Annotated in this window: 136 protein-coding genes, 4 tRNA genes and 3 pseudogenes (1 of these 143 running past the window's edge); 94 read left to right on the forward strand and 49 right to left on the reverse strand. The window is 70.9% G+C overall.

Annotated features, from left to right (window positions below; translation table 11 throughout):
- The 3 genes in view from ABD808_RS17190 to ABD808_RS17200 are tightly spaced (each overlapping or abutting the next) and all read right to left on the reverse strand, a layout consistent with a single transcriptional unit that may run on beyond the window.
- On the reverse strand, positions 1-1,038 hold the 5' portion of the coding sequence (locus ABD808_RS17190; RefSeq protein WP_344897536.1) for a FecCD family ABC transporter permease. It extends 45 nt beyond the left edge of the window; the window shows 1,038 of its 1,083 coding nt (coding positions 1-1,038); it begins with the start codon at positions 1,036-1,038; its stop codon lies beyond the left edge, outside the window.
- Positions 1,035-2,075: a heme/hemin ABC transporter substrate-binding protein gene (locus tag ABD808_RS17195; RefSeq protein ID WP_344897539.1), complete on the reverse strand. Its 1,041-nt coding sequence runs from the start codon at positions 2,073-2,075 to the stop codon at positions 1,035-1,037. Before ABD808_RS17195 ends, ABD808_RS17190 begins: the two co-directional genes overlap by 4 nt.
- Complete coding sequence (locus ABD808_RS17200) at positions 2,072-2,194, reverse strand: hypothetical protein (RefSeq protein WP_344897542.1); 123 nt, start codon at positions 2,192-2,194, stop codon at positions 2,072-2,074. Before ABD808_RS17200 ends, ABD808_RS17195 begins: the two co-directional genes overlap by 4 nt.
- Position 2,195: 1 nt before the next feature.
- Here ABD808_RS17200 and ABD808_RS17205 point away from each other — a divergent pair, with 1 nt between their 5' ends.
- From ABD808_RS17205 to ABD808_RS17235, 7 genes are all read left to right on the forward strand, one after another.
- A complete protein-coding gene (locus tag ABD808_RS17205) occupies positions 2,196-2,603 on the forward strand; it encodes a hypothetical protein (protein ID WP_344897545.1) in 408 nt (135 codons plus the stop codon).
- A gap of 3 nt (positions 2,604-2,606) precedes the next feature.
- On the forward strand, positions 2,607-2,843 hold the full coding sequence (locus ABD808_RS17210) for a hypothetical protein (protein ID WP_344897548.1): 237 nt from the start codon (positions 2,607-2,609) through the stop codon (positions 2,841-2,843).
- A 4-nt stretch (positions 2,844-2,847) separates the two neighbouring features.
- Positions 2,848-4,512 carry an energy-dependent translational throttle protein EttA gene (gene ettA, locus ABD808_RS17215; RefSeq protein WP_344897551.1) on the forward strand — a complete coding sequence of 555 codons (1,665 nt, stop codon included), beginning with the start codon at positions 2,848-2,850 and terminating at the stop codon, positions 4,510-4,512.
- A gap of 157 nt (positions 4,513-4,669) precedes the next feature.
- Complete coding sequence (locus ABD808_RS17220) at positions 4,670-5,107, forward strand: acyl-CoA thioesterase (protein WP_344897554.1); 438 nt, start codon at positions 4,670-4,672, stop codon at positions 5,105-5,107.
- The gene (locus tag ABD808_RS17225; RefSeq protein WP_344897557.1) at positions 5,104-5,703 is read left to right on the forward strand and encodes a GNAT family N-acetyltransferase; all 600 of its coding nucleotides are present in this window, start codon (positions 5,104-5,106) and stop codon (positions 5,701-5,703) included. The genes ABD808_RS17220 and ABD808_RS17225 overlap by 4 nt, the downstream gene beginning before the upstream one ends.
- Before the next feature lie 139 nt (positions 5,704-5,842).
- On the forward strand, positions 5,843-6,064 hold the full coding sequence (locus ABD808_RS17230) for a hypothetical protein (protein WP_344897560.1): 222 nt from the start codon (positions 5,843-5,845) through the stop codon (positions 6,062-6,064).
- Between the two features lie 138 nt (positions 6,065-6,202).
- Positions 6,203-7,618 carry an aminopeptidase gene (locus ABD808_RS17235; RefSeq protein WP_344897563.1) on the forward strand — a complete coding sequence of 472 codons (1,416 nt, stop codon included), beginning with the start codon at positions 6,203-6,205 and terminating at the stop codon, positions 7,616-7,618.
- Positions 7,619-7,825: 207 nt separating this feature from the next.
- On the opposite strand, the pseudogene ABD808_RS17240 reads toward ABD808_RS17235, so the two are convergent.
- The 3 genes and pseudogenes from ABD808_RS17240 to ABD808_RS17250 form a co-directional block, all read right to left on the reverse strand.
- Positions 7,826-8,191, reverse strand: a pseudogene (locus ABD808_RS17240) (globin); the annotation flags it as partial.
- Between the two features lie 72 nt (positions 8,192-8,263).
- Positions 8,264-9,262 (reverse strand): mechanosensitive ion channel family protein, encoded by a 999-nt coding sequence (locus ABD808_RS17245; RefSeq protein WP_344897566.1) that lies wholly within the window; start codon positions 9,260-9,262, stop codon positions 8,264-8,266.
- 254 nt (positions 9,263-9,516) lie between these two features.
- Entirely contained in the window at positions 9,517-9,798 is a 282-nt protein-coding gene (locus ABD808_RS17250) for a hypothetical protein (RefSeq protein ID WP_344897570.1), read from the reverse strand.
- 380 nt (positions 9,799-10,178) lie between these two features.
- On the opposite strand from ABD808_RS17250, the gene ABD808_RS17255 reads away from it, so the two are divergent.
- Positions 10,179-11,825, forward strand: coding sequence for an NsdA family TPR-like regulatory protein (locus ABD808_RS17255; protein ID WP_344897572.1), 1,647 nt, complete (start codon positions 10,179-10,181; stop codon positions 11,823-11,825).
- A gap of 6 nt (positions 11,826-11,831) precedes the next feature.
- A complete protein-coding gene (locus tag ABD808_RS17260) occupies positions 11,832-12,437 on the forward strand; it encodes a GNAT family N-acetyltransferase (protein WP_344897575.1) in 606 nt (201 codons plus the stop codon).
- A gap of 68 nt (positions 12,438-12,505) precedes the next feature.
- Here the strand turns inward: ABD808_RS17260 and ABD808_RS17265 are convergent, their stop codons facing one another.
- Complete coding sequence (locus ABD808_RS17265; protein ID WP_344897579.1) at positions 12,506-13,015, reverse strand: HNH endonuclease; 510 nt, start codon at positions 13,013-13,015, stop codon at positions 12,506-12,508.
- A gap of 274 nt (positions 13,016-13,289) precedes the next feature.
- Between ABD808_RS17265 and ABD808_RS17270 the strand changes: the two genes are divergently transcribed.
- Together ABD808_RS17270 and ABD808_RS17275 are read left to right on the forward strand one after the other, a co-directional pair.
- Positions 13,290-15,374 carry a prolyl oligopeptidase family serine peptidase gene (locus ABD808_RS17270; protein ID WP_344897582.1) on the forward strand — a complete coding sequence of 695 codons (2,085 nt, stop codon included), beginning with the start codon at positions 13,290-13,292 and terminating at the stop codon, positions 15,372-15,374.
- A 295-nt stretch (positions 15,375-15,669) separates the two neighbouring features.
- Complete coding sequence (locus ABD808_RS17275) at positions 15,670-15,888, forward strand: FmdB family zinc ribbon protein (RefSeq protein ID WP_344897585.1); 219 nt, start codon at positions 15,670-15,672, stop codon at positions 15,886-15,888.
- Positions 15,889-16,016: 128 nt separating this feature from the next.
- On the opposite strand, the gene ilvD is transcribed toward ABD808_RS17275, so the two are convergent.
- Both ilvD and ABD808_RS17285 read right to left on the reverse strand, forming a co-directional pair.
- Positions 16,017-17,873 (reverse strand): dihydroxy-acid dehydratase, encoded by a 1,857-nt coding sequence (ilvD, locus tag ABD808_RS17280; RefSeq protein WP_344897588.1) that lies wholly within the window; start codon positions 17,871-17,873, stop codon positions 16,017-16,019.
- A 404-nt stretch (positions 17,874-18,277) separates the two neighbouring features.
- A complete protein-coding gene (locus ABD808_RS17285; protein WP_344897591.1) occupies positions 18,278-19,069 on the reverse strand; it encodes a nuclease-related domain-containing protein in 792 nt (263 codons plus the stop codon).
- A gap of 348 nt (positions 19,070-19,417) precedes the next feature.
- Between ABD808_RS17285 and ABD808_RS17290 the strand changes: the two genes are divergently transcribed.
- The gene (locus ABD808_RS17290; protein WP_344897594.1) at positions 19,418-20,842 is read left to right on the forward strand and encodes an amidase; all 1,425 of its coding nucleotides are present in this window, start codon (positions 19,418-19,420) and stop codon (positions 20,840-20,842) included.
- 31 nt (positions 20,843-20,873) lie between these two features.
- Positions 20,874-23,048: a 4-alpha-glucanotransferase gene (gene malQ / locus ABD808_RS17295; RefSeq protein WP_344897597.1), complete on the forward strand. Its 2,175-nt coding sequence runs from the start codon at positions 20,874-20,876 to the stop codon at positions 23,046-23,048.
- Here the strand turns inward: malQ and ABD808_RS17300 are convergent.
- Positions 23,029-24,027 carry a hypothetical protein gene (locus tag ABD808_RS17300; RefSeq protein ID WP_344897600.1) on the reverse strand — a complete coding sequence of 333 codons (999 nt, stop codon included), beginning with the start codon at positions 24,025-24,027 and terminating at the stop codon, positions 23,029-23,031. The two genes, malQ and ABD808_RS17300, sit on opposite strands and share 20 nt — an antisense overlap.
- Positions 24,028-24,101: 74 nt before the next feature.
- Complete coding sequence (gene pepN, locus ABD808_RS17305; protein ID WP_344897603.1) at positions 24,102-26,684, reverse strand: aminopeptidase N; 2,583 nt, start codon at positions 26,682-26,684, stop codon at positions 24,102-24,104.
- Positions 26,685-26,896: 212 nt separating this feature from the next.
- Between pepN and ABD808_RS17310 the strand changes: the two genes are divergently transcribed.
- The 8 genes from ABD808_RS17310 to ABD808_RS17345 all read left to right on the forward strand — a co-directional run bounded on the left by ABD808_RS17310 (position 26,897) and on the right by ABD808_RS17345 (position 33,180).
- Positions 26,897-27,511, forward strand: a complete 615-nt coding sequence (locus ABD808_RS17310; RefSeq protein WP_344897606.1) for a mycothiol-dependent nitroreductase Rv2466c family protein — start codon at positions 26,897-26,899, stop codon at positions 27,509-27,511.
- A 161-nt stretch (positions 27,512-27,672) separates the two neighbouring features.
- Positions 27,673-28,371 (forward strand): energy-coupling factor ABC transporter permease, encoded by a 699-nt coding sequence (locus tag ABD808_RS17315; protein WP_344897609.1) that lies wholly within the window; start codon positions 27,673-27,675, stop codon positions 28,369-28,371.
- Between the two features lie 10 nt (positions 28,372-28,381).
- Entirely contained in the window at positions 28,382-28,762 is a 381-nt protein-coding gene (locus ABD808_RS17320; RefSeq protein ID WP_344897612.1) for a PDGLE domain-containing protein, read from the forward strand.
- Positions 28,762-29,538, forward strand: coding sequence for a cobalt ECF transporter T component CbiQ (gene cbiQ / locus ABD808_RS17325; RefSeq protein WP_344897615.1), 777 nt, complete (start codon positions 28,762-28,764; stop codon positions 29,536-29,538). Before ABD808_RS17320 ends, cbiQ begins: the two co-directional genes overlap by 1 nt.
- Complete coding sequence (locus ABD808_RS17330; RefSeq protein ID WP_344897974.1) at positions 29,535-30,326, forward strand: energy-coupling factor ABC transporter ATP-binding protein; 792 nt, start codon at positions 29,535-29,537, stop codon at positions 30,324-30,326. Before cbiQ ends, ABD808_RS17330 begins: the two co-directional genes overlap by 4 nt.
- A gap of 228 nt (positions 30,327-30,554) precedes the next feature.
- The gene (locus tag ABD808_RS17335) at positions 30,555-31,502 is read left to right on the forward strand and encodes an ATP-binding protein (protein ID WP_344897618.1); all 948 of its coding nucleotides are present in this window, start codon (positions 30,555-30,557) and stop codon (positions 31,500-31,502) included.
- A 43-nt stretch (positions 31,503-31,545) separates the two neighbouring features.
- Positions 31,546-32,640: a hypothetical protein gene (locus ABD808_RS17340; RefSeq protein ID WP_344897621.1), complete on the forward strand. Its 1,095-nt coding sequence runs from the start codon at positions 31,546-31,548 to the stop codon at positions 32,638-32,640.
- Positions 32,641-32,700: 60 nt separating this feature from the next.
- Positions 32,701-33,180, forward strand: a complete 480-nt coding sequence (locus ABD808_RS17345) for a ribose-5-phosphate isomerase (RefSeq protein ID WP_344897624.1) — start codon at positions 32,701-32,703, stop codon at positions 33,178-33,180.
- Here ABD808_RS17345 and ABD808_RS17350 read toward each other — a convergent pair.
- Positions 33,177-33,410 (reverse strand): hypothetical protein, encoded by a 234-nt coding sequence (locus ABD808_RS17350; RefSeq protein ID WP_344897627.1) that lies wholly within the window; start codon positions 33,408-33,410, stop codon positions 33,177-33,179. The genes ABD808_RS17345 and ABD808_RS17350 overlap by 4 nt on opposite strands.
- A 120-nt stretch (positions 33,411-33,530) precedes the next feature.
- Here ABD808_RS17350 and ABD808_RS17355 point away from each other — a divergent pair, with 120 nt between their 5' ends.
- Positions 33,531-34,649, forward strand: a complete 1,119-nt coding sequence (locus ABD808_RS17355) for a PP2C family protein-serine/threonine phosphatase (RefSeq protein WP_344897630.1) — start codon at positions 33,531-33,533, stop codon at positions 34,647-34,649.
- Between the two features lie 5 nt (positions 34,650-34,654).
- On the opposite strand, the gene ABD808_RS17360 is transcribed toward ABD808_RS17355, so the two are convergent.
- Positions 34,655-35,728, reverse strand: a complete 1,074-nt coding sequence (locus tag ABD808_RS17360) for a serine/threonine-protein kinase (RefSeq protein ID WP_344897633.1) — start codon at positions 35,726-35,728, stop codon at positions 34,655-34,657.
- A gap of 270 nt (positions 35,729-35,998) precedes the next feature.
- Between ABD808_RS17360 and ABD808_RS17365 the strand changes: the two genes are divergently transcribed.
- Positions 35,999-37,357 (forward strand): sensor histidine kinase, encoded by a 1,359-nt coding sequence (locus tag ABD808_RS17365; RefSeq protein WP_344897977.1) that lies wholly within the window; start codon positions 35,999-36,001, stop codon positions 37,355-37,357.
- Positions 37,358-37,373: 16 nt separating this feature from the next.
- Here the strand turns inward: ABD808_RS17365 and ABD808_RS17370 are convergent, their stop codons facing one another.
- Positions 37,374-38,786 carry an amidase gene (locus ABD808_RS17370; protein WP_344897636.1) on the reverse strand — a complete coding sequence of 471 codons (1,413 nt, stop codon included), beginning with the start codon at positions 38,784-38,786 and terminating at the stop codon, positions 37,374-37,376.
- A gap of 31 nt (positions 38,787-38,817) precedes the next feature.
- On the opposite strand from ABD808_RS17370, the gene ABD808_RS17375 reads away from it, so the two are divergent.
- The gene (locus ABD808_RS17375) at positions 38,818-39,435 is read left to right on the forward strand and encodes a class I SAM-dependent methyltransferase (protein WP_344897639.1); all 618 of its coding nucleotides are present in this window, start codon (positions 38,818-38,820) and stop codon (positions 39,433-39,435) included.
- Positions 39,436-39,498: 63 nt separating this feature from the next.
- Entirely contained in the window at positions 39,499-40,218 is a 720-nt protein-coding gene (locus ABD808_RS17380) for a type 1 glutamine amidotransferase (protein WP_344897642.1), read from the forward strand.
- Here ABD808_RS17380 and ABD808_RS17385 read toward each other — a convergent pair.
- On the reverse strand, positions 40,145-40,882 hold the full coding sequence (locus tag ABD808_RS17385; protein ID WP_344897645.1) for a gamma-glutamyl-gamma-aminobutyrate hydrolase family protein: 738 nt from the start codon (positions 40,880-40,882) through the stop codon (positions 40,145-40,147). The genes ABD808_RS17380 and ABD808_RS17385 overlap by 74 nt on opposite strands.
- Complete coding sequence (locus ABD808_RS17390) at positions 40,879-42,348, reverse strand: aldehyde dehydrogenase family protein (protein ID WP_344897648.1); 1,470 nt, start codon at positions 42,346-42,348, stop codon at positions 40,879-40,881. Before ABD808_RS17390 ends, ABD808_RS17385 begins: the two co-directional genes overlap by 4 nt.
- Before the next feature lie 126 nt (positions 42,349-42,474).
- Between ABD808_RS17390 and ABD808_RS17395 the strand changes: the two genes are divergently transcribed.
- The 3 genes from ABD808_RS17395 to ABD808_RS17405 are packed head-to-tail and all read left to right on the forward strand — an operon-like array spanning position 42,475 to position 45,659.
- Positions 42,475-43,923: an aldehyde dehydrogenase gene (locus tag ABD808_RS17395; protein ID WP_344897650.1), complete on the forward strand. Its 1,449-nt coding sequence runs from the start codon at positions 42,475-42,477 to the stop codon at positions 43,921-43,923.
- A complete protein-coding gene (locus ABD808_RS17400; RefSeq protein WP_344897653.1) occupies positions 43,911-44,813 on the forward strand; it encodes a DODA-type extradiol aromatic ring-opening family dioxygenase in 903 nt (300 codons plus the stop codon). The genes ABD808_RS17395 and ABD808_RS17400 overlap by 13 nt, the downstream gene beginning before the upstream one ends.
- Positions 44,814-45,659, forward strand: coding sequence for a fumarylacetoacetate hydrolase family protein (locus ABD808_RS17405; protein ID WP_344897656.1), 846 nt, complete (start codon positions 44,814-44,816; stop codon positions 45,657-45,659). It begins immediately after the preceding gene.
- A 4-nt stretch (positions 45,660-45,663) separates the two neighbouring features.
- On the opposite strand, the gene ABD808_RS17410 is transcribed toward ABD808_RS17405, so the two are convergent.
- Positions 45,664-46,596, reverse strand: coding sequence for a TIGR03619 family F420-dependent LLM class oxidoreductase (locus tag ABD808_RS17410; RefSeq protein ID WP_344897659.1), 933 nt, complete (start codon positions 46,594-46,596; stop codon positions 45,664-45,666).
- 76 nt (positions 46,597-46,672) lie between these two features.
- Positions 46,673-47,245: a MarR family winged helix-turn-helix transcriptional regulator gene (locus ABD808_RS17415; protein WP_344897662.1), complete on the reverse strand. Its 573-nt coding sequence runs from the start codon at positions 47,243-47,245 to the stop codon at positions 46,673-46,675.
- A gap of 173 nt (positions 47,246-47,418) precedes the next feature.
- Between ABD808_RS17415 and ABD808_RS17420 the strand changes: the two genes are divergently transcribed.
- Positions 47,419-48,870: an APC family permease gene (locus tag ABD808_RS17420; RefSeq protein WP_344897665.1), complete on the forward strand. Its 1,452-nt coding sequence runs from the start codon at positions 47,419-47,421 to the stop codon at positions 48,868-48,870.
- Between the two features lie 3 nt (positions 48,871-48,873).
- On the opposite strand, the gene ABD808_RS17425 is transcribed toward ABD808_RS17420, so the two are convergent.
- Positions 48,874-49,659, reverse strand: coding sequence for an acetoacetate decarboxylase family protein (locus ABD808_RS17425; protein ID WP_344897668.1), 786 nt, complete (start codon positions 49,657-49,659; stop codon positions 48,874-48,876).
- A 161-nt stretch (positions 49,660-49,820) separates the two neighbouring features.
- On the opposite strand from ABD808_RS17425, the gene ABD808_RS17430 reads away from it, so the two are divergent.
- Positions 49,821-51,161 (forward strand): glutamine synthetase family protein, encoded by a 1,341-nt coding sequence (locus tag ABD808_RS17430; protein WP_344897671.1) that lies wholly within the window; start codon positions 49,821-49,823, stop codon positions 51,159-51,161.
- A gap of 15 nt (positions 51,162-51,176) precedes the next feature.
- Positions 51,177-52,430 (forward strand): cytochrome P450, encoded by a 1,254-nt coding sequence (locus ABD808_RS17435; RefSeq protein ID WP_344897674.1) that lies wholly within the window; start codon positions 51,177-51,179, stop codon positions 52,428-52,430.
- Here ABD808_RS17435 and ABD808_RS17440 read toward each other — a convergent pair.
- Complete coding sequence (locus ABD808_RS17440; protein ID WP_344897677.1) at positions 52,427-53,413, reverse strand: sigma-70 family RNA polymerase sigma factor; 987 nt, start codon at positions 53,411-53,413, stop codon at positions 52,427-52,429. The two genes, ABD808_RS17435 and ABD808_RS17440, sit on opposite strands and share 4 nt — an antisense overlap.
- 160 nt (positions 53,414-53,573) lie before the next feature.
- Between ABD808_RS17440 and ABD808_RS17445 the strand changes: the two are divergent.
- The 4 genes and pseudogenes from ABD808_RS17445 to ABD808_RS17460 form a co-directional block, all read left to right on the forward strand.
- A pseudogene (locus ABD808_RS17445) lies at positions 53,574-53,657 on the forward strand (helix-turn-helix domain-containing protein); the annotation flags it as partial.
- A gap of 64 nt (positions 53,658-53,721) precedes the next feature.
- Positions 53,722-54,069 (forward strand): annotated as a pseudogene (locus ABD808_RS17450) (RNA-guided endonuclease InsQ/TnpB family protein); the annotation flags it as partial.
- 146 nt (positions 54,070-54,215) lie between these two features.
- Positions 54,216-55,637 carry an MFS transporter gene (locus tag ABD808_RS17455; protein ID WP_344897680.1) on the forward strand — a complete coding sequence of 474 codons (1,422 nt, stop codon included), beginning with the start codon at positions 54,216-54,218 and terminating at the stop codon, positions 55,635-55,637.
- A 99-nt stretch (positions 55,638-55,736) separates the two neighbouring features.
- Entirely contained in the window at positions 55,737-56,801 is a 1,065-nt protein-coding gene (locus tag ABD808_RS17460) for an alpha/beta hydrolase (RefSeq protein WP_344897683.1), read from the forward strand.
- Here ABD808_RS17460 and ABD808_RS17465 read toward each other — a convergent pair.
- Positions 56,782-58,209 carry an aldehyde dehydrogenase family protein gene (locus tag ABD808_RS17465; protein WP_344897686.1) on the reverse strand — a complete coding sequence of 476 codons (1,428 nt, stop codon included), beginning with the start codon at positions 58,207-58,209 and terminating at the stop codon, positions 56,782-56,784. The two genes, ABD808_RS17460 and ABD808_RS17465, sit on opposite strands and share 20 nt — an antisense overlap.
- A gap of 4 nt (positions 58,210-58,213) precedes the next feature.
- Positions 58,214-59,704, reverse strand: coding sequence for a PucR family transcriptional regulator (locus tag ABD808_RS17470; protein WP_344897689.1), 1,491 nt, complete (start codon positions 59,702-59,704; stop codon positions 58,214-58,216).
- A gap of 91 nt (positions 59,705-59,795) precedes the next feature.
- On the opposite strand from ABD808_RS17470, the gene gabT reads away from it, so the two are divergent.
- From gabT to ABD808_RS17505, 7 genes are all read left to right on the forward strand, one after another.
- Positions 59,796-61,169, forward strand: coding sequence for a 4-aminobutyrate--2-oxoglutarate transaminase (gene gabT, locus ABD808_RS17475; protein ID WP_344897692.1), 1,374 nt, complete (start codon positions 59,796-59,798; stop codon positions 61,167-61,169).
- A gap of 206 nt (positions 61,170-61,375) precedes the next feature.
- The gene (locus ABD808_RS17480) at positions 61,376-63,136 is read left to right on the forward strand and encodes an amidohydrolase (RefSeq protein ID WP_344897695.1); all 1,761 of its coding nucleotides are present in this window, start codon (positions 61,376-61,378) and stop codon (positions 63,134-63,136) included.
- A gap of 1 nt (position 63,137) precedes the next feature.
- Positions 63,138-64,313 carry an ABC transporter substrate-binding protein gene (locus ABD808_RS17485; RefSeq protein ID WP_344897698.1) on the forward strand — a complete coding sequence of 392 codons (1,176 nt, stop codon included), beginning with the start codon at positions 63,138-63,140 and terminating at the stop codon, positions 64,311-64,313.
- Positions 64,306-65,163 (forward strand): branched-chain amino acid ABC transporter permease, encoded by an 858-nt coding sequence (locus tag ABD808_RS17490; RefSeq protein ID WP_344897701.1) that lies wholly within the window; start codon positions 64,306-64,308, stop codon positions 65,161-65,163. The genes ABD808_RS17485 and ABD808_RS17490 overlap by 8 nt, the downstream gene beginning before the upstream one ends.
- On the forward strand, positions 65,150-66,898 hold the full coding sequence (locus tag ABD808_RS17495) for a branched-chain amino acid ABC transporter ATP-binding protein/permease (RefSeq protein ID WP_344897704.1): 1,749 nt from the start codon (positions 65,150-65,152) through the stop codon (positions 66,896-66,898). The genes ABD808_RS17490 and ABD808_RS17495 overlap by 14 nt, the downstream gene beginning before the upstream one ends.
- On the forward strand, positions 66,895-67,599 hold the full coding sequence (locus ABD808_RS17500) for an ABC transporter ATP-binding protein (protein WP_344897707.1): 705 nt from the start codon (positions 66,895-66,897) through the stop codon (positions 67,597-67,599). Before ABD808_RS17495 ends, ABD808_RS17500 begins: the two co-directional genes overlap by 4 nt.
- 14 nt (positions 67,600-67,613) lie before the next feature.
- A complete protein-coding gene (locus ABD808_RS17505) occupies positions 67,614-68,405 on the forward strand; it encodes an SDR family NAD(P)-dependent oxidoreductase (RefSeq protein ID WP_344897710.1) in 792 nt (263 codons plus the stop codon).
- Here ABD808_RS17505 and ABD808_RS17510 read toward each other — a convergent pair.
- Both ABD808_RS17510 and ABD808_RS17515 read right to left on the reverse strand, forming a co-directional pair.
- Positions 68,392-69,447 (reverse strand): LLM class flavin-dependent oxidoreductase, encoded by a 1,056-nt coding sequence (locus tag ABD808_RS17510; RefSeq protein WP_344897713.1) that lies wholly within the window; start codon positions 69,445-69,447, stop codon positions 68,392-68,394. The genes ABD808_RS17505 and ABD808_RS17510 overlap by 14 nt on opposite strands.
- A gap of 38 nt (positions 69,448-69,485) precedes the next feature.
- Positions 69,486-69,806, reverse strand: coding sequence for a hypothetical protein (locus ABD808_RS17515; protein WP_344897716.1), 321 nt, complete (start codon positions 69,804-69,806; stop codon positions 69,486-69,488).
- 184 nt (positions 69,807-69,990) lie between these two features.
- Here ABD808_RS17515 and ABD808_RS17520 point away from each other — a divergent pair, with 184 nt between their 5' ends.
- A complete protein-coding gene (locus tag ABD808_RS17520; RefSeq protein WP_344897719.1) occupies positions 69,991-70,785 on the forward strand; it encodes an IPT/TIG domain-containing protein in 795 nt (264 codons plus the stop codon).
- 11 nt (positions 70,786-70,796) lie between these two features.
- On the opposite strand, the gene ABD808_RS17525 is transcribed toward ABD808_RS17520, so the two are convergent.
- Positions 70,797-72,257, reverse strand: a complete 1,461-nt coding sequence (locus tag ABD808_RS17525; RefSeq protein ID WP_344897722.1) for a hypothetical protein — start codon at positions 72,255-72,257, stop codon at positions 70,797-70,799.
- Positions 72,258-72,548: 291 nt separating this feature from the next.
- On the opposite strand from ABD808_RS17525, the gene ABD808_RS17530 reads away from it, so the two are divergent.
- Both ABD808_RS17530 and ABD808_RS17535 read left to right on the forward strand, forming a co-directional pair.
- The gene (locus ABD808_RS17530; protein WP_344897725.1) at positions 72,549-73,709 is read left to right on the forward strand and encodes an RNA-guided endonuclease InsQ/TnpB family protein; all 1,161 of its coding nucleotides are present in this window, start codon (positions 72,549-72,551) and stop codon (positions 73,707-73,709) included.
- Between the two features lie 222 nt (positions 73,710-73,931).
- Positions 73,932-74,642, forward strand: a complete 711-nt coding sequence (locus tag ABD808_RS17535; protein ID WP_344897728.1) for a hypothetical protein — start codon at positions 73,932-73,934, stop codon at positions 74,640-74,642.
- Between the two features lie 62 nt (positions 74,643-74,704).
- Here ABD808_RS17535 and ABD808_RS17540 read toward each other — a convergent pair whose 3' ends face one another.
- From ABD808_RS17540 to ABD808_RS17555, 4 genes are all read right to left on the reverse strand, one after another.
- Entirely contained in the window at positions 74,705-75,559 is an 855-nt protein-coding gene (locus tag ABD808_RS17540) for a geranyl diphosphate 2-C-methyltransferase (RefSeq protein ID WP_344897731.1), read from the reverse strand.
- 26 nt (positions 75,560-75,585) lie between these two features.
- On the reverse strand, positions 75,586-76,746 hold the full coding sequence (locus ABD808_RS17545) for a family 2 encapsulin nanocompartment cargo protein terpene cyclase (RefSeq protein WP_344897734.1): 1,161 nt from the start codon (positions 76,744-76,746) through the stop codon (positions 75,586-75,588).
- A 139-nt stretch (positions 76,747-76,885) separates the two neighbouring features.
- Entirely contained in the window at positions 76,886-77,725 is an 840-nt protein-coding gene (locus ABD808_RS17550; protein WP_344897737.1) for an EamA family transporter, read from the reverse strand.
- Positions 77,722-78,243 carry a MarR family winged helix-turn-helix transcriptional regulator gene (locus ABD808_RS17555; protein ID WP_344897740.1) on the reverse strand — a complete coding sequence of 174 codons (522 nt, stop codon included), beginning with the start codon at positions 78,241-78,243 and terminating at the stop codon, positions 77,722-77,724. The genes ABD808_RS17550 and ABD808_RS17555 overlap by 4 nt, the downstream gene beginning before the upstream one ends.
- A gap of 64 nt (positions 78,244-78,307) precedes the next feature.
- On the opposite strand from ABD808_RS17555, the gene selA reads away from it, so the two are divergent.
- The gene (gene selA / locus ABD808_RS17560; protein WP_344897743.1) at positions 78,308-79,618 is read left to right on the forward strand and encodes an L-seryl-tRNA(Sec) selenium transferase; all 1,311 of its coding nucleotides are present in this window, start codon (positions 78,308-78,310) and stop codon (positions 79,616-79,618) included.
- On the opposite strand, the gene fdh is transcribed toward selA, so the two are convergent.
- Positions 79,615-82,869, reverse strand: coding sequence for a formate dehydrogenase (fdh, locus tag ABD808_RS17565; protein WP_344897746.1), 3,255 nt, complete (start codon positions 82,867-82,869; stop codon positions 79,615-79,617). The two genes, selA and fdh, sit on opposite strands and share 4 nt — an antisense overlap.
- A gap of 247 nt (positions 82,870-83,116) precedes the next feature.
- On the opposite strand from fdh, the gene ABD808_RS17570 reads away from it, so the two are divergent.
- The 4 genes from ABD808_RS17570 (at position 83,117) to ABD808_RS17585 (ending at position 86,481) form a co-directional block, all read left to right on the forward strand.
- Positions 83,117-83,569: an RrF2 family transcriptional regulator gene (locus ABD808_RS17570; RefSeq protein ID WP_344897749.1), complete on the forward strand. Its 453-nt coding sequence runs from the start codon at positions 83,117-83,119 to the stop codon at positions 83,567-83,569.
- Positions 83,566-84,765: a globin domain-containing protein gene (locus ABD808_RS17575; protein ID WP_344897752.1), complete on the forward strand. Its 1,200-nt coding sequence runs from the start codon at positions 83,566-83,568 to the stop codon at positions 84,763-84,765. Before ABD808_RS17570 ends, ABD808_RS17575 begins: the two co-directional genes overlap by 4 nt.
- A 170-nt stretch (positions 84,766-84,935) precedes the next feature.
- The gene (locus ABD808_RS17580; RefSeq protein WP_344897755.1) at positions 84,936-85,319 is read left to right on the forward strand and encodes a hypothetical protein; all 384 of its coding nucleotides are present in this window, start codon (positions 84,936-84,938) and stop codon (positions 85,317-85,319) included.
- Positions 85,320-85,830: 511 nt separating this feature from the next.
- Complete coding sequence (locus ABD808_RS17585) at positions 85,831-86,481, forward strand: DUF4360 domain-containing protein (RefSeq protein WP_344897758.1); 651 nt, start codon at positions 85,831-85,833, stop codon at positions 86,479-86,481.
- Positions 86,482-86,623: 142 nt separating this feature from the next.
- Here the strand turns inward: ABD808_RS17585 and ABD808_RS17590 are convergent.
- Positions 86,624-86,697 (reverse strand) — tRNA-Gly (locus ABD808_RS17590).
- 139 nt (positions 86,698-86,836) lie between these two features.
- Here ABD808_RS17590 and ABD808_RS17595 point away from each other — a divergent pair.
- A tRNA-Pro gene (locus ABD808_RS17595) sits at positions 86,837-86,913 on the forward strand.
- 65 nt (positions 86,914-86,978) lie between these two features.
- Here ABD808_RS17595 and alaS read toward each other — a convergent pair.
- The 3 genes from alaS to ABD808_RS17610 all read right to left on the reverse strand — a co-directional run bounded on the left by alaS (position 86,979) and on the right by ABD808_RS17610 (position 90,187).
- The gene (alaS, locus tag ABD808_RS17600; protein ID WP_344897761.1) at positions 86,979-89,591 is read right to left on the reverse strand and encodes an alanine--tRNA ligase; all 2,613 of its coding nucleotides are present in this window, start codon (positions 89,589-89,591) and stop codon (positions 86,979-86,981) included.
- The gene (locus tag ABD808_RS17605) at positions 89,578-89,709 is read right to left on the reverse strand and encodes a hypothetical protein (protein ID WP_344897764.1); all 132 of its coding nucleotides are present in this window, start codon (positions 89,707-89,709) and stop codon (positions 89,578-89,580) included. The genes alaS and ABD808_RS17605 overlap by 14 nt, the downstream gene beginning before the upstream one ends.
- 91 nt (positions 89,710-89,800) lie before the next feature.
- Positions 89,801-90,187, reverse strand: a complete 387-nt coding sequence (locus ABD808_RS17610) for a winged helix-turn-helix transcriptional regulator (protein ID WP_344897767.1) — start codon at positions 90,185-90,187, stop codon at positions 89,801-89,803.
- A 122-nt stretch (positions 90,188-90,309) separates the two neighbouring features.
- On the opposite strand from ABD808_RS17610, the gene ABD808_RS17615 reads away from it, so the two are divergent.
- The gene (locus ABD808_RS17615; RefSeq protein ID WP_344897772.1) at positions 90,310-90,900 is read left to right on the forward strand and encodes a YceI family protein; all 591 of its coding nucleotides are present in this window, start codon (positions 90,310-90,312) and stop codon (positions 90,898-90,900) included.
- A gap of 93 nt (positions 90,901-90,993) precedes the next feature.
- On the opposite strand, the gene ABD808_RS17620 is transcribed toward ABD808_RS17615, so the two are convergent.
- Complete coding sequence (locus ABD808_RS17620) at positions 90,994-92,823, reverse strand: glycosyl hydrolase family 18 protein (RefSeq protein ID WP_344897775.1); 1,830 nt, start codon at positions 92,821-92,823, stop codon at positions 90,994-90,996.
- A gap of 191 nt (positions 92,824-93,014) precedes the next feature.
- A complete protein-coding gene (locus ABD808_RS17625; protein WP_344897778.1) occupies positions 93,015-93,485 on the reverse strand; it encodes a MarR family winged helix-turn-helix transcriptional regulator in 471 nt (156 codons plus the stop codon).
- Positions 93,486-93,546: 61 nt separating this feature from the next.
- Between ABD808_RS17625 and ABD808_RS17630 the strand changes: the two genes are divergently transcribed.
- Positions 93,547-93,963: a cupin domain-containing protein gene (locus ABD808_RS17630; RefSeq protein WP_344897781.1), complete on the forward strand. Its 417-nt coding sequence runs from the start codon at positions 93,547-93,549 to the stop codon at positions 93,961-93,963.
- A gap of 46 nt (positions 93,964-94,009) precedes the next feature.
- On the opposite strand, the gene ABD808_RS17635 is transcribed toward ABD808_RS17630, so the two are convergent.
- Both ABD808_RS17635 and ABD808_RS17640 read right to left on the reverse strand, forming a co-directional pair.
- Positions 94,010-94,654 carry a LuxR C-terminal-related transcriptional regulator gene (locus tag ABD808_RS17635; protein ID WP_344897784.1) on the reverse strand — a complete coding sequence of 215 codons (645 nt, stop codon included), beginning with the start codon at positions 94,652-94,654 and terminating at the stop codon, positions 94,010-94,012.
- Positions 94,618-95,916, reverse strand: coding sequence for a sensor histidine kinase (locus ABD808_RS17640; protein WP_344897786.1), 1,299 nt, complete (start codon positions 95,914-95,916; stop codon positions 94,618-94,620). Before ABD808_RS17640 ends, ABD808_RS17635 begins: the two co-directional genes overlap by 37 nt.
- A gap of 245 nt (positions 95,917-96,161) precedes the next feature.
- On the opposite strand from ABD808_RS17640, the gene ABD808_RS17645 reads away from it, so the two are divergent.
- On the forward strand, positions 96,162-98,696 hold the full coding sequence (locus tag ABD808_RS17645) for a Tex family protein (RefSeq protein WP_344897789.1): 2,535 nt from the start codon (positions 96,162-96,164) through the stop codon (positions 98,694-98,696).
- A gap of 12 nt (positions 98,697-98,708) precedes the next feature.
- Here ABD808_RS17645 and ABD808_RS17650 read toward each other — a convergent pair whose 3' ends face one another.
- On the reverse strand, positions 98,709-99,818 hold the full coding sequence (locus ABD808_RS17650) for a hypothetical protein (RefSeq protein WP_344897792.1): 1,110 nt from the start codon (positions 99,816-99,818) through the stop codon (positions 98,709-98,711).
- Positions 99,819-100,125: 307 nt separating this feature from the next.
- Here ABD808_RS17650 and tig point away from each other — a divergent pair, with 307 nt between their 5' ends.
- The 4 genes from tig to clpX all read left to right on the forward strand — a co-directional run bounded on the left by tig (position 100,126) and on the right by clpX (position 104,814).
- Positions 100,126-101,721 (forward strand): trigger factor, encoded by a 1,596-nt coding sequence (gene tig, locus ABD808_RS17655; RefSeq protein WP_344897795.1) that lies wholly within the window; start codon positions 100,126-100,128, stop codon positions 101,719-101,721.
- A gap of 207 nt (positions 101,722-101,928) precedes the next feature.
- Positions 101,929-102,561, forward strand: coding sequence for a ClpP family protease (locus ABD808_RS17660; RefSeq protein ID WP_344897980.1), 633 nt, complete (start codon positions 101,929-101,931; stop codon positions 102,559-102,561).
- Positions 102,562-102,687: 126 nt separating this feature from the next.
- Positions 102,688-103,365, forward strand: a complete 678-nt coding sequence (locus ABD808_RS17665) for an ATP-dependent Clp protease proteolytic subunit (RefSeq protein WP_425548941.1) — start codon at positions 102,688-102,690, stop codon at positions 103,363-103,365.
- 174 nt (positions 103,366-103,539) lie between these two features.
- The gene (gene clpX / locus ABD808_RS17670; protein ID WP_344897798.1) at positions 103,540-104,814 is read left to right on the forward strand and encodes an ATP-dependent Clp protease ATP-binding subunit ClpX; all 1,275 of its coding nucleotides are present in this window, start codon (positions 103,540-103,542) and stop codon (positions 104,812-104,814) included.
- Positions 104,815-105,059: 245 nt separating this feature from the next.
- Here clpX and ABD808_RS17675 read toward each other — a convergent pair whose 3' ends face one another.
- The 3 genes from ABD808_RS17675 to ABD808_RS17685 form a co-directional block, all read right to left on the reverse strand.
- Positions 105,060-105,716, reverse strand: a complete 657-nt coding sequence (locus tag ABD808_RS17675; protein WP_344897801.1) for a response regulator transcription factor — start codon at positions 105,714-105,716, stop codon at positions 105,060-105,062.
- A complete protein-coding gene (locus tag ABD808_RS17680; RefSeq protein ID WP_344897804.1) occupies positions 105,713-106,501 on the reverse strand; it encodes a sensor histidine kinase in 789 nt (262 codons plus the stop codon). The genes ABD808_RS17675 and ABD808_RS17680 overlap by 4 nt, the downstream gene beginning before the upstream one ends.
- 108 nt (positions 106,502-106,609) lie before the next feature.
- The gene (locus ABD808_RS17685; protein ID WP_344897807.1) at positions 106,610-107,161 is read right to left on the reverse strand and encodes a hypothetical protein; all 552 of its coding nucleotides are present in this window, start codon (positions 107,159-107,161) and stop codon (positions 106,610-106,612) included.
- Between the two features lie 456 nt (positions 107,162-107,617).
- On the opposite strand from ABD808_RS17685, the gene ABD808_RS17690 reads away from it, so the two are divergent.
- Together ABD808_RS17690 and ABD808_RS17695 are read left to right on the forward strand one after the other, a co-directional pair.
- The gene (locus ABD808_RS17690; RefSeq protein ID WP_344897810.1) at positions 107,618-110,227 is read left to right on the forward strand and encodes a valine--tRNA ligase; all 2,610 of its coding nucleotides are present in this window, start codon (positions 107,618-107,620) and stop codon (positions 110,225-110,227) included.
- A gap of 30 nt (positions 110,228-110,257) precedes the next feature.
- Positions 110,258-111,133 carry a hypothetical protein gene (locus tag ABD808_RS17695; protein ID WP_344897813.1) on the forward strand — a complete coding sequence of 292 codons (876 nt, stop codon included), beginning with the start codon at positions 110,258-110,260 and terminating at the stop codon, positions 111,131-111,133.
- On the opposite strand, the gene ABD808_RS17700 is transcribed toward ABD808_RS17695, so the two are convergent.
- Positions 111,105-112,307 (reverse strand): hypothetical protein, encoded by a 1,203-nt coding sequence (locus ABD808_RS17700; protein WP_344897816.1) that lies wholly within the window; start codon positions 112,305-112,307, stop codon positions 111,105-111,107. The genes ABD808_RS17695 and ABD808_RS17700 overlap by 29 nt on opposite strands.
- A 107-nt stretch (positions 112,308-112,414) precedes the next feature.
- Here ABD808_RS17700 and ABD808_RS17705 point away from each other — a divergent pair, with 107 nt between their 5' ends.
- The 21 genes from ABD808_RS17705 (at position 112,415) to ABD808_RS17805 (ending at position 148,885) form a co-directional block, all read left to right on the forward strand.
- Complete coding sequence (locus ABD808_RS17705; RefSeq protein WP_344897986.1) at positions 112,415-113,788, forward strand: bifunctional folylpolyglutamate synthase/dihydrofolate synthase; 1,374 nt, start codon at positions 112,415-112,417, stop codon at positions 113,786-113,788.
- A complete protein-coding gene (locus ABD808_RS17710; RefSeq protein ID WP_344897819.1) occupies positions 113,785-114,111 on the forward strand; it encodes a DUF4233 domain-containing protein in 327 nt (108 codons plus the stop codon). The genes ABD808_RS17705 and ABD808_RS17710 overlap by 4 nt, the downstream gene beginning before the upstream one ends.
- Positions 114,112-114,215: 104 nt before the next feature.
- Positions 114,216-115,601: a hypothetical protein gene (locus ABD808_RS17715; RefSeq protein ID WP_344897822.1), complete on the forward strand. Its 1,386-nt coding sequence runs from the start codon at positions 114,216-114,218 to the stop codon at positions 115,599-115,601.
- A 44-nt stretch (positions 115,602-115,645) separates the two neighbouring features.
- Positions 115,646-116,056: a nucleoside-diphosphate kinase gene (ndk, locus tag ABD808_RS17720; protein ID WP_344897825.1), complete on the forward strand. Its 411-nt coding sequence runs from the start codon at positions 115,646-115,648 to the stop codon at positions 116,054-116,056.
- A 467-nt stretch (positions 116,057-116,523) separates the two neighbouring features.
- A complete protein-coding gene (locus ABD808_RS17725; protein ID WP_425548936.1) occupies positions 116,524-117,558 on the forward strand; it encodes a rod shape-determining protein in 1,035 nt (344 codons plus the stop codon).
- 69 nt (positions 117,559-117,627) lie between these two features.
- Positions 117,628-118,644 (forward strand): rod shape-determining protein MreC, encoded by a 1,017-nt coding sequence (gene mreC / locus ABD808_RS17730; RefSeq protein WP_344897827.1) that lies wholly within the window; start codon positions 117,628-117,630, stop codon positions 118,642-118,644.
- A 1-nt stretch (position 118,645) separates the two neighbouring features.
- Entirely contained in the window at positions 118,646-119,248 is a 603-nt protein-coding gene (gene mreD / locus ABD808_RS17735) for a rod shape-determining protein MreD (protein WP_344897829.1), read from the forward strand.
- Positions 119,245-121,317: a penicillin-binding protein 2 gene (mrdA, locus tag ABD808_RS17740; protein WP_344897831.1), complete on the forward strand. Its 2,073-nt coding sequence runs from the start codon at positions 119,245-119,247 to the stop codon at positions 121,315-121,317. Before mreD ends, mrdA begins: the two co-directional genes overlap by 4 nt.
- Positions 121,317-122,498 carry a rod shape-determining protein RodA gene (gene rodA / locus ABD808_RS17745; protein ID WP_425548942.1) on the forward strand — a complete coding sequence of 394 codons (1,182 nt, stop codon included), beginning with the start codon at positions 121,317-121,319 and terminating at the stop codon, positions 122,496-122,498. Before mrdA ends, rodA begins: the two co-directional genes overlap by 1 nt.
- Positions 122,499-122,652: 154 nt before the next feature.
- Positions 122,653-124,575 carry a TIGR03960 family B12-binding radical SAM protein gene (locus ABD808_RS17750; protein WP_344897836.1) on the forward strand — a complete coding sequence of 641 codons (1,923 nt, stop codon included), beginning with the start codon at positions 122,653-122,655 and terminating at the stop codon, positions 124,573-124,575.
- Positions 124,576-124,884: 309 nt separating this feature from the next.
- Positions 124,885-127,212 (forward strand): DUF8189 domain-containing protein, encoded by a 2,328-nt coding sequence (locus ABD808_RS17755; protein WP_344897839.1) that lies wholly within the window; start codon positions 124,885-124,887, stop codon positions 127,210-127,212.
- Positions 127,213-127,224: 12 nt separating this feature from the next.
- Entirely contained in the window at positions 127,225-137,136 is a 9,912-nt protein-coding gene (locus ABD808_RS17760; protein WP_344897842.1) for a LamG-like jellyroll fold domain-containing protein, read from the forward strand.
- Positions 137,129-137,854, forward strand: coding sequence for a DUF6193 family natural product biosynthesis protein (locus ABD808_RS17765; protein ID WP_344897845.1), 726 nt, complete (start codon positions 137,129-137,131; stop codon positions 137,852-137,854). Before ABD808_RS17760 ends, ABD808_RS17765 begins: the two co-directional genes overlap by 8 nt.
- Before the next feature lie 359 nt (positions 137,855-138,213).
- Entirely contained in the window at positions 138,214-139,074 is an 861-nt protein-coding gene (locus ABD808_RS17770; RefSeq protein WP_344897848.1) for a TIGR03936 family radical SAM-associated protein, read from the forward strand.
- A 209-nt stretch (positions 139,075-139,283) separates the two neighbouring features.
- The gene (locus tag ABD808_RS17775) at positions 139,284-142,256 is read left to right on the forward strand and encodes an Rne/Rng family ribonuclease (RefSeq protein WP_344897851.1); all 2,973 of its coding nucleotides are present in this window, start codon (positions 139,284-139,286) and stop codon (positions 142,254-142,256) included.
- Between the two features lie 336 nt (positions 142,257-142,592).
- Entirely contained in the window at positions 142,593-142,907 is a 315-nt protein-coding gene (gene rplU / locus ABD808_RS17780; protein WP_344897853.1) for a 50S ribosomal protein L21, read from the forward strand.
- Between the two features lie 14 nt (positions 142,908-142,921).
- Positions 142,922-143,179: a 50S ribosomal protein L27 gene (gene rpmA, locus ABD808_RS17785; RefSeq protein ID WP_344897856.1), complete on the forward strand. Its 258-nt coding sequence runs from the start codon at positions 142,922-142,924 to the stop codon at positions 143,177-143,179.
- An 81-nt stretch (positions 143,180-143,260) separates the two neighbouring features.
- Entirely contained in the window at positions 143,261-144,658 is a 1,398-nt protein-coding gene (gene obgE, locus ABD808_RS17790) for a GTPase ObgE (RefSeq protein ID WP_344897859.1), read from the forward strand.
- A gap of 14 nt (positions 144,659-144,672) precedes the next feature.
- On the forward strand, positions 144,673-145,770 hold the full coding sequence (proB, locus tag ABD808_RS17795; RefSeq protein WP_344897992.1) for a glutamate 5-kinase: 1,098 nt from the start codon (positions 144,673-144,675) through the stop codon (positions 145,768-145,770).
- A complete protein-coding gene (locus ABD808_RS17800; protein WP_344897862.1) occupies positions 145,770-147,026 on the forward strand; it encodes a glutamate-5-semialdehyde dehydrogenase in 1,257 nt (418 codons plus the stop codon). Before proB ends, ABD808_RS17800 begins: the two co-directional genes overlap by 1 nt.
- Positions 147,027-147,091: 65 nt before the next feature.
- Positions 147,092-148,885, forward strand: coding sequence for a TIGR03767 family metallophosphoesterase (locus ABD808_RS17805; protein ID WP_344897865.1), 1,794 nt, complete (start codon positions 147,092-147,094; stop codon positions 148,883-148,885).
- 101 nt (positions 148,886-148,986) lie between these two features.
- Here the strand turns inward: ABD808_RS17805 and ABD808_RS17810 are convergent, their stop codons facing one another.
- Positions 148,987-150,024 carry a M48 family metallopeptidase gene (locus ABD808_RS17810; RefSeq protein WP_344897868.1) on the reverse strand — a complete coding sequence of 346 codons (1,038 nt, stop codon included), beginning with the start codon at positions 150,022-150,024 and terminating at the stop codon, positions 148,987-148,989.
- 108 nt (positions 150,025-150,132) lie between these two features.
- On the opposite strand from ABD808_RS17810, the gene ABD808_RS17815 reads away from it, so the two are divergent.
- From ABD808_RS17815 to ABD808_RS17835, 5 genes are all read left to right on the forward strand, one after another.
- Positions 150,133-151,419, forward strand: coding sequence for a phenylacetate--CoA ligase family protein (locus ABD808_RS17815; RefSeq protein ID WP_344897871.1), 1,287 nt, complete (start codon positions 150,133-150,135; stop codon positions 151,417-151,419).
- A gap of 59 nt (positions 151,420-151,478) precedes the next feature.
- Positions 151,479-152,072, forward strand: a complete 594-nt coding sequence (gene nadD / locus ABD808_RS17820) for a nicotinate-nucleotide adenylyltransferase (protein ID WP_344897874.1) — start codon at positions 151,479-151,481, stop codon at positions 152,070-152,072.
- A 169-nt stretch (positions 152,073-152,241) separates the two neighbouring features.
- Positions 152,242-152,655 carry a ribosome silencing factor gene (rsfS, locus tag ABD808_RS17825; protein ID WP_344897877.1) on the forward strand — a complete coding sequence of 138 codons (414 nt, stop codon included), beginning with the start codon at positions 152,242-152,244 and terminating at the stop codon, positions 152,653-152,655.
- Positions 152,648-153,310, forward strand: a complete 663-nt coding sequence (locus tag ABD808_RS17830) for a histidine phosphatase family protein (RefSeq protein WP_344897880.1) — start codon at positions 152,648-152,650, stop codon at positions 153,308-153,310. The genes rsfS and ABD808_RS17830 overlap by 8 nt, the downstream gene beginning before the upstream one ends.
- Before the next feature lie 75 nt (positions 153,311-153,385).
- Positions 153,386-153,458 (forward strand) — tRNA-Ala (locus ABD808_RS17835).
- A gap of 443 nt (positions 153,459-153,901) precedes the next feature.
- Here ABD808_RS17835 and ABD808_RS17840 read toward each other — a convergent pair.
- Both ABD808_RS17840 and ABD808_RS17845 read right to left on the reverse strand, forming a co-directional pair.
- The gene (locus tag ABD808_RS17840; RefSeq protein WP_344897883.1) at positions 153,902-154,576 is read right to left on the reverse strand and encodes a response regulator transcription factor; all 675 of its coding nucleotides are present in this window, start codon (positions 154,574-154,576) and stop codon (positions 153,902-153,904) included.
- On the reverse strand, positions 154,573-156,291 hold the full coding sequence (locus ABD808_RS17845) for a sensor histidine kinase (RefSeq protein WP_344897886.1): 1,719 nt from the start codon (positions 156,289-156,291) through the stop codon (positions 154,573-154,575). The genes ABD808_RS17840 and ABD808_RS17845 overlap by 4 nt, the downstream gene beginning before the upstream one ends.
- Positions 156,292-156,578: 287 nt before the next feature.
- On the opposite strand from ABD808_RS17845, the gene ABD808_RS17850 reads away from it, so the two are divergent.
- The 7 genes from ABD808_RS17850 (at position 156,579) to ABD808_RS17880 (ending at position 161,779) form a co-directional block, all read left to right on the forward strand.
- Positions 156,579-157,070, forward strand: coding sequence for a hypothetical protein (locus ABD808_RS17850; protein ID WP_344897889.1), 492 nt, complete (start codon positions 156,579-156,581; stop codon positions 157,068-157,070).
- A gap of 7 nt (positions 157,071-157,077) precedes the next feature.
- Complete coding sequence (locus ABD808_RS17855; RefSeq protein ID WP_344897892.1) at positions 157,078-159,618, forward strand: ATP-binding protein; 2,541 nt, start codon at positions 157,078-157,080, stop codon at positions 159,616-159,618.
- Entirely contained in the window at positions 159,615-160,541 is a 927-nt protein-coding gene (locus ABD808_RS17860) for a serine/threonine-protein kinase (RefSeq protein ID WP_344897895.1), read from the forward strand. Before ABD808_RS17855 ends, ABD808_RS17860 begins: the two co-directional genes overlap by 4 nt.
- A 137-nt stretch (positions 160,542-160,678) precedes the next feature.
- Entirely contained in the window at positions 160,679-160,906 is a 228-nt protein-coding gene (locus ABD808_RS17865; RefSeq protein ID WP_344897898.1) for a hypothetical protein, read from the forward strand.
- 36 nt (positions 160,907-160,942) lie between these two features.
- Positions 160,943-161,015: transfer RNA gene (locus ABD808_RS17870), tRNA-Ala, on the forward strand.
- The gene (locus ABD808_RS17875) at positions 160,974-161,318 is read left to right on the forward strand and encodes an SAM-dependent methyltransferase (RefSeq protein WP_344897995.1); all 345 of its coding nucleotides are present in this window, start codon (positions 160,974-160,976) and stop codon (positions 161,316-161,318) included. The genes ABD808_RS17870 and ABD808_RS17875 overlap by 42 nt, the downstream gene beginning before the upstream one ends.
- Positions 161,249-161,779, forward strand: a complete 531-nt coding sequence (locus ABD808_RS17880; protein ID WP_344897901.1) for an SAM-dependent methyltransferase — start codon at positions 161,249-161,251, stop codon at positions 161,777-161,779. The genes ABD808_RS17875 and ABD808_RS17880 overlap by 70 nt, the downstream gene beginning before the upstream one ends.
- 13 nt (positions 161,780-161,792) lie before the next feature.
- Here ABD808_RS17880 and ABD808_RS17885 read toward each other — a convergent pair whose 3' ends face one another.
- Positions 161,793-162,884 carry a baeRF2 domain-containing protein gene (locus tag ABD808_RS17885; RefSeq protein ID WP_344897904.1) on the reverse strand — a complete coding sequence of 364 codons (1,092 nt, stop codon included), beginning with the start codon at positions 162,882-162,884 and terminating at the stop codon, positions 161,793-161,795.
- A gap of 144 nt (positions 162,885-163,028) precedes the next feature.
- Here ABD808_RS17885 and ABD808_RS17890 point away from each other — a divergent pair, with 144 nt between their 5' ends.
- A complete protein-coding gene (locus ABD808_RS17890; RefSeq protein WP_344897907.1) occupies positions 163,029-166,301 on the forward strand; it encodes an AfsR/SARP family transcriptional regulator in 3,273 nt (1,090 codons plus the stop codon).
- Positions 166,302-166,398: 97 nt separating this feature from the next.
- Here ABD808_RS17890 and ABD808_RS17895 read toward each other — a convergent pair whose 3' ends face one another.
- Both ABD808_RS17895 and ABD808_RS17900 read right to left on the reverse strand, forming a co-directional pair.
- Positions 166,399-167,220, reverse strand: a complete 822-nt coding sequence (locus tag ABD808_RS17895) for an ABC transporter permease (RefSeq protein WP_344897910.1) — start codon at positions 167,218-167,220, stop codon at positions 166,399-166,401.
- Positions 167,217-168,194: an ATP-binding cassette domain-containing protein gene (locus tag ABD808_RS17900; RefSeq protein WP_344897913.1), complete on the reverse strand. Its 978-nt coding sequence runs from the start codon at positions 168,192-168,194 to the stop codon at positions 167,217-167,219. The genes ABD808_RS17895 and ABD808_RS17900 overlap by 4 nt, the downstream gene beginning before the upstream one ends.
- Between the last annotated feature and the right edge of the window lie 542 nt (positions 168,195-168,736).

The raw sequence follows: 168,736 nt of genomic DNA on the forward strand, positions 1-168,736 counted from the left end.
GAAGAAGAACGGCCCGCCGACCAGCGACGTCAGCACGCCGAGGGGGAGCTCCTGGTACGGAATGGACGTGCGGGCGACGATGTCCGCGACCGTGACGAGCAGTGCGCCGCCGAGCGCGGACGCCGGGATGAGGACGCGGTGCCCCGGCCCGGCGGCCATCCGGACGAGGTGCGGCACGACCAGCCCGATGAACGCGATGATGCCGCTGAAGGCGACGGCCGCCGAGGTGGTGAGCGCGATGACGGCGATGCCGGTGAACCGGAGCCGTTCGACGTCGACGCCGAGCTGCCGGGCGGGCCGTTCGCCGAGCGCGAGGACGTCGAGGCGGCGCGCGCAGGCGCAGGCGACGGCGATGCCCGCGGCGGCGCACGGCGCGACGGTCGCGACGGCGGGCCAGGTCGCGGACGCGAGGCTGCCGAGCTGCCAGGACGTGATGGCCCGCAGCGCGTCGTTGCTGGACGCGAACATCAGCAGCCCCAGCGCCGCCGACGTGATCGCGTTGACCGCGATGCCGGTGAGCAGCAGGGTGACGACCTCGGTGCGGCCCGCCGTCCGGGCCATCGCGTAGACGAGCAGGGTGGTGGCGAGCCCGGCGACGAAAGCGGCGAGCACGATCGTCCAGCTGCCGAGCGCGGTCAGCCCGAACACGATGACGGTGGCGGCGCCGGTCGCGGCGCCCGCCGAGACGCCGATCACGCCGGGTTCGGCGAGCGGGTTGCCGAAGACGCCCTGCATCATCGCGCCGCCGCAGCCGAGGGCGGCGCCGGTCACGACGGCGAGCGCGACGCGGGGGAAGCGGACGACCCACAGCGTGTTGTCGGCCTGTGGCCCGGACGGCCGGGGCCCGATGTCCAGCCCGAGGTGGTGCGCGAGGGAGCCGAGGACCTCGGCGGGCGGGACGGTGACCTGCCCGAGCCCCGCCGCGATCACGACCGTGACGGCGAGCGCGACCGCGAGCCCGCCGATCAGGAGGGTTCCGCGCAGCCTGACGGCGCCCTTCGTTGGGGCGGTCGTCGGTGCGTCCCGGACGGTGGTCATGAGGCGCAGGGCCGGTGCACGGCGGCCGCCAGCGCCTTGATCGTCTTGCCGGTGCGGGGGCCGAACGTCAGGAGACTGCCGTCGTCGGCGTCCACGACCCGCCTGTTGCGACCGGCCGGGGTCTGCGCGACGCCGGGCAGCCTGACCAGGCCCTTCACGCCGCCGACCGACTCCAGGCCCTTGGTCATGACGAGGATCACGTCCGGCGCCGCGTTGATCATGCCTTCGCTGGTGAGCGGTCGGAATCCGGTGAGGCCCGCGGCCGTCCCGGCGTCGGTGGCGCCGATGGCCTGGATCAGGGCGTCCGATCCGGCGCCCCGGCCGCCGATGAGGTAGACCCCGGAGGTTCCGCGCAGGTAGAGGAACGCGATGCGCAGCGGGGTGGCGGACGCCGTGGCGGCGCCGCGTCCGGCCGCGATCTCCGTGTCGATCCGCTTGCGAAGGGCCTTGCCCACCGAGGGGACGCCGAGCGCGGCGGCGACGGCCGTGACGTGCTCGCCGATCGCGGGCGGCGTCTGCCTGTCGTCGATCATGACGACGGGGATGCCGGACGCGCGAAGCTGGTCCAGCACCGCGGCCGGGCCGATCCCGGCGTCGGTGAGGACGACGGTCGGGTCGAGCCGCAGGATCGCCTCGGCCGACAGGTCATGGCCGTGCGTGGTGACCAGCGGCAGGTGCGCGGCGCCCGCGAACGTGGTGGACGCGTCGCGCCCGACCATCCGGTCGCCGAGCCCGAGGCTGTAGACGATCTCGGCGAGCGACCCGTACATGTTGAGCGCGAGGATCCGGTCGGTGCTGCGAACGGTGACGTTCCTGCCGTCCGCCGACCGCACCGTGACGGGAAGCGCCGGTTTCGGCTCCGATCCGATGGGCGTGACGTCGCGGGTTACCTGGACCGTGGACGGCCCGCACTTCGCCGCCGGGTCGTCGCGGTCGGCCTTCCCCGCCGACGCGGTCCCGGCCGCGCAGCCGCCGAGCGAGAGCGCGGCGAGGACGGCGAGCGCACCGACGATCCGTGCCCTGACCGTGGCATTCACGCCTTTTCCCGCTGACCGGCGCCCCTGCGGCGGAGCACGAACACGCCTCCGGCGACGACGGCGGCGGCGGCTCCCGCGCCCGCCGCCGGCGGCGGCGCGTCCCGCACCCTCCGGGTCACGTTGCGCAACGACGGCACCACCGCCCTCACGGACGTGCCGCTGGCCCTGACCGTCGGGCGCGGCCCCGAGCCCACCGACCTGGTCACCGCCCCCGCGCTGGGCACCCTGGACCCCGGCAAGGAACGCACCTACGACATCCCGTTCACGTTGGGCGCGCCCGCGTTCGGCCGCTACACCGTCCGAGGCGAGATCAGCGGGCTGGACGAGCCGATCGGCTTCACCGGCCACACCGCCAGCTACCCATGGGCGTTCCCCGTGCTCGGCGCGCTGCTCGTCCCGCTGCCGCTGATCCCCCGCCTCAGGAGGCCAACCGCCCGTCCCGGCGCCACCCGTCCCGCCGCCCGTCCCGCCGCGACGGACGGCGCGCCGCGCACGATGAACCAGCACGTCAACGCCAACATCGCGTAGTGGATGCGGACCCGCGACCTGACCCCCGATGCGCTGGCCGCCGCCCTCACCGAGCGCACCGGCCGTCCCCACACGGCCGCCGACCTGCCACCGGACACGACCGCGTGCGCGTTCGACGCCGACACCCTGGACGCCGTGAGCGCGATCCTCGCCGTCCCGCTGCCCGCGCTCCTGCACCCGAGCGTCCCGGAATCCACATCCGGCGTAAACACACCACCTTCCGGGACCCTCTACGCTTGAAGATATGCCCGAGTACATCTACACGATGCAGCGTGTGCGCAAGGCACATGGCGACAAGGTCGTCCTCGACGACGTCACCTTGCACTTCCTTCCCGGCGCGAAGATCGGTGTCCTGGGCCCGAACGGCACCGGTAAGTCGACGCTGCTGCGCATGATGGCCGGTCTGGAACAGCCGTCCAACGGGGACGCGCGCCTCATGCCGGGCTTCACCGTCGGGATGCTCCAGCAGGAGCCGCCGCTCAACGAGGAGAAGACCGTCCTCGGGAACGTGCAGGAGGGCGTCGCCGAGACCAAGGCGTTGGTCGACCGGTTCAACGAGATCGCCGAGAAGATGGCGACGGACTACTCCGACGAGCTGATGGAGGAGATGGGCAAGCTCCAGGAGCAGCTCGACCACCGCAACGCGTGGGACCTCGACAGCCAGCTCGAACAGGCGATGGACGCGCTGCGCTGCCCGCCCGGCGACGCCGAGGTGACGAAGCTGTCGGGTGGTGAGCGGCGGCGCGTCGCGCTGTGCAAGCTCCTGCTCGAAGCGCCCGACCTGCTGCTGCTGGACGAGCCCACCAACCACCTCGACGCCGAGAGCGTCCAGTGGCTGGAGCAGTTCCTCGCCAAGTACGAGGGCACCGTCCTGGCCGTCACCCACGACCGGTACTTCCTCGACAACGTGGCCACGTGGATCCTGGAGCTCGACCGGGGCCGCTGCTACCCGTACGAGGGCAACTACTCCACCTACCTCGAGAAAAAAGCGGACCGCCTGAAGGTCGAGGGCAACAAGGACGCCAAGCGGAAGAAGCGCCTCCAGGACGAGCTGGAGTGGGTCCGGTCGAACCCGAAGGCCCGCCAGACGAAGAGCAAGGCCCGGCTGGAGCGGTATGAGGAGATGGCCGCCGAGGCCGACAAGCACCGCAAGCTGGACTTCGAGGAGATCCAGATCCCGCCGGGGCCCCGCCTCGGCAACACGGTCATCGTCGCCGACAAGCTGAGCAAGGGCTTCGACGACCGCGTCCTGATGGACGACCTGACGTTCAACCTGCCCCCGAACGGCATCGTCGGCGTCATCGGCCCGAACGGCGTCGGCAAGACCACGCTGTTCCGCATGATCGTGGGCGAGGAGCACCCGGACGCCGGTGAGCTGCGCCTTGGCGACACCGTCAAGGTCTCCTACGTCGACCAGGGACGCGGCGGCATCGAACCGAAGAAGACGGTGTGGGAGGTCGTCTCGGACGGCCTCGACTACATCAACGTCGGACAGGTCGAGATGCCGTCCCGCGCCTACGTCGCCGCGTTCGGTTTCAAGGGCCCCGACCAGCAGAAACCGGCGGGCGTCCTGTCCGGGGGCGAGCGCAACCGGCTCAACCTGGCGCTGACGCTCAAGCTGGGCGGCAACGTCCTGCTGCTGGACGAGCCGACCAACGACCTCGACACCGAGACCCTGTCCAGCCTGGAGAACGCCCTCCTGGAGTTCCCCGGCTGCGCCGTGATCACCTCCCACGACCGGTGGTTCCTCGACCGGATCGCCACGCACATCCTCGCGTGGGAGGAGGGGGCGAACTGGTTCTGGTTCGAGGGCAACTTCGCCGACTACGAGAAGAACAAGATCGAGCGGCTCGGCGCCGACGCCGCCCGCCCGCACCGCGTCACGCACCGCAAGCTCACCCGCGACTGACCCCGGCTGGGCCGCCGCATCACGTTCGATCCGGCGGCCCACTCGGGCAGTCCGCTCTGGGGCGGCGTGAGCGGGGCCACGCGGGGGCGTCCAGGGCTGGGAAGGGCGCTGACGGTAGCATCGGCCCGGACCGGTTTCCGTACCCCCAGGCGAGGACATGCAGCAGACCGACCTGCCCGCGGCCGAGTACCGGCACGTCTACGAGTTCCATGTGCGGTTCGGCGACATCGACTCCCAGGGACACGTCAACAACGTCAAGTTCCTCGGCTACCTGGAGGACGCGCGCCTGGAGATGTTCCACGGCGACCCGGTCCGCAAGGGGGAGAAGCCCGTCCGCGGCATGGTGATCTCCCGGCACGAGATCGACTACCGGCGGCCGCTGCTGCCGACCGTCTACCCGATCCGGGTGGAGACCTGGGTGACCGAGGCCCGCGCGGCGTCGTTCACGCTGGCCTACGAGGTGCGCGACGACGACCACGTCTACGCCGAGGCCATCTCGAAGCTCGTCGCGTTCGACCCGAAGACGAACCGGTTGCGCCGGTTCACCTCGGCCGAGCGCGAGTTCATCGAACGCTACGCGGCGCCCGCCGCATGACGGCGCTCGCCGGGCAGCCGCCGCCCCTGCTGGACGAGGGCAGGCGGCCGGGGGTGCGGCTCCGCGTCGTCCAGATGGCGGACGCGGAGGGGCTCGCCGCGCTCTACGAGGCGAACCGCGACTACCTGCGTCCCTGGGAACCGGAACGCGACGACTCGTACTTCACCGTCGACGGCCAGCGCGACAACCTGCACGGCCTGGTGGCGGCGCACGCGAGGGGCGAGATGTGGCCGGGCGTCATCCTGGTGGACGGCCAGGTCGCCGGGCGGATCACGCTCAACAACGTCCTGCGCGGCCCGTTGCGGAGCTGCTTCGTCGGCTACTGGGTGGCGCGCGCGCACTCGGGGCGCGGTGTCGCGTCCGAGGCGCTGAGGCAGGTGCTGGACGTGGCGTTCGACGACCTGGGCCTGCACCGCGTCGAGGCGTTCACGCGGGTCGACAACCACGCGTCCCAGCGCGTCCTGGAGCGGAACGGCTTCACGGCGGTGGGGACGTCCCGGCGCCACATCCACGTGGACGGACGCTGGCACGACGAGCGGTTCTTCGAACGCCTCGCCCCTTGGGACGACGGCGTCACGCTCGCCCCTCCCGGCTGACGCCCGCCCGGGCTGACGGCGTCCGGCTGACGGCGTTTTGCGGACAACGACCGGCTGATGGCGGTTCGGGCGACTAGGGATCATTCTTACCGGGTATTACCGGAAAGAAGGAGTCAGCCCCCGCCAGAGAAGGCGCCACATGTCCCCCTATCTCGCCGCATGGATTCTGTGGATCCTGATGTTCTTCGCCATCGAACTGCCCGCGGTATTCAACCGGCAGTCCGATGACACGCTTTCCGAGCTGGTATGGACCGTTTTCGCCGTTCGCGGCAAGCCCGTCGGCTGGCAGCTGCGCCGGCTCGCCCTCCTCGTCGGGCTCGGCTGGCTGGTCGCCCATTTCCTTACAGGTGGTGCTGTCTGACCCGTTGTCCACCTGAGTGCCCGGTGACAACCGAGCTGTCACGGATAGATAACAAGCGCAGCAGCAATCCGTTTTCAGCCCACGTCTCGCTCTAGGGTCGCGACGCGAATGTGGAGATCCCACGCAGAAGGGACACAAATGCGGCGCATCTCACGAGGAGCGGTGGCACTGCTGCTCGCCGCGGGCGTGACCGGGGCCGGCGCCACCGCGGCGCAGGCGGTGACCGTCAAGGCGGGTGCCGTCCAGGCGGGCGACATCCTCGACCAGCTCAAGGCCATCCCCGGAATGCAGGTGACGGAGAAGACCTCGACGTTGCCCGGCTACCGCTGGTTCTGGCTTGAGTACAGGCAGCCGGTCGACCACCGCCATCCGCGGGGACCATGGTTCGAGCAGCGCATCATGCTGCAACACAAGGACGCCGACCGGCCCATGGTCCTCTACACCAGCGGCTACAACACACCCGAAACGATGTTCACGTCCGAGCCCACCGCGCTCGTCGACGGCAACCAGATCTCGGTCGAGTACCGCTACTTCACCCCGTCCCGTCCCGAACCGGCGGACTGGCGCAAGGACGACATCTGGCAGGCCGCCACCGACGAGCACCGGCTCATCGGCGCGTTGAAGCGGATCTACCACGGCAAGTGGATTTCGACCGGTGCCAGCAAGGGCGGCATGACCGCCGTCTACCACAAGCGTTTTTACCCCCGTGACGTGGACGGCAGCGTCGTCTACGTGGCTCCGAACGATGTGAACAACAACGACGACCGCGCCTACGACAAGTTCTTCAAGACGGTCGGCAACGACCCCGAATGCCGCACCCACGTGAAGGCGCTCGCGCGGGAGTTCCTCAAGCGTCGTCCCGCCATGCTCGAACGCTTCAAGGCCGCCGCCGACAAGGGCGGTTGGACGTTCGACATCCTGCGCACACAGGACCGCGCGTTCGAGAACTCCGTGATGGACTACGAGTGGGCGTTCTGGCAGTACAGCCTCCAGGCCGACTGCGCGACCCTCCCGGCCGTGGACGCCTCCGACGACGCCATCTACCAGACGCTCGACACCATCTCCGGTCTCTCCTTCTACAGCGACCAGGGGCTCGCACCGTACATCCCGTACTACTACCAGGCGGGCACCCAGCTCGGCTGGCCCACGCCCCAGTTCACGAACCTGCGTCCGCTGCTGCGGTACGAGAGCAGCTACGAGCCGCGCACCTACGTTCCGCGTGACATCCGCATGCGTTTCGACCACGGTCGCGCCATGCGCGACATCGACCGCTGGGTGCGCGGGGACGCGAACCACATGCTGTTCCTGTACGGGGCGAACGACCCGTGGGGTTCCGAGCCGTTCCGCCTCGGCTATGGCAGCCGCGACTCGGCCGTGTACGTCGCTCCCGGCATGAACCACAGCGCGCGCCTCATCAACGCGCTGACCGCCGACGAGAAGGCCAAGTCGATCGCCTTCGTCAAGCGCTGGGCCGGTGTCGACGCCGACGCGCCGACGCTCAAGGCCGCTCCCGCCGCCGACGACCCGCTCCAGCTCCAGCGCCCCCCGCTGTAGCCGCGAACGCGATCTGGCAAGACCGGCACTCTGGCAAGACCAGCGGTGTGCCGGGCCCCGTGCGCTGACCCCTGGCACAGGCCCGGCACACCGCGTCTCGTTTCCGGACGCGCATACCGACGTGCGAGTGAGTCCCCGGATCGGCAGCCAACGTGAAGTCAGCCGACGGTGAGGTCGGCCGGGCATGGGGTCGGCCGGGCGTCAGGTGGGGGAGTTCACCATGCTCTGGGCGGCCATCGTGAAGTAGTCCCAGAGCTGCTTCTCCAGGGGCTCGGGCAGCTCCAGATCGTCCACCGCGTCGCGCATGTGGCGCAGCCAGGCGTCCCGCTCGGCCTGGCCGATGACGAACGGAACGTGCCGCATCCGCAGCCGGGGATGCCCGCGCCGCTGACTGTAGGTGGTGGGGCCGCCCCAGTACTGGATGAGGAACAGCCGCAGTCTCTCCTCGGCGGGCCCGAGGTCCTCCTCGGGATAGAGGGCGCGAAGGTCGGGGTCGTCCGCGACGCCCTGGTAGAAGCGGTGGACCAGCCGGTGGAAGGTCTCCTCGCCGCCGACCGCTTCGTAGAAGGTCACCTGTTCAGCCATAGCGCCCCCACCCTATGCGAGCGGGGCCCCGCGCCGTCCGCCGATCCCCGACCTGATCCACTACGGGGTGGGGGTGGCGACCGTCACACCCGCCTCGTCGAACGCCAGCTTGACCCGTTCGCGCAGCTCACGGGCGATGTCGCCCTGCCTGCCCGGGGCCGTCTTCAGCACGACGCGGATGACGAGGGCGTCGCCGGCGAGCGCCTGCACGCCCCACACCGACGGCGCCTCCAGGACGAGATCCTTCCACCGCTCGTCGGCGGCCAGCTCGTCGGCGGCGTTCTGGAGGATGTCCTTGACCTTCTCGACGTCCTCCTGGATGTCGACGGGGATGTCCAGGACGGCGCGGCCCCAGTTCTGCGACTCGTTCCCGACCTTCTTGATCTCGCCGTTCGGGACGTACCAGACGATGCCGTCGACGTCCCGCATCCGCGTGACCCGCAGCGTGACGGCCTCGACAGTCCCCTTGGCGGTGCCCACGTCGATGAAGTCGCCGACGCCGTACTGGTCCTCCAGCAGCATGAACAGCCCGGCGAGGAGGTCCTTGACGATGTTCTGCGCGCCGAAGCCGACCGCGACGCCGATGACGCTCGCGCTCGCCAGGATCGGCGCGAGGTTCAGGCCGAGGGAGCCGAGGATGCTGAAGGCCGCCGTCCCCATGATCAGGACGGACGCGATCGAGCGCAGCACCGACCCGAGCGTCTGGGCGCGCTGGGCCCGGCGCTTGTTGAGCAGGGCGGGGCTGCCCTCGAACACCGTCCGGGACCGTTCCCTGGCCCGCTCGGTCATCGTGCCCTCGGCCATCCGCAGCGTCACCCTGGTGATCATGCGGTGCGCGATGCTCTTCAGGACCAGCGCGATCACGAACGTGAGGACGATCAGGAAGACGGTCCTGAGGGGCCCGTCGAGCCAGGTCGAGTAGAACCGGGTGAACCCGGTGTTGTGTGAGATGTTCCAGATGAGCCTGCACGCGGCGGTGGGCTCCTGGTCGCCGCGACAGGCTTTCTCGGCGGAACCGTCCTGCGCCCAGGGCAGCAACGGTGCGACGGCGAGTGACATACGTGAAGACCCTCCCCGGCCATTGTGGTGCCTGGACACCGCGCCGTGGACCCGCAGCCGGTTCGAGTCGATCGTAGGGGACGATATCGACCGATTCGTACCGCGACCCGCGAGGACGCCGCCCCGCGAGGTGCCCTGGCGGCCGGGGAGGGTTGGCCTGGCGGGCGTGTCCCGTGAATGGCCGTGGCCGCCGCGCCGGTTTCGGCCATGGCCACGGGACACGCCCGGTCTGGGGGGCCGCCCACGAGGGGGCCTCAGTGACGGAGCGGCTGGAGGACGTGCGCCAGCTTCAACGCGGCGCCACCCACGTCGTCGACGTGGTGCATGCGCTCCCCCCAGGACCACCAGAAGTAGTGGTCCTTGGTCTCCGGAACCGGTGCGCACGTGACGTCCTCCGCGAGGCTGGCGGCCTCGGGATTCACGACGCGCAGGAACGCCGGACCCGAGCGGGTCCTGACGACACGGGCGACGAGCCCCTGCGTGTCGAGCTCGTGCTCCAGTTCCTCCAGGTAGCTGAGGCGTCTGTCGCTGACCACCCTTCGCACCCCCTCTGTGGGCGAGTACCGGTCAACTCGTCAACTCTGTGAATCCGGTCGGTCACTAGGGGCGAGACTTGCAACTCTCACCCTGCCGGGTCAAGTGACCGGGCGTTCGCCGAAGAACCGGATTACCCCACCTCAGGGGAAGTCTGCACCCTTGTGGAGGAAGAATCTCTACCCGGGGAGTGCGGGACGCGTCCCGGCCGCCGTTTCTTCCCCGAAACCGCTTGGCGGGCAATGTGACGAGGGTTACGCTGCGTGCGCAAGAGATTATCTGTCGTGGCCATGACCAGCGACCGGTCGCCGTGGCAGGGACGATCGCCCTCCCCCCAGGGGACCGGAGTCCCGGCCCGCCAACCGGGAGGAGGCCGGAGTCGATGTCGGATCCCCCCCGCAGAGAAACAGAGGCGGCCCGCCGGATCCGTGCGCGCGCCCTGGCCCAGGGCCGGGCGCCGGTCGACATCGCGAAGGACATCTACGAACAGTGCGGGCCGCTGTACGGCACCAGCCGGATCAAGGCGCACAGACTGGCCCACGGCGTCGCGCTGTCCGACATCGTGGCGCAGGTCAGGGCCCTCTACGAGGTCGAGGGGAAACCGCCCCCCCGCCTCGGTGAGACGCTGCTGTCCGCCTACGAGAGCGGCTACAAGAGGCCCGGCCCCGAGTACCTGCACTACCTGTGCGCCGTGTACCGCGTGGAGCCGGACGACCTCGACTACCAGAGTCCCTGCATCTGCGGACACGGCCACACCGGCCGCCCGGGCGCCACGAGCGTCCCCCAGCCGCGCCCCGCCGAACGGCGCGCGGCACCCGGCTCCGACGCCCTCGTCGGAGCGATCGTGCCCAGGTCCGAGGAGCGGCCCTGGGCGACCATCAACGACCACCGGGGCACCGACCGCGCAGACGGCCCCCTGAACATCGATGTGGGTGAGGAGGACATCGTGCTTCGTAGAACCCTTCTGCAGCTTCTGGCCGGAGCGGGCGTGGCGCTCGACGGTCAGTTCCTGGGAGCCGTCGACAACCTGCGCCGCAAGATGGACGACACGCTCGTCGGCGCCACCGTGTCGCCGACCATGCTCGACCAGTGGGAGGAGACCACCTACGGCTACGGCCGCCAGTACCAGGCGACGCCGTCGCTCCGCATGCTCTGCGACGTCCTGCTGGACTTCAGCGAGGTGCGCCGCATGTGCGACAAGCGCCAACCCGTCGAACTCCAGGAACGGCTGTGCCGGATCGCGGCGCAACTGTCCGGGCTGTCCGGCCTGATCATGATCAACCTCGGCGACCACCGGTTGGCCCGCTCGTTCTTCCGCACCGCGCGCACGGCCGCCGACGAGACCGGCGACCGACAGCTGCGCGCCTGGGTCACCGTCCGCGAGTCGCTCGTCCCGATGTACTACGGCGACCCCCGCGAAGCGCTGCACCTGGCCCGCAAGGCACAGGACCTCGCCGGACGCACGCCCGGCGTCGCCGCCGCGATGGCCCCCGCCGTCGAGGCCAGGGCACTCGGCATGCTCGCCATGCGCGGCCGCGGCGACGCCGCGCCCAGCGCCCGGCGCGCCCTCGTCCGCGGCCGCTCGGTGTTCGACCAACTCTCCAAGACCGACACCAGCGACCTGGTCTACGGCTTCACCGACCGGCAGATGGCCTTCTACGAGGGCGACACGTTCACCAGCCTCGGCGACCACAAGCACGGCGACGAGGTCCTCAGCCACGCGCTGACCCTGTACTCGCCCACCGACCGGGTCGACCTGACCCTGGTCCGGCTCGACCGGGCGATGTGCAAGGTCCACGCCGGAGAACCCCAGGCCGCCCTCACCGCCGGACAGGAGGCCATCCTCGAACTGCCGGCCGACCACCGCTCCGACATCCTCGTCCACCGCGCCCGCCAGATCGGCGCGGCGGTCAACCTGAGATTCGGCGAGGTCTCCGGCCTCAAGGACTTCAACGAGGCCCTGGCCGGGCCCTGGGTGACGAGTCCCACCCAGGAACGTCCGGCCGTCCCGCCGTCCGAGCAGGTCTGACCCGGCATGGGCACCTTCGACAACGCGCCCTGGCAGGGTCACCGCGCCCTGGTCCGGATCCAGGACGAGCCCCCGGTGTGGAGCTTCGGAACGCTCCGACTCCGCCGCTACCACGCCGCCGACCACGGCACGGTCCTCGCCCTGCACCGCACCGGCCTGGCCCAGGTCGGCCTGCGTCCCGGCGACGGCGTCTACTACGACCACGACTTCTTCCGCATGGACGATATCTACCTGCGCAACGACGGCGAGTTCCTCGTGGGCGAACTCGACGGCCAGATCGTCGCCATGGGCGGCCTGCGCCGCGCCGACCTCGTCCCCGGCGGCCGGGCCCGCGCCTTCGGCGGTTACGCCCCCGGCGCACCCGTCCTGGACGCCGCCGAGATGGTCCGGCTCCGCGTCCTGCCCTCCGTCCAACGCCGCGGCTACGGCACCGCCGTCGTCCAGGCCCTGGAAGAACGCGCCGTCGAGTTCGGCTACCGCGTCCTGCGCGCCGACACCACCGAACTCCAGGGCCCCGCCCTGGCCCTCTACGGCAAGTTCGGCTGGACGGAAACACGCCGCGAGACCATCGGCGGCATCGTCAACATCTACATCGAGAAACAACTCCGCTGAGCACCCGAGCCGCGGGTCGTCCCGCCGGAGGCGCGGCCCGGCGAGACACCCGCGGCTCGGGGTAGGTTTCAGGCGGCGGGTTCGCTTACGTAGGCGGCCCATTGGGGGTCGCCGTCGTGGATCAGGCCGATCAGACGCCAGTGGGCGCCGCGGGGGACGCCCGGGGTGATGCTCAGGGTCCAGCCGAGTTCGTCCAGGAGGCGGTCGGCCTTGCGGTGGTTGCAGGTCATGCAGGACGCGACGCAGTTCTCCCAGACGTGCTTGCCGCCGCGGCTGCGGGGCTGGACGTGGTCGATCGTCTCGGCGCGGCGGCCGCAGTAGACGCAGCGGAAGTTGTCGCGGCGCATCAGCGCGGCGCGGGTGAGGGGGACGCGGGTGCGGAACGGGATGCGCACATAGCGGCGTAGGCGGATGACGGACGGAACGTCGATCGTCATCGCGGCCGAGTGCAGGACCGCGCCCGAGGTGTCATGGTGGACGATCTCGGCCTTCTCCCGAAGCACGAGGCAGACCGCCCGCCGGAGCGGGAGTGTGGTGAGTGGTTCGTACGTCGCGTTCAGGAGGAGGACCTGTCTCATCTCAGACGCCCTCCACCGGGGTCCGTTGTTCGTCAGCCTCGGTGGGCGCGACTGGGCGCGCCTCGCACCGAGGCCCGATTATCGTCTCCGGTACCTGCGCTCTCGCCATGAGGACCTCCCCGGGGCGAACCGACCAGATCAGTGTGGCGTCTGAGGGAGGCCGCCCGCTACCCCAATAATCCCCCTTCGGACGGCCGATCGAACGCGAAGCGCTCTGGCGGCCGTTCGCAGTGTACGGGACGGCCGGTCCGGAACGACCAATACAGTGCAACCTATGACGCCGTATCCGTCCGCGAAGCGCCAGGACATCGTCGAGAACATCCAAGGTCAGCGGGTCGCCGACCCGTATCGGTGGCTTGAGGACGCGGCCACCGACGACACCGGAGCGTGGCTCGCCGCCCAGGACGACCTGTTCCACAAGGTCACGGACGCGCTGCCCGGACGGGACGCGCTGCGGCGACGGCTCGGTGACCTGCTCGGCGCGGGCAGCGTCGGCGCGCCGGTGTGGCGGGGCGAACGCCGGTTCTTCACGCGCCGTGCCGCCGACCAGGAGCATCCGGCGCTGTACACGGTGGATCCGGATGGGGCGGAGCGCGTCCTCGTCGACCCCATGGCCCTCGACCCCGAGGGGACGACGACGCTGGACGCCTGGCAGCCCGACAAGGAGGGGCGGCGCCTGGCGTACATGATTTCGAGCGGCGGGGACGAGGAGTCGCTCCTGCACGTCGTCGACGTCGCGACCGGCGAACGGGTGGAGGGCCCGATCGACCGGGCGCGGTACTCGTCGATCGCGTGGCTGCCGGGCGGCGAGGCCTACTACTACACGCGCCGTCTCGCCGCGCGGGACGTCCCGGTGGGGGAGGAGCAGTACCACCGGCGCGTCTACCTGCACCGCGTTGGCACCGAACCCGACACGGACGACGTCCTGATCTTCGGCGCCGGGATGGACAAGACCAACTACTACGGGGTCGGGGTCAGCCGGGACGGGCGCTGGCTGACGATCTCCGCGTCTCAGGGCACCGCACCCCGCAACGACCTGTGGATCGCCGATCTGTCGACGTCGCCATCCCAGAAGCCTGCTTTTCGTGCCGTCCAGGAGGGTGTGGACGCCGGAACCGGCCTCCACGTGGGACGCGACGGCCGCGCCTACATCTTCACCGATCGCGACGCGCCCCGCTCCCGGCTCTGTGTCACCGACCCCGCCGACCCCTCCTACGACACCTGGCGGAGCCTGATTCCGGAGGATCCGGAGGCCGTCCTCACCACATACGCGATCCTGGACGATCTCGACCGTCCCGTGCTGCTGGCCGGTTGGCAGCGTCATGCGATCAGCGAGATCACCGTCCACGACCTGGAGACCGGCGAGGAGTTGGGCACCGTTCCCACCCCAGGGCTCGGCTCGATCGGCGGGATCACCGAGCGCCTCGAGGGCGGCCACGAGGCGTGGTTCGGCTACACGGACAACGTCACCCCATCCTCAGTGCTCCGCTACGACGCCCGCACCGGAGAGACCACCCTGTGGGCATCCGCGCCTGGAAGCGTTGAGGTTCCGGAGATCGAGACCCGCCAGGTCGTCTACCCGTCCCGCGACGGGACCGAGGTGCGGATGCTCGTCGTGTCGCGCCCCGACGCGTCCGGCCCGCGTCCCACCATCCTGTACGGGTACGGCGGGTTCAACATCTCCCTCACACCGAGTTACTCCGCGAGCATTCTGGCTTGGGTCGAAGCAGGCGGCGTCTACGCGATCGCCAACCTGCGCGGCGGTTCTGAGGAGGGGGAGGAGTGGCACCGCGCCGGGATGCGCGACCGTAAGCAGAACGTGTTCGACGACTTCCACGCCGCCGCCGAGAAGCTCATCGCGGACGGTCTGACCACCCCCGCGCAACTCGCGATCTCCGGCGGCTCCAACGGCGGCCTTCTCGTCGGCGTGGCCCTCACCCAGCGTCCCGACCTGTACCGGGCGGTGGTGTGCTCGGCACCGCTCCTCGACATGGTCCGCTACGAGCGGTTCGGCCTGGGGGAGACCTGGAACGACGAGTACGGCACGGCCGACGACCCCGAGGAGTTCGGCTGGCTCATCGGGTACTCCCCGTACCACCACGTCCACGCGGGCACCGCCTACCCGGCCGTCCTGTTCACCACCTTCGGCAGCGACACCCGCGTGGACCCCCTCCACGCCCGCAAGATGTGCGCCGCCCTCCAACACGCCACCGCCTCGGACGTCCCGATCCTCCTCCGCAACGAGTCGAACGTCGGCCACGCCGCCCGCTCGGTGACCCGCTCCGCCGACCTCCTGACAGACACCCTCTCTTTCCTAGCCACCCAAACCGGCCTACCCCTCCACCCAGCAAGCCGCTAGGCGAGCCCACCAACCACACCCGAACCAGCCACTGAACGAACCCCAGCCACTGAACGAACCCCAGCCACTGAACGAACCCCAGCCACCCTCCGCAACCACGCAGAGACCCAAACCACTGCGATCGCGTCCGAAGGCTGGTGCGAGCGAAGCGAGACCCAGATCGCGAAGCGAGCCGCTAGGCGAGTCGAGAGCGATGCAGCGATCGCACGCGGTGCACGACGATGGAGGGCGTTCAACGCCCGAAGGAGGAGTGCACTGCAATCAACACAGCGGAGTGAAATGCTATAAAGACACAGTGCCTCGTTATGACTATCGTTGCCGCGCTTGTGGGTCGACCTTCGAGGTCTCTCGCCCGATGATCAATGCGTCCGATCCGGCTGTGTGTCCGGACGGGCATGAGGACACCGTCAAGCTGCTGTCCACGGTCGCCGTCACCGGGACGGCGCGGGGTGGGATGGCTGCGCCGAAGCCCGCGGGTGGGGGCGGGTGTTGCGGCGGGGGTTGTTGCTCCTAGCCCGCCTGGGCGGTGCGTAGGGTCGCGGCCATGGCGGTCGAGTCGTGGGCTCCTTCGGTGGTGGGGCCTTTTCGGGCCCCACCACGCCTTCCCTCGGGAAACGGAGGCGACTGTCCGCGGGGTGAAGCTCAGAGGTTGTCGAGTTGGGAGACGTCGCGGGCCGCGCCGGTGGCGGCGGACGTCGCCATGGCGGCGTAGGCGCGCAGGGCGGCGCTGACGGGACGGTGCCGGTCGCGAGGGCGGTAACCGCCGAGGTCGGCGAGGAGCTTCTCGCGGCGGACCTCCAGCTCGTCGGCCGGGACGTCGAGTTCGAGGGTCCGGTTCGGGATGTCGATGACGACGCGGTCGCCGTCCTCGACGAGGGCGATGATGCCGCCGCCCGCGGCCTCGGGGGAGGCGTGGCCGATGGACAGGCCGGAGGTGCCGCCGGAGAACCGGCCGTCGGTGATCAGCGCGCACGCCTTGCCGAGGCCGCGGCCCTTGAGGAAGCTCGTCGGGTACAGCATCTCCTGCATGCCGGGGCCGCCCTTCGGGCCCTCATAGCGGATCACGACGACGTCGCCCGCCTTGACCCTGTCGCCGAGGATGCCTTCGACGGCGTCGTCCTGCGACTCGAAGACGACGGCGGGGCCGGTGAACGTCCACAGCTCCTCGTCGACGCCCGCGGTCTTGACGATGGCGCCGTCGGGGGCGATGTTGCCGCGCAGGACGGCGAGGCCGCCGTCGGCGGTGTAGGCGTGCTCGACGGAGCGGATGCAGCCGTTCTCGCGGTCGAGGTCGAGCGACTCCCAGCGGGCGCTCTGGCTGAACGCGGAGGTGGTGCGGACGCCGCCGGGCGCCGCGTGGAACAGCTCCAGGGCCTCCGGCAGGACGTCGGGGGAGCGGACGTCCCACTTGGCGAGGAACTCGTCCAAAGACGCGGAGTGCACCGAGTGGGAGGAGCCGTGCAGCAGCCCGGCGCGGTGCAGTTCGCCGAGGAGGGCGGGGATGCCGCCCGCGCGGTGGCAGTCCTCGACGTGGTACTTGGCGCTGGCCGGGGCGAGCTTGCAGACGCACGGGACGCGGCGCGACAGCGCGTCGATGTCGGACAGGCCGAAGTCGACGCCCGCCTCGGTGGCGGCGGCCAGCAGGTGCAGGATCGTGTTGGTGGAGCCGCCCATCGCGACGTCCAGGACCATGGCGTTGGCGAAGGCGTCGCGGGTGGCGATGTTCAGCGGCAGGACGGACTCGTCGTCGCCGTCGTAGTAGCGGTGGGCGACGTCCACGACGGTGCGGCCCGCGTCCTCGTAGAGGCGGCGGCGGGCGGTGTGGGTGGCGAGGACGGTGCCGTTGCCGGGCAGGGCCAGCCCGATCGCCTCGGTGAGGCAGTTCATCGAGTTGGCGGTGAACATGCCGGAGCAGGACCCGCAGGTCGGGCAGGCGCTCTCCTCCAGCGCGAGGAGCTTGTCCTCGGCGATGGACATGTCGGCGGACGCGATGATCGGGTCGATCAGGTCGAGCTTGTTGCCGCCGAGGACGCCCTCGACGGGCTTGCCCGCCTCCATCGGCCCGCCGGACACGAACACCGTCGGGATGTTGAGCCGCAGCGCCGCCAGCAGCATCCCGGGCGTGATCTTGTCGCAGTTGGAGACGCAGACGAGGGCGTCGGCGCAGTGCGCGTTGACCATGTACTCGATGGCGTCGGCGATCACCTCGCGGGACGGCAGCGAGTACAGCATGCCGTCGTGGCCCATGGCGATGCCGTCGTCGACGGCGATCGTGTTGAACTCGCGGGGCACCCCGCCCGCCTCGCGGACGGCGCCCGCGACGACCTTGCCGACCTCGTCCAGGTGGACGTGGCCGGGCACGAACTGGGTGAAGCTGTTGGCCACCGCGACGATCGGCTTGCCGAAGTCCTCGCGTTCGACGCCGCTGGCCCGCATGAGGGCGCGGGCGCCCGCCATGTTCCGGCCATGGGTGACGGTGCGTGACCTGAGCGGTGGCATGGGATCGACCTCTCGAACGTGGGCGTTGCGTCGCGGCGGTCGCCGGGGGCCGCGCGTGGTTCGGCGCGGCGGAGGGCGAGTCGCGTGTCGCGGGTGCGCGCAGCGGCGGATCGCGGCGCTGCCGCCGGCTCAGCGGAGATCGCGCACGGGCCGGCCGATGTCCTTTGATGCTACCAACCGTTTCGAGGGCATGGACAAAGCCGAGCAGGCAGAGCAGGGAGAAGGCCGGGCAGGGGAGAAAGCCGGGCAGGGAGAAGGCCGGGCAGGGAGAAAGCCGGGACGCGACGTCCCGGCCTCCGTGGCGGCGTGCCCGCGGCCTGGTACCGGTACGCGGGGCGTACACCGGTCGCTCGTGGCCGTCGTCGGGCGGTGGGCGGCCCGGGGAAGCGGGGCCGCCCGGGACCTCAGTCGGGGTACTTCGGTGGCAGTGCCGACTCGGCCGCCTGGAAGATGTCGCGGACCTCGCCGTCGTCCAGGATCTTCGGACGGCGGCGCAGGTACGCGCGCGCCCGGTTGCCCGCGTAGACGTCGACGTCGCGGACCCGCATGACCTTCCACGGGATGGACGGCCCGTAGATCGCCACGGACGGCTGTACCGGCACGTCGAACCCGACCCGTTCGCCGAGGATGTTGCTCGCCATCTGGGCTTCCCAGCGCGCCTCGTCCAGCCGGTCCTTCTTGTTGAAGGGGCCGTGGAAGAGCTTGAGGTGGGACATGGTGCGGACGGGGAGTCGCTTGTCCCACTTCTCGGAGTCGATGGCGTAGACGCCGCTCGGCCCGATCACCAGGTGGTCGATCCGCCCGTCGCTGACGCCCTCGTCGTCGCGTGGCACGGCGCGCGCGTGCAGCACGAGGTACCCGTTGCGTTGCAGGGACCTCAGCTGCTTCTCGGTGCGCCGTTCCGCGGCCGAGGACTTCTGCCAGGCCGTGACGGTGGAGTCGGTGCGGGACCGGCGGACGATGTCGCCGACGACGACCAGGACCGCGACCGCGACGCCGAGGCGCCAACCGGCGAGGCCGAGCGTCACGACCCCGGCGGCGACGGCGACGCCGCCGCGCCACAGCCAGCGGCGCGTGCGCGGGTCGTCGAGCGCCGCGGTGACGGCGCCCTCACCCCCGTCGCCGAACCCGTCGCCGTACCCGTCGCCCAGGCCGTCGGGCGGGCCGCCGGTGTCCTTGTCGGGACGCTCCTTCACCGGACCATGGTGATGGTACTCACGCGTTTCCTCCGACCCCGTCGCGTTCGGCCCCGTTGTCTTCGAACCGGCCCGGGGCTGGCCCCTGGCCGCCTGTGTGTTGCCCCGCTCCATGATCGCCATGAGTGACGCTCCGTATTCCTTTCCCATCGGGGGCATGATCCTCCGTGCGCAGAGTAATCACCCGCGAGGTTCCCGACTAGTCATGCCGGGTTAATGTTTTGTCGCCTCCCGTCGGTGATTCACTGACGCCGAGGGTGGGTACGTAAGTATTCTTCTCCCTTCCGCCGCTGCGATCCACCCTGCCCTCTTTGAAGCCCGCGCACACGGCGTCTAGCGTTCGACTTCGTGACACAGACCCATGACCTCAGCGCGACCGCGATGGCGGCCGCCGTGCGCACCGGGGAAGTATCCCCGGTCGAGCTGACCGAGCATTATCTGGCACGCATCGAACGGCTCAACGAGCAGGTCGGCGCCTACGTGACCGTCACCGCAGAGCGCGCCCGCGAGGAGGCGCGCCGCGCGGAGAAGGCCGTCGCGGAGACCGCCGACCCGGCGGAGCTGCCGCCGCTGCACGGGGTCCCGGTCCCCATCAAGGACCTGAACATGGTGGACGGCGTCCGCACCACCTACGGGACGACCGTCTACTCCGACCTCACCGGCTTCGCGGACGACAGCGTCGTCGCCCTGCTGCGGCGGGCCGGGTCGGTGCTGCTCGGCAAGACCGCGTCGCCCGAGCTGGGGCTGACCTGCTACACCGAGGGCGACGTCTCGCCGCCCGCCCGGACGCCCTGGGACCTGTCGAGGTCGGCGGGCGGATCCAGCGGCGGCGCCGCGGCGGCGGTCGCGTCCGGTCTCGCCCCGGTCGCGCAGGGCAGCGACGGCGGCGGCTCGATCCGGATCCCGTCCAGCGCCTGCGGCCTCTTCGGGCTCAAGCCGACCCGGGGCCGGATCTCGCAGGGACCGCTGCTCCCCGACCTGTTCGGGCTGTCCACGAACGGGTCGATCGCCCGCACCGTCCGCGACGCGGCCCTCCTGCTAGACGTGATGTCCGCCCACATGCCCGGCGACCTGTACGCGGCACCGCCCGTCGAGGGGACGTTCGCGTCGTACGCGGACCGTCCGCCCGGCAGGCTCCGGATCGCGCGCAGCAAGGAACCCGCCGTGGCGGACGTCGTCGTGCATCCCGACTGTGTGGCCGCCTACGACGCGGCGTCCGAACTGCTGGAGGAGCTGGGCCACGAGGTCGTGGAGCTGCCCCCGGTGTTCGGCCCCGACCTCATCCCGCGTTTCGAGACGCTCTGGGGCGCGATGGCCGCGTTCTCGCCCATCGCCGAGGAGAGCGAGCGTCTCCTCCAGCCGCTGACCCGCTGGCTCCGGGACCGTGGCCGGTCGACGACCGCCACGCAACTGTTCGGCGCCCAGGCCGCGTTGCAGGGGGCGCTGCGGGCGGCCTTCCCGGTGATGGACGAGTTCGACGCGATCCTGCACCCGACGCTGGCCGAGCCGCCCGTGCCCGTCGGGTACTTCCACGACCAGGAGCCCGCCGAGAACTTCGAGCGGCAGAAGCGCTTCACGCCGTTCGCGGCGATGTACAACATCTCCGGGCAGCCCGCGGTGAACGTTCCGTTGCAGTGGAACGATGCGGGGCTTCCTATCGGGGTCATGCTCGCCGGGCGGCTTGGCGGGGAGGGCACGCTGATCTCGCTGTCCGCGCAGCTGGAGGAGGCCCGTCCCTGGATCGACCGCAAGCCGGACATCTGGACGGCGTGAGCCCGGCCCTGATCAGGGCATGGGTTGGGACGTGGCCGATGACAAGAGCGTGGCCGGTGACAAGAGCGTGGCCGATGGCAAGGGTGTGGCTGACGGACTGAGCGAGCTGGCGGCGGCGCACGGGGTCGCGACCCGGTACTCCGACTGGCGGGGGCATGAGGTCCGGGTCTCGCGGGCCACGGTGGTCGCGGTCCTCGGGGCGCTCGGCGTGGACGCCTCGTCGCCGGGCGCCGTCCGCCGGGAGCTGGCGCGGCACCGGGAGCGGCGGGACTCCCGGTTGCCGACCATCATCGTCCGGCGACCGCGGGACGGGCGCCGCGCGGCCGACCGCGTCCTGGACGTGCTGCGGCGTCATGTTCCGGCGAGTTCCGAGCTTGAGGTGGGCGTCGACGTGGGCGCGCTGGAGGTCCTGGCGCCTCCGCGCGACTTCGTTCCTCCGTCCGAGCAGCGGTTCCAGCCGTTGGACGGGTTCGACGAGCTGCCGCTCGGCTGGCACCGGCTCCGGGTCCGGTGGGACGGCCGGGAGGCGTTCACACGGCTGCTGGTGGCCCCGGCGGCACTGCGGCCCCCGCCTCGGACGTGGGGGTTCACCGCGCAGCTGTACTCGGTGCTGTCCCGGGGGTCGTGGGGGCTCGGCGACCTGCGCGACCTGGCGGATCTCGCGGACTGGAGCGGACGGGAGCTGGGCGCGGGCTTCGTGCTGGTGAACCCGATGCACGCGACCGAGCCCGTCCCACCGGTCGGTCCTTCGCCGTACGCGCCGATGAGCCGCCGCTTCGCCTCGCCGATCTACCTGCGCGTCGAGGACATGCCGGAGTACGCGGCGCTGCCTCCCGAGGAGCGTGAGCGGTTCGCCGACCTCGCGGCGGGGCTGCGGCTGCGCGCACGCGAGGGCACTCTGGACCGGGACGCCGTCTGGACGGTCAAGAAGGCGGCCTTCGAGGCGATGTACCGGCTGCGCGGCGACCGTCCCGACCCGGCGTTCGACGACTTCCGCAAGCGTGAGCGGGGCGCGATCGAGCGGTTCGCCACGTGGTGCGCGATCAGCGAGGAGCAGGGCACGGCGGACTGGCGGCGCTGGCCGCCCCACCTGCGCAACGCCGGGGGCCGCGCCGTCGTGGAGGACGCGGCGTACCACGCCCGCGCTCGGTTCTACGAATGGCTGCTGTGGCGCCTGGACGAGCAGCTCACGGCGGCACAGCGGGCGGCCAAAGACGCGGGCATGCCGATCGGGGTCGTCCACGACCTGGCGGTCGGGGTGCCGCACGGCAGCGCCGACGCCTGGATGTTCGGCGGCGCCCTCGCGTCCGGGGTGAGCGTCGGGGCGCCGCCCGACGAGTTCAACCAGCGCGGCCAGGACTGGGGGCTCCGGCCCTGGCGGCCGGGCGATCCCGCCACCGAGGACTACCGGCTGCTCCGCGCGACGGCGGCGGCCGCGCTGCGGTACGGCGGCGGCATCCGGCTCGACCACGCGATGCAGGTGTCGCGCCTGTGGTGGATCCCCGAGGGCGCGTCGGCGGCGGAGGGCACCTACGTCCGGCATGACCGCGACGCTCTGCTCGCCTGCATGACCTGGGAGGCGGAGCGCCACGGCGGCATGATCGTCGGCGAGGACCTCGGCACCGTCGAGCCTGGGCTGCGGGACGCGCTGGCCGACCGGGGCGTCCTCGGCACGTCGCTGCTGTGGTTCGAGCTCGGCGCGGACGGGCGGCCGAAACCCGCCGAGCGGTGGCGCGAACTGTCGCTCGCCACGGTCGGCACCCATGACATGCCGCCGATCACCGGGTTCGTCCACGGCGACCACATCGCGCTTCGCGACCGCCTCGGCCTGCTGACCCGCGCCCGCGCCGACGAGGAGGCCGACCATCGGCGCCGTATCGCGGACTGGCTGGACGTCCTGTACGCCGAGGGTCTCCTCACGCCCGCGCCCGAGGAGGTCAGGAGGGCGCTGGAGGACGGCTCCGACGCCTACGACGAGCAGATCGTGACGGCCCTGCACGACTACCTGACCCGCACTCCCGCACGTCTCATCGGCGTCTCCCTCGCGGACGCCGTGGGGGAGCGGCGGACCCAGAACCAGCCCGGCACCACCGACGAGTACCCGAACTGGAGGATCCCGCTCGCGGGCGCCGACGGCGTCCCCGTCCTGCTGGACGACCTGCGGGACGGCGCCGCCCTGCGCCTGTTCAGCCGAGCGTCGCCGTGATGCGCCGTGTCACGTCGTGCAGGAGCGTGTCGGGCCGCAGCTCCGCCGCCGCGACCGCCGAGAACAACGCCGGAAGGCCCTGGAGCGGGTAGGGGTCGTCGTCGGCGCCCTCCAGGGCCGCCTTGCCCAACGGCTGGTGGGCGAGCGACGCGCGGGCGCGGGCCCAGGCGTCCTGCACCTCCTCCGGCGACGGGACGCCGAAGCCGTGCCCGACCGGCGCCGCGTGCCGGAGCTTGACGAGGGCGGCGTCGGTGAAGTCGACGGCGAGCCTGCACCGCTCGGACAGGTCGGCGCGGACGAGACCGTCCAGGCGGCTCATCACCGTGCACGGCGTCCGGCAGCGGACCGCGCAGTCGCCGAGCGCGGACGCGACCTGGCTGTGGAAGCGGTCCAGGTAGGCGCGCCAGCCGCGCGGCGGCTCCTTGGCGACACGCAGCGCCCGCTCGCAGGCGGACCGTTCCGGACGGGTATGCGCGCACATACGCGGCGCCCCCGGCTCCACCGGCACCCCGAACCGGGTGCCCTCCCCGCCGACTGCCGAGCGGATCAGTGCCGGATCACCGGCGTGACCGAGGACGGGTTCCCAGGCCAGCATCGGCAGGTACTCGGACGCGATGTGGATGGCGGCGACCAGCGCCGCCATGTCCCGCCGTCGCCAGCGGATCTCGATGACCTCCAGCAGCAGCGCGTAGGCGGGACGCAGGCTGGCGAGCGCCCCGCGCGGCTGCTCCTTCGACGCCTGCGGCATGCGGCTGGCGCGGGCCCGGTCGAGAAGCTCGGGAGGGACGTCGCCGACCGCCTCCGGCATGCCGAAGTCCTCGGCGTCCAGGTCGAGGACGCGCTGCCCGAACGCGCACAGGGCCGCGACGGCGTCGGACCCGCCGTCCGGGACGAGCGCGCCCATGGTGATCAACGCCTCCAGGTCCCCGAAGGCGTAGCGCCGCGCCAGCGCGGTCAGAACGTCCCTGGCCGTCTCCACAGTCCGACTCCTCCCCGTGACCGTGCAACGATCGCACGGTCACGGTGCTCGTGCACAGAGTCAGTCCGTACCGGTCAGGACGCGGCGGCGTCCTTCGCGCGGGCGCGCAGAGCGCGGGCGACGCCGTCGCGGCCCTCCGACAGCAGGCGCGCCAGCGCGGGCGGCGGCTGCTCGTCGGCCAGGTACGACTCGGTGCGGTCGATCGTCGACTGCTCGATCACCAGGAAGGGGTAGGCGACCTCGGCGAACGTCTGGGACATGTCGCTGGTCCACTCCTTCCAGATCCGGCCGACCTCGGCGAAGTACCGGTCGACGTACGGACGCAGCAACTCGGCGTGGTCGGCCTCCACGAAACCGCCGAACGTCGCCCGGTAGACGGCGTTCGGAAGGTCGCCGGACACGATCCGCTCCCACGCCGCGGCCTTCGCCTCGGCGGACGGGACCGCGGCCCCGCACGCGGCGGCGTGCCGTTCGCCCGCCGCCGTCCGGTCGCGCTCGTGCTCGGCGTCGATCTCCGCCTGCCCGGCCCGGCCGGTGACGACCAGCCTGCGCAGCAGCGACCACCGCAGGTCGGTGTCGACGGTGAGGCCGTCGAGGACCTGCGAGCCGTCCAACAGAGCCTGGACGAACGCCAGGTGCTCGTCCGACACCGCCGACGCCGTGAACGCCTGCGTGTAGGCGAGCTGGAGGTCCGAGCCGGGCTCGGCGGCGCGGGCCAGGCCCGACAGCGTGTCCGCCAGCAGCGCCAGCCCCTCCGTGTGCCAGGCCGGGTCGGCGTACTGGTGGACGGCCGTGCGCGCCTGCCGCAGCAACGTCTGCGTGACCGAGATGTCGGTGACGCCGCCGATGCCCTTCGCGACGAGCCGGACGTAGTCGCGGGTCGCCATCTCGGCGTCGCGGGTCATGTCCCACGCCGCCGACCAGCACAGCGCCCGCGCCAGGCTCTCCCGCACCTCGCCGATGTGCTCGATCAGCGTGCTCAGCGAGTGCTCGTCCAGCCGGACCTTGGCGTAGGTGAGGTCGTCGTCGTTGACCAGCACCAGGTCGGGACGCTTCTGCCCGACGAGCTGCGGCACCTCCGTGCGGGCGCCGACCACGTCCAGCTCCACCCGCTCGCGCCGGACGATGCCGTCGGCGGTCCGGTCATAGAGGCCGATGGCGAGGCGGTGCGAACGCAGCGTCGGGTAATCGGGCTTGGCCTCCTGGAGCACGGCGAACGACGTGAAGTTGCCGTCGCCGTCGACCTCGTACTCGGGCCGCATCGTGTTGACGCCCGCGGTCTCCAGCCACTCCTTCGACCACGCCGCCAGGTCACGGCCCGACGTCTCCTCCAGCGCGCCCAGCAGGTCGGCCAGGACGGTGTTGCCCCAGGCGTGCCGGTCGAAGTACCGCCGGACGCCCTCCAGGAAGTTGTCCAGCCCCACATACGCGACGAGCTGCTTCAGGACGGACGCGCCCTTCGCGTACGTGATCCCGTCGAAGTTCACCTCCACCGCGCGGATGTCGGGGATGTCGGCGGAGATCGGGTGCGTGGACGGCAACTGGTCCTGCCGGTACGCCCACGCCTTCTCCAGGTTCGCGAACGTCGTCCACGAGCCCGTCCACTTCGTGGCCTCCGACTGGCACAGGACACTCATGTACGTGGCGAACGACTCGTTCAGCCACAGGTCGTCCCACCAGCGCATGGTGACGAGGTCACCGAACCACATGTGCGCCATCTCGTGCAGGATCGTCTCGGCGCGCCGCTCGTAGGCCGCGTCGGTGACCCGGGACCGGAAGACGTAGTCCTCCAGGAACGTCACGGCGCCCGCGTTCTCCATCGCGCCCGCGTTGAACTCGGGGACGAACAGCTGGTCGTACTTCGCGAACGGGTACGGACGGCCGAAGACCTTCTCGAAGTAGGCGAAGCCCTGGCGGGTCACGTCGACGATCGCGTCCGCGTCGAGGTGCTCGGCCAGGGACGACCGGCAGTACACGCCGAGCGGGATGACGGTGCCGTCGGCGCGGCGGTACTCGTCCCGGACGACGTGGTACGGCCCCGCGATGAGCGCGGTGATGTAGGTGGAGATCCGGGGCGTCGGCGGGAACCGGAACACCCCGCCCTCGGCCGACTCGCTCTCATCCTGGGGGGACGACCCCCCAGACCCCCCGGTGATCTCGGGGGCCTCGTTCGTGACCACCTCCCAGTTCTCCGGTGCCTTCACGGTCAGCCCGAAGGCCGCCTTGAGGTCGGGCTGGTCGAAGCAGGTGAACATGCGGTGCGCGTCGGCCGTCTCGAACTGCGTGTACAGGTACACGCTGTCGTCGACAGGGTCCACGAACCGGTGCAGGCCCTCACCCGAACGCGAGTAGGCGGCGTCGGCCTCGACGCGGAGCTCGTTGTCCGCCGCCAGACCGGGCAGCGGGATCCGCCCCTTGTCCGGGTCGTAGGACGCCGGGTCCAATGCCCTCCCGTTCAGCGTCACGCCCCGCACGATGGCGCCGTGCAGGTCGATGAACGTGGACGCGCCCGGCTCGGCGCACCCGAAGCGCACCACAGTGGTGGAACCGAACCGCGCTTCCTCACCCGTCGTCAGATCAAGCTCGACCGTGTACGACTCGACGGTGAGGAGCCGGGCCCGTTCCCGCGCTTCGTCGCGCGTGAGGTTGCCTGCCACGTGAACTCCTTGGTCGGGTTATTCGTCTTGTGCTCCCCATGTCTACCAACCGGACGCCGGTGGGGTCCGTCCGCCACGGCCTTCGGCATCGTCGCGCCACCGGGGAATCGCGAACCGCGACCCCGGGAATCACGAACGGCGACCCCGGGAATCACGGACCGCGACCCCCGGTTGTCGCAGTCATCAGGCCCCGTGATGCCTTGGAGGCGACGTTGTCGGAGAACGCGCTCACACCCGTGGACTTCTGGTTCGATCCCCGCTGCCCCTGGGCCTGGATCACCTCCCGCTGGATTCTGGAGGTGGAGAAGCTGCGGCCGATCCAGGTTCGCTGGCACGTGATGAGCCTCAGCGTCCTCAACGAGAACAAGGACGTCTCCGAGGACTACAAGCGCGGCATCCCGAAGGGCTGGGGACCGGTCCGCGTGTGCATCGCCGCCGAGCAGAAGTACGGGCCCGGGGTCCTCGGACGCCTCTACACCGAGATGGGCACGCGCCGCCACCACGAACGGCAGGAGATCGACCGGGCGTTCTTCGAGGCGTCGCTGAGCGCGGCCGGGCTTGACCCGGCGCTCGCGGACGCCGCGGAGGTCACCGACTTCGACGAGGCCGTCCGCGCGTCCCACAAGGACGGCATCGACCGGGTCGGCCAGGAGGTCGGCACCCCGGTGATCGAGGTCGAGGGCAGCGCCTTCTTCGGCCCCGTCGTCACTCCCGTCCCGCGCGGCGAGGCCGCCGTCAAACTCTGGGACGGCGTGCTGGCCGTCGCGTCCACCGACGGCTTCTTCGAACTCAAGCGAACCCGCACCCGCGAGCCCTCCTTCGACTAGCACGCCCTCCGGAGTGCGGTGGCTGTCGGTGGTGAGCCAGCGACGTTCCGTACTGTTCCGAAGAAGCTACCAACTTCTTGCTATTGCGAGGATGTTGCAACTACTGAAGAGTGCCCGCAAACTGGCCCTACAGCCAGAAGAGGTAGGGGCGGTGGGAAGACGTGCATGTACCGGACGGTTTCATTGACGCGCCGGTGTCGATCGCGGCGGGCGCGGTGGCGGTGGCCGGAGTCGGGATCGCTCTGCGCGGCGCGCGACGGGAGCTGGACGACCGCACCGCGCCGCTGGCGGGGCTGACCGCCGCGTTCGTGTTCGCCGCGCAGATGCTCAACTTCCCGGTGGCCTCCGGGACGAGCGGCCACCTGCTCGGCGGGACGCTGGCGGCGATCCTCGTCGGGCCGTACACGGGCGTGTTGTGCGTCTCGGTCGTCCTGCTCATCCAGGGCCTCCTGTTCGCGGACGGCGGCCTCACGGCCCTCGGCGTCAACATCACCAACATGGCGCTGGTCACGGTCGTCGTCGGATACGGAACGTTCCGGCTGCTGCTGCGGGTGCTCCCGAAGACCAGGGCGTCGGTGGCCGGGTCGGCGTTCACGGCGGCCGTCATCTCGGTGCCCGCCGCCGCCGTCATGTTCACGCTGATCTACGCGCTCGGCGGAACGGCGGACGTGTCGCTCGGCAAGGTCGCCGCCGCGATGATCGGCGTCCATGTGCTGATCGGCATCGGCGAGGCGCTGATCACGGCCGTGACGGTGTCGAGCGTGCTCGCCGTCCGGCCCGACCTGGTGTACGGGGCGCGCGGCCTGATCAAGCCGCTGGAGCTGCGCACCGCCGAGTCCACCGAGCCGTCGCGGGTCTGAGGAGGACGACATGACCACCAAGCGGTTCTTCATCGGTTTCCTGGTCGTCTCGCTCATCCTGGCCGGGATCGTCAGCTACTACGCCAGCTCCAACCCGGACGGCCTGGAGAAGGTCGCGTCCGACAAGGGCATCAGCGCCAAGGAGAAGGACCACTCCATGAAGGACTCCCCGTTTGGCGACTACGGCGTCAAGGGGGTCGACAACTCGCGGCTGTCCGGCGGGCTGTCCGGAGTGATCGGCGTCGGCGTCGTGCTGCTGGTCGGCGGCGGGCTGTTCTGGGTCGTGCGTCGGCGCGGCGCGTCCGCCGCCGCGGCGGCCAAGGGCGAGGCGGGGTCCGAGAGCGAGGAGAGCGCGGCACCCGAGGCTTCTGAGCCCTCCGGCAAACGCTGATGGGCGCGGGCCACGCGGGCGGCGCGGCGACCCGGCTGTACGTGCCGGGCGCCTCGCCGGTGCACCGGCTGCCGCCGCAGTGCAAGCTCGTCGCCGTCCTGGCGTTCGTCCTGCTGGTCGTGGCGACGCCGCGCGAACGGGTCTGGGCGTTCGGCGTGTACGCGCTGCTGCTGGCGGCCGTGGCGATCACGGCGAGGATCCCGCTCGGCACGGTCGTGCGGCGGGTCGTCATCGAGGTCCCGTTCGTGGCCTTCGCGCTTCTCCTTCCGTTCGTCGCGAACGGCGAGAAGACCACCGTGCTCGGGGTGGGGCTGAGCGAGAGCGGCCTGTGGGGCGCCTGGAACATCCTCGCCAAGGGCACACTCGGGGTCATCGCGTCGATCCTGCTGGCCGCCACCACCGAGCCGCGACTGCTGCTGCTCGGCATCGAACGGCTGCGGATGCCGCAGCTCATCACGCAGATCGCCACGTTCATGCTGCGGTACGGGGACGTCGTCGCCGCCGAACTCGGCCGGATGAAGGTGGCGCGGGCGTCGCGCGGCTTCGAGGCCCGCGACCTGCGCGCCACCCGCGTCCTCGCCAAGTCGATCGGCGCGCTGTTCCTGCGCTCCTACGAGCGGGGCGAGCGCGTCCACCTGGCGATGCTGAGCCGTGGTTACGACGGGCGCATGCCCGTCACGCACGACGTGGGCGCGACGGCCGCGCAGTGGACGGCCGCCTCGGCGCTGCCCCTGGCGGCCGCGCTTGTCACACTCTCCGCGTGGACGATCTCATGACCGGGGTGGAGGCACAGTCCGTGGAAGCACACCTGGAAGTGCCGTCCCTGGAAGTGCGGGGCCTCGCCTACGCCTACCCGGACGGCACGCAGGCCCTGTACGGCGTCGACCTGACGATCGGACGCGGCGAACGTGTCGCGCTGCTCGGGCCGAACGGCGCGGGCAAGACCACGCTCGTCCTGCACCTGAACGGCATCCTGCACGGCGGCCTCGGTGAGGTCAGGGTCGGCGGCCTCGCGGTCGACCCGAAGGACAAGGCGACGCTGCGGGAGATCCGCCGCCGCGTCGGCATCGTGTTCCAGGACCCCGACGACCAGCTGTTCATGCCGACCGTCCGGGAGGACGTCGCGTTCGGGCCCGCGAACCTCGGCGTCCGTGGCGCCGACCTCGACCGGCGGGTGCGCGACGCGCTGGGCCGTGTCGGCATGCTGGAGGTGGCCGACCGTCCGCCGCAGCACCTCAGCTTCGGGCAGCGGCGCCGCGTCGCCGTCGCGACCGTCCTGGCGATGGAGCCGGAGATCCTGGTGCTGGACGAGCCGTCCTCCAACCTGGACCCGGCGAGCCGCCGCGAACTCGCGGAGATCCTGTTCAGCCTGGACGTGACGGTCCTGATGGTGACGCACGACCTCCCCTACGCGGCGGAGCTGTGCCCGCGATCGGTGATCCTGTCGGGCGGGGTGATCACCGCCGACGCGCCGACCTTCGACGTCCTGACGGACACCGGCCTCCTGCGGACCCACCGCCTGGAACTGCCCTTCGGCTTCGACCCGACGGCCACGGCGCGCTGACCGCCGCCCTCACGGAGGCCGCCCTCGGGTGCCGTTGACAGGCGGCCGGACTCGTGAGGTCAGCTCTTGTTAACAGGCGCGGCCCGCCGATGGTGGACGTTCGCGGGCCTTGCTCACCCTGAGTGAATATTCGGTTCGGGTTTCGGGTTGCGCGGGTCCTGCCGCCTTGCCACACTCGGGATGGAGACCAGGAATGGTAACGGTTTTCATCTCCGAAATGGGGCATTCGTGAAGGTTGCGTTCGTTGGCAAGGGCGGCAGCGGCAAGACCACCCTGTCGACGCTGTTCATCCGGCACCTCGCCGCGCGGGGGCTGCCGGTGGTGGCCGTCGACGCCGACATCAACCAGCACCTCGGGGTCGCGCTCGGCCTGGACGAGGCGCGCGCCGCCAAGGTCCCCGCGCTGGGCGACCGGCTCACCGAGATCAAGGAGCATCTGCGCGGCGACAACCCCCGCATCTCCTCGGCGGCGGCGATGGTGAAGACCACGCCGCCGGGACGCGGCTCGCGGCTGCTGCGGTTCCGCGGCGACGATCCCGTCCACGAGGCCGGGCAGGAGGTGAACGGGGTCACGCTCCTCGCCACCGGCCCGTTCAACGACGACGACCTCGGCGTGGCCTGCTACCACTCCAAGACCGGCGCGGTCGAGCTCTACCTCAACCATCTCGTTGAGGGGCCCGGCGAATACGTCGTGGTCGACATGACCGCGGGCGCCGACACGTTCGCGTCCGGGCTGTTCACGCGGTTCGACCTGATGTTCCTGGTCGCCGAACCCACCCGCAAGGGCGTCAGCGTCTACCGGCAGTACACCGAATACGCCCGCAATTACGACGTGGCCATCCGCGTCGTCGGCAACAAGGTGCAGATCGACGAGGACGTCGCCTACCTGCGCGAGCATGTCGGCGGCGATCTGCTGACCTGGATCGGGCAGTCCGCCGCCGTCCGCGCGTTCGAACAAGGGCGCGACGGCGTCCCACTGGAGGACGCCAACACGGCCGCGCTCGACCGCCTCCGCGCCGAGGTGGACGCCCGCGTCAAGGACTGGGACGAGTACCAGCGACAGGCCGTGGAATTCCACCTCAAGAACGCCCGGAGTTGGGCGAACAAGGCGACTGGCGAAAACCTGGAAAAGCAGGTTGATCCGGGGTTCCGATTCCCCGTTCCGTTCGCCGGGTGACGAATGGCTGTCGGTCGGCCGAGATCGGCACTACCCTTCCGGCATGACGATGCGGCGGATGTTCACGATGGCGGTCGGCGCGGTGCTCCCCGTGGCCGTGCTCGCCCTGCTCCTCGACAACCAATGGGTGGTCGACGCCATCAGGGACAGCGACTTCAAGTACAACAAGGGCATCGGCCCTCTGGTCTCGTGGTCGCAGACGCTCGCGTGGCGGTTCAACCCTCCCCACGGGGGGAAATGGAGTGTCGTCCTCGCCATGGACTTCACCGTCCTGCTTTTCTTCGTCCTGCTGGCGGTGCTCGTGGTGGGCGGCGCGCGGATCATCGACGAGACGCGCGGCCCGCTCGGCGCGGTGATCGTCGGCTGGTGGGCGGCGATCGTCGCGGGCGGGGTCGCCGGGCTCGTCGGCGGCGCCCTCAGCTACTGGGCGCTCGAGTTCAGCGACCACGTGTCGTTCTCGTCGATGGTGTTCTCCTTCGCGGAGCAGGGCACGGGCGCCGCCTTCGCCTACGGCTGGGTCGCGGGGCTCGGCGCGCTGGGCGGCTTCGCCCTCTCCCGCACCCGGACGGCGTCGCCGCAGCAGCCGTACGGCGCGCAGCCGCAGCCCTACGGCCAGCCGCAGCCTTATGGTCAGCAGCCGTACGGCGCCCAGCAGCAGTACGGCCAGCCGCAGCCCTACGCCTCTCAGCCGCAGCCCGGCATGCAGATGCCCCAACAGCAGATGCCGCAGCAGCCGATGCAGCCGCATCCGTCCGCGGTGCCGTACGTCCCGCCGCAGGGCCAGCCGCAGCAGCAGCCCCAGTGGGGCGCGCCCCAGCCGCAGCCCGGAATGCCCGCACAGCCCCAGCAGCCCGCCGCCCCCGCCCGGCCGCAACCTGGCGTTCCCGGCGCGCAACAGCCCGGCGCGCCCGCTCAGCCGCAGCCGGGGTCGCCGGTGCCGCAGCAGTTCGGCGCGCCGCCCGTCCCGCCGCAGCAGCCCGAGGCCGGGACCGTAGCCGACGACCCGGAGCCGGAGCCGGAGCCGGAGGCCGACCCGCCGACCGAGGCCCAGGCGGCGGACGACACGTCCGACGGCGGCGGCGACGACCTGGACCTCGCCGACCGGACGATCGTCGACCGCAGGCGCGACGAGGACTGACCCCGACCGACGACCAGGCCCCCCGAAGAGCGACATCTCCGACCTGCGAGAATCAGAGCCATGCGCGTGTTTCTTGGGACCGACCATGCCGGCTTCGAGCTGAAGGAGCACCTGGTCTCCTGGCTGCGGGAGAACGGGCACGAGGCCGTCGACTGCGGCGCGTTCGAGTACGACGCCGTCGACGACTACCCGCCGTTCGTCCTGCGCGCCGCCGAGCGTACGGCCGCCGAGCCGGGCACGCTCGGCGTCGTGATCGGCGGCTCCGGCAACGGCGAGGCGATCGCGGCCAACAAGGTCAGGGGCGTCCGGGCGGCCCTGGTCTGGAACGAGGACACCGCGCGGCTCGCCCGCGAGCACAACGACGCGAACGTCATCAGCCTCGGCGCCCGGCAGCACGACGCGGCGACCGCCACCCGGTTCGTCGAGCTGTTCCTCGGCACCGCCTACTCCGGTGACCAGCGTCACACCAACCGGATCCGCATGATCGGCGACTACGAGGGCACCGGCGAGCTTCCGCCGCTGCCGTCCCCGGCGGGCTAGGCCCCGTTCGGGGGAGTGGGCCTCTGGCCGCCGCGTTTGCCGAGGCGGCGCCGCTCGTTCTTGGCGGCCCGCGTCCGCCTGGCGGGCTCGGACGTCGGCGCGCCCGCGCCCGGTCCTGCGCCGTTCGCCGGGCCGTTCCCCGGCTCCTGTTCGCCGTCCGGTAGGGGACGGGAGACGTCCCGTGCCCGCATCGCCGCGTCCACCGTGATCCGCATGCTCGGCTGCACCATGCGCCGCCACCCCTCTCACCGGGCCATACCCGGATAATACGGAGGTGGACCGATGCAACAGGTCATCGGTGGTGCGGATGCCGACGCTCGGCGGCGAATGCTCGGTACAGTGCCGGAGTCATGCTTCAACGACTGGTTCAGCTGCTCCCGCCGCGAGTGCGTGCCGTGCTGCGCAGGATTCCGATCCTCGTGGTGCTGTACCGCTGGCTGCGGCGCGGCAAGCTGACCAGGGAACGGTACGTCTTCGCGGCGCTCGCGGTGTCCGCCGTCGCGGTCGGGTTCGCCACGGCAAGCGACACGCGCGGGCTGGCCCCGTCCGGGGTGCTGGTGCTGATCGTCCTCGGCGGCGGGCTGCTGCTGAAGGTGCGCACGCTCGTCGCGCTGCTCGGCATCGTGGTCGCGATGGTCGGCTACAACGCCTGGAAGGACGTCCCCGCGATCGGCCCCGGCATGATCGCCACGCTGACGATCACGGCGGTGCTCGCGCTGACCCTCGCCCGGACGCGGCAGAAGCTCGGCGTGCAGGGCCTGCGCGGCGACTCGATGCTGCTGGAGCTGCGCGACCGGCTGCGCCGCCAGGGCGAGCTGCCCGAGCTGCCGGACGGCTGGAACTCCCAGGTCGTGCTGCTCCAGGCGGGCGGGTCGTCGTTCGGCGGCGACTTCGTGGTGTCGTCCTGCGACGGCGACGTCCTGGAGGTCGCGCTCGTCGACGTGTCCGGCAAGGGCACCGACGCGGGGACGCGCGCGCTGATGCTGTCCGGCGCGTTCGGCGGGCTTCTTGGATCGGTCCAGCCTGATCGTTTCCTGCCCGCCTGCAACATCTACCTGCAACGTCAGCGATGGGACGAGGGGTTCGTCACGGCCGTGCACGTCGTCGTCGACCTGCGGACGGGGGAGTACACGGTCGAGTCGGCGGGCCACCCGCCCGCCGTCCAGTTCGACGCGAGCGGCGGCGTCTGGCGGGTCAGCTCGGCCAAGGGCGTGGTGCTCGGCGTCGTCCCGGACCTGAACTGCGTCCCCGAACGGGGGACGCTGCGTCCCGGCGACGCGCTGCTGCTCTACACCGACGGGCTGGTGGAGTCCCCGGGCAGCGATCTGGACGCCGGGATCGACCGGCTGCTCGGCGAGGCGGAGCGGCTCGTCCCGCGCGGGTTCGCCACCGGCGCGAAGGAGCTGGTGGCGACGATGGCGGCGGCCCGCGACGACGACTGCGCGCTCGTCGTCATCTGGCGCGCCTGACCGTCCTAGCCGTAGGAGCGGCGGCGGTCGCGCCTGGTCCGCGGCCCGCGCTGCTCGCCCCAGCCGGAGATGATCGCTCCGAGCAGCACGCTTCCGGCGGCCGCCCCGGCGGCGGCCAGCAGGCGCGTCCGGATGGACGACGGGGGCGCCGCCATCCCGACCGGCGTGAACTCGGCGGTGTCGGCCTCGCAGCGGTCGGCCGGGCCCGGCGGCGCGGCGGCGGGGGCCGGGTCGGCGGCGGGCCAGGCGTCGGCGGGCGGCTGCTCCACCAGGGCGAGCAGCAGGTCCGACGCCGTCGGACGGTGCGCCGGGTCGGTCGCCAACGCGGATCGCACCGCCGGGACGAGCGACTCCGGCAGCCCGGACAGGTCGGGCCGGTCGGACGCCGTCCGCAGGGTCGCGGGGTCGCCGCCGATGGGCATCCGTCCCGACCCGGCGTGGGCGATGAGGCAGCCCCAGGCGAACACGTCGGCCGCCGGTGTCGCGGGGCCGCCGGTGAGCACCTCGGGCGCGATCCAGCCGGGGGTGCCGAGCACCTGGCCGGACGGCTGCCGCTCGGCGCGGCCCGTGCCGAGCGAGTCCTGGCCGCTCGCGATGCCGAAGTCGATGACGCGGCAGCCGGACAGGGTGAGCATCACGTTGGCGGGTTTGAGGTCGCGGTGCACGAGGCCCGCCGCGTGGATGGCGGCGAGCGCCGACGCGACGCCGACCGCGACGCCGTGCAGGTCGGCGGCCGGGAGCGGGCCGTCGTCCACGAGCCGGTCGTGCAGCGACACGCCGCCCACGTACTCGGTGACGAGGTAGGGGCGACCCTCCTCCTCGCCGGTCGCGAGGACCCGCGCCGTGCAGAACGACGCGACGCGCCCCGCCAGGTAGGCCTCGTCCTTGAAGCGTTTCCGGTAGGAGGGGTCGCCCGCGAGGTGCGGGTGGATGGTCTTCACCGCGACCCGTCCGCCGGACACCGGATCGGCGCCGAGGTACACGGTGCCCATCCCGCCCGAGCCGAGACGGCCGAGCAGGGTGTGCCCGCCGACCTCGCGCGGGTCGGCGGGTTCGAGCGGCCTGATGTCTCCGTCCATTCCGTCACCCGGATCTCTTCCTCGTCTCGTGTCCGTCCATCCCCGCTCGGCGGCGGATAATCGCCTGAGACGGCATGAAGTGCGTAAACGCGACGTCCGTTCGGTGTCGCGGGCCGTGCGGACGCCCCGGCCCGTCCGGTATGTGGCGATGTTTTGCGGGGCCATGACTCGGTTACAACCTGTCGTGCGTGCACCCCCCAGGCGCTGGGACGCGACACGGGCCCCGGTACAGCGTGGGAGCCGGAAAGGGGGGAGGGCGCCGGGGTGCGGATGTTCGGGGGCAGGCTGACGCCGTCGTACTGGTCGGTGCGGACCCGCGTGACCGCCGCCGCGACCCTCCTCGTCCTGATCCTGCTGGCGTCCGGCTCCATGCTCATGTACCGGGCCGTCACCGGCACCGTGTACGGGAGCCTGCACGACCGCGCCGACTCCGTCGTGGCGGAGCTGGCGGTGCTCGTACGCGACACCGATCCGCACGGCACGGTGCCCATCACGGACGCCGACTTCACGCTCCTCCAGGTGGTGAACGAACAGGGCACCCTGGTCGCGGCCAGCGAACCGATGCTCGGCTCCCCGCCGCTGGATGTGCCACGGCCCCGCGAGCTGGGACGGCCCGTCTACGACACCGTCACCGTTTCCGGGAGGGGCGCGGTCTATCTCGTCTCGGAGAGCATCGAGACTCCGATGGGCGTCCGGATCGTGCACGCCGGTGCGTCCATCAACGAGTTCACCCGGCACGAGGGGTTGTTCGTCGGCCTGCTCTCGGGCGCGGTGGTGCTCGGCACCGTCGCGGTCGCGTGGATCGTGTCGCTGTCAGTGCGGCGGGCGCTGCGGCCGGTGCGGGAGATCAGCGCCGAGCTGCGCGGGATCACCGGCCGGAGCGCGGGCATCCGGGTGGCCGTGCCCGCCTCGAACGACGAGATGTCCGAGCTGGCCGAGGCGGTGAACGTCGCGATGGGCCGGTTGGAGGCCACCCTGTCCCGGCAGCGCGGCTTCGTCGCGGACGTCTCGCACGAGCTGCGCAGCCCGCTCACCGGCCTGCGGGCCGAGCTGGAGGTCGCGCTGGAGAACCCCGACACCGAGGACTGGCCGGGCGTCGCCAGGGCCGCGCTAGCCGACGCCGACCGGTTGCAGGGCATCGTCAGCGACCTGCTGATCCTCGCCAAGCTCGGCGCGGGCGTGCACGTCGCGCGGGAGCGGGTCGACCTCGGCGAGCTGGTCCGCTCGGAGGCGGCCCGGCGCCCCCGGCGGGTCCCGATCGAGATCCGAGCGGACGAGGGGATCACGGTGCGGATCACGGCGCACCATATGGTCAGGCTGCTGACGAACCTGCTCGACAACGCCGAGCGGCACGCCGACTCGCGGGTGTGGGTGTCGGTTCGGACGGACGGCCCCGACGCCGTCCTGGAGGTCAGGGACGACGGCGCGGGCATCGCGCCCGAGGACCGGGAGCGCGTTTTCTGGCGGTTCCAGCGGCTGGCGGAGGGCCGCGAGCGCGACCGTGGCGGCACCGGGCTCGGGCTGACGATCTCCCGCGACATCGCCCGCGCGCACGGCGGGACGCTCATGGCCGCCGACAGCGACAAGGGCGCGCGGTTCGTGCTGCGCGTCCCGCTCGACAAGCGCTAGGCGATCTTGGTTGGCGCTACGCGAGGGGAGGCCGCCGCCTCGCGTGCCGGGTGGCCTGCTCGAAGGCGTGGCCGATGCGCAGGACGGCGAGGTCGGCGTGGTGCGGCCCGACGATCTGCAATCCGACCGGCAGCCCGTCCCCGGTGAACCCGGCGGGGACCGACAGCGCGGGCGATCCGGTGGCCGAGACGAGGAAGCAGGACCGCATCCATTCCAGGTAGTCGGGCATCGGCTCCCCGGCGACCTCGGACGGGTACTCGATGTCGGCGTCGAACGGCGGCACCTGGCTGACCGGCAGCAGCAGCGCGTCGTAGTGCTCGAAGAACGTCCGGACCCGGTGGAAGAGCGCCGTGTGCAGCGTCTCGGCGCGGCCGATGTCGGCGCCGGTGAGGACCCGTCCCGCCTCGATGTTGTCCACGAGGGACGGTTTGAAGTCGGCGCGCCGCTCGTCGAGCAGCGCGCCGAGTGCGGTGTCCCAGTGCCAGGCGCGCAGCGTCCGGAAGACCTCGTTCGCGCCGGACAGGTCCGGGCACGCCTCCTCCACCGTGCAGCCGATCCGCTCGAACACGGCGACCGCCGGTTCGAGGACGCCGGTGACGGCGGGATCGACGGGGACCATGCCGCCGAGGTCGGGCGACCAGGCGAGCCGCAGCCCGGCGACGTCCCCGCCGAGGGGCGGCGCGAACGCCGATCCGGGCGTCTCCAGGGCGATGGGGCTGCGCGGGTCGGGTCCGGCGAGCACGGAGAGCAGCAGCGCCGCGTCGGCGACCTCGCGGGCCATCGGTCCCTGGACGCCCATCGTCGCCCAGCCCGCCGTGACCGGAAACGCCGGGACCCGTCCTGGCGAGGGACGGAACCCGACGACGTTGCAGAACGAGGCGGGGTTGCGCAGCGAGCCACCCATGTCGCTGCCGTCCGCGATCGGATGCATGCCGCACGCCAGCGCGGCCGCCGCGCCGCCGCTGCTGCCGCCCGCCGACCGGGACGGGTCGTAGGGGTTGCGGGTGGCGCCGAACACGGGGTTGAACGTGTGGGACCCGGCGGCGAACTCCGGCACGTTCGTCTTGCCGATCGTGATGGCCCCGGCGGCCCGCAGCCGTTCGACGATCAGGTCGTCGGCGGCCGGGACGTGGTCCGCGAAGATCGGCGAACCGGACGTGGTGCGGATCCCCGCCGTGGCGTGCGTGTCCTTGTGCGCGACGGGCAGCCCGTGCAGGGGCCCGGTCGCCGCGCCGGAGGCGAGCCGTTCGTCCGCCTCGCGGGCCTGCGCCAGCGCCTTCTCGGCGACCAGTGTCACGATTGCGTTGACGTGCGGGTTCGTCCGCTCGATCTGGTCGAGATGGGCCCGCACGACCTCGCGCGCCGACAGCTCACGGGCGCGGATCCGGCGGACGAGCTCCCGCGCCGACGCGAAGTGGATCTCCTGCACATTCCCGACGTTATCGCTAAGGTCGCGGCTCATGACCGAATCCGAGACCCGAGCCGGCTATGACGCCGTGGCCGTCCTGTACGCCGACCTCTTCCGCGACGCGATGGACGACCAGCACTTGGAGCGCGGGCTGATCGCCGCGTTCGCCGAACTCGTCCGGGGGCCGCTCCCGGTCGCGGATCTGGGCTGCGGGCCCGGCCGGGTCACCCCGCTGCTGGCGTCGCTCGGGCTGTCGGTGTTCGGCGTGGACCTGTCGCCGGGGATGATCGCGCAGGCCCGCGAGGAGCACCCGGAGTTGCGGTTCGAGGTCGGCAGCATGGCGTCCCTCGACATCCCCGACGCCAGTCTGGGCGGTGCCCTGGTCTGGTTCTCGACGATCCACACCGCCCCGGACGACCTGCCCCTGATCTTCGCCGAGTTCCACCGCGTGCTCGCGCCGGGCGGGCATCTCCTGACGGCGTTCCAGACCCGCGAGGGCGACGCGCCGGAGGCGTTCGACCACAAGGTCACGCTCGCCTACCGCTGGCCGATCGAGGCGCTGTCCGTCCTGCTGCGCGAGGCCGGGCTGGTCGAGCTGGCCCGGGTCCGCCGGGAACCGCTGCCGGAGGAGCGGCTTCCCACGGGCTACCTGCTGCTTCGCAAACCCTGATCGCGGGTGGTGCAAAAGTCGTTTGGGGGCTTACGATCTGAGGAGCCGTAGGGAAGGGGTTCTGTGCGCGCGCTCGTCGTACAGCATGATCATGTCTCGCCGCCCGGGCCCGTGGGGGACCGGCTGGCCGAGCGGGGCTTCGAGGTCGTCGAGCTGGTTGTGGTGCCGGAGGACCGGCACCAGACGCCGGACGTGCCGGGCGACTTCCCCGACCCGCGCGAGTGGGACCTCATCGTCCCGATGGGCGCGCCCTGGTCGGTGGACGACCCGAAGGTCGCCTCCTGGGTGGGCCCCGAGCTGCTGATGCTCGCGGACGCGCACGACGCCGGAGTCCCGATCCTCGGGATCTGCTTCGGCGGGCAGGCGCTCGCCGCCGCGCTGGGCGGCGGCGTGGAACGTTCCCCGCGTCCCGAGATGGGCTGGGTCGAGATCGAGACGGACGACCCCGCGCTGGTCGGGCCCGGGCCGTGGTTCCACTTCCACTACGACCGGTGGATCCTGCCGCCCGGGGCCGAGGAGATCGCCCGCGACGCCGTCTGCTCTCAGGCGTTCACGCTCGGACGGTCGCTGGGCGTCCAGTTCCACCCCGAGATCACTCCCACGGAGTTCGGCCTCTGGATGGCCGAGGGGGGCGACGCCCACCTGCGGGCGGAGGGCGTCGACCCCGACGCGGTGATGGTGGAGATCAAGCGGACGGAGGCCGACTCGGTCAGGCGGACCCACGCCCTTGTCGACGCCTTTCTGGACCGCGTGGCCGTGCGGACGCCTGGATCAGGGCGTTGAACAGCACCTGCTGGGCGGGGTCGGTGGCGGCCGTGTCCTCGGGATGCCACTGGAGGGCAAGGAACCAGTGGTCCGCCCCTTCCGGATCGGTCAGCTCGGCGGCCTCGACGGTGCCGTCCTCGCCGTAGGCGGTGGGGGTCAGCGCGGGGGCCAGGGTCTCCACCGACTGGTGGTGGTAGCAGGACGCCGTGACCCGCTGCGCGTCGAGCGTCTTGGCGAGCAACGTGCCGGGCTCGACCGTCACGGGGTGGACCTTGTGCCGGTGGTCATGCTCCATGTGCTGGTCGAGGGTCCCGCCGAGGGCCGCGTTCACGACCTGGAGGCCCCGGCAGACGGCCAGGGTGGGCAGGCCCGTCTCCAGGGCGTGGGCGGCGAGGGCCAGGTCGAAGCCGTCCTGGTCGTCGTCCATGTCGTAGAGGGCCTCGTGCTCGGTGTCCGCGCCGTAGTGGCGGGGGTGCAGGTCGCCCCCGCCGGGCAGCAGGAGCCCGTCACAGCGGTCCAGCCGGGACGGCTCGAACGGCGCCGCCGGATGCATGACGAACGGATCGCCGCCCGCCCGGTACACCGCCTCGACCAGCGCGCGGGCCGCCACCTCGGCCTTGTAGCGCAGAGCGGAGGCCGACTCGGAGAAGCGGGCCGGAAGCGCGATCAGCGGACGGGTCACAGCTCGATCCACGTGGTCTTGAGGTCGGTGTACTTGTCGAGGGCGTGCAGGGACTTGTCGCGGCCGTGGCCCGACTGCTTGACGCCGCCGAACGGGACGCTCAGGTCGCCCTCCTCGTAGCAGTTGACCCAGACCGTCCCCGCGCGGAGGGCACGGGACACGCGGTGCGCCGTGGACAGGTTCGACGTCCACACGGCGGAGGCCAGGCCGTAGTCGGTGTCGTTGGCCAGGGCGATCGCCTCGTCCACGTCGTCGAACTCCAGGACGGCGAGCACGGGCCCGAACACCTCGTCGCGTGCGATCCGCATCCCCGGCTTGACCTGGTCGAACACCGTGGGGGACAGGTACTGCCCGTCCGGCCGTCCGCCGGTGCGCAGCCGGGCGCCGTCGGCCCGCGCGGCCTCCACGTGCGCCAGGACGCGGCTGTGGTGCTGCGACGAGACGAGCGGGCCCATCTCGGTGGCCGGGTCCAGCGGGTCGCCCAGCCGGAGCGACTCGGCGCGGGCGACCACGCGGTCGACGACCCGGGACGCGATCGACCGGTGCACCAGCAGGCGGGACGGCGCCGTGCACATCTCGCCCGCGTTGAAGAAGATCCCCCAGGCGGCGGTGTCGGCGGCGGCGTCCAGGTCCGGGGCGTCGGGCAGGATGATGTTGGGGCACTTGCCGCCGAGTTCCAGCCAGACGCGCTTGAGGTTGGAGTCGGCGGCGTACCGCAGGAAGTGGCGTCCGACGTCGGTGGAGCCGGTGAAGGCCAGGACGTCGACCGACGGGTGCTCGCCGAGCGCGCGGCCCGCGATCTCGCCGGGCCCGTTGACGACGTTGAACACGCCGGGCGGCAGCCCCGCCTCGGCGGCGAGCGAGGCCAGGTGCAGCGCGGACAGCGGCGATTCCTCGGCGGGCTTGAGGACGGCCGTGCAGCCCGCCGCCAGCGCCGGGGCGATCTTCCATCCGGCCATGGTGAGCGGGAAGTTCCACGGGACGACGGCCGCGACGACGCCCACGGGCTCGCGGGTCACCAGCGCCAGCGACGAGGAGGCGGTGCGGGGCGCCTCGTCCAGCTGCTTGTCGGCGGCCTCGGCGTACCAGCGGAACGTGTTGATCACGGCGCGGAGCTCGATGTCGTGCGCCTCGGAGATCGGCTTGCCCATCTCCAGGCTGATCAGGAGCGCCAGCGTCCGGCGGTCGCGTTCGATGAGGTCGGCCCAGCGCAGCAGGGCCGCCTTGCGCTCGGCTGGCGCCATCCGGGGCCACGGGCCGGTGTCGAAGGCCCGGCGGGCGGCGGCGACGGCGGCGTCCACCTCGGCCACTCCCGCCGTCGCGATCTCGGCGATCACGGCGCCGTCGCGGGGCGCGATGACGGGCGTCGAGCCGGTGCCGGTGAACACGCCGTCGATGTGGTGGCCGGTGTGCGGGACGAGCCCGTCGGCACGGGCGCGCCATTCCTCGTACGGGACGTCGGTCACGAGCCCTCCTCCTCGACTGTCGGTTGACTCGACTGTCGTTTGATCCCGAACAGTATCCCCCACGGCTTGACCGCCGCCATCCTGGTTCCTAGATTATTTGGGACCAAACAAAATGGAGGTGGAGCGATGGCAACCGTCGCGGGCGTCCCCGTCGAGCCCGGGCACTGGATCGGCGGAGAGCGCACCGGCTCCCACGCGACTTTCGGCAGCGTGTCGCCGATCGACGAGCGGCCGATCGCCGAGGTCGCGCGGGGCGGGGCGGCGGAAGTCGACGCCGCCGTCGCCGCCGCGCGCCGAGCCTTTCCGGCCTGGGCCGCGACGAGCCGGGAGGAGCGGGCGCGGCTGCTGCACGCCATCGCCGACGGCGTGGAGAAGCGGATCGAGGAGCTCGCCCAGGTCGAGACCGCCGACAACGGGGCGCTGATCCGCTCCCACCGGCGCGGCGTGATGCCCCGGGTCGCGCACAACTTCCGGTTCTTCGCCGACTGGCTGCTCCAACTCGGCCACGCGGACTTCGAGACCCGAGGCCACACCAACCACGTCAGCTGGGACCCGGCGGGCGTGGCCGCGCTGATCACCCCGTGGAACGCCCCGCTGATGCTGGCGACCTGGAAGATCGCCCCGGCGCTCGCGGCGGGCGACACGGTCGTGCTCAAGCCCGCCGAGTGGACGCCGCTCACCGCGTCGCTGCTGGCCGACATCACCGCCGAGGCCGGGCTTCCGGCGGGCGTGTTCAACGTCGTCCAGGGCTACGGGGCCGAGGTCGGCGGGCCGCTGACCGCGCACCCGGACGTCAACCGGATCAGCTTCACCGGCTCGGTGCCGACCGCACGGGCCATCGCCGCTGCCGCCGCCCCGCATCTGACGCCGCTGTCGCTGGAGCTCGGCGGCAAGTCGCCGCTGATCGTCTTCGCCGACGCCGACCTGGACCTCGCGGTCGACCTCGCGGTCGAGCAGTACGACAACGCCGGGCAGGTCTGCCTGGCCGCGACGCGGCTGCTCGTCGAGTCGTCCATCGCGGACGAGTTCACCGACCGCTTCGTGGCCAAGGCGTCGCGGCTCACGCAGGGCGACCCGCGCGAGGACACCACCGACATCGGGCCGCAGGTCCACCGCCGCCACTTCGAGCGGGTGGACGGGTTCGTCCAGCGGGCCAAGGACGCCGGGGCGCGCGCCCTCATCGGCGGCGGCCCGAACGACGACCTCGGCGGCCTCTACTACCGGCCGACTCTCTTCACCGACGTCCCCGAGGGCGCGGAGATCCTCCGGGACGAGGTCTTCGGCCCGGTGCTGACACTCCAGACGTTCGACAGTGAGAGCCAGGCCGTCTCGATGACGAACGGCACCGACTACGGTCTGGCCGCCACGGTCGCCACCGGCGACCCGGAGCGCGCGCGGCGCGTCACCGAGCGGCTCGTGGCCGGGACGGTGTGGGTCAACTGCTTCTTCGTCCGCGACCTGAAGGCCCCGTTCGGCGGTTCCCGCCAGTCGGGCGTCGGGCGCGAGGGCGGCGACTGGAGCTTCGATTTCTACTGCGACCTCAAGAACACGGTGACTGCGCCATGGGCGAAATAGTCGGCGCGGGACTCCTCGCGCACGTCCCCACGATCGTCCTGCCCGAGGTCACTCGGCGCGAGCTGAACGGCGGGGAGGACACCACGCTCGTCCCCGGGCTGAAGAGGCTGCGTGCGGACGTCTTCGAGAGGGACGACTACGACACCGTCGTCGTTCTCGACTCGCACTGGGCGACGACGGTCGAGTTCGTCACGACCGCGCAGGAGCGGCGGGCGGGGCTGTACACGTCCGAGGAACTGCCGCGCGGCATGTCCCGCATGCCGTACGACATCCCCGGCGACCCCGAGCTGGCCCGCGCGGTCGCCCGCTACGCCGACAAGCACGGGACGTACATCACGCCGATCGACGACCCGTACCTGCCGATCTACTACGCCACCGTCAACCTGTGGACGCACCTCGGCGTCCGCGACAACCCCTACCTCGACGAGCCGGGCAAGAAGTGGATCTCGATCGGCGTCTGCCAGACCGCCGACACCGAGGACTTCCTGCGCCTCGGCCGCGCGCTCGGCGACGCGATCGCCGCGACCGACCGGCGGGTGCTGCTGATCGCCTCCGGCGCGATGTCGCACACGTTCTGGCCGCTGCGGGTGATCCGCGACCACGAGGCGTCCGGCCCCGAGCACATCTTCACGCCGCAGGCGCGCGCCGCCGACGAGGAGCGCATCGGCTGGCTCCGCGCGGGCGACCACGCCCGGATGCTCGACACCATGCCGGAGTTCCTGACCTTCAAGCCGGAGGCCCGCTTCGGCCACTACCTGATGATGATCGGCGCTCTGGGGGAACATGCCTGCAAGGCCCCCGGACGCCTCTACAGCGAATATGAGAACTCCGTCGGGACGGGCCAGGTGCACCTCTGGTTCGACCGCCTTGAGAACGGATGGACCGCGTAAATGCCTGAATATCGACGGATCCTGCTGGAGGGCGCCGCCACCCAGGTCATCCGGGACGGCGACGACCTCGTCAGCGCCGACGGCCGCCGCGTCCGCGCGGGCGACGCGGTCCACCTGCCGCCGTGCGAGCCGTCCAAGGTGATCGCGGTGCACCTCAACCACCGCAGCCGCGTCGAGGAGTTCCAGACGACGCTGCCGCCCGCGCCCACGTTCTTCCACAAGCCGACCTCGGCGCTGAACGGGCACGGCGGCGCGGTCGTGCGTCCCGAGCGGTGCAAGTACCTCAACTACGAGGGCGAGATCGCGATCGTCATCGGGCGGACGGCGCGCAACGTCGCGCCGAAGGAGGCGGGCGACTACATCGCGGGCTACACCGTCGCCAACGACTACGGCCTGCACGACTTCCGCGACACCGACGCCGGGTCGATGCTGCGGGTGAAGGGCTCCGACACCCTCTGCCCGCTGGGCCCCGGCCTCGTCACCGACTGGGACTTCCACGGCAAGTACCTGCGGACGTACGTGAACGGCGACCTCGTCCAAGACGGAAGTACCGACGAGATGGAGTGGGACATGCACTATCTCGTCGCCGACATCGCCCGCACCATCACGCTCTACCCGGGCGACGTGCTGCTGTCGGGGACGCCCGCGAACTCGCGTCCCGTCCAGCCGGGCGACGTCGTGGAGGTCGAGGCGGAGGGCCTCGGCCGGCTGCGCAACCACATCGTCGCGGGGCCCGTGCCCATCCGCGACGACTGCGGCGCCCAGCCGACCGAGTCGGAGGAGGTCATCTCCACCACGTTCGGCGGCGACTGGGAGTTCCGCGGCATCCGGGCCCCGCGCAGGTAGGGGCTCAGGAGGTCAGGGCCTCGCCGCGCTTGACGACCTCGCGGCAGAACGCGGCGACGCCGTCCGGGTCGTCGGTGAACTGGGACGGCTTGATGCAGAACGTGGTGAACCCCTGCGCCATCTGCTCGGGGATGCTCTCCAGGGCCGGTTCGAGCGGGGACACCGAATCATCGTCGGGGAACACGGGACGGCAGCCGCCGATCATCTCCAGGTCGGCGGCGTCCCGCCCGGCGGCGGCCATCGCGGCGCCGAGCCGCTCGACCTCCTCCGGCGTCGGACGGCCCAGCGGGTGGAAGCCGTGCCCGTACTTCACGAGCCGGTCCAGGAGCCGGTCGTGGAGGTGCTGGCCGCCGAGCCACATGCGCGGCCCGTCCTCCCGGTAGGCGCGGGGCTCGAAGTAGACGTCGTCGAACGAGAAGTGCGTCCCGTGGTAGCTGACGGGCGAGCCGCGCCACAGCAGGTCCCAGATCTCCAACTGCTCGTCCAGGATCCTGCCGCGCTTCTCGAACGGGACGCCGAGCGCCGCGTACTCGTCCCGGCTCCAGCTCACCGTCGGCTGGACGACGAGCCGCCCCTCCGACACCAGGTCGAGCGTGCTGATGTCGCGGGCCAGCGCGAGCGGGTGCCGCAGCGGCGCGAGGACGGCGGCCGCCGCCAGCCGGATCCGGGACGTGACCGCCGCGATCGAGCCGAGCAGCAGCAGCGACCCCGGCCACGGGGTGTACGGGTCCTGGTTGCCGGGATAGGCGTAGTCGCGCGGGTTGCCCATCACGCCCTTCGCGCCCGCGTCCGGGCCGAGCACGACGTGCTCGCTGATCATGACGGCGTCGAACCCGGCGTCCTCGGCCTCCCGCGCCCAGCGGACGAGGGTCGGCAGATCGCGGCCGGTGGTCAGGGTCCAGTTCTCGCTCAGCACGAGCACGAAGCGTGGCGTCATCCCGTTATCGTATGGGCCCAAACGAACACCGGCAAGGGTGTCGGGCGCACGAGGGCGCCGGGCGTCGTGGGCGGCGTCAGGAGCGGGAGCGGCGGCCCGAGCGGCGGGGCGGGGGCGGCGACTCGGCCCGCAGCGCGGCCCGGCGGCCGTCGCCCTGCTCCTCCAGGTGCTCGATGATCGACCGGAGCGTGCGCGCGAGCCTCCGGTTGTCGTCCTCGTCGAGCCGCTCGACCACGAACGCCTCCTCGGCGTTGAACGCGGGGAACAGGCCCCGCATCAGCTCCTGGCCCTTGTCGGTGAGCCGCAGCAGGACCAGGCGCCCGTCCGTCGCGTGCGAACCGCGCTCGATCAGGCCGCGTCCCTCCAGCGTCTTGGCGACGCCGGTGAGCGTCCCCTTGGAGATCCCCGCCTCCTCGGCGACGTGCCGGGTCTCCATCTCGCCCCAGATCCACACGACCCAGAGCACGACGAACGCCGTCCAGGTCACGTCGGCGCCGCGCAGCACCGAGCTCTCGAAGTGCTGACGGATCGCGGCGGCGGCCCGGTAGATGTTGGAGACCGCCATCATCGCGTCGTGCCGCAGCGGCACGTCGCCGAGCCGCTCCTGGATGGCCTGCTCGGTCTCTTGCAGTGTGTGGTGACCCGTCACGTGCGTCCTTCCAGGAACCCGGCGCTGACGGCCCGTTCCGGGGCCGGAAGGCGAATCTATCGCTGCTCACGCCCTTGCCGACCGTGGTTCCACTTCGTACGATCCTCGCGACCGACTTTTCGTGCGGGCCCAAACGATACCCGCCGGGCCCGCTCCGGCAAGGGAGCCGCGCAATGGCCGTCCCCGACGAGGTCGTATCCGCCGCATCCACCCTCCCGTCCCGCCGCCGCATCGGCGCCCCCGAGATCGTGTTCTTCGTCGTCGCCGCGTCCGCGCCGCTGACCGTCGCCGCCGGGGGCCTGCCGACCTCCTTCGCCGTCACCGGCGTCGTCGGAATCCCGCTGCTGTACGTGGTGCTCGCGGTGCTCCTGACCGTCTTCACCGGCGGATACGCGGCGATGAGCCGGTCCGTCGCCAACGCCGGGGCCTTCTACGCCTACGTGGCGAACGGGCTCGGCCGGATCGCCGGGGTCGGCGCTGCCTTCATCGCCCTCATCTCCTACAACACGATGCAGATCGGGCTCTACGGGCTGTTCGGGTTCACCACGGCCGACTTCCTCAAGGCCAAGCTGAGCATCGACCTGCCCTGGTGGACGGTCGCGCTCGGCGGCGTCGCGGTCGTCGCCGTCCTCGGGTTCCGCCGGATCGACCTGAACGCCCGCGTCCTCGGCGTGCTGCTGACCGTCGAGTTCCTCACCGTGCTGATCTTCGACCTGGCGCAGCTGGCGGACGCCCCGTCCGGCGTCTCGGCCACGTCGCTCGGCTGGGACGCCGCGAACACGGGCGCGGTCGGCGCCGCGTTCTGCTTCGCGATGGCCAGCTTCATGGGCTTCGAGGCCGCCGCCCTGTACAGCGAGGAATGCCGCGACCCGCGCCGTACCGTCGGCCGCGCCACCTATGTCGCGGTCGCCGTCATCGGCGTGTTCTACGCCTTCACCGCCTGGGCCATGACCGTCGGGACCGGCGCGTCCGAGATCGTCGGACGCGCCCAGAAGGACGGTCCGGCGCTGGTGTTCGTCCTGTCCGAGGAGCACGTCGGCAAGCTGTTCGCCGACGTGGCGCAGCTCTTCCTCGTGACGAGCCTGTTCGCGGCCCTGCTGTCCTTCCACAACGCGGTGGCGCGGTACTTCTTCTCGCTGGGACGCGAGGGCGTGCTGCCGTCGCCGCTGAGCCGCACGCACGTCCGCCACGGCTCGCCGCATGTCGGGTCGGCGACGCAGACCGTCCTGGCCGTGGCCGTCGTGGTGGTCTTCGCCTTCTCCGGCAAGGACCCCGTCCTGACCCTCTTCAATTGGTTCACGAACCTGGGCGCGCTCGGCGTGATCCTGCTGCTGGCGCTGACGTCGGCGGCCGTGGTGGGCTACTTCGTCCGCGACCACCGGGGCGAGAACGCCTGGAACCGTCTGGTCGCGCCCGCGCTGGCCTGCGTTGGGCTGGGCGCCGTCTTCGTCACCAGCCTGCTCAACTTCGACGCCCTCCTCGGCGCCGACAAGGGCTCCGCGCTGACCTGGGTGCTGCCCGGGTTGATCTTTCTGGCGGCGATCCTCGGCGTGGGTTTCGCGGTGTATCTGCGCGGAGCCCGCCCGTCCGTCTACGCGCGGATCGGCGCGGGCGACGGCGGTTGACGGTCAGGCGAGGTGGCGGCCGCCGTTCCAGACCACGCCGACCTGGCGGAAGTAGGCGCCGATGGGCTCCTCGACGGTCAGGAGCGACAGTTCCTCGGTGGGGGCGTCGAGGTAGGTCAGCTCGGCGTCGCCCCGCCAGGCCTGGCCTCCCTCGACGCTGGCCGCACCGGACTCGATCAGCTCGTTCAGGGCCGGGGCCCCGCCCGGCTCGATGGACGGCAGGAACCGGTGGTGCGCCATCGGGTGCCCGTTGACGAAGCCGTTCGTCTCGGACGGCTCCCGGAGCGTCACGACCGTCTCGGCGAGGCGGCGGTCCGCGGCGGCCAGCGTGGCGCCGAAGCGGGCACCGGCGGCCAGGCGCGGCGCGGGGCCGTACGGGTGCGGACGGGTCTGGTGGATCGACCCGAGCTTCTTCGGATACCCCTGGTGGAGCCCGCGGCCGATGGCGAAGTCCTTGTCGACCCAGATGTAGACGCAGCGGGTGTACGTCCGCCCCTCGAAGGAGCACCGGACGACGACGAAGCACTCCTTGTACTGGGACCGGACGGGGTCGAGGAGCTCCTCGCCGGACTCCGAGCACGACTGCCAGTCGGCCCAGATGATCGCGACCGCGCCGGGGTCGTCGGGGGCGGGGGACAGGGGCTCGGGGAGCAGCTCGGCGACGCGCGCGGGGTCGGTGCGATACTCGACGGTGAGCAGGTCACCCGAGTAGTGCCAGGGCGGGTTCGGGATCAACGACGAACGGCCCGTCGCGGTCTTGGGGTACAGGAAGCCTCGCACGGTCGCCACCACGTTCCTCCCGGATTATCGTTTGGGTCCGTACGATAGTTCCTCGCGGACGGATCCGCCACTCCCGGCCCCCTCGGTGGCCGGGGCCTACCGGCCGGGAGTCTTGTCAGGACCTTCCGGCCGCCATATGGTTTGAGTCCAAATGATCTGAGGGAGTGCGCGTGAGCCGTCCGGTCGAAGACGTTGTGCGTGACCTGGTCGCCGACGGGATCGACGTAGTCCGGGTGTCCTACCCCGACCTGATCGGCATCGAACGGGGCAGGGACGTGCTCGTCGAGCAGCTGCCCGGGGCCGTCGCCCACGGGCTGTCGTTCTGCCGGGCCGTCTACCACACGACCCCGCAGGGCGACACCGTCGAGGTTCCCGGCGGCCTGGACGCGGGCCTGCCCGACATCCGGGTGCGCCCCGACCTGTCCACGCTGGCGAAGCTGCCCTGGGAGGACGGCGTCGCGTCCTGCCTGGGCGAGGCGTACGAACCGTCCGGCGACGACCTGTGCCCCGAGGCGCCCCGTGAGGTGCTGCGCCGCGCCCTCCTCAAGCTGGGCGACGTGGGGCTGACCGCCGTCGCCGGGCCGGAGTTCGAGTACTACCTGTGCGAGCCCGACCCGTCCGCGCCCACCGGCTGGCGCCGGTACGCCGACGCGCCCGGCAACGTCTACACCTCCGGCCGCAAGGGCGACCCGGACGGGCACGTCCTGCGCGTCCTGCGGCACCTGCGCGACCTCGGCCTCGGCGTCACCATGGGCAACCACGAGTTCGGCGGCGGCCAGTTCGAGATCAACCTCGACCACTCGGCCGCCCTCGACGCCGCCGACCGGGCGTTCCGGTTCAAGTCGGCCGTCCAGGAGATCGCCCGCGTGGACGGGATGCTCGCCACGTTCATGGCCAAGCCGTTCAACGACCAGGACGGCTCCGGCTTCCACCTCCACCTCTCCTGCCTGGACGCCGAGGGCCGCAACGTCTTCGAGGGCACCGAGCCGGATGGCCTCTCCGACACGGCCCACCACGCCATCGCCGGGGTCCTGGAGCACGCTCCCGCGCTCGCCGCGCTGCTCAACCCCACGATCAACTCCTACAAGCGGTTCGGGCCCGACAGCCTGGCCCCCTGGCTGATCGACTGGGGCCTGGACAACCGCAGCGCCATGGTCCGCATCCCGCCGGAGCGGGGCGCCGCGTCCCGGCTGGAGGTCAGGCTCGGCGACGCGTCCGCCAACCCGTACCTCGGCATGGCGGGCCTCGTCGCCGCCGTCTACCTGGGCGTGCGCGACAAGTTGTCGGCCCCGGCGCCGCTGGAGGGCTACGGCTACGACGCCGCCAAGGCCCCGATGCTGCCCGGCGACCTGCCCACCGCGCTCGACGCCCTCGCCGCCGACACGGCCCTCATCGAGGTCCTCGGCGAGCCGTTCGTCACCGCGTTCCTCACCTACAAGCGCGACGAGGTCGCCCGTTTCGGCCGCCACGTCACCGACTGGGAGTTCCGCGAGTACTCGTACCACCTCTGAGAAGCAGGAGGCCCGTTGCCGAACGAGACCCTCGCGGTCGACCTCGCCGACCTCGACAACTTCATGGACGACGCGACCCCGTGGCGGATGTTCGAGGCGCTGCGCCGCACCGAGCCCGTCCACTGGAATCCCGAGCACGACGGCGGTCGCGGCTTCTGGTCCCTCACCCGGCACGCCGACATCGTGGCCGCCGACCGCGACGCCGCGACGTTCACGTCCGAGAAGTTCGTCAACCTCGAAGAGGTCGACGAGCGGCAGGCCGAGATCCGCCGCTCCATGCTGGAGACCGACGGCCCCCGCCACATCGCGCTCCGCCGCGTCATGCAGCGCGAGTTCACGCCCCGGGCCATCGCGGGCTACGCCACGTTCCTGCGCGGTCTGACCGCCCGCACCCTGGACGCGGCCCTCGCCAAGGGCACGTTCGACTTCGTCGCGGAGATTGCCGCCGACTTCCCGATCAACGTGCTGGCCCGGATGCTGGACGTCCCCGACGACGACACCCGCCGCCTCATCGACTGGGGCAACCGGATCATCGCCAACACCGACCCCGAGTACGCCGACGTCCTGCTGCACAGCGCGGAGAGCGAACGCTACCGCGACCTGCCGTTCCGCAGCCCCGCGTCCCTGGAGGTCTTCGAGTACGGCCGCGAGCTGGCCGCCCGCCGCCGCGGCGGCACCGGCACCGACCTCATCAGCCGCCTGGTCAACCAGACCCCGATCGACGGCGAACCGCTGTCGCCCCGCGACTTCGACAACTACTTCCTGCTCCTCGTCGTCGCCGGGAACGAGACCACCCGGCACGCCATCACCCACGCCATGCGCGCCCTGATCGACCATCCCGACCAGGCCGAGCGCCTCCGCGACAACCCCGACCTCATGCCCACGGCGGTCGAGGAGTTCCTCCGCTGGGCCTCGCCCGTGTACCACTTCCGGCGCACCGCGACCCGCGACACGGAGGTGAACGGCACGCCGATCCGCGCGGGCGACAAGGTCGTGCTGTGGTTCGCGTCCGCCAACCGCGACGAGGCCGTCTTCGACGACCCGCACCGCTTCGACGTCACCCGCACCCCGAACGACCACATCGCGTTCGGCAAGGGCGGCCCCCACTACTGCATGGGCGCCGCCCTGGCCCGACTGGAGATGCGGATCATGTTCGAGGAACTGCTTCCGCGCCTCTCCTCGATCACCTTCGCGGGCGACGTCCGCCGCGTCCGCTCCAACTTCGTCAACGGCATCAAGCAGATGCCCGTCACCGCGACCCTCGCCTAGTCCGCCAGGACGAGCGGAAGATCGAAGTACCCGAACAACCGCTCGTCCATGAAGCTCGATATGTGGACGATGCCCGAACGGGCGACGGCGAGCTCCTGCACAGAATGCGCGTGCAGGAGGCCGTCCCGCTGACGCATGTACATGCCGAAGGCGGGCTGTCCGTTCGCGCTGGTGGGCACGAGCCGGTTGCCGCCCGGGCCGGGTGACAGCCGCGCCCGGAGCAACCGGGCGATGTCGTCGCGTCCCGTGAACCAGGCGGGGACCGGCGGCATCTCCCAGTTCGCGTCCTCGGTGAGCAGCCGGGTGATCGCGGGGATGTCGGCCGCCTCGAACGCCCGGGTGTACCGGTCGAGCAGCTCGCGCCGCACCGGGTCGTCCGGCTCGGTGATCTCGTCGCTGGCCGGGACGAGCCGTTCCAGCCGCGCGCGGGCGCGCAGCAGCGTGCTGTTCACCCCCGCGCCGGTCATGTCGAGCAGTTCGGCGACCTCGGCCGCCGACCAGGCCAGCACGTCCCGCAGGATCACCACGGCCCGCTGCCTGCCCGGCAGGTATTGCAGGGCCGCGATCAGCGCCAGTCGCAGCCCGGCCCGCGCCGCCACGATCGCCGCCGGATCCTCTGGCACACGGCCGATGAGCCGCTCCGAGAACGGCTCCAACCAGGTCACCTCCGGGGCCCGCAGACCGGGTGGCGGCGGATCGTCCGACGCCGCGCCGATCCCGGACGGCATCACCCGGCGGCTGCTGTGCTCCAGGGCGTTCAAACAGGTGTTGGTCGCTATCCGGTACAGCCACGTCCGCAACGACGCCCTGCCGTCGAAATCAGCGTAAGAGCGCCACGCACGCAGATAGACCTCCTGGACCAGGTCTTCAGCGTCATGCACGGACCCCAACATCCGATAGCAGTACGCCAGCAGCTCGCGCCGGAACGGGTCGGCCAACCGCGCGAACTCCTCGGCCCCGGCCCGTGTTTCCTCAGTCTTCATCGGGGCCTTCCTTCGTGGATATCCTCGGCTTCAGCCTGGGGAGGAAACGAAGCTCCTGCGGAGCAGGGCAGGAAAGCTGGTTGGCCGCCAAGGCGGACCGGCGTCCACCGTCCACCGGCCGACACCTGCTTCTCACACAGAAACCGGTAGGGTTCGAGGTGTGGCGCGGCAGGTCAAGCGGGCGTTCAAGTACCGCTTTTACCCCACCGACGAGCAGGCGGCTGAGCTGTCGCGCACGTTCGGCTGCGTCCGCCTGGTGTACAACAAGGCGCTGGAGGAGCGCACCCGGGCTTGGTACGGCGAGCAGCGCCGTGTCCGATGCGGCCTGGACGGACCTGCGCTCCCTGTTGGAGTACAAGTGCGCCTGGTACGGGCGCGAACTTGTCGTGATCGACCGCTGGTTCCCCTCCTCCAAACTGTGCGGGGCCTGCGGCATGGTCGCGGCGAAGATGCCGCTGAACGTCCGCGAGTGGACGTGCGACTGCGGTGCCGTGCATGACCGCGACGTGAACGCGGCACGCAACATCCTGGCCGCCGGGCTGGCGGCGTCTGCCTGTGGAGACGGTGTAAGACCTCAACGGGAGTCCTCCCGGACGGGGCAGTCGTCGGTGAAGCAGGAATCCCAGCGGGCGACCGCTGGAATCCCCCGCCTCTAGGCGGGGGAGGAAGTCAACAGGACGCACCTCCCCATGTACTGACCGGGGACGGCGCCCGAAGTCGTCGGGTCCCGCCCGCTGAATATCGCGGCGCGGGCCGGTTCGTACTCACGACCGATGAAACCCGAGAAACCCAAGGACCGCGCATGGCGCAAAGGACACGCGGTTGGCTGCTCGGCCTGACCGCGACCGCATCGCTGATGGTGGCGCTGGACGCGACGGTGGTGGCGACGGCGCTGACCCGGATCCGGCTCGACCTGTCCGCCACCCTCGAACAACTCGAGTGGACGGTGAACGCCTACAACCTGACCTTCGCCGCACTGCTGATGACCGGCGCCGCGCTCGGCGATCGTCTCGGCCGCAGACGGATGTTCGTCGCCGGCCTCGGCGTGTTCACGGCCGCCTCGGCGGCGTGCGCGCTGGCCCCCGGCATCGGCTGGCTGATCGCCGCCCGCGCCGTCCAGGGCGGCGGGGCCGCGCTGGTGATGCCGCTGGCGATGGCGCTGCTCAGCGCCGGGTTCCCGCCCGAACAGCGGGCCAAGGCCCTCGGCGTCTTCTCCGGGTTGACCGGCCTCGCGGTGGTGGCCGGGCCGGTCGTCGGCGGGATCGTCACCGAGGGCCTGGCCTGGCAGTGGATCTTCTGGCTCAACGTGCCGCTCGGGCTGGCGGTCGTCCCGCTGGTGCTGCGTCGCGTCCCGGAGAGCCGTGGGGACGGGGCGTCCTTCGACGTCGGCGGCGTCCTGCTGGTGACCGGCGGCGCGCTCGGCCTGGTCTGGGGCCTGATCCGCGCCGACGCGGCGGGCTGGGGCTCGGCCGAGGTGGTCGGCGCGCTGGTGGGGGGAGCGGTGCTGCTGGCGGCGTTCGCGGCCTGGGAACTGCGCGTCCCACAGCCGATGGTGCCGATGCGCCTGCTGCGCTCACGCGGCTTCTCGGCGGCCAACGCCGCCGGGCTCTTCATGTACGCGTCGCTGTACGGCTCGCTGTTCTTCCTGACCCAGTTCCTCCAGATGTCCCTGGGCCAGGGGCCGATGGCGACGGGGCTCCACCTCGTCCCCTGGACGGCGACCCTGACCGTGGTGGCGCCCATCGCGGGAGTACTGGTCAACCGTGTCGGGGCCCGCCCCCTGATCGCCGCCGGGCTGACCATGCAGGCCGCCGGGATGGCCTGGATCGGGCTCATCGCCGACCCGACGATGCCGTACTGGCAGCTCGTCCCCCCGATGATCCTCGCGGGCGCCGGAGTCAGCATGGCGATGCCCCCCGGCCAGACCGCTGTCATCAACGCCGTCGCGCCACCCGAGATCGGCAAGGCCTCCGGCGTCTTCAACACGATCCGGCAGTTCGCCGCCGTGTTCGGCGTGGCGATCCTCGCGGCGGTCTTCACCGCCAAGGGCGGCTACGGCACCCCGCACACCTTCTCCACCGGCTTCGCCCCGGCGATAGCCGTGAGCGGCGCCCTGTCCCTGGCCGGAGCGCTGGCGGGTCTCTTCATCCCCCGTCCAGTCGAAGCGCCCACGCCTACCCGAACCGCGTCCAGCCCGCGCCCGACTCCCGAACCGACCCGCTGAGCCGCCCTCCCGGGGCCCGGACGCTACGCTCGACCGCGTCGACGGGCTCCGGGAGGGACCCCGCGACGGTGACGGCGGGTTCAGGGTGGGGGTGGACGTGTGTCGCGGTTGACCGAGATGGTCCCGCCTCGGGTGGGAAGCGGCGCTCTACGCGCGGTGTTCGGGTTGCCCAGGCCGGTCAAGCGGCTGATCGTGGGGGCGCCGGTGCGGGCGGACGGCCAGGAACTCGACCTGGACGTGCAGCTGTTGCTCCTGATGACGCGGCTGGAGAACGGCGACCTGGCGGCGCGGACGGTGGAGCGCGCCCGGCGCGGCCTCGAACGCGGACAGATCTACCTCGACCGCAGGCCGTCCAGGCCGGTACGGACACGGGACGTGGACGCCGGGGGCGTCCCGGCCCGGCTCTACACCCCGCAGGGCCTGCCGCCGGGGTCTCCGCTGCTCGTCTACTACCACGGCGGCGGCTGGGTCGTCGGCGGCATCGACACGCACGACACGGTGTGCCGCTACCTGGCGGTGCACGCGGAGGTGCGGACGTTGTCGGTGGGATACCGGCTCGCGCCCGAGCACCGCTATCCCGCCGCCGCGGACGACGCGCTGGCCGCCTACGAGTTCGCCGTGACCGGGGCGGAGAAGCTCGGGGCCGATCCGGAGGCCGTCGCGGTCGGGGGCGACAGCGCGGGCGGAAACCTCGCGGCGGTGGTCGGGGCGCTCGCGGCGCGAAGGCCCGCCTTCGCGCTGCTGCTCTACCCGGCGACCGACATGACGGTGCGGCGGCGCTCGCGGGAGCTGTTCGCCGACAGGTTCTACCTCACCGACCGCGCGATGACGTGGTACGCCGACCACTACTGCCCGGACCGGGCGCGGCGCGCGGAACCCGCCGCGTCGCCCCTGCTGGCCGACCTCCGGGAGTTCCCGCCGACGTATCTGGTGACGGCGGGGTTCGATCCGCTGCGGGACGAGGGGGAGGCGTTCGCGGCCCGGCTGGCGGACGCCGGGGTGCCGGTCGCGGCGCGGCGGCAGGCGGACCTCGTCCACGGGTTCGCGAACATGTGGCCGCTCGGCGGACGGTTCGTGGAGGCGCTCGCGGAAGCGGCCGGGGCCCTGCGCACGGGTCTGTACGCGGGGCCCCGGGGACGCGGAACTACAGGGGGAGGCCGGTGAAGATGAGGACCTTCTCCTCGGTGTAGTCGGCCATGGCGGAGCGCAGGCCCTCGCGGCCGACGCCGGAGTCCTTCACGCCGCCGTAGGGCATCTGGTCGGCGCGGTAGGACGGCACGTCGCCGATCACGACGCCGCCCACGTCCAGCTCGCGGTGGGCGCGGAACGCGATGTCGATGCTGCGCGTGAACACGCCTGCCTGGAGGCCGAACTTGGAGTCGTTGACCAGGGCGAACGCTTCGTCGACGCCGTCCACGGGCTGGACGAACATGACCGGGCCGAAGATCTCCTCGCGGGCCACCTTCGCGTCCTCCGGCACGTCGGCGAGGACGGTCGGCGCGTACGCGGCGCCCTCGCGGGTGCCGCCGGTGAGGACCTTCGCGCCCGCGGCGACGGCCTCGTCCACCCAAGCCTCGACGCGCTCGGCGGCCTCCTCGCTGACCAGCGGGCCGACCTGGGTCTTGTCGTCCCACGGGTCGCCGGTGACGAGGCCGCCGACCGTCTCGACGAGCTTCGGCACGAACTCGTCGTAGACGGAGCGGTCGACGTAGACGCGCTGGACGGCGATGCAGCTCTGCCCGGCCTGGTAGTTGGAGAACAGGCCGACGCGCTTGGCGGCCCAGTCGAGGTCGGCGTCCGGCAGGACGACCGCCGCGCCGTTGCCGCCGAGTTCGAGCGTGACGTGCTTGCGCGGCGCCCGGTCGTTGATCGCCCAGCCGACCGGCACCGAGCCGGTGAAGGACACGATCGGCAGGCGCGGGTCGTCGACGAGGTCGGACGCCCGGTCGTTCGGCACGGTCAGGATCGAGAACATCCCGGCGGGCAGGTCGGTCTCGCCGAGCAGCTCGCCGAGCAGCAGCGCCGACAGCGGCGTGGCCGGGGCGGGCTTCAGCACGATCGGGGTGCCCGCCGCGATCGCCGGGGCGATCTTGTGGGCGGCCAGGTTCAGCGGGAAGTTGAACGGCGAGATGCCGAGCACCGGGCCCTTCGGCACGCGGGTGATGTAGGCCATCCGGCCCTCGGCGGCCGGGTCGGTGTCCAGGCGCTGCGTGGTGGCGCTGAAACGGCGGGCCTCCTCGGCGGCGAACCGGAACGTGGAGATCGCGCGGGTCACCTCGCCGCGCGCCCACAGCAGCGGTTTGCCGTTCTCGGCGGTGATCAGCCGGGCGACCTCCTCGGCGCGCTCGACGAGCCGCGCGGACACGTGCGCGAGGGCCTCGGCGCGGACGTGCAGCGGCAGCGCGGCGGCCTGGGCGCGCACGGCGTGGGCCGCGGCGACGGCCTCCTCCACCTGTCCGGGGGTCGGGACGGCGACCGTCCCGACCACGCGGCCGTCGTAGGGATGCGTAACGGTCAGCTCACCGTCACCGGTCTCGGGCCGGCCGGCCAGCCAGAATGGGCTCACGTTCATACATTCACGCTATCCCCGGCCGTGGGGTTTGCGAGTCTCCACGATGTCCAATCCGTTCGTCCGGACTGGACGTTATGGCGAGTGCCATCCACAGTTCCGCGCGGACGGCGGGATCGTCGGGGTCGCGGCCCAGAATCTCGGCGGCCTTGCGCATCCGTGCCCTGAGCGTGTGCCGGTGGACGCCCAGTGCCCGCGCCGCCGCCTCGCCCTGGCCGTTGGCCGCCACGTAGGCGCGGATCGTGTCGACCAGGTCGTCGGCGCGGAGCGGGGCCAGGAGGGCGTCGGCGAAGCCGTGCGCGGCGTCCGGGTCGAGGAGCCGGAGGAGACCCTGACCTGGGAGCGCGGAGTAGTGGAGGGTCTCGCGATGTGAGCGGACGGCCCCGGCCAGCGCCTCCTCGGCCTGCCGCAGCGCGGTCTCCAGGTCGTTCACGGCGGGGTCGCTGACGCCGACGGGGCCGATGGCCGCCAGGAGGGGTTCGACGGTGCCGGTCGCCTCGTCCGGGACGATCACCGCCACCTGCCCGTCAAGCGGCAGGGCCAGGCAGCGGGCGCCGGCGGGATCGGACTCCAGGGCGTCCAGGACGGCGGGCCCGCCCGCGCAGGCGAGCACCCGCACCGGGCCGCGCGGCACCGCCGGGCCGTCGCCGGGACGGCCGAGCAGCAGCGCCGCGAGCGAGGCCCGCAGGTCGCGGCCGGTGCGCGGCGTCTCGGACTGGAGGGTGAGGAACGCGACGGCCGCGCCCACGATCCCGTGCGCGACGTGGGGGAGCGGGGCGGCGGTCCCGACCGCGAGGAAGCCGCGCGGGCGTCCGCCCAGGCCGATGCGCTGCACGACGATGTGGTCGTCGGGCACGGCCAGCGCCACGCTCGCCGCCGTGCCGCCGTCCGCCGGGCGGTGCCGATCCGACCGTCCCAGCCGGGCCAGCTCCGGGGCGAGGTCGGCGGCGCGGTCGCGGGCGGCGGACGGCTCGGCGTGCCGGACGTCGCCGGACGCGTCCAGCAGCAGCGCCCACCCGCCGACCAGCCGCGCGAGCCGGGTGACGAGCGCGCCGGGGCCGGTGAGCGCCGCGCGGGTCAGCTCCCGCTGCGCCTGAAACGCGCGGGTGACGTCCTCGTACCAGTCGGCGGCGAGCATCCGCGAGACCGCCTTGCCGATGGCGATGAACGGGGTGGGGCGCGGCACCTCCAGCAGGACCAGGCCCTGCTGCCGCGCCGCCGCGACCAGCTCGGGCGGAACGTCCTCGTGCAGCACCCCGACCGCGAACCCGAGCCCGGAGACACCCCGCGCGACCAGCCGCGACACGTACGCCGCCGAGTTGGCCCCGGTCAGCCGCATGCCCGTGGTGAGGACGAGTTCGCCGCCCTCCAGGAACGGCGTCGGGTCCTCCAGTTCGCTGACCGCGACCCACACGACCGGCGCGTGCGGCAGGGGGCCGGTGAGCGACCGGAGGCCGAGCTGCGGGAGGGCGGCCACGGAGGCCAGAGTGGGCGGCATCGCAATCCCTGTGCAAAGTGTCTATCCGGAGGGGCGGATTTCGCCGCCCCGTACGGTTCATCGTAGGCGGCCGGCAACTTATCGTCAGGCCATGACCAGCCAGGACCCCGCCCCGACGGACCCCGCCTTGACAGGCAACGCGCGCCTGCCGCAGGAACGCCGTGTCGTGACCGAGATCCCCGGCCCGCGCTCCCGGGAGTTGCACGAGCGCCGGATGGCGGCGGTGCCGCCCGGCGTCGGCAGCGTGCTGCCGGTGTACGTGACCGACGCGGACGGCGGCGTCGTCGTCGACGTGGACGGCAACTCGCTGATCGACTTCGGTTCCGGCATCGCGGTCACCACCGTCGGCAACGCCAACCCGCGGGTCGCCGCGCGGGTGAAGGCGCAGGTCGACCGGTTCACTCACACGTGTTTCATGGTCGCGCCGTACGAGTCGTACGTCGCGGTCTGCGAGAACCTCAACCGGATCACGCCCGGCGACCACGAGAAGCGGTCGTTCCTGGTGAACAGCGGCGCGGAGGCCGTGGAGAACGCCGTCAAGATCGCCCGGTACGCGACCGGACGGCAGGCGGTCGTGGTGTTCGACCACGGCTACCACGGCCGGACGCTGCTGACGATGACGCTGACCGCGAAGAACCTGCCGTACAAGCAGGGGTTCGGCCCGTACGCGCCCGAGGTGTACCGGATGCCGCTCGCCTACCCGTTCCGGTGGCCGACGGGCCCGGAGAACTGCGGCCCGGAGGCGGCGGCGCAGGCCATCGACCAGATCAGCAAGCAGATCGGCGCGACGAACGTCGCGGCCGTGCTGATCGAGCCGATTCAGGGCGAGGGCGGGTTCATCGAGCCCGCGCCGGGGTTCCTGCCCGCGCTCGCCGAGTTCTGCCGCGCGAACGGCATCCTGTTCATCGCCGACGAGGTGCAGACGGGCTTCGCGCGGACCGGCGACCTGTTCGCCTGCGAGCACGAGGGCGTCGTCCCGGACCTCGTCGCGACGGCCAAGGGCATCGCGGACGGGCTGCCCCTCGCGGCCGTCACCGGCCGCGCCGACATCATGGACAAGGTGCACGGCGGCGGTCTCGGCGGCACCTACGGCGGCAACCCGCTGGCCTGCGAGGCGGCGCTGGCCGTGCTGGAGGAGATCGAGGAGGGCAAGCTCACCGAGCGCGCCCGCCGCATCGGCGAGATCATGTTGCCCCGGTTGCGCGCCCTGTCCGGGGAGTATCCCGCGATCGGGGACGTGCGCGGCCGCGGCGCGATGATCGCGATCGAGCTGGTGCGGCCCGGCACGAAGGACCCCGACCCGGAGCTGACCGCCACGATCGCCCGGCGCTGCCACGAGCGCGGGCTGCTCGTCCTGACGGCGGGGACGTACGGGAACGTGCTGCGCTTCCTGCCGCCGTTGGTGATCTCGGAGCCGCTGCTGACCGAGGGCCTCGCGGTGCTTGAGCAGGCATTCGCGGGCTGACCTGCGCGAACGACGACCGCCGGTGTCCTGGGGGAGACCGGCGGTCGACGCGTGCCCGGGGACCTGTGAAGGGCATCACTCCGTTACGCGCCCGTTATTGACCCTGCTTATCGGGCCCCGTACGTTCGCAATACGTTTGGGCCCAAATTTTCATCAGGGTGCGGACTGATCGAGGGGCGAGAACGGAGAGGGCGAGGCACGGACACATGGCACACTCGGACGCGAACCCGGACCTGGTACTGCTGAACGGCGAGGTCCTCACGGCCGACGCGGAGTTCTCCGTGGCGCAGGCGCTGGCCGTCACCGGCGGCACGATCACGGCGGTCGGCGGCACCGAGGAGATCCGGGCGCTGGCCGGGCCCCGCACGCAGGTCGTCGACCTGCGCGGGCGCACCGCGCTGCCCGGCATCAACGACTCGCACCTGCACGGGTGCGCGTTCGGCGCGACCCGCCCGCCGCTGGCCCTGGACGTCGGGTTCCCCGCCGTCCGGTCGATCGCCGAGATCCAGGCGTCGGTGAAGGAGGCCGCGTCCCGGATCCCCGAGGGCGAGTGGATCCGCGGCAACGGCTGGGACCCCGGGTATCTCTCCGAGTGCTCGGGCTCCCCGAGGGGGGACGCCCCCCCACGCCCCCCGGGCGCTTCGCGGGTGGAGGGCGGCCGGATGCCCGACCGCGCCGACCTGGACGCGGTCTCCCCGGCCCACCCCGTCTACCTCCAGGACTTCAGCGGCCACCTCACCTGGGCCAACTCCCGCGCCCTGGAACTGGCCGGAGTCACCCGCGACACCCCGACCCCCGAGGGCGGCGTCATCCACAAGGACGCCACCGGCAACCCGACCGGGCTGCTCGCGGAGGGCGCGCAGGCGCTGGTCCAGGGCAGCCTGCCCGCCTACACCCGCGACGACCTCGTGCGGGCCATCCGGGCGAACATCGCCGTCCTGCACCGCGAGGGCATCACCAGCTACACCGAGCCCGGCCTCGGCCCCGGCGGCAAGAGCCTGTTCGCGGGCACCTGCGACCAGCCCACGCTCGACACCTACGCCGAGCTGGCCCGCTCCGGCGACCTCGGCGCCCGCGTCAGCGTCCTGCTGCTGCTCACCGGCATGGGCGGCTCGGTCGACGAGATCACCGCCGGCCTCGCCGCCGCGCAGGTCCCGGCCGACGTCGACCCGCGCCTGCTGCGCGTCATCGGCGTCAAGCTGTTCGCCGACGGCACCCCGCCCAACAAGACGGCGTGGATGCGCGACGAGTACTCCGGCGGCGGGTTCGGCTGCCTGTGCGTGCACGGCGCGACCGACGCGATGCGCGCCACCGAGCTCAACGAGATGGTCCGGCTCGCGCACATCGCCGGGCACCAGCTCGGCATCCACGTCACCGGCGACCGTTCCCTGGACGCCGTCGTGGACGCGCTGGAAGCCGCGCAGGTCGCGCACCCCCGCGACGACCCGCGGCACTACGTCATCCACGCCGACCTCCCCGGGGCGCAGAGCCTCCGCAAGCTCGCCGAACACCGGTTCGGCGCGAACATGAACCCGGCGATCAAATGGACGATCGTCGACATGCTGGAAGAGATGCTCGGCCCGGAACGGGCCGCATACCAGTACCCCGTCCGCTCGGCGATCGAGGCGGGGATCCCCGTCACAGCCAGCTCGGACGCCCCCGTCACCTACCCCAACTGGCGTCAGGGCATCACGGCGATGCTGCTCCGCGAGTCCAAGGCCAGTGGCCGCGTGTTCGGTCCGGAGGAGCGCGTCGGGCTGCCCGACGCCGTCCGGGCCTACACCTCCAACGCCGCCTGGCAGGACTTCGCCGAGGACTGGAAGGGCACCCTCGAACCCGGCAGGGCGGCCGACGTCGCCGTTCTCGACGGCACCATCACTTCTCTCGACCCTCACGACCTCCCGGACGTTCCCGTCGCGATGACCGTTTTCGACGGGCGGGTCGTCCACAGCACCGAAGGTCTCTGACATGCGAATCGCACACATTCTCGCAGCGACCGTCCTGGCGCTGCCCCTGGCCGCGTGCGGCTCGGGTTCCGATTCCGGCTCCGACTCGGGGCCGATCAACATCGGTTCGGTGTCGTCCCTGAGCGGCGCCGTCACCTTCCCCGAGGCCTCCGCGGCGGCCCGCGCCGTCTTCGACGAGGTCAACGCCAAGGGCGGAATCAAGGGACGCAAGATCGCCTACACCGCGGCCGACGACAAGGGCGACCCGGCCAGCGCCGCGCTCGCCGCCCGCGACGTCATCCAGAACAAGAAGGCCGTGGCCCTGGCGGGCGGCGCCAGCCTGGTGGACTGCCAGGTCAACGGCCCGCTGTACGAGCAGAACAAGATCACCGCGGTGCAGGGCATCGGGGTCGACCCCGGCTGCTTCAACTCGCCGAACATCTCGCCGGTCAACACCGGGCCGTTCTTCGGCTCGACCGTGACGCTGTACTACGCGTCCGAGACGCTGAAGCTGAACAAGATCTGCGCGTTCTTCGTCATCATCGGCGGCACCGCGAACGCCTACAAGGAGGGCGTGGACCGCTGGTCCCAGATCACCGGCAAGAAGCCGCTGATCACCGACCTGAGCCTGTCGGCGTCCACCACCGACTACACCCCCTACGTCCTGCGGGCGCGCGCCGCCGGATGCCAGGCGGTGCTGTTCAACGGCGTCGAGCCCATGTCCATCGGCTGGGTGAAGGCCGCCAAGGCGCAGAACATCACCAACATCAAGTGGCTGTTCCTCGCGTCCACCTACACCGCCGAGGCCGCCAAGGCGCTGGGCCCGGACGGCAAGAACGTCGTGGCTTTGTCGGAGTTCGAGCCGTACACCGAGGCCGCCTCGCCCGTCAACAAGGACTGGCGGGACACGATGACCAAGCACAAGGTGCCGCTCACCTCGTTCTCCCAGGGCGGCTACGTCGCCGCCAAGCACCTCGTCACGGTCCTGGAGAGCATCAAGGGCGACATCACTCGGGAGGCCGTGACGAAGGCCATGAAGGACCTCAAGCCACTGCCGTCCGACATGACCGGCATGCCGTTCGCGTTCGGTGGCGGCAAGAGTCACGCCTCCAACCTGGCCGCCAAGTTCGTCAGCCCGGACGGCAAGGGCGGCTGGAAGGTGCTGACCAACGACTGGATCAAGCTGCCCAATGCTTGAGGGAGCCATAGCGGGGCTGGCCGGGGGCGGCGCGTACGCCGCTCTCGGCCTGTGCCTGACGCTGATGTTCCGGCTGGTCAGGGTCGTCAACTTCGCGCAGGTCGCGATCGGCGTGATCGGCGTCTACACGATGTCGGTCAGCGCCGACCACGGCTGGCCCTACGGGCTCGCCGCGCTCGCCGGGCTGCTCGCGGCCACGGTCTGCGCGGCCCTGCTCGGCTGGGTGATGGGCAGGTGGTTCGGTGAGGCGGGGCCCGACCAGCGTTCCGCGATTTCGATCGCGTTCCTGGTCGCCCTGCTCGCCGTCTCCTACCTGGCGTACGGGACGGACCCGCGCCGCATGCCCGGCAAGTTCGGCGGGTCGCTGTTCACCGTGGACGGCATCACGATCACGCAGGCGTCCGCCGTCTGCGTCGTCGGCTCGATCGTCGTGGCGGCGGGCGCGTGGCTCGTCCTCACCCGGACCGTGCTCGGACTGCGGCTGCGCGCCCTGTCGGAACGTCCGACGACGGCGGAGCTGCACGCCATCCCGTCCCGCCGCCTCGGCGTCGGGATGTGGGCGGTTACCGGGCTGCTGTCGGCGGCCGTGCTGCTCGTCATCGCGCCGCAGCAGACCAGCGACCAGACCTCGCTCGCGCTGATGATCATCCCCGCGGGCGCGGCCGCGCTGGTCGGCGGCTTCCGCAGCCTCGGCCTCACGGTCGCGGGCGGGCTCGGTCTCGGCGCGCTGCAAGGGGCGCTCGCCCACGTCTCCGAGTTGCAGCAGTACCGCGACACGGTGCCGTTCCTGGCGATCCTCGCCATCCTGATCTGGTCCCAGCGGAGGGAGGTGTGGGATGCGGCGCGTTGACCTGACCAAACTCGCGAAGCGCCCGGGGGGCGTGGGGGGTCGTCCCCCCACAATGGCACTGTTCGGGCAGCCCGTGGTGGCGCTGGTGGTCGTCGTGGTCGCGGCGATCGCCGTCCCGCAGTACTGGCTGTTCCTCGCCACGTCCGCGCTGGTCTCGGCGGTCGCGCTGCTCGGCCTCGGCATCGTCGGGCGCGCCGGGATGAACTCGCTGTGCCAGCTGTCGTTCGCCGCCGTCGGCGCGTGGACGGTCGCCCAGCTCAACGTGTGGGAGGCCCCCGGAACGCTCATCGCCTGGACGGTCGTCGGCGGCATCGTCGCGATGCCGTTCGGCGTCCTGATCGGGCTTCCGGCGCTGCGGCTGCGCGGCGTGCACCTCGCCGTCGTCACCCTCGGGTTCGCGGCGGCGGCCGATGTCGTCGTCTCCGCGGTCAACTTCCCGGGCGTCGACGACTACCAGCAGGTCATGCGGCCCACGTTCATCGCGACCGACCGGCAGTACTTCGTGTACGCGGGGCTGCTGTTCGTCGTCCTCGCGGTCGCCGTGGAATGGCTCGGACGCACCCGGATGGGCGCCGCGTGGCGGGCCGTCCGGTTCTCCGAACGCGCCACCGCCGCGGCCGGGACGAGCGTCGCCCGCGCCAAGCTGTCGGCGTTCGCGCTCAGCGCGTTCGCGGCGGGCGTCGCGGGCGGGCTGCTCACCGGGCAGGTCGGCATGATCACCGCGCAGAACTTCGGCACGATCAGCTCGCTCGCCCTGTTCGTCGTCGCCGTGATGGCGGGCAGCGAGTACGTGTTCGGCGCCATGTTCGGCGGTTTCCTGATCATGTTCGTGCCGGAGTTCTTCCGGCGCGCCGGGATCTCCCAGGACTGGGCGAACGTCATGTTCGGCGTCGGCGCCGTCCAGGCGCTGTCGCAGGGCAGCAGCATCAGCGAGGGGTTCGCCCGGCGGCTGCGGGCGCGCCGTCCGAAGCCGGTTCCACCGCCGCGCGAGGCGCTGGACGTCGGCGCCCCGCCGCTCGGCACCGAGCCGCTGCTGAAGGCGGAGGGGCTCGGCGTCCGGTTCGGGCAGGTCGCCGCGCTCCAGGACGTCGACCTCGTCGTCCCCGAGGGCACCGTGATGGGGCTCATCGGGCCGAACGGCGCGGGCAAGTCCACGCTCACCGACGCGCTGTCAGGGTTCATCAAGGACGCCGCCGGAACCGTCACGCTCGGCGAGCGCCGCCTGGACGGGCTGCCCGTCCACCGCCGCGCCGCCGCCGGACTGCGCCGCACGTTCCAGCAGGACCGCGTCCCGACGGGTCTCACCGTCGGCGCCTACCTGCGGTTCGCCGCGCACCGGTCCGTCACGCGCGACGAACTGGAGGAGGTCCGCACGTTCCTCGGCTGCCCGCCCGCGAACGCGCACGTCGTCGACCAGGACGTCGGCAGCCGCCGCCTGCTGGAGGTGGCCGCCGCGATCCTCGCCAGGCCCCGGCTGATCGTGCTGGACGAGCCCGCCGCCGGGCTCGCCCACGCCGAGTCGCTCGCGCTCGCCGACCGGCTCATCGAGGTCCCGGCGAAGTTCGGCGCGTCCGTCCTGCTCATCGAGCACGATCTGGACATGGTCCGGCGGGCCTGCGCGACGATCGTCGTCCTCGACGCGGGCACGGTGATCGCGTCCGGGCCGCCCGCCGAGGTGCTCGCCCGGCCCGAAGTGGCCCGCGCCTACCTGGGGGATGAGGTGGCCCTCACATGAAGGAACTGAAGGTGGAGGACGTGTCGGTCGGTCGGGGCGGCGCCCCGATCGTCCGGGACGTCAACCTGACCGTCACGACCGGCGAGGTCACCGTCCTGCTCGGCCCGAACGGGGCCGGGAAGACGACGCTGCTCGAAGCGATCGGCGGCGTCCTGCCGATCATGTCAGGGAAGCTGTTGGGCGACGGGCAGAACCTGGCCGGGCTCGACCGGGTGTCGCGCGCCAAGCGCGGCATCGCCCTCGTCGAGCAGGGCCGGACCGTGTTCAGCGGCCTGACCGTCGCGGAGAACCTGCGCGTCGTGCGGCGCGGGACCGGGGGCGACCGCGCCCTCGAACTGTTCCCCGAGCTGGAGAAGCGCATGGACGTGCAGGCGGGCCTGCTGTCCGGCGGCGAGCAGCAGATGGTCGTGCTGGCCCGCGCGCTGTCCATGTCGCCGACGGTGCTGCTGATCGACGAGATGTCGCTCGGCCTCGCCCCGGTGATCGTGAAGCGGCTGCTGCCCGCCGTCCGGGCCCTCGCCGACCAGGGCGCCGCCGTGCTGCTGGTCGAGCAGTTCGCGACGCTCGCGCTGGAGATCGGCGACACCGCGCACGTCCTGGCGGGTGGGCGGCTGACCCACAGCGGCCCGGCGGCGCCGCTGCGCAAGTCCCCGGACGTGCTGCACGCCGCCTACCTTGGAGAGCCCGCGGGCCAGAAGTAGAAGGAGTCGAGAAAATGCAACGGGTTCTGATCGTCACGGGCGGGGGCAGCGGGATCGGAGCCGCGGTCGCCGCGGCCGCCGCCGACCGCGGCGACCGGGTCGTGATCTGCGGCCGCCGCAAGGAGGCCCTCGAACGGGTCGCCGCCGAGACCGGGGCCGAGCCCCGCGTCTGCGACGTGTCGTCGCCGGAGGCCGTCGCGGGCCTCGTCGCCGACGTCGTCGCCGCGCACGGGCGCCTGGACGGCGTCGTCGCCAACGCGGGCACCATGCGCGAGGGCGGCATCCTCGACCTCACGCACGAGGAGTGGGACGCCACCGTCCAGACCAACCTGACGTCGGTGTTCCTACTGGCCAAGGCCGCGCTGCCGCACCTGATCGAGTCCAAGGGCGCGTTCGTGTCGGTGTCGTCGATCGCGTCGCTGCGGGTTCCGCTCGGGTGCGCGGCGTACGCCACGTCCAAGGCGGGGCTGACGATGCTGACGCAGACGATCGCGGTGGACTACGGGCCGTCCGGCGTCCGCGCCAACGTCGTGTGCCCCGGCTGGATCCGCACCGAGATGTCCGACAAGGAGATGGCCGTCTTCGGCGAACCCCACGGGCTCGGCCGGGAGGAGGCCTACAGCGAGGTCACCCGGCTCGTCCCGCAGCGCAGGGCCGGGACGCCCGCCGAGGCCGCGGCCGCCGTCGTGTGGCTGCTCGGCTCGGAGGCGTCCTACGTCAACGGCGCCGTGCTGAACGTGGACGGCGGCACCATCCTGCTCGACCCGGGCACCGTCCCGTTCGAGTTCCAGGTCAGGCCCCGCTAGCGGCCGCGTCGCCAGGGGCCAGGTCCTCCTTGTACAGGTCGGCGAGGATGTCGTAGGAGCGCAGCCGGTCGGCGTGGTCGAAGACTTGGGTCGTCACCATGACCTCGTCCACGCCGGTCCGGCCGATCAGCGCGTCCAGCTTCGCGCGGACGGTCTCGGGGCCGCCGATCACCTGGTCGGCGAGCCGCGAGTCGATCATCTGGCGGTCCATCGGCGTGTACGGGTACGCCGCGGTCTCCTCAGGTGTCGGGAGGAGGCCCGGCGTGCCCCGCCGCAGCCGCAGGAACGCCAGTGCCTGTGGTCGCGCCAGCTCTTCCGCGTGGGCGTCGGTGTCGGCCGCCGTCACCGACACGCCGATCATCGAGTACGGGCGGTTCCGGGGGGTGTGGGGGGTCGTCCCCCCACAAGGGACAAGCTCGTCCAGCGCGCCCGGACGGAACGACTCCCGGTACAGGTTCAGCGCGGGCACCGTGTTCTGCGCGCTGAAATGGTGCGCGAACGCGAACGGCAACCCGAGCAGCCCCGCGAGCCGCGCGCTGTATCCGCTGGATCCGAGCAGCCACACGGGCGGCTCGTTGCCCGCGGCGGGTGTCACCTTGCTGTCCGCGCCGAAGTAGCCGCGCAACTCGATGACCTGCTCGGGGAAGTCGTCCACCGACAGCGCCTCGGGTGAGCGGCGCAACGCCAGCGCGGTGGCCTGGTCGGTGCCGGGCGCGCGGCCGAGACCGAGGTCGATGCGCCCCGGATACAGAGCCTCCAGCGTCCCGAACTGCTCGGCGACCACCATCGGCGCGTGGTTCGGCAGCATGACCCCGCCGGATCCGACCCGCATCGTGGCCGTCGCCGCCGCGACCTGCCCGATCAGCACGGCCGTCGCGGAACTGGCGATCCCGGGCATCGCGTGGTGCTCGGCCAGCCAGTACCGGTGGAACCCCAGCCGTTCGACGTGCCGGGCCAGATCGAGGGTGTTGCGCAGCGCCTGGCCGGACGTGGAGCCGCTGACGACAGGGGCGAGGTCAAGGACGGAGAAGCGAACGCTCATAACCAGCGACAACCCGCGCGGCGTCCGCCCTCTTCCCGCTAACCCAGCTGTTTGGCGAGGAGCAGCGCCAGCCCGACGACGACGGCCACCAGGGCGGGCAGCCCGGGGACGGTGATGCTGACCCACGACCAGTTGGCGAGCTTGCGGGCCCGCGCCGGGTCCTCGGCGAACACGTCCTCCGAACGGAGATACAGCTTCGCGGCGACCACCACGAGCGGCAGGAACACGAAGGTCGTCAGCAGGCCGAGGACGAACGCGGCCACCTGGCCGAACCGGGTGTACGTCCCGTCCGGGCCGATGCCGAAACCGGGGCGGGCGGCGGGCACGGGGACGGAGGCGGCGGAGACGGCTTCAGTCATGCGAGCACCGATCACTAGCGAAAGTGACCTGGATCATACGCTTCGTGATCGTCGCGCAAAAGGGATCGGCGGCATCTTTCAGGACGGCGGACACCACGCCGCCCCGCCCCCGATAATCGGCGGGACGCGCGTAGCAACGGGCACAACAGAAGAGCGGCACAACAGAACAGGGGAGGAACGGGACGTGGCCGAATCGCCGGTCGGATCGGGGTACGCCCGCACCCGCGACATCGTCGTCGTGTTCGCCGTCCTGCTGGTCCTCACGGCGGTGCTCGTGATCGTCCTGGTCCAGGTGTGGCCGCCGGGACCGCGCGTCACGGCCGACGGGCACACCGAGCTTGACCCGGTGTCGAAGACCGTCCACCTGCCGGGCTGGTCGCCGACCGTGTCCCGCGAGACGAGCCTGTTCATCGTCGTCATGGCGGCGGGCGCGCTCGGCGCCATCGCGCACGTGCTGCGGTCGTTCTACTGGTACGTCGGGAACCGCGCGCTGCGCCGCAGTTGGCTGATGATGTACCTGCTGCTCCCGTTCATCGGGGCGCTGTTCGGGCTGGTAGTGTACCTGGTCGTGCGGGGCGGGCTGACCTCCCCGCTGGGCGGCGCGTCCGACGTCAACCCGTACGGGGTCGCGGCCATCGCCGCGCTGGTCGGGCAGTTCTCCCGCGAGACCGCCGAGAAGTTCCGCGCGGTGTTCTCGACCCTGCTGGCGCCCGCGCGGACGGGACGCGACCACGCGCTCGCCCCGGCCGTCACGGAGATGGAGCCGGTGCGCGGGCCCGCCGGGACCGAGGTCACCCTGCACGGCACCGGGCTCGGGTCCGCGACGGGCGTCCGGTTCGGCGGCGCGTGGGCCAGCGTCACCGACGTGACGGACACGCTCGTCCGGACGACCGTCCCGGCGGGCGCCGCCTCCGGGTTCCTGATCGTGCAGACCCCGGGCGGCCCGGCGGCCAGCCCGGAGCCGTTCACGGTGGAGTGACCGGCTTTGCCCTACTCGGCGTCCCGCCAGTGCTCGTGCCAGATGTCGTAGGCCGCGCCGGGGAACACGCGCGGCAGCTCCGAGGTGGGGAGCCGCCCCAGTTCGGCGCCCGTCCGCGCGACGCCGAACTGGCGCTCGGTCGCGTACGCGGTGCGGTTCAGGCTCTCCGGCCCGGCCACGAGGCAGGTGTAGCGGGAGCCGCGGACGTCCTTGTCGTCGTCGGGGATCGCGGCGCCGACGGCGAGGCTGTTGGACACCGTCACCCACGTGCCGAGCGTCCCGACCTGCCGTTCGGCGCCCTGCTCCTCCCAGCGGTGCTCCAGGATCGGCTTGGAGAAGATCGGGACGAGCAGATGCGAGACGCCGCACGCCAGCAGCTCCCGCTCCCAGCCGATCGAACGCCCGAGGTCTTCGCAGATCAGCACGGCGAGGCGGCCCAGCGACGAGTCGAGCACGCTGACCTTCGTGCCGGGCCTGGCGTACTCCACGGCCGTGCCGGACGACGGCGCGTCCGGCAGCCGCCACAGCCGCATCTGCGCGGCGTCCAGCGTGAAACCGGAAAGCTTGTCCTGGACGAGCAGCTCCTGCCCCGTCCAGCGGTCGAGCAGGACGGCGCGGTTCGGCGGCGGGTCGCCGCCTCCGAGCGGGCCGCTGCCGAGCAGCAGGAACCGCAGTGGGCGCCGGTCGCGGTCGCGTCCGGCGGTGTCGAACGCGACCTCCTTCCACAGCTCCAGCAGCGAGTCCGACAGGGACGCCTCCGGCATCACGGCGAGCTGCGCGCCGGACTCGTCCAGCCGCCGGACGATCGCCTTGACGCGGCTGCGCAGCCCGGAGGAGTCCATCGGACGGAGCCGGTAGACGGTCGTGCCGTGCCGCTCCTCGAACTCGATCTCGACGTCGTCGAACGTCTCCAGGACCGGCGCGCACCCGACCGCGACCGGCTCGTCCCGGCTGAAGTGCGGGTCGTTCACGGCGGGCAGCACCCGGTGGTCGATCTTGTTCCATTCGGCCTGCGGGATCCGCTGGACGCCGAAGAACTCGGCCTTCGTCCGCAGCCCGAGCGGCCGCCCGGGGAACGCGCAGCGGGGGAGCAGCGCGCCCGTCGTGCCCGGCCCGTTCAGCTTCCCCTCGGTGAGGTAGGTGACGAGCGTCCCGGCCAGCGCGGGCGTGTCGTAGTACGGCCCGTACGGGCTCGCGTGGGCCAGCGCGCTGTCGAGCCCGAGCATGAGCACGAAGCGGCCGAGGTCGTCGCCACGCTCGGCGATGATCTTGGCGGTGACGGCGGGTTCGAGCACGCCGAAATCGAGCACGGTGTCGGCGATCTCCGCCGCCTGCTGTCGGACCCGCTCGTCGGCGTACCAGCGCGTGGCCGTCCAGCCCTGGAACACGTCGTCAGCGATCGAGTCGTAGAGGCGGACGAAGAGATCAGCTGGATCGGCCGGGTAGTCGGCTGCCGCCAACCGATCCGTCATAAGCGCCCCCGGGGTTGACACGCTCGGCTACAGGTGGTGGCTCGATGCTAACCGTCGCGCGCCTCCGTTTCAGTGTCGTTTTACTCGGACGGTTCGGCGCCGAAGTCGGCGCATGCCCAAAGCGTGATCTCTTTCGCATCTGGCGAGGATGGTGTCGTCGAACGGCCTGCGTTGGCATTTCGATGTGAAGACCGAACGCGCGTGCAGAGTACGTACAGCGCTGCGTCCCTTGCAGATATCTAGGGCCCAAGTATCACCGTCGTAGCATAACGTAATGATACGGTTACGAAAATGAAGATCGTTGTGCAGGTCAAGCTGATGCCGGACGCTGTTCAGGCGTCGGCGCTTGAGCGCACCCTGCACACGGTCAACGAGTGCGCGACCTCGGTGTCGGCCGCCTCGTTCGAGGCGTATCGGTTGAAGGGATCGGTCAGGGATCTGCGGTCGATGGCCTACGGCGACCTCAAGGCCCGCGGCCTGGGCGCCCAGGCCGCGCAACATGTCATCAAACGCGTGGTGGACGCCTACACGACCTTGCGGGCAAGTATTCGGGCCGGGGACCTGGGCGGTGAGCGGTCAGGACGCCGCCGCGCCGCCGAGTTCAAGCCGATCGTGTTCCGCGCGGACGCCGCGCACACCTACGACGACCGGTGCCTGTCGTGGAACTACGATGCCCGAACCGTGTCCATCTGGACGATGGACGGGCGCCTGAAGAACATCCGCTTCGCCTGCTCTCCCGGCGCGATCAAACAGCTCACCGAGTACCGCCGGGGTGAGTCGGACCCGATGTCGCGGGATGGCATGTGGTTTCTGGTCGCCACCCTCGACATCCCCGAGCCCGAGGCGTTTGAGCCCAAGGACTGGATCGGGGTGGACCGGGGCATCGCCAACCTGGCCACCACCAGCGACGGCGACAACCATTCGGGTCGGCGGCTGGACCGGTACCGGCGCTGGCAGGCACGTAAGAAGGCTGAGATCCAAGCCACACGGACGCGCTCGGCCAAGCAACTCCTCAAGAAGCGCGCACGCCGTGAGTCCCGGCACGCCGCTCACGTCAACCACACGATCTCCAAGACGGTCGTTGCTGTCGCCCAACGCACCGAGCGTGGCATCGCCCTGGAACGGCTCCAGGGCATCCGCGAGCGGGTCACGGTTCGACGCGACCAGCGAGCACGACTGTCGTCGTGGCCGTTCCACCAACTCGGCGCGTTCATCGCCTATAAGGCCCGCCGCGCTGGGGTGCCGTTCATCGAGGTGGATCCGGCCTTCACCTCGCAGCGCTGCCCGCGCTGCGGTCACACCGAGCGCGCCAACCGGCCCGCCCGGGACCTTTTCCGCTGTCGCCGGTGCGGCCTCGCTGGGCCCGCCGACGTCGTCGCCGGGGTCAACGTGCGTGACCGCGCAGGCTCGGCGTGGGTATTCGTCAACATGCCCCCACCGGCCCCCGTCTGAGCGGGAAACCGGCGATGTGACCCGTCACCGCCCCACCGTCGAGGGCAGTCGGGAGCATGAACAGAGCCTTCCGGGCCGAGCCAACAGGCTCGGTGCTATCAGAGCCGAGTAGTTGACTGTCGTCCGCAACAGATGGGGGACCTTCGTCACTTGACATTCACTTGGCATGGACGCATGCTGGGACGAGTCCGGCGGTTCTCTCCGACCCTTGGGAGCGTGACCATGAGCGCTGTTACCGCCTCCGCCCGTGACCGCCGGACGGAGGTCCGGCGCCTCATCGACGCGATGGAACACGCGAAGATCATCAGCGATGGCCACTTCAGCTCCCTCGGGATGCTGATCACCGACGCCTCGCTCAGCGCCGACGAGCCCGCCCTGGTCGAATGCCAGGACGGGCTCCAGTGGCTGCACCGCCACTACATCGACGTCAACGCCCTGGACGGCCCGCAGCGCGAGCAGCGCGGCCGAATACTCGGGCTGATCGACGTCGTGCACTGGGCGCTCAGGCGGTTGCCGTCAGGTCTCCAGCTCGCGCTCCAGCCCGACGGTCACGCCGCCCGCTTCCTGCTCGCCGTGTTCCGGCGGCAGGGCCTGTCCAACAAGGACCTCGCCACCGAACTCGGCACCGACGAGACCGAGATCAGCCGGGTCGGACGCAAGCTTCTGTCCGCCGGGGTGGTGGCGCGCCGCAAGGAATGGCGCCAGAACGCCTGGGACCTCACCCCCCGAGGCCGCGACTACCTGGAGACCTCGGGTCTCCTCCCCGACGAGCCCGCCCCCGGGGGGAACGCCCGCCCGCCCGAGTCCACCTCCCGGTCGCAGGACCACGCGCCCGACGACCTCCCGCGCCGCCCCGACCCGCTGCCCGGCCACGCACGCACCAGCCACCCGTCCCACTCCCCAGAACCGCCGCGCCGCCCCTCCCGCGGCTAGAACCGAGGCGTCCGCGCCGTGACCTTGACGGCCACGGCGCGGACGGCGAAGCGGGTGCGGGGTCAGATGCGGTCGGCGGCGATCAGCAGATACTGGAAGCTGCCGCCCTTGTAGGCGTCGAGGAAGGCCTTCTCGATTCCGGTGACCAGGGTCGACTTGGCGCGCAGCTCCCAGTACGGGATCGTCGAGGCGGTGAGGTCGACCACGTTCACCGGGACGAGCCGGTTCGCCGCCAGTTCCCGGAAGTACGTGCTGCGGGGATGGATGTCGCAGATGTAGTGCGCGTTGATCTCGCTCACCGCCCGCGACGGCAGGCCGTAGGCGTCGTTGTAGCAGCCGGTGACGCACACGTACCGCCCGCCGCGTCGCAGCAGGCGCGCGTGCTCGGCGAACAGCAGGGACAGCTCGACGTACATCGTGCTCTCGTTGTTCCAGATGGCCTGGAACGCGCCGGTCTCGAAACCGGTGTCGAGCATGTTCGTGAAGTGGAAGTTCACCTTGTCGTCCACGCCGCGCCGGGCCGCCTGGTCGCGGGCGAACGCGACCTGCGACTCGGAGATCGACACGCCGTCCACCCGGCTGCCGAACCGCTGGTGGGCCATCAGGCTGGAGCCGCCGCGCCCGCAGCCCGCGTCCAGCAACCGGTCGGACGGCTGGGGTGTGCCCAGATGGTTCATCAGCAACTCGGCCTGGGCGGTCTCCAACCGGTGCAACTCGGCGATCGTCCGCTGCTCGCGGGTGTCGGCGGGGCCGTCCAGGACGGACCAGTCGACCGCGCCGATGCCGTAGTGGTGGTGGTAGATCCCGTCCACCTCGCCCAGCCGCAGGTTGACCGGGTTCCTCTCGGCGTTCCAGTAGTCGGCGACCGAGTGCTGGTACAGGCTGGTCAGAACCGCGGAACCCTGGGTGGAGCCCATAGTGGTGATCCTCTCTCGACGTGTCGTCAGTTGTAGCGGCCGGAGGTCCCGTGCCAGTCGAATCCGCCCGCCATCCAGCCCTGGACGCCGAGCAGGAAGCGCTGGAGCTCCTGGGACGGGACCGCGGCGAGTTCCTTCTGGCTGGCCTCGAACCCCCGGACGAAGTGGTTGTGCATCGCGACGGCGGTCTCGACCGCCTCGCGCAGGGGGCAGCCCTCCTCCTCGGCGATCAGCAGGACGACGTTGCAGTCGGGCAGGTCGTCGGCCGCCTCCTTCTCCGCGGAGAACAGGTCGTTCACGATGACGGCGGCGGTTCCGGCCTGCATCGCCGCGCGGTGCACGCGCGGCTCGTAGAAGAGGTTCGCGTCCAGCTGGTAGCCGCCGACGATGTCGACCAGCGTCATCGAGGTGTAGAAGCTGTCGTGCTGCCGCGCGGCGAGGTACCGCCACACCGGCGGCGACGTGCCGAGGTGCCGCCAGGCCGCGTACGCCGCCCAGCTCACGTACATCTGGGACGTGGTGGTGCAGATCCGCATGACCTGGGACGGCGTGGCGAGGCGCCGCAGATGTCCGGCGGCCGAGCGCAGCGCGACCAGGACGGGGTCGGCGGCGATCGCCTCCTCCAGCTGGTCGGTGTATTTCCCGGCGGGGGGCGGCGGGTCCATCGCCGACGTCACCAGCGCGAGCCGGGGCGGCAGCTCGGTCGGGGCGGCGCCGAGGTCGCTCTCGTCGGCGTAGTAGTCGTCGCTGGCCCACCACGCCGCGTTCATCTTGGCCCCGAACAGCAGCGAGTCGACGTCGTCGGTCTCGGGATGGGCGAGGACGGCGAGGCGCCCGAACCCGGCGTCGCGGAACCGGTCGAGCCGCCCCGGGTAGATCCCGACCTCCTCGGCCCACTCCACCAACCGGTCGTTGACCTCGCGGGACAGGTCGTCGTCGACGCGGGCCGTCAAGGGGCAGTACAACGGCGGGAACGAGCCGTCGCCCCACTCCCGTTCGGCGTAACCGGGGGAGAAACGACCGCCTCTGCGTCCAGGACTCGGCGGCGAGGACGACGGGACCGGCCCCCGGGGGAGCGGCACGACCGGACTCGGGCGCAGCGCGTCCGCGACCCGCGCCGCCGAGGTCCCGAGACCGGTCGGGCCCGCCAGGAGCCGGTTGACCCTCGCCGCCAGCTGTTCGTCCATCGTCGGTCCCCTCGCCGGATCAAGGCGTCGCCAGAGAGCCGTGTGGCTCCGGGGAACAGTTACTCACAGCTTTGCCTCAGCTACAACCGGCTATGACCTTCCCTGGCGGTGACAGCATGTGACCCCCCGGTTGCCCCTCCTATACCGGCACGGTGAGCAGCAGGACGGCCGCGGCGGCACCGGCCAGCCCCGCCGCCTGCGCCACCGACAGCCGTTCGCGCAGCACGGTGACGCCGAACAGCACGGGCACGACCGGGTACAACGACGACAGGACGACCGCGATCACGACGAGTTGTTCCCGCGTGGCCAGCAGATAGCAGACCAGTGCCGCCGCCGCGACGCCCCCGGTCGCCGCCGACCGGAACGTGATCCCGCCGGAGGGCCGGTCGCGTCCCGGCGGCCACACCAGCGGGACGATCACGAGGACGGCCGCGACCCGTCCCGCCGCGACGGGCCAGATCCCGGCGCCGTCGTCGGCCTGGGCGAGCGCGAGGTACTGGAGTCCGATCCCGGCGCCCGCGACGAGCCCGCCGCCGACCGCCGCGCGTGCCCTGCCGTGCTCGTCCGAACGCGCCCGGGACACCAGCCACAGCGCGGGCACGACCACCACGATGCCGATCCACGCGGGCACCGACGGACGGTCGCCCAGCAGCACGACCCCGGCGACGACCGGCAGCGCCACGCCGCCGACCGCGCTGACGGGGACGACGACGCTCATGTCGCCGTGGCTGAGCCCCCGGTAGAGGAACACCATCGCGAGGCCGGTTCCGGCCCCCGACAGCGCCCCCCACCCGAGGTCGGCCGCGTCCACGCCGTGGGCGGGCACGAACAGCGCGGCGACGACCGCGCACACGAGCCCGCCGACCTGGCCGAGGAGCGCGACGGTCCGGAAGTCGGCGCGCCGGGACAGCAGCCCGCCCGCGACGTCGGCGACGCCGTAGGCGAGCGCCGACGCCAGTGCGAGCGGGACGCCCGTCACGCGCTCCCCGTCGCGTCGCGTTCGGCCTGGCCCACGGGGCATACCGCGCCTTCGACGCAGCGGTGCCGGTCGCACAGTCTGCACATGGTGTCCGCGTCTCCGATCGTCGCGTACAGGCGGGTCAGCAGCTTGGCGAGGAGGTCGGTGAGGGCGGCCCGTTCGGTGTCGTCCAGGGCGTCCAGGACCTCGGTCAGCGGTGCGCCACGGGCGGCCAGCATCTCGCCGACCGTGTCCTCACCCGCCGGGGTCAGGCGCACGTGGACGGCGCGTCCCTCCGTGCGGTGGCGCCGGGCCAGGCCCGCCGCCTCCAGACCGTCCAGCATCCGTGCCGCGGCGGACTGCGTCAGCCCGACGCGGCGCCCGAGTTCGGTGACGCCGAGGCCCGGCGCGTCCGCCAGGACGACGAGCGCGGCGGCGCCGCTCGCGCTCACCCCGGCGGTACGGGTCGCCCCGGCGAGGACGAGGTCGGTCACCGCCAGCGAGGCGGCGCCGAGCAGATTGGCCAGTCGCTCATGCATGACTCATGCATGATACCTCCATGACATGCTTGGCGGATAGCGAGTGAGCCCCGGAGGTCGCCAGATGGAGCAGCAGGTCCCGCCCGCCGACGGGCGGCGGCGCATCGCCCGCACGGACGTCCTCCTCGCCGATCCCCGGCTCGTCGAGGCGGCCGGACGGCTCGGTCGCGGCGTCGTCAAGGCGGCCGTCGTCGCGGCGCAGGGCCGGGCCAGGGCGGGGGAGATCGCGCCGGAGACGGTGGCCGACGCGGCGGTGGAATCGCTGCCGCCGACCGCGTCCGGGCTGCGGCCGGTGATCAACGCGACCGGCGTGCTGCTGCACACCAACCTCGGCCGGGCCCCGCTGTCGGACGCCGCGCGCGACGCCGTGGCGGTGGCGTCCGGCGCGACCGACGTCGAACTCGACCTGGACACCGGCCGCCGGGCGCGACGCGGCCGGTCGGTGCTGGCCGCCCTGCTGGAGCGGGTGCCGCAGGCGGAGGCGGCGCACGTCGTCAACAACGGCGCGGCGGCGCTCCTGCTGGCCGCGACGACGCTGGCCGCCGGACGGGAGATCGTGATCAGCCGTGGCGAGATGGTGGAGATCGGCGACGGCTTCCGCATCCCCGAACTGCTCGCGGCGACGGGCGCGCGGCTGCGCGAGGTCGGCACCACCAACCGGACCTCCGCGGACGACTACGCGGCCGCGATCGGCGACGAGACTGGCTTCATCCTGAAGGTCCATCCGTCGAACTTCCTCGTCACCGGCTTCACGAAGGGCACGGACGTGGCCGAGCTGACCGGCCTCGGCGTGCCCGTCGTCGCCGACATCGGCTCCGGCCTCCTCGCCCCCGAGCCGCTCCTGCCGGACGAGCCCGACGCCGCGTCCATGCTCAAGGGCGGCGCGCACCTCGTCACGTCCAGCGGAGACAAGCTGCTCGGCGGGCCGCAGTGCGGGATCGTCCTCGGCCGCGAGGACCTGGTGCGGCGGCTCGCCCGGCATCCGCTGGCCCGCGCGCTGCGGGTCGGCAAGCTGACGCTCGCCGCGCTGGAGGCCACCGTCCGCGGCCCCCGCACCCCGACTGACGAGACCCTGCACGCTGATGTCGACGTGCTGCGCGAGCGCGCCGAACGCCTCGCCGCGCGCCTGCGTGATGGTGGAGTGGACGCCCGCTTTGTCGAGTCCGAGGCGGCGGTCGGTGGCGGCGGCGCGCCCGGCGTCGTCCTGCCGAGCGCGGCCGTGTCGCTGCCCGAACCGTTCGCGGCGCCGCTGCGGCGGGGGACCCCGGCCGTGATGGGACGGGTGGACGACGGCCGCTGCCTGCTCGACCTGCGCTCCGTCCGGCCGGACCAGGACGACGCCGTCGCCGGGGCCGTCCTCGGGGTCGGCGCCTAGACCTCGGTGCCCGTCTGGTCGGTGATCCCGGCCCGTTCCCGGTACGCGCGGACGAGTGTGTCGGCGGCGGGGCCGCGCGGTCGTCGTCCCGGCCGGATATCGCACGACAGGGCTTTCGCCTCCTGGATGTGCGTGTTCGGGTCCAGGGACAAGTGCAGCAGCTCGTTCGCCGCGTCGCCACGGCTGTAGCCGTTCGGGCCCCAGTGGTAGGGCAGCCCGATCTGGTGGAGCGTGCGGCCGTCCACAATCAGGGTGGGGATCCGCTCGGTCACCAGCACCCGTGCCTCGACGGCCGCGCGCGGGCTGACGATGGTCGCCCAGCCACCGTGCTCCAAGCCGCGCAGCGCCGCCAGTTCCGGTGACACCTCGCAGAAGAACTCCGGTTGGAGTTCGGCCAGGTATGGCTGCCACCGCGACATGCCGCCTGCCGTGTGGTGTTCGGTCAGCCGATACGTCGTCGTGACGAACGGGTACACGTCCGCGCCCGGTTCCGTGCCGCTCGGCGCGTACCGGTTGTCGGGGTGGGGCGGAAGCAGATGCCGGACGGGATTTCGTTGCTGCTCGTACAGCAGGTTCGTGAACGGCGATTCCTGCGGTTCGTAGTGCGTGGGGAGCGGACCGTCGGTCAGCCCTGCCGGGACGTACAGCCATGCTTTTCCGTCCGCCTGCATGATGAACGGGTCGTTTCCGGCCAGGGCGTCAGGGCCGGTCGCGTCCTCCGGTGGTTCGTAGTCGGGTGGACGGTCGGCGATGAAGTCGGGCACGTCGTGGCCCGTCCAGGTGCCCTTCTTCGCGTCCCACCAGATGAGGGCCTTGCGTTCGCTCCAGGGTTTGCCGTCCGGGTCGGCGGACGCGCGGTTGTAGATGATGCGTCGGTTCGCCGGCCACGCCCACCCCCACTCGGGCGCGACCCAGCTCTGCTCTCTGCCGGGCTTGCGCCGGGCGGGCTGGTTGACACCGTCCGCGTAGCAACCGCAGTAGATCCAGCATCCGCACCGAGTGGATCCATCGTCCTTGAGTTGCGTGTAGGACGACAGCGGCTTGTTCTCGGCGTCGAAGCCGTTGATCTCGGCGAGCACCGCCTCGGCGTCGGGCTCGTCCAGGTCGCCTTCGGTCGGATAGCCCCAGGTCAGGTCGAGCAGCGGACGGTCCATCTCGTCGGACGACCCGGCCAGCCTTTCCCGGATGATCCGGCCCAGGTGGTAGGTGAACCACAGGTCGCTGCGGGCGTCCCCGGCGGGGTCCACCGCCTTGTGGTGCCATTGCAGCATCCGCTGCGTGTTGGTGAAGCTGCCGCCCTTCTCGGTGTGCGCGGCGGCGGGCAGGAAGAACACCTCGGTGCCGATGTCCTCGGTGCGCAGCTCGCCCGTCTCGATCTCCGGGCCGTCCTTCCACCACGTCGCCGACTCGATCAGCGAGAAGTCGCGGACGACGAGCCAGTCCAGGTTCGCCATCCCGAGCCGCTGGATCTTCGCGTTCGCGGACCCCACCGCCGGGTTCTCGCCCATCAGGAAGTAGCCCTTGCACACACCGTCGATCTGCGCCATCGCCGTCTCGTACGTGCTGTGCGAGCCGGTCAGGCGTGGCAGGTAGTCGAAGCAGTAGTCGTTGTCCTCCGTCGCCGCGTCGCCCCAGTACGACTTGAGCAGGCTCACGGTGTAGGCGCGCATGTTGCCCCAGAACCCCTTGGTCGCCGACTCCGCCTCCACGAACGCGTCCAGATCCTCGTTCGAGTGCGCGTGGGGCATCGGGATGTAGCCGGGCAGCAGGTTGAACAGGGTCGGGATGTCCGTCGAGCCCTGGATGGAGGCGTGACCGCGCAGCGCCAGGATCCCGCCGCCGGGACGGCCGATGTTGCCGAGCAGCGTCTGGAGGATCGCGGCCGTCCGGATGTACTGGACGCCCACCGAATGCTGCGTCCACCCCACCGCGTAGGCGAACGCGGTCGTCCGGTCCCTGCCGGAGTTCTCCGTCACCATCTCGCAGACCTTCAGGAACTGGTCCTGGGAGACGCCACAGATACGTTCGACCATGTCGGGGGTGTACCGCGAGAAGTGCCGCTTGAGCACCTGGAAAACACAGTTCGGATGCTCCAGGTCAGGGTCATGCTCCGGCTGACCCTCGCCGATCGCCGCGCCACCGGACCCGTGCGCCTCACCCCGTCCAGCCTCCGCCACGGCCTCAACGCGAGACCCCCACTGCATGTCTCGCTGACCCGCCGCGGACTGGACGTTCATACCCGCGTACTGCCACGTGCTGTGGTCGTAGCTACGGGTGTCCGGGTTCAGGCCGGAGAACACACCGTCCAGGTCCTCGGTGTCACGGAACTCGTCCGAGACGATGACCGAAGCGTTCGTGTAGGACACCACGTACTCGCGGAAGTACTTCTCGTTCCGCAGGACGTAGTTGACGATCCCGCCGAGGAACGCGATGTCACTCCCGGCCCGCAACGGCACATGCACGTTGGCAAGCGCGCTGGTCCGCGTGAACCGCGGATCGACATGGACGAGCTTCGCTCCCCGCGCCTTCGCCTCCATCACCCACTGGAACCCGACCGGATGGCACTCGGCCATGTTCGAGCCCTGGATGACGATGCAGTCCGCGTTCTGCAGATCCTGCTGGAAGGTGGTCGCGCCACCGCGTCCGAACGAGGTTCCCAGACTGGGAACGGTGGAGGAGTGTCAAACGCGCGCCTGATTCTCGATCTGCACCGCGCCGAGCGCGGTGAACAGCTTCTTGATCAGGTAGTTCTCCTCGTTGTCGAGGGTGGCGCCGCCGAGGCTCGCGACGCCCAGCGTCCGCCGCACCCGCAGCCCGTCCTCGCTGTCCCACTGCCAGCCGCTCCGGCGCGCCTCGATCACCCGGTCCGCGATCATCTGCATCGCGGTGCCGAGGTCGAGCGACTCCCAGTCGGTGCCGTGCGGCCGCCGGTACAGCACCCGGTGCTCGCGGGCCGACCCGGTGGTCAGCTGGAGGCTGGCCGAGCCCTTCGGGCACAGCCGCCCCCGGCTGACCGGTGAGTCCGGGTCGCCCTCGATCTGGGTGACCTTGCCGTCCTGGACGTACACGTCCTGCCCGCAGCCCACCGCACAGTACGGACACACGGACTTCACGACCCGGTCGGCGGTGCTCACCCGCGCCTCGATCCGCTCGGTCCCCGCGCTCTTCGCCGCGGCACCCCGTCCCAGCGGATCGCCACCGGTGAACTGGCGGTAGACGGGCCATGATCCGATCCATGTGCGAACGCCCACGTCACACCACCTCCCACCATCGGCGCGCCGTCCACCTACCCGACGTCCACCCCGCAAAACGCACCCGCGAACGCCTTCCGCATCGCCACCGGCCCGTCGGCGCGTGTCGACCTGCCCTCCTGAGACCGTTGTCACATTCCGGGCGGTCGGCCCACTGACCAGGGTTTCTCGGGGCGTCAAGGGTCCTGTGGTGATCGCCATATCGCTAAATCGGACCTTCAAATTCCGATTCACTTATGATCAAGACGTGCACCTGACCCAGTCGACCGACCTGGCCCTGCGCGCGCTGATGCTGCTGGCGGCGCGGGACGAGCGACGCTCCGCGTCCGACCTGGCCGAACTCCTGAACGTCGCCCCCCAGCACATGGCGAAGATCGTGCAGCGGCTGCGGCGGCTCGGCTTCGTCGGGACGTCCCGTGGCCGGGGCGGCGGCGTCGTCCTCGCCGACGGGATGACCGACCGGCCCGTCGGCGAGATCGTCCGGGCCCTGGAGGGCCCGGGGGAGGCCGTCGACTGCGACCACCCGCCCTGCCCGCTCAGCGGCGGCTGCCACCTGCGCGTCGCCCTGCGGACGGCGCAGGAGGCGTTCGTCGCCTCCCTGAACCAGACGCGCCTCAGTGACCTGGTGGCCGGTCCGGTGCTGCTCTCCCTGGCGCTACCGGCATCCGCCGCTCCGTCTCCCCCAGAGGAGTGCCCATGATGCTCTCGTCCGACCACGCCGAGATCGTGCGGGCCACACTGCCCGCCGTCACCGCCCACGGCCCCGAGATCACCGGCGAGTTCTACACCGCGATGTTCGCGGCGCACCCCGAACTGAGACACCTCTTCAACCAGGGCAACCAGGCGAACGGTGAACAACGCCGAGCGCTCGCGGGCTCGGTGACCGCGTTCGCCGCGCACCTGGTCACACCGAACTCCGACACACCGTTCCAGCAGATGCTCTCGCGCATCGCGCACAAACACGCCTCCCTCGGCATCCGCCCCGAGCAGTACACGATCGTGGGACGGCACCTTCTGGACGCGGTCGCCACGGTCCTCGGCGACGCGGTGACGCCGGCGGTCCATGCCGCCTGGTCCGAGGTGTACTGGTTGTTCGCGACGCTCCTGATCGCGGAAGAGGCCCGCCTCTACCAGGACGCCGCCCTGGACCCCGCGGCCCCCTACCGCCCGTACCGCCTGGTCGAAAGACGAGACGAGGCAGAAGACGTCTTCTCTCTCGTCCTGACACCCGCAGACGACGGCGAGGTACCCATCCACCGTCCCGGCCAGTACGTAACGGTCGCGGTGACACTCCCGGACGGCCTACGGCAACCCCGCCAATACACACTGTCACGCACGGCCGGGAAAACCATCCAGATCACGGTTCGCCGAGTCCGCAGCGACGACGCCACACCCGACGGAGCCGTCTCAACATTCCTGTCCAACGGCATATCCCTCGGACAGGAACTGGAGGTATCAGCACCATTCGGCGACGTGGTGATGGAAGACGGCGACGACCCGCTCGTCCTCGTCACCGCCGGAATCGGCATCACTCCCGCCGCCGCGATGATCGACCATCTCGCCATCGTCCGTCCCGACCGTCACATCCTGGCCGTCCACGCCGACCGAACCCCACAAACCCACGCCCTACGCGGCCAAATAGCCGAGGCAGGACGCCTGATACCCGGATTCCACCAGATCACCTGGTACGAAGACCCCGCCGACGAACCCCTCAACGAAAACGTCCGGCAGGGCCGAATCGACGTGAGCGCACTCCCACTCCCGCCCAAACCCCGCGTATTCATGTGCGGCCCAATCCCCTTCCTGCGCGAAGTCCGTCGCGGCCTCCTCGCCGCAGGTGTCTCCGACGAGCGCATCCACTACGAGGTCTTCGGCCCCGACCTCTGGCTCCGCTGACCACCCCTCGCTCCCACCCCACCACGGGGTGGGAGCACCGACCATTCGTCCGGCGCCCCGTAGGTCTCGTAATACTCCTCGGTGGTCCCCGAGCGGAAGGCGTCCTCCCACTCCTGCAAAGAGCACGCGACGTTCGCCAGACGGCCCGGCCCTTCCAGGGTGACCTGGCGTTGGACAAAGCTCTCGTCGTCAATCTCGAAGTAAAACCACAGATCCTCGTCGGCCCAGTGATCGTGCGCCCACCGCGTCATACGTTCATGATGACGGGCAGGTTCCGACCCTCGCCAACCTGTAAACGGACGGACCGACCCCAGAAATACTTCCCAACACCAGGGGCCTGTCCCGAGCTCGACGACCGCACGGGAATCAAACAGACGGAGTACGCGGCATTCCTTCCGAATCGCCTGCCGGACGCGGCTGAGCCCAGGTTGGTCGAGGACACGATGGCGGCCGCTGAAACAGAACGCTCGGAACAGAAGTACGTCCAGTCGTTCGCCTTCGCGACGGGCCTTGTGGACACCGCCCCCGGACAGGGCGGCAGCGCCTCCGAGTGACCCGCACGGCCCCGGAACCAGGGGCCATTAGCCCACGTAATGGCCGTGTTGCCAAGATGGCGCGGGACATCCATCGGGAACAACGCCGGTCTCTTCGTTGTCCCCCTGCACGGGGTGATATCGGCACGCCGACTACCCTCCGTGAGGGCGACGGGCCAGGAGCGGACCACGAGGGACGGGCGCGGCCGTTTCCGGTCATTCTCCGGCTCACAAACCGCCTGCTCATCGCCTCGCGCAATGCCTGAAGGCTGGTTGGAACGATTCTTGTCAAAGAGCCGGTATTGACGCTCGATAATAGAATGATCAAGCTCAGTGAAGCGCCATGCGCCGCTCAGTTCGACCGAATCGCAAAGTTGAAAACCATTGATTGACAATGTTTTACTAAAGGGTTAATCTTCGTTCAGTTCCCGACCTATCGCCATTGGCGGCGTCCAGACAATCCAGGCACCCGGTCCCCGCCTCTTCGGCCAACGAAGGAACAGCAGAACCCACCGTCGAGCAGAGGATTCGCATGCGTAAAGGGATCGCCATTTCGGGCGCCGCCGCCGCGCTCGCCACGACCGTGGTGTCGGTCACGCCGGCCGCCGCGTCCGTGGAGTACCTCCAACGAGGTCCGGACGGGGTCACTATTGAGGTCGCGACGGTCAACGGCAGCGGATGTCCGATCGGCTCCACCGCGATCGCCCTGTCGCCCGACAACGACGCGTTCACGATCACGTACAGCAAGTACCTTGCCCAGGTGGGTGGCAATTCCCAGCCCACCGACGACCGTAAGAATTGTCAGATCAACCTGAGGGTGCACGTCCCGCAGGGCTTCACCTACGCCGTCTCGTCGACGGACTACCGCGGTTTCGCCTCATTGCAGACCGGGGTGACCGGCACCCTGGCCGCCAGCTACTACTTCCAAGGTTATCCGGGTACCAGGCACTACTCGTATGACTGGCCCGGCCCCCTTCGCAAGAACTGGCAGCAGAGCGACCTCGTGCCGGTGCAACAGCTCGTGTTTAAGGAGTGCGGCGAAGAGCGGCTTTTCAACGTCAACACGGAACTGCGCCTGGACCCGGGCGAATCGGACCCGGCGAAGGTCAGCTACATGAGCATGGACTCCACCGACGGCAGCATCAAGACCACCTACCATTACACCTGGAAGACCTGCCCATAACCGGGACGTCGACCCCGGAAAGGCCAACGTGTAGCGGACGCCGCCCAACTAACCGCGCGTCCGCTGCATGCGGGCACCACCTGCTGACGCCAGCTCACCGGACGACACGACAGGCCAGAAGGGGCCCGCCCCCAAAAAACGATGGAGCGGGCGACGGGAATCGAACCCGCGTAGCCAGTTTGGAAGACTGGGGCTCTACCATTGAGCTACGCCCGCTTGGATGAGGGTTGTGGGCCCTCGATCGCCAACCCGTAGCGTACAGGGTTTCGATGGCGGGCGTGTCATGGCGGGTCGCGCGGAGCGGGGCCGATCGGGACTAGACTTCTCGGGTCATCGTGCGTCGCGCGGTGGTGTGCGGGCTGTAGCGCAGTTTGGTAGCGCACTGGCTTTGGGTGCCAGGGGCCGTGGGTTCAAATCCCGCCAGCCCGACCAGAGGAGAGGCCCCATCCCGGAGTAGCGGGATGGGGCCTCTCGCGTGTTCGGGAGATGGAGCGCCTCTAGGCCAGGAGCTCGCGGGCGTTGGTGGCTGCGGTGTGGATCGCTCTCGGCAGGTTTTCGGGGTTGCGGCCGCCTGCGTTCGCCACTGGGCCCTTGCCGCCCGCGCCGCCGCCCACCTCGCGGGACGCGGCGGTCAGGAGGTCGCGGGCCTGGATGTTGGGGTTTGTCGCGGCGACGAGGGCTGCCTTGCCGTTGGTTTCCGTGCCGAGGATGACGATGCCGTTTGGTAGGTGGGTGAGGGTCTTCGTGGCGATGGTGCGGAGGTCTGCGGGCGTTTGGTCGGGGATGAGCTGGGCCACCAGGTGGCCGCCCGGGAGTGGTTCCGCCTGGGACGCGAGGTGCTTCGCGTGGGTTTCCAGCTCGGTTTGGTGGAGGGTCTCTAGGTGGCGTTGGGTTGCCGCGAGGGTTTCCAGGCGTTGTTGGAGGCGGGTTGGCGCCTCGTTCGGGGTGGTGTGGAGGAGCTTGGCTAGTTCGTGGAGGAGATTCTGTTGGTGGTCGTAGTGGTGTAGGGCGTCGGCTCCGGTGAGGGCTTCTATGCGGCGTAGGCCGGTGCCGATGGACGACTCGCCGACGATGTGGACGGGCCCCGCTTGGGAGCCGTGGCCGACGTGGGTGCCGCCGCAGAGTTCGCGGGAAGCGTCGCCGATGTCCACGATGCGGACCTCGTCGCCGTACTTCTCGCCGAAGAGGGCGAACGCTCCTGCTTCCTCGGCATTGGCGCGGGTGGTTTCCCAGACGCGGACGTCCGGGTCGTCTAGGAGGTAGTCGTTCACCAGGGTCTGGACGGGTCCCGGGTCGACGGGGGAGAAGTGGGCGAAGTCGAAGCGCAGGCGGCCCGGTTCGACGCGGGAGCCGCGCTGGGCCGCGTGGTCGCCGAGAAGGCGGCGCAGCATCGCGTGGAGGACGTGGGTCGCGCTGTGGGAGCGGGCGGTCGCGGCGCGGCGGTCGGCGTCGACTACTGCTTCCGCCTCGTCACCTGGGCGCGCCTCGCCGGTCAGGACGCGGGCGGTGTGCACGTGCAGTCCGTCCAGGCCCAGGTGGGTGTCGAGAATTCGCAGCGTCGCGCCGGAGGTTCGCAGGGTGCCCGTGTCGCCGACCTGGCCGCCTGATTCCGCGTAGAACGGGGTACGGGAAAGGACCACCTCGATTTCGGTGCCCTCGGGTGCGGTCGGCATGGGGCCGGTGTTGTCGAGAAGGGCAAGGATGGTTGTTTCCGCTGTGGTGGAGGAGTAGCCGACGAAGTCGGTGGTGCCGTGTTCGGCGGTGATTCGGCGGTAGGTCTCCTGGCGTGCGACTGTGTCGTTCTTGTGGCCTCGACCTGCATGTTGTGCTTGGCGGCGCTGTCCTTCGAGGAGGTTCGCGAATTCGTTCTCGTCGACGGTGAGGCCCGCCGAGCGCGCGGCGTCGATGGTGAGGTCGATGGGGAAGCCGTAGGTGTCGTGCAGGACGAACGCGGTGCGTCCGGGAATGGTCGTGGTCGCGCCGTCGATCGCCGATTCGAGGAGCTGGGAGCCCTGGCGCAGGGTTCGCTCGAAGTTCTCCTCTTCGGCCGTGACCACCTGCTGGATGAGGGTGGTTTGGCGGGTCAGCTCCGGCCATGTCTCGCCCAGATTGCCGATGACGCTGGACGTCAGGCGGGGGAGGGTCAGATCGTCGATGCCGAGTTTGCGTGCGTGACGGATGGCGCGGCGCATCAGGCGGCGCAGGATGTAGCCTCTGCCGTCGCGTGCGGGCAGGACTCCGTCGGCGATGAGGTATGCGATTGACCGGGAGTGTTCCGCGACGATGCGGAAGGAGGTCGAGTCTTCGCTGCCGTCGCGTCCCGGATACTCGCGGCCCGCCATTTCTTGGACGAGTCGGAGAGTGGGTGCCAGGAGGTCGGTCTCGCATACGGTGTCGACGCCCTGGAGGATCGTTGCGAGACGGTCCAGACCCAGGCCGGTGTCGATGTTCCGCGCGGGGAGTTCGCCGAGGACGGGGTATCCGGTTTTGCCGGTTCCCTCGCCGCGAAGGTTCTGCATGAAGACCAGGTTCCACAGCTCCTGGTAGCGTTCGCCGTTCTCCGCTGGTCCGCCTTCACGGCCGAAAGCCGGGCCCCTGTCGTAGTGCAGTTCGGAGGACGGTCCGCAGGGGCCCGGAACCCCCATCGACCAGTAGTTGTCCTCCATGCCGAGGCGTTGGATCCGCTCGGACGGGACGCCCGCCCGCCGCCAGAGCCGTTCCGCCTCGTCGTCGTCCAGGTAGACGGTGACCCAGATGCGCTCGGGGTCGAGGTCGTAGTGGCGGGTGAACAGCTCCCACGCCCACGAAATCGCTTCTGCCTTGAAGTAATCGCCGAAGGAGAAGTTGCCGAGCATCTCGAAGAATGTGGAGTGGCGCGTGGTGCGCCCCACGTTCTCGATGTCGGAGGTCCGGACGCACTTCTGAACGGACACCGCGCGGGAATGGTCCGGTGCCGTCTCGCCGAGGAAGTACGGCTTGAACTGGTTCATGCCCGCGTTGGTCAGCAGCAGCGTCGGATCGGACGGGATGAGCGGGCTGGACGGCACGACGCGATGGTCGCGCTCCTGGAAGAAGTCGAGGAAGGTCGAACGAATGTCAGTCGAACGCATGGGACGGCCTCACGAGGTCGATGGGATGACGGCGCACACCGCCGAGCCGGGCCGGGCACGACTGCTCGTCCCCCAGCTCGGCGCGGCTAGCTCGCCGTCCCACCTCGTGAAAGTCCATCGCCACAACGGTACCGCGCCGCCTCCCGTGACGGCACACCGATTCGCCGGGGCTCCGGCGGTGCGGCCGTCACGCCCGCCCGCGCATACGTTCATGAGATCTTTTTCAGGGCCTCGATTTCGGCGGCCCGCAGGTCGTAGTCGGCGCGCGCCGCGTCGATCTCGCTGATGTGGGTTTCGGCCCAGGACACCAGGGTGTTGGCCGCCTCCATCAAGGTCGCGCCCATTGGCGTGAGCGAATAGTCGACATGCGGGGGCATCACCGGGTACACGGTGCGGCTGACGATTCCGTCGCGTTCCAGGCCGCGCAACGTGACGGTGAGCATGCGCTGGCTGATGCCGTCGATCTCGCGTTTCAGCTCGGTGAACCGCTTGGTCCGTTCGCCCAGGAGCGCGATGACCTGGAGCGACCATTTGTCGCCGACCCGGTCGAGGATCTCGCGGGCCCGGCAACTCGCCGAGTGCGGGTGCAATCCCATGGTTCTCTCCAAGTGACCAGGGCAGGAAAAAGTGCCTTCTTGTGCCGACTCCAAGGGTGTCCGCACCATGGTGACGGTTCCGAACAGGAACCGTCTTACCGTTCATAACCTTAGGAGACACGATGACGACCGAGCTTGTCGAGATCCCCGGCTACGTCGCGGGGACCTGGACGATCGACCCCGTCCACTCCGGGGTCGGCTTCGTCATCCGGCATCTGATGGTCAGCAAGGTCCGTGGCCGGTTCGGGACGTTCGAGGGGACCGTCGTGACCGGCGCCGACCCGCTCGGCTCGGAGGTGACCGCGTCCATCGACCTGGCCTCGATCGACACCGGAAACTCCCAGCGCGACGAGCACGTCCGGGCCGCCGACTTCCTCGACGTCGCCGCGCACCCGACCATGACGTACCGCTCGACCGGGCTGCGGCACGAGGGGGAGGGTCTCGTCCTGGACGGCGAACTGACCCTGCGCGGCACGACCAAGCCCGTGGCGCTGAAGCTGGAGGTCGACGGCTTCGGCCCCGACCCGTTCCGGCAGGACGACCCCTTCAAGGGCGCCCGCGTCGGGTTCACCGCGACCGGCGAGATCAACCGGCTGGACTTCGGTGTGGGCGACCGCGGCACCGTTCCGGGCGGCGCGCTGGGGCTGGGGGAGAAGGTCGAGATCGTCCTGGAGATCCAGGCCGTCCTGCGGACCGAGCCGGAAACGGCGTGAGAAAGGGGCGGGCCCCTGACCGGCGTCCGGTTGGTCAGGGGCCCAATGTCTCGGCTGTCTGAAGGGGCTGGGAGGGTCCCCTCTGCGAACAGCTCAGCCGAGACCGTTCTTGATGGCGGAGATGAGCTCACCGTTGGGGGTGTCCCCGCTGAGCTCCCAGAAGAAGGAGCCGCCGAGTCCCTCGGAACCGGCCCAGTTCATCTTTCCGCCGATGGTGGCCGGCGTGTCGTAGCTCCACCACTCGTTCCCGCAGTAGGCGTAGGACGTTCCGGCGACGGTGCCGGTCGGCGGGCACTTGGACTTGATGTCCTTGTAGTCCTCGATGCCTGCCTCGTACTTGCCGGGCGCGGGAGCGGTCGCCTTCCCACCGGGCTCCTTCTGCGTGACGCCCGTCCAGCCGCGTCCGTAGAAGCCGAGGCCCATCAGGAGCTTGCTGCCGGGAATGCCGAGGCCCTTCAGCTTGGCGATGGTGTCCGCCGTGTTGAAGCCCTCGTGCGGGATGCCCGGGTAGGACGTGAGCGGCGAGTGCGGGGCCGTCGGGCCCTCCTTGTCCCACCCTCCGAAGTAGTCGTAGGTCATGGGCATGAACCAGTCGACGTACTGCGAGGCGCCCTTGTAGTCGGTCGCGTCCATCTTGCCGTCCTTGGCGGCGTCGGCGGTGATCGCGGCCGTCACGAGGTTGTCGGACCCGAACTTGGACCGCAGCGCGGACAGCAGGTTCTTGAAGGCGTCCGGACCGCTCGTGTCACAGGAGAGACCGCAGGCGTTCGGGTACTCCCAGTCGATGTCGATGCCGTCGAACACGTCCGCCCAGCGCGAGTCCTCGACCAGCTTGTAGCAGGAGTCGGCGAACGCGGCCGGGTTCTGCGCGGCCTGGCCGAAGCCGCCGGACCAGGTCCAGCCGCCGAACGACCACAGCACCTTCAGGCCGGGGTGCATCTTCTTCAGCTTGCGGAGCTGGTTGAAGTTGCCGCGTAGGGGCTGTTCCCAGTTGTCGGCGACACCGTCGACGCTCTGGTCGGCACCGTACGCCTTGTCGTAGTCGGCGTAGGAGTCGCCGATGGTGCACTTGCCGCCCTGGACGTTGCCGAACGCGTAGTTGATGTGCGTCAGCTTGCTCGCAGAGCCGCTGGTCTCGATGTTCTTGACGTGGTAGTTGCGCTGGTAGACGCCCCAGTCCACGAAGTATCCGATGACCTTGTCACCGGCGCCCTGGCCGCCGCCGTCGTCGGTGGTGACCGACACGGACTCGGAAGCGGACGAGGCGTTCCCCGCGGCGTCGGTCGCCTTGACCGTGAAGGTGTAGGCGGTCTTCGCCGAGAGGCCGGTGATGGTGGTGCTGGTCCCGGTCACCGACGCGGCCTTGGTGGTGCCGCGGTAGACGTCGTAGCCGGTGACTCCGACGTTGTCGCTTGACGCGTTCCACGCGAGCGTGACGCTTGTGGCGGTCTTGCCGCTGGCGCGAAGTCCGGTGGGAGCCGTGGGAGCGGCGTCGTCGTCCTGGTCGCCGGGGCCACCGCCACCGTCGCAGGACGCCCCGTTGATCTTGCAACCGGTGAAGAAACCGGAACCGGTGCCGTTGAAGCCGAAGCTGGTCTTGGCGCCGGCTCCGAGCGAGGCGGCCCAGGTCGGGTTGCTGAAGGTGTAGTGGCTCCCAGACACGGTCTGGGTGGCGTTCCACACCGACACGGACGTTCCGGATGGCAGATCGGCCTCAAGTTTCCAGCCGCTCAGCGCCGAGTCCGTTCCGTTCGTGATCGTGCAACTGCCGCCGAAGCCGGAGCCCCAGTCCTGAGTCTTCGTGCACTCGGCGGTCACCGTTCCGGCCGATGACGCCGGGGGCGCCGCCAGCAGGGCGGTGGCGACCGCCAGGGTTGCTGCTCCGGCGAGCGCGATGGCCCGCCGTCCGCCCGGTCTTGACATGATTCTCCGTTCGTTCGGCCCCCGAGCAAACAGGAATCCCCGCGTACTCTTAGGAAACTTTCCTAAGAATTGGGTGGATCGTAACCGGGTGGAACGTTGCCTTCAAGAGCTTCGAGACCGGTGGACGGTTGAAACGGCGGTGGTCTAAGCGGCTGCCTGGGCACATACGGGCTGGCCGGAAGAAATAATTTTCACGGTGAACCGAACCAGCCCGGTGCGTCGAGCCTCCACGGATCGCCGGGCGTGACCTGCCGGAGATCCTGTTCCAGCGCGCGCACGCGGTCGGCACCGAGGAGCCTGACCCAGTCGTCCCGAACCCGGTCGAAGATGCGCGCCGAACGCGCCAGGAAGTCGACGCCCTTGGCGGTCAGTCGGACGATCTTGCGCCGCGCGTCGGACGGATCGGCGGCCCGCTCGACATAGCCGGTGCGCTCCAGCGACTCGATCATCTTGCCCGCCGCCTGCTTCGACACGCCGAGGCTGCGGCCGAGTTCCACGGCCGTCGTGCCCCTCGTGCCGATGGCCTGGAAGACGAAACCGTGCATCGGCCGCAGGTCGGTGTGCCCTTCGCGGGCCAGCTCGGCGTGCACCTCGTCGATGATCACACGGAACGCGAGGAACAGGCGCAGCGGCAGCTCGAAGCCGGGGGCATCGCTTGACATAAAAGACAACCTCATTGACTATATGGACAACCACATTGTCCAACTTAGGGGATCGAGACCGATGACGCTCGTCCGCGACGCCGACAGCCGCCGCACCGAGACGCCCAACGGCGTCATGACCACCTTCGCGACGCCCACCCAGGGAGGTACCGACGGCATCGCCGTCTGGCGCGTCGACATGACGCCCGGACGGACCGGCCCGCTGCACGCCTTCGACACCGAGCAGGTCTGGACGTTCCTGGACGGCACCGCGACCGTCGACCTGGACGGCCGCAAGCTGGACGTGGGCGCGGGCGACACCGTCGTCCTGCCAGCCGACCTGCCCCGGCAGATGACGACCGGCGACTCGGGCTTCACCGCCGTCGTCGCGGCCCACGCCGGATGCCTCGCCTACGACCCGAAGGCCCGGGTCGACGACGACAAGTGCGAGATCGAGCCCCAGGGCACCGACCGGATCGTCCCGCCCTGGGCCCAGTGAACGACCTCCAGCCACCCAGACAGTCGCCCAGGCGGGGGAGCGGTGCTCAGGTGCCGAGGTAGGCGAGTACCGCGAGGACGCGGCGGTTGTCGTCCTCGGACTGGGGGAGCCCCAGCTTGCCGAAGATGCTGTTGGTGTGCTTGCTGATCGCCTTCTCGGTGACGAACAGCTTTCCGGCGATCGCCGCGTTCGAGCGGCCCTCCGCCATCAGCCCGAGCACCTCGCGTTCGCGGGGAGTCAGCTGTTGCAGCGGCTCCTCGCGGGCGTGCCGGGTCAGCAGTTGCGCGACCACGTCCGGGTCGAGCGCGGTGCCGCCGTCCGCGACCCGGCGTACTGCTTCGACGAAGACCTTGACGTCCGACACGCGGTCTTTCAGCAGGTAGCCGATGCCGCCGGTGCTGTCGGACAGGAGTTCACGCGCGTACAACTGCTCGACGTGCTGGGACAGCACCAGCACCGGCAGCCCGGGGATCTCGCGTCGAGCCTCCAGCGCCGCCCGCAGGCCCTCGTCGGTGAACGTCGGCGGGAGCCGCACGTCCACCACCGCCACGTCCGGACGGTGCGTCGTCAGCGCCCGCTGGAGGGACGGCCCGTTGTCCACGGCCTCGACGACCTCGAAACCGAACGCGCCGAGCAGTCGGATCAGCCCGTCCCTCAGGAGGGCGAGATCTTCGGCGATGACAACGCGCACGGCAGCTCCATGGTCACGACGGTCGGCCCGCCGGGCGGGCTCGTCACGGCCATGGTCCCATCGAACGCCGCCAGCCTGCGCTCGATCCCCCGCATTCCGGACCCCTGCGCGGGGTCCGCCGAGCCCGTCCCGTCGTCCCCGACGATCATAAGCAGTCGCCCGCCCGCGTGCTCGATCTGGATCCAGGCGCGGTGCGCGCCCGAGTGCTTGACGATGTTGGCGAACATCTCGGCGACCGCGAAGTAGGCGGCCGACTCGACCGGCGCGTCGGGACGTCCCGGCAGGTCGATCTGGACGTCCACCGGCAGCGGCAGGCTCAGCGCGAGCGCCCGGACGGCCCCGTCCAGCCCCCGTTCGGCCAGCACCGGCGGATGGATGCCGCGGACGAGGTCGCGCAGCTCGGTCAACGCCGTCCCGCTGGCGGCGCGCGCCTCGGCGAGCAGCCGCAGCGCGGTCTCCGGGTCGTCCTTCATCATCTCTTCGGCGAGCCCGATGTTCATGCTCAGCGCGACGAGCCGGGCCTGCGCGCCGTCGTGCAGGTCGCGTTCGATGCGGCGCAGTTCGGCGGCGGAGGCGTCCACGGAGTCCGACCGTGTCTCCGTCAGCCGCTGGACGCGCTCGGTCAGCGCCGCCCGCGTCGGCGACAGCAACGTCTGGCAGAACAGCGCGTGGGCCTTCAGGAAGAACGGCCCCACCGGAACCGACACCGCCACCAGCGCCGCACCGAGCACGACGGACCCGACGATGCCGAACACGCCGTAGTCGTCCAGCGGCCAGAACGGGCCCCAGCCGTAGCCCGTGATCTGCCCGAGCCACGGCGACACGAAGACGCCCTCCAGCCCGTAAAGCCCGAGGCCGCCGCCGAGGACCCCGAGGACGAGCGCGGTCGGCACGTTCAGGAACGTCCACAAAAGGTCACGCCACGTCGCCGGGTCGGACAGCACCCACCCCAGCCGCCGGAACACCCCGAGCCCACCCGAAGGCTCCGGGCGGTACGGGACGGGAATCTCCACCCCAGCCCACTCGCCCGCCCATGCGCGCTGCTGGTTCGCGACCCCGCGAATCGCCTGGAACACGGCGGGCACCATCACCACCCCGACGCCCAACGGGATGAAGACGATCGACAGCACCGCGAGAATGAACAACGGAAGGCCCGCGGCGAACGCCACCACGATCTGGATGACGGCGCGGACGAGACTGGTGAACGCCCGCCGTCCGTACACGGCGAATAGCGGCCCTATGGCCAGTTCGCGGTCGCTCACGTGCGTCCTCCACTGCTGCTCTGTCCGGTGGGTCCCGACTCGTTCATTGTGGTCGACACCCCGTCCGCCTCTCAGTGGTGTTAGGCCCCCCATCTGCGACGGTAAAGGTGGACCTAGACCCACCCTGCCCTCACGAACGGGACCGGCCGCTCGAACTCCGTGAGATCTTTGAGAGGACCATGCGGGCGCCGGACGGACCGGGCATCCTCGTGTGGGACAACTCAGACTGAAAGCGGAAACGAGCTGTGACAGCGACCACCAGTCAGACCTCCGCCGGGCATGACGGCCCGCCGCCCATCACCCAGCGCATCGCCGCCGAGATCGGCGTCGGTGAGGGGCAGGTGCGGGTCGCGGTGGACCTCCTGGACGGCGGGGCGACCGTCCCGTTCATCGCCCGCTACCGCAAGGAGGCGACCGGAACGCTCGACGACGCGCAGCTGCGCGCGCTGGAGGAGCGGCTGCGCTACCTGCGCGAGCTGGACGAGCGCCGCGCCGCGATCCTGGAGTCGATCGAGTCGCAGGGCAAGCTCACCGACGAGCTGAGGGCGCAGATCATGGCCGCCGAGGCCAAGGCTCGGCTGGAGGACATCTACCTCCCGTACAAGCCGAAACGGCGCACCAAGGCGCAGATCGCCCGCGAGGCCGGGCTGGAACCCCTCGCCGACCTTCTGCTGGACGACCCGTCCAACGACCCGAACACCGCCGCCGAACCCTATGTCGACGGGGAGAAGGGCGTCGCCGACGTGGCCGCGGCCCTGGAGGGCGCCCGCGCCATCCTCGTCGAGCGTTTCGGTGAGGACGCCGACCTGATCGGCGCGCTGCGCGAACGCATGTGGAACCAGGGCCGGATGATCTCGCGCGTCCGGGACGGCAAGCAGGAGACGGGCGCCAAGTTCTCCGACTACTTCGAGTTCGCCGAGCCGTTCGCGAAGCTGCCCTCGCACCGCGTCCTCGCGCTGTTCCGCGGCGAGAAGGAGGAGGTCCTCGACCTCGACCTGGAGCCGGAGGAGGAGCCCGCCGACGGCGCGCGCAGCTCGTTCGAGGTGGAGATCGCGCGCCGGTTCCAGATCGTCGACCAGGGCCGTCCGGCCGACCGATGGCTGCGCGACACGGTCCGCTGGGCGTGGCGCACCCGGATCCTCGTGCACCTCGGCATCGACCTGCGCACCCGTCTCCGCCAGGAGGCCGAGGACGAGGCGGTCCGCGTGTTCGCCGCCAACCTGCGCGACCTGCTGCTCGCCGCGCCCGCCGGGACCCGCGCCACCATGGGTCTCGACCCGGGCCTGCGCACCGGCGTGAAGGTCGCCGTCGTGGACGCCACCGGCAAGGTCGTCGCCACCGACACGATCTACCCCCACGAACCCCGCCGGAAGTGGGACGAGTCGATCGAGACCCTCGCCAGGCTGGCGCGCGAACACAAGGTCGACCTGGTCTCCATCGGCAACGGCACCGCGTCCAGGGAGACCGACAAGCTCGCCGCCGACCTCATCTCCCGGTACCCCGACCTCGGCCTCACCAAGATCATGGTGTCGGAGGCGGGCGCGTCGGTGTACTCGGCGTCGGAGTACGCGGGCCGCGAGCTGCCCGGCATGGACGTGTCGCTGCGCGGCGCCGTCTCCATCGCCCGCCGCCTCCAGGACCCGCTCGCCGAGCTCGTCAAGATCGACCCGAAGTCGATCGGGGTCGGCCAGTACCAGCACGACATCTCCGAGGTGAAGCTGTCGCGCTCGCTGGACGCCGTCGTCGAGGACTGCGTGAACGCCGTCGGGGTGGACGTCAACACGGCTTCCGCGCCGCTGCTCACCCGCGTGTCCGGAATCGGCGAGGGGCTCGCGGAGAACATCGTCGCGCACCGCGACGCCAACGGCCCGTTCCGCAGCCGGGGCGGGCTCAAGGGCGTCCCGCGACTCGGCCCGAAGGCGTTCGAGCAGTGCGCGGGCTTCCTGCGCATTCCCGGCGGCGACGACCCTCTCGACTCGTCCAGCGTGCACCCGGAGGCGTACCCGGTCGTCCGCCGGATCCTGGACGCGGCGGGCGGCAACATCACCGCACTGGTCGGCAACGCCACCGCGCTGCGCTCGCTGAGGCCCGCCGACTTCGTCGACGCCACCTTCGGGCTGCCGACCGTCACCGACATCCTCGCCGAGCTGGAGAAACCCGGCCGCGACCCGCGTCCCGCGTTCAAGACGGCGACGTTCAAGGAGGGCGTCGACAAGCTCGCCGACCTCGAACCCGGCATGGTCCTGGAGGGCGTCGTCACCAACGTCGCCGCGTTCGGGGCGTTCGTGGACGTCGGCGTGCACCAGGACGGGCTCGTCCACATCTCCGCGATGTCCGACAAGTTCGTCGAGGACCCGCGCGACATCGTCAAGCCGGGCGACATCGTCCGCGTGAAGGTCCAGGACGTCGACCTGCAACGCAAGCGCATCTCGCTGACGCTCAGGCTGGACGAGGAGAACCGCGACCGCAACGACCGTGGCGGCCAGAAACCACGCGGCGGCCAGGGCGGCCAAAGCGGCCAAGGCGGGCAGGGCGGACAGAAGAACCGTGGCGGAGGACGCGGCCAGAACACCGGCCAGGGCGCCGGACGCGGTCAAGGAGCAGGACAGAGCCAGGGCGCCGGCCGAGGCCAGGGGGCGGGACGCGGCCAGGGCGCTGGACGCGGCGGCCAACGCGGCGACGGCAGGGGCGACAGCGGAGGCGGCGGCGCCATGGCCGACGCGCTCCGCCGCGCGGGCCTGGACAAGGGCCTCCCCGGCAAGGACGGCAAGGGTCGCTGACCCCGCGAAACCTCAGTCGCCGAAGCGCCACCGGCCGTCGGCCCCAGTCTCGGTGGGGGCCTGCGGCCGGACCGGACGCCGCGGCGTGGCGGGTTCCGCGTCGCCATACGGAGCGAGGGCGTCTCGCACATGCGGAGAGAGCTGCGGCGGCACCGCGGCCCGTTTCCGCCGACCAGCGGGCCAGAGCTCCGCTCCGTCCTGCCCGGGATCGCCGAAGGGATCAGCCGCCGCCGCCGCGTCCTCGGACTCGTGCGGCTCCCCGGCGACGGGCCGGTGCCGCGGGAACTGCACGACCGCGATCGCACCGAGCACCAAGGCGCCCAGCCGCATCGACGACCGCGCCCCGTCGTCCGGCCAGGGCTCCCCGTACATGAACGTGCCCATCGTCAACAGGTACGACTTCGCGGCGACCGTCATCACCGTCGACACGATCGCGACCCGGCAGCGCTGGAACGCCGTCACCATGATCCCGAACCCGATCGCCGCCGACAGCACCGTCAGATACGGCCACGGCGTCGCGGCGATCTGCGCGCCGGTGGCGTTCGGGTCGTCGCTCCACCCCTTGACCGCCAGCTCCGCCGCCCCGACCGGGAAGCCCGCGCCCAGCCCGTAGGCGATGCCGGTGACCGGACGCGCGTGCCGCCCGTCCGGCCGGTGGTCGCCGAACACCATGATCAGCACCGGCACCGCGATCGCCGGGGCGACCACGACCGCGATCTTCCAGAGCGGCACGTCCGCCGAGGTGATCGGGTCGTCCCCGGGCAGCGAGGCGGCGAGCAGCAGGATCGCCCCGCCGATCAGCAGCGGGCTCAGCCACTCGCGCGGGGTGAGCCGCTCGCCGAAGACCAGCAGCGCGATCAGCAGCAGCGGGACGATGCCGGACATGAAGATCGGCGCGGCCGTGGACAGCGGCAGCCCGCCCAGGGCCCTGATCTGGAGACCGAGCCCGCCGAGCACGAACGCGAGCCCGATCAGGAAGACCCAGTCGGTCAGGATCGTCCACGTCATGTGCGGGATACGGTTGCCCCGGAGAGGGGCCATTCGGTCCGCCGCCAATTTGAAGACGGCGAACCCGAGGTAGTAGAGACCGGTAGCGCTGAAGGCCGCGGCAATCTCGCTCATCCCGGACGAGTATGGGCCTTCTGGGTGCTCGATGTCACTGACTGTGCCGGATTGTTAACTCGAATCCGCACGTCTCGACGGCATCCGATGTCCGCAGCCGGGGCCGCTACCCCATAGACTTGGCCGCGCGAAGGCGCGGAGCCGTGTTCGGCGTGCCCGCGCCGCTGAGAGACTGACCGGCCGGGTGACGACGCGGACGGGCCCCGGAAGGCCCGGTCGCGGGCGGCCGAGGGCTCGCAGAGCACCGAAGAAGCAGCAGCGTCGAACGCCGCGGCGAGACAGCGCCCGATCAAGGAGACCGACCCCAGTGAAGACCGATGTCGAGGAGCTGACCCCCACGCGGGTCAAGCTCACCGTCGAGGTTCCGTTCGACGAGCTCAAGCCGAACCTCGACAAGGCGTACAAGGAGATCTCGCAGCAGGTGCGGATCAAGGGCTTCCGGCCCGGCAAGGTCCCCGCCCCGCTGATCGACAAGTACGTCGGACGGGGCGCTGTCCTCCAGGAGGCGGTCAACGACGCGCTTCCCGAGCTGTACGGCCGCGCCGTCGAGGAGTCCGAGATCTTCGTCCTCGGACAGCCCGACGTCGAGGTGACCGAGCTGGAGGACGGCACCCAGTTCGCGTTCACCGCCGAGGTCGACATCCGGCCGAAGTTCGAGGTGCCCGACTACGACGGCCTCGAGGTCGTCGTCGACGACGCCGAGGTCACCGACGAGCAGATCGAGGAGACCCTCGGCAACCTGCGCGAGCGCTTCGCCTCGCTGACCACCGCCGAGCGGGCCGTCGAGGAGGGCGACTTCGCCACCGTCGACCTGGTCGCGACGATCGACGGCGAGCGGGTGGAGGACGCCTCCACGTCCGGCTACTCCTACGAGGTCGGCAGCAAGTCGGCCATCGAGGGGCTCGACGACGCGCTGGTCGGCCTCGCCGCGGGTGAGGACGCCACGTTCACCGGCGCCCTGGTCGGCGGCGAGCACGCCGGCGAGGACGCCGAGATCACGGCCACCGTGCAGAGCGTCAAGGTCAAGAACCTGCCCGACCTGGACGACGAGTTCGCCCAGCTCGCCAGCGAGTTCGACACCATCGACGAGCTCCGCGACGACGTCCGGACGCGGCTCGGCCGCCAGGTGAAGGCCCAGCAGCTGTCCGACGCCCGCGACAAGGCCCTCGAGGCCCTGCTGGAGAAGATCGACATCCCGCTCCCCGACAAGGTCGTGGACGAGGAGATCGGCCGCCGCAACCAGCAGCTTGAGCAGCAGCTCCAGATGGCGGGCATGTCCAAGGAGGACTACCTCAAGGACGAGGAGAAGTCCGAGGAGGACTTCGACAACGACGTCGCCAACGCCGCCCGTCTCGCGGTGAAGGGCGGCTTCGTGCTCGACCAGCTCGCCGTCCAGGAGGAGCTGAACGTCGAGAACGAGGAGCTCAGCGAGTACGTCGTCTCGCAGGCGATGCAGATGGGCGTGCAGCCGCAGCAGCTCGCCGAGTACCTCACCCAGAACAACCAGCTCCCGGCGATCGTCTCGGAGGTGCTGCGCACCAAGGCGCTGAACCTCGTGGTCGAGCACGTCGTGGTCAAGGACGAGTCGGGCAACGTGATCGACGTCGAGGCCGTCCAGCGCGAGCTGAACGGCGAGACCGTCCAGGCGGAGTCCGACGCCGCCGACGAGACCGACGCCGCCGAGGCCGTCGACGAGACCGACGAGGCCGCCGAGACCGAGGAGACGGCCGAGACCGGGGAGACGGCCGAGACCGGGGAGACGGCCGAGACCGGGGAGACGGCCGAGACCGGGGAGACGGCCGAGACCGGGGAGACGGCTGAGGCCGCCGAGGACGCGGCTGAGACGGCCACGGACGAGCCCGCGGCCGCCGAGGCGAAGGACGCCCAGGACAAGGACGCCTGAGATCTTCCTGACGTTTCCGAGGGCATCCGGCACGCCCCGCATCCGTACATCGGATGCGGGGCGTGCCGCTTATTCCGTGACACGCCCGGTCGTGCCGGGGTACGCCCCTGGCGAAAAGGCGGGCCCCCGGGCTTAAGCGGGCCCGTGAGCGCGTTAATGTCCAATCATCCGAACCGATTAAAAGGACCGGAGGAACACCCGGTGAGCATGCCTCCGACTTTCGACGAGTCGTCGCGGATCCAGGGACGGGTCGCCGAGGCGCCCTTGTCGCCTCTGGGCGACCAGCTCTTCCAGCGGCTGCTGCGCGAGCGGATCGTCTTCCTCGGCCAGCAGGTCGACGACGACATCGCCAACCGCATCTGCGCCGAGCTGCTGCTGCTGTCCGCCGAGGACGGCCGCCGCGACATCACGATCTACATCAACTCGCCAGGTGGCTCCGTGACCGCCGGCATGGCGATCTACGACATCATGCGGTACGTCCCGAACGACATCGTCACGGTCGGCATGGGGCTCGCGGCGTCGATGGGCCAGTTCCTGCTGTGCGCGGGGACGAACGGCAAGCGCTACGCCCTGCCGCACGCGCGGATCATGATGCACCAGCCGTCCGGCGGCATCGGCGGCACCGCCTCCGACATCAAGATCCAGGCGGAGCAGATGCTGTACGTGAAGCGGACGCTGGCCGAGAAGATCGCCGAGCACACCGGCCAGGAGCTCGACCAGATCGAGCGCGACTCCGACCGCGACCGCTGGTTCACCGCGGACGAGGCCAAGGACTACGGGCTCGTGGACCACGTGGTCCTCAGCGCCGACCAGGTGCCCTCCGAGGGCACGGTCTCCTGAGGGGTTCGGGTGACCGCGGAGAGCGCCGGCGAGCGAGGATCGCCCGAACCACCCCTTCGGGGGCCTGGGGATCGGCCCCCAGAAGACACTGACCACACTTCCCGGAGGCACACAGTGAGCGACCTCATTCGACCCGGCTTCACCGGTCTGGTCCCGCACGGCGTCCAGGCGGGCGGGTCCCCGGTCGAGAGCCGGTACATCATTCCTTCGTTCGTCGAGCGCACCACGTACGGGGTCAAGGAGATGAACCCGTACAACAAGCTGTTCGAGGAGCGGATCATCTTCCTCGGCGTGCAGATCGACGACGCGTCCGCCAACGACGTGATGGCGCAGCTGATCACGCTGGAGTCCATCGACCCGGACCGCGACATCAGCATCTACATCAACTCGCCCGGCGGCTCGTTCACCGCCATGACGGCGATCTACGACACGATGCAGTTCGTGAAGCCCGACATCCAGACGGTGTGCATCGGCCAGGCCGCGTCCGCCGCGGCGGTGCTGCTGGCCGCCGGGACGCCGGGCAAGCGGGCCGCGCTGCCGAACGCGCGGCTGCTGATCCACCAGCCCGCGACCGAGGGCACCTACGGCCAGTCCAGCGACATCGAGATCCAGGCGCGCGAGATCCTGCGGATCCGCGAGCTGCTGGAGACGATCCTGGCCGAGCACAGCGGCAAGAGCGTCGACGAGGTCCGCCGGGACATCGAGCGCGACAAGATCCTCACCGCCGCCGAGGCGAAGGACTACGGTCTCATCGACGACGTCTTCGCCAGCAGGAAGCGCAAAGCAGAGGTAGTGTCGTCCTGAGACGACTTCAGGACGCGGGAAATCCCCGAGCCCGGGCGTCAGAGTTCCGGGCGAGGGGCTTCCCAAGTCCGTTGGAGGCGGTAACGTCGAATCCAACGTCGACAGCCTTCGGGATGCAACCGAGCTGCGCCGCGGCCTTCATGGCGGCCGGCCCCACGAAAAGGAGACAGTTGGGTGGCACGCATCGGCGACGGTGGTGATCTGCTCAAGTGCTCGTTCTGCGGAAAGAGCCAGAAACAGGTCAAAAAGCTCATCGCGGGTCCGGGCGTGTACATCTGCGACGAGTGCATTGATCTCTGTAACGAGATCATCGAGGAGGAGCTCTCCGAGACCTCCGACCTCAAGTGGGACAACCTGCCCAAGCCGCGGGAGATCTACGAGTTCCTCGACTCCTACGTGATCGGGCAGGACACGGCGAAGAAGGCGCTTTCCGTCGCCGTCTACAACCACTACAAGCGGATCCAGTCGGGCGACTCCGGCCGCGACGACCCGGTCGAGATCGGCAAGTCGAACATCCTGCTGCTCGGCCCCACCGGATCCGGCAAGACCCTGCTCGCGCAGACGCTCGCCAAACTCCTCAACGTCCCGTTCGCCATCGCGGACGCCACGGCGCTGACGGAGGCCGGATACGTCGGTGAGGACGTCGAGAACATCCTCCTCAAGCTGATCCAGGCGGCCGACTACGACGTCAAGAAGGCCGAGACCGGCATCATCTACATCGACGAGGTCGACAAGGTCGCCCGTAAGAGCGAGAACCCGTCGATCACCCGGGACGTGTCCGGGGAGGGCGTCCAGCAGGCCCTGCTGAAGATCCTGGAGGGCACCACCGCGAGCGTCCCGCCGCAGGGCGGCCGCAAGCATCCCCACCAGGAGTTCATCCAGATCGACACCACCAACGTGCTGTTCATCTGCGGTGGCGCCTTCGCGGGCCTGGAGAAGATCGTCGAGTCGCGGGTCGGCAAGCAGGGCATGGGCTTCGGCGCCCAGATCCGCTCCAAGTCCGACTTCGACGAGTCGTCCGCCATCCTCGGCGACGTCATGCCGGAGGACCTGCTGAAGTTCGGCATGATCCCCGAGTTCATCGGACGGCTCCCGGTCATCACCTCGGTGCACAACCTCGACCGCGAGGCCCTGATCAACATCCTCACCGAGCCGAAGAACGCGCTGGTCCGCCAGTACCACCGCCTCTTCGAACTCGACGGCGTCGACCTGGAGTTCACCGACGACGCGCTGGAGGCCATCGCCGACCAGGCGATCCTGCGCGGCACCGGAGCCCGCGGCCTGCGCGCCATCATGGAGGAGGTCCTCCTCTCGGTGATGTACGAGGTCCCGAGCCGCCAGGACGTCGCCCGCGTCGTCATCACCCGCGAGGCCGTCCTCGAACACGTCAACCCGACCCTCGTCCCCAGGGACCGCCCGAAGCGCGAGCCCAGGGAGAAATCCGCGTAGGTGAGGTGTGCCCGCCGAGAGCGCGGGCCTTCTCGCGGATTTCGTGTCTTCTGGGGGGCGACCCCCAGACCCCCGGTGTGGGGGGCTCCGCCCCCCACGCCCCCGTTTTGGGGCTCTGCCCCTTGCCCCGCTTCGGGCCTTCGCCCCTTGCCCTCGTTTTGGGGCTTCGCCCCTCGCCCCCTTTGGGGCTTCGCCCCACGCCCTCGGCTCCGGCCCTCGCTCCCGGTTCTGGCCCTTGCTCCTGGTCAGGTTCGGGATGATTTGCCGAGGCCCGCCTCGCGGGCTACGACGATGGCCTGGGAGCGGTCGGCCACGTGGAGCTTCATGAAGATGTTCGAGACGTGGTTGCGGACGGTCTTCTGGCTGAGGAAGAGCGTTCCGGCGATGTCGCTGTTGCTGCGGCCCTGGGCGATCAGGGTGAGGACCTCGCGTTCCCGGTCGGTGAGCTCGGGGAACGCTGCGCGTTTCGGGTCGGGCATGTCGGTGAAGTAGGTGAGGACGCGGCGGGCGATCTCGGGGCCGTAGATGGCCTCGCCAGCGGCGACGGCCTTCACCGCGCGGGCGATCTCCTCGGCGCCGGACTCCTTCAGCAGGTAGCCGCGGGCGCCCGCGCGCATCGCCGCGAAGACGGAGTCGTCGTCGCGGAACATCGTCAGCACCAGCACGCCGATCCGCGGGCTCGTGCGGGTGATGGTGCGGGTGGCCTCGATGCCGTTGCCGCCCGGCATGTGCAGGTCCATCACGACGACGTCCGGCTGGAGTTCCGCCGCCAGCCGCACCGCGTCAGGCCCGTTCTCGGCCTCACCGACGACGTCCACGCCGAGCGCCTGCAACAGCCCCTTCAGCCCCTGCCTGAACACCGGGTGGTCGTCGGTGATGAGAACCCGGATGATCTCGGTCATCTACGCCCGCCCTTCCCCGTGGAAGGACGATGGTACCCGGCGGCGGCGAGCGGAAGGTGTGCCGTGACGACGGTGCCGCCCCCGGTGCGGGACGTGATCTCGCAGTTGCCGCCGACCTCAGCCGCCCATTCCTTCATCGCGGCCATGCCGCGCCGTGGCCTGGGCTGGCCACCGTTGCGGGGCGAGTCGGGCAGACCCGGGCCGGTGTCGGCGACCATCAGGTGCAGCTCGACGTCACGGGCCAGCCGGATCAGCGCGGTCCCGTCCGGGGCGTGCAGCCGGACGTTGCTGACCGCCTCCTGGGCGATGCGGTACGCCGCCACCTCGATCGCGGCCGGAAGTTCCAGGTGTTCGCCGTCGAACCGGATGTCCACCCGTTCGCAGCAGCCCTCGGCGAACGACTCGATGGCCGCGACGAGGCCGAGGTCGTCGAGCGCGGGCGGACGCAGGCCGTGCGCGAGGTCGCGGATCTCGCCGACGGCGGTGGCGAGCCGGTCCCGGACGTCGGCGAGCAGTGGATCGGCACGTTCCGGTTCGCAGGCGAGCGTGATGCGGGCGGCGTCCAGCGACATGGCGAGGCTGGCGAGCGTCGGCCCGAGCCCGTCGTGCAGGTCGTGCCGCAGCTGGCGGCGCTCCTCCTCGCGGCTGGCGAGGATGCGCTCGCGGGAACGTTGCAGGTCGGCGGTGAGGCGGCGGAGATGCGGGATGGTCGCGGCACGTGCCGCCACGGCCCCCGCGGTGAACGCGCCGGCCAGCACGGCAGCGCGTGCCAGTGCCGCTCGCATCCCGTCCCTCTCCGTTGACCCCGCCGTCGCGGGTGTTCACCGCCACCCTTTCCGGCGGGGCGACCCGATGTCAGGTGACCTGTGTCCCGACCGCGGCGGGAACCGCCCTCAGCTCTCTACGTCGTCGCGGATGTCGCACATCGTGTCCGCCAGATCCTTGTGCCGGTCCAGCTCCGGATCCGAGGTGATGTCGATCTGGGTGACGATCGCGAAGGTGGTCCTGGTGGACCACGCGACGAGAGTGGTGGTCGAGTTGGTGGAGCCTGTCGGCATGTCCCTCTGGGCGTAGATCTGTGTGACGAGGCCGACGCCGTCACCGCACGCGTCCTGGAGCTTCGACGTCGACGGGCGGTAGGTGACGTTGTTGCCGTCCTTGAACTCCGTGGAGACGCCGCCGTTGAAATACCCCACCGGGTCGTTCATCTTGTGGGTGCCGGTGACGCCGACGAACAGGTACCTCTCGCCACCGTTCCCGTAGACGGCGCTCACGGTCCCGTGGACCTCCCAGTTCGTGGCGGCGGCGTAGATGATGTTGGTCAACTTCTTGACCGTTTCCTCGGCGCCCGCCTCGGCCTCCCGGTCCCGGCTCATCCCGTCCGCGGCAGGCGGCGTGGACAGCTCGTGCGAGGTTCGCACCATGTAGACGCCGTACCCGCCCACGGACAACACCAGGGCCAGTACCGCGGCACCGGCCAGCAGGCCAAGGATCTTGCGCCCGCCGCCCCTGCGACGCGGCGGCCCATAGAACGGCCCCGGAAACGGCCCGCCGGGTGGGGCGTGACCACCGGGTGGGATCGGGGCGCCGGGTGGAGCGAATCCGCTGGGTGGGACGGCGCCGCCGGGTGGGGCGTGTCCGCCGGGAGGTACTGGGGCGCCGGGTGGCGGGTATCCGCCGGGTGGGATGGGGGCGCCGGGTAAGGCGTGGGGGGTGGGAGGTGGCGGGGGGTGTGGGACGCCGTGGGGGTGGGGTGGGGGTTGCCAACCGCTCAATGTGTTTCCTTTGTCGTGCTGGGAACGGCGAGGTGGCTCGGCGGGGTGCTCGCCGGTAGAGATTGTTGCGCACCCGCGCACGTCCGTGGGCGTTCAACTCCTGACGTCCCCGTAGAATCGTCAGCCGTGACACAGCCCAGTACTCAGCGCGGCCAGGGGGCCGTCGCGGACGTTGACCTGCCCACCCAGTACCGACCGGCGGACGTCGAGGGCCGTCTCTACGATCGGTGGGTATCGGCGGGGCTGTTCACCGCGGGGGCGGACGGGCCACCGTTCTCGATCGTGATCCCGCCGCCGAACGTCACCGGGTCGTTGCACATGGGGCACGCGCTGGACCACTCCATCCAGGACACCCTCGTCCGGCGGCGGCGCATGCGGGGGCACGCGACCGTGTGGGTGCCGGGCATGGACCACGCGGGCATCGCGACGCAGAACGTGGTGGAGCGCGAGCTGGCCAAGGAGGGCGTGTCGCGGCACGACCTCGGCCGGGAGGCGTTCGTCGAGCGGGTGTGGCGGTGGAAGGCGGAGTCCGGCGGACGGATCCTCGGCCAGATGCGGCGCCTCGGCGACAGCGTCGACTGGTCGCGCGAGGCGTTCACCATGGACGACGACCGCGCCAGGGCCGTCCGGACGATCTTCAAGCGGCTGTTCGACGACGGGCTGATCTACCGCGCCGAACGCATCATCAACTGGTGTCCGAGGTGTCTGACCGCGCTGTCCGACATCGAGGTCGAGCATGAGGACGTCGACGGGGAGCTTGTCTCGATCCGGTACGGGGCGGGGGACGACGAGCTGGTCGTCGCGACCACGCGGGCGGAGACGATGCTCGGTGACACCGCCGTCGCCGTCCACCCCGACGACGCCCGGTACAAGCATCTGGTCGGGCGCGAGGTGGAGCTTCCGCTGACCGGCCGCCGCATCCCGGTCGTCGCGGACGAGCACGTCGACCCGGAGTTCGGCACCGGCGCGGTGAAGGTGACCCCGGCGCACGACCCCAACGACTTCGAGATCGGGCGGCGCCATGCGCTGCCGTCCCTGTCGGTCATGGACGAGCGCGGTGTGGTCACCGCGTCCGGGCCGTTCGAGGGCCTGGACCGGTTCGAGGCGCGGCCCGCGGTCGTGGCCGCGCTGCGGGAGCAGGGCCGGATCGTCAAGGAGATCCGCCCCTACCAGCATTCGGTCGGGCACTGCCAGCGGTGTGCCACGGTGGTGGAGCCGCGCGTGTCGCTCCAGTGGTTCGTGAAGGTGGAGTCGCTGGCGCGGGAGGCGGGCGACGCCGTCCGCGACGGCCGCGTCACGATCCACCCGCCGGAGATGGCGGCCCGCTACTTCGAGTGGGTCGACAACATGCACGACTGGTGCATCAGCCGCCAGCTGTGGTGGGGGCACCGGATCCCCGTCTGGTACGGGCCGGACGGGAAGGTCGTCTGCCCGGGTCCGGACGAGGAGCCGCCCGCCGGGTGGACGCAGGACACCGACGTCCTCGACACGTGGTTCTCGTCCGCGCTGTGGCCGTTCTCGACGCTGGGCTGGCCCGACCAGACCGACGACCTGAAGCGGTTCTATCCGACGTCGGTGCTGGTCACCGGGTACGACATCCTGTTCTTCTGGGTCGCGCGGATGATGATGTTCGGGCTGTACGCGATGGACGGCGTCCAGCCGTTCGACACGATCGCGTTGCACGGGATGGTCCGCGACCAGTTCGGCAAGAAGATGTCCAAGTCGTTCGGGAACGTCATCGACCCGCTCGACTGGATCGAGGAGTACGGCGCCGACGCGACCCGCTTCACGTTGCTGCGGGGCGCGAACCCGGGCGGGGACGTGCCGGTGGCCGAGCAGTGGGCGCAGGGGTCGCGCAACTTCTGCAACAAGCTGTGGAACGCGACGCGGTTCGCGCTCATCAACGGCGCGCACGTCCGGGGCGACCTGCCCACCGAGGTTTCCACCGTGGACGCCTGGATCCTGTCGCGGTTGCAGGCGGTCATCGCCGACGTCGACGCCCAGCTCGACTCCTACGACTTCGCCAAGGCGTGCGAGACGCTCTACCACTTCGCGTGGGACGAGGTCTGCGACTGGTACGTCGAGCTGGCCAAGGTCCAGTTGGGCGACGAGCGGGTGGAGACGACGCGGCGGGTGCTGGGCGAGGTGCTCGACAAGCTGTTGCGGTTGCTGCACCCGGTGATCCCGTTCGTGACCGAGGAGCTGTGGACGTCGCTGACCGGCGGCGAGACGGTCATGACGGCGCCCTGGCCGTCCGCCGAACCCGAGCGGGCCGACCGGGACGCCGAGGCGCTCGTCGAGTCGTTGCAGCGCCTGGTGACGGAGGTGCGGCGGTTCCGCGCCGACCAGGGCCTCAAGCCGGGACAGAAGGTCGCGGCGGCGCTGGAGTGGGACGGCTCGCCGCTCGCGCCGCACGAGGAGGGCGTCCGCGCGCTGCTGCGGCTCACCGAACCGGGTGACGGTTTCGCGGCGACCGCGTCGCTGCCGGTGGAGGACGTCGTCGTCCGGCTCGACACCGCCGGGGCGATCGACGTCGCCGCCGAGCGCAGACGGCTGGAGAAGGACCTCGCCGCCGCCCGCAAGGAGGTCGAGCAGGTGGGCCGCAAGCTCGGCAACGAGGCGTTCATGGCGAAGGCGCCGGAGGCGGTCGTCGCCAAGAACCGGGACCGGCTCGCGCAGGCGGAGGCCGATATCAGCCGGTTGGAGTCCCAATTGACCGCGCTGCCCACGGGCTGACCCCGCCGCACATAGACCATCGGGAGCGCAATGGCCGATTCACCATCTCGGTCCGATCCGCAGGACCCGGCGTCGCCCTGGGGCGATGGCTCGCGTCCCTGGTGGTCGACCGACGCGGGCGGCGGGACCGGTCCGCACGCGCCCGTCCCGGACGGGACGGGCCCGCAGATCATGATCAGACGCGATTCCGGCGCGCTTCCGATGATCCCGGACGGCACGGGGCCGATTCCGATGCTTCCCGGCCCTCCGCCGCCGGGGGCCATGCCGTCCGGGCCGCCTCCTGTGGCGCCCAGGCGGCCACCGAGGTTCCTGCTGGTCGCCGGTGCCGTGATGGTCGGGGGCATCGTCCTCATGGCCGGGGTGCTCGCGTTCCGAATGGACCGTGGCAGTGGCGGTGGTGGCGGCGGCCCTGTCGACCAGCCGCGCGCGGGCGTCCCCGCGTCCCGGACGGTGATCAACGCGGGTCCGATCGCCGGTGGCCTGCGCAAGGACGGGCTGACGGCGCCGCCCGCGAGCGCGGCGTACCCGTTCGTCGCGGGCGCGATCCGGGCCGCCGGGGCCACCGTCGCGGCGCGCGGCCAGGCCGTCTACACGCAGGAACCGGCGCGTCCGGTCAACGTGCTGTTCGTGGGCGGGACGGGCTCGCTCGGCGACCCGGCCGGGTTCCTCCAGAAGGCGCAGCCCACGACGTTCATCGCCGGGCAGGACGCCGACCCCGGCAGGCGGGGCGGCAAGGCGGTCTGCGGCACGTTCGCCGTCCTCGCCGAGACCCACACGTACTGCGCGTGGGCCACCGAGGACTCGTACGGCGTCGTCGCGTCGAACCGTCCAAGCCTGAACCCGCACTTCACGCTGATGGCCGACCTCATGCGGCGGATCAGGAAGGACGTCGAGAGGCCGGGGTGACGAACAGCCGTTCGGTGTCGGCGTCCACGGCGTCGAGGACGAGCCCGGTGAAGTAACCGGTGCCGAGGGCGACCACGTGGTGTCCGAGGGCGGCGAGGGACGCGGGCGTGACGGCGTCCGCATCGACGACGTCCCAACTGGTCGGCAGCGGGTGCTCGAACCGCAACCGCCGGTACGGCAACCGGACGAAGGTCACCGGCGACCCCGCCAACTCGGCGATGGCACCGTCCACGTCCTTGTGGTCGGGCAGGCAGACGACGGCGTGGTCGATCGCCCCCCAGGCGTTCCGGGCGGCGGTGAGGGCGGCGGCGACGCCCGTCCGGTCGACGGCGGCGTCGACGAGCAGCCGCGTCGCTGAGCCGGGCACGTGATGCCATGACAGCCGCCCGGGGAGGACGACGGACGCCAGCACGTCCGCGAGCGCCCCCTCCGTCGGCTGGGGAACGCCCGGCAGGCGGCGGGCCGCGACGACGCCGAGTTCGGCCCCGCCCCGCGCCAACCCAACCGGGAGCAGCCGACAGGGGAGACCGCTACCGCCCTCCCCAACCCGCTCCACACCCCCGAGCACCGCGCCGACCTCGGCCGTCTGCGGAGCGGACACGACGACCGTCTTCGGCCCCGCCACCCCGAGTTTCTCCTCCGCGATCTGCGCCGGAGTGCCCCCAAGGACCCCGGCGTGCTCCAGGAAGATCGGCGTGATCGCGGCGACGGCCGGAGGGAAGATCGACACCTCGTCCGACCGTCCGCCCATGCCCGCCTCCAGGACGATCACGTCCGCGCCGACCCGCCCCGCGTGGACGACCCCCGCGAGCGTGAACAGCCCCGACGGCGACAGGTAACCACCCGAGGGAGCAGGCAACACATCAATGCCCGCCTCGACGACGTCCGCCAGACAGGCCAGTTCCTCCTCCGACACGGCCCGCCCGTCCACCCTGATCCGGTCACGGTCGTTGCGAAGGCCGGGGCTGGTGACGGTGCACACGCGAAGACCGGCCGCCGCGAGGAACGCGGAAGCGTACGTCGCCGTCGTCCCCTTCCCCTTCGACCCCACCACGGTCAGGACCGGGACGCCCGGATCGAGGACACCCAAGGCGGCGGCCAGGGCGCGGGCCCGTCCGATGTCACGGGTCTCCCCGGGGCCCCGCCGCCTCCACTCCCGGTAGAACACGTCCATCCCTTCAGTGTGGGGCCGGACGGGACGGCCCCAACCGCCGAGTAGGCTCTGTGACCGTGAGTCAGGTATCCGAGCCGTCCGACTACCAGCGCGCGGTCAGCGCGATCATGGCCCGTGGGGTCGAGTGGGAGATCGATCCCACGCTCGACCGGATCCGCGACCTGGTCGACGTCCTGGGAGACCCGCAGCGCACCTACCCGGTGATCCACATCGCCGGGACGAACGGCAAGTCCAGCACCGCCCGGCTCATCGAGGCGCTCCTGCGCGAACGCGGCCTGCGGACGGGCCTGTACACCAGCCCGGAGCTGACCACCCTGCGGGAACGGATCGCGATCGACGGCGCCCCGCTCACCGAGGACCAGTTCGCGGCCGCGTACGAGGACGTCCTGCCCTTCGCCCAGATCGTCGACGGCAAGCACGAGGTGCGCCTGTCGTTCTTCGAGATGCTCACGGCCATGGCGTTCGCGGCGTTCGCGGACGCCCCGGTCGACGTCGCGGTCGTCGAGACCGGGATGGGCGGCACCTGGGACGCGACCAACGTCGCCGACGGCACCGTCGCCGTGATCACCCCCATCGGCCTGGACCACACCCGCTACCTCGGCGACACCGTGGAGGAGATCGCCGGGGAGAAGGCGGGGATCATCAAGCCCGGGTCCGTGGTGGTGCTGGCGCAGCAGCCGGTGGAGGCCGCCGAGGTGCTGCTCCACCGGATCGTGGAGGTCGGCGCCACCGCCGCCCGCGAGGGCATCGAGTACGGCGTGCTCGACCGCGACGTCGCGTTCGGCGGCCAGCAGCTGAGCCTCCAGGGCCTGCACGGCGGCTACGACGACATCTTCCTGCCGCTGTTCGGTGAGCACCAGGCGAGCAACGCCGCGACGGCCCTCGCCGCCGTGGAGGCGTTCGCGAGCGGCACGCCGACCGGGGGAGAGCCCAACCTGGAGGCCGCCACCCGCGTCGCGCCCGGCGACCCCTACCTCGGCGGCAACGAGGGCCAGCTCGACCCGGCCCTGGTGCGCAGCGGCTTCGCCAAGTCGGCCTCGCCCGGCCGCCTGGAGGTCGCGCGGACCGGCCCGACCGTCCTGCTGGACGCCTCCCACAACCCGGCCGGGATGGCCGCGACCGTCGCCACGATCACCGAGTCGTTCGGCTTCACCCGGCTCGCGGCGGTCCTCGCGATCGCCGCGGACAAGGACGTCGCGGGCGTCCTCGACCAGCTCGAACCCGTCGTCGCCGAACTCGTCGTGACCCGCAACTCCTCGGCCCGGTCGCTGCCGCCGGAGGAGCTGGCCGAGATCGCCGAGGGCGTGTTCGGCCCGGAGCGCGTCCACGTCGCGGACCGGCTGGACGACGCGATCGACCGGGCCATGGGCTTCGCCGAGGAGACGGGGGAGTACCGGGGCGCGGGCGTCCTGATCACCGGCTCGTCGGTCACGGCGGGCGACGCCCGGATCCTGCTGCGCGTCGAGGAGGGCAGGGCGTGAACCCCGCCCGCAGGCTGCTCGCCACGGTCCTCGGCTGCGAGGCCATCGTGATCGCGCTCGCGATCCCGGTGGCGGTCACCGTCGGAGACGTCGACGGCGCGACCGCGGGCGGCGTGTGCGGCGGGCTCGCCGTCGTCTGCCTGCTGGTCGCGGGCCTGCTGCGCTTCCCCTGGGCGATCGGCGTGGGCACCGTCCTCCAAGTGATGATCTTCGCCACCGGATTCATGGTTCCGGCCATGTTCTTCCTCGGCGTCGTGTTCGGGGCCCTTTGGGGAACGGCCATTTGGATGGGACGCAAGGCGGAGAGCGCCCAGCCGCGCTAAATTCGCGGGGACGCATTCATCCGTCCGCCATTCCGGGCAATCGGATCAGCCGATGATTCCGGCATTCTTCCTTTTTTGGAATTGACCCGGCTAAGGAGTTGGCCGTGTCCCTGCACGCACCCACGACCGCCCCCGCGACGACGCTCCCGCCGGGCCGGGCGCACCGCCGCCGCGCCGCGCTGGGCACGCTGCTGCTGACGCTGACCGCGCTGCCCGCCGCCGTCCTGGTGGTGCCGGACGCGACCGTGAACGTCGTCCCCGCCGCGGCGGACGCCCTCGACCTCCGCGACCCCGAGGTCCCGGGGCTGCTGCGCGCCACCGGCCTGTCCCTGCCCGCGCTCCTGGTGGCGGTCCCGCTAGCGGCCGTCGCCGCCCGCCGTTACGGCCCGTGGCCCGTCCTAGCCCTGGGCCTCGCCGCCCTGCTCACGGGCCTGGGCGCCGTCCCACTCGTCGACTCGGTGCCCCTCACGGGTACGGTCCGCACCATCCAAGGAGCAGGGGCCGGAACGATCCTGCCCGCCTGCCTCGTCCTGGTCTGGGAACGCCGAAGCCCAATCCTGACCGCAGCCTTCGCGGGCGCCCTCACAAGCACGCTCCTCCTAGCCGCCCCGCTCACATTGGCGGCCGTCCCACCACCCGCCCCCGACTGGCACAGGGCACTGGCCCCCTACCAGTGGCCCGCCGTGGCCGCCGCCGTCGCCACCCTCGCCCACCTTCTGCTACGCGGACGCGGACAGTGGACGCTGCCCCCGTCCAGGCACACCGAACGCGGCCAGCTCCTGCTCCCCCTCGTCCCGTCCGCCGGATTCGCGTTCCTGGCCGTCGTAGCGGCCCCTGACTGGTCCCCGGGCGCCCAACTAACGGTGGCCGCCCTAGCGATCATCGCCCTACTCGGCCTAGCCCTGACCGCAGCCCGCGACACGACGGCGGGCAGCCCCTCCGGCTGCGCCCTGGTCATGATCGCCACCGGCCTCCTCACCCACCCCACCACCGGCCCCCTGGCAGCCACCGAAGCCACCACACTCCCCTTCGTCCTGGCAGCCGCAACCGCACTACTGGGAGCCCTCACCTCCCCCTTCATCTCCGCCCGCCAAGCCATCCCCACCGGCTACGCCCTGGCCATCACAGCCATCACAGCCATCCTCCTAGCAACCCCGGACACCCCTTGGACCCTCGCCGCCCCCCTGGCCTTCCTGGGCACCGGCACCGGCCTCACCCTGGCCGCCTCCCTACGAGACACAAACGTCAGCGCTGCCCTCTTCAGCCTGTCCCTCTGCTTCCCCGCCGTACTGGCCGGTCAGCTCGCCGTCCTGTCCCTCCAGGCGGCACAACTGGAGGCACAGCACCCACAGACCGACGCGCAACGCCTCGACGCGCTCCAGGACGGCTTCCACGTGTGGCTCGCCGCCGCCGGGGCCATCGCCGTCGTGCTCGCCGCGGCCACGCTGAGACATGCCCGCAAGGCCGCCGCGAATCCCCAACCCAGGTAGGATCTGCGCGCTGCACAAATCGACATTCCCAAGGAGAACCACCCGTGTCCGAGCGCACTCTCGTCCTTGTCAAGCCCGATGGCGTCAGCCGGGGCGTCGTCGGTGAGGTCATCTCCCGTATCGAGCGCAAGGGCCTGAAGCTCGTCGCGCTGGAGCTCCGCACCCTCGCCCGCGAGACCGCCGAGGCCCACTACGAGGAGCACGCCAGCAAGCCGTTCTTCGGCGAGCTCGTCGAGTTCATCACCGGCGGCCCGCTCGTCGCCCTGGTCGCCGAGGGCCCCCGCGCCATCGAGGCGTTCCGCTCCCTCGCCGGCGCCACCGACCCGGTCAGCGCCACCCCCGGCACCATCCGCGGCGACTTCGCCCTGGAGATCGGCGCCAACATCGTCCACGGCTCCGACTCCACCTACTCCGCCGAGCGCGAGATCAAGCTCTTCTTCCCCGAACTCGCCTGAGGCTGTGTTTGCCCAGGGGGGCGACCCCCTGGAACCCCCGTCGCGACGCAGGCTGTGTTTGCCCAGGGGGGCGACCCCCTGGAACCCCCGTCGCGACGCAGGCGATCCTCACGACGCTGTTTAGGTCTCTTTGCCTGTCGCGGTTTCTGTGCGTCGCTGCGGTCGCCTGCGTCGTCGGGTCGTGCGACCTCCGGCGCTGGGGCGCCTCCGGTCGCACGACCCGTGAGTGTGGGCGGGGTTGCGGCTCATGGGGCGCCTCCGGTCGTGCGACCCGTGGGTGTGGCCGGGGTTGCGGCTCAAGGGCGGTTGGGGAGCCGTTCGCGCCTGTTTGGTGAATGGGGGGGCTGCTCAAGGGGCGTTTTTTGATCGACTCGCGGGCCGCGGGTGACTGCCCGAGGGCGTCCGCGCACGTTACGATGGACGCGCCGCTATACACGCCCGTCAATTATGAAGGGCTCCCTTTCTTCATGGGTAACAAGCTGTCGTTTCTTGGCCGTGACATGGCGGTCGATCTCGGAACCGCCAACACCCTGGTGTACGTGCGCGGGCGTGGCATCGTCCTCAATGAGCCGTCGGTGGTGGCGATCAACACCAACACCGGGAAGATCGTCGCGGTGGGCATCGAGGCGAAGCGGATGATCGGCCGCACGCCCGGGAACATCGTCGCCGTCCGCCCGTTGAAGGACGGCGTCATCGCCGACTTCGACGTCACCGAGCGGATGCTCCGTTATTTCATCCAGAAGGTGCACAAACGTCGGCACTTCGCCAAGCCGCGGATCGTGGTGGCGGTGCCGAGCGGGATCACCGGGGTGGAACAGCGCGCGGTGAAGGAGGCCGGCTACCAGGCCGGCGCCCGCCGCGTCTACATCATCGAGGAGCCCATGGCCGCCGCGATCGGCGCCGGGCTGCCCGTGTACGAGCCGACCGGCAACATGGTCGTCGACATCGGCGGTGGCACCACCGAGGTCGCGATCATCTCGCTGGGCGGGATCGTCACGAGCCAGTCCGTGCGCGTCGGCGGCGACGAGCTCGACCAGGCGGTCATCTCGTTCTCCAAGAAGGAGTATTCCCTGATGCTCGGGGAACGCACCGCCGAGGAGATCAAGATGGCGATCGGTTCCGCGTATCCCGGCGGCGAGGATGAGCCGCACGCCGAGATCCGCGGCCGCGACCTGGTGAGCGGGCTGCCGAAGACCGTCGTGATCTCCGCTGAGGAGGTGCGACGTGCCATCGAGGAACCCGTCAACGCCGTGGTGGACGCGGTGAAGACGACGCTCGACAAGTGCCCGCCCGAGCTGTCCGGCGACATCATGGATCGCGGGATCGCGCTCACCGGCGGCGGCGCGCTGTTGAAGAACCTCGACGAGCGCCTCCGCGAGGAGACCGGCATGCCGATCCATCTCGTGGACAACCCGCTCGACTCGGTGGTGCTCGGCACCGGCAAGTGCGTCGAGGACTTCGAGGAGCTGCGACAGGTCCTCGTGCCGGAGCCACGGCACTGAACTGATTCGTCCGGCCTGTTCGCGAGGTGGGGGTTCCCCCGGCGGACCGGGTAACGAAAGGTCGGTGGGGTGAAGGACACCCGGCACACCCGCGTCGTCCTCGGCGTGCTGCTCGTCGTGGCGCTCGCGATGATCACCATTGACTATCGGGGCGGGGACGACTCCGCGCTGCGCGGGCTGCGCGACGTCGGCGCCGCCGTGTTCGGTCCGGTCGAGCGGGCGTCGGCGGCGGTGGTGCGGCCGGTGGGCGACACCTTCGACGCGATCACCGACGCGCCCGGCGAGCGCGGCCGCGCCGACCGGCTCGAACGGGAGAACCAGAAGCTGCGCGAGCAGGCGCGGTCCATGCGCCTCGACCGGGACCGGTCGGCGCAGCTCCAGCGGCTGCTCGGCACCGCCGGGATGGGCGGCTACAAGATCATGGCCGCGCAGGTGATCTCCGCCGGGCAGGGCTTCGAGGACACCGTCACCATCGACGTCGGCAGCCGCAGCGGCGTGAAGCGGGACATGACCGTGATGAGCGCGGACGGCCTCGTCGGCCGCGTCACCCGCGTCGGTCCCGCGACCGCGACCGTGCTGCTGGCCACCGACCAGACCTCGTCGGTCGGGTCCCGGCTCGAAGGCTCCAAGGAGATCGGGATCGTGCAGGGCGGTGGTCGCCGCGGCCTCGGCGGACGCGGTGCGACACCGTTGCGGTTCCAGTTGCTGGACGCCGCCGCGCCGATCCAGGTCGGGCAGCGGATCGTCACGCTCGGATCGCAGGGCCAGCGGCCGTACGTCCCGGGCGTCCCGATCGGCGTGGTCGAGCGGATCGACCGCTCGTCCGGCGGCCTGACCCGCACCGCCTATGTCCGGCCGTTCGTGAAGTTCACCAGCCTGGACGTCGTCGCCGTCGTCGTCGCCCCGCCGCGGACCGACCCGCGCGACGCGGTGCTGCCGCCGAAACCGCCGCCACCGCCCGCGCCGCCGTCCACCAAACCGTCGGCCACGCCGTCGGGGTCGCCGTCGCCGGGCGGCGGCCGCCACCCGGAGGCGCGCCCGAGCGGCTCCACCAGCCCGACCACCAGACCGAGCCGGGGGGACTGACGTGCTGAACCCGCCCGAGTCGCCGCCCGCGGGCCGCATCGCGGTGGCCGCGGTGGTGATCGCCGTGACGCTGATCCTCCAGGTGTCGGTGGCCAACCGGCTGCCGCTGCCCGGCGGCGTCCAACCCGACCTGGTGCTGCTCGCCGTGGTCGCGCTAGCGCTCGTCGCCGGGTCGATGACCGGCATGGTCGCCGGGTTCCTGGCCGGGCTCGCCGCCGACATCATCCCGCCCGCCGACCACACGCTCGGCCGGTACGCGCTGGTCTACTGCGTCATCGGCTACCTGTGCGGCGTCGCGTCCGCCGAGATGGACCGGCAGTCGGTCGTGCCGTTCTTCGCCGTCGCCGCCGGGGCGCTCGCCGGGACCGTCCTGTATGCGGGGACGGGCATGATCCTCGGCGATCCGCGCGCCGAGTGGGCGACCGTGTCCAGCATGGTCCCGCTCCAGGTGCTGTACGACGTGATCGCGAGCCCGTTCGTCGTGTGGGCGGTGCTGCGCGCCACCCGCCGGTACGAACGCGGCGAACGCGCCCGGGGCGGCGACGGCCTGTCGGTGCCCGCCGCCCGCTACCGCGCGATGTCGGGGCGGGGCGGGAACCTGTGAACCCGCGCACCCACTTCCGCCTCGTAGTCCTGTACGTGCTGGTCGGAGCGCTGCTGCTCGTCCTCATCGGCCGGATGTGGACCCTCCAGGTGCTGGAGGGCGAGCACTACCAGGACGTCGCCGCGCAGAACCGGACCCGTGACATCGTCGTCCCCGCCGTCCGCGGCATGATCCTGGACGACCGGGGCAAGCCGCTCGTCCGCAACACCAGCGCGCTCGTGGTGTCGGTCGACCGGACGACCCTGTCCCGGCAGGACGACGGAGGCGACGCCGTCCTGAACCGGCTCGCGGGCGTCCTCGGGATGAGCCGCGACGACATCTCCAAGCGCATCAGGCTGTGCGGGCCCGGCATCAAACGGCCCTGCTGGCCCGGCTCCCCGTACCAGCCGATCCCCGTCAAGGACCACGTCGACCCGAAGCGCGCCCTCCAGATCATGGAGCGTCAGGAGGACTTCCCCGGCGTCACCGCGCAGGTCCAGGCCGTCCGCGACTATCCGCGGCCGGACGGCGCGCGTCCCGCGCAGGTCCTCGGCTACCTCCAGCCGGTCACGCAGGAGGAGCTCGACAAGCGCACCGGCCTGAAGGTCACCGGCTACAGCGGCGTCGACCTCGTCGGCCGCGCTGGTCTGGAGGCGCAGTACGACGCGGCGTTGCGCGGCGAGCCCGGGTTCCGCAAGGTCCTCGTCGACAGCAAGGGCCGCGTCACCGGCACCGCCTCCGAACGGGCGCCCGTTCCCGGAAACCACCTGGTGACCAGCATCGACGCGGGCGTGCAGGGGGCGGCGGAGAACGCGCTCGAGAAGGCCGTCGAGGGGGCGCGCAAGCAGGGCCACCCGGCCGACGCGGGCGCCGCCGTCGTGATGGACGTGCAGACCGGCCGGATGGTCGCGATGGCCAGCTACCCGACCTACGACCCCGGCATCTGGACGGGCGGCATCTCCCAGGAGGAGTACGACGCGCTGCTCGGCAAGAAGCAGGGCGAGCCGCTGATCTCCCGCGTCACCCAAGGCCAGTTCGCGCCCGGCTCCACGTTCAAGATCTCGTCGGTGGCCGCCGCCGTGAAGGACGGCGCCAGCCTCAGCGGCATCTACGACTGCCCCGGCTCCTACATGGTCGGCGACCGCGCGTTCGGGAACGCCGGCGGCGCCGCGTACGGGCCGATGAACCTGCACACGGCCCTCGTGAAGTCCTGCGACACGGTGTTCTACAAGTTCGCCTACGACGAGTGGAAGCGCGACGGCGGGACGCACCCGAAGAAGAACCCGTCCGACCCGATGGTCAAGATGGCCCGCGGCTACGGGTTCGGGACGCCCACCGGCATCGACCTGCCCAGCGAGAGCAGGGGCCGCATCCCCGACCGGACGTGGAAGAAGGACTTCTGGGAGGCCACCAAGGAGGCCAACTGCAAGGGCGCCAAGGAGGGCTACCCGAAGGTCGCCAAGACCGACCCGGCGCGCGCCTCCTACCTCAAGGCCGTCGCCACGGAGAACTGCACCGAGGGTTACGTGTTCCGCGCCGGGGACGCGGCCAACTTCTCGGTCGGGCAGGGCAACGTCCTGGTGACGCCGTTGCAGCTCGTCCGCGCGTACGCGGCGCTCGCCAACGGGGGCAAGCTGGTGGTTCCCCGGCTCGGGACCGCGGTCGTGCGGCCCGACGGCACGGTCGTCCAGCGGCTCGACTCCCCGGCCCCGGCGAAACTGCCCGTCGACGCGAAGGTGCTGAAGTACGTCCGTAACGCCCTCGCGGACGTCCCGAAGGAGGGCACCGCCGCGGGCGCGTTCTCCGGGTTCGACTTCAAGCGGGTCGACGTCGGCGGCAAGACGGGGACGGCGGAGGTGTTCGGCAAACAGGACACCTCCTGGTTCGCCTCGTTCGGCCCCGTGAAGAACCCGCGTTACGCGGTCGTCGCGATGATCTCGCAGGGTGGCTTCGGCGCCTCGACGGCGGCGCCGGTCGTCCGGCAGATCTGGGAGGCCATGTACGGGACGAAGGACCGCAAGGCGCTCCTCACGGACGGCAAGCTGCCGTCCGAGGTCCCGCCGCTGCCCGGTCAGGGGGCCGCGCCGTGATCACCGGTTCGGGGGTCGGCAGTGTCGAGGGCTACGCGGCGCGGCGCGGATGGAGCAGCCGCCTCGCGGTGCTCCGGCGGCTCGACCTGCCGCTGTGCCTGGCCGTGCTGGCGCTGTCGGTCATCGGCGCGCTGCTGGTGCGCGCCGCCACGTTCCAACTGCTGACCGAGCGCGGCGAAGACCCGGAGGGCTTCCTCAAACGGCACATCCTGAACCTGTTCATCGGGTTCGGGCTCGGCGGGTTCGTCACCGTCCTGGACTACCGGCTGCTGCGCGCGTACGTCCCGATCCTGTACGGGGCGGCGTGCGTCGGGCTGGTCGCCGTCCTGTCCCCGCTCGGCGAGACGATCAACGGGTCGCACTCGTGGATCGTGATCGGCGGCGGCTTCCAGGTGCAGCCGTCGGAGTTCGCCAAGGTCGGGCTCGTGGTGCTGCTCGCGATGATCCTGGGCGAGCCGCGCGACGGGGAGATCGGCCCCGGCCGCCGCGACGTGCTGCTCGCGCTGGCCCTCGCGGGCGTGCCCGGCGTACTGATCATGCTCCAGCCCGACCTCGGCACGTCGCTGGTGCTCATCGCGGTGGTGCTCGGCATGCTGGCGATCTCCGGCGCCGGGAAGCGGTGGCTGGTCGCGCTGGTCGGCGGCGGGGTGACCGCCGCGTTCGCGGTGTGGTTCTTCGGCCTGCTGGAGGACTACCAGATCGACCGTTTCACCGCGTTCCTGAACCCGGAGGCCGACCCGCGCGGCGCGGGCTACAACGCGCAGCAGGCCCGGATCGCGGTCGGGTCGGGCGGCGCGTTCGGCAAGGGCCTGTTCCACGGCCAGCAGACCGGCGGGCACTTCGTCCCCGAGCAGCAGACCGACTTCATCTTCACGGTCGCGGGGGAGGAGCTCGGCTTCGTCGGCGGCGCCGTGATCGTCGCGCTGCTCGGCGTCGTGCTGTGGCGCGGACTGCGCATCGCCACCCAGGCCGCCGACCTGTTCGGCACGCTCGTCGCGACCGGCGTCGTGTGCTGGCTCGGCTTCCAGTCGTTCCAGAACGTCGGCATGTCCCTCGGCATCATGCCGATCACGGGCCTGCCCCTGCCGTTCGTCTCCTACGGCGGCTCCGCCACCTTCGCCAACATGATCGCCTTCGGCCTCCTCCAGGCCGTCCACGTCCGGCGGAGACCGTTCGACTGAGCGTCGACCGGAGCGGAGCGCCAGCGGAGTGGAGGGCGGCGTTCAGTCGAACGCCTCGGGGGTCTGGGGGTCGTCCCCCAGAAGACCGATTGACTAGCCGGACGCCGGTAGAGTGGGCGTTTCATCTCACGTCCCCTGCACGGAGGGTTCCGTCATGCCGGTCGAGTCGCTCTTCCCGCGTCTGGAGCCGCTGCTCCCGCGTGTGCAGAAGCCGATTCAGTACGTTGGCGGCGAGCTGAACTCCCAGGTCAAGGACTGGGACGACGCCGAGGTCCGGTGGGCGCTGATGTACCCGGACGCCTACGAGGTCGGGCTGCCGAACCAGGGCGTCCAGATCCTCTACGAGATCCTGAACGAGCGCGACGGCGTCCTCGCCGAGCGGACGTACTCGGTGTGGCCCGACATGGAGGCCGTCATGCGGGAGCACGGCATCCCGCAGTTCACCGTGGACGCGCACCGTCCCGTCGCCGCGTTCGACGTGTTCGGCGTGTCGTTCTCCACCGAACTCGGCTACACCAACCTGCTGACGGCCCTCGACCTCGCCGGGATCCCGCTGACCGCCGCCGACCGCACCGGCGACCACCCGATCGTGATCGCGGGCGGCCACGCCGCGTTCAACCCCGAGCCGATCGCCGACTTCGTCGACGCCGCCGTCCTCGGCGACGGCGAGGAGATCGCCCTCGGCATCACCGAGGTGATCCGCGAGTGGAAGGCCGAGGGCGGGCCCGGTGGCCGCGACGAAATACTTCTGCGCCTCGCCGCGACCGGCGGGGTGTACGTCCCACGGTTCTACGACGTGACGTACCTGCCCGACGGGCGGATCCAGCGGGTCGCGCCGAACCGGCCGGGCGTGCCGTGGCGGGTCGACAAGCACACCGTCATGGACCTCGACCAGTGGCCGTACCCGAAGAAGCCCCTCGTGCCGCTCGCGGAGACCGTCCACGAACGGTTCAGCGTGGAGATCTTCCGTGGCTGCACGCGCGGCTGCCGGTTCTGCCAGGCCGGGATGATCACCCGTCCGGTGCGGGAGCGGTCGATCACCACGATCGGGGAGATGGTCGACCAGGGCCTCAAGGAGTCGGGGTTCCAGGAGGTCGGGCTGCTCAGCCTGTCCAGCGCCGACCACAGCGAGATCGGCGACGTCGCCAAGGGCCTCGCCGACCGGTACGAGGGCACGAACACGTCGCTGTCGCTGCCGTCCACCCGCGTGGACGCGTTCAACATCGAACTCGCCAACGAGTTCTCACGCGGCGGCCGCCGCTCCGGCCTGACGTTCGCCCCGGAGGGCGGCTCCGAACGCCTGCGCAAGGTGATCAACAAGATGGTCACCGAGGACGACCTGATCCGCACCGTCACCACCGCCTACGAGAACGGCTGGCGCCAGGTCAAGCTGTACTTCATGTGCGGCCTGCCCACCGAGGAGGACGAGGACGTCCTCGCCATCGCGGGCATGGCCAAACGCGTCATCCAGGCGGGCCGCGAGGCGACGGGCCGCAAGGACATCCGCTGCACCGTCTCCATCGGCGGATTCGTGCCCAAGCCGCACACCCCGTTCCAGTGGGCCGCCCAGTGCGACCACGAGATCGTCGACCGCCGCCTCCAGGCCCTCAAGGAGGCCCTGCGCGGCGACAAGGAGTACGGCCGCGCCATCGGCCTGCGCTACCACGACGGCCAGCCGTCCATCATCGAGGGCCTGCTGTCCCGAGGCGACCGCCGCGTCGGCGAGATCATCCGCGCGGTCTGGGAGGACGGCGGCCGTTTCGACGGCTGGAGCGAACACTTCTCCTACGACCGCTGGTCGGCCGCCGCCGACAAGGCCCTCGCCGCCGAACCGGTCGACCTCGCCTGGTACACCGTCCGCGAACGCGACGAGGTCGAGGTCCTCCCCTGGGACCACCTCGACGCCGGCCTCGACCGCGAATGGCTCTGGCAGGACTGGCAGGACGCCGTCGACGAGACCGAGGTCGAGGACTGCCGCTGGACCCCCTGCTACGACTGCGGCGTCTGCCCCACCATGGGCACCGAAATCCAAACAGGCCCCACCGGCAAAAAACTCCTCCCCCTATCGGTCGTGTAAGCCTGACCGGAAATCCGGCATCGGCCCTGGTCATGGTGTCAACCCCCCTCGGCCGCTGTCCGCTTGTGGCCGCACGGGTTGATGACTGTCCGAGTTCGGCTCTGTCGCCTCCCATGTCAGCGATCTTCTCCGCGATGGTCGCGGGACGCGGGACGCCTCCGTCCGCCGCGGGCGCCCGATGATCGCTCTTAACTAGCTGATCTTGCTCGCTTAGCATCCTGGGCATCGTCTCTGGACCCCGGAGGGTCCCGGTGGAGGTGCGCGATGCGAGACCAAGGATGGCGCGGGACCACGGGTATAACGGTCGCATTGACGCTGGTCATCGCGTCGGTGCTCGTTTGCTTGGGACGTCCCGCACCGGCGCGGGCGGAGAATCCGGCGGTGCCCGCGGCGGCGGGCCAGTTATACGGCGCGCGGACCCGCGTGACGAACGACGTCACCATCGCGGCGGGCGCGACGGCGACGGTCCAGATCGCCGGGGTCGGTGACCTGCCGGACACCGGGTTGGCGTCGGTCTGGCTCAACGTGGCCTCACGTGCCCAGGCGGACGGCAACGGATCCCTCATCGTGTACCCGTCGGGGACGAGCGTCCCGTCCGTGACCAGCGGGCGGTACCAGCGCGGCGGCTGGAACCACGACCTGCTGCTGGTCAAGGTCGGGACCGACGGCAAGATCAAAATAAGGAACGAGGGGCCGAGAGCGACGCCCGTGGTCGTCAACAGCGACGTGTACGGCTACACGCTCACCGCCGCGGGGTCGTCGGCCGGTTCCTCCTATGTCGGCATCAGCCCGGCGAGGCTCGCGAAGGGCCTGACGGTCGCCGCCGGGGGATCGACCACGTTCGAGGTGCTCGGCAAGGGCGGCCTGCCCGCGTCCGGGGTCTCCCACGTGGTCTTCACTCTGACCGCCAACTCCACGGGCACCACCAAGCTGGTGGCGCACGCCTCCGGTTCGCCCGTCTCCACCCAGCAGACCAACCTGGACCTCTGGACGGACACACACCGCGAGAACCTGGTGATGATCCCGGTCGGCGCCGACGGCAAGGTGGCGATCTCCAACATCGGGACGTCCCCGGCCACGTTCTTCGCGGACGCCTCGGGCTACTTCGCGTCTCCCACGGCCACGCTGGCGGGGTCCGTCACGCAGGCCGTGCGACCGGTCCGGCTCGGCGGCACGGTGGACATTCCCGCGGACGGCTCGTACACGTTGGCGCCGCTGGGCCAGAACGGGATTCCGGCCAGCGGCGTCACGGCCGTCGCGCTCAACCTGACGCTGCGCAGCGCCGCCACGGGTTTCGTCCGCGTCTACCCCTCCGGCGAGGAGACGCCCGTGACCAGGACCGTCACCTATCCGGACCCAGGCCTGGCCAACTCCGGGTTCGTCGCCGCGAAGCTCGGTTCGGACGGCAAGATCGTCGTGAAGAACTGGAAGAACGTGGCGGTCACGGCGGAGTTCGACGTGTTCGCGTACTTCACTCCCTCCACCGGGTGCACGCAGGCCACCGCAGCGGCGGCCGGTGCCGCTCCGGTGCCGCCGGCCCGGGACGTGGAGATCGAGAAGAAGTCCCCGATGGCGGTAACGCAGGCGACGCTCGCCTCCGGTGAGACCGTGCGGGCGCTGGAGTACGCCTACGTCAACGACATCGGTCAACTGGTCCACGGGCAGCAGCCCCAGCCGGACCAGTTCGGCGACGTCCAGTGGGAGACCATCTCCGGAAACGAGGCGTTCACCGGGCGGCCCGGACTGGCCGAGCAGGCGGACGGGAGACTGCACGTGGTCGCGCACCACGCGGACGGCACAGTCTGGGCGCGCACGCAGAAGACCAAGGAACCACCGGCGTGGGACGCGTGGGTGAACTACCCCAAGGCCATGGCCTCCCACGCGACCGTGACGCGGTACGGGGACACCCTGGTCACCTTCGCCGTGGACGCGGACGGCGTCCTGTGGGCGTTGCCGCAACGGGATCCGAACGGCGCCTACGGTTCGTGGATCAAGCTGGGCTTCAGCGGCCTGGTGGGGACGCCGGTCGCCGTGGAGGTCGGCGACGGCGTCCAGGTGTTCGCGCTGAACTCGTCCGGCACCTGGCAGACCGCGCTGTACACGGGTGGTCTGCTCTCCCGGTGCGCGAGCCTCGGCGGAACGGGCTTCGCGGGCACGGCCGCCCTGGTGCCCTACCCCGGCAGCAAGATCCGGGTGGTGGCGGCGACGGCGGACGGCACCGTCAAGACCACGATGCAGGGTTCGGACGGCGCGTTCTCCGGCACCTGGGACACGGTGGGCACGCAGACCGTGCAGGGATCGCCGACGGCTCTGCTGAGCCCCGCGGGCAAGGCCGAGATCGTGGCGCGCGGCACTGACGGACGCCTCTACGCCACGGGTGAGACCGCGCAGGGCTCCGGTGCGTGGCGCTCTTGGGCCGTGGCGCAGGACCCGGGCGACACCTTCGTCGCCGCGACCGACCCCGTCGCGTTCGCCTACACCGTGGCGGGCGGTGCGAAGTGGGCTTTCGTGGCGCGTGACGCGGACCAGGCCGTTCGCTTCTTCCAGGCGAAACCGGCCGGTGTCAGGGCGGGGACGGCGGCGGACTCGCCGACGCGCTTCACCCCGCACACCCTGCCCAAGCCCCCGGTCAAGTAGCGCGCGGCGACCATGTCCAGGCTCCCCATCAGCGGGCGCCGGTCTCGTACCGGTGCCCGCGGAGCGGCGACGCCCGCCGCCCTCGCGCCGCTGTACGCGCTGTTCGGCCACCTCAGACCACACCGGCGCGGGATCGTCACGCCGCTCGGTAAAGCGGTGCTGCTCGTGTGCGGTCTCGCGCTGCTCGCCGGGCTCAACGGAGACGGCATCGGCTTCGCGTCGCTGACGCGTCCTGCCGATGCCGAGCACCATCCGCGGAAGAAGCCCGAGCAACGGTGGGGATCGGCGGCCGACCAGGAGCATGTCGTCGCCTCGCCCGGCAACCGGACGAGGCCGAAGACGCTGCGCTCGAAGTACCCGCTCCGGCGGCCGGACGGGGCAGCCCCGGCACGGAGGCGCAACGCGGCATGGGTCGCGGCGCCGCCGGAGACCGCGGCCACCGGATTCGACGCGAGGACGAGCAAGGAGGCGCCGAACCGGCGGACGGCCCGCGAGCGCGTCTTCGTCAACGCCGACGGGACGGAGACCACCGAGTTCTCCGCCACCCCCGTCAACTTCTGGAACGGCACGACCAGGTCCTGGACGCCGATCGACCCGCGGCCGACCGGGGCGCCCGGCGGTTGGCGGAACCGCGCCGACACGGTCGACGTCCGCCTGGCCGGGCGCGCCGACGCCCCGGGGCTGGCATCGCTCACGCTGGACGCCGGGCACGCGGTCGGTTTCGGCGCGGCGGGCGCCGCCGCCGTGTCCGGCCGTGCCGACGACACCGGCGTGACCTACCAGGACGCGCTCCCGGGCGGCACTGACGTGCGGTTGGAGCCGAGACCCGGTGGGCTCAAGGAGACGCTGGTGCTGTCCTCGCCGGACGCGCCGCGCCGCTACCTGTTCCCGCTGCGGCTCACCGGGCTGACACCCCGGATCGAAGGGCGGCAGGTGACGTTCGTGGACGCGGCGGGCCGCCGCCGCGCCACCGTCCCCGCGGGCTACATGTGGGATTCGGCGAAGGCCCCGGCGTCGTCCACGGGCGTCACCTACAGCCTGGCCACCTCCGGCGGCGCGCCCGTGCTCCAGGTCGATCTGGACGAACGGTGGCTGAACGACCCCGCCCGCGAGTTCCCCGTCTCGGTGGACCCGACCGTCACCTCCGACGGCGCCGACTCCAGCCTGGTCGTGCACGGGAACGGCTCCCACTCCGGCGGCAGCGAACTGCTCGTCGGCAACCGGGACGGCTCCGCCGCCGCCTCCTACATCAAGTTCTCCGGGCTCATCGACAAGCTCCGGTACCACCGGATCTTCGGCGCGCAGTTGCAGATCTACGGGTTCGACGCGGCGTCCTGCTCGCCCCGCAAGATGACGGTGCACCCGGTCACCCAGTCGTGGTCGCCGAGTTCCGATGTCGGCTACCCGGGGCCGGACGTCGGCAAGGCGCTGGCCGGTGACACGTTCGCCTACGGCTATATCGGCTCCGGCCAGTCCAAGTCGTCCTGCCCGGCCAAACCGACGCTGTTCAACCTCGGCGCGTCCGGCCGCAAGCTCGTACAGACCTGGGCGGACGGCGGGACGAACAACGGCCTGTCACTGCGGGCGTCGGCGTCCGACAAGCTGGGCTGGAAGCGCATCACGGGCACCGGCACCCCGAACCCGCCCACCCTGTTCGTGACGCACAGCCCGTACAACGCCGACTACGCGATTCCCGACCCGGTGCCCGAGCCGCCGGTGATGCAGAACCAGGCGGGCAAGGTCAAGATCACCGTCACGAACCTGGGGGCGGAGACCTGGACGCCGGGCACCTACTACCTGGCGTACCGCGCCTACGACGCGCGCACCGGCAAGGCCGTCACCCAGCGGCGCGCCGCGAACCTCACGAGGGACGTGGCGCGCGGCGCCCGGGCGACCCTGGACGCGACGATCCAGCCGATGGCGCCGGGCCGGTACTTCCTGGACTTCACGATGGTCCGCAACGGCGGCAAGGTCTTCACCGACGAGCAGGTGCCGCCCGGACGGATCGTCCTGGAGGTGTTCGACGTCCCGCCGGTGCTCCAGGAGTTGTATCCGCAGAACGGCTACCAGGCGCAGACCCTCACCCCGCAACTGTGGGCGCGGGCCGTGGACATCGACGCGCCGCCCGGCTCGTCGCTGAAGTACAAGTTCGAACTGTGCGACCAGGACTCGGCGGGCAAACCGGTCAACTGCTCGATGACCCCGTACCAGTCCAGTCCCTCCTGGACGCCGCCCGCCGGGAAGCTCGTCTGGAACAGGGCGTACCAGTGGCGGGGGTTCGTCAAGGACGCCACCACGGAGGTCCCGTCCCCGTACGCGACGCTGCTCACCCAGGTGCCGCAGCCCGCGATCACGTCCAACATCGCGGGCGCGCCGTACGCGTCGCGGGACCGCGAGTTCGACCCGCAGGCCGGGAACCTGTCGACCGCGGCGGTGGACGCGCCGGTGGCGAGCGTGGGTCCCGAGCTGAACCTGCTGCGCACCTACAACAGCCTCGACCCGCGCCGCGCCGGGATGTTCGGCGCCGGGTGGACGACCCGCTACGACATGAAGATCACGCCTGACGACGACGGTTCGGGCAGCGTGGTCGTCACCTATCCGGACGGGCAGGAGGTCCGGTTCGGCAAGAACCCCGACGGCGCCTATGTGCCGCCGCAGGGCCGCACCGCGTCGCTGACGTTCAGCGGCACCGAGTTCGTCCTCCGCGACAAGAGCGGGACGACCTACCGCCTGTCCGGCTCCGGAAAGCTGACGAAGATCACCGACTCGGGGGGCCGCTCGGTCGTCCTCACCTACGACTTCCAGAACGGGCTGCTGTCGAAGGTCCAGGTGTCCAACAGCCAGACGAACAAGGAGGGCCGCGCGCTCACCTTCGCCTGGACCGGGTCCCACGTGACCGCCGTCAGCACCGACAAGGTCGACGGCGCCCCGCTCACCTGGAACTACACCTACACCGGCGACCTGCTCACCAAGGTCTGCGCCCCCGGCTCGACCTGCACGAACTACACCTACGCGCAGAACTCGCACTATCACAGCGCGGTACTGGACGACCGTCCCGAGTCGTACTGGCGGCTCGGCGAATCGGAGGGGACGGGCGCCGGAAGCGACGTCGCCGTCAACCTCGGCAAGGACCACGGCACCTACAAGAACGTCAAGTTGCTCGCCCACGGAGCGACACCGGGTTCGGTCAACACCGCCGCCACGTTCGACGGCGAGACGTCCACGGTCGAGCTGCCCAAGGGCGCGCTGAAGAAGAGCCGCGACGCCGCCGTCGAGCTCTGGTTCAAGGCCGACACCGCAGGGCCGGGCGGCCCCCTCATCGGCTACCAGGACAAGGCGCTCGGCACGGCCGCGTCCACGGGCGTCCCGCTGCTGTACCACGGCGAGGACGGCAAGCTGCGCGGGCAGTTCTGGAACGGCACGATCGCGCCGATCACGTCCGCCAAGGCCGTCAACGACGGGTACTGGCATCACGCGGTGCTGTCGTCGATGAGCGGCACACAGACCCTCTACCTGGACGGCGCGAAGGTCGGGACGGCCCCCGATCCGTACGACACCGACACCGACACGCTGACCTACGACCAGATCGGCGCGGCGAACGTCCACTCGCCGTCCTCCTGGGCGGGTTGGGGCGCGGCACCGGAACGCCACTACAAGGGCGACATCGACGAGGTCGCCGTCTACACCCACCCGCTCGGCCCGGCCGCCGTCGCCGCGCACCACCGCTACGGCCTCGCCGCGACCGACCAGCTCACCGAGGTGACGCTGCCCGGCGGCGGGACCGCCGCGCGGGCCGAGTACGACCCGGGCACCGCCCGGATCACCGAGTACACCGACCGCGACGGCGGCACCTGGAAGATCGGCGCGTCCGCCGTCTACGGCGGCGACACCGACCTGCGCCGCGGCGTGGAGGTGCGCGACCCGTCCGGGCGGCCGTACCTGTACGAGTACGACGCGCTGGCCGGGCGCATGATCCGGTCCGGTTCGCCCACCGGCATCAAGATCCGGGACGAGGACCGCGCCGACCCCGCGCCCAGCCCGTCCCCGTCACCGACGCCGACCGAGGTGTGCAACTCGCCCGACCCCGGCGACACCAGGTTCTGCACCGAGATCCCGCCGGACGCCGACGGCCCCGTCTTCGACGGCCACGACCTGGACGGCATGGCGATCCGCACGTTCGAGTACGACGACCATGGATTCCAGAAGACCATCAGGAACGAGGTCGGCGAGCAGATCGACTTCGCGTACGACGACCGGGGCAACGTCACCTCGCAGAAGACCTGCCGGTCCGCGACCGAGTGCCACACGGAGTACACCACCTACCCCGCCGCGCCGAAGGACCCGTTCGACCCGCGCAACGACCTGCCGACCGAGAAGCGGGACGGCCGCTCGTCCGGCCCCACCGACAACCGCTACCGGACGACCTACACCTACCACTCGACCGGGCAACTCCTCACCCAGTCGGGCCCGGACGGCAGCTTCGTCAAACACACCTACACCGACGGCGCCGAGTCCGCTCCCGGCGGCGGGGCGATGCCGCCGGGACTGCTGCTGACCACCACCGACGCGCTCGGCGCCGTCACCAAGTACCTGTACTACGACAACGGCGATCTGGCCCGCGTCACCGCTCCGTCCGGTCTCGTCACCACCTACACCTACGACGCGCTCGGCCGCAGGACGTCCGAGACCGAGGTCAGCGACGCCCAGCCGGACGGCGTCACCACCACCTACACCTACGACGCCCAGTCGCGACCGCTCACCAGCACCGAACCCGCGACCACCGACGCGGTCACCGGTACCCGGCACCAGCGGCGCACCACCAACACCTATGACGCCGACGGCAACGTCCTGACCACCGAGATCAGCGACCTGCTGGGCGGGGACGCGCCACGTCGGACCACCAACGAGTACGACGAACTCGGCCACCCCGTCCGCGTCACCGACCCGGAGGGCAACGAGACGTCCTACGGTTACGACCGGTTCGGCAACAAGACCTGGATGGTCGACGCCAGAGGCAACCGCCACGAGTACGGCTACACCGCCCGCAACATGATCGCCGAGGTGCGGCTGCGCGACTGGAAGGGCGACCCGGACGGGGTGGCCGACCCGTCCGACGGCGACTACCTGGTCACCGACTCCTACGCCTACGACCTCGCCGGCCGGATGGCGCGGCAGACCGACGCGATGGGCCAGCGCGTCGAGTACACCTACTACAAGGACGGCCTGCTCCAGAAGACTACGCTCAAGGACTTCGTCGACGCCGACGGCACTAAACGCGACTACGTCCTGGAAGCCAAGAAGTACGACGGTGCGGGCAACCTGATCCGCGAGGAGTCGGCGAACGGCAAGCGCGTCACCGAACAGACGTACAACCCGTCCGGCACCGTCGCCGCCACCGTCAACGACCCCGACGGTCTCGCCCGCCGCACCGACTTCCGCTACGACGCCAACGGCAACGTCACGAAGACGTCGGTGACCGGTGTGCCGTCCAACGTCCCCTGGATCACCTCGACGGCGCCCGAGGTCGTCGAGATGTCCTATGACCCGACGGGCAACCTCACCAAGGAGATCCAGACCGACGGGCCCACGTCCCTCGTCACCTCGCACACCTACGACCAGCGGGGTCTGCGGACGTCCACCACCGCGCCGCGCGGCAACGTGCCGGGCGCGGACCCCGCCGCGTACACCAGCACCTTCGGCTACGACGAACTGAACCACCCGACGACGGTCACTGGTCCGGAAGTGGCCGCGGAGAGCGCCGGCTCCGCTCCCAGGAACGTCAAACCCACCCAGACGACCGGCTACAACACCTTCGACGAGGCCGTCGCCGTCAAGGACCCGCTCGGCAACGTCACCCGCACGTCGTACGACAGGAACGGCCGCGCCACCACTGCGACCGCCCCGTCCTACACGCCTCCGGGTGGCGCACCCATCACCCCGGTCTCCCGCACGGCCTACGACCCGCTCGGCAACGTCACCGAGACGACCGACCCCTCCAACAACGTCACCCGCTACACCTACGACCGCCTCAACCACCTGACCAAGCGGGACGAACCCGCCCGCGACAACGGTGACCGCGCCGTGTGGAACTACACCTACACGCGCACCGGTGAGGTCCTCTCCGTCACGGACCCGACCGGCGCGCGGGTGGAGTCCACCTACGACGCACTCGACCGCCAGGTCACCCAAACCCAGGTGGAGCGGTACCCGCGGACCGACAACTTCACCACCCGCCACCGCTACGACGACGCCGGAAACCTGGTGACGACGACGTCACCGACCGGCACCGTCTCCACCAACACCTACAACAGCGTCGGCGAGGTCACCCAGACCCAGGACGCCGACGGCGTCGTCATCAAGCTGGGCTACGACTACTCCGGCCGCCGGATCCGCGAGAGCGACGGCCTCGGCCGCACGTCCCGCTCCGACTACGACCGCCTCGGACGGCTCGTCAACGAGTCCGACGTGCGGCCCGACGGGACGACGCTGCGCGAGCAGAGCTACACCTACGACCCCGACGGCGACCTCACCGCGACCAAGGACCCCTATGACCGGGTCACCGCCTACGCCTACGACGCGGGCGGACGGCTCGTCCGCCAGGTGGAACCGGTCTCCGACACCAAGTCGATCACCACGTCCTTCGGCTACGACGCGGCAGGGAACCGCACCCGCTACACCGACGGCCGCGGCAACCCGACGATCTACACGGTCAACAGCCTGGGCCTGCCGGAGTCGGTCGTCGAAGCGTCGACGCCGTCCAACCCGGAGCCGTCCGACCGTACCTGGACCGCCACCTACGACGCGTCCGCACGCCCGGTCAGGCTGACCGCCCCCGGCGGCATCACCCGCGAGCGCACCTTCGACCCGCAGGGCCGCATCACCGCCGAGACGGGCGCCGGAGCCGAGGCGAGCACCGCCGAACGCACCCGCTCCTACGACCTGACCGGACGGCTCCTGAAGGCCAACGGCCCCGGCGGCACCAACCTCTACACCCACGACGACCGCGGCGACCTGCTGAAGTCCGAAGGCCCCTCGGGCAACGCGGCCTTCGCCTACGACGGCGACGGTCAGATGACCAGCCGCACCGACGCCGCCGGCACGTCCACCTACGGCTACGTTCACGGCCGCCTCAAGACAGCCACCGATGCCATAACGAACACGACGCAGACCCTCGGCTACGACGCGGCCGGTATGCCGAAGACCATCGACTACGGCGCCGGACGAGTCCGCACCTTCGGCTACGACGAGTACGGCCGCCTCAGCTCCGACAACATGGAGAACGGCGCCGGGACGACGATGGCGTCCGTCGGCTACGAGTACGACCTGAACAACCGGATGACCCGCAAGGTCACCACCGGGACCGTCGACGCGGGCGAGAACACCTACACCTACGACCACGCCGGACGCCTGACCTCCTGGCAGACCGACGGCAAGACCGTCCCCTACGACTGGGACGACTCGGGCAACCGCGTCCGCAACGGCGACAAGACCGCCACCTACGACGCCCGTAACCGCCTGATCTCCGACGGTGACTACACCTACACCTACAGCTCGCGCGGCACCCTGGCCACCAGGACGAACTCCGGCCTGACCGAGAAGTTCTCCTTCGACGCCTTCGACCGTCTGATCAGCGGCAACGACGAGACCTACACCTACGACGGCCTGGACCGCGTCGCGTCCCGCGACGACGTCTCCTTCCAGTACGCCGGACTGGAGGACGCCCCCGCCTCCGACGGCACGGCCTCCTACGCCCGCGACCCGTCCGGAGAACTCCTCGCCGTAGCCGACAGCGGCACCGAACGCCTCACCATCTCCGACCAGCACGGCGACGTCACCGGCACCCTGGACCCCACGTCCGACACCGGTCTGGCCGAGTCGACCGCCTACTCACCGTTCGGCGAGGTCCTCGCGAGATCACCGAACGCCACGCCCGGCAACGTCGGCTACCAGGGCGACTGGACGGACCCGGGCACCGGCCAGGTGAACATGGGCGCCCGCTGGTACAACCCCGGCACCGGCGCCTTCGACTCCCGCGACACGGTCAACTACACCCGCGGCGACTCCATCCTCGCGAACCGCTACACCTACGCCGCCGGGACGCCGCTCACCTACGACGACGACACGGGCAACTGGCCCTCCTGCGGCTGGTGCAAGAAGGCCACCTCGAAGGTGGTCACCGGGGCCGCGAAGTGGGTCGCCCACCAAGCGGTCCGCTACGTCGTCCGTCCGATCGTCTCGGCCGTCCGTTGGGCCGCCCACAAGGTGGTGAAATACGCCAAGTCCGCCTGGCACAGGGCCCAACAGGCCTGGCACACCGTCAGCAACGCCGCCCGTTCGCTGGGCAACTGGGCGGCGCAGAAGGCGGCCGAGGCCAAACACGCGGTGGAGGCCCGTAACCGGGCCATCATGCAACGGGCCAGAAACCTGGCCACCAAGATAGCGAAAACAGTGAAGGTCCCGGCCCTGATAGCCGCGACCAAACCCCTGTTGGCCAAGGGCCTGAAACTGGTCTCCGCGGCGGCGAGCCTCCCGGCGAACCTGGTCTCGATGACCCAGAACGTGATCCACGACGTGGCGAAAACCGTCGATACGGTCTACCACCGGGCCATAGAAGCCGCCGGACCCGTTCTGGAGACCGTTTCCCACGCCTATCAAGCGGCGTCGGAGTTCGCCCAAGACCACGCGGCGGCGATCGCCGGAATCGCGACGGGCGTAGTCGTCGGCGCGGGCTGCGGCGCCCTGATCGGCTGGACCGGCGTGGGCGCGGTGGCCTGCGGCGCCCTCGCCGGAGCCGCGGGCGCCCTCGTCGAGGACCTCGTCGAGGGCGGCCACAACTGGAAGGAAGTACTGACCGACGTCGCCGTCGGCGGCACGATCGGCGCCATCACCGCCGGCCTCGGCTCCATGGCCGGCACGGGCCTCAGAGTGGGCGCCCAAGCCCTCCGCAGCGGCGTAGGCGTCAGCGGCGCCGCCCGCCTGGCAGGAGCAGCCGCAAGACTCGAAGGCCGCGCCATAGCAGGCTTGTGCCGCAACAGCTTCGCCGCCGGAACTCCCGTCCTCATGGCCGACGGCACCCGCAAACCGATCGAGAAGGTCAAGGTAGGCGACAAGGTCAAGGCCACCGACCCCACAACCGGCAGGACAACGACCGAACCGGTAACCGACACCATCACCGGCAACGGCTTCAAGAACCTCGTCCACATCACCGTCGACACCGACGGCGACAAGGGCACAAAGACCGGCACGATCACCGCCACCGACGGCCACCCCTTCTGGACGGTCCGCGACAAACAGTGGCACAAGGCCGCCGACCTCAAACCCGGCATGTGGCTCCGCACCGCGGCGGGCACCCACGTCCAGATAACCGCGACAACCCACGAAACCAAGCCAGCCCAGGTCCACAACCTAACCATAAACCGCACCCACACCTTCTACGCAGGTGCAGGCCCAGTACCCGTCCTCACCCACAACTGCGGTTTCGTGATCGGACAGAAACATACGGGCTCCGCCGCGCTCGCATCCATGCTCCGGAACGGGGGAGGTAAGGTTGATGATTACATCAATGCCGCTGACGGCACATGGCAGGGGCCGGTGCAGAGCGCGATCCGCGATTCGAAGGTCAAGCTGCATATCAACCTTCCCGGCGGAGACTTCATCGGCGGAGCTCAGCGAGGGCTCATTGGAGAAGGTAATGCTACGGAGCTGGAACTAAGCTGGGTGGCGCGGGCCGTGGCGAACGGTGAAAGAAAGTGGAGCTCCATAAACTTCTGGGCACCGAATGTGAAGGGGGGATTCGATACTCAGGCAGTAACCGAACCTGACTGGGGATCGACCTTCTATAGAATGGTTGGCGGAAAAAAGCTGACAGCGCGTCCAAGGTCTTTCATTAACGATGACCCTCCCTACTGTGAGTGTCGTGGCTGAAGAGGAAGTTGTGTCAGAGGACTCCCATGAAGGCGAGCTAGGCCCGTTCGGTCAGGTCGATGTGGGGTGTTATCCCGATCTCGTTCGACAGGGCGGCCTCGTGAACGCCCTTCGAGCGGTTGTCGACGAGCGTCAGATGGATATCGGTTCGGTCGATGCGCCCTACGGAGGGAAGACGGAGGGGCATGTCAACGCCAAGATAGAGACGGGGCGAGGAATAATACTCGCCCGTATTCATGTGGCCGAACGGAATTTTTCGGTAAACATCCACGACGCTGACGTCTGGATCGCGGGCGGTACGACGGCTGACATTTCCCAGGTTCTGGACGTGGCGGCGGCCTGGCGAGAGGGAATTTCGCTCGACTCACTGGAGAACCGGTTTCCGTTCATGAAAGTCACCGATCTCGCACGGGTACTGGCGAGTCCGGATCCGGTACGTGCGCAGTGGGACTATTTGCGCACGGCGCCCGTTTTTCATGACGATCGGGTCCTGGTCGATGCAGCCTTCGGCAACGCCGTGCTCCGCTCCTTCTTCCCGGATCTCAGCCACCGGACCCTTCAGCTGTCCCGCTCGTTCCGTGATCGACAGGGTGCTGTGCGGATCGCGCCAGGTGAGGACGGGTACTCCGTCAGCCGGTCGGGAGGCACCGAACCACATGGTCCGCTGGAGTCGCTCGACCGGGCCATCGCGGTGGCAGCCGAGCTCCTGGGAGGCTAGGAGGCGGCCAAATGGTGACGCGGTGGGGCGATGTGGACGCCCGTTCCGTCGTCACGGCCGTTGCCGCCCGCAGGTTTGGGGGCTGGTCGGGACGCTGGGGAGCCGGTTGGGTACCGCTCGCCGCGTGGTTCTCTGACCCGGCACTCGGCTCAGGCGGCGGTTGGGCCCATGTGAGGGCACTGGCGATCATGGTCGGCGGGGTTCCGGTACCGGTCAGGTGGGCCGGAAGGGCTGTGGTGTAAGGGGTTTGGGGGTGGTGGGCATGGTAGTGGGCGCGAGGGGGGCGGGGGACCCGTACTCTGTAGGGAGACCTTGTTTTTGACTCGGCACGAGTAGGAAGGACCAGAACCCTGGCACCCATGCCGGAGGGTCCGGCGCCGGCCCCAGTGACCCAGCGACTGCGCGTCCGCTATGCCAAGCGGGGCAGGCTGCGGTTCACGAGCCACCGCGACATTTCCCGGGCCGTGGAACGCGCCGTAAGGCGCGCCGGGATCCCCGTCGCGTTCAGCGGTGGATTCACCCCGCACCCGAAGATCTCGTACGCGGGTGCGGCGGCGACAGGGGTTGCCAGTGAGGCGGAATACCTGGAGATCGGGCTCACCGAGACCCGCGACCCTGCGCGGGTGCGGGCCGATCTCGACGCGGCTCTGCCCCCCGGGCTCGACATCGTGGACGTCGTGCCGGTAGGGGAGGGACGCGCCGGTGACGCGCGGCCGAGAGCGGGCGCGTTCGCTGATCGGCTCGAGGCGTCCGAGTGGCGGATCCGGCTGGACGGCGTGTCATCCGACGATGCCACCGCCGCCGTGGCCGCCTTCATGGCCGCCGGGAGCATCGAGGTCGAGCGCCTCACCAAGAAGGGGCTGCGCCGTTTCGACGTGCGCGCCGCCGTGTCCGCGTTCGAGCCGGACCGGCGCGTCGCCGAGGCGATCGATGCCCCATGTGCGATACTTCGAATGGTTGTTCGGCATTCAACACCCGCCGTACGACCCGACGACATCCTCACCGGACTGCGCCAGGTCGCCGACCTCGCGCCGCCGTCACCCCCGCTGGTGACCAGGCTGGCGCAGGGGCCCCTCGACGCGGACACCGGTGGTCTCGCGGATCCTCTGGATCCCGACCGGGAGTTCGGTCCGGCCTTCGGCGACGACGCCGAGACGGCCCGCGGCCAGGAGCGGCCGCGTCCCGGGGACGCCGCGAGCGTGGATGCCGTCAGCGCCTGATCGTGGGGCCGAAGCCGTGGCGACGCGGAACCGGCCCGGCAGGGAACGGCTGGCGCACCCCCGACGACTTCGTCGTCATGGCCGGACACGGTGTCCGGTCGCGACGACGCCGACGACTGACGGAGCGCTCTCGCGCGGCGCACCGCACCGATCCGCCCCCTCGGCGGAGCGGGCGGACGCGCCCGGGAGCCTGACGGGAGATTGCCCGCATGCTTGAGAACGAAGCCGATTCGGCCGCCGCCGAAGGCAACGACACAACTGACAACGACACCAGCACGGAGGCCACGTCGCGTCCGCGACGGGCGAGCCGTCCCGCGGGGCCGCCGCCGGAGTCCGGTGGGGCTCCCGCCGAGGAGGAGACCGCCGAGGCGCCGAAGCGTACGACCAGGACGCGTACCCGGACGAGGAGCGCGAAGGCCGCCGAAACGCCCGAACCCGTCCCGATGACCGGCGCGGAGACGTCCCCGGACACCGAGACCGAGCCCGCCGAGGAGGCGCCGGCTCCCCGCACTCGCACCCGGACCCGTCGGCGGTCCACGGAGGCGACCGTCCCGCAGGTGCCGGAGGTTCCGGCCGCGCCGAGCGGGACGGAGCCGTCCGCCGCCCAGGGGTCGGAGACCGAGCCCGCCGCGGGCGTCGGCATCCCCGGCGTGACGTTCCAGCCGCCGATGGTCGTGTTCCAGCCGCCGCAGCCGCGGAACGACCCGCCCGCCCGTCCGAAGGACGAGCGCGAGGACGACGACGAGGACGCCGAGCACGACGCCACCGACGAGGAGCGCGACGAGCAGGGGTCCGACGAGGACGGCGACGACGACCGTCCGTCGCGCCGCCGTCGCCGCCGTGGCGGACGCGGCCGGGGCAGGGGCGGCCGGGAGGGCGCCGACGACGAGGCGCAGCCGGGGGAGGCCGAGGCCGAGGACGACGAGCCCGCAGCCAAGCCCGCGAAGAAGGAGCAGACGGCCAAGAAGGACCAGGCCGCCAAGAAGGACAGCAAGAGCCCGAAGAAGGACAAGCCCGTCAAGGGCAAGGCCAAGGACGCCAAGGCCGAGCAGGACGCCGAGGAGGCGTCCGACGCCGACGAGGACGACGAGGGCGCCTCCGGTGGGACGAGCCGTCGTCGGCGTCGGCGGCGGCGCCGTTCCGGGGCCGATGGCGACGGGACCGGTACCGACGACCCGCCGAACACCGTCGTCCACGTCCGCAGCGCGCGGGAGGCCCGTGCCGCCGCCGAGGACGAGGTCCAGTCCGTGCGGGGCTCGACCCGTCTTGAGGCCAAGAAGCAGCGCCGTCGTGAGGGACGCGAGCAGGGCCGTCGCCGCCCGCCGGTGATCACCGAGGCCGAGTTCCTCGCGCGCCGCGAGGCCGTCGAGCGGCTCATGGTCGTCCGCCAGGAAGGCGAGCGCACCCAGATCGCCGTTCTCGAAGACGGTGTGCTTGTCGAGCACTACGTGAACCGCGCGACGCACCAGTCGTACGTGGGCAACGTCTACCTCGGCAAGGTCCAGAACGTGCTGCCGTCGATGGAGGCGGCGTTCGTGGACATCGGCAAGGGCCGCAACGCCGTCCTGTACGCGGGCGAGGTCAACTGGGACGCCTCCGGCCTGGAGGGCCAGCCGCGCCGCATCGAGTCGGCGCTGAAGTCGGGCCAGTCGGTGCTCGTCCAGGTCACCAAGGACCCGCTCGGCCACAAGGGCGCCCGGCTGACCAGCCAGGTCTCGCTGCCCGGCCGCTACCTGGTGTACGTGCCGGACGGCTCGATGACCGGCATCAGCCGCAAGCTCCCCGACAAGGAGCGCAGCCGCCTCAAGTCGATCCTGAAGAAGGTCATGCCGGAGAACGCCGGGGTGATCGTGCGGACCGCCGCCGAGGGCGCCACGGAGGAGGAGCTCGCCCGCGACGTGTCGCGCCTGTCGGCCCAGTGGGAGAGCATCCAGAAGAAGGTGAAGACGGCCTCCGCGCCGTCCCTGCTCTACGGCGAGCCCGATCTGACGATCCGGGTCGTCCGCGACATCTTCAACGAGGACTTCACCAAGCTGGTCGTGTCCGGCGGCGACGCCTGGGACACCGTCTCCGACTACGTCCAGTACGTCGCCCCGCACCTCGCCGACCGCGTCGAGCGCTGGACGGCCGGGCAGGACGTGCTGTCGGCGTTCCGCATCGACGAGCAGATCGCCAAGGCGCTCGACCGCAAGGTGTGGCTGCCGTCCGGCGGCTCGCTGGTGATCGACCGCACCGAGGCCATGACGGTCATCGACGTCAACACCGGCAAGTTCACCGGGCAGGGCGGCAACCTGGAGGAGACGGTCACCCGCAACAACCTGGAGGCGGCAGAGGAGATCGTCCGCCAGCTCCGGCTCCGCGACATCGGCGGCATCGTCGTGATCGACTTCATCGACATGGTGCTGGAAAGCAACCGTGACCTGGTGCTGCGCCGTCTGGTGGAGTGCCTGTCCAGGGACCGTACCAAGCACCAGGTGGCCGAGGTGACCTCGCTGGGCCTGGTCCAGATGACCCGCAAGCGCGTCGGCCAGGGCCTGGTGGAGGCGTTCTCGGAGACCTGCGAGTCCTGCGGTGGACGCGGCATCCACGTCCATCTGACCCCGGTCGAGCCCAAGCCCGACAAGGCGTCCGGCAAGGAGAGCGGCCGCCGCCGCAAGCGCAAGGGCGAGGTCGAGCGGGCCGTGGAGGAGAAGCTCGCCGACCACGAGACCCGCACCAGCGAGCCCGCCGAGCCCAAGCCCGCCGAGCCGGTCGCCGCCGAGGCGCCGTCGGAGCCCGCGGAACAGGCGGAACCGGTGCGGCCCGAGCCCGCCGCCGAGCCGGTGCGGGCCCGGCGCCGCAGGTCGGGCCCGGCCAAGCGTCCGGCGGGTCCGCCGCCCGAGCTGGACGGCGACGAGTCCCCGGCGCAGGCAGCGGTCGAGGCGGCCGAGGCCGAGGCGGAGACCGTGGGCACCTCCCCGGCCGCGCTGGACTCCGCCGACCCGATGCCGGTCACCGCCAACGGCACGATGCCCATCGACGCCGAATCGAACGGCGCCGACCTCAACGGCTCCGCGGCGGTCATCCCCGAGTCGAACGGCGTGGAGCCGAACGGTGGCGTGGCCGAGGAGGAGCCGGTCGTGCGACGCCGCGTTCGCCGCGCCGCGGCCACGTCCCGGACCTCGGACGCCGACGCGGACTGAGCACTCCCGGTGGGCGGGCGTCGAACGCCCGTCCACCGGCGCCCCGCGCGATTTGCCGGGGTGCCCGGTGCCTGTACAATTCAGGGGTTGGGCGCGTCTTGACGTGTCCGGCGTCGGCGCGTCGCAGGGCGCGTCACCCGAACCCGCACCGCGAACCCCTTCCGGGGCGTTCGGTGCACGCCTCGCCGATCCGGTGAGGTCAAGCAGAGAGCGCCAGGGCTTCCTGGTGTGCCGCTTTCGGCCCGGTGCCGGAGGTAGGCCCCCATCCGGGGGCTGGTACAGCCACGCGCGGGGCCGGTTCAGTCCGGAAGCGCGCGATGACGAAGGGTTTCCGCGGTGTACGCGATTGTCCGCGCAGGCGGCAGGCAGGAGAAGGTCGCCGTCGATGAGGTGCTGACCGTCGACAAGCTGACCGGTGAGGTCGGCTCGACCGTCACGTTCCCGGCCGTGCTGGTCGTGGACGGCGAGAACGTCGTCAGCGGCTCGGCCGACCTCGCGCGTTACGAGGTGACCGCCGAGATCCTCGGTGCGGTCAAGGGCCCGAAGATCAACATCATGCACTACCGGAACAAGACCGGATACAAGCGGCGGATGGGTCACCGCCAGCCGTACACCGAGGTCAAGATCACCGGTATTCAGGCCGGGAAGTAAGGGAGAGCGATCACATGGCACACAAGAAGGGCGCATCGTCCAGCCGGAACGGTCGTGACTCCAACGCCAAGCGCCTCGGCGTGAAGCGCTTCGGTGGCCAGGTCGTCAAGGCCGGGGAGATCATCGTCCGGCAGCGCGGCACCCACTTCCACCCCGGCCCCGGCGTCGGACGCGGCGGCGACGACACGCTGTTCGCGCTGGTCCCGGGCTCGGTGAAGTTCCGCCGTTACCGCGGCCGCAACGCCGTCAGCATCGTCCCTCCGGCGGAATAGCCCGCCTGGGTAAACAAGCTTTGAAGGGGCGGACCGATTCCGGTCCGCCCCTTCGCCATTTCATTCGAGGAGAAGATCACCGTGGCCGCTGGAGCGGGGTCGGGTGCGCAGTTCGTCGACCGGGTGGTGCTGCATGTCGCCGCCGGGAACGGCGGCAACGGGTGCGCGTCGATCCACCGGGAGAAGTTCAAGCCGCTCGGCGGCCCGGACGGCGCGAACGGCGGGCGTGGCGGCGACGTCGTCCTCGTCGTGGACGGGAACACCGCGAGCCTTCTGGAGTACCACCGCCGCCCGCATCGCAAGGCGGGCAACGGCAGGCAGGGGCAGGGCGGGCACCGGACGGGCGCCGACGGCGGCGACGTGATCCTGCCCGTCCCGGACGGCACGGTCGTCATGGAGGGCGACCAGGTCGTCGCCGACCTGGTCGGTGAGGGCACCCGGTACGTGGTCGCGCGCGGCGGCGGTGGCGGGCTGGGCAACGCGGCGCTCGCGACCGCCAAGCGCAAGGCCCCCGGGTTCGCGCTGCTCGGCGAGCCTGGCGAGTCGCAGGACGTCGTCCTGGAGCTGAAGAGCGTCGCGGACGTCGCGCTCGTCGGATTCCCCAGCGCGGGCAAGTCGTCGCTGATCGCCGCGCTGTCGGCGGCCAAACCGAAGATCGCCGACTATCCGTTCACGACGCTGGTCCCGAACCTCGGCGTGGTCGAGGCGGCCGAGACGACGTTCACGGTCGCGGACGTCCCCGGGCTCATCGAGGGCGCCAGCGAGGGGCGCGGCCTCGGCCTGGACTTCCTCCGCCACATCGAACGGTCGTCCACGCTCGCGCACGTCCTGGACTGCGCGACGATGGAGCCGGGACGCGACCCGGTCAGCGACTTCGAGGTCATCGAGCGGGAGCTGCGGGCCTACGACCGGGTGCTGGGCGACCGGCTGCTGTCGGACCGGCCGCGGATCGTCGTGCTGAACAAGGTCGACGTCCCGGACGGCCGCGACCTCGCCGAGATGGTCAGGCCCGAGTTCGAGGCGCGCGGCCTGAAGGTGTACGAGGTGTCCGCGGCGACGCGGGAGGGCCTGCGCGAGCTGTCGTTCGCGATGGCGGCGATGGTCGGCGAGTACCGCGCGTCGTTGCCTCCCGCCGAGCCGACCCGCATCGTCATCCGGCCCGAGCCGGTCGGCGGCGACACCGACTTCGAGGTCCGCGCCCTCGGCGACAACACGTACCTGATCACCGGAGTGAAGCCCGTCCGGTGGCTGCGGCAGACCGACTTCGCCAACGAGGAGGCCGTCGGCTACCTCGCCGACCGGCTGGCGCGGCTCGGCGTGGAGAAGGCACTCGGCGACGCGGGCGCCGAGGCGGGCGCCACCGTCATGATCGGCACGATGGACGACTCGGTCGTCTTCGACTGGGAGCCGGAGGTCCCGGCGGGGGAGGGCGCCCCCGGCCCGCGCGGCACCGACCGCCGTCTGGGCGGACGGCCGTGAGCGACCGCGCGGCGATGGCGAAGGCCCGTCGCCTCGTGGTGAAGGCGGGATCGTCGTCGCTGACCACCCCGGAGGGGACGATCGACGCGAACCGCATCGACGCGCTGGTGGACGTCCTCGCCGCCCGCCGCGCGAACGGCACCGAGATCGTGTTCGTGTCGTCCGGCGCGATCGCGGCGGGCCTCGGTCCGCTGGGGCTGACCCGGCGGCCACGGGACCTCGCGACCCAGCAGGCGGCGGCGTCCGTCGGGCAGGGCATGCTGTTCGCCCGGTACACCGCGTCGTTCGCGCGGTACGGCCTGACGGTTGGGCAGGTGTTGCTGACCGCCGACGACATGATGCGCCGTTCGCACCACCGCAACGCGCAGCGCACGCTCGCGCAGCTCCTCGCCCTGGGTGTGCTGCCGATCGTGAACGAGAACGACACCGTCGCCACCGACGAGATCAGGTTCGGCGACAACGACCGGCTCGCCGCGCTCGTCGCGCACCTGACCCGGGCGGACGCGCTCGTCCTGCTCTCCGACGTCGACGCCCTCTACACCGGCGATCCGCGCAAACCGGGCGCGCGCCGCATCGAGGACGTGCACGGCCCCGACGACCTGCGGGACGTCGAACTCGGCGGATCCGGACGGGTCGGCACCGGGGGCATGGTCACCAAGGTCGAGGCGGCCCGGATCGCGGGCATCCCCGTCGTGCTGACGAACGCCGCGTCCGCCGCGCGGGCACTGGCGGGCGAACCGGTCGGGACGCTGTTCCATCCCGCGCGGTCCCGCCGCATGTCGACCGAGGACCTGTGGCTCGCCCACGCCACCACCGGCCAGGGCCGCGTCATGCTCGACCCGGGCGCGGTCGACGCGGTGGTGCGGCATCACAAGTCGTTGCTGCCCGCCGGGGTGACGGGAGTGTCCGGCGAATTCGCGGCGGGTGATCCCGTCGACCTGTGCGATCCCGGTGGCGGTGTCGTCGCGCGCGGCCTGGTCAACTACGACGCCTTCGAGATCCCCGACCTGATGGGACGATCCACGCGCTGGCTGGCCCGCGAACTGGGCCCCGAGTACGAACGCGAGATAATCCACCGCGACCACCTGGTGGTCCTGGAGGGGGGACTGTGATGAGCGAGGCCGAGGATTTCCTGCTGGTGGCGCGGCGCGCGAAGGAGGCCGCGGCCGGGCTGGCCCCGCTGCCGCGCGCCGCCAAGGACGCGGCGCTGCATCGGATCGCGGACGCGCTGACCTCCGCCGCCCCGGAGATCGTCGACGCGAACAAGGGCGATGTCGAGCGGGCCCGGGAAAGTGGCACGTCCGAGTACATGATCGACCGGTTGAGCCTGTCGGAGTCGCGGATCGCGGCGATCGCCGACGCCGTCCGGAAGGTCGCGGCGCTGCCCGATCCGGTGGGGGAGACGGTGCGCGGGAACGTCCTGCCGAACGGGCTGGAGTTGCGGCAGGTGCGGGTGCCGCTCGGCGTCGTCGGGATCATCTACGAGGGCCGTCCGAACGTGACCGTCGACGCCGCCGCGCTGTGCCTGAAGAGCGGGAACGCGGCGCTGCTGCGCGGCTCGTCGTCGGCGCACGGCTCGAACACGAAGCTCGTCGCCGTGATGCAGGACGCGCTGACGGAGACGGAGGTCCCCTCTGACGCGGTGCAGCTCGTCCCGGGCACGTCCCGCGAGTCGGTGAAGCACCTGATGCGGGCGCGCGGCCTGGTGGACGTGCTGATCCCGCGCGGCGGCGCCTCGCTGATCAACTCGGTGGTGGAGGAGTCGACGGTCCCGGTGATCGAGACGGGCGTCGGCAACTGCGCCGTGTACGTCGACGCCGCCGCCGACGTGGACATGGCCGTCGACATCCTCCTGAACGCCAAGACACAGCGCCCCTCGGTGTGCAACGCCGCCGAGACGTTCCTCGTGCACGCCGATGTCGCCGACGCCTTCGTCCCGCGCGCGCTTGCGGCGTTGCGCGATGCAGGTGTCACGGTGCACGGCGATGACCGGATCCGGTCGTACGGCGACGATGTCGTGGCGGCGACCGAGGACGACTGGCACGCCGAGTACCTGTCGCTCGACATCGCGGCCCGCGTCGTCGACTCCCTGGACGACGCCGTCACCCACATCCGCGCGTACGGGTCCGGCCACACCGAGGCGATCGTGACGGCATCGCAGCCCGCCGCGAAACGGTTCGTGGCGCTGGTCGACTCGGCCGCCGTGATGGTGAACGCCTCGACGCGCTTCACCGACGGCGAGGAGTTCGGGTTCGGCGCGGAGATCGGCATCTCCACGCAGAAGTTGCACGCGCGCGGCCCGATGGGGCTTCCGGAGTTGACGTCCACCAAGTACGTGGCCGTCGGCGACGGACATGTGCGCGGCTGACGCACCGACCGTTGCGACATTTTGCCGTTGATGGGCGTCCCGGGGGCGTGGTGTGATTCACGACTGTGACCCGTGAATACACCCGCCGCCGCGTCCTGAAGGGCGGCGCCGCCCTGGGCGCGGGCATCGCCTCCACCGGATTAACCGCGTTCCCCACCCGTCCAGCCGCCGCCTCACCCCCGCTGCGCGGCCCCGCCGTCGGCACCACGCTCGCGGAGACCTATGTGCTCGGCGCCGCCGGTACCGGCGGCTACCGGCCCGTGATCACCGGGCCGGGCGAGCCGCATGTGCTGCGCCGCGACCTCGGCGGCGCCGCGTCCGCGCGCCGCGCCGCGACCCGCCGGGGCGTCCTCGCCTTCGGCCACCTCACCGACGTGCACGTCGTGGACGCCCAGTCCCCGGCCCGCGTCGAGTTCCTCGACCGTTTCAAGGACGTTCTGGACGTCCTGCCCGTCCAGGGCGCCTACCGCCCGCAGGAGATCCTCTCGACGCAGGTCGCCGACGCGATGGTCCGGGCGATGAACGACGTCGGGCGGGGCCCGGCGACCGGGCTGCCGCTCGCCTTCACGATCAACACCGGGGACGCCGCCGACAACGTCCAGTACAACGAGGTCCGCTGGGCCATCGACCTGCTGGACGGCGGCCGGATCCGGCCCGACTCCGGCGACCCGAACCGGTACGAGGGCGTCATGGACGCGGCGTCCTACGACCGCGCGTTCTGGCATCCGGACGGCCCGCCGGCCGGCTCCGACACCGACATCCCGATGTCCCGGTACGGCTTCCCGCGCGTGCCGGGCCTGATCGACGCCGCGCGCAGGCCGTTCCTGGCGGCGGGGCTCGACTCGCCGTGGTTCGCCGTGTTCGGCAACCACGACGGGCTCGCCCAGGGCAACCTGCCCGTCAACCCGCTCATCTCCGGGCTCGCCACCGGTCGACTCAAGATCGGCGTCCCGGCGGACGACGAGCAGGCCGAACGCCTCGCCCGCGTCCTGATCGACGCCGACATGATCGAACTGCTGCGCCTCACCCGCGAGGAGGGCGGCCTGTTCCGCAGGGTGACGCCCGACGCGCGCCGCCGGATGCTGTCACGCCGCGAGGTCGTCGCCGAACACTTCACGACGACCGCGTCCCTGCGCGGCCACGGCTTCACCAAGGACAACCTGCGGGACGGGACGGCCTACTACGGCTTCGACCGGGGCGTGGTCCGCGGGCTCGTCCTCGACACCGTCAACCCCCACGGCTATTCGGAGGGCTCGCTCGACCGGAAGCAGTTCGCATGGCTGGAAGCGCAGCTGAAGGCCGGGAGCAGCCGCTACCTCGCCGAAGACGGCTCGGTCACCGGGCATTCGGTCAAGGACAGGCTGTTCGTCCTGTTCAGCCACCATCCCGTGGGCTCGCTGGACAACGCGCTCGGCGGTGACCGCGTCCTCGGCGACGAGGTGCGCGACCTTCTGCTCCGCTACCCGAACGTCGTCCTGTGGGTGAACGGCCACACGCACCGCAACCACGTGATCCCGCACGCCCGCGAGGGCGGGGGAGGGTTCTGGGAGGTGAACACCGCCGCGCACATCGACTTCCCGCAGCAGAGCCGCGTCGTCGAACTCGCCGACAACGGCGACGGGACCCTGTCGATCTTCGCGACGATCCTGGACTCCGCCGGGCCCGCCTCCCACGGCGGCCGCCTCACCGACACCGTCCGGCTGGCGTCGCTGTCGCGCGAACTGGCGGGCAACGACTGGCAGGAACGGGAAGAGAACCGGGCTGTTCCGGGGGATGTGGGGGGTCGCCCCCTCACAATGGGACGCCGCGGCGAAGTGGCCGATCGCAACGTCGAACTCCTCATCCCGGCCCCGTTCTGAACGCGAAGGCCGTTCTGAACGCGCGAGTTGTTTGAATGCGAAAGGGCCGCCGCGTCCGTGTCGCGGCGGCCCCGGCTTCGCCGGTGTCCGACCCGGTGGGTTCAGTTCTGGTCGGTCGTCGGGCCGTTGTCGCGCCGGGTGAACCTGTCGAACAGGCCGCCCGCCGCGCCCGCCGCAGCGTCCGCCATGTCGCGGACCTTGCCGACGAACGGGTCGGCCGTCCGCTCCCACGACTCGCGGTAGGAGCGGGCCGCGTTCCTGATCTCGTCGCTGACGGACGCGTCGCCGTCGTCGTCGCGGCGCGGGTAGTCACCGGCCAGGATCCGCTCGTACTCGCCGCTGCGCGCCCACTGGTCGATCTCGGCGAACCGGATCACCGCGTACGGGTGCGACTGGCCGAGCAGGTTCAGGAACTTCAGCAGCCCGTCGCGGACGTCGCCCGCCGCGTCGTACTCGCGGGCCTGCGCCAGGAACGCCTCGCTGCTCATCTCGCCGAGCCGCGTGCCGCCCGCGAGCTTCATGTTGACGCGCTTGGCGGCGTCGAGGTCCTGCCCGACGAGCAGCCCGGCCCGGTCGGACGACAGCTCCGCCTTGCGGAACCACTCCCGCAACCCGATGATGATCGCCGCGATGCCGATGTTGCCAAGCGGCAGCCACGCGAGGCGCGACCCCAGCTGCAACAGGATCTGCATCATCGTCTGGTACACCGCGTGCCCGGACAGGATGTGCCCCACCTCGTGGCCGACGACGAACCGCAGCTCCTCGTCGTCCAGCAGGTCGATCAGGCCCGTGTTGAGGACGATGAACGGGTGGTCGGAGCCGAGCGCCATCGCGTTGGGCGTCGGGTCCTGCTTGACGTACAGCTCCGGGACCTCGGGCATGTCCAGGGCGTAGGAGGCGTCGCGGACCATGTCGTAGATGTTGCGGAACTGGTCCTCGCCGACGCGCACCGTCCCGCCGAGGAACATCAGCCGGAGCGACCGCTCGTTGACCAGGCCCGACAGCTTGCGCAGCACGACGTCGAACCCGGACAGCGAGCGCAGCGCCACCAGCGCCGAGCGGTCAGCCGGGTGTTCGTAGGCCCGGGAGCTGATCCCCGGGAAGCGCGTCCGTGCTCGATCCGGTGTGTTCCCCGTCATATCTGCCATGGTAGTTCCGACGATCTACCTTGTCGCGAGGTTCCCGCCCGCGACTTCGCCGACCGGCCCGCCGACCGCGGCACGGGCCGTGCCCCGAGGAGGCGACCCATGTTCGACCCGCGAGCCGAGGCGATGTCCCTGGACGAGCGCGCCGCCCTCCAACGGCACCGCCTGTGGGGCCTCGTCGACCGGCTGCTCGCGGCGGACGGCGTGCAGGGCGGACGCCTCAAGGAGGCCGGGGTCGGCGGCGGCTCGGACGTCACCCTCGCGGGGCTGCGGGACCTCCCGTTCACCACCAAGCAGGATCTCTGGGACAACTACCCGTTCGGGCTGCTGAACGTCCCGCGCGACCAGGTCGCCGCCGTCCACGGGTCCAGCGGGACGCGGGGACGCCCCACGCTCGTCGCCTACACCCGCGCCGACCTCGACCTGTGGGCGGCCATGTGCGCGCGTTCCCTGTCGTGCGCGGGGGCGTCGCCGGGCAGCGTCGTCCACAACGCCTACGGGTACGGCCTGTTCACCGGAGGGATCGGCATCCACCAGGGCGCCGTGGCGCTCGGCGCGACCGTCGTGCCGATGTCGGGCGGCATGACCGGCAGGCAGATCCGGATGCTCACCGACCTCGACGCCGACATCCTGACCTGCACCCCCGCCTACGCGCTGCGCCTCGGCGAAGCCGCCGCGGAGGCGGGCGCCGACCTCAGCTCGCTCAAGGCGGGCCTGTTCGGCGCCGAACCCTGGTCGGAAGAGCTGCGTACCGCGATCGAAGCCGTGCTGCCGATCAAGGCGATGGACATTTACGGCCTGTCCGAGATCATCGGCCCTGGCGTCGCCACCGAATGCCTCGAACAGGACGGCCTGCACGTCAACGAGGACCACTTCATCGTCGAGGCGGTCGACCCCGCCAGCGGCGAACCCGTCCCGGACGGCATCCCCGGCGAACTGGTGTTCACCACCCCGACGAAACAGGCGCTGCCGCTGCTGCGCTACCGCACGGGCGACATCGCGGCCCTGGCCCGTGGCGAATGCCCATGCGGGCGGACGCTCGTCCGGATGAGCAAGGTCCTCGGACGCGCCGACGACATGCTCGTCGTCCGGGGCGTCAACGTGTACCCGAGCGAGGTCGAGCGCGTCCTGCTCGGCTCCGGGCTCGTCCGGCCGCACTACCAGCTCGTCGTGGACCGGCGCGGCCCGTCCGCCCGGCTCCTCGTCGCCTGCGAGGCCCTCACCGGGAACCCGACGGACGCGCTCGTGCGCGACCTGCACGAGTCGCTGGGGCTGACCGCCGAGGTGTTCGTGCTGCCAGGCGGAGCCGTGCCGCGCGTCGAGATCGGCAAGGCCGTCCGCGTCGTGACCTGGGAGGACGGCGGCCCGCCACTGCCCGGCCTGAGCTGAACCCGGGCGTCCGGCCCCGGCCGTGCCGGGCCGCGCGGACGCTGGCTATTCTCGTCGGTATGACGCAAAAGCGGCGACTGGGGATCATGGGCGGCACGTTCGACCCGATCCACCACGGGCACCTCGTGGCCGCGAGCGAGGTCGCGCACTTCTTCTCCCTGGACGAGGTCGTGTTCGTGCCCACCGGCCTGTCGTCCCACAAGGAGGACCGCAAGGTCGCCGCCGCCGAGGACCGCTACCTCATGGCCGTGATCGCCACCGCGTCCAACCCGCGCTTCTCCGTCAGCCGCGTCGACGTCGACCGTCCCGGCGCCACCTACACCGTCGACACCCTCCGCGACATCCGCCGCGTCCAGGGGCCCGACACCGACCTGTTCTTCATCACCGGCGCCGACGCCCTGGAGAAGATGCTGACCTGGCACGACACCGACGAACTGTTCGAACTCGCGCACTTCGTCGGCGTCACCCGCCCCGGCCACCGGCTCGCCGACCCCGGACTGCCCAACGGGCGGGTCTCCCTCATGGAGGTGCCCGCGCTGTCGATCTCGTCCACCGAATGCCGCGAGCGCGTCCACTCCGGCGAACCCATCTGGTACCTGGTGCCGGACGGCATCGTCCAGTACATCAACAAGCGTGACCTTTATCGCGGCTAGCGACACGTGGGCGCGGCCCGCCCGACCCGCCTCCGCCGCATACCCTGGAGGTGGCAGGGCCGTGCGAAGAACGCGGCCGAACAGCGACAAAAGGGGTGGGTGCGTTGACCGTCACACGTGAGATGGTGGTAGCGGAGACGACCCCTACAGGGAGGATCGCGAGCGCACCGTGACCGCATCCGAGAGGGCGGCGCAGCTCGTCCGGATCGCCGCAGAGGCGGCGGGCGACAAGCTGGCCGACGACATCCTTGCCTACGACGTGAGCGAGCAGCTCGTCATCACCGACGCCTTCGTGCTCTGCTCCGCGCCCAGCGACCGCCAGGTCCGCGCCATCGTCGACGAAGTCGAGAAACGCCTCCGCGAGGACGCGGCCGCCAAGCCCGTCCGCCGCGAGGGCGAACGCGAAGGCCGCTGGGTCCTGCTGGACTACGCGGACATCATCGTGCACATCCAGCACGAGGACGACCGCATGTTCTACGCCCTCGAACGGCTCTGGAAAGACTGCCCCCTCATCGACTTGCCGGACCACGTCACCGCCCACCAGAACGAGCGCGCCCGCGCCGTCGGGAGCGCGAGTGAGTGACGCCCGCGCCGCCCGCGAACCCGGGAAACGGCGGCTCATCCTCTGGCGGCACGGCCAGACCGTCTGGAACCTCGAACAGCGCTACCAGGGCCAGACCGACGTCCCCCTCGACGAAACGGGCCACGAACAGGCCCGGCGGGCCGCCAGCCTGCTCGCCGGGCTCCACCCCACCGCCATCCTCGCGTCCCCGCTCCGCCGCGCCGCCGACACCGCCCAGGCCCTCGCCGACCTGACCGGGCTCCCCGTCGGCTACGACCGGGATCTCATCGAACGCGGCGGCGGCGCCTGGGAAGGCCTCACCGGCCGCGAAATCCGCGAACGCTACCCCGCCGAACGCGCCGCCTGGCAGCCCCCCGGCGGCGAAACCAGCGCCCAGGTGGCCAAACGCGTCGGCGCCGCCCTGGACCGCGCCCTGGACGACCTCCCGCCCACCGGGCAACTCGTCGTCGCGTCCCATGGCGCCGCCCTCCGCCTCGGCATTTCCCACCTCCTCCGCCTCCCCGAAGAAACCTGGGAACGCCTCGGCGGCCTGTCCAACTGCTCTTGGTCCGTCCTGACCGAAATGCGGGACGGCGGCTGGCGCCTCACCGAACACAACGCCGGGACCCTCCCCGAACCCGTCCTCAGCGACGACCGCCCCGACACCGGCCCCTGACCAAACGATTCGAACCCCACCCACCCCGTCCTATACACTGACCACGCGCCGCGGGACGCAAATCCACGCGGCTGCGGGGCTATGGCGCAGTTGGTAGCGCGCCTCCATGGCATGGAGGAGGTCTGGGGTTCGAATCCCCATAGCTCCACTTGGGGGAGGTGTGCCCGCGGAGAGCGCGGGCCGGGTCTTCCCATCTACCCGGGGGACGACCCCCGGACCCCCGATGTGAGGGGCTCCGCCCCCCACGCCCCCCTGTGGCTGAGGTCCGTCGTCCTTCACCTGGCCCGCTTTGGCCAAGGTTCGTACTCGCTCGTCGGCTGGGGCCGACTTCGTGTGGGGCTTCGCCCCTTGCCCCCCGTGGTTGAGCCTTGTTGGTGTTTATGCGTCCGCTTCGGTTTGGGGTTCGTGCTTTGCTCGTCGGCTGGGGCCGAGTTCGGTGTGGGGCTTCGCCCCCTTGCTCCTTGTGGTGGAGCCTGGTTGGGGTTCGTGCTTGCTCGTGGGCCTGGGGCCGAGTTCGGTGTGGGGCGTCGCCCCCTTGCCCCCTCTGGCTGGGGTTCGTTGGATCTTCGCGGTCCGCTCTGGGTTGGGGGGTTAGGTGCGGTTTGCGTTTAGGTAGGTCAGGGCTGCCAGGACTCGGATGTTCAGGTGCGGGCGGCGTGGGTCGTTGGTTGGGGGTGTGCCCAGCTTGTTCGCGATTGTTGAGATGTGGTGTTCGGTGGTGCTGATCTTGGTGTTCAGGCGTTGGGCTATGCCCAGGTTGGAGTAGCCCTCGGCTATCAGGGCCAGGACTCTTAGTTCGGTGGGGGTCAGGCGGTCCAGGGGGTTTTCGGTGCGGCGGCGGGCCATGAGTTTGCTGATGATCTCGGGGTCTATGACGACGTCGCCTCGGACGATGCGGTGGCACGCCTCTACAAGTTCGTCCAGGTTGCCCAGTCGTTCCTTGCCCAGGTAGCCGATGGCTCTTGGGACGTCCTCGATGGTGAGAAGTCGTTCGGCGTAGGCGGGTTCCAAGAAGGCCGAGAACGCTAGTAGGGCGACGTCGGGGTATTGGGCGCGGGCCAGTTCGGCCAGGCGGAGTCCCTCGTCGTCGGCGGTGTCGGTGAGGCGGATGTCCAGGACCGCTAGGTCGGGGGCGGTCTCGTCTATGACACGCAGGGCTGAATCGGGTTCGGTGGCTCGGCCTACGACGTCTATGCCGCGGCTGCGTAGTGCGTCGGTGAGGAGGTCCAGGTAGAGGCCCTGGTTCTCGACGATGACGACCTTCATGGCTGCTCCGTGGTGTGGTGGCGGGGGATCTCTACGCGGAGCGTCGTTCCGCGTCCTGGGAGGCTTTCGAGGGTGACGGTGCCGCCTACTGCGTCGACGCGGTGGCGTAGGCCGGTCAGTCCGAGGCCCGTGGTGGGACGGTCGATGCCGTTCCCGTCGTCGCTGACGGTGGTGACGAGGCGGTCTCCGTCGGCGTGGATGTTGATGCGGGCGTGGGTGGCGGCTGAGTGCTTGTAGACGTTGGCCAGGGCTTCGCTGACCACGAAGTACGCGGTCATCTCGATGTGGTCGGGCCAGCGTTCCGGGGTGATCTCGAAGTCGACGGGGATTGGCGCCTGGTCGACGATGGTCGCGATGGCGGTGGCCAGGCCGTGTTTGTGCAGGACGGTCGGGTAGATGCCCTGGGTCAGTTCGCGAAGGGTGCGTAGGGCTGCGGTCAACTCGGTGTGGGCGAGGCTTACTGGCTCTGCTGAGGGGTCATGATTTTCGGTGAGTGTGCGCCGGACCTGGTCTAACAGCATCAGGACGGTCAGGAAGCCTTCCTGGGTTCCGTCGTGGAGATCGCGTTGGATGCGTTGACGTTCGTCGAAGGCGGTCTGCGCGAGGCGGAGGCGGGAGTCGCGGAGCTGTTCCAGGTGGGCCTGCATGCGGGCGTATAAGTGGGCGTTGTCGATTGCTAGGCCCGCTGCGGCTACTGCGGCGTTGGTCACCTTGGGTTGTTCGTCCAGGGCGACGTCATGGGTGATCGCCGCGATGATCTCGCCGCGGCGGCGTACCAGGGTGACCGAACGGCCTGGGCTGTTCGTCAGGTCGGCCGGTTGTCCGTCGATGCCTACGTATCCGCCGTCGGACAGGCGGTAGGCGACGGTGAGGGTGGGGTCGCCCAGGGTGCGGCTGAGGGTTTGTTGCAATGTGGCCGGTTCGGCCAGGACGGCCAGGTCGTGTCTGAGTGACAGCAGTAGTTCCACTACGCGTCGGTGACCAAATCTGAGTTGGACGCCGCGGATCGCGATGATCATCGGCACGATGAGGATGGCGACTACGGTGAACAGCCAGGCCAGGGCGAGGATGACGGAGTCCGGGGCGTGGAAGACGCTGACGGCCGCTTCGGCGATCTTGACCAGGGCGGCGACCGCGATTCCGCCCCAGACCGGGCCGGATGGGAGGAGTCGCACCGGGCTCGCCCGTCTGCGGCGTATGGCGAGTGCGACTGCTGTCAGGCCGATGACCAGGGCGGCGGCGCTGCCGATCGTGCCCCATTGGCTGCCGGGGGAGCCGATCTGCGGGCCCCACGGGGGACGCGGGTGGTCAACGTGGTAGCGGATCACCTGTGTGCCGATCGCGACCACGTACGACACCACGACGAAGGTCCGGGTGATTGGGTCGTCGAGGCGTCCCGAGGGCCATGCCAGGAGTACGTGTTCGGCGATCGCCGTCCACGCGTAGGCCAGGCAGAATCCGATGGTGAACAGTAGACCCCCTGTGGCGCGCAGGAACTGTAAGTAGTAGGTGGCGCTGCCCAGGACGATCAGTTGGCCGACCCGGGGCGACGGTAAGCGGATCCAGACCGCTATGCCCGCTGCCAGCATCACCGCGCCCGCCAGTCGGGGTGGGGCCTCCCGCCACCAGGACGGAGCGGCCACCGACCAGGAGACCGTCATCGTCCACACGGCGATCGCGGTCGCGGCGGCCGCGCCCAGTGCGGCCGAGATCATCCGGGGCGGGACACGCCTCGCCGCCACTGCTTCGGCCGCCAACTGATCCGCCCTTCGTCCGTCCCGTCCTATTCAGCACCCACGACGGCGCCGGGACGCAACCAAGGTTTCCCGACTGTGACGTCCAGGTCGCCCGGAGGCGCGGCGGCACCCGGGCCGCTGAGAATCGGAATCCATCGTCCAGCGGGATCTGGGAGCGTCATGAAGGTCATCTGTCGATTAGTGTCATTGGCCGCCCTTGTGGGGGCGAGCCTCTTCGGTTCCGGCGGCGCGGCGATGGCCGAACCGTGGGCGACCCCACGCTCGACCTGCGGATCGACGGTCTCCTCGACGGTGGATTCGAGTGGCAGTGGGGGAGGGCCATCGGCGCCCCATGGTTCACCGAAGGGCCCGACGCCAAGGGCGTCGACGTCAGGAACGGTCTCGCCAGGAGCGGGGTCAACAATGCCTGGATCCGCACCGGGAGCCAGAACTGGAACGCGATTCTCCAGACCATTCCGGTGGATCCGAACCGCGACTACGTCCTGCGCGGATTCGTCCGGACGTCGGGGCACGGAAACGGCGCCGATGTGAACACCGTCTTCTTCGGCGTCCGTCTCCCGGGCCAATGGCCGCCGGTTGAGCAGCACATCGGTCCGAGTCCTGCTGGCAGGTACCAGGAAGTCGTCCAGCCCTTCAATCCCGGCGACCGCACTTCTGTCACCGTCTTCTGCGGGTTCTGGGGAGTGGGCTCCGACGGGTGGATCCAGATCGACCAGCTCTCCGTGCTGGCGAGATGAGGCGATCATGAGCGAGTCCGGATTACGCGCCGACGTTCACGGGGATGTGCACGGACCGGTGGTCATGGGTGATCGGAACATCACCGTCACCGGTGGTCATGTGGCCTTCACCATGATGGGGCCGGGCGAGCGTCGGCCACGGCCACGGCTTCGCGAGGACGCGACGCTGCTGCCCCGGCGGCCACACAGTGTCGTCGGACGGGATCGGCAGCTAGACGTGCTGGCCGAGATGGTGCCGCGTGGTGGGGCGGTGCAGGTCCATGGTGACCCGGGGATCGGCAAGAGCACCCTGCTGAGGGAGGCCGCGCACCGTCTGTCCGCCCAGGGACGCAAAGTGGTGTACGTGCCCGCGACTGGGCTCGACGCCGGGGACGTCCTCCAAGAGGTGTTCGAGTCCTGTTACGACGCGCCCGGATACCGCCCGGGGCAGGGTGAATTGCGGCGGCTGTTGGGCAGGGTCGGGGTCTGTCTTCTGGTGGACGATCTGGACGTCCCGGAAGACGAACTCGAACGGGTGCTGGACACCGCTGCCGCCGCGACGGTGCTCTACACCGCGCGGGAGCGGGCCTCCCGGAGTGAAGGGCACGCGTTCCGCCTTGAGGGGTTCGGTCGGGACGACGCCTTCGCGCTCCTGGAGGAGAAGCTGCGGCGTCCGTTGTACGCGCGTGAGGTGACCACCGCCGACGCGCTCTGGCAGGCGAGCCGGGGTGCGCCGTTGCCGCTGGCCCGCGCGGCCGCTGTCGCCGATCGTCCCGACAAGGAACTGCCCAGACCGGCCGAGCTGGAGTCGCTGCTTCCGCTGGTCGTGGCGGGTCTTGATCCTGTGGAGCGGTACGTGGTCGCGGTGCTCGTGCTCGCGGGAGACGGTGGGGTCGACGGCCGGGCGCTCGCGGCGCTGGTGCCCGATGGCGCCGCTGCGCGTCTGCGGCTCGCCGCCCTCGGGGTGTTGGTGCCGACCGAGTCCGGGCATTGTCTGGCCCCGGACATGGCGCCGTTCGTCGACGCGTTGCGTCCCGGCCCGGCGGAGACGGCGGAGCTTGCCGGACGGTTTCGTGCCTGGCTGTCCGCCGCCGACCGGGTGCCCGCCGATGTCGCCGCGCACAGCGGACTCGTCGCCGGACTGGTTGACGCGCTGGCGGCGACCGGCCACGCGCGGGAGGGCGTCGCGCTGGCCCGCGGCGCTGCCCCGCGTGCCGCGCTGGCGCTGCGGATGGCCGCGTGGGGACGCATCCTCAACCGGGGGAAGGACGCGGCCGAAGGGTCGGGCGACCGGCGTGGGCTGGCCTACTTCACCCAGGAACTGGCCGTCCGGGACCTTCTCACCGGCCGTCTCGCGGCGGGCGCGGCCGGGTTCGCGGCGGCCGCCTTGCTCTGGCGTGCCCTCGGCGAACATGGCCGAGCGTCCGTCGCCGAGCAGACCGGGTCCCAGATCGGCCCCGGCCAGGTCGCCTCCGGTCCGGGTGGTGCGCCGGGCACTGGGGGAAGCGAATCGGTCGGTTCCGGGCAGGGGGGCCTGGACGGCTCGGGCGGCCATGGCGGGTCAGGCAGTCATGGCGGGTCGGGTGGCCATGGGGGGTCAGGTGGGCATGGCAGCCCGGACGGATCTGGTGGGCCCGGCGGATCTGGTGGGCTCGGTGGGTATACGGGGCTTGGGCTTACCGGGAAAGTCGTGTTGGGTGGCGGGTTGCTCGGGTTGGCGGCCGGTGGTGTGGCCTGGGGTTTTCGAGCCGCGGGGGCGGATACGGTGCCGGTCCATATTCGGGTGGAGAGCGGGATCATCAGTGTTCAGATGCCGGGTGAGCCCGAGGGGCGGTGTGTGCGGGGCGTCGGTAAGACGGACTGCACCACCGTGATCAAACCGAAGAAGGGCGAGCGTGGGCCCGTCACTGTCGAGCCCGACGGGCCGTTGCCGGACGGGGTGCGCTTCCTCTACTACGGCTGCGAGCAGGGCGGCGCGGCGGCGTCCTGCACGGTTCGCGCCGACAAGGAGAAGACCGTCTGCATCACCAGCACCAGTCGCAAGGACGCCGCCGCCAGGGATACCTGTGCACGCCTCACCGCCCAGCAGCCTGCGGGAGGTCGCGAATGGCCGTTCGCGGTGGAGTTGGCCACCGGATGGAAGGTGTCCGTCACCGGCGCTCCGGTGCAGTGTCCTCCCGAACGGAAGAAGGACGACCCTCCTGCGCGTGGCTGCGAGTTCAAGTTGGTGGAGGGGCAGAAGATCACGCTTACGGCGAAGCTCAGCGGCCCCGATCCCGACCCGATCGCCCGCGCCGGGGGGCGCGGGTTCGACCCGATCTGGTACGGGTGCGACGAGCCGGGGCCGCACCGGGTGACCTGCACTGTGACCATGAGCCGCGCGCGTGTTCAGGCGGCCGAGCGGCTGCGTTCCAACGGGATCGGGCCCGACTCCGTCAACCCGTTCTTCGCCTGCGTCACCACCTGGGACTTCTACGATTCCGGCGGCATGTCGGCCTGCACGCGGGCCGCCGGGGCCAAGCCGCCTTCCAAGCAGGAACAGCGACGCGCGAACGGAGTCGGCGAATGAAAGAAGACGCCGTGCCGGAGAAGCGCCAGTTGAACATCGGCGGCAATGTCCACGGTCCCGTCGTGTTCGGCGACAACAATGTCACCCACACCGCGCCCGTCCCGGCGCCCGTGGACGAGACCGAGTCCGTGGGGCCGCTCGGGGCCGAAGACCCTGCCCGGATCGGGCCGTTCCGGTTGGCGGGGTGGCTCGGTGAGGGCGCGATGGGACGGGTCTACCTTGGCCGCACCGGCGGCGGACGGCCGGTCGCGGTGAAGGTCGTCCGGCCGGAGATGGCCCGGCGGCCCGGGTTCCGGGAGCGGTTCGCCCGCGAGGTGGATGCGGCGCGACGGGTCGGCGGATTCCACACCGCGCAGGTCGTCGACGCCGATCCGGGCGCCGCCGCGCCCTGGGTCGCGTCCGCCTACATCAAAGGCCCTTCCCTGGAACGGACTATCACCGATCACGGGCCACTTTCCGAGGGACGAGTACGCCTTCTGGGATCGGGTCTGGCAGAGGGGCTGGCCGCCATTCACGACTGTGGACTCGTCCACCGCGACCTCAAACCGTCCAACATCCTTATGGCCGAAGATGGACCCCGCGTCATCGACTTCGGGATCGCGCGATTCGCGGACGGTACGAGACTCACCGACCCGGGTGTCCTTATCGGGACACCCGCCTACATGTCTCCAGAACAGGCGAGCGGCGCGCGGGTCGGATCCGCGAGTGACGTGTTCTCACTGGGAACGGTCCTCGCCTATGCCTCACTCGGCGCGAACCCCTTCGGCGAGGGAGGTCCGGAAGAGGTGATGGCCCGCATTCGTGCCGGTGACGCCGACCTCGCCGGGCTTCCGAGCGCGACGCGGCAGGTCGTCGCGGCGTGTCTGGCGGCCCGCCCCGGCGATCGTCCCGCCGCTCACGACCTCGTGCGGGTGTTCGACTGACGAACTCGTGCGCGGTCCCCGGCTTCGTTATTTGTCGCCGATTTCGGGCCCCTGTTCGGCGATGGGTGGGCGCCGTCGGGCGCTTTCTTGCGGGGGACGGCCCATTACCGGGGCCGGGAAATGATTTCATGCCTGGTATGGGAAGACACCGCAGGGGGGCGCGCGAGGTCACGGTGGCCGACCTCATCGACGAGTTGCGCAGGTACGAGCCGGGGATGGAGGTGCGGTTGGCGATCCAGCCGCGGATGCCGCAGGAGCACGGGATCGGTCCGGTCGCGGAGGCCGACGGGATCGTGTGGATCGGGGACGGGGGGGCGCGCGGCTACGCGCCCGAGGAGGTCCGCGAGAGCCTCGGTTGGCTCTGACCGCTCCCAGCGTGCACTAAGCTTTACTCCGACCGAGGGGCTATGGCGCAGTTGGTAGCGCGCCTCCATGGCATGGAGGAGGTCTGGGGTTCGAATCCCCATAGCTCCACGGATCTGGTGGAAGGGGCGTGCCCGTGTGGGCACGCCCCTTCTTCGTCGTTCTGGGGACCCGTGTCCTGACTCCGCCGTTGTCGTAGTGTCGGGCGGATCACGGAGAAAGGACGCCGTTGTGCAGGACGAGTCAGCCGATGCCCCCGGGCTCGATGTCACGGTCCCGAACGTCGCGCGCATCTACGATTACTTCTTAGGCGGGAAGGACAACTACGGTCCCGACCGGGAGCGGTGCACCCGGACGCGAGGGTCGTGTACGTCGACAACGACCCGCTGGTCTGCGCGCACGCGCGGGCCCTGATGGTCGACCGTGAGCTGGTCGACATCGTCGAGGGCGACGTCCGCGACGTGGACGGCGTCCTCGGTCATCCCACGACGCGGCGCCTCATCGACGTCGACGAACCGTTCGCCGTGCTCCTGGTCGCCCTTCTGCATTTCGTCAGTGACGCCGACGACCCGTGGGGCCTTGTCCGGCGGCTCTATGACGCGCTCCCACAGGGCGGCTATCTGGTGCTCTCCCATGTGAGCCACGAAGGGGCTTTGCGGCGGATGCCGCAGGTCGTGCGCGAGAACGAGCAGATATACGAGAACAGCAACGCTTCCCTCTTCATGCGCACTGTCGCGGACATCACCCGCCTCTTCGACGGCATGCCGCTCGTCGAACCGGGGCTCGTGTTCGTCCAGGAATGGGGGCAGGAGGCGCCCGGCAACCTGCCGGACGCCATTCGCGACGCCTGGCTGGGCGGGGTCGCCCGTAAGTGACGGCCATTCCCTCTCAGGCCGTGTAGCGAAGGACGGCGCCCACCTGGAGGTCCGCCTCGGGTGGCAGGACGACCAGTTCGCCGTCGGTCGCGGCCGCCGCCCTGACCAGCGCGGCGCCCGCCGGGGCACGCTGCGGGGACGTCACGCCGAACTCGTCGCGCAGCTCGTCCGGCGTCATGGCGATCTGGCCGGGCTCGGGGCCGACCCACAGCCGCTCGTCGGAGTCGGGGGCGTCCTCCAGCAGGAGCGTCTCGACCTGGCCCTGGCGGACCGCCTCGGTGGTGGCCACCATCCCGGAGACGGCCCGCTGGCCGTTGGCGAGTTCCCGTTCGAAGCGTTCGGCGACCGTCATCACCCGCTCGGCGGTTTTGAGGCGCAGGATGCGACGGAGTTCGGCGCCCAGGTCGGGATCGTTGACGGTGGTGTTCTTGTCGGTCTCGACGGTGTGCTCCAGGACGTTGTCCGACACCTCGTCCAGCACGGCCGTTCGGACGCGGGTGTCACCGGCGATCACGATGGCCTCGGCGCCGCAACGGTCGGCGGCACGGTCGATCTCGTGGGCGACCTTCTTGGCGTTCGTCTTCCACACGTTCTCCGACGAGCGCTGGAACCTTGACTGGTTCCAGTCGCCCGCCTTCGTCTTGCGGATCGGATAGTCCTCGTCCCCCTGGACGTCGATGTGCCGGTGCCCGCCCTCGGCGGTGACGTAGTCGATCTCGCCCCCGCGGCGATCGACGACGGCCACGAGGTGCGGGAAACGCTCGCCGCGTTCGGCCAGGTAGGGCAGGACATCTGGGAGCGGGGCCACGGTCGCGCGGGCGGTGCGGGGCGGGCCGGGGAGCCGGTCGACGTACACCACCTCGCCGTCCGCCGCGAAGATCACCAGCCCTTCGGAGCGGCGCGCCATGGTCTCCTCGTCGATGGTCTGCTCGATCGCGCGGATCGTGGCCTTCGGGGCGTCCCGCGCCTCCAGGTCCGCGCGCAGCGCCCGCCACCGTAGCTCCACGGCCTTGAGCGCGTCCTCAGTCGTCCGGGTGAGATCGGCGTACACCGAGGCGAACGGCCCCGGCCGTTGGTACAGCGTCTTGAGGAATGACAGCTCCATGGGAGCGCCGTACCCATCGCCTCTGGGGCAAACGTAAAGAACGTGACGATTGGGACGAGTCACCGCGCCACGGGGTGATCAGGGCCGCCCACCCGGCCCGCGCGGTCCATTCATCGGCGACAATGGCACCCGGAAAGGGGATCTGTGCGAATCGGCATCCTGGGCCCGCTGCACGTGCGGGACGAGGCCGCCCGGCCCGTGGCGGTCAGCGGCCCGCGGCTGCGCGCCCTGCTGGTCCGGCTCGCCATCGAGGCGGGCCGACCGGTGTCGGCCGAGCGGCTGCTGGACGACCTGTGGGACGGCGACCCGCCCGCGGGCGGCGGGAACGCGCTCCAGGCGCTCGTCTCGCGGCTGCGCGGCGTCGCCGGACGCGACCTCGTCGAGCACGGCCCCGCCGGCTACCGGCTCGGCATCGACCCCGCGCAGGTCGACGCGGTCGCCTTCGAACGCGGCGTCGTCGCCGCCCGAGGCGAGAGCGACCCCGCCCACCGCGCGGACCGGCTCCGGGCCGCGCTCAGCCTGTGGCGCGGCCCCGCCCTCACCGACGTCGGCGACGCCGAGTTCGCCATCGGGACGATCGCCCGGCTCGACGAGCTGCGACTCGCCGCCGTCGAGGACCGCGTCGACGCCGAACTCGCCGCCGGGCTGCCCGGCCCCCCGGTCGCCGAACTCGAACCCCTCGCCGCAGCTAACCCGCTTCGCGAACGGCTCCGCGGCCACCTCATGCGCGCCCTCTACGCCGCCGGACGGCAGGCCGAGGCCCTGGAGGTCTTCGACGAGACCCGCCGCGCCCTCGCCGACCGGCTCGGCGTCGACCCGTCGCCCGAACTGTCCGCCGTCCACCTGGAGATCCTGCGCCGCGACGCCCCGGCCGCCGAGCCGCCGCTCCTCCCGCAGCCCCCGCTTCTCCCGCAGCCGCAGCCACCGGACGTCCCCGCGCCCCCGCGCACCAACCTGACCGCCCAGCTCACCAGCTTCGTCGGACGGGAGGAGGAGTCCCGCCGCGTCGGCAAACTCCTGCGCGAGACCAGGCTCGTCACCCTCATGGGCCCCGGCGGCGCGGGCAAGACGCGCCTCGCCGGAGAGAGCGCCGCCGCGCTCGTCGACGAGATGCCGGACGGCGTCTGGTTCGTGCCGCTCGCCCCCGTCAGCGACCAGGGCGACGTCGTGCAGGCCGTGCTCGCCGCGCTGCGCGTGCCCGACTCCGTCCGCGCCACCGAGGCCCTCGTGGTCTCCCGGCCCCTCGACCGGCTCAGCGACTTCCTCGCCGGAAAGCGGATGGTCGTCGTCCTCGACAACTGCGAACACGTCCTCGACGCGGCCGCGCGGCTCGCCGGGCACGTCCTCGAACAGGCGCCGGGCGTGCGGATCCTCGTCACCAGCCGCGAACCCCTCGGCATCACCGGCGAGTCGCTGTGCCCGGTGCCGTCCCTCCCGCTGCCGGACGACGACGTCACCGACCCCGCGGGCGCGCTCGGCTACGCCTCGATCCGGCTCTTCGCCGACCGGGCCGCCGCCGTCCGCCCCGGCTTCGCCATCGACGCCGACACCGTCGCCGACACCGTCGCGATCTGCCGCGCCCTCGACGGCATCCCGCTCGCCATCGAACTGGCCGCCGCCCGGCTGCGCTCCCTCACCACCGGCCAGATCGCGGCGCGCCTCGGCGACCGGTTCCGCCTCCTCACCGGCGGCAGCCGCACCGCGCTGCCCAGACACCGCACCCTGCGCGCCGTCGTCGACTGGAGCTGGGACCTGCTCGACGACGTCGAACGCACCGTCCTGCGCCGCCTGTCGGTGTTCGCGGGCGGCGCCGCGCCCGACGCCGCCATCCACGTGTGCTCCCTCGAAGCACCCGGCGCGCCCGAACCCCACGACGTCATCGACGTGATCGCCGCGCTGATCGACAAGTCGCTGGTGATGGCGGACGGCGACAACGACGTCCGCTACCGGCTGCTCGAAACAGTCCGCGTCTACGCGGGGGAGCGGCTGGAGGATTCCGGCGAGGCCGGACGAGTCCGTTCCGCGTTGGTCGCCCACCTGGTCGACCTCGCCGAACGCGCCGAACCCGAGCTGCGCCGCTCCGACCAACTCCGCTGGGCCGAACGGCTCGCCGACGAACGCGGCAACGTCACAGTCGCGTTCCGGCACATCATCGACACCGGCGACCGTGAGATGGGGCTGCGGCTCGCGGCGTCGCTCGTGTGGTTCTGGGTCCTGCGCGACCTGGAGATCGAGGCCGGCCACTGGGCCGTCGGCATCCGCGACATGGTCGGCGACGCCGTCCCGCCCGGCCTGGAGGAGCAGTACGCCCTGTGCGTCGTCTCGGCGGGCCTCATCACGCAGATGACCGGCGACATCGGGCCGGAGCCGGTGGCGATGAGCGAGCTCTTCGACGTCGTCGCGCGGGTCACCCCCGGACGGCCCGCGCACCCCATCCTCGCCCTCATGGAACCGGCGTCCAGCATGTTCAGCGGGGACGACGAGGAGATCCGGCGGCGCCTGCGCGTCCTTGACGACCACCCCGACCCGTGGGTCCGCGCGATCTCCCACGTCCTCCTCGGCCACCTCGGCCTGAACGTCGGACGAATCGACGAGCCCGCCGTCGAGACCGCCGAGGGATACCGGCGTTTCCGCGAACTCGGCGACCGCTTCGGGATGATCCTCGGACTCGCCGGGATGATGCAGGTCGCCATCGCCCGCGGCGAGCACGCCGAAGCCGTCCGGTACGGCGAGGAGGCCTACGGCTACGCGACCGGCGGCGTCAGCCCCGAACAGGGCGCGGGGATCCTCATCGCGCTCGCGCAGGCCCACTCGCTGCTTGGCGACGCCACACGGGCACGGGACGAAGCCACGCTCGCCATGACGCAGATGGACCGCATCGGCGAATTCGTCGAAGCCGCCAGGGCCTCGCTCCTGCTGTGCGAGCTGGCCCTGCTGGAGGGCGACCGCGAGGCCGCCCTCCAGCACGCCGACCGCGCCCACAAATGGATCGAGCCACGCCAGCACCGTCCCGACTTCGCGCAGGTCGTCCGTTGCACCCACGGCCGCCTCGGCTCCCTGGCCGAGGAGGACGGCGACCTGGACGCGGCCCTCGCCTGGCACGTCCGCGCGTTCACCGACCTCAAGGACGACGCCCTGATGGGCAACCAGTGCCTCGCCACCCTCGCCGAGGGCCTCGCCGCCTTCGCCGCCGCGCGCGGCGCCCCCGTCCGCTCCGCCGAACTGCTCGGCACCGCACACAACCTGCGCGGATACCGCGGCGAGGGCTGCTACGACGTCCGCCGGGCCGTCGCCGCCGGAACCGACGCCCTCGGGCACGACGCCTTCACCGCCGCCTACGACCGCGGCCTCCGCGTCACCCGGAAGGACTTCTTCGCGGCGGGAGTCGACCTCGTCCACTCCACCTCGCCTGCCTGACCCACACCTCATGGCCGGAACCGGCCTCCCGCTGAACAGCCGACGGGGCGCGTCGGCCCGGACCTCCAGGCCGACGCGCCTCCCGTCGCGGCGAACCTCAGGCCCTCCGCGAGTACATCCGCATCGCCAGCGGGAACGTGACGACCACGATCCCCGCCGCCCACGCGAGCGTGTACCAGACGTGGTTCCCGACATCTCCGCCGACCATCAGCGCGCGCAGCGACTCCGCCAGATGCGTCACCGGGTTGACCTTCGTCCACGCCTCCAACCAGCCCGGCATCGTGGACGTGTCCGGCACGAGGATGCTGCTGCCGAACGTCAACGGCATCACCCAGATGAACGCCAGCCCCTGGACGGTGTCCGGCGAAGGCGCCACGAGACCCACCAGAACGGAGATCCAGCACACCGCCAGGTAGAACACGTACGCGAGAGCGAACCCGGCCAACACCGACAGCGGATCGGTATGGAATCGGAACCCCAGCGCGGATCCGAACCCGACCAGAACGGCCATGACCGTGACGAACCTGGCCGTGTCCCCGAGAACCGACCCGATCAGCGGCGCGGAACGGGCGATCGGAAGGCTGCGGAACCGGTCGAACACACCCTTGTGGATGTCCTCGTTCAACGCCGTCCCGAGACCCATCGTGGCGAACATCGCCATCTGCGCGATCAGCCCCGGCAACAACTGCTGCAAGTACGACTTGGTGTCGCCCGCCACCGCCCCGCCGAACACGTACAGGAACAGCAACAGGAACACGATCGGCATCAGCGTGGTGTCCAGCAGCTTCTCCGGAGAGTGTTTCAACTGCGAGATGTTGCGCCAAGCCAACGTCAGGCCATGACGCAGCGTTCGCTGCGGGCTGATGCGCGCGGGCGGCGGCTCCGCCGACCGGCGAGTGCCAACGGTGATCGCGGTCATGCCACGCTCCCTTCCGGGACGAGTTCGGTGGTGGACTCTTCGGCGAGGTGACCCGTCAGTGTGAGGAACACCTCGTCCAGGCTCGGCAGCCGCAGCGCCAGCTCCGCCGCGACGATGGACGCGTCGTCCAGGCGCCGCACCAGCGCCGACAAGAGCTGCGGATCGCGCACCGGCGCGGTGACCAGCCCGCTCGACTCCAGCACCTCGGGCTGCTCCCCGGTCAGCTCCGCGACGATCGAGGCGAGCTGCGCGGTACGGAACGACTCCGACGCCCGCACCGCGAGGGTCTGGCTGCCGATCCGGCCCTTCAGATCGTCGGACGTGCCCTCCGCGATCACCTGGCCGTGGTCGAACACCGCGATACGGTCGGCGAGCGCGTCGGCCTCGTCCAGATACTGCGTGGTCAGCAGCACCGTCGCCCCCTCGGCGACGACACCGCGGACTGTGTCCCACACCTCGTTACGGGCCCGCGGGTCCAGCCCCGTCGTCGGCTCGTCGAGGTAGATGATGTCGGGACTGTTGATGAGGCTGGCCGCCAGGTCGAGCCGCCGCCGCATCCCACCCGAGTACGTCTTGACGGCCCGCGACCCCGCGTCGGTGAGCCGGAACCGGTCCAGCAGCTCCCGCGCTCGGGCCTTCGCGTCGCGCCTGCCGAAGTCCAGCAGCCGGGCGATCATCACCAGGTTCTCGGTGCCGGTCAACTCCTCGTCGACCGAGGCGTACTGCCCGGTCAGCCCGATCATCGCCCGCACCCGGACCGCGTCCTTCACGACGTCGTAGCCGCAGACCTCCGCGCGCCCGGCGTCCGGCTTGAGCAGCGTCGCCAGCACCCGGACGGCCGTGGTCTTACCGGCGCCGTTTGGGCCCAGCACCCCGAGAACCGTCCCTCGTCGCACCGAGATGTCGACACCGTCCAGGGCCTTGGTGTCCCCGAAGTGTTTACGCAGCCCCTCGGCGCGAATCACGTCATCCATCGATTCGCCTTTCGCATGTCTTCGTTCTGACATCCACAACCGTCGCGGACCGCGCTGACACGGCCCCGACATCGCCCGCATCAGCGCTGACATCACGCTGATACGCCACTGACGCCGTCCGCCTGAACCGTCCGTGACCAGGCGGTATCCACGTCGAAACCGGGGAGTGGACGCGCCGATTTGACGGGCCGTCCGGGTCTGCCTAATCTTTTGCCTGCCCCGAGGGATGCGGGACGCCGGAAGGCGGACGGCCCAGGGGTGAAGCCAACAGAGGAAAACCGGTTCGCAGCTTGCTCCGAGCCGGGGTAATCTGGAAAGGCAAGCCCAGCCGGAGTGCAGGACGCCGTAAGGCGGCCGACCCGCAGGGCGCCCCCCACGAGCTGATCTTTGGTAGGTTTTCGCGGCCTGCCGGGTGTTGGTGTGGGGACCTGGTTCGCTTCCGTCCGTCAAAAAGATCTTCCCGGATCCTCTTGACAACAGCGGCGAATCGGGTAAGTTAGAAGGGTTGCCCCGAAGCCAGGGACGCGGAAGCGGGTCTGGTC

The sequence above is a fragment of the Actinomadura meridiana genome (genome assembly GCF_039537545.1).
Taxonomy (GTDB): domain Bacteria; phylum Actinomycetota; class Actinomycetes; order Streptosporangiales; family Streptosporangiaceae; genus Spirillospora; species Spirillospora meridiana.

What these genes read in the sequence shown, in the direction of transcription:
- alaS (WP_344897761.1), bottom strand. Translation starts at nt 89,591, where the DNA reads ATGCGTTCGACTGACATTCGTTCGACCTTCCTCGACTTCTTCCAGGAG.
- ABD808_RS17770 (WP_344897848.1), top strand. Translation starts at nt 138,214, where the DNA reads ATGCCGGAGGGTCCGGCGCCGGCCCCAGTGACCCAGCGACTGCGCGTC.
- ABD808_RS17810 (WP_344897868.1), bottom strand. Translation starts at nt 150,024, where the DNA reads ATGACGGGGAACACACCGGATCGAGCACGGACGCGCTTCCCGGGGATC.
- ABD808_RS17535 (WP_344897728.1), top strand. Translation starts at nt 73,932, where the DNA reads ATGAGCGCTGTTACCGCCTCCGCCCGTGACCGCCGGACGGAGGTCCGG.
- ABD808_RS17505 (WP_344897710.1), top strand. Translation starts at nt 67,614, where the DNA reads ATGCAACGGGTTCTGATCGTCACGGGCGGGGGCAGCGGGATCGGAGCC.
- ABD808_RS17470 (WP_344897689.1), bottom strand. Translation starts at nt 59,704, where the DNA reads ATGCCGCCCACTCTGGCCTCCGTGGCCGCCCTCCCGCAGCTCGGCCTC.
- ABD808_RS17360 (WP_344897633.1), bottom strand. Translation starts at nt 35,728, where the DNA reads ATGGACGGAGACATCAGGCCGCTCGAACCCGCCGACCCGCGCGAGGTC.
- ABD808_RS17695 (WP_344897813.1), top strand. Translation starts at nt 110,258, where the DNA reads ATGGCCGATTCACCATCTCGGTCCGATCCGCAGGACCCGGCGTCGCCC.
- ABD808_RS17410 (WP_344897659.1), bottom strand. Translation starts at nt 46,596, where the DNA reads ATGACGCCACGCTTCGTGCTCGTGCTGAGCGAGAACTGGACCCTGACC.
- ABD808_RS17885 (WP_344897904.1), bottom strand. Translation starts at nt 162,884, where the DNA reads ATGGAGCTGTCATTCCTCAAGACGCTGTACCAACGGCCGGGGCCGTTC.
- ABD808_RS17815 (WP_344897871.1), top strand. Translation starts at nt 150,133, where the DNA reads ATGTTCGACCCGCGAGCCGAGGCGATGTCCCTGGACGAGCGCGCCGCC.
- ABD808_RS17225 (WP_344897557.1), top strand. Translation starts at nt 5,104, where the DNA reads ATGACGGCGCTCGCCGGGCAGCCGCCGCCCCTGCTGGACGAGGGCAGG.
- ABD808_RS17485 (WP_344897698.1), top strand. Translation starts at nt 63,138, where the DNA reads ATGCGAATCGCACACATTCTCGCAGCGACCGTCCTGGCGCTGCCCCTG.
- ABD808_RS17800 (WP_344897862.1), top strand. Translation starts at nt 145,770, where the DNA reads ATGAGCGAGGCCGAGGATTTCCTGCTGGTGGCGCGGCGCGCGAAGGAG.
- proB (WP_344897992.1), top strand. Translation starts at nt 144,673, where the DNA reads ATGGCGAAGGCCCGTCGCCTCGTGGTGAAGGCGGGATCGTCGTCGCTG.
- ABD808_RS17510 (WP_344897713.1), bottom strand. Translation starts at nt 69,447, where the DNA reads ATGAGCGTTCGCTTCTCCGTCCTTGACCTCGCCCCTGTCGTCAGCGGC.
- ABD808_RS17495 (WP_344897704.1), top strand. Translation starts at nt 65,150, where the DNA reads ATGCGGCGCGTTGACCTGACCAAACTCGCGAAGCGCCCGGGGGGCGTG.
- ABD808_RS17400 (WP_344897653.1), top strand. Translation starts at nt 43,911, where the DNA reads ATGGGCGAAATAGTCGGCGCGGGACTCCTCGCGCACGTCCCCACGATC.
- ABD808_RS17555 (WP_344897740.1), bottom strand. Translation starts at nt 78,243, where the DNA reads ATGCATGAGCGACTGGCCAATCTGCTCGGCGCCGCCTCGCTGGCGGTG.
- ettA (WP_344897551.1), top strand. Translation starts at nt 2,848, where the DNA reads ATGCCCGAGTACATCTACACGATGCAGCGTGTGCGCAAGGCACATGGC.
- ABD808_RS17680 (WP_344897804.1), bottom strand. Translation starts at nt 106,501, where the DNA reads ATGCGAGCGGCACTGGCACGCGCTGCCGTGCTGGCCGGCGCGTTCACC.
- ABD808_RS17725 (WP_425548936.1), top strand. Translation starts at nt 116,524, where the DNA reads ATGGGTAACAAGCTGTCGTTTCTTGGCCGTGACATGGCGGTCGATCTC.
- ABD808_RS17540 (WP_344897731.1), bottom strand. Translation starts at nt 75,559, where the DNA reads ATGGGCTCCACCCAGGGTTCCGCGGTTCTGACCAGCCTGTACCAGCAC.
- ABD808_RS17775 (WP_344897851.1), top strand. Translation starts at nt 139,284, where the DNA reads ATGCTTGAGAACGAAGCCGATTCGGCCGCCGCCGAAGGCAACGACACA.
- ABD808_RS17330 (WP_344897974.1), top strand. Translation starts at nt 29,535, where the DNA reads ATGACCGGGGTGGAGGCACAGTCCGTGGAAGCACACCTGGAAGTGCCG.
- ABD808_RS17615 (WP_344897772.1), top strand. Translation starts at nt 90,310, where the DNA reads ATGACGACCGAGCTTGTCGAGATCCCCGGCTACGTCGCGGGGACCTGG.
- ABD808_RS17585 (WP_344897758.1), top strand. Translation starts at nt 85,831, where the DNA reads ATGCGTAAAGGGATCGCCATTTCGGGCGCCGCCGCCGCGCTCGCCACG.
- ABD808_RS17265 (WP_344897579.1), bottom strand. Translation starts at nt 13,015, where the DNA reads ATGAGACAGGTCCTCCTCCTGAACGCGACGTACGAACCACTCACCACA.
- ABD808_RS17220 (WP_344897554.1), top strand. Translation starts at nt 4,670, where the DNA reads ATGCAGCAGACCGACCTGCCCGCGGCCGAGTACCGGCACGTCTACGAG.
- ABD808_RS17530 (WP_344897725.1), top strand. Translation starts at nt 72,549, where the DNA reads ATGAAGATCGTTGTGCAGGTCAAGCTGATGCCGGACGCTGTTCAGGCG.
- ABD808_RS17625 (WP_344897778.1), bottom strand. Translation starts at nt 93,485, where the DNA reads ATGTCAAGCGATGCCCCCGGCTTCGAGCTGCCGCTGCGCCTGTTCCTC.
- ABD808_RS17345 (WP_344897624.1), top strand. Translation starts at nt 32,701, where the DNA reads ATGCGCGTGTTTCTTGGGACCGACCATGCCGGCTTCGAGCTGAAGGAG.
- ABD808_RS17900 (WP_344897913.1), bottom strand. Translation starts at nt 168,194, where the DNA reads ATGGATGACGTGATTCGCGCCGAGGGGCTGCGTAAACACTTCGGGGAC.
- ABD808_RS17355 (WP_344897630.1), top strand. Translation starts at nt 33,531, where the DNA reads ATGCTTCAACGACTGGTTCAGCTGCTCCCGCCGCGAGTGCGTGCCGTG.
- ABD808_RS17630 (WP_344897781.1), top strand. Translation starts at nt 93,547, where the DNA reads ATGACGCTCGTCCGCGACGCCGACAGCCGCCGCACCGAGACGCCCAAC.
- ABD808_RS17675 (WP_344897801.1), bottom strand. Translation starts at nt 105,716, where the DNA reads ATGACCGAGATCATCCGGGTTCTCATCACCGACGACCACCCGGTGTTC.
- ABD808_RS17705 (WP_344897986.1), top strand. Translation starts at nt 112,415, where the DNA reads ATGGCCCGTGGGGTCGAGTGGGAGATCGATCCCACGCTCGACCGGATC.
- ABD808_RS17515 (WP_344897716.1), bottom strand. Translation starts at nt 69,806, where the DNA reads ATGACTGAAGCCGTCTCCGCCGCCTCCGTCCCCGTGCCCGCCGCCCGC.
- ABD808_RS17235 (WP_344897563.1), top strand. Translation starts at nt 6,203, where the DNA reads ATGCGGCGCATCTCACGAGGAGCGGTGGCACTGCTGCTCGCCGCGGGC.
- ABD808_RS17605 (WP_344897764.1), bottom strand. Translation starts at nt 89,709, where the DNA reads ATGGACTTTCACGAGGTGGGACGGCGAGCTAGCCGCGCCGAGCTGGGG.
- gabT (WP_344897692.1), top strand. Translation starts at nt 59,796, where the DNA reads ATGACCAGCCAGGACCCCGCCCCGACGGACCCCGCCTTGACAGGCAAC.
- ABD808_RS17610 (WP_344897767.1), bottom strand. Translation starts at nt 90,187, where the DNA reads ATGGGATTGCACCCGCACTCGGCGAGTTGCCGGGCCCGCGAGATCCTC.
- ABD808_RS17365 (WP_344897977.1), top strand. Translation starts at nt 35,999, where the DNA reads ATGTTCGGGGGCAGGCTGACGCCGTCGTACTGGTCGGTGCGGACCCGC.
- ABD808_RS17650 (WP_344897792.1), bottom strand. Translation starts at nt 99,818, where the DNA reads ATGAGCGAGATTGCCGCGGCCTTCAGCGCTACCGGTCTCTACTACCTC.
- ABD808_RS17750 (WP_344897836.1), top strand. Translation starts at nt 122,653, where the DNA reads ATGCCGGTCGAGTCGCTCTTCCCGCGTCTGGAGCCGCTGCTCCCGCGT.
- ABD808_RS17230 (WP_344897560.1), top strand. Translation starts at nt 5,843, where the DNA reads ATGTCCCCCTATCTCGCCGCATGGATTCTGTGGATCCTGATGTTCTTC.
- ABD808_RS17340 (WP_344897621.1), top strand. Translation starts at nt 31,546, where the DNA reads ATGACGATGCGGCGGATGTTCACGATGGCGGTCGGCGCGGTGCTCCCC.
- ABD808_RS17660 (WP_344897980.1), top strand. Translation starts at nt 101,929, where the DNA reads ATGCCTCCGACTTTCGACGAGTCGTCGCGGATCCAGGGACGGGTCGCC.
- nadD (WP_344897874.1), top strand. Translation starts at nt 151,479, where the DNA reads ATGACGCAAAAGCGGCGACTGGGGATCATGGGCGGCACGTTCGACCCG.
- ABD808_RS17260 (WP_344897575.1), top strand. Translation starts at nt 11,832, where the DNA reads ATGGGCACCTTCGACAACGCGCCCTGGCAGGGTCACCGCGCCCTGGTC.
- ABD808_RS17245 (WP_344897566.1), bottom strand. Translation starts at nt 9,262, where the DNA reads ATGTCACTCGCCGTCGCACCGTTGCTGCCCTGGGCGCAGGACGGTTCC.
- ABD808_RS17455 (WP_344897680.1), top strand. Translation starts at nt 54,216, where the DNA reads ATGGCGCAAAGGACACGCGGTTGGCTGCTCGGCCTGACCGCGACCGCA.
- ABD808_RS17420 (WP_344897665.1), top strand. Translation starts at nt 47,419, where the DNA reads ATGGCCGTCCCCGACGAGGTCGTATCCGCCGCATCCACCCTCCCGTCC.
- ABD808_RS17490 (WP_344897701.1), top strand. Translation starts at nt 64,306, where the DNA reads ATGCTTGAGGGAGCCATAGCGGGGCTGGCCGGGGGCGGCGCGTACGCC.
- ABD808_RS17395 (WP_344897650.1), top strand. Translation starts at nt 42,475, where the DNA reads ATGGCAACCGTCGCGGGCGTCCCCGTCGAGCCCGGGCACTGGATCGGC.
- rpmA (WP_344897856.1), top strand. Translation starts at nt 142,922, where the DNA reads ATGGCACACAAGAAGGGCGCATCGTCCAGCCGGAACGGTCGTGACTCC.
- ABD808_RS17480 (WP_344897695.1), top strand. Translation starts at nt 61,376, where the DNA reads ATGGCACACTCGGACGCGAACCCGGACCTGGTACTGCTGAACGGCGAG.
- ABD808_RS17525 (WP_344897722.1), bottom strand. Translation starts at nt 72,257, where the DNA reads ATGACGGATCGGTTGGCGGCAGCCGACTACCCGGCCGATCCAGCTGAT.
- ABD808_RS17545 (WP_344897734.1), bottom strand. Translation starts at nt 76,746, where the DNA reads ATGGACGAACAGCTGGCGGCGAGGGTCAACCGGCTCCTGGCGGGCCCG.
- ABD808_RS17700 (WP_344897816.1), bottom strand. Translation starts at nt 112,307, where the DNA reads ATGGACGTGTTCTACCGGGAGTGGAGGCGGCGGGGCCCCGGGGAGACC.
- ABD808_RS17575 (WP_344897752.1), top strand. Translation starts at nt 83,566, where the DNA reads ATGATGCTCTCGTCCGACCACGCCGAGATCGTGCGGGCCACACTGCCC.
- ABD808_RS17895 (WP_344897910.1), bottom strand. Translation starts at nt 167,220, where the DNA reads ATGACCGCGATCACCGTTGGCACTCGCCGGTCGGCGGAGCCGCCGCCC.
- cbiQ (WP_344897615.1), top strand. Translation starts at nt 28,762, where the DNA reads ATGGGCGCGGGCCACGCGGGCGGCGCGGCGACCCGGCTGTACGTGCCG.
- ABD808_RS17875 (WP_344897995.1), top strand. Translation starts at nt 160,974, where the DNA reads ATGGCATGGAGGAGGTCTGGGGTTCGAATCCCCATAGCTCCACGGATC.
- ABD808_RS17255 (WP_344897572.1), top strand. Translation starts at nt 10,179, where the DNA reads ATGTCGGATCCCCCCCGCAGAGAAACAGAGGCGGCCCGCCGGATCCGT.
- ABD808_RS17320 (WP_344897612.1), top strand. Translation starts at nt 28,382, where the DNA reads ATGACCACCAAGCGGTTCTTCATCGGTTTCCTGGTCGTCTCGCTCATC.
- ABD808_RS17840 (WP_344897883.1), bottom strand. Translation starts at nt 154,576, where the DNA reads ATGAAGGTCGTCATCGTCGAGAACCAGGGCCTCTACCTGGACCTCCTC.
- ABD808_RS17865 (WP_344897898.1), top strand. Translation starts at nt 160,679, where the DNA reads ATGGGAAGACACCGCAGGGGGGCGCGCGAGGTCACGGTGGCCGACCTC.
- ABD808_RS17465 (WP_344897686.1), bottom strand. Translation starts at nt 58,209, where the DNA reads ATGAACGTGAGCCCATTCTGGCTGGCCGGCCGGCCCGAGACCGGTGAC.
- ABD808_RS17440 (WP_344897677.1), bottom strand. Translation starts at nt 53,413, where the DNA reads ATGAAGACTGAGGAAACACGGGCCGGGGCCGAGGAGTTCGCGCGGTTG.
- ABD808_RS17350 (WP_344897627.1), bottom strand. Translation starts at nt 33,410, where the DNA reads ATGGTGCAGCCGAGCATGCGGATCACGGTGGACGCGGCGATGCGGGCA.
- ABD808_RS17500 (WP_344897707.1), top strand. Translation starts at nt 66,895, where the DNA reads ATGAAGGAACTGAAGGTGGAGGACGTGTCGGTCGGTCGGGGCGGCGCC.
- ABD808_RS17855 (WP_344897892.1), top strand. Translation starts at nt 157,078, where the DNA reads ATGAGCGAGTCCGGATTACGCGCCGACGTTCACGGGGATGTGCACGGA.
- ABD808_RS17375 (WP_344897639.1), top strand. Translation starts at nt 38,818, where the DNA reads ATGACCGAATCCGAGACCCGAGCCGGCTATGACGCCGTGGCCGTCCTG.
- ilvD (WP_344897588.1), bottom strand. Translation starts at nt 17,873, where the DNA reads ATGCCACCGCTCAGGTCACGCACCGTCACCCATGGCCGGAACATGGCG.
- ABD808_RS17210 (WP_344897548.1), top strand. Translation starts at nt 2,607, where the DNA reads ATGCGGACCCGCGACCTGACCCCCGATGCGCTGGCCGCCGCCCTCACC.
- ABD808_RS17860 (WP_344897895.1), top strand. Translation starts at nt 159,615, where the DNA reads ATGAAAGAAGACGCCGTGCCGGAGAAGCGCCAGTTGAACATCGGCGGC.
- ABD808_RS17405 (WP_344897656.1), top strand. Translation starts at nt 44,814, where the DNA reads ATGCCTGAATATCGACGGATCCTGCTGGAGGGCGCCGCCACCCAGGTC.
- ABD808_RS17620 (WP_344897775.1), bottom strand. Translation starts at nt 92,823, where the DNA reads ATGTCAAGACCGGGCGGACGGCGGGCCATCGCGCTCGCCGGAGCAGCA.
- ABD808_RS17845 (WP_344897886.1), bottom strand. Translation starts at nt 156,291, where the DNA reads ATGATCTCGGCCGCACTGGGCGCGGCCGCCGCGACCGCGATCGCCGTG.
- ABD808_RS17760 (WP_344897842.1), top strand. Translation starts at nt 127,225, where the DNA reads ATGTCCAGGCTCCCCATCAGCGGGCGCCGGTCTCGTACCGGTGCCCGC.
- selA (WP_344897743.1), top strand. Translation starts at nt 78,308, where the DNA reads ATGGAGCAGCAGGTCCCGCCCGCCGACGGGCGGCGGCGCATCGCCCGC.
- ABD808_RS17270 (WP_344897582.1), top strand. Translation starts at nt 13,290, where the DNA reads ATGACGCCGTATCCGTCCGCGAAGCGCCAGGACATCGTCGAGAACATC.